This window comes from Paenibacillus sp. FSL H8-0122 (genome assembly GCF_038005345.1).
Classification (GTDB): domain Bacteria; phylum Bacillota; class Bacilli; order Paenibacillales; family Paenibacillaceae; genus Paenibacillus_AQ.
This window is the reverse complement of sequence record NZ_JBBOTB010000001.1, coordinates 2,767,118-2,997,803: the sequence shown is the minus strand read 5'-3', so window position 1 is coordinate 2,997,803 and position 230,686 is coordinate 2,767,118. Positions and strand designations below refer to the sequence as shown.

Genomic DNA, 230,686 nt, shown 5'->3' with positions numbered 1-230,686 from the left:
CTGGAGGATGGGGTGAGCGCCGGCAAGCAGGATCATTACATCAAAGTCATTATCGAAGAGGCCGACAAGATGGAGTTCCTGGTAAAAGATATGCTGGACCTGGCCCGGCTGGAGTCCGGCACGATCAAGCTGCGCAAAAGCTCCTTCATGCTGAGCGAAATGACCGAGAAGGTGACCGGTAAACTGGTGCATTCCCTTCAGAGTAAGCAGCTGGATGTGGTCATTATTCCGGCGAATGAATTGCCTGTATATGCGGATGCTACATGGATTGAACAGGTGCTCAGCAATCTGCTGACCAACGCGATCCGTCATGCCGAAGAGAGCAGTACCATAACCGTTACATTGGAGAGTCAGCCTAAGAAGCTTCTGTTCACCATACACAATAAAGGGGAGAGAATCCCCGAGGATCAGCTGGCGCATATCTGGGAGCGCTTCTACCGGATCGAGGCTTCACGCAGCCGTCTGACGGGAGGAACCGGACTCGGATTATCCATTGCGAAGCAAATTTTAGATATGCATGGCTGCCGGTATGCAGTGATGAACACCACGGACGGCGTCTGTTTTAGTATAAGCTTTGAAGGCTGAGCCGCCCCAATTACCAATTTGTCTGGAAAGGAGTGAACAGCAATGAAATGGAGCTGGCTGCCTTCAATGTGCACACTGGGGAACCTGGGCTTCGGATCAATTTCCCTGCTATTCACGATTGAGGAACGTTATGATCTTGCTTTATTAATGATACTGCTGGCTGCAATATGCGATGTTATGGACGGACTGCTCGCCCGGATGCTCCATTGCACCAGTGATTTCGGCAAACAACTGGACTCTTTGGCGGATATTATTTCGTTTGGTATCGCTCCCGTCTTTCTTATTCTGTTATACCGTCTGGAGAACGTGCAGTGGGTCGGACCTGTGGCTGCGGTCGCATTCCTGATCTGCGGGGCGCTACGGCTGGCCAGATTCAATATCTCGGCTCCTTCCAAGGGCTTCGTGGGCATGCCGATTACGGCAGCCGGATTGCTTCTGTCGATGACCACACTTATAGGTGAGCGGCTGAAGCCGGAAATGGTCATTTTAATTATGGGACTGTTGTCCATACTGATGATAAGCAGGGTTCCATTCCCTTCGTTCAAAAAATTCGTTAACAGGAAGTGATTGTTCATGCCATGGGTCATCGAGATGATCTCACAATACGGTTATATAGCTATATTCGCGCTGCTGGCGCTGGGGCTTGTCGGACTTCCCGTTCCCGATGAGCTGCTGACGCTGTTCGTTGGCTATCTATCCTCTACCATGGTGCTGGATTTCTCGCTTTCGGTTCTGGTCTGTTTCATAGGCTCGATTACAGGCATGCTGATCAGCTATACCATCGGTCTCAGAGTAGGGCAGCCTGTCGTGGACCGGTACGGGAAATGGGTAGGCCTGACGCCCAAAAGATTCGCCTATGTCAAACGCTGGTTTTTCCGGTTCGGCAACTGGACGATATTCATCGCTTATTTTGTTCCGGGCATCCGGCATGTGACCAGCTACATCTCGGGCATCAGCGCCATGTCCTTCCGAAAATATTTAATGGTCACCCTGGCCGGTGCCTTTATCTGGTCCCTCCTGTTTGTCTCGATTGGCTATCTGATCGGTTCGAGGCTAACCTTTGCTTGAGTTAAGTAATAATCTTTTATAATCAAACAGGAACTTACAGCCGCTGAACATTCTGTTATATACTGCAAGTAGTATTTGTTGCTATGAAGCTAGGAATTATAGCGTTTCTGAGGAGGTATGACTGTAATGTCTGAATTACAACAGATAGTTATTGAAGAATATGTGCCGGAGAGGCACGCTGCTTCCATTGCCGAGATGTGGAACAGAAGTGCAGAGAGCTGGGGCGGAGACGGAGCGTACCGGACAGAGGAAAGCGTGCTGCGGGAACACGAGAACAGCCCGATGCTCAAGTTATTCCTGGCGGTAAGCGGCTCAGAGGTCATCGGATACTGCAGCTTCTCCCATTATAAAGAAGATACCGGGGCGCTCTATATCGCTCTGCTCAACGTAAGACCGGATTACCATGGACGCAAGGTGGGCAAGGCGCTGGTAAGGCGTTCGATTGAAGAGACGATTAAGCTGGGCTGGCCTCGGCTGGATCTCTATACGTGGCCTGGTAATGTCAAGGCGGTGCCTACGTATAAGAAAAGCGGGTTCTTCTGGGAGAACCGGGATGATACCACTCACCTGATGAACTTCATCCCCTCGGTGCTTCAGACCGGAGCGGTGAAGTCTTATTTCGAGAAGATAGACTGGTATAACGACAGCATCCGTGAGATCAAGGTGGAGCCTGACGGTCATGGGGAAAACGGGTTTGACTACTTTACATATGAATGGCTGAAGGACGGCCTGGCGCTGAAAATGGAATATGAGCGGACCGGCCGCGGCCTGCGCCTGATTGAGACGGAGGATTACCGGATACAGGTAACGATTCCTGCGCAGCATGAGCTGCCGTTTGGAGCGGAATACCCCGTCGTTTATGAAGCCTTTAATAAAAGTGGGAAACCCCTGTCACTCCAGATTAACGGTAAAAGCAATGCACAAATCCGCTTGGAGCTGGACGCTGCTCAGGATATCGAAACCGAGGCGCGGATCGAAGGACGCTTCTTCATCCATCCGGTGGAGGAGGAGCAGGATCTCTATCAGACTCATCCTGTGGTGGAGGCTGAACTGCTTATTAACGGCCTGCCTGCCGTCTTCAAGCTGGGCATTAAGCCGAAATTCCCGGTCAAGGTGAAGCTGCATCTGCCGGACAGAACGCTCTTCGCTGGTGAAGAGGTGGAGCTGGATGTGACGGTGGAGAATGAGTACAGCAAGGATACCGTGTTCAGCTTTGAGCTGCCGGAGGATGAGATTTTGTCGTTCAGTCAAAAGCGTTACACCGTAGAGGTTCCGGCGAAGAGCCGGAGAACCGTTACCGCAGCGGCCCGGCTGCTCGGGTATGGCATTTGGCACCATACGGTGAGTATCCGCAGTGCAGAAGAAGGAGCCGGTTCAGCTATCCTGGAACAGGAGCTGAGCCTGGTCTTCTCCGGAGCAGAGACGGCCTTCGGCGGCCCGACCGACAAGGACTGGATCATCAGCAATGGCCGCTATTCCGCCGTTCTGAACAAAACGAACCACTGGCTAACTTTTTTCCAGAACCGTAAATATCTCATGAACCTGCCTTATCCGAAGCTTGGACTGCCGTATACGAATGAATTCAACAAATTCTCGGCGCTGGATGTGAAGATCTCCAGGGATCAAGAGGCTATCGTGCTTGAGGCTACTTATGAAGCCGGCATCAGGAAAGGCTTGCTGCTGACGATGGTGGTGAAGCTGCTGGGCAACGGGATGGTCTCCCGTTATTTCAGAATCGACAACCCGCAGGCTACCGCACAGGAGGAAGAGCTGTTACTGAAGGACAGCTTCCGCTTCGGTCTGCACGGCGGCGTCATCCCTTACCGCGGCAAATATATAGATCTGAGCGCAGGGGCTGAAGCCTCCGGCATGGATTACTGGGAAGCGCAGGATTTCACGGAGAACTGGATGTTCGCTGCGGATGAAGGCTTCTCCAGAGGGATTAGCTGGCCGTCAGAGCTTAAGCTGATTCAAGATTCTTGGATGCATGCTGTGGAGCATTCCCTGGGACGGATTCCCGCCGGCGGGCGGAAGGAAACGCAGCCGCTGCGGATCGCTCTGGGAACCTGGGACCATTGGAAGGATTTCCGTGCTTATGCGCTGCAAAGCGGCAACAGCAATGCTGAGGAACTCACCACTACAGAGCAGCTGGAGCTGAGCCTGAATAACGGGAATCCGTTCATCAGCGGAGAGGCTAAGCTTCTCCTTCAGGAGCAGAAGAAGAGTTATCTGGCGGGTGAGATTCGGATCTCTTCCGGAGCAGGCAGCATGGAGGAAGCCCGGCTAACGGTGCAAGAGGAAGAGAAGCTCAGAGAAGCAGCTCTGCCGCTGACAGTACCGGCAGGCGCTGCCCCGGATGTGCTGACCCTGCATCTGGATCTGGACAGTTATGTGCAGGATCACTCCTTCCTGGTCTTGCCGGTCGCGGCTGAACGTGTCCGGCAGGAGAGACTCACAGCAGAAGGGGCACAGGTACTGGCTGTGGACAACGGGATACTGCGGATACAGGCCAGTCCTGACTTTGCACCGGGATTGTTCTCGCTTGCCCATCAGGGCGAGGAATGGCTTGAATCTTCTTTTCCGCAGCCGATTGCAAAGTCCTGGTGGAATCCATGGGTGGGTGGTATCGTAACCACTGTGGAAGAAATCGCCTTGCGCAGCTTCATGGAGGAGCCGCTAACGGCTGATTTCGCCGAATTGACCGATAACAAGGGGAACCGCTGGTCGGGTATACGGATGAGCGTTACCATTCAGAAGAATGATAAATACAAAGGACTCGTACTGCATCAATATTACATGCTGCTGCCGGGCGTTCCGGTGCTTGTCTCTACGGTACATGTGGAGCAGAATACAGGCGGTCCGCTGCACCCGTTGCAGCTTGAGACTTCAACCTTCTATCAGGCCGGTTCTGCGATCAAGGCGGGTAGAGGATACCTTAAGAATAGCAGAGGGGAACAGCTGGTGTATAAGGCAGGCAGAGTACAGTCAGGAGCTAAAAGTTCAAACGGGCTTCTGCAGCTGGGTTCTGAGGAGCGCAAGCACCGCTTGACGTTAATTGCAGCACCTGAACATTCCTCTCCCTCTCTTATGGTGAATGCAGATGCGATACTGTCTTATACGGAGGAGTACCTGCATCTGCAGGATGGCAAGGAGCAGTTCAGCAAACCGCAATTCTATCTGATCTCGGATCTCCAGGTACCTGAGCAGGCCTATGGCGATCTGCTGTCGATCCGGTTCAAGAAGTGAGTCAGAGAAAGGAAGCTTCTATGAAAATCATTGACGCACATGTGCATTATTCCAATATTGCAGCCTTCCACGAAACAGCGCAGACCTTGGCGCATATCGATTATACCGGCAAGGGACTCCTGGAGGAGTTCCGCCGCAGCGGTGTCATTGCTGGGGTCGGCATGGGAGTGACTGAGACGGTTGCCGGAGCTTTTCCCGATTCCGCTGCCCTCAATCCCATGCTGCTTGACCTGAGCGGGACACTGCCGGACAATCTGTTCACCTGCGTGGGTATTAACCCGCTCACTCTTCATCTGGAGGGGCAGCTCGAAGCACTGGAGCAATCGCTGCAGCGCTCCGATGTCGTTGGCATCAAGCTGTACGCCGGGTACTATCACTTCAATGTCGGGGATGAGATCTATGATCCGGTCTATAAGCTGGCTGCCGCTTACGGCCTTCCGGTGGTCATTCATGGCGGATTGACTTATGCGGACCAGGGATTGCTGAAATACTCCCACCCGCTGTCCATGGAGGAGACCTTCCTGAAGCACAGGGAGATTACTTTCATGCTCTGCCACCTGGGCGATCCTTGGGTCATGGACACCGCAGCCCTGCTGGAGAAGAACCCTAACCTCTACACGGATCTGTCCGGCTGGATTGTCGGCGATCAGGCCAAGGTGGACCGGCTGCTGACTGAGCAGACCTATACCGATCATTTCCGCCGGGCGCTGGTGTTCGCCGAGAAATACGACCGGCTGGTCTTCGGCACCGACTGGCCGCTGGTTCCGCTGGATGCTTATATTACCTTCGTGAAGCACCTGGTGCCGGAGGCTTATCATGAAGACGTCTTTTATAACAACGCACTCCGCGTGTTCCCTAAGCTTGCGGAGCGGATCAGAGAACTGAAGCTATAGTGAGATGGGCTGCAGACTTCCCCCGGAATGGTATTCCGGGGGTTTTTAGTTTGTTGCGCGGGTAAGCGTGGCGGGTTACTACTTCTGATGGACGACCTGTGGTAAGCTGTGAGTAGCGTGTTAAAGTCTGAGCATGAACATCGAGTTGATATTGGGGGCTGATACTGGGCAGGTACTACACCCGTTACCGACTTCTACTCTTAAATTTAAGTAGCTGATTGTATTTCCTGCATTAGAAAAGGCATAGCTGACCGTAAAATGAGATTCTATTGTATTTCATACAGTGGAATGTTGAGTTTTGGGTGAAAAATGGCCTTTTTACAACATTCAATTGTACGGAATACAATAGATGCTATTTTAAAGTCTTTTTTAAAGCATTCTAATGTATAAAATGCAGTTACTATCATTCAAGTGCCTAGCATCCGAATGACTACTGTGCAAATAAGAAGCTGGCTCGTAAAGGTCCGGTAATGGTCTATTTACATTCACAGAGGGAGAGGCATCATGCCATACATACAGGTACATGATCTTGAAATGTTCTATGAACAGATGGGCACCGGAGAACCGGTGATCTTCCTGCATAGTCATTATTCCCGCAGCATGCTGGCCTTCAGCAGCCAGGTTCTGGACTTCCAGAACCAATACAGTTGTTGCTTCCCGGATCTGAGAGGGCATGGAAGGACCAGATGCCGGAATCTGGACTGGTCTACTCCGCAAATTGCTGAGGATGTCGCCGGATTCATGGATCGAATGAACATTGAACGGGCACATCTTATTGGATACAGTATGGGAGCGGGCGTAGGGTTGTACTTGGCGGTGAATCATCCGGGACGAATTGCTACGCTGACTACGATTGGAACCAGCGGATTCTGTGAACCGGCTGGAGCCGGGGAATACGAGCCTGAACAGCTGCTGGCGAATCAGCAGCAAGCCTTCATTAATCAGATGATCGAGAGGCATCAGGAGGCCCATCAGGGGAATTGGCAATACTATCTAGGGCAAACGGTGCAGGACTGGATCAGATACCCGGATCTCACGGAGGAGCAACTGGGCAGTATAACCTGCCCGGCACTGCTAATTTCAGGGGAACATGATCCGTTCGCGGGAGAGGATAGAACGGTGAAGCTCGCTTCTCTGCTTACGGATGCAAGGACGCTGATCGTTCAGGGAGCGGGGCACCGCCCGCATATGTTAAGGGAACAGCCCATCCTGGTGAACGATACGATTCTTGAATTCCTTACACAGAACCCTATCCACTAGTACAACGGGGGTATACACATCCAGAAAGGGCGTACAGATGAAGAAAGTCATCGTAATCGGAGCAGGGATTCTCGGGGCATCGGCAGCTTACCAGTTAGCAGGGATGGGGGCGGAGGTACTGATTGTAGACCGTCAAGACCCTGGACAAGCTACGGATGCAGCGGCAGGCATTATCTGTCCCTGGCTGTCGCAGCGGCGCAATCAGGCGTGGTACCGGCTGGCGAAGGCGGGGGCACGGTTCTACCCTGAGCTGATTCAGCAGCTGGAGCAAGGCGGAGAAGCGAATACCGGTTATGCCCGGGTTGGAGCGCTTAGTATACATACGGATGAGAGCAAGCTCGACAAAATAGAAGAGCGGGCACGGATGCGGCTGGCGGATGCCCCGGAGATCGGAGTCATTACGCGGCTTAACGCTCAGGAGACCCGTGAACGGTTCCCGCTGCTGGCGGAAGGATACGCCTCGGTTCATATCAGCGGTGCTGCCAGGGTGGATGGCCGCGCCTTGCGGGACGCTCTGCTTCATTCTGCACAGCAGCAGGGAGCGGTCATGGTTAATGGTGACGCTGCGCTTGCTTTTGAACCGGGCCGGGTAACCGGAATCAACGCAGGGGGACACTATTATCCGGCGGATGAAGTGATTATCTGTGCAGGTGCATGGGCGAACCCGCTGCTCCGGCCGCTGGGCATGGACTTCAAGGTGAGCTACCAGAAGGGGCAAATCATGCATTTGCAGGTTTCTGACCACAAGGATACGGAACTCTGGCCGGTGGTGATCCCGCCAAGCGATCAATATCTGCTCGCTTTTGCCCGGCAGCAGATTGTTATCGGAGCTACTCATGAGAATGACGTAGAAGGATATAATACCAGAGTGACCGCTGGCGGGATGCAGGAGATTCTGGCTAAGGGGCTGGAAGTAGCGCCTGGACTGGCGGATGGTACCTATAGTGAAGTGAGGGTCGGCTTCCGTCCGTTCACTCCGGGATTTCTGCCGGTCATAGGGGCTGTCCCCGGGTGGAGCGGAGTCCTTGCGGCCAATGGTCTGGGAGCCTCAGGACTTACGATGGGGCCGTATATCGGTTATCAGCTGGCGAAGCTGGCACTCGGCAGGGAGCCTGATCTGGAGCTGGACGATTATAGCCTTCAGAGAGCCATAACGGGCGGATGATTACGAATACATTTCCTTCATTGGAACATTATGATTTAATTCGGCTTGCCGGATGAATTTTTGTTTGACAGAAGTGAAGGTCTGATCCATAATACAATCCATACTAAACATATATGATTTATAGGAAGGGTGGATCACACGTGATTAATTTAAAAGCTTCTATGAGAAAAACAGCAGGGCTGGGCACACTCGCGGTACTATTCGTATCGCTGCTTGCCGGCTGCTCCGGGTCTGCCAATCCTGCGGATTCCAGTAATGGGGCTCAGGCCAGTACGGCTCCAGCAGCAACGGAAAGTGCAAGCACAGCAGAGCCTGCAACTGGAGGCACCTTCGTGTATGGCCGCCCGGCTTCCGTAACGTCGTTTGATCTGCATAACCAGATTACATCGAATAACGCATTTGCGATTGATAAAGTGTTTGAGTCACTGGTTGCTTTTGACAGCAAGGGTGAAATTACAGATCAGCTCGCAGCCTCGCATACGATCAGCGAAGACGGCTTAACTTATACGTTCGTACTCCGTGACGGGCTGAAGTTCTCGAACGGTACGCCGGTGACTGCAGAGGATGCGGTATTCTCCCTCCAGCGGCATCTGAAGGTTGGCGGTCCCCTGGCCATCTCGGCCAAAGTAGATACGGTCAAGGCACAGGATGAGAAGACACTGGTAATCACGCTGAAAGAACCCTACACTCCATTCATTTCGGAGTTGTCGAACTTCTCGAACGGGATCATCCCGAATAACTTCGGCGGAGTGACCGAAGAGGAATTCTTCAAGAAGCCGGTAGGCACCGGGCCGTTCGTGATCGATACCTGGGACCCGGCAGGTGATGTCACCTTCACCAAGAATACCAACTACTGGAAGGAAGGCCAGCCTTATATCGACAAGCTTGTCTATAAGCTGATCCAGGACGACAGCCAAGCCATCAACCAGCTTAAGGCGGGAGCAGTGAATGCAGTTGAAGCCCTGTCGCTACAGAATGCGGGTGAGATTAAGGATGGTGCAGACACAACAGTGGTAACGAACGGCAGCTGGGTGACAGAGCAGCTCTTCTTCAATACACTGGATAAGCACTTCTCCGATGTGCATGTCCGCCGGGCACTGGCACTGGCGCTTGACCGTGACGGACTGACTAAGGCCCTGACCTTCGGCTATGCGCAGACGGCGACTTCGCTGCTGCCGTCAACGATCCCTTACAATGCCAATGACAAGATCAAGGCACTGAGCTTCGATCCGGCGGCTGCCAAGGCAGAGCTGGCCAAATCGGCCTTCCCTGACGGATTCTCCACCAAGCTGCTGGTGGCTTCGGGCAACAGCACCCGGGCCCAGGAAGCCCAGATTATCCAGGCAGCCGGCCAGGCGATCGGGATCAAGATTGAGATTGAATCGGTGGAGCTGGCCACCTTCCGTGAACGCTTCTTCGCTTATGATTTCGCGGCGATGCTGAACAGCGGTCAGGCGGATTCCCCGGAAGCGAACTCGATTCTGGCGTTCCAGACCGACCCGGAGGGCTTCAGCAAATCGTATTGGACGCATTACACGAATGAGAAGGTAACCAAGCTGCTATATGAAGGCCAGAAGACAGCAGACGGTGAAGGACGGGCTACCATCTACACCGAGCTTTTACAGACGCTTGCCGATGAAGTTCCTTACATCCCGCTGTACTATCCTGATATCCTGATCGGCGCCCGTTCTTCAGTTGACGGACTTGTGGTTCTGCCTAACGGCAGCATCCGTCTGGAAGATGTCCGACTATCTAAATGATGAAATCCAGGCTAACCCTGAGGGGTGCAGCTGGAAACAACGGTTCTTACAAGTGGCTGGCCCTAGCCCTTGTAAGAGCCTTACTTGTTATCCTCTGCGTAATGACGGCGGTCTTTTTCCTGATTCGAATAGTACCCGGCGACCCCGCCAAAATGATTCTCGGTGAATACAGCACACCTGAAGCGCTTAAGAATATGCACCACACGCTGGGACTGGATCTCTCCTTATGGGATCAGTTCACCCGGTTCGTGAAGCTGCTGTTCACTCAGGGAGATACCGGAAACTCTATTATCGCGGGCACCTCGTCCAGAGAGCTGATTGCAGAGCGTGCTCCGGTCACCTTGTTGCTGATTGTAATTGCCTCGGGGCTTGCGATGATTACAGCACTGCTGCTGGCAACGGTTGCTGCCACCAACAAGGACAAGCTGCTAGACCATCTCATCCGCATTATTCCAGCAATCACCCTGGGGATGCCGGTCTTCTGGGTTGGCATTCTGTTCATTCTGTTCTTTAGCGTGCGGCTGGGCTGGTTCCCCGTAGGTGGAATCGGCGAGGGCTGGTCGGGTACGCTCCATAGTCTGGTGCTTCCGGCGGTCACGATTGCTTTTTCACAGATTCCTACGCTGGTCCGCTCGTTGCGTGCGCAAATGCTGGAGGTGCTCGAATCCGAATTCGTTGTCACTCTCCGGGCAGCAGGAATTCCGTCCAGGGTGATCCTGTTCAAGCATGTGCTGCGCAATTCGGCATTGCCGACCCTAATGCTGCTTGGAGTGAATGTGTCCTACCTGATCGGGGGAACGCTCGTTGTGGAGCAGGTTTTTGGTATCAAGGGCATCGGCAGCCTGCTGTTCACCTCCATCTCAAACAGGGATTTTCCGGTGATTCAGGGGATTGCGCTCTATTGTGCGCTGGCTGTTGTGATCATCAGTCTGCTGATCGAAATCATCTCCGGGTGGCTTGATCCCAGAACGAAGGGGAAATCATGAATACTACACAGATAGACTCAACCTTACCGGACCTCGGGAAGCCCGCAAGCGGACTCCGAAGAGTACTTCACACCCCGTCCTTGCTGATCGGGATCATTATGTTCGCTATACTTATACTGCTCGCCATATTCGTCCCTTACTTAAGTCCCTATAATCCGACGGAGCAGAATCTGAGCGCCTTCCTGCAGCCACCCTCCGCAGCCCATTGGCTGGGTACTGACCAGCTTGGTCGGGATTTATTTACCAGACTGGTCTATGCCGCCCGGACGGATCTGACGATCATGGTGCTGGCTGAGATTATTCCGTTCTGCACGGGCGTCATGCTGGGCATGATCTCGGGGTACTATGGCAAATGGACCGATAGAATTATATCGCTGATCACAGACACTTTTATTGCCTTCCCGTTCTATCTGATTGTCATTATCGTGGCCTTCGCCAGCGGGGCAGGGGAGCGCGGAATCTATATTACCTTCATTCTCGTAGGCTGGATTGTATTCGCCCGTGTGGTCAGAGGACTCAGTGCATCCTTCCGGAAGCAGGAATGGATCGCCTCGGCGCAGACGCTTGGTCTGCCCGGATACCGCATCCTTATACGCCATCTTCTGCCGAATGTATTGCCGCAAGCCGTTGTCGTGCTGATGACGGATATGATCGGACTCCTGGTAGCCATCGTTACGCTGGGTTATCTGGGCATCGGGATTGCCCCGCCTACGCCTGATTGGGGAACGATGATCGCAGACGGACAGCCCTTCATTACTACAGCCTGGTGGCTGTCGGCGGTTCCCGGCTTCGCAGTTGTGTATACGGGAATTGCGTTGTCTCTCCTGGGAGACGGACTGGCCGATATCTGGAGGAGAAAAGGATGACAACACAACCTGTACTTGAACTCGAAGCGTTGACACTCGCGGCCCTCTCCAAAGAAATCCTGGTGAACAGCGTCAGCTTCTCCCTTGAACGCGGCGAAAGCCTCGGTCTGGTAGGCGAATCCGGCTCCGGCAAATCGCTGACGCTGCGGGCCATTCTCGGCCTGCTTCCGCGCGGTGTGGAGCAGACCGGCGGAGCGGTCCGCAGCAAGGTAAGCAGTGCCATGGTGTTCCAGGACCCCAGAGGAGCACTGGACCCGCTCTGTCCGGTAGTGAAGCAGCTGACCGAGGTTGTCTATTACAGACAGAGAACCAGTCTGAAGGCTGCGCGGCGCATTGCCCTGGAGCTGCTTGAACGGCTCGGTCTGCCAGCTTCGCTGAAGACAAAAGACCGCTACCCGGGCCAGCTCTCCGGCGGCCAGTGCCAGCGTGTGGTCATTGCTCTGGCGCTGGCCTGCAAGCCGGGCATTCTGCTCTGCGATGAGCCGACTACGGCGCTGGATGTGACGGTTCAGCGCCAGATTATAGATACGATTACGAGTCTGCAGCAGGAGCTGGGCTTCGCTATGGTCTTCGTGACCCACAACCTGGCGATTGCCGCCAATCTCTGCTCCAGACTGGTTGTAATGAGGCAGGGCCGGATCATTGAGCAAGGCGAGACACATAGCCTGCTGCGGCATCCGGCTGAGGCTTATACACAGATGCTAATGGATTCGGTGCTCCCTCTGCCGGAGCTGGAAGGAGGCGGGATCTCATGGAAGTAGCACTACAGGTGCAGGATGTAACCGTCCGTTATGGCGGGTTCACCGCCCTTGATCAGATCCGGCTGGAGCTTGCGCAGCATACCACGCTAGGGCTTGTGGGTGAGTCTGGCTCCGGGAAGTCTACGCTGGCCCGGGTCATTGCCGGACTGATCACCCCGGATGAAGGACAGCTTCTGCTGGGTGCGGAGCTCTTAGGCAGGAAGCGGAGCAAGGCACAGCATAAGCAGATTCAGATGATTTTCCAGAACCCGGATTCTTCGCTGAATCCCCGGCATACCGTCCGGCAGATTCTGGCGGAAGCCTTGTTGTTCCACCGGATTGTAGGACGTTCGCAGGTAGAGCGCAGAAGTAAGGAGCTGCTTAGCCGGGTGCAGCTGGATGCCAAGTCGCTGGACAGATATCCGTATGAATTCTCCGGCGGCCAGCGCCAGCGGATCGCCATTGCACGCGCGCTTAGCGTGGAGCCTACCCTGCTGATCGCCGATGAGCCCACCAGCGCACTGGATGTCTCAGTGCAGCACAGCGTGCTGGAGCTATTCCATACGCTGCAAGCCGAGCTTAATCTTACGATGCTGTTCATCTCCCATGATCTGGGAGTCATTCATGCTGTCAGCGATACCGTCGCTGTGATGCGTCAGGGCCAGCTGGTCGAGGTGAATTCGAAGGATGAATTCTTCGTCCGGCCGGGACATGAATACAGCCGTGAGCTATTGTCTGCGGTGCCCAAGATGCCGCAATATTGAACATTCAACACATCAGGAGGATTATATGAACCGTCAAAATACAGGATTCGTACCACTCACGCTATCTGAGCTGGATACATTAACACAGCAGCTGTCCCGGCTATTCGGGACCCAGCATCCTCCGGTAATCATTCCGGGGGAGGCGATTCTAGGCATTGAGGCGGTTGCGGCAGGAATTGCTGCGCCGGGACGTACGATTCTGAACGTAGTGACCGGACCTTACGGCAGCTTGTTCGGCGAGTGGCTTACACGCGGCGGGGCCACCGTTAAGGAAGTGAAGGTTCCCTTCGACCAGGTGGTTACGGTAGAGGAGGTGGCCGCAGCGATTGAGCTGCATCAGCCGGTTGCGATTTCTTTAGTGCAGGCAGAGGTAGTTACAGGCGGCTCGAACCCTGCGGAGGAGATCTTCAAGCTGGCCCGGAGGCATGACCTGATTACCGTAACGGATTCCGTGTCTGCTGTCGGGGGAGAGGCGCTTTCTGTGGATGAATGGGCTGTGGATTTCGCTGTAATGGGTGCGCAAAAAGCGCTCGCCGGTCCTAACGGAATCAGCGCGGTCAGTATTTCTCCCCGCGGCTGGGCCTTCCTGGAGTCGAACGAACGGGCTCCGCGCAATTCCATTCTGTCCTTGCTGGATCTGCAGCCGTCCCCGGATGGAGCAGCGCAGCGTAGAGTCCCGCCGAACATCCCGGTCCTGGAAGCCAGAGCCCTGATTGAAGCCCTGGAGGCTGTTGCCGAGGAGGGCCTGTCCCAGGTCATCAAGCGTCATGAACGGGCAGCGGCTTCTGCTGTCGCCGGGATCTCGGAGCTTGGGCTTGTGCCTTGGCAGAAGGACAGCAGACATTACTCTACGCTGACGACCACGCTCCGGATTGACGAGCAGCCGCTGCTGCTGATTAAGCAGCCTGTCGGTATCGTAGCTCCCGGGGACGGGGAATTATTCGGTCAATTGCTGCGGGTCAATCATTTCGGAACGAATGCCAGCCGCGAGAGTGTCGAAGCGGCGGTGCAGACGCTGGCCAGACTGCTGAAGCTGGAAGCTGAACCGGCAGTGCAGGCCGTCCGCCAGGTCTGGGGGGAAGCGGAATGATCCTTAAGCAGCCGCAATTTCAGGCATACACTGGAATCCATATTGCAGGTATCCAGGGGAAACGCTTCGATATCGAGATTACGAACGGGCGGTTCACCGCCGTGGCAGAAGCGGGTCCGCAACCTGAACAGGCAGAAGGCTCCCGGCAGCAGCAGCTATGGATCAGTCCGGGCATTCTGGATCTGCACACCCATCTGGCCTGGACCGACTTCGACCATGAGGATCAGCTCCGCCGGGACCCCCGAGAGATTGAGGTGATGCAGGCGGAGGCCTTCGCCGCTACCTTGCGGACGGGGGTAACAACAGCCCGCGACGCCGGCGGTATTCTGCCTGCCACGATCCGGCATCTCGTGAAGTATTACCAGCAGCCGCTGCGCGTGGAGACCAGCAGTGAAATGCTGGGAGCCGCCGATGCCAAGGGGATCAAGCATCTGGAGAAGCGCCTGACGGATATCTACGCGACCGGGGCATGCTGGGTCAAAATCATGGCAACCGGCGGTCTTGGCGCACCTACCGAGCAGGTTACGGAGCCGAACTTCTCTAGGGAGGATTTCGCCTTCATCGTCCGTCATGCCCATGCGCACGGGAAGAAGGTATTGGTGCATACCTGGGGCGGGGTGACGATTGATTGGTCCATTCAGGCCGGTGTGGAATCTATTGAGCACGGGATGTTCATGACCTGGGATCAGGCCGGGAGACTGGCCGAATCCGGCGTAGCTTACGTGCCGACCACTTCCATCTACCGGATCGCCGCCGATCCGCAGGGAGTGCTGGGGCTGCCGCCGGTCATCTGTGAACGCGCAGCCCGGGCAGCCGATGCACACGCCATCGCGCTTGGTTATGCCAGAGAGGCAGGGGTGCGGCTGGGCTTCGGCACTGATTACGCTACGCCTGCGCTGCATGGCTACAACCTGCAGGAATTCGACACCCTGCTGGACTATGGCCTGAGCCGGTCGGAGGTCTGGCGGTCAGCTACAGAAGACGCGGCGGGGATTCTCGGAAGCGGCCATGAGCTGGGCCGGATTGCGGAAGGCTATATTGCCGATGCCGTCATCTACGCCGCCGATCCGTATCAGGCTAAGAATGCTGATCAACTGCGCACAAGCATTGTTACGGTCATTACCGGCGCGCAGGAAGAGGATTTGCTGTAACGGATGTGCAAAGAGGCTGTCCTTTCTGATGAAAGGACAGCCTTCTTGCGTTCTGATGGCCCGGCTGAATGTATGCGAAAAACCGATCACATTGGGGGGCAACTCAGGCGTGTGGTCCAAATGTAATCGAAAAACCGATCACATTAAGGCGCAGCATAGGCGTGTGGACCAATGTAATCGAAAAACCGATCACATTAAGGCGCAGCATAGGCGTGTGGACCAATGTAATCGAAAAACCGACTACATTAGGGCGCTACGCTGGCATGTGAGCCAATGTAATCGAAAAACCGATCACATTAAGGCGCAGCATAGGCGTGTGCTCCAATGTAATCGAAAAACCGATCACATTAAGGCGCAGCATAGGCGTGTGCTCCAATGTAATCGAAAAACCGATCACATTAAGGCGCAGCATAGGCGTGTGCTCCAATGTAATCGAAAAACCGATCACATTAAGGCGCAGCATAGGCGTGTGGACCAATGTAATCGAAAAACCGACTACATTAGGGCGCAACGTAGGCGTGTGGCCGAATGTAATCGAAAAACCGACTACATTAGGGCGCTACGCTGGCATATGGCCCAATGGAATCGAAAAACCGACTACATTAGGGCGCTACGCTGGCATGTGAGCCAATGTAATCGAAAAACCGACTACATTAGGGCGCAACGTAGGCGTGTGGCCCAATATAATCGAAAAACCGATCACATTGTGCCCCGCCGAGCCTCCTAGCTTTTCACCCGCCAGCATCATTCAGTTCAAATTGTAACCATTCACAGCTCCGTATACTGCTTAACCACTTGATTGAGGTAAGCCTCTACCTCAGGGGTCTTCTTATTCCCGGCAGCGTCGAGCAGCGGCACCAGCTTGGACAGAATGTTCAGCACCTTATTGTCGCCTGGCCCCTCCATCAGGACGTGGTCGTAGGCCAGGCGCAGCTCGGGGTCGAGTTCATTAGTGTCGTAATCGTAGGCGGGAGTGTTATCCGAGCCTAGCAGTACTAGGGGAACCGTATAGGACATTTCATTGCGGATGGCCGCTGTCCGGTTCGACTTCGGATAGTCCTGGACGTAATCACTCATAATGGCCGCTCTGCCGATCAGCTCATCCCAAGTGATCACGATACCTGCGTCGAAGGTGGACGGCTTGTTGCTCTCCGTGGCCATGATATCAATATACGCGGCGATATCCTTGCTGATATAGGGCTTGAATACCTTGAAGCCTTCATAATGCATAACTGCATAATACATTCCTTCGCTGGTCTCCAGCTTATAGCCTTTATCCCAGACCTCTTCAATGAGCTTGCGGACGGCAGGCTGCTTCACCCGCTTCAAGATCTCCGTATAGGTCATATCGTTGTTAATTTGTGCATCGAACAGAGCCTTTTGCACAGAATCACTATAGAGCTTCTCGGAGAACCGTTCTAACCCGGCCTTCTGGGCATTCTCCAGTTGAAGGGTCATGACCGTGCCGTACCAGGAGCCAACTTTGGAGATATGGTTCATAAGATATTTGCGTGCCTGGGCCTGGCTGGCGGGATTGCTGACATATTTGCGGAACTGGTTATAGACTGCCTGGGCATCCGATGCCGATGCTGCAGCTACGGGCTGTCCACCAACCCCTGCAAACACTGTACCGCCTGTCAGAGTCAGCGCTGTACCGAGCAGCACCGCTCTTGCTGTTTTTGCTAAGGTTTCTGGTAATGTTCTCATTATGTACCTCCTAATGGGATAAGATGCTTTCTGCAACGCCTATATAAATTGAAATTAAGGATTTAAAAACGGTATAAATCATGAAATCTGCTGACAACAGCGGCCGGAAGTCCAAAACTTCTCTGGAGTCACGGCACATCCCAAAACATAAAACCCATTAGTTCAATCTATCTTATCTATTTAGACAGACCCGGATTGAATGAATCGGGCGGCTCTTATGAAATAACGCTTGACTTGGAACGCATTTCATAACCTATAGTTCAGTGGAAGACTAGATAAAGGGGAGAAGAGGACATGAATCAGACCAGCAGCAAGATTATTTTCATCGATATTGACGGAACGCTTCTCATGGAGAATGGAATAGTCCCGGAATCGGCAGTGCAGGCATGCCAGCAGGCACGGAAGAACGGGCATTTGCTGTACCTGTGCACCGGACGCTCCAAGGCTGAAATCTATGATTATATCTGGGAGATCGGGTTCGACGGGTTGATTGGAGCGGCCGGCGGATATGTGGAGAGCGGCGGTGAAATGCTTTATCATAAAAAAGTGACCCCGGAGGATGCGAAGCATTTGATCGATTATTTTAACGCGAACAGGGTCGATTTCATTCTGGAATCCAATACGGCGCTTCACGGCAGCCGCCATTTACAGCCTCATCTGGAACGCAGAATCTATGGCGACTTGCTGAATGACCCCGAGGCGCAGGAGAGAAAACGGAAGTCGCCCCATCCCTATATCGCAACGCTCACTTACGGGGACGAGGAGTTATATCTGGATGACGTCAATAAGGTATGCTTCTTGGAGAGCAGCCTGCCCTTTCAACAGATTCAGGAGGAATTGCAGGACCGGTTCACGGCGATTCAATGCTCCATCCCGATCTTCGGGGAGAACAGCGGCGAGCTAATGATGCCTGGCGTTCATAAAGCTGCGGCTATTGCCGATGTCCTGCAACATTTGAATATCCCGCTTGAGAACAGTATGGCGATTGGAGACGGGCTGAATGATATGGAGATGCTGGAATATGTCCAGGTGGGGGTTGCCATGGGCAATGCCCGCGAGCCGCTCAAAGCAATTGCTGATGACATCACCGATTCGATTGAGAACGATGGACTGTATAACTGCTTCCTGAAGTACGGACTGATCTGAATGCGGGTTGATCTCCGGGAAGACTCGTGTTAAAATGCACTTAATTAAGCGATGGGAGTTGAAGAGTATCGTGCGGACATTTCTTGCGTAATGTGACCAATAAACAAGCGTTATTTGTGGCGCGCAATTTATGGTTGATATGCAGGAAGGGTCTGCCTCTTTTCACTCTGGTCCAAATATCCTTATTCAAGTCCGCCTGGAGATAAGTGACCGGGTATGGGATTTGCTGTGTTTATTTGAGCTGCGGGAGGAGAACCTTCTTGCAGCTTTTATTTTTGTAAATACAGGAGGATACGTGTATGTCTTTGATTAATGTGAGCAACCTGACTTTTGCCTATGAGGGCACTTACGAACATATTTTTGAGAATGTGAGCTTTCAGCTGGATACAGATTGGAAACTGGGCTTCACCGGACGCAACGGCCGCGGCAAAACCACCTTCCTGAATCTGCTGCTCGGCAAATATGAATACAGCGGGACGATATCCGCACAGGTAGGCTTCGAGTATTTCCCGTTTGCGGTGGCTGACCCTGGGGCTCTGACCGTGGATGTTATGCAGGAGATTGACCCGGAGATGGAGCACTGGAAGCTGATGCGAGAGCTGTCGCTGCTGCGGGTGTCCGAGGATACGCTGTACCGGCCGTTTGAATCCCTGTCGAACGGGGAGCAGACGAAGGTGCTGCTGGCGGCTCTGTTCGCGCGCGAGAACCAGTTCCTGCTCATTGACGAGCCGACGAACCATCTGGATGCGAAGGGCCGGAAGCTGGTCAGTGACTATCTGCGTACGAAGAGCGGGTATATTCTGGTGTCGCATGACCGTGCTTTTCTCGATAACTGTGTGGACCATATCTTGTCGATTAACAAGACCAATATTGAGATCCAGAAGGGCAACTTCAGCAGCTGGTGGGAGAACAAGTCCAGACAGGATCAGTTCGAGCTGGCGGAGGATGAGAAGCTGCGGAAGGACATCAAGCGCTTGTCGGACTCTGCCAAAAGAACGGGCGGCTGGGCGCATGAAGTCGAGAAATCCAAGAATGGCACCCGAAGCTCCGGCAACAAATTGGATAAGGGCTATGTCGGCCACAAGGCCGCCAAGATGATGAAGCGTTCCAAGTCGATTCAGCAGCGGCAGGAATCCGCCATCGCCGAGAAGTCGAAGCTGCTGCGGAATCTGGAGAGCGCAGACAGCCTGAAGATTGCACAGCTTCCTTATCATAAGCAGCAATTGGTGGAGCTGGAGGATCTCTCGATCCGCTATGGGGATACAACAGTATGCTCCGGCGTTAGCTTCGCTCTGGAACAGGGGGACCGGATCTCCCTCTCCGGCAGCAACGGCTCAGGCAAATCAAGTATTCTGAAGCTGATCTGCGGCGAGGACATAAGCTATACCGGCCACTTCGCGCGGGACAGCCAGCTGGCTATCTCTTATGTGTCTCAGGACACTTCGCACCTCCAGGGCAGCCTGAACGATTATGCCAGAGAACGGGGAATCGACGAGAGCCTGTTCAAGGCCATCCTGCGGAAACTTGATTTCTCGCGGCTGCAATTCGATAAGGAGTTGTCCTCATACAGCGGCGGGCAGAAGAAAAAGGTGCTGATTGCCGCCAGCCTCAGCGAGCAGGTACATCTGCACATCTGGGATGAGCCGCTGAACTTCATCGATGTCATCTCCCGGATGCAGATCGAGGAGCTGCTGCTGGAATATACGCCGACCATCCTGTTCGTGGAGCATGACCGTGAATTCTGCGCGAATATCGCAACGAAGCAGGTTCTGCTAGACTAAGCTTAAGAGAAATCCGTAATACAAACTATTCTCAGGAAAGCAGGGAACAAGTGAATGGAATATACAAAAATGGGCAATACCGGCCTTGATGTCTCCAGACTGTGTCTGGGTTGTATGAGCTTTGGCGATGCCAAGCGCTGGGTGCATCCGTGGGTGCTGGATGAAGAGCAGAGCCGGACGATGATCCGTGCCGCACTGGACCTGGGCATTAATTTCTTTGATACGGCCAATGTCTATTCTGACGGCACGAGTGAAGAAATGCTCGGACGGGCTTTGAAGGACATGACTGCCAGGGATGAGGTGGTGATTGCCACCAAAGTATTCTTCCCTATGCGAACCGGACCGAACGGCGGGGGCTTGTCCCGCAAGGCGATTATGAGCGAGATCGACCACAGCCTGAAGCGGCTGGGCACCGATTATGTCGATCTGTACCAGATTCACCGCTGGGATTATACTACGCCGATTGAAGAAACAATGGAAGCCCTGCATGATGTGGTGAAGGCGGGAAAAGCCCGCTACATTGGCGCTTCCGCCATGTATGCCTGGCAGTTCCAGAAGGCGCTGCATGTTGCTGACAAGAACGGCTGGACCCGGTTCGTCTCCATGCAGAATCATCTGAATCTCATCTACCGTGAAGAGGAACGTGAGATGCTGCCGCTCTGCAAGGAAGAGGGCATCGCGGTCATCCCCTACAGCCCGCTGGCTTCCGGCCGGTTGACCCGGGACTGGGCGGAATCTACGCTGCGCTCGGAAACGGATCAGGTACAGAGATCCAAATATGATGCTACAGCCGATAAGGACCGTCTGATTGTTGAGCAGGTAGCTGCCATTGCAGCAGAGCGCGGAGTTCCGCGCATCCATGTTGCACTGGCCTGGCTGCTGCAGAAACAGCCGGTAACTGCGCCGATTATCGGGGCGACGAAGCTGTCGCATATTACCGATGCGGTGGGGGCGCTATCTCTTCAGCTGACAGCTGAAGAAATTGCCCGGCTGGAAGAGCATTACGTCCCGCATGCCGTCGTTGGAGCGCTTTGATAATCTCCATTTAGCAGCTAACTACATCAGTTTCATCCATTGAGCGCGTGCCGGTATCATCCGGCATGCGCTTTTTGCTGCATAGCCACTTCTGCCATATCCGCCTGTATCCCTCAAATACGCCTCAGCTGGTAAGCGCTTCACAAGATCAAATCAGAACGATAGATATCCAACCGCTGTTATATAGGCGGGGGAGGCAGTTCCTTTTATGATAGAAGTATCAAGGGGGGAGACAATTGTACAACAAATTCTACAAATACCGCTGGCAATATCTGATGATCTTACCCGGGGTAGTCCTGCTGTTTCTGTTCAGCTATATCCCCATGGCCGGTATTCAGGTCGCCTTCAAGGATTTTCAGATTGGGACCTCGATCTGGGACAGCACCTGGGCGGGCTTGGATAACTTCACGTTCCTGGAAGACCCGCAGTTCCTGACCGTGGTCCAGAATACGCTGTACATTTCGGTGCTGAAGTTCATCTGCGGCTTCCCGGCCCCGATTCTGCTGGCGCTCCTGATCAACGAAGTGACCCGGCCGGCATTCAAGCGTTTCGTCCAATCGGTCAGCTATCTGCCGCATTTCTTCTCCTGGATCGTTGTTGCTTATATTCTGCAATCCTTCCTTACGCTGGATGGCGGGCTGGTCAATCAGTTTATCGGGCAGGCGGGGGGAGATCCGGTATTCTTCCTGGGTTCGACGGAGTGGTTCCGTCCAATCATTGTCTTCAGCGGCTTATGGAAAGAAACCGGCTGGAACACCATTCTCTATCTGGCAGCCATTACAACCATTGATCCGCAGCTGTATGAATCGGCGAAGGTGGAAGGTGCAGGCAAGCTGGCACAGATCCGCCATATAACCCTTCCCGGAATTATGCCAACCATCTCCATTGTGCTGATTCTGAGTATTCCGAGCTTAATTACAGTGGGAATGGATCAGATTTATCCGCTCATGAACTCTGCCAATCATAGTGTTGCCGATGTGCTGGATACGTATATCCTCCGCAACGGCTTACAGCAGGGGTACTTCGGGATGGCGACGGCAGTAGGATTATTGTCTTCGCTCATCAGCCTGATCTTGGTCGTCTCAACCAATCAGCTATCCAGAAAACTAAACGGGGAAGGACTGTGGTGAAGGCACATGAAAGCAAGCCGAGGTGAAAAAATAGCAGAATACATCATTATTGTACTGCTATCCCTGTTATGCGTATCGGTGCTGTATCCGTTCCTCTACATGCTGGCGATATCGCTGAATGACGGTGCAGATGCAGCCAAAGGCGGGGTCTATCTCTGGCCGCGCAGCTTCACACTGATTAATTACGAGATTGTGCTCGGCAACGAGACCATCAGGCATTCCTATCTCATTACAGTGGGCAGAACGGTAATTGGCACGGTTGGCGGGCTGCTGGTCACCCTGCTGGTGGCCTTCGGCCTCTCCTACCGGGGATTGCCGCTGCGCGGCACGATTCTCAGCTACATTCTGCTGACAATGCTGTTCAGCGGCGGACTCGTCCCCTTTTACATCCAGCTCAATAGTCTTGGCCTGATTAATACGTTCTGGGTATATATTCTGCCGGGATTGTTCTCCGTCTGGAATATGTTCGTCATGCTGAAGTTCATTCAGGGCATCCCGGAAGCGCTCGTTGAGTCGGCGGAGCTGGATGGGGCAGGACCGGTCCGTATTCTATGGCAAATCATCGTACCGTTATCGAAGCCTATGCTCGCTGCGCTGGGGCTGTTCACCGCAGTGGGCCACTGGAATGACTGGTTCGCCGGGGCCTTCTTCGTCACGAAACAGAATTTGATTCCTGTGCAGACCTTCCTGCAGCAGCTGCTGTCGGCACAGGATCTGTCGGCCGTGCTCGGCTCCAACAACAATCAGGAGGCACTGGCCCGCAGCTCGCAGCTACAGAATATTACGCTGATGTCGATCAAAATGTCTGTCGTGATGGTCAGTGCACTTCCGATTCTCTGTGTGTATCCGTTCCTGCAGAAATATTTCGTCAAAGGTGTTCTCCTGGGGTCAGTGAAGGGCTGATCTCTAAGTTAATGGCTATAGAACCATTTCACTGTACAATAACCATATAGGGGGAGTATTCTAGTGACAATCAAACAAGCCCGGCTTACAGCTCTGGCCATGACGGCGCTGCTGACTATCATCAGCGGGTGTTCCGGTTCCAATTCCGGCGGCGGAAATACGAAGGCAAGTAACAGCGGTACAGGAAATAAGAGTGCAACTACCCAAGGGGCAAGCGGTTCTACCAGCTTCAACCTCTGGCTTGGCTGGACGGCAACCATCAATAATGACAGTCTGGTGCAGAAGTATTGGCGGGAAGAGGAGCCGGGGGTGGATGTCAAGCTGGAGGCCACACAGGGCGATGCGATGACAGCGCTTAACCTGAAGATCAATACCGGCGGGTTCGAGGATGCGGCGATCTTCAGCCGGAACGAGACGGTGAAAAGCGCCATGCGGCGCTCCAAGCAGGTGCTGCCAGTGGAGCAATATTTCGACATGCCGGATAAATATCCGGGACTCGCGGCAATCCCGAAGCCGTATCTGGAGCTAATGAAGGACGAGGACGGCCATATCTGGTCGATTCCGACCTGGTTTGACCAGAACCCGGAGGCGCCTTGGCCAGGCTGGGCATCGCAGGGCTGGTTCGTCAGAACGGATGTGCTGGAGAAGACGGGCATGACTAGAGCCGATCTGTCCACACTGGATGGGGTTGAGGCCTTCCTGAAGAAAGCCGCTGAACAGAAAGACGCCTCCGGCAAAACACTGCTCCCCATGTCCTTCCTTATGGACACTAATGATTCGCTCGGGTGGAGTGACGAGAATGCGGTGCTGACCGCGTTTGGTGTCAGTACCGGCGGCAATGGCATTCAGAAGCAAGGGGATGAATTTCTCTTCGCTTATGATAATCCTAATTATAAGGCCGCTTATCAATGGATGAACAAGCTGTACCGGGAGAAGCTGATTGATCCGGAAGTAGTAACCAATAAGGGAGAGCAGTATATAGAGAAGAACAAATCCGGCCGGGTTGCATTGAATGCAGGCAGCTTCTGGAACATCAACGCTACAGCCTGGGAGACGCTGGATGGCCCTACGGAGCCAGGCTGGTTCTATGAAGTCATTCCTTTTCCGAAGGTTGCAGGGGTAGAGAAGCTGGGCATCAACCAGGTCACGAACCCGAATCCGGGGTATGATGTCTATATCAGCCAGAAGACCAAGAATCTTGAGGCGATTCTGAAATTCCTGGATTACAGCCTGCAGCCGAAGGCAGAACAGCAGCAGGTAATGAGCGAGGGGCCGGCAGGAAAGTACTGGGACTGGGTGGACCAGCCGCTGGGCAAGTGGAAATTTACAGATGAGACGTACAAGACCGCACGCAATTCCGGCGATGCCGCCCAGAAATCCAAAGTCACACCGGAGCTCTACATGACCTCTTCCTACAGTAATAAGTGGTATCCGTGGTGGAACACAGAAGACGGCGGCAAGGCAGGCGCAGCCAAGACGATTCAGTTCACCGAAGCCATCGGGAAGATGGGGACCATCCGTGTAGCAGAGCCTTATGATCTGATCGAGGTTAAGCAGGGCGGGGTATGGGAGAAATACTCCCTGGAGCTGGAGAATATCCGCAAGGAATACCGGGCTAAGCTGCTGATGGCGGGGGATGATGCCAAGTTCGAGGCGGAGTGGAACGGGTTCCAGGAAGCGCTGGAGAAACGCGGACATTGGAGTGAAGTCAAGGCCGAGTGGCTAAGCAGATATGAGGAAGAAATGAATGCAGGCAGCCAGAAATAAAATAAACCGGAGCGCCCTTCACCTGTGAGGGGGGCTCCCTTTATAGTTCGTGGGAGGGCCATATGATCAAACAGAGCATAGAGAAAGCAATTATTCGTATGACCCGGTCCATGAACCTGAGAGGCAAAATTGTCCTGTTCTACGGCCTGATTGTATTCCTTCCGACGGTCCTGCTTGCAGCGGGAGCAGGCTACCTGATGCTGCAGACCGTCCGGGCCAATTATATTCTGACCATCAGGGAAGCGGTACGCCAGAGCGCGCAGAGCATTGAGTTCCGCAAGCAGAGCTATGACCTCCTAGCCACTAGGACAGCGACAGATGGTGAATTGATCTCAAGAATAACGCGGGATTATACGGATATCACAGAACAGCTTGGCACCGTCAATTACGTGGACAGATCCTTCCTGTTTACCAGCAAATACCTTCCGGGTATCGAGAACTTCCGCATCTACCATACCAATGATACGCTGGTGCAGGATGGCGGCCTATTGTGGAAGCCAGAGGGGCGGATGCTGTCCGGACAGCGTGAGCAAGACTGGTATGCAGAGCGGCTATCTTCTCCGGATAATCTGGTATGGACCAATGCCAAGGATGATAGGAACAAGCTTGTCGTATCCCACAAAATCCTAGACAGCAACGGGGAGGTACACGGGCTGGTCTATCTGCTGCTGGATTATAAAAGCGTGTTCGCGGAATCCTTCGACCATCCCTTTGACGGTGCCGGAGAAATGTATATCGTCGACGGCAGTGAACGCATCATCGCCTCCTCAGAACCGTCCGAGATTGCTACTTCGTTATCCTCCTCCTCGTTAAGTGAATACTGGGGCAGCGCTGACGGAACAACCCGGACGAACAACGGAACGGTACTGATTACACAGGAGATCAAATCCGGCTGGCGGGTTGGCGCACTCGTGCATCTGGACCGCCTGGAGGAGCAGTCCAGACGGATTCTGTATTATATCGCAGCGGGAATTGCGTTCTTCCTGCTGCTGTCAATTTTCCTGATTATGGTTGTCCTGAAGAATATCATCTGGCGGATCCGCAAGCTGGGGAACCGGATGACAGATATATCCGAAGGATACTTCGAAGTAAAGGTGAAGAACCGTGACAAGGATGAGCTGGGGGAGCTGGAGGTACTGTTTAACTCCATGTCCGGACGGCTCGGGAAGCTGGTTGAAGAGCATACGGAAGCGCTGCTTAAGGAGCGTGAGCAATCCTTCCGGGCGCTGCAGGCACAGATTAATCCGCATTTCATCTATAATTCGCTCAGCCTGATCCGCTGGCGGGCGCTGGATCTGCAGGACGAGCTGCAGGTCCGCACGATAGATGCGCTGACGACTTTTTACCGGCTGGCACTGGGCAATCAGGTCAATGTTACCCGGCTGCGCGATGAGCTGGAGCATGTGAAGGCGTATATAGATATCCAGCAGCTCCGCTACCCAGGCCAAGTGTCGGTGGAATGGGAGGTGGAACCAGAGATCCTTAATCTCTATACCATCAAGCTGATCCTCCAGCCGATTGTTGAGAACTGTTATCTGCATGGCGTCATTACGGCCAGGGAGCATGCTTTTATTCAGATTACGGCTGAACGCAGAGGGGATGAGGTGCGCATCCAGGTGTTTGATAACGGGAAGGGGATTGGCCGGGAGAAGCTCGAAGAGATACGCGCCGGTACCTACAGCGGCAGCAGGAACGGGTTCGGCATGAACAATATCAGGGACCGTCTGGCGCTATATTTCGGCACACAAGGCCGCCTTGAAATCGACAGCGCAGAAGACGAATGGACGGCGGTAACCATCCACATTCCGGTCTGCATAGAACGTCCCGAGCTGAAGAGGAAGGAGGGGTAACATGCGTGCATTGATTGTTGACGATGAGCCTATGCAGATTCAAGGTCTGCTCAAGCATGTCCGCTGGGAGGCGCTTGGCTACAGGCCGCCGCTGACCGCCCGTTCCGGGATGGAAGCGCTCGCGGTATTGCAGGAGAACAAGGTGGATGTGCTCATTACCGATGTGGCGATGCCCGGGATGACCGGAATCGAGCTGCTCGCCAGAATCCAGGCTGATTATCCGCAGCAGTCCATGCAGACGGTAATCATCAGCGGCTTCGATGAATTTGAATTCGTGCAGGAGGCGATTCAGCTTGGGGCTAAGGCCTATGTGCTGAAGCCGGTCAAGACGCAGGAGCTGGAACAGAAGCTGGAGGCTCTCCGGGCAGCAGCTGAGAAGAAACAACGGCTGGAGCAGGAAACAGCCCTGCTCAGAGAGAAGGTTACAGAGAGCCGGGAAGTGCTGTTGGAGCGCTTCATTAAAGATCTGACCGGAGGCTGGATTCACAGTGATGAGCTGCTGGATTCATGGCGGCGTCTGCTGGATCTTCCGGCAGGCGAGTGGCAGGCGACATTGTTCCTGTTCGACTGTGACAGTCTGTACCTGCATCATAGCCATGATGCCAAGGAGCAGATTCTGCTGGGTGAAGCATTGCAGAATGCGGTGAAGCTTGGGCTGGACGGGTTCTCCGGCGCTTATATCGGGAAAGCGGGAGCAGGCGAGACTGCGGTGCTGGTGCTGGAAGCGGTTCCGCAGGTGCGGGCCAGGCTGGAGAAGCAGTTAAGGTTCATTCAGGAAGTGCTTCAGGAGCAATATGATGCTTCCGTTACGGTCGGGGTCAGCAGAGAGGCCTGCGGCTGGACGGAAATTCCGCTCCTGTATAAAGAGGTACGGCATATGATTGCCGATGCACGGCTGGCCGGATACGGGCAGATTGTATATTGTGACCGGCATCTGATGAACGAATACCAAGACTTCCGGCTGCGTGAGGAGTATATTCCTGAGATCGTCAGGCTGCTGGAGCTTGGGGAGAACGGCAAGGCGTCGGCTTATGCAAGCCATGCTTTTGAGATGATGCTGGCCGGAGAGCCTATCTCCTTCTCTTACGTGCAGGCGTTCGGCATGGGACTGCTCAGCGAGCTGGCACGCAAGCTTAAGAGGAATCAGGATACGGATACCGAAACGAACATTCTGATGTGGCAGCGCTTAATTGACTGCACTGGAGTGGAAGAAGTGCGGAAGACCGTTCTGGAATATCTCGTCTATTATACACAGCATAAGCAGAAGGAGCAGACTGCACAGCAGCATCATCTGATCCGGCAGGTCCGGCAGCATCTGGCCGATCATCTGCAGGAGAATCTGACGGTGAAGCAGCTGGCTGAGCTGTATCATCTGAATTCAAGTTATTTAAGTGTGCTGTTCAAAAAAGAAACCGGCCAGACGATCTCCGAATATGTCCAGGAAACGCGGATGAATAAGGCCAAGGAGCTGCTCCGCGATCCTGGCATTAAGGTCTACGAAGTGGCGGAGCAGGTAGGTTTTCAGACGGCGGCCTATTTCACCTTCCTCTTCAAGAAGACCACCGGTACCACCCCGCAAGAATTTAGAGATTACCATTATTAGGAGTGATAATTGTGCTGTCAAAGATCAGCCTTGAAGGCGAATGGAAGCTGCAGCTGGAAGAGAAGGGTAAGGGACTGGTATTACCTTTTACCGATGCAATCATGCTGCCGGGAACTACGTCCCATGCCCGTAAAGGGCCGAAGAACAACGAAATTCTCGCAGGTGCACTAACGGATGAATATCTGTTCGAAGGACCGGTCTGGTACTCCAGAGAGGTTGTGATTCCAGAAGAGCTGGCGGGTAAGCGCTGCTGCTTATATCTGGAACGCACCCGGTTAACCACCCTCTGGGTGGACGGCGTGGAGATCGGCAGCCGTGACAGCTTGAACACTGCGCATGTATATGAGCTGCCGGAGCTGCAGCCCGGGAGTCATACGCTTATGATCCGGGTGAACAACACCGGCTATCCGACCAAAGGCGGGCATATGACCTCGCCTGACACCCAGACCAACTGGAACGGGATTACCGGCCGGATGGAGCTACAGTTCTATGGGGAAGCCCGGATTAGCAGCATCCGGCTAAAGTCTGATCTGTCTGCACGTTCGGTGCGGATCTCGGCAACGCTGGAGAGCATGCAAGGTGCCACACTCGCGGTATCTGCCAATAGCTTCAATAGTGAGACAACACATTCCGTAGAGGAAGAGGAATATGTCATCGCACCGGGTCCGTTCACTATAGATTATGTCCTTGGTCCCGAGGCGCTGCTGTGGAGTGAATTCGCTCCCAATCTGTATACCGTCAGCCTTGTGCTCAAGGGCAGCGATGGAATTCCCGTTGACCGGCAGGAGGTGATCTTTGGGCTCAAGTCATTCCGGGCCGAAGGCGATAAGTTCACCATTAACGGCGAGCAGACCTTCCTGCGCGGCAAGCATGACGGCCTGATCTTCCCACTCACTGGTTATGCTCCGACCGATGTGGAGGAATGGGTACGAATTCTGGGGATCTCCAAGTCTTATGGGATCAATCATTACCGCTTCCACACCTGCTGCCCGCCGGAAGCTGCGTTCACCGCTGCGGATCTGCTCGGAATCTATATGCAGCCGGAGCTGCCGTTCTGGGGCACGATTACAGTAGAGACAGATGAAGGGCATAATCAGGCGGAGCAGGACTATCTGATCAGCGAAGGATATGCCATCCTGCGGGAGTTCGGCAATCATCCTTCCTTCGTCATGATGTCGCTAGGCAATGAGTTATGGGGCAGCAAGGAGCGGATTGATTCATTCCTGAAGGACTACAAGGCATTCGATGACCGGCCGTTATACACCCAAGGCTCCAATAACCATCAATGGGTGCCGGAGGTGCTGGAGCATGACGATTTCTTCAGCGGTGTGCGCTTCACGCGCGACCGGCTGTTCAGAGGCTCCTATGCGATGTGCGATGCTCCGCTCGGCCATGTCCAGACCTCGCTGCCAAGTACAATGAAGGATTACGACGACCAGATTGTTCCGCCGGATTTACTGAATGGAGAGGGTGAGGCTGCGGCAACAGGCGGTGAAATTCAGATCCAGTACGGTACCGAAGCCAAGACCGTGCAGGCTGGCGGTGAAACCGGTGAATGGATACCGCAGGTTCCGGTAATTTCGCATGAGATTGGACAATATGCTACGTTTCCTAATTTCGCGGAGATTGAGAAATATACGGGCCCGCTCAAAGCGGAGAATTTCATCCTCTTCCGCGAACGGCTGGAGAGCAAGGGGCTTGGCCATCTGGCCGATGCCTATTTCAGAAGCTCGGGACAGCTCGCTGTCGCTTGCTACAAGGAAGAGCTAGAGGCTGCCTTCCGTTCCCGCCGGCTTGCGGGGTTCCAGCTTCTGGATCTCCAGGACTTTAGCGGCCAAGGCACAGCGATGGTAGGTGTTCTGGATGCCTTCATGGATTCCAAGGGGCTAATTAGCCCGGAAGAGTGGCGAACCTTCTGTAATGATGCCGTGCTGCTGGCAAGATTCCCCAAGTATAACTACGGCGCAGGTGAGACCTTCGAGGCCCATGTGGAGCTGAGCTGCTTCCGCAGCGGCATGCCGGAATCCATCGAGCTGCACTGGGAGCTTGCGGTAGAAGGGGGAGCTCGGACAACGGGCTCAGCCGGAGCCTTTATTCCTGCCGGAACCCATTACATTGACATATGCGATCTGGCGGTTGAGCTTCCGGCGGTTGACCGGATGAGCCGTGCGGAGCTTGCGCTCCGGGTCCAAGGAACGGATATCCGTAAGAGCTACGACTTGTGGATATATCCTGAGCAGAGTGATAACCCGCTTGAAGTTGAAGGCATCCATGTGTTCACAGAGCTGTCTGAGGAGGCAGTCTCCCTGCTGGAGCAAGGCGGTAACGTGCTGCTGATGCCGGAGCCGGAATCGGTTCAGAACGGAATCGAAGGCTACTATTGTACGGATTTCTGGTGCTACCCGATGTTCCGTTCGATCTCGGAGAGCATGAACCGGCCGGTTCCAATTGGTACGATGGGCCTGTTGATCGATAACGGGCATCCGGTATTGCGCGATTTCCCGAGTGAAGTCCATTCCACCTACCCGTGGTGGACTATCGCCCAGCATTCCAAATCGCTTATCATGGACGAGGCGGACCGCAGCTGGAATCCCATCGTACAAACGATCGATAATTTCGAGCGTAATCATAAGCTAAGTTTCCTCACGGAGTGCCGGGTGCGCAACGGTAACTTGCTGCTGTGTGCACTGGATGCCGCTAAGGTGAGCGGAACCCCTGAAGGCAGACAATTCCTGACCAGTATAGCGAATTATATGAACTCTGCTGATTTCCAGCCACAGTACCATGCAACCATTGAAGAGCTTCAGACTTTGATTCGTTAAAATGACCTAATAGAGCTGTCCCAAAGCCGTGAAGCGGTGGTTTGGGGCAGCTCTTTATTTTAGATATTTCGCCTGAATCCATAGGCTTCGCGCTATAAATTGTAGGCCGGAACGATAGTAACTGCATTTTGTACAATGGAATGCTGTAAAAAAGGCTTTGAAATAGAATCTATTGTATTCTGTACAATTGAATATTGAAAAAAGGCCCTTTTTCGCCCAAAACCCAACATTCTACTGTATGAAATACAATAGAATCTCAATTTACGGTCAGCTATGCGTTTTCTATTGCAGAAAATACAATCAGCTACTTCAATTTAGGTGCAGTCTCCCGAATATACTCCATGAATCTTCTGGCTGCGGGGGACAGATAATGGTCCCGGCGCCATTGCAGGCCCACCTCCCATTCCCAGCCCGGTTCCTGGATGGGAATCCAGACCAGACCGTCAAGCATCAGTCCGAGCGTCTGCGGAAGCACGGAGACGCCGAGTCCGGCTTTGATGAACCCTGCCACAGTAATCAGATCCTCAGCATAATAGGTAGAGGCCAGCTCGAAATTAGTATTTTGGAAGAGGGAGGTGATGGTGTGCTTGAGTCCGCAATTTGTCTTCAGTCCTACAAACGGCTCACCCGACAGCTCGAACAGACTCAGTGAGGAACGCGAGGCGAACCGGTGGGAACTGGAGACCACAATATAAATCGGTAATCTGCGAATCACCATCCATTCCTTATTCTCCGCCGTAGTCTCTCTGGACGTAATCAGCATATCCGAGGTCCCGTTATCCAGCGCTTCGTCGATATCCCCGTGATTCCCCTGATACAGATCAAACCGTACCTTCGGATGGTCTAACTGATAATCTCTGATAAGCGAGGGGATCAGGTCCACGCCAAGAATATTCAGATAAGACAGATGAACGGTTCCACTCTCCGCATTGGACGACTCCTCAATCTCCCGCACCCCATTCCCGATATTGCGCAGCGCTTCTTCGACCCGCGAACTGAACATAACCCCATAGCGGTTAAGCTGGACATTGCGTCCCTTTCGCTCGAATAAAGGAACCCCCAGTTCACTCTCCAGTTTGGAAATCGCATGGCTCAGAGCAGGCTGCGTAATTCGCAGCGCTTTGGACGCAGAGGTCATATGCTCAAGCCGGGCTACGGTCAGAAAGTACTCCAATTGTGTAAGCTCCATGCAGACAGCCTCCTTTATATATTAATATTACTAATGAATTTAATGAAAATAATAAATTAGACGCACAATTTAATCAAGCTTAAGATACATATATACCTTGAGCGGCTGGAACTTCCAGCTGGACTGAGGAATTTCAAATGAAATGAGGCTGCAGCAATGACTATAGCTTATGCAAACCCAATGACAGAATACGAAGGTAAAAAAATTCTGGTCACAGGCGGTACCAAGGGAATGGGGGAAGCGATCGTAAACAGATTCAAGGCGGCTGGAGCTACCGTGATGACAACCGCCCGCACCGTCCCGGAAGATTTGGCAGATTCGGGATGGTTCGTCCAGGCAGATCTGTCCAAGCAAGAAGGCGTGGAGAAAGTAATTACGGCAGTCAACGAACGTTTCGGCAGCATCGATATTGTAGTGAATAACATCGGAGGCAGCGCTACCCCTGCCGGAGGATTCCTGGCCGCAAGCGATGAACACTGGATGGATGCGCTGAACTTGAACCTGCTGGCAGCCGTCCGGCTGGACCGGGGGCTGATTCCTCTGATGCTGAAGCAGGGCAAGGGTGTAATTATCCATATCTCTTCGATTCAAAGAGTGCTGCCGCTGATCGAATCGACCATCCCCTATGCAGCCGCCAAAGCTGCGTTAAGCAATTACAGCAAAAGCCTGTCCAAGGAGTTCTCTCCCCAGGGTATCCGGGTAAACCGCGTAGCCCCGGGCTTCATTCAAACTACAGCAGCCGAAGCCTTCTTGAATAATATTGCGGAGGTGACAGGCAGTGTGGAAAGTGCGCTGCAGTCGGTAATGGACGCGCTGGGCGGCATTCCCATCGGCCGTCCCGGCTTTCCTGAGGAGGTGGGCGAGCTGGTAGCCTTCCTCGCTTCCGACCGGGCAGCATCCATCACGGGTGCCGAGTACGTGATTGACGGGGGAACCGTACCTACGGTGTAAGGTGAAGCGTAACCCTCACCGATAATTGTTGCTTAAGTGATCCTCTCCCTAATAGAACAGTCGGTTCAGCCATTTATTGGCTGTACAGCTGTTCTTTTTGTATTGTTCGGTTATTGTTTTTTACGAAAAGCAAAAAGAAGCGGAGGGGAAATTTGGAACTGGAGGAGCGAATGCGACCGCCTTTGTGTTTGGATTTCTACCGCGAGAAGCGGTTATATTCAGGAAATCCAAACACAACAGCGGCCGGAAGTCCAAATGTTCACCGCAGCGACGACCAGGCTTCGAGTTATAATGTCAGTTGTAATAATTCTTTATCTTTTCTTTAGATTTGGTTTAGACTGGATTAAGAATGGCAGGCTATAGTTACAAAGAGCGCGGCTTGCATGACAAGATAGAGGGGGATTCACCATGTATACCATTCTCATAGCCGATGACGAATCGGAGATTGTTGAGCTTCTGCAGCTGTATCTGGAGAAGGAATATAACATTTTGACGGCAGAGAACGGAATCGAAGCCTTGAAGCTGATGCAGAATAACAAGATTGACCTGGCGATACTGGATATTATGATGCCGGGGATGGACGGGCTGCAGCTGCTGAAGCGGATTCGGGAGCACGAGCATTTCCCTGTACTGTTCCTGTCCGCCAAGAGCCAGTATCATGACAAAATCCTGGGGCTTGAGCTCGGAGCGGACGACTATATCGCTAAACCTTTCAATCCGCTGGAGATTGTGGCGCGTGCCGGGGCCATGCTGCGGCGGGTGCATCAGTTCGATGCCAAGGCAGCGGAGGAGGAGAAGCCGAATGAGCAGATCGTGCTCGGCAGGCTGACACTGGACCGGAGCACCTGTCAGGTTGAGGTGGCCGGGGAGGCCGTCGCTCTGACTTCTACCGAATACAAAATCCTGGAGCTGCTGATGCAGCAGCCGGGCCGTGTGTTTACACGCAAGAAGATATATGAGACTGTCTGGGAAGATTTCTACGTCTACGAGGACAACAGCATTATGGTGCACATCAGCAACATCCGCGACAAGATCGAACGAGATTCCAAGAGACCGGAATACCTGAAGACGATCAGGGGATTGGGGTACAAAATTGAAGCACCCGTGGAAAAGTAGAGATAACCGCCCGCTGCAGACGTCGCTGACCATCGACTTCCTGCTGTTCAACTGCATGCTGCTGATGCTGGTGTTAGTGGTCTACCTGTTCGTACAAAAGGATATCGCCCAAGTCATCCGGGACCGGATGACGCCAGATCCCAATCTGTCCGTGGAGGCCGGGACGTACCGGGAGGAGCTGGGCCAGGGGCCGGAGAGTGAGCGTCTGCTGAAGAGCGGAGGCTGGCTGGAGCTGCTGGATTCCGGCAAGCGGGTGATTCAGGTCATTGGTGAGAAGCAGGATGATATTCAAGCTTATGAAGAGGACATGCTGTATCTGGGACTGGAGAACCGCAGCGACCAGCCCTTTTACTATTCCATCACGAGTGTTACGGAGCAAGACAGCGGGGCAGCCTGGATGTTGCTTAAGATTCCCCGCGATGTAATTAATATCTCCATTAACAACGAGTTTCTGGTCTCCTATCTGAATCATTCGGTGTTCTTTTATGTATTCCTGGTCAGCGGGTTGATTCTGCTGCTGATTTTTGTCTACAGCTATTGGGTCTCCAGACGGATCAAGAAGCCGCTGCGGGTGCTGAATCTAGGCTTGAACCGTATGATGGAAGGGCATTACAACACCCGGATCGCCCTCTATGCGGAGACGGAGTTCCTGCGGATTGGCCACAGCTTCAACTATATGGCTGATGTGATCGAGAAGACCACCGAGGAGAAGCGCCTGGCTGAGAAAAGCAAGCAGCGGCTGATGGTCGATCTGTCGCATGACCTGAAGACCCCGATTACCAGCATCCAAGGGTATGCGCAGGCCCTTATCGAAGGACGCGTGACCGACCCGGAGCGGCAGACCAAATATTTGAATTACATCTACACCAAGTCCGTGCAGGTCACCAAGCTCATTACGCATATGCTGGATCTGCTTAAGCTGGACTCACCCGATTTCATTCTGCGCATAGAGCGCCTTGAACTGGGCGACCATCTGCGGGAGATTATTGCTGACACCTACGGCGAGATTGAGCAAAAAGACTTCGAGCTTCACCTGCAGGTGCCCGAAGAAGAGGTCTATGCCCGTTATGATCCCGAGCTGTTCGCCAGTGTCATCAACAACCTGATCGGCAATGCGCTGGCCTACAATCCCGAAGGGACGCGCATCCGGGTATCTGTGATTCCCGAGGACACGCAGATCAGGATCGAAATTGCGGACAATGGAGTTGGTATTCCGAAGGAGCTGTGGTCTACAATCTTTGATCCGTTTGTTCGCGGTGATGAGGCGCGGACAACGGCCAGCGGAGGAACTGGACTGGGCTTATCCATCGCCAAGAAGAATGTGGAGAAGATGGAGGGCACGCTGCTGCTGGAGAGCAGGGAAGGGGAACCGACGGTGTTTGTGATCCGTATTCCGAAATAGAGGAAATAATTAACTTCTTGTCGAATGTACTGATCTGGAAGATTCCGGCACCTTGCCGGGACACCTAACTTACATCGGGGGAAGGAATTAGAACATCTATGAAAAAACTTGCATTACTGCTCACCACTCTGCTGCTTGCGCTCGGACTGGTCTATCCGGGAGGCGCCGGACAGGCAGCGGCCGCAGCCGCACCGGCGTACAAGGAGATTGCTACATTTGTCGAAGGCAACCTTCTTATTTCGCCAGTTAAATCTGTACTTGTGAACGGCTCTGCCTATGTACCGGTTAAGCTGGCCGGGCAGATTCCCGGTTTCACTGTGGCGGCAGATGCTACTGGCGTAACGCTCACAGGCAGCAAAGGAAGTACCAAGCTGAACAAGGATAACTCCATCTTGTATAAGAACACCAACTACGTGGCCTTCAAAACCCTGCTGAAGCTCGGAGCGATCGACGGCAAATATGCCTCCAGCGCCATAGCGTTGTTCGTCTGGAGCACAGAGGATGGCAAAAATAAGAGCAACAGTATGCTCTACGCCATCAGCAAGCTGCCAGGTACCATGGGCATTGTGCTAGGCAAAAAGGTTTATTTATATGGGCACCCGGGAAGCCATTGGGTGAAAAGTGTACAGTACGTTGATGACAACAACCAGAACTTTGTGATGCAAAATGAAGCCGGAGCCGAATGGGTCCTGGATTTGAACGATTTTGTGGACAATACCATGTATTATAGTGAGAATATCGATTATCTGAAGTATTACTATAATGGACTAACAGTGTGGACCCGGAACGCCATGATTACAGATAGTCCGTTCAAGAACTTTGAGAAAGCAACCATCGCCAATTTCCGCTCCAATCCTGTAAACGGGAATTTAGAAATGATCATCCGCCGGGCCAACGGACAGGAGATTCCGGTGGAGATTGATCCAACTGCGGGTGATTATGGTGATTACGTCGAAGACATCTTATATTTCAAGAATCCGCAAACCACCTTCAAGATCAGCGATAAAATGTGGTCTGCCATCCGTGAAGAGCGGGCGGTCAGCGGCATGACGATCACAGAGCTTCTGCTCTCCTGGGGAGACCCGGACGAGGTTTATGACGGGTATGTAGTGTACGGCAACCAATATGTCTATTTCATCAATGATAAGGTCTTCTCTATAGTTAATTTGTAATTCAGCGTGGAAAAGCGGCTTCCCGTCAGCGGGCCTGCACAAGGAATTCACAGAATTCCTTATGCAGGCTCTTTTTCTGTTGCTTGGACAGGTTAGCAGGTGTAACTGTTCCAGTTTTGAGCTTCAGTGATTTCATGTATAATGAATGAACTGGAACCAGCTATTCTTTTACACTCTAGGAGGACATTATGCAGCTCATTCAACCCCAAGCTATTCAGACTCGGATCGACGATTTCGTCTCTGAGGATCTATATATCCATCTTGAACTTACAAACGGAGCCTATGCCAGCCATTTCGACAGCTCCCGTGCTCCGGGCTCGGTGTTCATCAGCAATGCCGAGATCCGTTACACGAACGGCTCCATCTCAGGGACAGGACCCTACCGGGTGGGCTTAAAGACAGAGAAGGGCTGGATCTATGCAGAAGGCCTGACCCATGTGGATGAGCAGGATAATGAGCGGCTGATTCTGGCCGGACATGACAGTATGGGCAAGCTGATCGTGGCGTTGCAGCTTAGCCGGAGCCCTTTTTAATGATACTGGAGGATTAAGCAGACATGAATAATAAATCTATGGACCATGCAAGAATCCTGGTGGTACTTCCCCATCCTGACGATGAAGCCTACTTCGTATCCGGGACGCTGGCGATGTATATCGCAGCAGGTGCAGAGGTGACCTATGCCTGTCTGACACTGGGAGAGATGGGCCGGAACATGGGCGTTCCGCTGATCGCGAACCGTATCACTCTGCCAGCCATCCGCCAAGCGGAGCTCGAAGCTTCCTGTAAGGCCATTGGAATTCAAGACCTGAGGATGCTGGGCTTCCATGACAAAATGATTGAGTTCGAAGACCCGGCGCTTCTGGATCAGCGGATGGAATCGCTCGTGAAGGAGCTTACCCCGTCGCTGGTTATTACGTTCTACCCCGGATATAGCGTGCACCCGGATCATGATGCCACGGGTGCTGCGGTGATCCGTACAATGGCCCGGCTGCCCGCAGCGGAACGTCCGGTTGTACATAGTGTGGCTTTCTCGAATAACCATCAGCAGCGGATTGGAGCAGCCGATGTAGTCATCGATGTCACGCCTTTTATCACTGTCAAAATCAACTCCATTCTGGCGCACCGCACCCAGTTCCAGGAGGATAAAGTGCTTGGTAGCCTTCTGCCAACTGATCCAGTAATCTGCGGCAAGTACGGTATGGAACGCTTCTGGACCTACCGGTTCCCTGAATGCAAGGAACAGCCGGAGGAAGCGGCATTGTGCTGTAAGTGAACAATTATAATGTATACTATAGACCGGATTGGAGATATACAGATGACAGAACAACGGGTATACATCCGGTTCCCCGAGGCGGGAGATGCCACGGAGCTGACGGGGATGTATTTGCGTAACCGCGAGTTTTTTGAAGAGCATTCGCCTGATATTAGCGACGATTTCTATACGGAAGACTACCAGCTCGACAAGCTTACGCAGTATGAAGAGTACAGGGCAGCGGACGAGAGATATGACTTTGTGGTGATTCATAAGGCAGACCGCCGGATCATCGGTACTGTCAGTCTGTCTTTTGTGGTGCGGGGACCGCTGCAGAGCTGTATGATCGGGTACAGTCTGGACAAGGACTATAACGGTAAAGGCTATATGACGGAGGCGGTGCAGCAGGTCGTGCGCTATGCCTTCGAGGAGCTGAAGTTCCACCGGATTACTGGGGAAGCCTCACCGGATAATCCCGGCTCCATCCGTGTGCTGGAGCATGCAGGCTTCCACAAGGAAGGCATTGCCCGGCTGAACGTGAAGATCCGCGGGGTGTGGAAGGACCACCAGATTCTCGCGATTATCAACCCGGCCGATATTAGTTAACGGAGTTAACACACGAATTATTATATAGATTGAACAAAAAAATTAAGTTAAAGGAAAAGTGGCGGAGGGGAATTTTGGAACTGGAGGAGCGGTAGCGTCCGCCTTTGTCTGCGGATTTCAACCGTTAAAAACGGGATGAATTAAGAAATCTGCAGACAACAGCGGCCGGAGGTCCAAAACTTCTCTGGAGTCACGGCTAATCCTAAAACCTGAAAATCAATAGTTCAATTTATTAGCTTAAATATTAACATTGTGGAGGATCACCAATGAGCCAGCGTTTACGAATTACCCGTTCCATGCAGGAAGAGAATGCAGAGCAGGCGCTAACCCTAGAGCAATGCAAGCAATACTTTGCCGATAAATCCGGCTTCAGCTATTCACAGGTCTACACTGTACAGGGTGCGGAGAGTACGATGTCGATCGAGGGGGATTTTTTCATGTGGAGTCATGAGGGCGCGGAGTACCCGTTCCGGCTGTATATGGGCGATCTGTACGTGGCCTTGTCCATGGAGGCGATTGTGCCTGTGATTCTTGAGATTGCCACGGACCTGCGGGCCGATGTGGTTGAGGGGTAGGGAACCAGAATGAATACATATCAGAACAGAATATGAGAGCTTCACACTCTGCTGACCCGCTTTATGGAGAATGGACCGTTTACCGGATTGCAGGGATCGTTAGTAATAATGAGAGTTCAGATCCGTCTTCCAGAGGCTCCCTAGCGGTCATCAAGACTGTGATGGGAGCCTTTGGTTAGTGATCGCCGCCGGGACATGAACACCAGGCACAGGGCAATTCCGGTAAGGACGATCCCCAGAAAGCGGAATCCGCTGAAGCTGAACCGGTCGCCCATGATGATTCCAATCAGCAGGGAGGACAGGATCGTCCCGAAGTATCTGGACGTACTGAATAAGCCGGAGGCTACCCCGATGATCTCTTTCGGCGAGTTGTTGAACAAGGCCGCTTGCATGGCGACATTGTTCAGTCCGTTGCTGATTCCAAAGGCAGCCAGGGCCAGTATAATGCCCATTACAGGCGATGCCGGATTCAGCATCACGATCCACACCGACCCGACGGTCATAAGGATGGCTGAGACTGCCTGAGCAGGCCGGGGACCTGAGGCGTTGATCCATCTTCCGGCGAATGGAGAAACGGCGAGCGAGCATAGACCCAGGCTTAACATCAGTAGCCCCGTGTGGAATTCACTGACCTGACGAACGAGCTGCAAATAAGAAGGAAGACCGAAGAAGACGGAATAGAATAACAGATTAACCAGCATAAATTCAATATTGACCCGGATCAGCCCCGGATACCTGGCGAAGGTACGCAGAGGAATGAAGGGCATCGCTGCTCTTAACTCATGTCTTACGAAGACCGCAAGCAGGATGAGCCCGGACAGGCCGATGATTACATTGAATAGGGAGACATGACCGGAGGACTTGGCGGACAGCAATTGCGCAAGCACAGCCACCAGCCCCGTGGCGAACAGCAGAATGCCTGGCACATCTATCCGGTTCATCCATTGCCGCAGGGACGGCTTGGGTAATGCGGCTGTGGACGGCTTGTCTTGCGGGATGGTCCTCCAGGCTAACAGGAAGCTCGCCGTTACGAACGGCAGGTTGATGTAGAAGATGGAAGACCAGCCCCACACATGGATCAAGACCCCGCCGATGAACGGTCCTGCCGCTGCCGCTCCCGATGTAAACATGGACAACACGGACAGAGCGGAAGCCTGCTTGTCTGTAATATTCACCCGGATGATCGCCATCCCCACAGCCACCACCATACTGGTTCCGATCGCTTGGACAATCCGCAGAACGATGAGTCCCCCGAAGCCCGGAGACCAAGGCGCGAGCAGGGAGGCTGCAAAGACGATCACCAGTCCGGCCAGGAAAATCCTCCTGCGGCCGAAGATGTCGCTGGCTCTGCCCATGACAGGCTGAGCAATAGCGCTGCCAATATAGAATGAAAAAATAATCCAGGAGACAACGGTGAACTCAAGCTTGAATGCTTGCTGCAGCCTGGGAATCGCCACAGCCACCATCGAAGAGTTAAGCGGGTTAAGCATCATTCCCAGCCCAACGGATATCATTAACCACCAGCTGCGTGCATTCATTGTTATTCCCCCTCAAGTACTGTACAGTTATCGTACAGGATAAGAGTTATTTACTCCAACGCATTTCATGTTATGATTTCATAGACTTGAAGGAATGAATGGAGGCGGGATATGGAGCTTCTTCAATTGCAGTATTTTATCGCGGTTGCCCGCCTGGAGCATATGACCGAGGCCGCACACAAGCTGCATGTTACCCAATCCTCCCTGAGCAAGACCATTCAACGGCTGGAGGAGGATCTCGGAGTTTCATTGTTCGACCGGAGCGGGAGGAAGCTGCGGTTAAACGAGCCGGGACGCAGATTTCTTCAGCGTGCAGAGAAGGCGCTGTTTGAATTGGAGCAGGGGAAGCAGGAGCTTAAGGACCTGTTCAGCCTGGAGTCCGGCACCCTTGAATTAGCGGTAACCACCGCAAGCACATTGCCTGCTATCCTCCGGGCGTTTCGCCTCAAGCAGCCGGACATCCATTTTCACGTGCAAATGCTGCCTATGCAGGAGATGATTACTCTTCTACAGAGAGGAGAAGTTGATTTCTGCTTGTCCTCTCCTCCGGTAAGAGGGGAGGATATTGAATGTCAGGTGGTCTGTAACGATCACATTTACCTTGCCGTTCCAGCCGCTCACCCTCTGGCAAACCGCAAGAGCCTCGCCTTGATAGAGCTTAAGAATGAGTGGTTTGTCGGTGTCAAACAAGGCTACGGGATTCGTGATCTGGTGGATTCCGTATGCCAAGCTTCAGGCTTCATGCCACGCTATGTGTATGAGGGAGACGAACCGGCCCGCTTAATTGATTTGGTGGAAGCCGGGATCGGCTTGGCCTTCATACCGGGTACGGCGAGGAATACGCACGATCATATCCGTCTGATTCCGCTGGAGGACCACAGGCTGGTTAGGGAAATCGCCTTGTTATGGCATAAGAACCGCTATATTTCACAGGCGGGCCTGATTTTCCGTGAGGTTGTTATCGAGTATTTCGCTAAGCTATAATGTCACCGGGAGGGATGAACCTATGAACGATACACAGACTACAGAACATAAGCGCATACTGGTGGTGTTTCCGCATCCTGACGATGAGGCTTTTGGAGCGGCTGGCACTATTGCGAAGTATATTGAGCAAGGCGCAGAAGTAACCTATGCCTGCCTGACGCTAGGCGAGATGGGGCGCAATATGGGGATTCCGCCGTTCGCCAACCGGGTGACACTGCCGGAGATCCGCAGGGAGGAGCTGCGTGCTTCCTGCCAAGCTATTGGGATACAGGATTTAAGAATGCTGGGCTTCCACGATAAAATGATTGAGTTCGACGACCCTCGCCTGCTGGAAGATACGATGCTGTCCCTGCTTCGGGAGCTGACGCCGTCCCTAGTGATTACTTTCTATCCCGGCTACAGCGTGCATCCTGATCACGATGCCACCGGAGCGGCGGTCATCCGGGCAGTCCTTCGCCTGCCTGCCGCTGACCGGCCGGTGGTTCACTGCTTGGCATTCGCCATTGGCCATGAGGAGTACATCGGTCTCCCGGATGTGCATGTCGATGTCACCGCATACTTGGACAAGAAGATGGCTTCTATCCAGGCACACCGTTCCCAATACCAGGCGGCGGAGCTGGTCGGTAACCAGGAGCTGACGGCGGAGGATATTCAGCTCCGCTTCGGGCAGGAAGCCTTCTGGACCTACCCCTTGGACACACAACACTAAGAGAAGGCAGGAATCACCTATGAATCTAATGAATCAAAAAGATAGAATGCTCGCAGGATTGCCCTATAAAGCGTGGCTGGACGGATTAACCGAAGAGCGGACAGCCGCCAGGCTGCTGGTTCACCAGCTCAATTCACTTTCTCCAGATGCTCATGAGGAGAGAGACGGGCTGATCCGCAGGCTTTTGGGCAAGACGGGGGAGCTTGTGCATATTGAGACTCCCTTCCGCTGCGATTATGGATCGAATATCACTGTAGGGAATAATTTCTATGCCAATTTCAACTGTACGATTCTCGATGTAGGCAAGGTGGTCATCGGCGAGAATGTTATGTTCGCTCCGAATGTATCGCTTTACACAGCGGGCCATCCCATCCATCCCGATTCCCGGAATTCAGGCTATGAATACGGGATTGCCATCACCATCGGCAACAATGTGTGGATCAGCGGCAATGTCATTGTGAATCCGGGCGTAACCATCGGGAACAACGTAGTCATCGGGGCAGGCAGTGTGGTGACCAAGGATATCCCCGATAATGTGATCGCCGTAGGCAGCCCGTGCAGAATTGTCCGTGAGATCACGGAGGAGGACCGGAAATATTATTACAAGGATAGAGAGTTTGACGTCACGGATTACGTGTAGAATCGCTGCTATACCGTCCTTAAGGGACGGAATTCGTTCTAAATAAGCACATAAGTAGCCCTCAGCGGTCCATGCACCCCGACCACCAGCTTCATTTCAATATCTGCGGAATTGGAGGGACCGGAGATGAAATTAATCGATGAACCCACCGGTTCTCCCGCCTGAATTCTACGGTTAAACGCTGCGGCGGCATCCGTGGAGCGAAGCACCAGCTTCTCACGTTCAATCACCGCAATATAATGGGCGGGCAGGAAATGGAGCGACCGTCCCTGATCGGGGCGGCTCTCCACCACAACCGTTCCAGATTCCGCAAGTGCGCAGTCGGCGAAGACAATGGCTGTATTCGCCGATTCAGCACGCCTGATATTCTCCGCCCGTCCCGCCGCTTCCTCCCATACGGCAGCATCCGGGAAGGCCAGCCCGTACTCCCTGAACCGGGGATCACCGGAAGTCATCACATCCCCGCCGCCATTTGCCTCTAACAGATCAAATAACGTTCTCTGCAGCAGCTCCCGCGTCGTTTCAATCACCTGAGTGTGGATGAAGAAGCATTGCTCCTTAAGCATCTCTACAAGATCCTCCTGGGTAAGCGGACCGTAGCTGTCAGGAATGAACTCCTGGATCGCAGGACGCTGAACCTCTGATTTCCGTGCCCGGCCCAGCTTGGCGGCAATGGTATTCAGAAAAGCCTCCTTATTCGTATTCATCTTCGTATTCGTGTTCGGGGATGCTGTCATTGCTCTGCCCCTCCTTTGCGCTTCTCCAGCCACGCCCTGAAGCTGTCCTGCTGCTTGACGGGCTGCTTCAGGTCGCGTGAACGAATCCATCCCTGAATAATAGCCGGTCCCCGTACAATGCGCCCTTGCTTGCTCATGATCCGGCTGGCAGAATGGGCGAGTCTGAGGGTTTTGCCGAACAAGGCAGGGGAGGAGAGCAGCTTGGCGGCGGCCTTCATCTGGAATCGGTCAGCAGCGCCGGTTCTCTTCTGCTTCACTATGTTCTGACGGTGCATAATGAGCTGCTCATGCAGCGGGATTTTTACTGGGCAGACATCGGTACACGCCCCGCAGAGACTGGACGCATACGGAAGCTCCTTATAATCGTCATAACCGCCAAGCAGCGGGGTTATGACTGCCCCAATTGGACCCGGATAGATGGAACCGTAAGCATGGCCGCCGATATGGCGGTAGACCGGACAGACATTCAGGCAGGCACCGCAGCGGATACATTGTAAGGCTTCGTTGAATTCACTCCCCAGAATATCGGAACGGCCGTTATCAACGACCACCAGATGGAATTCCTCCGGTCCGTCGGTCTCACCCGCCGCTGAGGGACCCATGACCGTGATATAGCTGGTCAGCTTCTGGCCGACAGCACTGCGGCAGAGCAGATTATCCAGAATCTCCATTTCTTCAAGTGTGGGTACAATGCGCTCCATGCCCATAACTGCGATATGCGTCTTGGGGATCGCAGCGGTGAGATCTCCGTTCCCTTCATTCGTGACGAGATTAATTGCGCCCAGATTGGCGATGGCGAAATTACAGCCCGTAATCCCGACCTCCGCATCCAGGAACTTCTGGCGCAGGACGGTGCGGGCGAACCCGGCCAGCTTCTCCGGCGTCTCGTCGCCGGTATATCCGAGCTTCTCTGCGAAGACGCGTCTGATCTGCTCCCGGTCTTTATGCAGTGCAGGGGCTACGATATGGGAGGGAGGGTCCCAGTCATCCATCTGCAGAATGTACTCTCCCAGATCGGTCTCAATCAGCTCGCAACCGGCTTCAAGCAGCACACGGTTCAGTTCAATCTCCTCAGTAACCATGGACTTGGATTTGACGATTCGCGTCGCCTGCTTGCGTACAATAACATCCCGTATATAACTGCTGGCCTCTTCCTTGGTTGCGGCAAAATAGATATGTCCGCCTTGCCGCTCAATATTATCCGCAAGCTGCTCCAGATAAAAATCCAGGTTCGCCAGCGTATGCTGACGGATAAGCTGGCCCACCGACCGCCACTTCTCCCAATTTCCTAATGCGGTAGCCGCGGACAGCCGCCTAGTCTTAAGGCTGTCCTGTGCCGCCCCCACGGCACTGCGCATGAAGGAATCCCCAAGGCCTTCCGAGGTCCGCTCGCTGAAGTTACGTGAATCCGTTTGCAGGCTCAAGTCAGTTCCCCCCTTTGCGTATGCTGGTTCAGCACCTCTGCAATATGCATCACCCGTACCGGCTCACCCTTGCGGGACAGACGCCCGCCGATGTTCATCAGGCAGCCCATATCTGCACTGATCAGGATATCCGCTCCGGTATCCAGCACACAGCCGCATTTCTCATCGGCCATCTGCCCGGAGATTTCAGGCATCTTCACTGCAAAAGTTCCGCCGAATCCGCAGCAGTTGTCGCTGTTCTTAAGCGGCTCAAGCTTCAGTCCCTTCACCTGCTCCAGCAGCTGGAAGGGAGTCTCCTTCTCACCCAGCAGCCTCGTCATATGGCAGGAGCGGTGGTAGGTGGCCGTACCTTCGAGCGTGGCACCGACATCAGTGACACCCAGCACTTTTACAATGAACTGGGTGAGTTCATACGATTTTTCTTTTAGCGCAACCGCTTTCAATTCCCAATCCGGGTCACCACTGAAGATCTTCGGATATTCATGAAACATAGCGATGCAGGAACCGGACGGACCTACAACATAATCCGAAGCCTCGAAGGCAAGCATCATGTTCTGCATAGCAAGCTTAGATTCCTGCAAGTAACCGCTGTTGTACGTAGGCTGGCCGCAGCAGACCTGTGAAGCGGGGTAATCAATCTCGCACCCGAGCCGCTCTAGCACCTCCACCATGGCAATACCGGCGTTCGGAGCCATAAGATCTACCAGACAAGTGGAAAAAATACTGACTCGCACTCCCATCCCTCCCATCAATGAAAACTTATACTCACAGCTTAACTCAACAAGTCAATGAAAAACAACACAAAAACAAATAAAAAATGTGAAACTTATTGACAATAAATATTGATAGCGTTTACACTATGGGTGGGTAATTGGAGAAATGGAATAATCTACAATGGGATAATCTACCTTGAGGGGGATGAACAGTGACCAAGCATTTGATGTATATCAACGGCCAATTTACGGAATCCGAAGGCAAAGAGTGGATGGAAGTGACCAATCCGGCAACCGATGAAGTCATCTCACAGGTTCCTAAGGCAACCAGAAATGATGTTATACGTGCCATTGATGCAGCGGAGCAGGCCCAGGCAGCGTGGGAGGAGACTCCGGCGGTAGAGCGCGGCAAGTATTTGCATGCGATTGCTGACGGCATTCGGGCAGAGGCGGACAGCATCGCCAGGCTGATCTCGGAGGAAGTCGGCAAGACCCTGGAATTATCCACCGTAGAGGTTCATTTCACTGCGGATTATTTGGATTATATGGCGGAGTGGGCACGGCGTTATGAGGGGGAGATCGTGCAGAGCGACCGTGATAATGAACATATTTTTGTATTCAAAAGAGCGATAGGCGTCACCACGGGCATTCTGCCCTGGAACTTCCCGTTCTTTCTGATCGCGAGGAAAATGGCCCCGGCGCTCATTACCGGCAACACGATTGTCGTGAAGCCCAGCGCGGAATCTCCAAACAATGCCATGGCGTTCAGCCGGATCGTGGATCAGGCCGGATTGCCTAAGGGGGTATTCAACCTTATTACTGGCAGAGGTGCGGAAGTGGGCAACGAGCTGTCCAGTAATGCCAAGGTAGGCATGGTTAGTCTTACAGGCAGCGTACCGGCAGGGCAGAAGGTTATGGAGGCGGCGGCTGAGAATATCATCAAGGTCAGCTTGGAGCTGGGCGGCAAAGCGCCTGCTATCGTCATGAAGGATGCCGACCTGGAGCTGGCTGTTCAGGCGATTGTGGCTTCCCGGGTCATTAATACAGGTCAGGTCTGCAACTGTGCGGAGCGTGTCTATGTCCATGAAGATATCAAGGAGGAGTTCACCACTCGGCTGGTTGAAGCGATGAAGGCCGTGAAGTACGGAGACCCGCTTAAGGACACGGACATCCAGATGGGACCGCTCATCAACAAGGCCGCGCAGGATTCGGTACAGCAGAAGGTGGACCGGGCCGTTCAGGAAGGAGCCAAGATTGCCCTGGGCGGTAAAAAGGTAGAAGGAACCGGCAGCTTCTTCGAGCCGACAGTGATCACAGATGCTACGAATGAGATGGAGATTGTGCAGGAAGAGATTTTCGGTCCGGTCATCCCCGTCATTTCATTCTCTACCCTGGATGAGGCGATTGCCCTCGCGAATGACAGTGAGTTCGGCTTAACCTCATCGCTATATACGCAGAATCTGAATGTTGCCATGAAAGTCATCAAGCGGCTGAAATACGGGGAGACGTATATCAACCGCGAGAATTTCGAAGCGATGCAGGGCTTCCATGCAGGCTGGAGAAAATCGGGCATCGGCGGGGCTGACGGCAAACACGGCTTGAACGAATACCTGCAGACGCATGTCGTCTACCTGCAGTATGATAAGTCGGTTAACTGAGTGACTTCATAATTAACGCATATAAGAGAAATGCTCCCATGCAGTTTGGGAGCATTTTTTGTGTGAAGGTAAGAAGTTATAGGTTTATCTGCAATTGAGCAGATTCACAAACGATTTCACAGATTTGGGGGCCTTCGGATTCGGGAACCCGGTGCTATCATTGGTAATGAAACGGTGAGTATTGTGGATTGTAAGCGCATTAACGGGCTGGCGCCAGAGCCGTTCTTGGTTATACACAGCGCCACATTATCAGGGTTTGGGGGGACGGGAGAAGCTATGAAGGAAATTCTGCTGAATGAAATGAACTGGGAAGTCAAAGGATACTGGCCTTGGGTGCCGCTGAAGGGTACAAGTATGGAGCTTGGCCAGGAATTAATGGGGGTTACCGGCTGGATGCCGGCAACGGTGCCGGGGGGAGTTCATTACGATCTCTACAGACAGGGCTTGATTGCCAATCCCTATGAAGACTTGAACAGCTTGAGCTGCGAATGGGTAGAGAATCGCTGGTGGGTGTACCGTATGACCTTGCAGCAACCAGAGTTGAAGGGGGCCAGAGTGGAGCTGGTCTTCCAGGGACTCGATTATGAAGCAGCGGTATACGCTGATCATATCCTGCTTGGGGAGCATACGGGAATGTTTGAGCCGGCTGTGTTCGATGTCACAGAGCTGCTCTCCGTTCAAGAGAACCTTGAAATTTCCGTGCTTCTGAAGCAGGCGCCCGATGAAATGGGGCAAATCGGCAAAACCTCGGCCACCTTCACGCAGAAGAGCCGTTTCAATTATAAGTGGGATTTCTCTACCCGGCTGGTTAACGTTGGAATCTGGGATGATGTGTTGCTAAGGATACATGAGGATTACTCGTGGGGCGAAATGTCCATCACAACCGATGCTGAGTTTGAAGAGGACGGCAGCAGTCAGGTGACTGGCAGGATTGAAATACAGGCAGCCGTCCCATCCTTGGCTGGAGTTGAATCTGCCCGGACAATGACGGCGAATATCTCCTGCTCTGATCCCGGAGGTAATCTGCTGCTGATGCAGACGCATCCCGTCTGTGCTGGAGCGATGCTCAAGACCACGCTGAGTATCCCTGAACCGGAGCTATGGTATCCGAACGGTTACGGAGCGCAGCCGCTCTACAGCCTTGAACTGAAGCTGCTGGATGAAGCCGGGGAGGAGCTGGATACGCGGGTTATAAGAACCGGAATCCGCAAGCTTGATTATATCCGCAACGTTGACAGTCCTGACAATGCTCTGCCCTACACGGTGGTCATCAACGGCCGCAGGATCTACATGAAAGGGGTGAATATGACCCCTCTGGACCATCTCTACGGAAATGTATCCGTTGAACAGTATCAGCTGATGGTCCGTCTAATGAAAGCGGCTCATGTTAATCTTGTCCGGGTATGGGGCGGCGGGATCATTGAGAAGCAGGTCTTCTACGATCTATGCGATGCGAATGGCATTATGGTCTGGCAGGAATTCATCCAGTCGAGCTCGGGGATTGACAATATCCCTTCCAAGCAGCCGGAGTTCCTTGAGCTGCTGCACCAGTCCGCCCGCTCAGCACTCAAGGCGAAGCGCAATCATGTCGCCATGACGATATGGAGCGGCGGCAATGAGTTAATGAGCGAGCCGAATAAGCCTTCGGACTTAAGCGATTCCAATCTGGCGATGCTGAAGGAACTGGTCGAGCAGTATGATCCGCAGCGGCTGTTCCTTCCAACCTCGGCTTCGGGTCCGGTGGAGTATATTACCGAGACTAAGGGCCAGGGACATGATGTTCATGGTCACTGGAAGTACATGGGTAACCCGTATCACTACGAGTTATACGGCAGCAACGACAATCTGCTGCACAGTGAATTCGGGGCAGACGGGCTGAGCTCACTCAAGAGTCTGGAGAAATTCCTGGGGGCAGACAGCCGCCAGCCGGTCTCCATGGAGAATAGTGCAGTCTGGAGACATCACGGGGAGTGGTGGGATACGCTGAGCCGGGATGAAGAAATATTCGGCAGCCTGACGGATCTGGCACAATTCTCCGCCTGCAGCCAGTGGATTCAGGCGGAGGGCATCCGCTTCGTGCTGGAGGCCAACCGGCGGCGCAAGTTCCGGAACAGCGGAAGTATTGTCTGGCAGCTCAACGAACCCTGGCCGAACGTGTCCTGTACCAATCTGGTCGATTATTATGGTGAACCGAAGATGGCCTACCACTGGATGAAGCAGGCCTTCCGTCCACTGCATGTATCGCTGGACTACCGGAGTCTGCTGCTTACACCCGGTACCGGTTTCCATGGAGATGTATATGTACATGGCTGGGAAGGGGACAGGTTTGAAGCGGATGCGGAGGTCCTGGATGCAGCGGGCCGGAGCCTGCAACGGCAACGATTCGTAACCCGAGGAGACAGAGACCGGGCAGTCTGCGCCGGGAGCCTGAATTTCACAGTACCTGAGCAGGAGCACCGGTTATATTTCGTCAGATTGTCCTTCGTGAACTGTGAAGAAGAACCGCAGCAGAATGTATATGTATTCTCTACCGCCAGGCAGCATCTGTACGCATCAGCGTTAACGCTTACAGGCGGCAATCTTCAGGTACGCCAGGAGAATAGATGGCTGCCCGCTGTTACTGGAGAGCCGAATCTGCAAGCCAGCTTCACGGTAGCTAATACAGGCAGTGAAGCGTTGCTGCATGTACATGCTGAAGAGGAGGGGAACCGCTACTGGCTGGAAGCAGACGAGCAGTTCCTGACCTTGTTCCCGGGTGAGGCAAGAACGGTGACGGTGACCTGTACGCCGAAGCAGGCGGGAGGATTCCTGGCAGGGGAGAATCACAGCATCTCCGATGACCTGCCGGATATTCAATTCAAATCGTTCCTGAGTGCCCAGGGCACAAGCAAACCGGATGGAGGACAGGAGAATCATGAGTAAACCATTGTGTTTTGTACCAGGGCCATTCGTACCGCTAAGCCGGTACGTTCAAGCCGGCGGGCATGAGCCCGTCACCATTCCGGTAAGCCGGGCAGTGGCGGAGTATTTAAGACGGCATCACTCCATTCTGAAGCTGGCCTGTCAGCGCAGCGGCGAGGTGACCTACCTTAACGCAAAGTGGTCCACCCTGTATGAAGATACCGTTGAAGTTGAAGCTGAATCAGCAGGGAACAGCAATACAGCAGAAGGCGTGTTCGTACTTGTCAGCCCGCTGCTTACCAATATGTTTCCAGTCGTATCGCACTGGGATAACCATTCAGCAGAGGGAGGAGGCAGGTTCCGCTATGGAGGAACAGACGGCATTGGAAAGCTGCGGATGGACGAAGCGGGGGAGCAGGTTATTTCCGAGCATGTAAGGCTATATAACAGCGACGCGGACAGCCCTTATGTATATAACACTGAAGATTATGAGCTGTTTGGGGAAGGTGAAGCGGAGAAAACACTGAAAACTCCCCAATTCGAGCACTACATCGGGGACCGCTACAGTCTCTATGCAGTCGATGATTTGGTTGCGGTATCCTTGAGTGACCGTATGCTCAAGACCTTCGGATATCCTGTGGTCTTCATTAATGAATCCAGAGAAGAAGGGGCGCTGGTAGATGATGCACCTGTATTCCAGCTGATCAGCAACAGTCTGCTGGTTTCGGAGAACCGCCATAGCCTGGCTTCCTATCTTCTCCCGCCTTATTGGAATCGGGCGAACGCCAAGAGGTATCCGCTGCTGTTCAATGGTTATTACGACGCCAATGAGAACACCTTCAGTACCGTGGGACCTTCCTTTCTGGAGATCATAGGCAAGACGCTGGCCAGCACGGGCCAGGGAGTGGTTGGCATTCTCTGGAACGGGGGAGGCTACATCGGAAGCCGTTCCCTGCAAGGCTCAATCTATGGAGGGATCGGGGCGGCAATTGCCAGAGCCCGGGACCACTATGGCGGTGATGCAGACCAGGTAGTGGCAGTAGGAGGTTCGCGCGGCGGATTGACAGCGCTGCTGGCCGGAGGCAACCCGCACCGGCTGCCTTACCGGGTACGTTACACACTATGCTATGCACCGCCGCTGATTCTTAACGGACTTACCCGTGAGTATGCGGAAGGCGCCTGCCCGCTGATCTGGCATGTAGCAGAGGTGGACACCGGTTACCGCGATATCTGGAAGGATAACTGGAGGCATCCGGAGACCGGCAGTACCGCAATTGAGACTCTTCTGTGGACACTTACAGGCGAAAGTGACCCCGGCCGTCTGAAGGAAACTGCCGGACTGGAATCCGAGTTCTTCCTGTCGGGGCTGAAGGCGGGCGGTACGAAGCTGCTGATCAACCAAGGGACACATGATGCCTTCACTCTGAGCCGGTTCAGCTTTGCTTTTGCCGCACAGGTCCGAAGCTATGGCATTCCGCTGCGTCATGAGATTGGCTACCGTTTCGGCCATAACAACTGTACGGATCTTTACGAACAAGCAGCCCTATGCCTGAAGGCTCTGCTGCAGGATCAGGAGCTTGACTTCACCGGGACGGTGCATTACCGCAGACGCAGTCCGGCTGCAGGGGAATGGGAACAGGCTGAACGGTTCAGTCCGGCCCATCAGCCGGTTTTTCTGGAGGCACCGAAGTTAGTACCCGCAGGCAGTCCGGTAGCTTGGACACTGTATGGAGAGCAAGGCATGGAATACCGGCTGGAGCTGGAGAGCCTGGATCAGCAGGCATGGGAACAGAACAAGCAAGTGATCATACACAAGCGCATCACCCTTGCGTCCGGGGTATTGCCGGACAAGCGGCATCCCCTTGAAGTCTGCTCATGGCAGGAGGGGATAAGCCCATCCGCTGACGGATTAAGTGCAGGTTATTATCTGTACGGGCTAACCTACAGGCTGAGGGGCGAACTGGACTGGACCGAGGTCTCACCTTCCCGGGTGCCGCAGCCGGGTGTAGAGCCGCAGTCGGTTCTCCGCATTCTGGAGGAGCAGCCCAATCCGGCTAGCGAGGCCTTCCGCGCGGAAGCGGCTGTGCTGTGCATCAGCTCCGGGCTGTCTGAAGCCTGAGTAATACGTAGCTTTACAAACGCTTTCGCAGGGTTACCGGATTTCAGGTTCCGTGAGGAAACGCTATCATTTAGGTATAACACCGATACAACGCCTGACCCGAGTGAATCAATAGCTTCGGGAGGAAGGAAGGACAGGAGTATGATTGGAAGAATCACTGATCCACAGCCTTTATTGGCTAAGAAGAAGAACGGGAATCCTGTGCGGCGTCTGCTCAGAGATTGGTCATCCTGGATACTGATAGTGCCAACAGTGTTTGTCTTTTTCTTTTTTTCCTGGCAACCGCTCGTCAAAGGGATTGTGCTCTCTTTCTTCAACACCGAGGGGTATAATGCTGTAAGCTTTGCCGGACTGCAGAACTACAAGGATGTGATTCAGAATTCGGCATTTCAGCAGACGCTGACCAATTCATTTATGTATGTGATCTGGTCGCTGCTGATCGGCTTTGCCGTCCCGATTGTAGTCGCTGTTGTGATTAATGAACTCAGACACGGGAAGTCATTTTTCCGTTTTTCCGTCTTTTTTCCAAGTATGGTTCCCGGTATTGCCGCTTCAATGTTATGGATGTTCCTGTTTGAGCCCGGAGAAGGCGGTCTGCTGAATAGTATGCTCAGTGCCTTGGGCTTCCCGGTACAGCAGTGGCTCCAGGACCCGAAGATGACCATTATGCTGATTATATTCACAATCACCTGGCGGAATTTCGGTGGGACGGTGCTGCTCTATCTGGCAAGCCTTCAGAGCATCAATCATGATCTGTATGAAGCAGCTTCGATCGACGGGGCCAATGTATGGCGGCGCTTCAGAAGCATTACCCTTCCGCAAATCTCCAGCATGATCGGACTGATGATGATTCTGCAGATCAGCGGGGTATTTCAGATCTTCAATGAACCGCTGGTCATGACCGAGGGCGGACCGAATAATGCCTCAATGACGTTGATGCTCCAAAGCTATTATTATGCGTTCCGGAGTTTTGAAGCAGGCCATTCCATGGCGCTGGGGGTTATTACTTTTCTTATCCTGATGGTGCTTACCGTTATTTATTTCAGGCTGGATAAGAAATTGAACAGGGAGTAGAAGCCATGAAAACAAATGAAGCTTACGGCATTATCGGCAATATTGAATACAGATCACCCTTGGTGCGCCTGCTCTACTGGAGCTTGTTCCTTCTGATGCTTGCGCTCGCCGCCGTCTGTATCCTGCCTCCCGTCTGGATTATGGTCTCAAGCCTGAAGGACATTAAGGAGTTCTATGCGATTCCGCCTACCTTGATTCCCCGCACCTTTAGTATCAGCAAGCTGTGGGAGACCTGGCAGGAGTTCAATTTTCTCAGTTACTATCTGAATACCGCTTACCTGGCTGCCGGTTCTGTACTGTTCTGTCTTACCTTTAACGGGCTGGCCGGATATTTCTTCTCCAAGCTGAAGCCGCGCGGGAGCGCGCTCTTGTTCGTGCTGATTGTATGGACGATGATGGTTCCGAATACGGTGGGAATGGTGCCGCTGTTCAAGAACCTGATTGATTTTCCGCTGCTGCATGTGAATCTGACCAATACCTTCTGGCCGATGTGGTTCATGGCTGCTGTGAATCCGGTGGTGATTCTGATCTTCAAGAACTTCTTCGACTCTATTCCACAGGCACTGCTGGAAGCGGCCAAGATAGACGGGGCGAGCACCATCGGCATCTTTATCCGGGTGATCCTTCCGCTCAGCGGCCCGGTCATGGCTACGATTACGATCCTTACGATGAATAGTGTATGGCAGGATTTCTTCTGGCCCTTCATGGTACTGAAGGATAAATCGACCTGGTCGGTCATTGTGGCCATCTATAATTTGAAAGCGACATTACCGCAGGACATTCAGTTTATTGCCCTGACGTTTGCCATCCTGCCGCCGATTCTGCTGTTTATTTTTTTCCAAAGGTACATTATGAACGGGCAAGCCTTCGGCGGCAGCATCAAAGGTTAATGTCACCCGATCACAAACCATTTCACAGTTTTGCCCCGTAGGGCGCTCTAAAGGGCGCATGGTAAGATGATTTCAGAATTAAAGAAAGCGCTTTACAAAATGCAGAATTGCTATAAGAATAATTCTAGGGGGAATTACATTGAGAATGGCACACACCAAGAAACTAACCGCAACACTGGCGCTCACACTGCTGCTTACTGCCGGACTGGCCGGCTGCGGCGGCTCCAATGAAGGGAAAACAGGCGGGAGCGGAAATGCAGCAGCCGGCAAACAGGTTACGATTAAGGTCAGTAACTGGCCGAAGCCGAATGAGGAAGCCAAGATCGCCCAGTATGAACAGCTCATGGCGAAGATGAAAACTAATTATCCGAACATTACAGTGGATAAGGATGAATGGGGCTACGACGTCAGCTCGTTCCTGCCCAAAGCTGCGAGCGGGCAGCTTCCAACGGTATATGAGACCTTTTTCACCGAAACAAGCAAAATCATCAAAGCTAATTACGCAGCGGATATCACGGACATGATGAAGAAGTATGGATATGACAAGGCCATTAACCCGGATCTTCTAAAAATGGTGACCAAGGACGGCAAGTATTACGGGATTCCGAAGGACGGCTATGTCATCGGCATGCTCTACAATGTGAATCTCTTCAAGGAAGCGGGCCTTCTGGATGATAAGGGGATTCCGAAGTTCCCCAAAACATATGAGGAGCTGGCGGAAACTGCGCAGATCATCAAGCAAAAGACCGGCAAAGCCGGAATGTTCCTGCCGACGAAGAGCGGCCAGGGCGGCTGGATGTTCATGAATATTGCCTGGGCTTACGGTGCGGAATTCGAGAAGCAGGTTGACGGCAAATGGCAGGCGGTATTCAATTCTCCCGAGGCGGCTGCGGCGCTGCAATATGTGAAGGATTTGAAATGGAAATACAATGTGCTGCCGGATAACAATCTGGTGGATGTGACCAATGACATGTTCCGTATGCTCGGCACCGATCAGGTTGCCATGAGCTTCGGCACCAACGACTGGCCTCCGGTCATCCAGCAGCAGACCAAGATGTCCAAGGACAATATTGCCATGTCAGCACTGCCTGTAGGACCGATTGGACAACCTGTTACCCTGCTGGGGGGCGGCCTGTATATGTTCTCGCCGAATGTAACACCAGAGCAGATTGATGCCGGATTCAAATGGCTGAAGACCTACGGGTTCACACCAGAATCATCAGAGGAGGCTCTGACCGGCTGGGATATCGAGAAGAAGACACTCAGCGATCAGGGATTGATCGTCGGCCCTTACGGGCTGCGGATCTGGACCGATGAGAAGCGTATTGGAGAGGAACAGAAAATTCTCGACAAATACAACAACGTGAATCTGGACATGTTCCGTGATTATATGGACAACGGCAGCAAGGGGATGCGGGCGGAGGAACCCGTCAATGCCCAGGAATTGTATCAGAAGCTGGATGTCGTGCTGCAATCCGTGCTAACAGACAAGAATGCAGATCCGCAGAAGATCCTGGACAAGGCGGCTGAAGAATTCCAGCGGGATTATCTCGATAAGGTAAAATAAAACGCAGTCAAACACCGGCGCCGTCCTTCTGAAGGGCGGCGATGCCGTTTATATGAAGGTGAAGGGAGATAGGGATAACATGGCAGCAAAAGAATGGGGAGACTGGAGCGCCCGCTGGATCTGGCTGCAGGAAGAGCAAGAAACTACGGACAGGGAAGCGCGGCATGAGCGGGTATATTTCCGCAGAGTGTTTGAGCTGCCAGCCGGTACCGGGAAGGCTTACAGTATGAATGTGGCCATTACCGCAGACAGCCGCTACAGGCTGTTCGTCAATGGGCAGCGCCAATGGGCCGGTCCTTGCAAGGGCCATGAACATGTACACTATTATGAGGAATACAGCCTGGAGGGCGTCCTGCAGCCGGGAATCAATGTGATTGCTGTTACTGTGGTTCATTATGCCGGGACCGCTCCCTTTGAAATGGGGGAAGACGGTCCTTTATCGGTATGGCGTTCAGAGCAAGGCGGTCTGCTTGTAGAAGCGGAGATTACAGCGGACGGGCAGCTTGTGCAGGAACTGCCTACAGATACCTCCTGGAAATGTATCCGGGATCACGGCTACCGGCTCCGCCCGTTTCCGATGATGCGCTGGATGGGCGGATTGGAGGAGACCGCAGGGGACACAGCACTCCGGGACTGGATGCTGCCGGAATATGATGACAGTGCCTGGAGTGCTGCCCGGGTGGTGCAGCCGGTAAGGGATGAATACGGTCAATTAACCCCCTGGCAGCTGGCCCGGCGTCCGGTTCCGCTGCTCTATGAGCAGGAACAATGCTTCCTGAAGCTGATGCGCAGCAGCTGCGGGGAGGGGGATGCCCTCTTCACGGCCGGGCATAGCCTGGAGCTGAAGAATGGAGCCGGATGCACTTCCTCTTCTATTGTAGTGCCTGCTCAAGGTGTACTTGTCCAGGCGGGAGAGCAGCTCTGGCTGGAGCTGGATGCAGGCGAGCTGACGACAGGTTATCCGCAGCTTAAGCTCCAGGGTGGCGGAGGCAGCCTCATTACACTCCAATACGCCGAATGCTACGAAGAAGAGACAGGGGATGAGGAAATCCGCCGCAAAGCCGTCCGCGATGAGATGAGGGAGCAGGTATTGCGGGGCGGTTACGACAGCTACCGGCCAGCCGGTTACGGTACAGAAGACCAGCCCGAAGTATATGAGCCTTTCTGGTTCCGTACCTTCCGTTATGTGAGGCTGGAGGTTCATGCCGGACACGAACCGCTGAGGATAACCGGACTCAGCTACAGGGAGACCGGTTATCCGCTCCAGCTGCAAGGAAGCTTTCACTGCTCGGATGAACGGTATAACCGCCTCTGGGAGCTGAGTGTGCGGACGCTCAGGCGCTGTATGCACGAGACCTATGAGGACACTCCCTATTATGAACAGCTGCAATACACTATGGATACCAAGCTGATGATGGAATTTACGTACCTGCTGTCAGGAGACGACAGGCTGGCCCGCAGGGCTATGGAGGATTACAGAGCTTCACAGCTGCCAAGCGGGATGCTGCAAAGCCGCTACCCCTCAGTGCTGCCCCAGGTCATTCCTTCCTTCTCCCTGTACTGGATCGGAATGATACATGATCACTACAGGTCCTTCAGGGATGTGGCTCTGGTGAAGCATTACCGGCCAGCTATGCTCTCAGTGCTGGATTGGTTCGATCAGCGGCTGACTCCGCAAGGACTGGTCGACCGGACTCCGCGCCAGTACTGGAATTATTACGACTGGGTAGAAGAATGGCCGCTCGGCGCACCGGATTGCACGAATCAGGCACCTGCCACCCTTATGAGTCTAATGTATGCCTTTACGCTGGGGCAAGCGGCTGAGCTGCTGGAAGCCACCGGCTGGACACAGATTGCCGCTGAACTGCGCCAGCGCAAGGCCGCAGTCAACGCTGCGGTATTGGACAACTGCCGCCAAGCGGACGGTCCGTTCTTCCGCGACAGCCCGGAGGCAGGACCAGAGATACAGCTTAGCCAGCACACGCAGGTCTGGGCAGTGCTGGCCGGAACTGTGTCTGCTGCGGAAGGAGAGACTCTGCTGCAAACGGTACTGACCCATACGCCGATGGCTAAGCTCTCACTGCCGATGAGTTATTATCTGTTCCGCGCGCTGGAGCTTAGCGGAATGTATGACCGGTCTTTCGGGCTATGGGCACGCTGGTTGAAGCAGCTGGAGCTGGGTCTGACCACACTTCCCGAGATCGACTCTGCCGACACCAGAAGCGACTGCCATGCCTGGAGCGCACTGCCGATTACTGAATTCACCAGAGGAATATTGGGGGTCCGGCAGGAAAATGATGGCATCGTCTTGCAGCCTCATTGCGGAGAGCTGCAATACGCCAGCGGAGCCGTAAGCACAGATCTGGGGCTTATAACCGTGAGCTGGGAGATCACTAGCGAGGCAGAGATTGAAGTGTTCCACTTGGAAGCCGCCTGGACAGCCGGCTCAGCCATTACTGTTATTCTGCCGAATGGAGAGGTACAGAAGACGGATACCGGTTTGCTTGAAGTAGAGATCGACATTAGCGGCTTTAACTGCTAGTCTTATTTCAGCTCAGTACACTCAAACACCGGAAGGGGATGGGGAAGCCTATGTTCAGATCGTTCGGCCGCAACATCCGCCTCGTCCTGGTGTTGTTCATTACGGTCTATATCTCTGCTTCAAGCTTCATTCTGTTCCGCAATATGGAGCACCGGAGTCTGGATATGCTCAGGCAGTTGTCCGTCCAGTACACCGGCCAGCAGCATAAGAATACACTGCTGTTCATGAACTGGCTGGAAGAGACCTCCAAGCTGATCTCCAATAATCAGGTGGTACAACAAGCGCTGAAGAAACCAGCGTATGACGGGGCCATCTCACCGATACTGGAAGGGATACGTTCTTCCAGCAGTGATATACTCGGCATTTACATTTGGGGGGAAGCAGGCGCAGCTTATTCTTCCAGCAATGTGTCGGGGCTGCTCCCGTTCACCGAGATCAAGAAGGACCCGGGAATGAAGCAATTCCTGGGAGATCGTGAGCAGACCTTACGCTGGACGGTCCTGAACCGGGAACAGCTGATGAATGCGCCTACGGATCTGCGTGACCGTCTGCTGCTTGAAGTGAAAATTCAGGATGCGGGAGGACGGGTCCTTGGTCTGCTCTCCCTTGAAGTGGAGATTGGCAAGCTGTACAGCTTCTACCTGTCAGACAAGAATTCGATCTACGGGGAGAATGAGGTCTACCTGCTGAAGGGTAACGGGGAGCTGCTGAAGGCAGCGGATATGCCCCTGGTGCGTCTTAAGGAAATCGGAGCAGCGCTGGCCACACCGGGGAAAAGCAGCCTGAATGAAACGGGCTTAAAGGAGCGCGAAACAGCAGACGGCCTAATTCTGCTCTATCCGCTGCCCGACTCAGAGGATCAAATAGTCACCTATATCTCTGCTGACGGCATGAACGCAGAGCTGCGGGCGTTCAAATATATCATGCTGGCATTGAACACCGCAGTATTCCTATTGTTCTGGCTGCTGATTTCTATGCTGAGCGGCAGTATTGTCAATCCGTTGAACCAGCTATATCTGAAAATCAATTCAACAATGAAAGAGTAAGCCCTTTGTTTTTGAGCAGGATTCAACTTAAGCGCGCTTGGGTGGATGTTGATCCTGCTTAAACACACTGCCCTGATCTCATCTGGACAATTCCTTCTTCAAGCTGATGGTCACGGTGGTGCCTTGCCCGGGAGTGCTGGAGATACTAAGCCCATATTGGGGACCATATTCCAGTTTAATGCGTTCGTCCACATTACGCAGACCGTAGCCGCTCTGGAACAGCACATCCTCTTTGGCCTGGCTGAGTGTTGCCCCATTTGCAAATCCGACTCCGTCATCCGTCACGGTGAACCGGATCTCTTCCCCCCGAAGCTCCCCCTTAATCCAGATTCGGCCTGCGCCGCGCTTCTCGCTGATGCCATGTTTGATCGCATTCTCTGCAATAGGCTGGAGAATCAGCTTCAATATGCGGACGCCTTGCAAGGATTCATCCATCTCATATTCCACTCCGAACTTATCCGGGAACCGCATTTGTTCGACCGTCACGAAGCTCTGCACCAGACGGATTTCCTCTTCGACCGTGACGAACTTATCCCCTTTATGCAGGCTGATCCGAAAAAAGGTGGCCAATGAGGAAATCAGCCGCTCAATGTCCGGCTGCTTCTTCAGCCGGGCAATCCAGGCAATCGCATCCAAGGTGTTGTATAGAAAATGAGGATTAATCTGCGATTGCAGCGCAGTTAGTTCGGCCTTGCGCTGCTTTTCCTTCTCCTCATCCTTCTCCAGCATCAGTTGGCTGATCCGTGCCACCATTTGGTAATAGCTGTTCTCCAGTTGGCTAATCTCATCGACTTGTCCCCGCTGGTCATAGACAGCGGACAGATCTTTTTTGCCGAAGAGCCCCAGCTTCTTCTTCAATTTCAGCAGCGGACGGGTAATTTGCGCTGCCAGATAGAAGGACAGCAGGAGCAGCACGATGAAGGTTACGCTGGCGAACAGGAGCGCATTGCGGTTGCCCTTGACGATCCCCGCGAACAGCTTGTGGCTGGAGATCACACTGGTGAATTCCCAGCTAACCCCAAGGGACTCCAGCCGGGGATTCAGCGGATAGGTCGCAATGATATAAGTGTTGCCATTCTCCGACCAAGTACGGTAGCCTTCTTCCTTACCCGGACGAAGCGGTGCGCTCTCCTCCAGGAAATTGCCCAGAAGCCGTTTGTCAGGGTGGGAAATAATCCGGTTGCCGGACGTCAGGAAGGAGTAGCCGATGCCTGTGAAGCTGGAGGAATACAGTGCCGCCAAGGCGGACTCTCTGACATAAATAATCACGACACCGATATTCTGCCCCGTATTGAAGTTGCGGAACTGCTGTCCGAAGGGAATGTAGGCATTGCCTTCGCCATCCCGCTTGATCTCACCAACCACAGGCATACTGCTCTCTTGAATACGCTTGATGAACAGGGCTTCAGGAACCTCCAGCATCTGCTGCTTGGTCTGATAAGAATAGAGTACATTGTCATTGGTCTGGATGATAACATTGCCTGCCAAGAAGTTATCGGCCAGCATATCGTCAATAATGGCTCCGATTCGCGATTCCTTGTCTGCAGCCGGGAGGTGGTCATTATTGATGATCTGATAGATGTCACTGTTCACCAGAAACCGCAGGAACAGCATCTGGATGTCATCGGCCATCAGCTCCACGCTCAGTCCAATCTGGCGCTGCGTCTGAACGACATGACGGTACAAGTCTTTTTGCAGATAGGTATAAGAGTAGAAATTGAAAATAACCAGCATCAGCACCAGATGCAGAGACAAGCCCGCTAACAGGACAATTACAATCCGGCCCTTGATCTTGAACCGCCGCAGCCGGGAATTCATCCATTTCTCCAAATGTAGCTTAACCATAGGTTTTCGCATATTCACTTGGCGGGATACCGGTCATTTTCTTGAAGATCTGACTGAAATACTTGGAATCGGTAAAGCCGACCTGATTACCCACCTCATAGACCCGGTACATCGGATTACGCAGCATACGCTTGGCTTCCTCGATGCGGTATTCCGTCAGACACTCGTAGAAGGTCTTATTCAGATCCTTGCGGAACAGATGCATCAGATGGGTCGGACTCACGAATACCGCCGAAGCGACCCGCTCAACGGTAATATTCCCGGCATAATGCTCCCGGATAAAAGCGAGTGCTTCCCTGATTTCACGCCGGCAGCGCGCTCCGGCTTCTTCCCCGGCATACAGCACACGTTCAACACCTGTCAAAGCCCGCTGTGCGGCAAGAACAGCCTGCCGGTATGAGTCTGCGATCCTGTACCAATCTTCTGTAGGCTTGCCTATACCTATACTGAGCGGCTGCCCGAAGTGCTGCTGGCTCCATTCGGACAGCTGTTTGCCCAAGCTGCGGGCATAGTCAATGGCATGTGCTAACTCTCTGGTCCGAAGTACCATAACCCACTCCAGATGGCTGTCCCGGAAGAGGCAGAGCTGCTCCAAAGAATGCGCTTCCATCAAGTCTGCTGCGGCATCCTCCAATGCTCTCGTTCCCTCCGCACTGCTCTCTAGGCCATTGTCAGGAGGGAAGGCGAGAGATAGAGGAAGGATAGCCTCTCCGGGTTCGAGCTGAAGATTCAACAGCTTTAACTTACCGGCTACAAATTCCTCATCATGCAATTGCCCATGCAGCAAATCCTGCCAGAATTGCTTGGAGATCGAAGCGATTTCCCCGTTAAGCTGTGAGTACCGCTTCGAATGCAGCTTCTTCTCCAGAATTTCATCGCCGACACAGCGCACCGTATCTGCAAGTTCTTCTATATTAATGGGCTTCAGTAAATAGGTCGAAGCGCCATAACGCAGAGCTGCCTGCGCATATTGAAATTCATCATAACCGCTAAGAACGACAATGCCCACCAGCATGTCCTGTTCGCGGATTTTCTCTATAAGTTCAAGACCATTCATGAACGGCATGCGGATATCGGTGATAATCACATCCGGACGGTGCTGCAGGGCGAGCGCCAGGCCCTCTTCGCCATTGCTGGCTTCTCCAATGATCTCAACGCCGTATTCTGCCCAATCAATAGTTTGTGTGATGCCCATGCGTACCAGGTATTCGTCATCGACTACAAGCGCTTTCAACATTAGCTTCACCCCGTAGTAGTTTTCTGTGTCTTACAGTCATTATAAACGTGAATTGTCTTTTAGAGGAGCAGTAAATAATCAAGTGTTCAGGATCACAAACGATATCGCAGCATCTTACCCCCACGGTTCTGCCTATTAACGTCCGTATAGCGGCGACTGGTTCCATTTCAACAGGTTCGCAAACCGTTTCATAGGATTCTATCCTAACTTTCGTAAAATACACTGTGATAGACTTTAAGCGTGAATAAGCAGTAAGCGCTTTTATAAGTGGAAGATCATCGAAATTGAACGCTGTAGGAGGAGTTTCTTCATGCAAGATCCATTTATTCCATTCGGGTTTCAATATTACCGTTCCCCAACCCCCTTCCGGGATCAATGGGAGCAAGACCTCGGCAATATTGCCGGGCAGGGGTTCAATTGTGTGAAGTATTGGGTCCAGTGGCGCTCCAGTGTCTCCAGGGAAGGGACATTCGTGTTCGATGATATTCAGGAGCTGATGGATATAGCTCACCGGAATGGGCTCAAGGTCATTTTGAATGTGATTTTCGATGTAGCTCCGGCCTGGTTCTATAGAAAATATCCGGATTCCAAAATGGTCACGGCCGACGGTTCCATTCTGGAGCCAAGAGCGATTAACTGCCGCCAGATTGGCGGAGCACCCGGACCTTGCTATCATCATGCGCCAGCCGCTGCGGAGAAGGCACGCTTTCTGGAGGAGACCGTCAAGGCCTTCAAGGATCATCCGGCGCTCTGGGTCTGGGATTTGTGGAATGAGCCGGAGCTGACTACGGGGATTAAGCGTAAGCTGTCTTTTGACAACCAGGTCTGTTATTGCAGGCATTCGCTGCCCGCATTTCATGAATGGCTGATCCACAAATATGGTTCTCTGGAAGCGCTCAACGAATCGTGGCAGCGGACTTACGGGGGCTGGGAGGAAGTGGAGGCACCGCGGGGCCAAGGCATCTTCAACGATCTGGTAGACTGGCGGCTGTTCATGTCGGACACCCTGACAGAGGAGCTGCGGAGCCGGGTACAAATAGTGAAGTCGCTGGATGTGCAGCATCCGGTTATGGCTCATACGGTACCTGCGCCAATCTTCAATATGATTACGGCTGGTTCGGATGATTTCAAGCTGGCAGAGCCCTGTGATCTGACAGGCAACAGCCTGGGGTCTTCGGCGTGGTCGGCTGATCTGCTGATCTCGGCGGCCAAAGGCAAACCGATTATTAACTCGGAAATTCACGCACTGCCGGGCAATACAGCGATGAAGCCGCGCCAGCCGGATCTTCTGGAGATGAAACGGCATATTCTGACCCCGCTTGCCCGCGGCATCACCGGATATCTGTTCTGGCAATACAGGCCTGAGATATTGGGTCAGGAAGCCCCGGCCTGGGGCAGTGTCTATCTGGACGGCAGCGCAGCGCCCTGGTACAGGGACATGGCACAGCTTAACAAGCTGGTACAGAGCAACAAGCGGGAGCTGATGCTGGCCAAACGCCGCGGGGACGGGATTGCCATTCTGTTCAGCCCGGAGAATCAGATTGCCAACTTCGCAGCGCATGATCATCTGGATACCTACAACGACTCCATACAAGGCGCCCATAAGCTGCTGCATGAGCTTAATTATAAAGTAGAGTTCCTGCATGAGTCTGATGTTACAGAGGAGTCTCTGAAGCCATACCGCTGCCTGTGGATGCCTTATCCGCTCTACCTGAACCGCAAATTGTGCGCCATCCTGCGTGGGTGGGTCGAGAACGGCGGGATTCTGATCTCGGAATGCTCCTTCGGTGCTCTTCAGGCAGAGAATGGCTGTCACAGCTATAACGTTCCGGGATATGGATTCGATCAAGTGTTCGGCGTCCGCGAGACCTGGATTCACTCCGCCGAGAATCTGGATCACAGCTATCATCAGGTCGCCTTCGAATCCCGGACGGCGATCCCGCTGCGGAATGTGATGGGGCATAGCGGGAAAGAGGAGCCTGCCGCAGGCGGTCTGGCCCATGGTTCCTACTACAAATCGGATATCGAGCTGGAAGGACATGTGAAGGTACTGGCCCAATTTACCGAAGACCTCATGCCTGCCTTAACCTGCGCCGATTACGGCAGTGGACGGGCTGTATGGTTAGGCACCTTGCTTGCAGCTGCCTATTGGAAGGATGAACATCCCGGTACGCTTCAACTGGTACGGGAGCTACTGCAGCAGGAGCTGAAGCTGGAGACTTATGTGCAGGCCAGCGGTAAAGTCCGTGCCGATCTGTCTGAATGGGGCGAAGGTGAAGGAACAGACCGGGGTGCGTTTCTATATGTGCATAATGAAGGGAAAGAGGACATCGCGACTGAAATTAAGCTGTGTGCTGTGTATACCTCAGCCGAACCCTGGTTTACCGGCGGACACGCCGATATTCAGCCGGCGGATCAGAAGGAGCCTTCAACAACCCGTCTGAGTGTACGGATACAGGCCGGGGATGTTCAGGTATTCCGCTTAGCTTAAGACGGCAGAGCGTATTACCGGATATTATAGAGCCGGCCGGTGAGATCCGGCCGAAGGGAGTGTATTGGTGTGAAGTTAGTAGATTATGTTAATCCCATGCAGGGAACAGAATCGGATTTCCGGTATTCCAACGGCAACACGCTGCCGCTTACAGCGATGCCGTTCGGTATGGCAGCCTGGTGTCCGCAAACCCATGAAGCGGGCGGCACCTGGTTCTTCCATCCCCGCCACCGCCACCTGGAGGGTATCCGACTGACCCATCAGCCCAGTCCCTGGATCGGGGACTATGGACATCTGACGCTGTTGCCGCAGAGCGGGCCGCTGCTGCTCAGCCCCGGCGCACGCTCCTCCTCCTTCAAACCGGAGGAGATGCAGGTAGCCCCCCATTATTTAAGCGTTTCCTTGCAGCGTTACCGGACCCGACTGGAGTTGACACCGACCGAGCGCTGTGCGGCGCTGAGAATAACTTATGATGAGCCGCACCAGAACAGGCTGATTATAGCGCCGCTGAAGGGGGAGTCACATTTTGTCTTCCAGCCGGAGATGCGCAGAATTACCGGCTATACCAGAGGCCATACCGCCGGGGTACCCGATAACTTCGCCATGTATTTCGTCTTCCAGTTCGATACAGACCTGATCATGGAGGAGTCGGGCATCTTCAATGGAGATTATCAGCCGTTAGGGACGTATGAGGGAACCGGAGAACGGCTCGGTGCCTATGCAGGATTAGCCCTGCCGGAATCCGGCGTTGCAGGGGTCAAGTGCGGCACCTCCTTCATCAGCGGGGAGCAGGCTCTGCTGAATCTGGAACGGGAGATTGGTGAATGCAGCTTCGGGGAGATCTTAAGCACAGCAGAGGCAAGCTGGGAAGAACGGCTCAGCCGGATTACTGTTGAAAGCACAGATGAAGAGAATCTCCGCACCTTTTACAGCTGCATGTACAGGGTCTGCCTGTTCCCCAGAACATGGCATGAATATAACGAGCAGAGCGAACAGATCCATTACAGCCCATTTAACGGCAGCATTTGCCAAGGTCCAATGTATTCAGATATCGGTCTGTGGGATGTATACCGTACGAGCCTCCCGCTGTACAGCGTTCTGTTCCCAACTCTACTGGGCGAGATTATGCAGGCGTGGACGCTGGCTTATGAAGAGAACGGCTGGCTGCCGAAGTGGCTGTCTCCGGGTGAACGCAGTGCGATGCCCGGGACACTGATTGATGCGGCAGCTGCGGATGCCATCGTCAAGGGAATCGGCGGCTTCAATGCGGAGCTGCTATATGAGGGCCTGCTGAAGCACGCGGACCATCCGGCTGCGGATGAGAGACTGGGCAGACGCGGACTTGAATTATATTTGCAGCATGGCTATCTGCCGCATGACCGGTTCCATGAAAGTGTGAGCAATACACTGGATTATGTATACGGGGATTTCTGTATTGCCCAGATTGCCAGAATACTTGGCAAGATGGATGACTATGAGCGCTTTATGAGCCGTGCGCAGAATTACAAGCGGTTATTTGATCCGGCGGTCGGGTTCATGAGAGGCCGTAACGAGGACGGCACGTGGCAAGAGTTCTTTGATCCGCTGCAATGGGGCGATCCCTTCTGTGAAGGCGGTGCCTGGCAGGGGAGCTGGGCCGTCCCCCATGACTTCCCGGGACTGGCCGGACTGATGGGCGGCGAGGAGGCATTCGTCCGCAGGCTGGACCAGCTAATGGCTGAAGAACCGGTATTCAAAGTGGGTTCCTATGGACAGGAGATTCATGAAATGTCGGAGATGGCTTCGGCCGGACTCGGGCAATTTGCCATCAGCAATCAGCCCAGCTTTCATATCCCTTATCTATTCTCCAGACTCGGAGCACTGCCCAAAACACAGTACTGGGTCCGCAAAACCATGGCCGGACTGTTCAGCAGCAGGATGGACGGGTTGCCCGGCGATGAGGATAACGGCAGCATGGGGGCCTGGTATATTTGGAGTGCCCTCGGCCTGTATCCGCTAAGTCCCGGAATTCCTGAGTATGTACTGGGCAGCCCTCTGTTTGACAAGGTTACGATCGAGCTAGAAAATGGGCGGCAATGGGTCATTGAAGCGGAGAATAATAGCCCCTCCAATATTTATAGTGCATCGGTTCACTGGAACAATACGCCGTGGGAGGATCACTCCTTGCCTCATAACGAGATTATGAGAGGCGGAGTCTTAAGCTTCAGTATGTATCCGGGGCCTGCCCCGCTATAAGAACCAGGCGAGGCAGTCGGTGTTAAAAGCGCTTAATAGTAATGCGGAGAGGAGAGATTAACAATGGCTCAAAGGTTTCATTCCAAATGGAAAACGCTTGCCGCTATGCTGGCTGCATTGACCGCCGGAAGTCTGATAATGATTGGAGCAATGAGCATGAATACACCCGGGGAAGCACCTCCGCTTCTTATCGTCAATGGTCAGGAGACTTCAACCGCTGAGTTCAACTGGCATCTTCAGCTGAACAGGGCGCTCACTGCTGATTACTTCATGCAGACTTATCATGCCGGTTATTCGGAGGACTTCTGGTTGACCGATTATTCCGGCGAAATCCCGCTGCAACGATGGATCAGGGACGCTCAGACTCAGCTACTAACCAAGCAAGCAGAGCTGCAGCTTGCAGAGGAAGCTGGAGTGATACCGGACATCAGCTTTGAGGCATTCCTGATTGGAATGGAGCGCGAAAATATACGGCGGAGTCAGGCGGCAGTGAACAAGGAGGTGGTGTATGGCCCTAAGCAGCTGGATGCACAGGCTTACTACAGCTATTACATGAGCAATCTTGAGGATGCAACGATTGATGCGATGCGCCGCAATGGCTCTATCGTCATCACTGCTGAACAGGAGAGGCTGGAATACGAAGCCAATCTGGCCGCGAAATATTCCAAGCAGGGAACTACCCGTGTGGAATGGGTGACGCTGCCTTACGGACCGGAATCAGAGTACAAAGATCAGAGCGGGGCCATGGACAGAATGAAAGAGCTCCTGGCAGCAGTAACAGCGGGAAGGGAATCTACCGGAACAGAGCTTACTGGAACAACCCTCCGTGAACAGGCAGAAGAGTTGGGAGTATATACCCGCGAGCTAACAGTTACCAGCACCTCACGGCGGACAGCAGCTCTGGAGAATCCGTTGGTATTACTTGCTGCGGAACAGCTTGCACAGGGACAGGTGAGCAGCTTGATTGTGGAGAATGGGGCTGTCCACCTCCTGTACTGCCTGTCCGAAGCTGACCCGGAAGCTCTGCCGTTCAATCAAGTCAAGGATCGGATTGCACAGGATCTGGCACAGCAGAAGTTCCGAGCTCTTGTGGATCACAAGCGGTCCGAAGCCGTTGTGGAATGGAATAACCAGATGGCTGAGGATCTGGCACGGCAGGCGATTCAATAACAATTCGAGGAGGAATTACGCAATAATGTTGAAAAAACTGACAATAACCATACTTGCGCTGGTGATGATCTGCACGGCGATGCTCCCCGCAATGGGCGTTTCTGCCCATACCGAAGAGACGGTGACCGATGAATTCTCGACCCTTCCGGCAGCGGAGTTACGCTCGGAGAATTGGGTGATTGACAGCAGCAATCCTCAGTTTTTCAGCGGCGATGCTGACAGGATGGTCAGAACCTCCACCGATACCGGATATGCAGTCTATCAGATGACAGGCATCCAGTCGTTCTCGCTTCAAACGTATTATTTCTCCGGCTCAACCGCCGTAGTGAAGTTCTACGGATCAGCGGATGCGGCAGACTGGACGGAGCTTCCGGCCGTCATTGACAGTCCGGCAGCGACTGCCTCGGGCTGGTACGGAACCATGTATACACCATCAGGTGCATTGCCGGATAGTGTAAATTACCTGAAGATTGAAGTCAGCGGCGATCTCGATACCTGGATGACGCAGCTCGGAAGCCTTAAGCTCTCCAATGTATCCATAGCTCCGCTAACGGTGAGCGATGAACTGGACGATGTCTCACAGCTCTCTGCATACAGCGATAACTGGACCATGGATACAAGCAATCCCGATTATTTTGGCGGAGATGCTTCCCGGGCGGTAAGAACGGCAGAATCCGCTGAATTTATCGTATACCATCTGCATAACCTGCAGTCCTTCAAAGCCCGCCTGCATTCCTTTGCCGGCTCCAGCGGAAGCATCAGGTTCTACGGTTCGGCGGATGCCTCGGCCTGGGCGGAGCTGCCCGCTGTTCAAGATGCTCCCCAGTCCACGGGTGATGGAGCTTGGACAGGGAGCAATTATACGCCTGCAGAGGTTTTTCCACCTGGTATTCATTATCTGAAAATCGAACTAAGCGGTGATTCCGCCCCCTGGCAAATGCAGCTAGGCTCGGTCTCCTTATCCAATAGAACGCAGGGAGGCGGCGGTAGCAGTGGCGGAGACGGGGATTATTACGTCGATGCCCTTACAGGCAGCGACAGTAATGACGGGCGAACACCGGAGACGGCGTGGAAGACATTTAGCGTGGTCAATCAGACTACCTTTGAGGCCGGTGACCGGATCTTGCTGAAGAAGGGCGGCATCTGGAACGAACAATTATATCCCAAAGGCAGCGGAACGGACGAGAAATTGATCACTATCGGTGCATATGGCACCGGAAGCAAGCCGGTTATTAATGGCGGAGGTATGGCTGGCGGGGCCGTGTATTTACGCAATGCCTCGAATTGGATGATCCGGGATCTGGAGGTTACCAACTATGCCTCCGAGAGGGGAACGGTCTACCGTGAAGGTATTATGGTAGAGAACGCCAATGGAGGAATCTTAAGAAATATACACATTAAGGATAACTATGTGCATGATGTATCCAGCAGCTTCCGCTATCCTACCGTATCCGGGGCTGAAGGTGGCCCACATGCATTCGGTGGCATCTCCGTATATGTAGGAGGAACAACGGGTACAGACAAGTTCGACGGAGTATGGATCGAAGGCAACACGGTGGAACGGATCGGTCGTACCGGGATTGTGGTATGGGATCAGCGGTTCAACGGAACGGACTATGCTACGGTCAATGTCACCATCCGCGGGAATTATGTCAAGCAGGCGGACAGCGACGGCATTCTTACCTTTGGTGTGAATGGGGGATTGATTGAACATAACATTGCAGAGGAGGGGGGGAACTATTCCGAGGAGGGTGAATTTAACGGCTCCGCCGCGATCTGGCCGACCCGGGGGCGGAATAACGTTGTACAGTTCAATGAGTCCTTCAATACGAACAAGCCGGAAGGCGACGGGCAGGGCTTCAATCTGGATATTGATACCATAGACAGTGTGGTTCAATACAATTACAGCCATGGCAACAAAGGCGGATTCATGCTTTTCGTTGATGCGCGCTTGACTCCGGGGGTGCTGACAGGCTCCTCTAATAATGTGGTACGCTACAACATCAGCCAAAATGATCTGACGCATACCTTTAACTTCGCAGGCGGGGTTACGCCGGATACACAAATCTATAATAATACGATCTATATCGGAGCAGGGCAGAACACCAGAATTATCGACCATGAATGGGATGACGGCGGCAATATCAACGCTCCCTATTCCTTCAAGAATAATCTGGTCTACAACCTTGGACAGGGAGGGTATAATCTGCCGGGAGTGAATGGCACCTTCGATCATAATCTGCTGTATGGCAATCACCCTGCAAGCGAGCCGGAGAACGCTAATTCCATCACAGCGAATCCGCTGCTTGTTGCCCAAGGCAGCGGCGGCACCGGCTGGAATACGGTGGACGGCTACAAGCTGAGAGACAACTCGCCTGCACTCGGAGCGGGAGCTGTTATTGCAGACAATGGCGGACTGGATTACTGGGGCAATGCCGTGTCAGCGGATGCTCCGCCGAATATCGGAGCATATAACGGCCCCGGACTTGATCCGGCAACGCTGCCTGAAGCACCAGTAGATGATCTGCGGCTGTATTATGAAGGCCTGAAGATTGTACCGCATATTAAGGATGGAAGCAGCGGTGATCTATCGCTTCAGCTTCAATTCACGAATAGTTCCACCGCAGATCCTCTGGTCATTAAGAAGATTACCTGGACTGTAGGTGAAGGCAAAGATCAGATTAGCGGCAGCGAATCGCAGTTGTCCGGGATCGCACCGGGCAACAAATTCCCTTATTCCATTCCACTGCCGGGATTCGCTGAAGGCGTGAAGTATCCGCTGGAGCTGACGGTTGATCTGGAGGGTTACGAGGATGTCCACATTAAGCGGAATATAGATATTAACCGGATGCCGAATCAGTCGGATACAAGCAGTCCGGCGCTGATTGATCTTGCGGACGGAACGCCTCTACTGACGGGTTACAATGGTGTTGATGATCTCAGTGGAACTGCGCAGCTGCGCTGGGATAAAGATCAGTTATATTTGACAGCCGATATCCGTGATGATGTATTCACTCATAAGGCTTCCGGGATTAATATCTGGCAGAATGACAGCATCCAGTTCAGCCTTGCTCCCGGTGTGCCGGGAGACAGCCAGTCCTGGTATGAATATGGGATCTCTCAGACGCCGGAGGGGCCGCAAATTTACCGCTGGTTGTCCATGAAGGGGGCAGCCACCGGAGTGTTGACCACAGGCACGCTCAAGGTGACCAGAGATGAGCAGAATAAGGTAACCTCATATGCCCTGGCACTGCCCTGGAGCGAAGTGAGCCCCGTCCGGCCAGCGGCGGGTGAAGTCTTAAGCTTCTCGATGCTGGTCAATGACAATGACGGAGCAGGCCGCAAGGGTTATATCGAATGGGGCTCAGGCATTGGCGGTGTGAAGGACCCGACTCTCTTCCGCACCTTTCAGCTGATGAATACCGGCAAGGGCGAAGAGCCGGAGCTGAGCAGCAATGCCGCTTTGAGTCGGTTGAGTATTGACGGTACAGATATTTCAGGGTTCGGGCAGGATAAACTGGATTACACCATCAACCTTCCTTTTTCCAAGACTGAGGTGATTGTAACAGGGACACCTGCTCATGCCGGGGCGACAGTGACAGTAACAGGCGGGAGCGGGCTTAAGGTAGGAGACAACAGGATTGATGTCAAAGTTACTGCTGCCGATGGAACTACTTCCAAGACTTACACTGTACATGTGGTTCGGAGCGGTGATAACGCGGGGACGGATACGCCTGAACCTACGCCCGGCAGCAATAACGGCAACAACAATAATAATAATAATAATAACAGTGGCGGCAGTGAAGGTACTCCCGGCACAGTAGGTGGTGAGATCATTACTCATTCACCGGGACTCCTTCAGGTACAAGCTGAACCGGGAGCCGATGGAATCAGTCACGCACAGCTTCGGGACGGAGAGATCCGGCAAGCCATGGATGGTGTGCAGAGCGGAGCACTGGTGCTTAAGCTGGCAGCGGAGAATGCTATGTTCAAAGGAAGTGCTTTTCAACTACCGGTTAAAGAGCTCAAGGATCATGTAACCTCGCTTACAGTACAAGCTGGCGGAGTGACCCTAACGATTCCCGTGGCTTCTCTGATGGATAGTATTCCGGAGGATTCCCGGCAGCTGGAGCTTTCCGTTCATATTGCAGATGCTTCACAGCAGCCTGCGGCCATGAATAAGAAATGGACAACATATTCCATGCACCGGATCTCTCTGGCCGTGGACGGACAGCAAATTGAAAGGTTAAGTCGCTCTGCATCCATGAAGGTATCCATTGCACACAACTTGAAGCCGGGAGAAGCGCAGCATCAAGCTATCGCCTATTCCATTACTGGTGGAGGGCAAACCGAAGTGGTTAAGCATTCTAAATATGTATCAGGAGCAGGCAGCGTTACGTTTACAACACAGAACTTTGGCCTCTATGGCACTGCAAATGCAGGTGTTCACTTCTCCGATACGGATTCAAGTAACTCCATCATTCTGGAGGCATTGGCTGCCCGTGACCTGGTTCGCGGTACAGGAGAGGGCAAATATGAACCTGACCGGCAAATCACCAGGGCAGAATTCATTCAGCTGCTGGTGTCCGCTCTGGAGCTTCAAGGCGGGAATAATCAAGGGATTTTCAAGGATGTCACTCCAGGGGCCTGGTATTACCAAGCAGTTATGACGGCTCAGGCCGCAGGTGTTGTTAATGGGCGCAGTGAGAGCTTCTTCGGTGCAATGGAGCCGGTTACCCGCCAGGAGATCGCTGTTATGCTGTTCCGCGCTATGCGTCTGAACGGACCGCAGCCGGAGACTTCTGGCCCTGCCGCAGCCTTTACGGATCACAAGCAAATCGGAGCGTACGCTCTGGAGCCGGTTAACTATCTGCGGCAGACCGGTATCATCAATGGTTATGGTGACGGTACTTACAAACCGCAGGGTTTGACCACGCGTGAAGAGGCTGCAGCGGTAATATACAGAATCATGGGATTGTGATTTCATTCTAGTGGAGGCTGCCGGGATTTCCCGGCGGTCTTTTACTGCTTCAGTTCAATTTGATAAGCTCTAGACGGATGGCAGCTATACATTTGACTAACCACTACATTATGTAGTAGATTATAACTACTACGTAGTGTAGTAATAATGTTATGGACGCATAACGAAATGAAGAGGTGTTCACGGTGAGCAAGATTCACAAGCTATCGGATACAGAATTAGAGCTAATGGAAGCCATTTGGGCGAGTACGCCGCCAGTAACTTCAACGGAGCTGCTGAACCAGTTTGCGCACAAGGGACGTGACTGGAAGGCGCAGACGATCTCCACCTTTCTGTCACGGTTAGTGGATAAAGGGTTTCTGACTGCCACCAGGCATGGCCGGTTAAACAAATATACCCCGGTGATTTCGCCTGAAGAGTATAAGCTGGTCGAGACTCAGCATGTCCTGGACGGGCTGTATCAGGGCTCTGTCAAGAATCTGATCTCAGCCATGTATGATGGCGACAAGCTGTCGGACCAGGATATTGATGAGCTGAAGCACTGGTTCTCGGAAAAGTAGGTGATGACGATGAAGACCTTACTCGATATTCTAATCCCGCTAACCGTTGCCGGAAGCGTAGTTACACTCAGCATTCAGGCACTGGGGAGGTTCTCCACCGGACATTTCCCGGCCCGATGGCGCTACGGACTCATTAAGCTGTCCTTAGTCTTTTATTTGATCCCTATAGCTCTGATCCTGCCGTGGTTATCCCAACACCTAAGCGCGCCGCGCGTAGCCACAAGTGTACAGAATCCCCAGAGTGGGAGGCTAACCGGGTATGTAGCGGAATCTCTGCAGCCTGCTCTAGCCCTTACCGCAAGTACCGCATATATCCTGTTAGGGATCTGGGCAGCGGGAGCCATCATTTTTGCCGCCTGGCAAGGATATGCGTACCGCAGGTTTACCAGAGTACTTAAGCGTAACCGTACCATGGTACCGGAGAATAGTGAGCCAGCCATGATGCTAAAGAGTATCAAGGAGGAGCTTGGCCTCACATGTAGCGTGAAGCTCGCGTACAGTTCTGTCGCACGCAGTCCTTTTCTGGCAGGTCTATGGAGACCGTCGATCTATTTGCCTATACAGAGTCATCCCAATCTGGATATGGAGATGGTCCTGCGCCATGAATTGGTTCATCTGAAGCGGAAGGATCTGTGGATCAAGGCTGCACTGCTTGCAGTCCGTACATTACATTGGTACAACCCGCTAGTTCACACGGTTCGTCATGAGCTTCATACCTGGAGCGAGCTGACCTGTGACCAGGAAGTGGTGCAAGAGATGTCTCATGCCGACCGCAAACGTTACGGCGGGACAATTCTGAATGTCATGGCAGGGCCCACCAGTCAACCCGGAGCTTTCTACGCCTTATTATCCGGTGACGGCAAACAATTACAAAGGAGATTAACCCATATGCTTAACGTCAAAAAACTAAACAGACAGACCCTCTTCCTATCGGTCACCGCAGCCCTATTAATTGCAGGGATCGGCACCTCTACGGCGGCATTGGCCTCCAAGATGACACCGCAAGTAGTCGCCGACTCGGAGTATACTTCTTCTGATAATGCCGCTTCCGAAATTGCGGCTTCTACAGTGCCTGAAGGTAAAATAACCAAGCCAGCCAAAGGTTCTGGAACCCAGCCTGCCGAGAGCAGCACCATCCCCGCCCAGGAGTATAAAGCAGGACAACTTGTTGCTGGGCCATCTGAATCTGCTGATTCTGTAACGGTTCCCGCTGAGCAGTCTCCAGGATCTGCTCAAGCAGAAATAATTGCCCAGCCGCTGCCTGAGCTTGTAGCAGCCCCTGAGGAGAGTGCTCCAGTAACAGTACCGAAAGCAAGCGCAGCCCAATCGGATTCCGGGCTTGCCCCTGCGCCGGTCCCTGCCCAGGAAGAGGCCATCGCAGAGGCGCTTCCGGAGCTAGTGCCGGCTCCGGCAGAGAGCGTTCCAGCACCAGCAAAGTAATAAACATCCTGCATTCAACCTGCCGGTATATAATCACAGTCAGGGGCAGCTTCCCAAGCGGAGGCTGCCCCTGTTTTTTTCACAAACACGTTCTAATCCCTGAAAGGTCTGAAGAATTCACGGATGTCATCCGCCGGCGGTCCCGGATCTTCCATAGCTGTGAAATGTCCACCGCGGGGCATCGTGGTCCACCGTGTAATATTCAGATTGCGTTCAGCCCAGGCTCTGGGCGGCAGACAGACATCCCCAGGGTATAGCGCTACCGCTGTAGGCACCTTAATCGCCCCCAAAGGCGGCAAAGTATGTGTATTCTCATAATACAAATTCGCGGACGAGCCTGCCGTATTTGTAATCCAATAAATCATAATATTCGTAAGTAACTCATCCTCGCTGAAGCTTTGCCGCAGATCGCCCTTACAATCACTCCATGCCCGGAATTTCTCAATGATCCAAGCCGCCAGACCCACAGGGGAATCGGTCAGCCCGTAAGCAATCGTCTGCGGCTTCGTCGACTGAATCTGCATATATCCGCCTTCCTCGGCGATCCATTGTGAGGTGTTTCGGATATACAATTGCTCCTCTTCCGTCAGGTCAGACTTATCCTGCACCGCCAGCAGATTCTTGATCAGGCCGATGTCGGTTAGATGAATTCCGCTTAGCACCTCAGGATGGTTGAAGGCCAGATACCGGGTCACACCGGAGCCGATATCTCCGCCTGCCGCAGCGAATTTGCTGTAACCCAGGTGTTCGGTCATTAATGTGGCCCATAGCCCGGCGATATGGGAATTGCTGATGCCCGTGCGCTTCAGTCCGTTCGAGAAGCCGAATCCGGGTACAGAAGGCACGATCACATCGAAGGCATCTTCAGGATTTCCGCCGTAGCTCGCCGGATCTGTAAGCATGGGAATAATCTTTTCGTAACGCAAGAAGCTGTCCGGCCATCCGTGAGTGAGGATCAGCGGGTGGGGATTAGGGCCTTGGCCGCGTTCATGCACGAAATGTATATCCAGCCCGTCCACCTTGCAGCGGTAATGTGCCAGCTTGTTCAGCTCCGATTCACGGGTCCGCCAATCGAATTGATCCCGCCAATAGGCAATAAGGGATTTCAGATACGCCTGATCTGTCCCCCGGTCCCATCCAGATTCTTCGAACATACCAGGCCAGCGGACATGCTCCAGTCTGTATTTCAGATCCTCCAGGACTTCATCGGCAACATGGATTTGATAACGTTCAACCGTCATTACGATCGCTCCTTATGTGTGATAAGTTCAGCACCATCGATAATACAACTATACTTGATAAGTATGAGAGTAAGGTATTTAATGTATAAGACGTTTTAGAGAAATTAACAAAAAGCAAAAAGAAGCGGAGGGGAAATTTGGAACTGGAGGAGCGTTGGCGACCGCCTTTGTATTTGGATTTCTACCGCGATTAGCGGTTTAATCAAGAAATCTGGGGACAACAGCGGCCGGAGGGCCAAACATTCTCTGGAGTCACGGCTGTACCCATAACCGAAAACCTACAAGTACGAACTAGATAGCAGTAGCTTAAATCCACTTAAATTAGATTTCCACCCCCGTCTGTGACCACACGCACCACATCTTCCGTGAATTAGGCTACATTAAGAGTATACCTAATGAAAGGTTTCACAAACTTCCGAAATTTGATTTGAATCCTCCTTTTGCAGCGGCTGGCGTAATAGAATGAGGTTGCTGATAAGGATTATCAATCAAATATTGGAGGCTAACACTAATGAGTACACAAACCAGACAAATCGCCGAGGGCATCCACTGGGTAGGCAAAATAGACAACCGTGAAGTCCCGTTCCACCGCCTGATTCTCGCCAAGGGCACCACCTATAATTCCTATCTCCTCAAAACAGGCAAGCCGACCGTCATTGATACGGTAGATATGGAGTTCGGCCGCGAATATGCCGAGTGTCTCGCCGGAATGATTGATCTTATGGATATTCATTACATCGTCATTAACCATACCGAGCCTGACCACTCCGGCGGACTGGCGGCACTGGCGGCACAGGCCCTGAATGCTACGATTGTCTGCACCGAGATCGCTGTGCCGGAGCTGCAGGAGATGTATAAGCTGCACAGCCGCAACTTCCTGGTGGTGAAGGACGGAGACACCCTGGATATCGGCGGCAAAACCCTGCTGTTCAAAGAAACGCCGTACCTCCACACCGCAGAAACGATGATTACGTACTGTGTGGAAGACAAGATCCTGTTCCCTTGCGATATTTTCAGTACACATGTGGCTGCTGAGCATCTGTTCAGCGATGAAGCAGGCTTCGATATCACTGAAGATTACAAAGGCTATTATGCAGCCATTATCCATCCGCACAGAAGATATGTAAGAACGCTGCTGGAAGCGGTGAAGGATCTGGAGATCCGCATGATTGCACCCTCCCACGGATTCCTGATCCGCGAGGACATTCCTAAGTTCATCGGGCTGTATGCCACCATGAGCCGGGAGACTACCCAGGGCAAGAAGGCTGTCATTGTCTACACCACCATCAAGAACAGCACGAAGAAGATGGCCGCGATCATTGAGAATTGCCTGAAGGAGAACAATATTGAGACCGAAGTCTGGAACGCAGATAAAAGCAGCACCGCTGACATCCTCCACAGCATCGAATCGGCAGACGCCGTCTTCATCGGCAGCTCCACGAAGTATGCAGATATGATCGGGAACCTGGAGGAAGTGCTGAAGGGCATGCAGGAGATGAACCTGGAAGGTAAGCTTGCCACGGCGTTTGGCTCCTACGGCTGGAGCGGAGAAGCGATCGAGGTGATTCAGGATTACCTGAACGGAACGAACATGATTGTACAGAGCACCTCTGAGGTGATCAAAACCACCGGCATGACCCATGTGGAGTTCCCCGTCCGGGTGAGATTCTCTCCAAGAGAGCCTGAGAAGGTCCAGAAGATTAAGCATGCAACCGAATTTGTCTCGGATCTGCTGCTCAGTTCAATCTAGGGAGGAGGAAGCGAACATGACGAAGCATTACGTAATTGTTGGCGGCGGTGTAACCGCCGTCCATGCCGCCAAAGCGATCCGCGATCAGGACACGGACTCGGAAATCTCCATTCTCGGGGAAGAGAGCGGCCTGCCGTACAACCGGATCAAGCTGACCAAGGGCCTGTTCACCGATCTGCATAGCGAGAAGGTTCTGATCAAGAAGGAGAAATGGTACCGCGATAACCGCATTACTGTGCAGTCGTCCACCCGCATCGTATCCATCCACCCGGAGCGCCAGACGGTAGAGACAGAGAGCGGCCAATGTGTGGAATACCATAAGCTGCTGCTCTGCATGGGGGCGAAGAACCGCGCATTAAGCATCCAGGGTGCCGGACTTGCCAACGTACACAGCATCCGGGAGCTGGCTGACGCAGACCGGCTGAAGGATAGTCTTAAGGAAGGCAGCCGCGTAACCGTCATCGGCGGAGGGGTGCAGGGGATTGAGACCGCTTGGGCGCTTCACGAAGCAGGGTATACGGTAACTGTGGTTGAATACGCACCTGCCCTGATGGCCAGACAGCTCGACAGCTACTCTTCCAAGCATCTGCAAGAAACCCTTGAACAATCCGGGGTGAAGGTGATTCTTCAAGCGGGTGTGGCTTCCATAGAGGGGACAGAGGTTGTCACTGGAGTTACGCTGAATGACGGCACGAGCTTCCCGTGTGACCATGTGGTCTACTCCATTGGGATTGTTCCGAATACTGCTCTGGTTGACGGCTCGAAGATTGAGGTCCGCAGCGGCATTATTGTGGATGAATATCTGCAGACGAGTGCTCCGGATATCTATGCAGCGGGTGACGTTGCCGAGTTCGGCGGGCTGGTGGAAGGCCTGTGGGGCGGAGCGATGGAACAGGGCAGGATTGCAGGGAGCAATATGGCCGAAGCCCGGAGTGTATACCGCAGAGCGGTTCCGGTGACCTTGTTCAATGCGTTCGGGGTGTCGTTGTTCTCCATCGGCAACACCGATGAGCGGAATTGCGATGAGTCAGTATGCGGTGAAGAGAACGGGGCGTATACACGGATTTTTGTGAAGGATCATGTCATTGTCGGGGCGTTGTCCTGGCAGGGCGCTGCGGCTTCGCTGGCTTACAAGGCGGCTGTTGAGCAGGGCGTCCGGCTGAGCGGGAGTGCTGACGGCAAGAGCATCGAAGACATTATAGCGGAAGCGCAGTCTGTTCTGAACTGATTAACTACTAAGAATATAGGAGATGAGTATGATGAAAAAGTATATCTGTACCCCTTGCGGCTACATCTACAACCCGGCGGTAGGCGATCCCGATGAGGATGTAGCTGCCGGAACAGCGTTCGAGGATCTGCCGGAAGATTGGGTCTGCCCGATCTGCGGTGAGGACACCAGCCATTTCGTACCCGTTGAGGAAAAGAACACAATTGCTCATTAGTGGATTAAGGCTTCACATTTCACATTACAGGGGGAACGGTATGAAAGAGCATTCCTGCCAGCACGCCGCAGAACCTTGTACACGCAAGGTACCGATTTTTGCCGCGCTGACCGATGAGGATCTTACCCGGATCAGCGCGATGATTAAGCACCGTAAATTCACCAAGGGCCAGCCGCTAATTCTCGAAGGCGCGCCGTCCGATACGCTGTACATTATTCAGCAGGGACATGTGAAGTTATCCAAGATTACGCCCGAAGGAAAGGAACAGATTCTGCATATCCTGACGAACGGGGATTTCTTCGGGGAACTCAGTATCTTCAACAGCGACGAGCTTAGCAACTTCAGTGCGTATGCGCTGAAAGACACCAATATCTGCCTGCTGACCCGCAGCGATATGGAGCAGTTAATGACCGAGAATCCTGACATCTCCCTGCGCTTGCTCAAAAGCTTAACCAAACGGCTCGCCCACACCGAGAATCTGGCGCAGAGTCTGGCGACCAAAGACCCGGAAATCCGGATCGCGTATATGATCATGGAGCTGAGCGAGAAATACGGCAAGCCGCGCGGCGGACGCGTACATATCGACCTCCCGCTGTCCCGGGAAGAGCTGGCCAGTTATGTCGGAGTGACCCGCGAGACCATCAGCCGGAAGTTCTCCCGCTTCGAGGACTCCGGTCTGATCAAGCTGATCGGCAACAAGCAGATGGTGGTCATGGACCCGGCGGGTGTGGAGCGGTTCATGGGAATTTAAGGGGATTGAAATATAGAATAAGCGGCATTTCTGTCATTTGATGATGGGGATGCCGCTTTCACGTGGACTGGACGTAATTCCCGCGCCAGGCACCTTACAAATACCTGACGCATATTGTATGGTTATAAGCCTACCAGGCGACAACGGGAAAGGAAGTGGGTGTATGGCTGCGGGGATTTTAAGATATTTTGTAGACGGCAATACGGCTCTCGGCTACTACAGTTTGTTCGAATCGAATCTTCAAGGGCTCCGGCGGATATTCATACTGAAAGGCGGTCCCGGTACCGGGAAATCCTCCCTGATGAGAGCAATCGGTACGGAATGGGCGGAGCGGGGATACGATATTGAGCTGATCCATTGTTCATCCGATAAGGATTCCATTGACGGGGTGATTATTCCGGCGCTTGGCGCGGGCATTGTTGACGGGACGGCGCCCCACGTGATCGAACCCAAGGCTCCCGGAGCGGCTCGGGATTACGTGAACCTGGGCGAAGCGTGGGACTCGGCAGCACTTACCAGCCAAAGGGAGAGCATTGAGGAGATCAATCAGAAGGTTGCTGGTGCCTATGCGGCGGCGTACAGCAGATTTGCGGAGGCCCTGAGCATTCATGACGAATGGGAAAAGATTTACTTCGGGCATATGGACTTCAGTAAGGCGGATCAATTAACGGCCCTGATGCTGGAACAGCTGTTTGGTGAAGCTCATCTTCAGAGAAGCGCTGACATTAAGCACCGGTTTCTGGGCGCAGCAACGCCGGCAGGAGCAGTTGACTTTGTCCCTAATCTGACCGAAGGGCTGTCCAGACGCTTCTTCCTCAAAGGCCGGGCCGGAACAGGCAAATCAACGATACTCCGCAAAATCGCCGCCGAAGCGGAGAAGAGGGGCTTTGATACGGAAATCTATCATTGCGGATTTGATCCCCACAGTCTGGATATGGTCATTGTGCGTGAGCTTGGTTTTGCCATCTTTGACAGCACCAGCCCGCATGAATATGACCCGGAGCGGGAAGGAGACGTAATCATCGATACGTATGAAGCCATTGTTGCACCGGGAACAGATGAACGCCTCGCCGGGCCGCTAGAGGAAGTAAGCGCACAATATAAAGCCACAATGAAAACGGCGATAGCTGCACTGGCAGAGGCCAAGGTGCACCGGGATGAGTTAAAGGAAATTTATATTGCCGCGATGGATTTTAGCGTGGTGAATGCCGCCAGAAACCGGATATCTGCTGAACTGAATAGTATGCAGGCTTAGCGGTTAATAGGATCTGAGCCAGTCTCGGGGCTTATCCTGCGGAGGTATTTGCTATCCGCAGGGTAAGGCCTTTTTCGGCTTAACCGGATTCTTTAACAAACGGATATGGCTGCGGGCCAGTGTGGTGCGCTCCTGCCGGTTGACGCGTTCTTCATCAAGGTATAAACTTATAACCTTAAATATGTAACCAGAGATCATTAAAAACGTTTACATTCCAAAGGGGAGAGAATATCAATGACTACTTACGAAGTGGCTTCCTTCAATATCCGCCTTGACAATCCGGCAGACGGAGAGAACCGCTGGGCGTTACGCAAGGAGCATATGCTGCGCCTGATCAGGCATTACCGCTGGGACGTCTTCGGACTGCAGGAGGCGCGGGGCAATCAGCTGAAATACCTGGCGTCACTTGAGGATTATGAGGTGGAAGGCATCAGCCGTGATCATGATCCTGATAGTGAGCACTGCCCGGTTTTTTATAACAAGTCGGTATTCACCAAAGAAGACGGAGGCACCTTCTGGCTGTCGGAAACGCCGGAAGTTCCTTCCAAGTCCTGGGACTCAGCGTACAACCGGATCTGCACCTGGGTGAGGCTGCAGGACACAAGAAACGGGAACCGGATTCACTTTGTGAATACCCATCTGGACCATATCAGCGAGGAAGCCAGATACCGCGGCGCACTGATGATTCTGGACTGGGTCCGTAATCTAGGCGGAAATCTCCCGGTTGTGATCACAGGGGACTTCAATGCTTTACCGGACGAACGATGCTACCGGGAGATTACAGCGCAGCTGACTGATACCCGTAGGGCGGCTGAGGCACATTATGGCCCTTGGGGTACATTCACCGATTTTCGCTACGATATTCCATGGGATGAGCTGATGGAGATCGATTATATTTTTACGGACAAGCAGGTGAAAGTACTGAAGACTCGGACAGTAACCGACAGCTTCGACCGGAAATACCCTTCGGATCATTATCCTGTTACAGCAACTTTGGAAATCTGACGGGCGAAGCCCGGATATAATCACACACAAATGGGGACAACGGCATGATGAGGATCTTCAGACATAAGGGTTATTTTATCGGAGTGCATATTGTATTGTGTATATCCCTGTTCTCCACACTGTATGCGTACTCTCCGGTCATCCGGGTGAAGGTGAAGGAGATCATCGAACCGGCAGACAAAGTCTATACGATTGCCCACCGCGGCGCGTCCGGTTATGCTCCTGAGAATACGATACCGGCCTTCGAGCTGGCGCGTGAGATGAATGCCGACTCGATTGAGCTCGATATCCATCTGACCAAAGACCTGATTCCGGTTGTGATTCATGACGAGACGGTTAACCGTACTACGAGCGGCAAGGGCTTCGTGAAGAATATGACCCTGGAGCAGATCAAGCAGCTCGATGCAGGCACCTGGTTCAATCAGGACTACCCGATGTTCGCCAGAGATCTCTATATTGGGCTTACCGTCCCCACGCTTGAAGAAGTATTCGAGAGGTTCGGCAAGGACATGAACTATGTGATCGAGATCAAGGAGCCTGCCCCGAAGTTCGGGATAGAAGCGATCCTGAATGAAACGATATTGAAATATGATCTCGCCAAAAGAGTATCCGTTCACTCCTTCAGCGCAGCCAGTCTGCGGGAGCTTCATGCGATCAACCCGGATATTCCGCTATATCAGCTGGTATGGAATGATTATGCGGCTACGAGGGTGACTCAGTCCTATCTCGATACTGTGAAGACCTATGCCGTAGGCATCAGTCCGAATTTCCAGGGAATCAGCGGGGCTTATGTGGCTCAGGTGAAGAGAGCCGGGCTCAAGATCATCCCGTACACGGTGAACTACCAGCTTAATATGGATAAAGCCTATTCTTGGGGAGTAGACGGAGTGCATACGAATTATCCCGACCGCTTCCTTGAAGTGATTGCCGCCAACAGGGCAAATGCCAAATGGTAGGAGTGGAGGCTGGGGGGACAGACCGCTCATTTACTATAAAAGGCCAGAAGAAGGGTCCAGTTCTTGTCCGATACCCGGATATGAACTGGACCCTTAGCGAAATATAAGAATTTATAGGTTGCACACGATAAATTATCCTTCTATTTCTCGCTGAAACGGTACCGTCCTTTAAAAGGACGGCAATGCCGTTTCCACTTGTTGTGCTTAAAATGCGCTTAACACGATATTCCGCAGCTTGCGCGTAATGGGCAGGGTACCGGCATCCTTCTTCTGGATCATGAACAGGATGGTCAGACGTTCCAGCGGACAATTGGCAAAATAAGCTCCAAGCCAGCCGTCCCAGCCGTATTCTCCCAGGCTGCCGAGCCCTCCGGCTTGACCGGGATCGGTCAGGATGCGCATCTGATTGCCATAGCTGTAGCCTTGCAGCGAATGCCAGGGATTGAAGCCTTGCTGCTGCAAGCTGGTCAAGCTGGCTGAGGTCATAAACTGAACGGTGCGGGGCTTCAGCAGCTCCACTCCGTTCAAGCTGCCCTGATTGATCAGCATGGTGGTGAATTTGGCGGCATCCTCAATGGTCGAGACCAGCCCGGCTCCGCCTGCTTCATAAGCCGCCTCCCGGTCCATATGATGGTTAACGCCCAGGTGACTCGCTGAATACCGGCTCAAGCCGCCTTCGCCGTCATCCTGGTAGACGCAGGCCAGCCGGTCTCTCTTGTCTTCGGGCAGCCAGAAGCCGGTATCCTTCATCTGCAGCGGACCGAAGATCTCCTGCTGCAGGAATTCGCCGTACCGCATGCCGCTGACGACTTCAACTAATGCACCGAGGACATCCGCAGAGGTGCCATACTGCCAGGATGATCCCGGCTCGAAGGACAGCGGGCCTTCGCCCAGCCGATTGGCGAATTCCTGTGTGCTCATCGGATTATCGCCCAGCAGACGGCTGTCGAGTTCCTGGAACAATGCATCCGTATACTGACCCGCCAGGTCTTCTCCGCCGTAGACCAGGCCAGAGGTCATGTTCAGCAGGTCATTAATATCAACCTCCCGGCTCACGGGCTCAAGCTCGCCGTTCTTCTCTACCTTTTGATTTTTGAATCCGGGTATGTACTGGCTGACCGGATCGAACAGGTCGATCTCCCCGCGCTCCAGGAGCAGCATAACGGCTGCGGCGGTAACCGGCTTTGTCATCGAGTATAGTCGGAAGATCGAATCCCTGGACATCTTGCGTCCAGCTTCAATATCGGCATAGCCGTCTTCGTGATACCAGCTTTCTTGTCCATCCTGAAGCACCATGAAGTTCGCACCGGCGATTTCCTTATTGGCAATGCTTGCGCTTAGCGCTTTGGTAATTAGGCGGGTTGTGTTAGAATCCAGCATCTCTAGGTCTCCTTTGATATGAACCGTTATCTATATTCCAGGGGGAATAGCATTTCGCATAGAGAATATTATACGTCTTTCAGAGTGGAATGTAAGCGCATTTCAGTGAAAAAATTGAATAAGTATAGGTTTTCGTTGCTTCGCTTAATTCAATGTTACCTTTCGGGTCGTCTATACTAACGGAGAGACTATCACAGGGAGGTAATATTTTGAAACAGAGAACAAGATGGCTTGCGGCGGTTCTTACTTTTACAATGCTAATCATGTCGCTGACTGCACTTGGATTACCGGCACAAGCCGGAGCGGTTCCTATTCCGCAATCCTTCGCCAAGGGCGCAGATGTCAGCTGGCTGCCGCAAATGGAAGCTCAAGGTTACAAATTCTATAACGATCAGGGAGACGAAGCGGATCTGCTCCAGATTCTGAAGGATCACGGCATTGATTCCATACGCCTCCGGGCCTTCGTCGATCCGTCCGATGATCCGATTAACGGGCATAACAGCACCGAAGAGCTGGTTCAGCTGGCCTCTCGTGTAAGCGCTCTCGGATTTCGGGTGATGGTAGATCTGCACTACAGTGATTCCTGGGCCGATCCCGGCAAGCAGGTAACTCCGGCAGCCTGGGCCGGTGATAATCTGGAGCAGCTCAAAGCACATGTCTCGGAGTATACCACAGAGGTGATGCAAGCGCTGAAGACTGCGGGGGTAACCCCTGAGTGGGTGCAGATTGGCAATGAGATTAATAACGGGATGATGCATCCGCTGGGCAGCTATAGCAATACGGCGAATCTGGTGGAATTGATCCAGGCGGGATCACATGCGGCCAAGGCTGTTTTTCCTGAGACCAAAATCATTATTCACAGAGCCAACGGGGCAGACACCGGTGTAGATCCGTTCTATGCAGGTCTGGTCGAAGCGGGGCTTAAGGACAGCGATTATGACATCATCGGGTTATCCTATTACCCGGATTCGATCTTCACTTCTTCGATTAATGAATTGTCCTCCAATATGAACCTTTTGGCTGCAAAATATGGCAAAGAAGTCATGGTCGTTGAGGTTGGCGGCGATGTGAGCAAGAATGTAGATAATGTATACAACATGCTGGTTGCTGTTCAGAATGGCGTGAAGGCTGTACCTGGCGGCCAGGGAACAGGCGTGTTCTATTGGGCACCCGAGGGCGTCTATTTCGGATATGGGCTGTCTGCCTGGAATCCGGACGGAACACCTTCCTTCGCGATGGATGCTTTTATCGACGGTGCTTCTGCAATCAACCGGGTGCCGGTTCAGTCGGTAAAAGTGGAGAAGCAGACCGAAATCCTTGAAGTAGGCGGAACCGGCAGCGTCAAGGCAACGATCAGCCCGGGGAATGCAACCTATAAGGGGCTGACCTTTACCAGCTCTGATGAAGCCATCGTCAAGGTAGACAAGTATAAAGGAACGATCTCCGGGCTATCTGCGGGCACCTCTACAGTAACAGCGGTTACGTATGACGGCGGATTTACAGATTCAACGGAGATCACAGTCTCGCCAAGCACAAGCTTCATTCAGAATCCCGGCTTCGAGGACGGGCTGAACGGCTGGACCGTAAGCGGCGACAGCACGGCGGTCAATGTGGAGTCGGATGCCCATTCCGGTTCGGCTGCACTGCACTACTGGAGCTCAGGGGCTGCGGAATTCCAAATCTCCCAGACGGTCACCGGACTTGAGAATGGTACCTATCAGTTATCCGCTTGGGTCTCGGGTAACGGCGGGGAAGAGACCGCTGAGATTTTTGCGGGCAATCAGAAGCAGCAGTTTGTCAACACAGGCTGGCAGCAATGGAGTAATCCAACCATCGATACCGTTGAGGTTACAGATGGAACACTGACACTAGGCGCTAATCTGAAATCTGCGGGAGACAAGTGGGGGAATATTGATGACTTCAAGCTGATCAAAAAAGCCGGAGCCGTCAGCACCGATCATCTAACAGTCAACGGTGCTAAGTCCGACTGGTATCTGAGCGGTTCCAAGCCTGCTACCTTCGGTGACAGCAATGCTTCAGGCGGCTTCGATTACGGGGATGACAAGCCGATTAACTTCAACCTTACTCATGAAATGACAGGACTTGCGCCCGGAACCTATACCCTCCAGGCCAAAATCTTCGGAGACAAGGGTGAACCATCTCCCGGTTCGGTAATGTATGTGATCTCCGAGGGACAGACGTATTCGGTGCCTGTTACCTATTCAGGCAGCGCCTGGCTGAAGCCCCGGACTCTGACGCTAAAGCATGTGCACATAGGGGAAGACGGAAGTGCATCGCTGGGCTTCAAGGTCATCACGGACTCGGATAATCATTACGGCTATCTGCAAGAGGTGACCTTCGTGCGCAATAGCACAACTACACCTGAGGTTCCTGGTGAACCAAGTGAACCCAATGAACCGAGTGAACCAGTGACACCTCCGGTTACAGTGCCAGTGACACCTCCGGTAACGGAGCCGGTGACACCTCCGGTAACAGAACCGGTAACTAGCCCGGAAGAGAATCCTGTACCAAGTCCGGCAGCCAGTCCTGTGCCAAGCCCGGCTACGGCACCAGGAACGGACTCCGGTTCAGGCTGGACAGCACCGCAGGCAACAGCTCAAGCGTCAGCTACACCGCCAGCCACGCCGCAGCCGGCGATTCTGACTGTAACTGAGCCGAAGGTGAATACCCAGAACCAGATTGTGATCCCACTGGCTGAGGGGCAGAGCGAAGTAAGAATTCCCGCTGACGCCGCGGCTCTTAAGGGAATAGCTGGCCTGAAGGTGGAAGGCAAGACGGTGGCTGTAGAGATTCCAGGCCAGGTTGTGCAGCAGCTTCAAGGCTTAGCCGGGCAGCAGCAGAAGGGCTCGATGATCTCTGTCGTGCTTGAGCCATGGTCCCCAGAGCAGAAGACGGCCTGGACACTTCAGGCTAATAAGAAGAGTGAAGCTGAACTGAGAACAGCCGGAGAAATGTTCAATCTCAGGCTGTCTGTGCTGAATCAGCAGGGAGTGAAGACTCCGCTGGTCTCGTTCGCGGAACCAGTCAATCTTCGCCTGAAGCTTCAGGAGAACGGAAACCCGATGCTTGCAGGTGTCTATGCGGCCGCAGACGATGGAACGCTTGAATATGCAGGCGGAACCTGGGAACAGTCCGTATTGACTGCACAGGTACGGCAATCCGGCAATTATGCTGTACTGGAGTATGACAAGAGCTTTGCAGATGTGAGTCCGGCGGATTGGGCCTACTCAGTGATTAAAGAGATGGCTGCCAAGCATATTATCGAGGGCGACCGGGAAGGACGCTTCGCACCAAAGAGAGAAGTGACCCGGGCCGAATTCGTTACGATGCTTGTCCGTGCCCTTGGGCTGAAGGCGGAAGGCCTGAGTTCGTTCGCTGATATAGACAGCAGCAAGTGGTATTCGGGCGATGTGGCCGCCGCTTTTGCAGCCGGAATCGTCAAAGGGGACTCTACCGGCAAGTTCGCACCCGAGTCGCATATTACACGGCAAGAGATGGCAACGCTGCTTGTGAGAGCCTACGAGCTGCGCTCTGGAAGCAAGGCTCCGGCAGGTTCCTTGCCTGCTTTTGCCGATGCCGCCAAGATTGACAGCTGGGCTAAGGAGGCCGTGAGTGCCGCCGGTTCACTAGGCATCATTACAGGGACTCCGGACGGATTCCTCAAGCCCCAGGCCAATGCGACGCGCGCAGAGTGTGCGAAGGTATTGAGTTTGCTGCTTAATCTGTAAGCCGAAGGATTAGAGAGAAGTAGAAGTAGAAGTAGAGCAGCGATTCTCCTGGTTAGGGGGCGCTGCTCTTTTTACTGGCATGGGAAAGTTCGATTACGAAGGAGCCGGGCCGCATGTAGGTGAAGAACCGATCACATTGGGCAGCAGGAAGGCGAACGGACGAAATATAGTCGGAAAACCGATCACATTGGGCAGCAGGAAGAAGAACGGGCCAAATGTAGTCGGAAAACCGAGACATCGGGCAGCAGGAAGGCGAACGGGCGAAATGTAGTCGGAAAACCGATCACAATGGGTCGCGGCGAACGCAACAGTAGGGGGCCGTGCGCTTCCTAAGTACAAAAAAGATCTACTCTAGCCTGCAGCTCCTCCCTTACATCATCCGGCATTTCCTTCACCTTAAGGTCATCGCCCAGGAATAACAGCCAATTCGTGAACTCCTTCAGCTCCTCCGTGCGGTTCACCTCGACTTCCATTTTCAGGATAGCGGTTGTTTGGTAGGGGTTAGTATAGGACAGCGCCACCCTGAACGGGTGATATTTGCGGTATTGGGCAATGGCCCGGGGACCTAGCTCTAGGACAAGGTTGTTCTTCACTTGCTGCTTGCTAAGCTTCTCCTGAATTTTTTTCGCGCTTGGCCTGTTGGAGCCCGGGTAGGGGATGATATCAGTTAGCTGATCAACCGGGATGATCCGTTTCCTGGAGGCGTCCAGGTCGAAGCACTCGATGAGCCACAGGCTTTTCTCCTGGTAGAGACGTAAAAGATACACAGCATAAGAGATATCCTTCTGGTCTTCCCGGCAGGTAATTAGCAGATAACGGTCCGCCAGCAGGAGCCGGATCAGCTTGTCCAGCATAGGGTGGGGGAGATCGGACAGATCCAGCAGATCAGGATTGCCCGGGTGGGTGCCCTCGAACAGCAGGATCTGATTGAGAAGAACAAGCTCCTCCTGCTGATTCTCCGAGATGAGCCCCAGTAATTTCTCCGTCAGCGACTGGCGGCTCCTGAGATAAGGAAGCTGGCCGTTTCTTGTCGCCATGAAGGCAATGAACAGCGCTTTGACCTCGTTATCCGTGAACCGGACCACCGGAAGGATAGAGTTGCGCATAACGGAATACCCGCCATCCCGGCCCACCTCTGCAACCAGCGGCATCCCGAGCGCCTCAATCTCCCGGATATCCCGCTGGGCGGTCGAACGCGAAATATTGAATTCCCGCATGATTTCCGTCAGCGTAAAATGGGCACGATTGTTAATGTACCGCATGATGATGTTGATCCGTTCTACTTTTTTCATCGCGGCTCCTAAACAGGTTCATTTTTTGACATGGTTCAAGGTTATCATATACATAGCAGGTGAGGAACACAAATATGAATAAAGGCGGGATATAACAATGGCAGGGTATACTATTGAAGAGAAAGACAGCTTTACGGTGATTGGTCTGGGCGTTGATCTTAAGAGTGATTACACGGACTATGCCGGGATTTATAAGGAGAAGATGGATTTTTGGCAGGCGGTCAGTGAAGATGGCAGGCTCGACTTGTTAAAAGGGATTGCGGAGAATGACTATGTGTTTGTGGTGAACGAAGCGGTGAACGGCAAGATGATGCATTATGCCGGGGTAATGGCAGGTGCAGCCGCACAGATTCCGCAGGAAGCCCGGGTGATTCAATTCCCGAAGGGGGAATACCTCGTAGTGGCAGGCGAAGGAGCGACAACGGAGGAATTAAGCAATACTTTGACGGGCTTGGCCTTCGGACAAGCTTTGCCGCAAGCAGAAGGATACGCCTACGTGGGCGGGCCGAATACCGCTGTGGAGATGGGCAGCCGGGACGGCTCGCTGTATGGCGAAATGTGGATTCCTGTCATAAGAAATTAAGTAACGTAATGGAGGATAACTAACTATGGCATACACAGTTGATTTCAAAGAGGTGTCTTTGCAAGGCCTGGAGTCGTCTCCGGTTGCTGAGGCGCTGGCGGGATTACGTGCGAATGAGGCGCGTTATTTCATGAACAAGTATAAGCATGAATTCACAGTCGTTCCGGCCAGTGAAAGCCAGGAGACGCTGAATTACGTGAACGGGATTCTGAGTAAGGAGCGGGGTCTTGAGTTTGCTGCTAAGCCACTCCAAACGTCGCAGTTCCAGGTGGAGAATATCCGGTTCGCCTACGTTTTCTATGAGGATGGTCTTGCGCTTAATGTAATGTACACGGTGGATGATCCCAAGAAGCGGGCGGTCGGCTTCAAGCTCTCAGAGGGGATGGAGATTCCGAAGGAACTGGAGGACAAGTTCAAGTTCGCACGGCAGAAGTCGAAGCTGGCCGGTACGATTCGGGGTTCGTTTTTTGTGATTAAGGGAGAGTACTAATAAAAATCCCCACAAAGTGAAGTTTAAGCTTCGGAGTTTACTCGGGTACTTAGCTGGACCGCAAAACATATAAGTACTTAAAGAGGGGCTGCCAACTGGCAGCCCCTTATGGCCGTTCAGATCTCCTCCGCTGTATACGTCTTTTGGGTGCGGAGGACCGGGAAGAACCGGTACATCCAGAGCACGGTAATAATGAGGGTGCCAACTCCGCCGATCACGGTTGCAGGCACGGCCCCGACCAGCCCGGCCATGGTGCCGGACTCGAATTCTCCAAGCTGGTTCGAGGTGCCGATGAATAACGAATTCACTGCGTTCACCCGGCCCTGCATCTCCTGCGGCGTGTTGACCTGCACCAGTGTCGAGCGGATAACGACACTCACGACATCCGAGCCGCCGATCAGAACGAGCGCGAACAGGGACAGCCAGAAGCTGTGGGAGATGCCGAACAGCATCGTGGCCAAAGCGAACACGACCAGTGAGGCGAACAGCATCCGGCCGATGGCGCGTTCTACCGAGTAGCGGGTCAGAATGAGCGAGACGATGATCGCGCCCACCGCCGGGGCGGAACGCAGCAGGCCCAGACCGAGCGAGCCGGTCTTCAGAATATCCTCGGCGAAGATCGGCAGCAGTGCCGTGGCCCCGCCAAGCAATACAGCGAACAGGTCCAGCGAGATTGTACCCAGGATAATCTTGCGGGCGAAGACAAACCGCAGGCCGCTGAGGAAGGTGTCCATGCTGACTGCGTCCAGCTTTTTGACGAAATGAACAGTCTTGACGAAGAAAATCAGCACTGTCGATACCAGCAGCGTGGCAAGCGAGGCGATATAAGCGGCAGCTGTACCCCAGACCACGAGAACACCCCCGAGGGACGGGCCGACGATCATCGCCGTCTGCATCGCAGACGCGGACCAGGCCGCTGCCTTCGGCAACTGCTCGCGGTCCACGATATCGGGGACCAGCGCCGCCGAGGCCGGACTCTCGAAGGTACGGCACGCGCCAAGGACTGCTGCGGCTGCCAGCAGGTGGACTGCGCTGAGCCAGCCTTCGATGCTTCCGAGGACGAGCAGCAGCACGATGAGGCACTCTGTAAGCTGGCACAGGAACACAATGGTTCGGCGGTCATAGCGGTCTGCCGTCTGTCCGGCAGGCAATGTAAGCAGCAGCATGGGCAGGAATTGGGCCAGCCCGACCAGTCCAAGCTGGTAGGCGCTGCCGGTCAGCGCATACATCTGCCAGCCAATTGCCACCGACAGCATCTGAAAGGCACTGGTGGAGAAGATCCGCGCGATCCATAAGCGCAGGAACGAGCGGTTATGCAGTACAGACGAGCGTGGAGTATTCCTATCCGGTGTATTCAAAGTATTCAAAGGGTGTCATCCTCCAAGCGATCAGAATCGGGTTCAGATGCGGGCTCCGGCTTTCGCCCGCGCATCTCAGGGTGTTCCTGGAATATTAAGGAGTAATTCTTGCCGTAACGCGCCTCCAGCTCCTGGGCGAAATCCTGCTCTATGCGCATCATCAAGACATCGTGATAATAAGACGTCTGAAGCACATCCAGCACAGCCGGATGGTTGCTCTCCAGCGCCGAAGCCTGCGAATGGCGGGTGAAGCTGCCCAGAAGCGAGGTCTCCTTATCCAGCAGGAGCGAGAAGTTCCGGGCGGTCTTCGGCCTGCCTGCCGGTACGCTATGCACAATGACACGCGACAGCGCTGTAGGTATGTCACCTATCACCATCAGGTGAACGGCAATGCCCCGTTCTTCGGCGGCAAGCAGTGTGTCTTCTATCCGGTGCAGATCTTCCGCCCAGATATCTGCCAGAATCTCCGCGCTGGCATTGGCAGCAAGCCGCCTTACCGCCAGATCCACCTGCGCGTCTCCCTTCCAGTTGCTGAAGAAGGGCGGTACAGCAGGCAGGTGGCCCAATTCGTTCTCCAGTAGGTGGGCGGTGCGCTCAAATTCTGCCTGAAGCAGCTTAACGACCTGCCGGACCGGAATTGCAGCGAAGGTAACCGGCTCGCCTTCGACTGTCCGGCAGACTCCTTTATCGACCAGACTGCGCAGCGCGGCGTATACATTGGACCGGGACACGGACACCTGCTTGGCGACTTCATAGCCTGAGGAGGGGGGCTGGCCGTGCAGCGCCAGGTAGCAGCGGGCTTCCAGATCGGATAAGCCGAGCTTGCGTAATGCTTCAATCATGGGTGAACCGCCTTTCTGTGAGAGTAAGTAATGCTTCGTTGTATGTAGAAGTATTTCAAAATACTACTCCGATCCTAAAGTACTGTCAAGCAGCAATATCCGGCCATCCGCAGCACCGAGCGTCTCACAAAAATGATTACAGTCGGGTGAAATCAGGTAATAACTCTCAAGACGGCTTAAAAAGCCGATATGCAAGAGAGTCTCGACTATAAACCAATGACAGGATGAGGACTTATGCGAAAAGCAATTCTGACTACCATGCTCATCTCCAGTCTGTTAATGGCTGGCTGCGGCAATAACGAGGCGGGAAATGGCGGTACAGCGGCTACTCCAGAGACCGGACAGGCAGCGACGGCAAGCCCGGAGGTTACACCCGAGGTCACGCCGGAACCGGCAGCTGAGGCTACCGCAGAGCCTGCACCGGAAGCTACGGCACAGGCACCAACGCAGACGACCGCACCGGAAGCCACGCCGAAGGCCAGTGCGGCGGCGGGGGATTCGCAGCGGCAGACTTATTTTGACAAGCTGGATAAGATTGAAGAGGGCCTTGGCGATCTGAAGGCAATGTCAGACAGCGGGGTCATGACTGATATGAAGGAGGCCGCCTCCAAGGAGCATGAGCGCTGGGACAAGGCGCTGAATGAAATCTACCAGGAGCTTAAAGTGCAGCTTTCCGAGGCTGATATGGCAAAACTGAAAGAGGAGCAGCTCAGCTGGATCAAGGAACGCGATAAGGCCGCAGAGGATGCGGCTGCCAAGTATAAAGGCGGAACGATGGAGGGGCTGGAATACGCGGCTACCTTGGCCTCAGTGACGAAGGAACGTTGTTATAAGCTGGTTGAGCTGTATATGAAGTAATCAAAGAGCGCAGTGACCCTCTCGTAAGGAGGGCCGCTGCGCTGTTTTTTTGACCATTTGTATGACTGAAGAATTGATAAGTGTATCTGTACAATTAAAAACCGCAAAAAGGAGGGATTTCGTCTTCTAACTGTAGTCTGTACAACTAAATTTGTCCGAATGGCGTAGAAACAGGTATAGAAGAAAGTTTAATTGTACGGAATGCAGTTAAGCGGATAATATGCGGTAAATTAGACGGTTTAGCTGTACGTAATACATCTAAGCCCACTAATTTAAATCTATTCACTTAATCTGCAGATGCCCGCCTAAGCGAGAATTGATTCAAATCTTCTGAATCTCCGTGGGACAACAAGACTCCCCGGTTAATCATCTCCCGCATTCTATTTACTATAAATGAAGTGTCCACTAGCTGCCGTGAGACTTCTAACACCCGGATGAAGACACTCCCTGCGCTGACGTATCCCTTCCTGGCCTGATTCCGTTCTTGCTCCTGTTCCAGTTCAATAACGGACCTGAGAATCACCTCATCCATAGCGCTTTCATCACAGCTAATAATGGCGGCATCTTTCCATAGACGCAGCATTTGATTTTCCTCCGCCAGCCTGAGCCAATCCAATTCATATCTCCTTCTCTGATCAGATTGAAGAGGGAGGCCTTGACCATGGCTTTTTACGATATATAAGTAATCCTCACGATCGGTTCCGCCTATAAAATGGGGTGTGACCCCTTCTTTGCTATGAATCCCTGCTGAATGATAAAGCTCAGTCACATCAACCATACGCACCGGCTGTATGCGATCCCGCAACAGATGTAATACGAAACGCAGACCAGTCTGGTCATGCGCATTATCCGCCACCCAAATGACGATGATCTTATGGGGCGGGATGCTTTTCACTGTCTGTGACATGCGGACAAGCTGGTTCTCTTGGTGGCAATGCTGGCTGATGCTGTAATTCTCATCACGTTCCCCCACCCATTGATGCCTGTTCTGCATTCCCGTTAATGTGTCCAAGCCTGATAAGGGCCCAATTGAGAACAATTCATTAAAAGCAAGCACTTGGCTTGTCTCACGTTTACCGAGGGCACTGAACGCCACTTTTAGGGAACCTGCATCTGACATGCCAGAAATAATATGTACATATTCTTGTTCCATTCGTTCATTTGAAACTCCATGTGCCTTAGCCATAAACACACTCCTAACCTAACATATCCCTTATAATACCACTTGTTGGCCCCCAGCGTGCCCGTTATAACAGTCGATTCTAGGCTGAAAGTGCTTTTTTTTGAGCAGAACGGATCCCTATTATTTGTTACGCTCCATATGAATGTTACCAGGAAAGGAGGCGGGGGCGCTCAAGCTCAAGCTGGAAGACAACTAGGAGAGCATCTGCACAAGTTTCCCCTGATTTCTAAATTGATTTTAGAATACTAGGAGGAGTTAAGCCCATGGGTAGAAAAAAGAGGTCTGTTCAGAAAACATTGCTCACATTCTTATTATCCTGTCTGCTGGTCTTACCGCTTGCTCTCCCGCCCGCACCGGCACATGCAGCTTCTACCGGAAATCATCCCGCCCGTCAGGCAGAATATCTGGACCGTGGGTTGGTCGCGGTTCTGACGGATGGCGGCGTGTTTGTGAGCTGGAGGTACTTGAATACGGATTCAGATGAAATCGCTTACAATGTCTATAAAAACGGGATGAGGGTGAATCCGGCTCCGATCGTAGACTCTACCAACTATGTGGATGCGACGGGGGCCGACAGCTCGCAATATCAGATTTCTACGATTATTGCGGGGAAGGAGGAAATGCAGCCCGGGCGGGCGGCGGTGTGGCATAACGACTATCTGCCGATTCCGCTGGATAAGCCTGCCGATGGCCGGACCAAAGACGGGGGGACGTATTCCTATTACGCCGGAGATGCCTCTGTTGGGGATCTGGACGGGGACGGGGAATATGAGATCGTTTTCTTGTGGAGTCCCAGCAATGCGAAGGATAATTCACAAGCCGGTTATACCGGGAACGTCTACATCGACGCGGTCAAAATGGACGGCACCAAGCTCTGGCGCATTGACCTTGGCGTGAACATCCGGGCCGGGGCGCACTATACGCAGCTTATGGTGTATGACCTGGACGGCAACGGCAAAGCCGAGGTGGTGGTCAAGACAGCGGACGGCACCAAAGACGGGCAAGGTACGGTCATCGGTGACGGCACCAAGGATTACCGCAATGACGGCGGATATATCCTGGACGGGCCGGAATATCTGACGCTGTTCGACGGCCAGACCGGCGCTGCGGTGTCCACCGTTGACTATGACCCGCCAAGAGGCAATGTAAGCGCGTGGGGAGACGGATATGGCAATCGTGTAGACCGGTTCCTGGCCGGGATTGCATACCTGGACGGCATGAAGCCGAGCGTTGTGATGGCCCGTGGCTACTATACAAGAACAACGCTTACCGCATACGATTACACGAATGGCGCATTGGTGAAGCGCTGGAACTTCGACACGAACGAAGCTGGCTCACAATATGAAGCACAGGGTAATCACAACCTGAGTGTGCTGGATGCAGACGGTGACGGCCGGGATGAGATCATGTACGGTGCGCTGGCGATTGACGATGACGGCACGCTGCTCTACAGCACCGGACTTGGACATGGAGATGCGATGCACGCCGGCAAGCTTGATCCGAACCGGGAAGGGTACCAGGTCGTCAGTGTGCATGAGCATAAAGATGCTGCTTACGGGCTGGAGATGCGCGATGCGGCAACAGGCGAGATTCTCTGGGGTCAGTTTACCGGAAAAGACACCGGGCGGGGAATGTCCGCAGATATCGATCCGGAGCATCCCGGCTACGAGTCTTGGGCATCCACGATTGTGAACGGGCAGATGGACCCGTTATCCCGCGGCTACGCAGCTGACGGACAAGTGATCTATGAGCAGAATGAAGTGCCGCGAAGCGCGAATTTCGCCATCTGGTGGGATGGGGATCTCCAGCGGGAGCTGTTTGACCACGACTGGAACAATACTACAGCACAAGGCATTCCGCTGATTTATAAGTGGGATTACCGGAATAAGCAGCTGAAGGGGATTTTTCGGGCGGCGGGTACGCTGACCAATAATCATACCAAAGGCAATCCGGCCCTTCAGGCAGATCTGCTGGGCGATTGGCGCGAGGAGCTGCTGCTGCGCAGTGAAGATAGCACGGAGTACAGACTCTATACCACTACGATTCCTACAACCTACAGAATTCCGACACTTATGCAAGATCCGGTGTACCGGCTGGGGATCGCCTGGCAGAATGTGGCATACAACCAGCCGCCGCATACGGGCTTCTATCTGGGAACGGAGGCCACCGCTTTTCCCAAAGCAAATCTGACACTGGCCGGTGCGCCGCAACCGCTGGAGCAAGTCTACCACTTCGGGTTCGGTACAGAGCCGCCAGCCGGAACAACTTCTGTGCAGGCTACGCCGTACACGGAGGAAACAGGATATGGTTTCGAGAGCATAAGCGGAATCACCTTGGGCGCGGGCCACGCTTCTCTGCCGGAGAACACCAAGTTTGCGGTGGACCTGCCGAATGCCAATTACAAAGTGACTCTTAAGCTGGGCAGCGAAGCCAGAGACTCAGAAGTAGGGGTCAAATCCGAATTTGTACAAAAGCTGGCGCAAACCCAAATCCATGCCGGCATACCACTGCTCTATTCCTATGACATTGCGGTGGTGGACGGCCAGTTAGAGTTTATTTTCTCCGGCACGGCAGCCGATGTGCAGGAGATTAAGATCGAGAAATACCCGCAGAAGGTCCCGGGAAGCGGAACAACCATCTATATGGCTGGTGACTCGACGATGCAGTCCTACAGCGGAATGCAGGCTCCGCAGGAAGGATGGGGCCAGCAATTCAGTAAATACTTCAGCAGCGGAGTAACGGTCCAGAATGATGCCATTGGCGGCAGAAGCAGCAAGTCGTTTATGGTGGACGGCCGTCTGGATAGTATCCTGCAGCGGATCAGACCGGGCGATTATTTCTTCATCTCCTTCGGGCACAACGATGCCAGCGCAGGTATTCCTGACCGTTATGCCTCTCCGGCAGATTATGCAGCGTACTTGACCCGCTACGTGAACGGAGCGAAGCAGCGCGGGGCCACTCCGGTTCTGTTAACGCCGGTAGGACGCAGGGACTTCAATACGGTCACTCAGGAATTCAACGTAAGCTTTCCGGAATATGTGAAGGCGGCAAAAGAAACAGCGGCTGCGCTGAACGTGCCGCTGATCGATCTGAGCCAGCTCAGCATTTCGGAGTATAACCTTGTCGGGTTGGCGGCTACGGAGAAGCTTTTCCTCTATGCTAATCCAGGGGAGTATCCGAAGTACCCGAACGGGGTCAGCGATAATACCCATTTCAGCACCTATGGCGCGCAGGTCATTGCCGGTCTGGTAGCGGGCGCAGTGAAGGAAATGAATCTCAGCATATCCCCGTTCGTGATTGATCCCGGTATTACCGGGCCGGAGCCAGAGCCGGAGGTGCAGCAATATGCGGAGGACTTCGAGGGTGATCCGGCCGCAGTACAATATTCGATGGTGAATGCTACGGGCACTGCCGGAACTATGGCGAGCACGGTAACAGAAGAGAACGGGAACAAGGTATTGTCTGTGACGGGCTCCGGCTCCGGCAACCGCGCCAAGGTATTCCGCCTCTTCGATGCGGTGAACGGCGATATTGTGAATGTCGATTTCAACTGGCATTCCGGCAATGTGGGCGCTGTCCCGTCGGAGGGGCATCTGACTCTTCAGGATGCGAATGAGAACCAGATTTTCACTCTGTTCACCAAGACTGGAGCGGCAAGCCCGAATACGAACATTCATTATTTCACCGGCCCGTACACACCAGACTATGGTACTGGCACCACTGCCATTCCAGGGGGCGGAAACGCTACGACTATTCCTAAGAATCAGTGGGTGAATGTCAAGCTGAAGATTGATTTTGCCGGAAAAACCCTTGATCTCACCTTGACCAGTCTCGCTAACCCGAGTGTCACCCAGACGATCACGGATATTCCGCTGAGTCCTGGCGTCTATGCGAATAACGTTAGGGGCTTGAGGTTCCTGGGTACGCGAAAAGGAGGAGAAGGCACGCTGAACTGGACTACCCAGATCGACAACGTGAAGATTGAGGGTACGAAGCTTCCGGTGGCAGCAGGCGATATGGCGGCGTTGATTGCGCTGCATCAGGAAGTGAAGGCGATTGATCTGGCACCGTATACGGAGGCTTCAGCAGCAGTGGTGCATAGAGCCTTGAACGCTGCCGAGGCGCTGATCGGGACAGCGGCCACGCAGGCGCAGATCAATCATGCGGTGAATATGCTGACTGTTGCACGCGACTCACTGACTCGTGAGCCTGCTGGGGATATTAGCGCGTATTCCTTTGATTTTGGCTCGGGCAGTGCAGCAGACGGCTATACGAAGGTGGATGCCAAAAGGGCCTACGTGGAAGGGAACGCCTACGGGTTCGCCGACACCGCGCTGGTCCAGGACGAGAACCGGGGAACCGGCAACCCGCTGACAGAGGACTTCACCCGTGTAAACGGGACCTCTTTCGTAGTGGAGATGAAGCCGGCGAATTACCGTGTAACGATGACCATCGGGGATACGCAAGAAGTGACCCAGACGGGTGTTACGGTGGAGCAAATGAACAAGCTGCCGGTCACTACCATCCCCTCAGGCCAATTCAAGGAAGTGACGTATGATATCGCCCTGATCGATGGTGTATTTAACTTCAGCTTCTCCGGCAGTACACCGAAGATCAATGCGCTGAGAATTGAGCGCCTGCCGGAGCAGGGAGCGGCTGATAAGCCAACTCTCTATCTGGCGAGTGATTCCACAGTGGCCAATTACGCGGAGAGCTACCGTCCGCAGGCGGGGTGGGGCGAGACGTTGGGCCGTTATTTTGACCCGGAGAAGATCGGTATTGATAACCGGGCAGTCGGCGGCCTAAGCAGCAAAACCTTTCTGAACAGCGGATATCTCAATGATATTCTGCTTGGTATTCATGAAGGGGATTATCTGTTCATGCAGTGGTCGCATAATGATTCCACGCCGTCCCGGCCGGAACGTTATCTTACCCCGGAGCAGTTCAAGGTGTACTTGAAGGATTATATTAACGGCGCTGTGCAGAGAGGCGCGATTCCAGTACTGGTTACACCTGTGAACCGTAGGGATTTCAGCGGAGAGGTGCTGAACAAGAGCTTCCCGGCATACGTGCAGGCGATGAAGGAAACGGCGCAGGAGACGGGTACTCTGCTGATCGATCTGAATCAGGCAAGCTGGGAGTATTTTCAGGAGCTGGGTACAGAGGGGACCAAGTCCATCTTCATGTGGACGGGTACCACTGAGGATAATACACATCTGCAGATGAACGGTGCCATTAAGGTCTCTGAGCTGGTAGCGGGGCTGGTGAAGGAGCTGAATATTCCGTTGTCGGCATGGGTCACCTTGGGCATACCGCTGTCGGACGGCGCTCCAGGCATACCGGTGCTGTCCGATAATAACGGGCATGATACGGGGCTGCGGGATGGCGATTATACAATTACGATGAATCTCTGGTGGGGCAATAATGGTACCCGCTTCAAGCTCTATGAGAATGGCGAAATGATTAAGGAGGGCGCTCTGACAGACCAGTCACCGTCCGCCCAGTCCGTGCAGATCGATATTGCCGGCAGACAGAATGGAGCTTATGTCTATACGCTGGAACTCAGCAATCCGCACGGTTCGGTGACAAGTGCACCCTTAACAGTAACGGTCACCGATGCCTCCCCGGGTCAGGCCGTGTTATCGGGCGATAACTGGGACGAAGACGGCAGCTATGCGGTTACGATGAATATGTGGTGGGGGACGAATGCGGCGGAATACCAGCTGTACGAGAATGGCGAATTGGTCGATACCCAGACTCTACAGGCGCATACCCCGGATGCCCAGTCCGCAGTCACGGCAATCTCCGGCAAAACCCCCGGAACCTATGAATACGAAGCGGTCCTGCGCAACGCGGCAGGCGAGTCCAGATCCGCGAAGATGACAGTGACAGTAAGGGAGTGAGCGGCTGGCTGAAGGTTGAATGATACGCACGTTCGTATGAATCTTACTGGAAAAGCCCGGGAAACCGGGCTTTTTGTGCTGAAAGAGATACATTACATAGCTCGAGCAGAATGTGGCTGGAGGGGAGCTGTGAAGTGTATTAATACCCTTGAATTGAGCGAATATGAGCCAAACAAGCAAATGAAGTGCATTAATACCCTTGAATTGAGCGAAAGTAGGCTGCGAGCGTAAATGAAGTGCATTAGTACCTCTGAATCCAGTGAATGCGGGTCAGACGGGCAACTGTAGTGCACTAGTGCACCTGAGCTACAGCAATCTTGCAAATGTACAGTAACATTCCTCTTGGCAGCGTGCTATTCTTGGGCCAGTAATACTAGCACCTAGCGCAAAGTAGCACATATCAGACTAGTTCCGAACCTAGCACACGGCAGTAACCAGCTCACTACTATCAGTACATTTGTTCAAAAGGGAGGCGGGGCTGAAGAAAAATGTATGCGTTTACACTCAAGCGAGTTTGGATTCAATTGTTATTCGCTTAAGCTCCATTCAGCAGGCAGGTGATACGTTCACATTGCTACCCTGTATCTATTTATGTGCGTAAGGTCATGAGATGAAGGAGGCTTAATAAATGAAGCAGATCAAACATTGGATGCTGGCTCTAATTATGACGCTGCTGCTGACTGTAGTGCCTGCGGGGGCGGGGAGCGCGGCGGCTGTGCTGGAGGAGGTGCCTTTTCCGATGGATTCCAGCAATCAGGCGGGTTGGTGGTCCCCTATTGCCACTTATGGGCTTGGCTATGAGTATGCCTATATGGCCTATAACGCCCCAGGGTCGATACCCGGTAAGCATACAGTAGCTATTGCAAGAAGAGACAACGACGGGGGATGGAGCAAGCTTCCGCTCATGGATGGGACAACCCCTGCGGAATATCTGGACGATCTCGGGCATAACCAGCCTTCTATGGCGAGAGACGGAAACGGGCGGTTCCACGTATTTGCTTCTATGCACAGCAATCCCTGGCGCTATTACCGTTCAGATACTGTTGGCGGAATTCCGCAGAACCATTCCGACGAGCTGCCCGCAGGCATGACAGTAACCTATCCGGTAGTGACGACCGCTCCGAATGGAGATCTGTATTTGCTGGTGCGCGTGGACAAAGACCCGGCTGGTAAAAGAGAGGCTGTACTCTTCCGCTGGAACAACGCCGATTCCGTATGGACTCAGGTCAAAATCATTGCGGCGCACCTCAACCGGTCTGTCTATCCCGATGACCTAGTCTTTGATGCGAACGGCGATATGCATATCTTGTTCGAGTGGGCGTACTTCGCGGCCAGCCCGCTGCGCCATCAGTTGTCCTATCTGAAGTACAGCCCGTCCACGGGTGTATTCAGCAAAGCCGACGGAACTCCGGTCACAGCACCGGTCTCCCTGACTACTGCGGACATCGTGCAGCCAATGGCTCCAAGCGAAGCCTATGTGCAGAGCGGCAGTGACCCCGGCGGTCCGGGCGTACAGAGCGCTAAGATGACGCTTGACTCTGCGGGTCGTCCCGTAATCGCTTACCGTTACCGTGAGGAGGGCAGCACAAGCTTTGCGGTGAAGCAGGCCACATACGGTGCAGGCGGCTGGAACTTACAGACCGTCTATAACGCTGCTCCCACGAATGCGGCGATCGATGTGACCTGGACCGGTACAGGAGCAAGAGTCTATTATGTCAAAAGCAGCGGAACTGACCGTGCGTTCATGGCAGTGAACAGCGGCGGAGGCTGGACCGAGACCTCGCTTGCACCGGGTATCCCGGTTGAACGGCTGGCGGTAGACCGCAGCCCGAAGGGGATTGATACCTTGTATCTGGTAGACGTAACGAACCTGAAGTTATACTACGGGCGAAATAACTAGGCCAGGTAAGAGGAACTCCACATCATAGCTATCTACCAAAAGAAAGAACCCGGGCATTTGACATTCGCCCGGGTTCTTTCGTATTGCATATATACATACACGCGCTTGATCCCGTACAGCAGGAAGCGCAGAATACATTGTGCTGCTATAATGTTTCAAGAAGACTATTGCAGGCAAGGAGGAGCAACGGAACATGATTATATCGCTTGAAAATGTATCCTGGCGGCGTGAGCAGACGATGATTTTGCAAGATATGAATTGGCAGGTGGAGAAGGGACAGCACTGGTGCATAGTCGGTCTGAACGGATCAGGCAAGACGACGATGCTGAATGTCGTGAACGGCTATATCTGGCCGACCCAGGGTCAGGTGGAGGTGCTAGGCCACCGCTTCGGTGATGTGGACCTGAGAGAGCTGCGCAAGCGGATCGGCTGGGTCAGCACCTCTTTGCAGCAGAAGCTGTATGGCCATCAGACGGCGCTGAACATCATTCTGAGCGGCAAGTTCGCCACGATCGGGCTATACGACAAGACGGAAGAAGAGGACCTGAAGCAGGCAGCGGAGCTGCTGGAATTCCTGGATTGCTCGGCCCTGGCATCGCGCACTTATGATACCTTGTCACAGGGACAACGCCAGAAGATTCTCATTGCACGCGCACTGATCGCCAATCCCGAGCTGCTCATTCTGGATGAGCCTTGTACGGGACTTGATATTTTTGCGCGGGAGCAGCTGCTGCAGATGATCGAGAAGATCACCAAGCAGGAAGGCGGCCCCACCTTGCTCTATGTGACCCATCATATCGAGGAAATTACGCCGTGCTTCACGCATACCCTGCTGGTTAAGAAGGGGGAAATCTATAAAGCTGACGAGACGGCGGAGTGCCTGAAGTCAGAGGTGCTCAGCGATTTCTTCGATACCCCGGTTGAGGTGCAGGAGCATCATAACCGGAGATGGCTTACGTTGGGTTGAATAAGAGGCGTTGCAGGCATCCATCACAAATAGTGTTTTGTACCCGAGAGACATGCCGTGTCCATTCCATCAAGTCCGCAATATTGTGTAGGGTAGGACCATAAAAACCACAATATTAGGAGGAATGGCTTATGGCAGATGAAGGATGCAATCAGACCGCTTCCGGAGCTTGCTCACATGCAGAGGGAAACTCCACGACCGCCAGCGGGTTTGCTTCTCACGCTGAGGGCTATGAGACAACAGCCAGCGCTTCTGCGGCACATGCGGAAGGCTACCAGACCATTGCATTTTTGGACACGGCCCATGCCGAAGGGAATGGGACACTTGCTACAGCACCAGCCGCACATGCGGAAGGCTACAAGACCTATGCAATCAGTGACGCTGCCCATGCTGAGGGAGGTTTAACTGTTGCTTCCGCACCTCAATCTCACGCTGAGGGTGCTCAGACGACTGCTTCGGGTGTGGCTTCACACGCAGAGGGCAATCAGAGTACTGCAAGTGGAGAATATTCCCATTCCGAAGGCTACCTGACTGTAGCAGCTGGTGATGCTGCTCATGCAGAAGGCTTCATGACTCTGGCAAATGGGCTTTCTTCTCATGCGGAAGGTTCCTCCACTGAGGCGAATGGAATATTTTCCCATGCAGAAGGTTTTTCTACAATTGCAGGTGGTGAGAGCTCTCATGCTGAAGGTAACAGTACGGTTGTTCTTCCAGAACACATTAATGCTCACATTATGGGTTCAGATGGTGAAACCCTTTACCCTGGTTCATGGCATTTAGCTAATGGGAATGAAGCCACTCTTGGCTTGGCCGCTGTTCTTCAAGGGTCTTCCGGAAATCTATTCTTGCAAGGCACGGTAATGCCTTTTGGCGCCGATTATGCCGAAATGTTTGAGACAGTGGACGGGTTGCCGATCGAACCGGGCTATTTCGTAACCACAGAGGGTGAACATGTCAGAAAAGCAACTCCGGCAGATCAATACATCCTGGGTGTGGTCAGTGCAAATCCTTCTGTACTTGGCGATTCAAGTCCTTTGAACTGGACGGGCAAATACGAAAAGGATGAATGGGGCAGGGTTAAATATGAAGATCGGGAAGTGAAGGCGGTAATAGACAGCAAGGGCAAAGTTCTGGCGCCTGCGCATACTAAGATCTCTGCTGTTGTCAATCCTGAGTATCATCCGTCTCAGACGTATGTGCCACGGATCGATCGTCCGGAATGGGTGGCTGTAGGAACCATGGGCAAGCTTCTTGTCCGGGATGACGGAACCTGCCAGGTGAACGGCTATTGTCTGCCTGGTGAGAATGGAGTGGCTACCTCCGCTACAGAAGGATACCGTGTTTTGGCCAGAACAGCACCGAATCAGATCAAAATTTATGTGAAATAAATAATTCTGCAAGCGGACGAAGCTCAAAAACATAAGGCAGCAATTCTCCAGTTATAGAGGATTGCTGCCTTTGTTATTTAGAATTTACTGATACTTCGGCAGCCAGTCACCATGAGCCGCGATCAGATCGTCGCACATGCTCACGATGTCGTCCATCGACAGCTCGGCGGCGGTGTGCGGGTCCAGCATGGCTGCGTGGTAGATATGATCCTTTTTGCGAGTCATAGCGGCTTCTATGGTCAGGAGCTGGGTGTTAATGTTGGTCCGGTTCAGCGCTGCGCACTGCGGCGGCAGATCGCCTACAAAGGTTGGCGTTACGCCGCTTCTGTCTACCAGACAAGGCACCTCGACACAGGCTTCACGCGGCAGATTGGTGATCAGGCCCGTGTTCATCACATTACCGCCGATCTTGAACGGTACATCCGTCTCCATGGCTTCCAGGATGTAAGAGGCATATTCATGGGAACGCTCATGCGTCAGATCCTGATTGTTCACCAGCTCCCCGCGCATCTGCTCCCACTGCTTAATCTGTTCCACGCAGCGGCGCGGATATTCATCCAGCGGAATCTGGAAGCGTTCGATCAGCTCCGGGTAGTTCCGCTTGATGAAGTACGGATGATACTCGGCGTTATGTTCAGAGGATTCCGTAATATAGTAGCCGAATTTCAGCATCATCTCATAGCGGACCATATCGTAGTGCGGTTCAAGCTGCTTCTCCGCTGCACGCCGTTTGATTTCCGGGTACAGGTCCTCGCCGTCTCTGGTAACTTCAAGCAGCCAGGCCATGTGATTGATGCCGGCGATTTTGGCTTGTACCCCTGTCTTGTCGATGCCGAGGTGGTCGAATAATCCAGGAATACACTGCTGAACGCTGTGGCAGAGTCCAATGGTATTCACCCCGCCGTAAGTGTTCATGACATTCGTCAGAACTGCCATCGGGTTCGTATAGTTCAGGAACAGCGCATCCGGACAGACTTCGCGGATATCCGCTGCAAAATCCAGCATTACCGGAATGGTGCGCAGGTTGCGGAAGATGCCGCCGATCCCTACCGTGTCCGCAATGGTCTGGCGCAGGCCGTATTTCTTGGGAATCTCAAAATCCGTAATCGTACAAGGATCGTACCCGCCGACCTGAATGGCGTTCACCACATATTTGGCACCGCGCAGCGCTTCCTTGCGGTCAGTATACGTATTGACAGTACAAGTGCTGCCGCTGCTTTTCTTCAGATTCTGGAGCATGCTCGCCGAGTCGTTCAAGCGCTGCAGATCGATATCATATAGGGCAAGCTCGAAGCCCTGCAGAGCGGGCGTAGCCATGATATCTCCGAGGACGTTTTTGGCGAACACTGTACTTCCGGCACCGATAAATGTAACTTTAGACATAAGAGTCTAACCTCCTGTGGGTTGCTGAAAATGCTTCTGTCCTTCAATGATTTTGAAGGAACGTCTGGCAGAAATATGAGGTTTCAGAAGCTTTTTTCGCTTGTTTCTTCTATAATCACTATAGAATAGAACCGAAGGCCCGCCTATGGAGAAAGACAAGATAGATATGGAGGAATGTTGCATGAATCCGGATCATTACGAGTTCACTCTGGCCATTAACCTCACACCGGAGGAGCAGGATTTGTCAGTGCTGTTCAGCGGCGAGGGGAGACCGCTTCCCGGACATACGATTGGACCGTCCGTACATGATTTCTATTTAATACATACCGTTCTGGAGGGCGGAGGCCTGTTCGAGTGCGGGACGTTCGCGGCGGAGTGCCGGGCGGGAGACACCTTCGTGATTATCCCCGGGTCATTGTTCAGCTATAAGGCCGACCTGGACACTCCATGGCATTATGCGTGGGTTGCATTGCAGGGCATTGGGGTACTGGATCTCCTCAGAGCTGTCGGCATCACCAAGGATCAGCCCTTTATCCGTTCCGGCGAAGGTAACGCCGCTGAGCTGCATAGCTTGTATGAACGTATCCGGCAGGCGTTCAAGCAATCTGCGTATCCGCGGCTGGAGAGTCTGGAGGCGTCGGGCTGGGCAAGGCTGCTGCTGCATCAGTTAGGGCGGAATAATCTTGCAGCCTTGCCGCCGAATCCGTCCGGGATGCCGGAGATGATCGACCGGCAGATCGACCAAGCGATCCGCTGGATTACGCTGCAATTTCACCAGCAGCTCAGCATTGATCACATCGCGTCCTCGCTCGGCTACCACCGGGTTCATTTATCCAAGGCGTTCAAGCAGCGGACCGGAATGTCACCGAAGCAGTATCTGCTCAAAGTCAGGATGGACAAGGCCAAGGAACTGCTCGCAAGCCCGCTGACCATTGAACAGGTGGCCTCTTCCGTCGGCTTCAATGACGCCTTGTATTTCTCCAAGCAATTCCGCAAAGCTACCGGCATGCCGCCGAGCGAGTACCGGGCAGGACTCAGGAACGGGAATGAAAAAGATACAGGGGGATCAAACATATGAAACCGCAAGTTCAGCGAATCCGGGATCTGACCATAGTACGAAGAGAGGGAGGGCGCTTGCTGGTCATCGGCTGCGATTCCAGCGCCAGCATCGGGAATAAGCCGATGGATGCGGTGAAGACACCCCCGGATGTCGCAGGCTATTATGCTGCCAGAGTTGCAGTAATGGAGGTGCTGTCTGTGGGGGCGGAGATCTTAACGGTCATCGATACCTTGGCGGTAGAGAAGGAGCCTACAGGGAATGAGATTATAAGGGGCATCCGCAAGCTGCTTCAGGAAGCCGGACTGACTGCCGCCCATGTGAACGGCAGCACCGAGGATAATTTCGTGACCTGTCAGACCGGTATCGGAATCACTGTGATCGGTGAGGCGGATGAGACGCAGTTGAAGGTAGGTTGTTCACAGAGCGGAGACTGTATTGTGATGCTGGGCGAACCGCTGGTCGGAAGCTCTGTTCTGGAGCAGGAAGCAAGCCAGTGTACTCTCCGTCAGCTCCAGCTTCTGGCCGCTGCTCCTGAAGTCCATGACATTCACCCGGTCGGATCGAAGGGAGCAGGGTATGAAGCGGAGCTGCTCGCGGAGTTGAACGGCTGCGGCTTCCAGCCGGTGCCTGGAATAGCGGATAAGCTACAGTCATCCGGTGGGCCGGCGACAGCGGTGATTTTTGCGGCTGAGGAGCGTAGCCTCAGTGAGCTTCAGTCCAGAATAGGCGGAAGGATGGAATTGATCGGTTATTTGCAGGATTGAACAGCCTGCGGAAGGTGAATACAGCGCTAACAAAACGGCTTTGATTGAGCCAGATATGGCTTGCCGGTGAACAAATGAAACGTATCTTAATTTCCCGCTTTCTGCGGGATTAAGTGCAAAAACAGGCCCATACGTTCCTCAGTAAGTGGAGGAAATCCAACTAGTTGAGCATCAGGTTTAAATTAGTGAAAACCGTTTTTTGCAGCGCCCCGACTACCGTACCCACTCATAGGCGATAGGCTTAATTGTATTTTGTACAACTAAAGCGTCTGGTTTGCTCCCCAGTATACGTTTAGCTGTATTTCGCACACTTAAAATCCCCGCTTTCCCGAGTTTCCACCCGTTGGGGCAGATTTAGTTGTACAGATTACAGCTATAGGAGACAAGCCTTCTTTTACGCTGTTTTTAAGTGTACATTCTGCAACTATCCCTGAATGTCTACTTGGAACTACACGCCATAAAGCACTGCATGGTTGAACTGCATTAAAACTGTAGGAATGAATCTCTGAGTTCTCCCCGTGACTAAAAGTAACTACATTCCAGGAGGTGCACGCATTAGTTGGAGCTCTCCCGCCAACCCAATGTTCTGTTGCACCAAATAACCAACTGATTGTATTTCCTGCAATGGAAACCTCATATTTTGCTGTGAAATGGGATTCTACTGTATTTCGTACAGCAGAAAGTTGCATTTCAGGCGAAAAATTGCCATTGCTCGAGATTCAACTGTACAGAATACAATAGAGCCTAGGTGATAGCCGTTTTTAGAGCATTCTATGGTACAAAATGCATTTGCTATTGTTCTAGCTAGTACAGCATCAGATGTTTAGCTACAAGAATGAAGCCTTCGCGTGATAAGGTCTGATCATTGTCATATTCACAAGATTAGCTCTGATGATGTACTATCTTCGCTCCCGCAATGCACACATCTCGGGCTCATCCGCTATCCTAGCGCCAAGAAGCGGCGGAATTGACATCTTTCAAATTAAAAGTTATTATAGACACACATAGTCCCTAATTAGGACGATGCAGATATGTATTACAGATTGTTGATGCAGATTGGACGATGTATATGTGCAATACAGATTAGCAATACAGATTAGCGATAGAACTGAGCGATGGAGAAGAGGAGGATATGTTTAATTTTTTGAAATATAAGAATTTATATGTTGCACACGATAACTTATCCTTCTATTTCTCGCTGAAACGGTACCGTCCTTTAAAAGGACGGCAAAGCCGTTTCCACTTGCGGCAATAAAAGACTACAGAAGTCCCTAATATCCGCAAACAACCCCGTCGTCACCCGCCTATACCGAACTCACCACAACCACACACAAGGAGGATTTACAAATGAAGAACCTGGAAAACACTGATGCCGCAAATGAACTTAATGCTGATGCCGCAAATGCAGATGTAATAATTATCGGAGGAGGGCCTGCCGGGCTTAATGCTGCGCTGATGCTGGGCCGTGCACGCAAACGGACGATTGTTATAGATGCCGGGCAGCCGCGCAATGCGGTCACCCGGGAAGCGCATGGCTTCCTGACCCGGGACGGGATCGCTCCGTTCGAACTCCGGCGGATTGCCATAGAACAGCTTGGCGCTTATCCATCCGTTTCACACGTTGAAGATACAATTGTGTCCATTACCGGGGAGGATGGGGGCTTCCTGCTGGAGACCGCTTCAGGGCTTAAGCTGACCAGCAAGAAGCTGCTGTTCGCCGCAGGCATGAAGGACCGCAGGCTGGACATTGCGGGGCTGACCGAGGTCTACGGGAAGAGCGCTTTTGTCTGCCCGTATTGCGATGGTTGGGAATTAAGAGATCAGCCGCTGGTAGTCATCAGCAGAGGAGCAGCACTCATGCATCTGGCTCCGTTGTTATATGGGTGGACTAAGCAATTTGCTGTCTGCACGAATGGACCCGATGAGCTGACAGAAGCAGAACGCGAAGAATTGCGTGCTCATGCTATTCCGTTATTTGACACTCCTATTCGCGAGATTGCATCAGATGAAGGCATGGTTAACCATGTGAAGCTTATGAATGGAACAGAAATTCCGTGTACCGGCATCTTCTTCAAGCCGGAGCTGGTTCCGGGAACGGATCTGCCGCATTCCCTGGGCTGCCGGATATCCGAGCAGGGTATTCTTGAAATGGCCGAGACCGGTCAGACCAGCGTGCCCGGAATCTACGCCGCAGGGGATGCCGCCTCGATGATGCATCAATCCATCGCTGCTGCCGCATCAGGCGCGCTGGCCGCTGCGGCACTGAATGGTGAGCTGAACCGGGAAGCATGGAAGGCTGGGCTTGCATAATTCTTCCCCCAATAGCACAGGATAACATGACTATGAATATGAAATTCAAAGGGTAGAGCAGGGAGGGAGTACAGATGAATACTGCAACGGAAGCAGAACCGGAGACCCAGCTGACCCGGCGGCTGGCAGAGAATGAACAGGTGCTGCGCGGAGTGTTTGCGGGCTGTGAGGATGTGGTGTTCCATCCGTTCCAGACGGTTCATCGTACTTCCGCGCTCTGTGTGTATTGTACAGGATTATGTGATACGGAACGGCTGGAGCAGCAATTGCTGGCACCTCTGGAGCAGACCGGCCTTGCAGTTGAACCGGCTGTGGAAGGATCTGCTGAGGTTCCGGTCGCCTCGATTCACCAGATTATGACCGCTGAACAAGCCGTTGCAGCGATCCTGGACGGCGAAGCTGTGCTGTTGCTGGACGGCCTGGCTTCGGGTAAAGGCTATCCGCTATACAAGGTGCCCACCCGGACCCCCGAAGAACCGGCGGCTGAATCCACTGTCCGCGGTGCCCGTGACGGATTCACGGAAGCTCTGGCTATGAATCAGTCTTTATTGCGTATGCGGCTTAAGACGCCGGCGCTGAAGCTGCACTCCAAGACTATTGGCGAGTATAGCCATACGAAGGTCACCCTCGCTTATGTGGAAGGAATTATTCAGCCGGGACTGGTCACTGAAGTCAATAAACGGCTCAGCCGCCTGAATATCAAGGATGTGCTGGAGAGCCAGTATATTGAGCAGGGCATCATTGACCAGCCCTATTCGCCGTTTCCGCAGATGATTGCCACGGAGCGCCCGGATGTGGTGGTCTCCAATCTGCTGGAGGGCCGGTTTGCGCTGCTGATTGACGGGACTCCCTTCAGTCTGATTGCCCCGGTCAATATGTTCTCCATGCTGCAATCCCCGGAGGATTACTACGAGAACATTTACATGAGTATTTTTGTCCGCTGGCTCAGATACATCTTCTATGCTCTGTCGCTCCTGCTCCCCTCGGCTTACGTCGCCATTACCACCTTCCATCAGGAAATGATCCCCACCGTGCTGCTGCTGAGTATTGCGCGGGCGAGAGAGGAGATTCCTTTTCCGGCCCTGGTGGAAGCGCTCATTATGGAGATAGCCTTCGAGGCGCTGCGGGAGGCAGGCGTCCGGCTGCCGAAGCAGATAGGTTCCGCCGTCAGTATCGTGGGCGCGCTGATTATAGGCCAGGCTGCTACCACTGCGGGAATTGTCTCTGCACCGATGATCATTATCGTGGCCATCACAGGCATCGCTTCCTTCATGGTTCCGCGTTATTCCGCCAGTATCGCAACCCGTCTGCTGCGCTTCCCCATGATGATTCTGGCAGGCACGCTGGGGCTGATCGGCGTCATGCTCGGCATTATCCTGGTGGTCATTCATCTCAGCAGTCTGCGTTCATTCGGCAGGCCCTATCTGTCACCGGCAGCTCCGACGTTCAGCAAGGGCTTGAAGGATGTATTGTGGATCTCGCAGCCGCGGAGCAAATGACGGCAGCCGGAGTTCACCAGAGAAGAGGATTCTTATGTTGACTGACAAAGGGAAAATATCTGTTACCCAGCTGGCCTTTCTTGTTTTCCCCTCGATTCTTGCCACCGCTATCCTGTCTGTTCCCGGGATCACCATGCATTATGCAGGACATGATATGTGGTTATCGCCCATCCTGGGCTCGCTGATTGGAGTAACGGTTATAGGGATCTCGCTTGGACTGAACCGTCTTTATCCCGGCAAGACCATTATGCAGTCCAGTCTGCTGATCGCCGGGTGGCTGCCGGGCAAGGTGATCGGGCTGGGTTTTCTGCTCTTTCTGCCCCATTTGAACGGCCTGATTATTCTGGAATACGGCGAGTTCATTGTGAATAATGCACTTCCCAGAACGCCCCTGCTTGTCATTATGGGGTCTATGGTTGCAGTCTGCGCAATTAATGTGAGACTGGGCATTGAGGTGGTCAGCCGGACTGCGCAGGTGTTCGTTACGCTGCTGGTGGTGATGCTCTGCCTGATCTTTGTGCTTCTGATCCGGGAGCTTCGGCCTAGCGAGCTGCTTCCGTTCATGGAGAATGGGCTGGTGCCTCCCATTAAGGGCGCGGTGGCCCCGGCGGCATGGTTCAGCGAATATATTGTGCTGGCCTTCCTGCTGCCCTACGTCAACAGCAAGAAACATCTGGGCCGGACGATGCTCGTCTCGCTGGTCGCAACAACACTGGCCATGACCGTGACCAATCTGTTCTGCCTGCTGCTGATGGGAGATCTGACGGACAGCTTTGCTTTTCCGGTGATGATTGCTGCACGTTACATTACGATTGCCGATTTCTTGCAGCATATTGAGGCTCTCATTATTGCGATCTGGATCTTCGGGATCTTTGTCAAAATCTCTGTCTTTCTCTACATCTTCGCCACCTCAGCCGCCGAATGGTTCGGGCTGGACGATTATAGACCGCTGGTGATTCCGCTCGCCTTCGTAAGCATGGTGTTCTCTTACTGGGTAGTGACCGGCGCTGCGGGTGTGGCTGCGCTTATCAGCGCTTCGGCTAACATATACACAATGATGTTCCTGGTGGGGCTTCCCGCCGCAATCTATGGACTGGCCCTGCTGAAGAAGGGGCTGAAGCGTCTGAGCAGAGGATGATTATAAGGAGGGAGGGCAATGCGGGGCTTCAGAGCCATGATTATGCTTCTGCTGAGCAGTATACTGCTCAGCGGATGCTGGGACCGGACGGAGATTAATGACCTGGCGATCGTGCTCGCCACCGGTGTGGATTATAAGGATGGCCAGGCGCAATTGACAGCCCAGATCTTCATTCCGCGTAAAGGAGGCGGCGGCTCAGAGAGCGGCGGGGCAGGCGAAGGCGCAAGCGGAGTCACCATGACCCGCACAGCTGAAGGAGTGAACATTGCGGAAGCCTTGAACCGGCTGCAGCGGAAGGTCGCCCGCCATATGTTCTGGGGCCAATGTGAGGTGATTGTAATCAGTGAAGAGGCAGGGAAGCAGGGGCTGCGCGAATTTGTTGATTTCTTCCTCCGTTATCCGCAGTTCCGCGAACACGCGTATATCTTCTCCAGCAAGGATTCCGCCAAGAATATTCTTGCCTTGCTGGACCCGCTGGAGCGCAGCTCCTCCGAATCCCTCCGGGAAATGGCAAATATGAACCTCGGCACGCGTGTGACCCTGCTGGAATTGTCCCAATCCCTCCAAGGGGCCAGCGGTTCGGCCGTCCTAACCCGTATCCTGATTGCTCCCCCGGAACCGAATGATGGTCCGAATGCGACGACTCCCTCACTCAAAGGGTTAAGCCTGTATAAGCAGGGCCGTTATACACTTACTGTCAAAGAACCGGTAAGCCTTGGAGTACTGCTCATGATTAATGAGCTTAATAATGTTATTATGCCGGTAGCTCTGGAGGGGGAGGAGGGCTCCTTCTCGATTCTGTCTAAACAAATCACCACCATGCTGACTCCAAGCATCGTCAACGGGGAATGGATGATGAAGATCCGGATTGTGGCGAGTGGAGAGGTGGTCCTGAATACAACCGATGCCAACCTGACTGATCCGTCGAAGGTGATGGCGCTGAAGAAGGCGTGGGAGAAGAGGCTCAAGGAGGCTGCTTATCAGGCACTCCACATGTCGCAACAGGAGCAGAAGACCGACTTTTTCAGATTCGCCGATGCCTTCCGCAGACATTACCCGCAGCAGTGGAAGGCGAAGAAGGAGCAGTGGGAGGCTATGTACCCCGGGCTGCAGGTGGAGGTCTCCGTCAAGACGAGTATTACCGGGAACGGAAGAGCAACCGGACCCCAAGGCATACCGGAGCAATCGGCCAACTGACGGAGGGTATGCCTGAATTCCAGCAACCATACAAGGATGTGGTAGCATGAAAATGGCAATGATCCTAACGATTCTGCTGCTGTCTGCCGGGATCATTATTTTTGAATTCCGGGGCAGTAAGGACAAGAAAGCCAGAAAGGTTATAGCAGGCATTACGTTTGCGGCGGCGGGGCTTACCATTCTTCTTTTATTTCAACCAGGCCTGCCGGGTCCTACAGAACTGGTGAAGCTGTTGTTCGGCAGAATCGATCTGATTATGAAATGAAGCTTAAGGCAGCTCCTCCGGGGGCTGTCTTTTAAGTTTTTACCAAATTCATTTAAGCGATTACATTTTCTTATCTCCCCGGCTGACTATAATGAAAAACAGGAGAGCTCCTTAATACAGCCGGAGGGATGGGAGAAATGAAAGCGGTTTTAGACAATCAGCAAGATCAGATCGGATTAGTCCGAAGACATACCTTTTGGCTCAGAATCAGGAGGGACGCCCTGCTTTATGTCCTGTTGCTGCTGCCTTTGCTGTACATTGCCATTTTTAAATATGCACCGATTTACGGCTTGATTATGGCTTTTCAGGATTACAATATTTTTAAGGGCACGAGCGGAAGCGAGTGGGTCGGTCTCGATGTGTTCCGCTTTATTTTTCAGCAAGACAGCTTCTATCGTGCCCTCAAAAATACGCTGGTCCTCAATGTGCTGGATTTAGTGGCAGGCTTCCCGGCCCCGATTATCCTGGCGATTCTGCTTAACGAGGTCCGTATGGCAAGGTTCAAGAAATTAACGCAGACGATCCTCTATCTGCCGCACTTCATGTCCTGGGTAATTATCGGCGGGATCGTCTATCTGATGTTCTCGAACAGCGGGATGGTTAATCTTTTCCTGGATAGTCTGGGCCTGGCGAAGATTGAATTCCTGTCACAGAAGGCCCCATGGCTGGCCACTTATATTACTGTAGGAGTATGGCAGAATATCGGTTGGGGGACGATTATTTATCTGGCGGCCATCACCGGAATTAACAAGGAGCTGTATGAAGCGTCCGATATGGACGGCTGCAGCAGACTCCGCAAAATGTGGCATATTACACTGCCGGGCATTAAATCTACGATCAATATTCTGCTGATCCTCCAGATTGGCCGAATGGTATCGATCGGGTTCGACCGCCCGTTTGTGATGGGGAATTCACTGGTCAGCGAATATTCCGATGTCATCAGTACCTTTGTGTACAGAGTGGGCATCAGCTCGGGAGACTTCTCCCAGGCAACAGCCGTTGGACTGTTCCAGTCTGTAGTAGGTCTGACTCTGCTGATTGGTGCCAACTATATTGCGAAGAAATTGGGTGAGGATGGGATATGGTGAAAGCGTCAGGGATTATACGAACAAGACGGATTGGCCGGAAAACAAGTGTGGCAGATATCGCGATTATCGTCTTTATTGTGGCCTTGTCGTTCACCTGCATTGTTCCGTTCTTATATATGATAGCGCTATCATTGAGCTCTAACGAAGCGATTATCTCGCAAAAGGTAGCGTTATGGCCGGTTGACTTCACGCTTGAGACGTATAAGACCATTTTGAGCGATGTCGACATGCTGTACACGCTTGGCTACAGTATTGTGCTTACGATTTTTTACACGGCGGTGTGTATGTTCCTGACCATCTGCGCAGCTTATCCATTAACGAAGAGACGGCTGTGGGGCAGAAACTTTATTCTGTCGGCCCTCGTCTTCACCATGTATTTCAGCGGAGGTCTGATTCCCTCCTACATTCTGGTCAAGAACCTGGGGATGATGGATACGATATGGAGTCTGGTGCTGCCGGGCGCAATGAGTGTATTTAATCTGATTATCCTGAAAACCTTCTTCAGCTCCCTTCCCGAGAGTCTGGAGGAATCGGCGTCCATTGACGGGTGCTCGGATCTGGGAATTCTTCTCCGGATTGTCCTGCCCCTCTCGCTGCCTTCGATTGCCACCTTAAGCCTCTTCTATGCCGTAGACCGGTGGAACGGATTTCAGGATGCCTTATTCTATATTACCAAAAAAGAGCTCTATCCCATGCAGCTTAAGCTGTACCAAATCATCTCAGCTAACCAGCAGCTGGACAGCCAGCAGGGCGGCGAAGGCAGCATCGGCTCGTTCATTGTGCCGGAGTCGCTGAAGGCTGCAAGCGTCATGTTCACCACCATTCCGATTCTGCTGATCTATCCCAAACTGCAGAAGTATTTCGTTGACGGTGTAATGACGGGCGCGATCAAGGGCTAAAGCGGGTATACTCCGGGGAAAGGAGGGGGGCCGGCTGGCGAAAGTTGAAGCGGCCGGGGCAAGGAAGCTATAATCTGGATTACTATCATGATAAGGTATGAAAGGGTGGTATACCGTGAAGACAGGCATCAAGAAAATATCGGCCGTTCTGTTCAGCACCGTGCTGCTGACAGGCGTTGCAGCAGGCTGCGGAGGCAATGACAAAGAGAGTAAAGAGTCCGCTGCGCCGGAGTCGTCAAATGCAGCAAAGTCCCCTTCTGATCCTCCTGCCAAACTGACGGTAGAGGTGTTCGACAGAGGGGTTCAGGGCCAGCCGGATTTGAATAATAATACCTGGACGAAATACGTCAATGAGCACTTCGGCAAGCCCAATAACGCCATTGTTGAATATGTACCGGTTCCCCGGTCCCAGGAGGTTGATAAGCTGAACGTATTAATGGCTGCGGGCCAGGCTCCGGACATCTCGTTCACCTATGACGGGGCGCTGGTCACCCGCTTTGCCAAAAGCGATGGCCTCCACACGCTCGACGAGCTGCTTGAGAGCCAAGGCCAGCAATTGAAGGCATATCTCGGAGAGAACGTTCTGTCTTACGGCCAATATAACGGCAAGCAGGTATCGATCCCGGGCAAGCGCACCCTGCTCGCCTGGAACGGGATGTTCATCCGTAAGGATTGGCTCGACAAGCTGGGAATGCCGCTCCCGACCAATAGGGATGAGCTCTACAATACGCTGGTGGCCTTCCGCGACAAGAACCCGGGCAATGTGAACGGCGTCATTCCCTGGGCAACGGCGGCAGCCGGCATGAACTATACCTTCGGCAACCTGGTTCAATCCTTCTGGGGTCAGATGTCAGAGGAGGAATTCGTCACCACGCCGAACTGGCTGAAGCCGGGCAACAAGGACGCCTACAAGTGGCTGAATAAGCTGTATAATGAGAAGCTGATCAGCCCGGATTTTGCCCTGGACAAAACCACCAAGCAGGCGGATGCCGATGTCACCAACGGCAAGGTAGGCTTCTATGCCGCCAACTGGGATTATCCGATGACCCAGAAAATCCGTGAACCGCTGAAGCAAAATGCGCCGGACGCCAACTATATTCCGATTGATACCTTCAAAAATGCCGAAGGCAAATACATCAAAGAGGTATATAATGAGAATGGAATATTCTCCTTCATCCCTAAAAGCAGCAAGAACGCAGAGCTGGCTATAAAATATCTGAACTGGATGGCGGACTCGGAAGTGATGTTCTTCCTGCAGTTCGGTGAAGAAGGCGTTAACCATACGCTGAAAGACGGCATCCCGCAAGGGATTTCACAGACCGGCGAGAATATGATGACGAGTAATTTGAATATGGACTATACCGTGATTGTGAACGGCGCTGAGCTGGGCGATACGGAGAAGAACGTCAAAACCTATGCCGCAGCCCTGGCCTCCGGGGATAAGCAGTATGAGGCCCTCGCTATGGAATCCTACAAAATTAACACGACAGACGGCTATTCATCCTTCTATTACGGGGTGCCAAACGAAGCAAATATCAAATACGGCAAGACGCTGGGCGATATGAACAAGCAGATGATTGACCGGCTGGTGGTGGCCAAGGAGGCCGAGTTCGACGCCTTATACGAGAAGCTGGTGAAGGAATATATGGATGCCGGCGGTAAAGCGGTTCAAGATGAGAATGTGAAGAACTACAGGGAAGTTAAAGCGAATACCAAATAAGTCTTGAAATACGGATAAACCACGAGGATGATTATAAGTGGTTTATCCGCATTTCGTTTACGGGGTAAGCCCAGATGAATTCACAGGTTCAGGAGGATATCCATGTACAAGGTCATTATTGTAGATGATGAGTCGTGGGCGATTAGAGGGATCAGCAATGCCTTTGACTGGGAGCAGTATGGCTTTGAAATCTCGGGACAGTTCACAAGTGCGTACAAGGCGTGGGAGGCCATCGCCTCGCAGGAGCCGGATTTGGTAGTTACGGATATCCGGATGCCGGAGATTTCCGGACTCGATCTGATGAAGCGGGCCAAAGCACATGGAATAGATACTGAATTCGTCATTATCAGCGGGTATGCGGAATTTGAATACGCCCAGGAAGCGCTGCGCTTCGGGGCACTCGATTATTTCCTGAAGCCGCTTGATGTGGATATGGCCGATACGTTCCTGGAGAAGCTCGCCTTGCACTTCTCCCGGCGAAGTGCTGCGCGCAACCACCTCTTGCTGGATGCGCTTACCTCGGCAGATGAAGAAGAGATCAGGCGCTACCTTCCTGCCGGCTCGAATGCCGGGTGCTGCCGGGTGCTTGCCTTTCACTATGAGGAAGACAGGCCGAAGCCCGCCGGACTGCTGAAGCTGGACGGGCTGCCGGTTCAGCTGCTGGAAGTGGAGACCGGAACGAGCACCCTGCTGGCTGTTCTGATGACAGAACAAAAGAGTGAGCTGGAAGGAATCACGGAGGAATGGCCAGCTGGCGCCAGCAGTCCGGCGCTTCCTGTTGTGGGGATCAGCAGCATCGGCAGCGGGCTTAAGCAGATCAGCAAGCTGATCAAGGAAGCGGATCTCGCGGCCTCCAGAGTATTTGTGGATGAGGTTTCCGGCGCCGTTCACTATAGTCCGAAGCTTCATCTGGTGAAGCCCTGTATAGATGAGCTGCAGACTATAGTTCATGGGAATCAATATGACAGCATCGAGACATACACTCTTGGTTTGCAGGAATACTTCAGGCTTCATGAGCTGGGAATGAGCGAGGTTGTCTACTTATGGAATCAGGCTGTCGGACTTCTGATCAGCGCCTATCCGGAGGAACTCAGGGACATGGAGCTGGAATTCCTGAATTATGCCGAGCTGAAGGAGCGGTTCGAGGACCTGGAGTCGCTGTGCAGCTTCCTGCATGACGTTCTTACCGTGCTGCGGCAAGGGAATAGCCGTGCTTTGCAGGAAGGGGATATTCTATCCTGCTTCAACCGGATGGTCGCCTATATTGACCGTAATTATGAGCAGAAGCTGTATCTGAAGGAGCTGTCGGTCCAATTTTTCATCAATCAGGTGTATTGCTGTCAACTGTTCAAGAAGAATCTGGGCAAAACCTTCTCTGAATACGTGGCTGAGCTGAGGATCAGGAAAGCCCGCGGGCTTTTGAAGCAGACAGATCTGTCCATTGAGAACATTGCCATCCAGTCCGGGTATGTAGATTACTATTATTTCAATAAGGTGTTCAAGAAGCACTGCGGGATGACGCCCGCCAAATTCAGAAAAAGGGAAGCCGAACGGAGCAGCAGGCCATGAAGACCCGCAAGGTGAAATTGAAGCATCAGCTATGGCTATTCTTCTGTTGCTCTATTGTTATATTCACGATTATGGAATTTTACTTTTTCTATAGTTTCTCTAATCTTACGCAAAAGAGAGCTGTTACTTACAGCAACCAGATGATAGAGCAGACCCGCCGCAAAATTGATTCGGTGTTCAATGATATCCGGGTCAGCACTGGCTTTGCGGTCAACAACAAGCTGATTCAGGAGTTCACTCTAGCGGATGATGATTACAAAAGAGCGTTCGACAGCGCACCCTATGCACTGGATCTGATGGAATATATGCGGTCCTTCAATTCGTATGTGAACGGAATCATGGTCAATGACCTCCAGGGTAGACGGCTCTCCAGCGAGGATTCTGCAAGCGGCGATATCTTTTATATTAATCCGTATGAGACCTTTATCCGCCCGTACAAGAACGATCCTGCGCTCCGGCAGAAGGGGAAGTTCACTGCCATTCTGAGAGATGACCGGACAGGGACAGAACAGTTCTTCTATATCGCACCCATTGTGGAGTCCATCGGAGGCGTCCACTTCTCACAGATTACGGGTTACTGCATGGTGATGGTCAATATGGACAAAATGCAGGGGCTGGTGGCGAATACGGAATTAACGCAGAACTCCACCTTGTATATTCTGAATAACCGGGATGAGGTGGTGGCATCCACCAATTCCTATGCGCGGGGCAATGTGATCAAAGATGTGCTGTCCATGGATAAGAACCAATTGCTGAACGGGGTAAAAGCAACGATCGGCGGCCAGGAGGTTCTCGTCCAGGTGAAGGGGCTGGAGCAGGCTGACGGATGGCGTGTGGTCAGTATGATCCCGGTGCAGGAGCTGACTGCCGACATGATCCCCATGCGGAAGGTTAGCATTATCGTGGGGATTGGCATTATTGTCAGCATGATACTAACCGGCAGTTTTTTCATGAGTAATCTGATGCGTCCCCTGATGGGACTGGTCATGGATATGAAGAAGGTGGCAGGGCGGGATAGGGGCTTCCGGATTAAAGTCCGGTTCACGAACGAGGTAGGCCTGCTGGCCCAGGATATTAACCGGATGATGGACGAGATGGACGAAATGACCCGCGAGATGTTCAATACCCAGGCCAGACTATACGAATCCGAGCTGAGCCAGAAGCAGGCGGAGTTCTCTGCCCTGCAGAGCCAGATTAATCCACACTTCCTGTATAATACGCTGAATTGTATCAGCAGCATCGGACTGGAGTACGGAAGCCGGGAGATTGCGCAGATTACGTACTGCATGTCCAAGATCTTCCGCTACAGCATCAAGAAGGATGATCTTGTGCAGATCCGGGAAGAGGTGGACTGCATTCAGGCCTATATGAAGATCATCCTGATCCGCTACGAGAATAAATTCTCTCTGGCGCTTGATGTGGAGGAGGGCTTGCTGGAGCTGCAGACGCCCAAGATGATCCTCCAGCCCATCGTGGAGAATTCGGTCTATCACGGGCTGGAGCGGATGGATCAGGGCGGACAGCTTCAGATTACCGGGAGCCTGGATGAGTGCGGGGATGTATGCTTCTGTATTACGGATACCGGCAGGGGAATGGAGCCGGAGGAGCTGGCCGCCCTTCAGGCCAAGCTTGGTCTGGAGCATAAGGAGCTGGCCCTGACCGGGCAGTCGGCGCAGGGCATCGGGCTGCTGAATATTCATAACCGGCTCCGCCATCTGTTCGGAGAAGGCTACGGACTGACCGTTGACAGCCGGCTGGGCTATGGGACTACCGTGAACGTGAAGATTCCGAAGCTGCCAGGGGGCTGAAATAGCAAGTGAGTGTGAGTAAAGAGGGGCATTAGTGCCCCTCTTTGGCGTACGCTCTCCCTGGGGGCAGGCGGAAGGGGAAACAGTTGGATTTAGTCCACCTGCTGATGGAGAAAAGGCCCGCTTGTCGTCAAGCTGTAAGTATTTACAACTAAAACGGTTACAAAAACATTTTAAGATAGTACATTTTTTTAATGCGTCCCGGAAGGTATTATGAGTACGCTAGCCGGAGTCACCATTCAAGCGAAAAGGAGATGAGAAAAAATGAAAGCGGTTAAATTCGCCGGGGAAGAAGTGCAATTGTCCAAGAAAGGCTTCAAAGTTCTGCTGCTAAGTCTCGTAGTACTGCTTATGCTGCCGCAGTGGGGAGGGAGCGCTGCTGCGGAAGAGCCGGGGCCGGTCCAGCCGGAACCGGTAGTGGCTGTACAAGGAGGGAAGAACGTGAATGACTTCTACAATGTCATTATGCAGACAGGGGCCGATCCCTGGGTATACAAGCACACGGACGGCTATTATTACAACACCTTTGTTAATGCCAGCGGAGTGATGATCCGCAGGTCGAAGACCATCACCGGCATTGAAGCAGGCGAACGGAGTCTGGCTTGGTCGCCGGTTAAGGGAACCATGTACAGCTCCAATGTGTGGGCGCCGGAGATGCATTACCTCAAAGATACGGACGGCCAGTACAAATGGTATATCTACGTTGCAGCCGATAACGGAACCAATGCTAACCACCGTATGTATGTGATGGAGAATACCAGTGCCGATCCGATGACCGGAAGCTGGACCTTCAAGGGCAAAATTACCGATGCCACGGACCGCTGGGCCATTGACGGCACTGTGCTGACGATCGGTAACCAGCACTACTTCATCTGGTCCGGCTGGGAGGACACTGATGGCAGCTTTCAGAATCTGTACATCGCCAGAATGAGCAATCCATGGACGATCAGCTCGCAGCGAGTGCTCCTGTCTACACCGGAGTATGACTGGGAGACCTCCCCCGGCCGGATTAATGAAGGCCCGCAGATTACGATCAAGGGGAACAAGATCAATCTGGTCTACTCCGCCAACGGAAGCTGGACAGACAGCTATAGTCTCGGCTTGATCACCGCCAGCACCAGCGCCGATCTGATGAATCCCGCTTCCTGGACCAAGCATGATCAGCCGCTCTTCTCCAGCGCGAACGGTGTCTATGGCCCGGGCCATCACAGTATCGTGACTTCACCGGACGGGACCGAGGACTGGATCATCTACCATTCCGCCCGCTGGCCGGGCTCAGGCTGGACCCGCAATGTACGCGCGCAGAAGTTCTCCTGGAACACAGACAACACGCCGAACCTGGGAGAGCCCGTTAATCCGAACAATCCGATAGCAATCCCATCAGGCGAGCCGGCCCGAATTCGTTATGAAGCCGAAGAAGCTCTGCTTGTAAAAGATCCGGCGGGCACTTCGTCCCCGGCGGTCCGGCGCGAAAGCTCCGCCTCCGGCGGGATGAAGATTACCAACCTCGCGAACGCCAGCGACTATGCCCAGTTCAGTGTCGATGTGCCGCAGGCGGGCTTCTATGTCCTGTCCGTGCGTAACAGCAACGGCTCAGCGAATGCGGGGGAAGCCTCCCATATCCTGTCGGTCAACGGCGGGCCGGGAGCGTCGATGAACATTGTCTATTCCGGCGCGAACCGCTGGGGAGCCTCCACGGCGAAGATCTATCTTCAGCAGGGAGACAATGTTCTCCGCTTCACCAAGGGGAACAATCTGGCCGACATCGACAGCCTGGATCTATCCCGGCTGAATACCTCGGAGCTGCTGTTCGGGACTCCCGGATATACGCTGGGTCTTAACGAGATCCGCAGCCTGCCGCTCTATACAGTAACAGGCACTACTTATTCTGCTGTCACGGCAGGCGTGGTCCTGAGCTCGTCCGATACGAACGTAGCCATGATTCAAGCAGGGAATCAGGTGAAGGCCGCCGGGGCAGGAAGTGCAACAATTACTGCCGCCTACAACGGCCGGACTGCTACCGTGGCAGTTAACGTCAAGGCAGATCCCAGAACGGTACAGTCCTTGGCACTCACCGGACCAGAGGCTGTGCTGAACAGTGGACAGACCAGCTCCCCGCTGCGGGCAACAGCCCATTACAACAATTATGAGGTTCAGGATGTAACCGGGAGTGCGCAGTACACCAGCAGCAATCCTGGAGTAGCGGCCATCGACCCGGCCACCCATACAGTAAGTGCTGTTCAACCGGGCACGGCGCTAATTACTGCGTCATACGGGGGCAAGCAAGCCACCTACCGCGTAACGGTTATTGCCGCTTCAGATGCCGTTCAAGTCACTACAACACTGAAGACGCCTTCAGGAGTGGTTCCCGCGCTTCCGGGCGTGGTGAATGCTGTCTACCATAACCAGCCGGTGCAGGCCGAGGTTGTCGGCGGTGAGCTCGCAGGGCTGGACTTCAGTACCATCGGCACGGTTCAGGTACCGGTGACCCTCAAGATGGGCGGCCAGGAGTTCTCTTCCACGATCTCTGCAGAGGTTGTGCCGGGTTATGGCCTGGATGAGCTCGTGAATCAGCTTCGCAGCAAGCTGGATAATTTCTCCTATCCGCTTGGAAGCGGGGCAGGCAATTATAGCGCAGCCAAGTATGCTGACTTCGTTGCTGCCGTGGATCATGCGGAGGGGCTGGCCGGTAATGCAGAGCTGACGCAGGCGCAGTTCATTGCAGAACTGAATGCACTGGCTGAAGCGGAAGCCGCCCTGCTGAATTCGCTGAATACCACACAGAACGGTATAACTTATAAGGCATACCGGGATTTCTCCGGCGATACGGCCGGCAAATATCCTTATGGCATTACTACCCAAGATTTGACGAATGGTGCTACTGCTGTGGTCCGGGAGGAAGGCGGCAACAAATTCCTGCGGCTGACCACAACCGCGGTAGCGGGCAAAGCCAACCTGTTCCTGCCTTATGCGGGAGAGGTTAATGCTGAGGGGAATCAGCGCATTGTCATCGAATACCGTGTCCGGTTAAACAGTAACTTCCAGTATGCCAACGGCGCCATGGTAAGAAATGATAGCGGTACAAGCAACTATTCGATGGTGACGGCGTTTGATTCGGGTAAAATTCTGGTGCAAAACGGCGGCTCCAACAAGGTCAAGGTGAGAGACTTCTCGCTGGGCACATGGTATACGATCAAAATGGTCGCGAACTGGGATGCCAAGACGTACAGCGTCTATATCAACAATGAATCTGTTCCGGCCGCTACAGATTTCGCCTTCCGCCATACCGGCGGCAGCACACTGACCGGACAGCTGTTCGGCGTTGACGGCTATGCGAACGCGTCTATCGACTTCGATGATTTCAAGGTCAGTGTTACCGGAGAATAAGCAGCGGAGGGAAAGACAACATGTCAAGTCAAGCTTACGAAAAGTTCACGCCGTTACACAATGCCAAGCTCGTTCTTGGTTATCTGACCTCTATGGTGGATGAGCAGGAAGACAATCTTCCATATTGGCTTGTATTGCCGCATAAGAAGCCAGCCGAAGCTGCTCATTGCCGGGTGGATGATGCGGAGCTGGTCGGCTCCTGGTATGAGGCGATAGACGCGGTGCGCAAAATGCTGAAGACGGAGGAAGGCGCTGCGGTACAGCAATCCTTTTACCGTCATCTCATGAAGTCCTGGGGGGAGCACGGCCTGCGCTTTCATGAGCCTTATCCGTGGACGCATACGAACCATAGCTCTTTTCACGAAATGGGCTATATTCTTCCTGCGCTGAACCGGATGCTGGAGAACAATCCCGGGGATGAAGAGGCGGAGAAGAGGGCAGCCGGGCTGGTGAGGGGAATGCGCTCCCTGGTGATTGAGCGGAAGGTCCGGACGTTCTGGTCGGGGGATTATGAAGAGCAGGAACCCCTGTACGAATTCCCCAATGATGTGTACCTGAAGGACGGCGGCTTCGATCTGTCCAGACATACCGGGCGGGGGGAGCAGGCGATCCGCAATGCCATTATCCTGCATTCTCTGGTGCGCAGATATGAAATCACCGGAGATGAGGCGGCGCTGGATCTCGCTACAGGCATCGCCAATCACCTGCTCGGACCTTCGCGCTATTTCAATTACAGGATGGAATTCTTCGGACATGTCCATTCCGCAGGCTGGGTAGCTTCCGGTCTCGTACGTCTGGGCCGGGTAACAGGCAAAGAGCGGTATATTAGCGCAGGCAAAGGAATCTATGACTATATCCGCAGCCTGTCCTCCTCCTTCGGCTGGGTGCCTGAGTATGCCCAGTGGCATCCGCCGCATGAGGAGCATTGTGAGACCTGCTGCATTAAGGATATGATTGAATGCGCGAATGAGCTGATTCTGGCCGGGTATGAGGAATATTGGGAGGATATGACTCTGTTTGCGCGGAACCAGCTGGTGGAGAATCAGCTTAAGGTATCTTCCTACGTAGTCACAGACAACACCCGGCCTGACGAAGCAGGCATAACCTACAGGGAGATTGATACAAGAATGATCGGAGGCTTCACCGGAGGCTCGCTCGTGAATTCCATGTCGTTATCCAAATTCCGTTCCATTGCGGGCTGCTGCGTCGGCATGGCTCCGGTGGCCCTGGAGATCGTATGGAACCGGGCGGTGGAATTCCATGACGGAACGGTAATCGTCAATATGCCGGTGGATAAGGAGACGGAGGAGGCGACCGTCACCATGAGCTATCCCGACCGGGGCTATATGTCCATTACAGCCAAGCAGCCATGCGATGTTGCAGTACGGGTCTATGACTGGATGGCTCAGAACCTCAGCATGAAGATTAACGGAGCCTTCTGCACACCCGAGAGGGAAGGGAATTTGCTTGTTATCCGTAGTATAGGAGCAGGGGACACTGTAGAGCTGGAGCATCAGCTGGAAACGCTGACTGTGAAGGAGACAGTGCGCGGTGAGGAATACAAGGTATACTGGAGAGGCTGTGATGTCGTGGATATCTCTCCCAGAGGAGAGCACTTGCGGCTGTATCAGCGGGATTTGTGCATTCCGAAAGTGTATCCCACGCCGGAAGATGTTCATTTCACCGGAGCGGCGAACTACGGGCCTACCCAGCAAGCGCAGGGGAGTAAGTGATTTCAGCACTGGAGCATTAAGCCGCAATTGAAAAACCGCACCCCGCAGGCGTTGCTTGCGGGGTGCGGTCTATTGGCGCGTATTTGCAGGGCTCATTTGTTCCTGGTCTTCTTGACCAAGTCCACGCCATCATATGCCAGACTGTCTACACTTGCCGCCTTCTGCCGGAGGTAATAATCAAAAAAGGTCTTCGTATAATCTGTAACCACATTTCGCATCTCCATCGCATCCCGTTCGCCTCTGAGTTCTTCATTAGCACTGGTAAAAACAATGTCGCAGTAATCTAAATGCGCAACCCGGTCAACAGAGTAATAATAGGTTTCCCTGCTATTGTTAGCACCAATGACCGCATTCATGTTGTAGTTGGGTTCACGATACAGCAGGAGGAAGGGCTTCTTAAGGTCGCTGTCCAGAAGACCGAACGCACCACTATCCAAGCCAATTCCGCAGGTGAACCGGTCGTCATCCCGGCAGACCATCGCCGTCGTAAGCCCTCCATAAGAATGCCCGACGATACCCATGCCGGTGTCAAAGAGCAGTCTGCCATTAAAGATAGAATCCAGCTCTCCAGCGTCCAGTTTATACAGATGATCGGCTACAAACCGTATATCTTCCGCCTGTAATTCACTATACTCTGTTACCTTGGCAATTACCGGGAGTGCAAGCACGTTACGGCACATCCGAACGGCTGTATCATCGTCAGGCCGCATTTCCATTTTACCAGCCAGCGCCTGCATCTCCGGATCTTCAGACAACGCTATGATAGCCTCCGAAAAACCCTTGGATACATTATACAGACGTCCGTCTTTACGCTTATACATTGTACTATTTGGATGGCCGATGCTAACCACAACATATCCAAGACTGGCCAAGTCTGTACAGAGCACTGTGCCCCATTCCGGTGAACCGCCCCCGCCGCAAACATAGAATAACACCGGATAGCGCTTGTCCTTTGCGGAGAGAGCAAGATCGTCGTAACACCGGGTCTTGAACTCTATAGAGAAATAACCCCCTGAAAGATACCCGGTAACCAGTGGCTGATCCTTTAACATTTCGTAGACTTCAGGAAACATGTATGCTGATGTAGCTTTATCTTCGCTGCTGTCGGACGGATAGTACACGAACACCGTCAGTTCTCTTGTGGAATGATCCGATGCTGTGTACTCCAAATCCATCTGGGTACGACCAACGGTATAGCTGCCAACAGGTGCTGGAAAAACCTCATAAGTCTTCATATGCTTGTTCATACACTTCTACTCCTTTGCTTTTTTAATATCGCTAACCAGCTCGGAATATTTATGATCTTCAAGCAGACCATGACCCATAAAGTCAGCAAAGTATTTGCTAAGTTTATGCTGCATCTGAGAATCCTTAATACCGAATTCCCTATAAAACATGACTAAATTAAACTGCATAGATTCGAACATAAATGAAATCAGGTCGTCGTCAATATCAGGCCGGAGATATCCGTCAACCCTCAGCCGCCGTATAATGTCCTTGATCAAGGGGAAGGACTCGCCCTTTAGCACGTTCAGATATACTTTCAGCAGTATGTCCTCGGGAATGTGTAAAAAAGTCTCAGTAAGCTTGATCTCCAGCTCATTCAGCGGCTCGGCCGCAGTGCCATTCACGTTACCAAATAAGCCGGTAAGGAAAGAGCGGAAAAGGGAATCCTCAGTACTGTTACTAAAATACGCAGCTCTTTTCCGGGTCACATTACGGACTAAGTGACAATACAGGTCATCTTTGTCTTCAAAATAACGGTAGAAGGTTCCGGGGTGCATGGACAAGCTATCCAGAACCATCTTCATCGATATATCCTCGTAAAGATGATCCACAAAAAGCTGCATAGCCCTGTCCGATATTTCCTCGCGCCTTGCTTCATCCAATCGAAAGAACGTATTTTTCGGCATCGCTTCCTCCTTTAATACGGGGTGTGAACTCATTCACACTATATCGATAATTGATTCACATGTCAAATATCAGGGCTGGAACAACGGCATATTAAAAAACCACAACCCGCATGTAACTCTTGCGAATTGTGGCTTCTAAGCGTTAGAGCAGAATACGAACTTCGCCGCTGGACAGATATTCCTCATCACCATTCGGATACCGGACCTTCAAGCGGCAGTCATTGTCTATACCGACAGCGGTGGCCTGCTGCTGCTGATTCTCCTTAATGACCATGACCGTCTTGCCCAGGGACATCATGCGCTGCCGGTAGTCCGGCAGGAACAGCCGGTCCTTGAGCTGATCATAATAGCCTAAGAAACGGTTCAGCACTTCAGCGGCAAGCCGGTTGCGCAGATCGCCAGGAGGCTTGTCCTCCTTGTATACAGAGGTTGCAATCTCAGACAGACCGGCGGGGAAGCCCGCTGCGGGCAGCGCCACATTGATCCCAATCCCGAGTACGGCATAATCCAGCCACTCATTCTCCAGGGACAGGGAAGCCTCGGTGAGGATTCCGCACACCTTTTTACCGTTCATGAAGACGTCATTCACCCATTTGATCTGCGTGCTGAGGCCGGACACACTCTCGATAGCCAGAGCGACCGCAACGGCAGCAGAGGTAGTCAGAAGCGTAGCATCCGCCGCCGACAGACGGGGACGCAGCAGAATGCTCATATAGATGCCCGTCCCCGCAGGGGAAAAGAAAGGCCGGCCTTTCCGGCCCCGCCCGGCGGTCTGCTCTTCCGAGAGGATGACCTTGCCCTCCGCTTCTCCGCCGGAAGCCAGCACCTTCACCAGCTCGTTCGTGGAAGCCACGCTCTTGAAAACTTCAAGCCGCAGCGTTTGCCCCCTGGCATTCAGGTATTTGGCGACTGCGGCGGCGGACAGAATGTCCGTCTGGGGGGAGAGGGAGTATCCCTTATTGGTGACGGCCTGAATGGAATAGCCGTCACTCTGCAGCGCTTTGATGGCCTTCCACACTGCGCTGCGCGTCACGGATAACCGCCCGGCGATGTCCTGGCCGGAGAAGTATTCACCCTTATTGCTATCCAGTAAGGCCAGGATATGTTCTTTGACTGTCATGCCTATAACCCTCCACAAGTATAACGTTCCGATCTCATCTCTATAAGTATATTAACATGCTTAGGATCATTAGAAAAATCAGGCATACTCACATCTTAATTGTGAACCTAAAAATAATTAGTGGTTTACAATGGAGTCATCCTCCACTATAATTCAGCTTGTTGGCCGGACTCCCTGACCGGAAGGCTGCCCAATTCCTGTATCTTATCTTGTGGAGGTTATTGAATTGAGAATCAAAGAGTTGGTCTATGCGGCCTTATTCGCCGCGCTTATCGCGGTGCTGGGCTTGATTCCGCCCGTATCGCTAGGCATTATTCCTGTACCTGTCACTGCCCAGACGCTTGGCGTCATGCTGGCCGGCTGTTTTCTGGGCTGGCGGACAGGCGCACTCAGCCTGATTATTTTCCTTATCCTTATCGCGTTAGGCTTGCCGGTATTACCAGGCGGACGCGGCGGGCTGGCCATTCTCGTCGGACCGACAGCAGGCTATCTGTTCAGCTGGCCGCTGGCCGCCGGGCTGATCGGCTGGTTCACTGAAGCGGTCTGGCCGAAGCTCCGGACCTGGAAGCTGTTCGCCGTTAATCTGATTTTTGGCGTTCTGCTGGTGAATCTGATCGGCGCTTCTGTCATGGTCTGGATCACGAACACTCCGGTCTGGACCGGACTTGTCGGGTCTGCAGCTTTTCTGCCCGGAGATCTGATCAAGGCTCTGCTGGCCGCCGTCATCACCATGCAGCTCCGGGCGTTCAGTCCGGTTGAGGAGAAGAGGGGAGCGTGAGATTCCGGTGAATCTGGCAGAACACATTCTGGAACGTGCCGCACTCGTCCCTCACCGCATCGCAATTTCAGATGGACACGAGGAACGTACCTATAAGCAGCTCACGAAGCGGGTTCAGCAGGTTGCCAGCAGTCTGCGGCATGACGGACACACGAATCAGACCGTTGCGCTTCTGTCCGGTAACCGGATGGAATTCGCCGAATTTGTCCTGGGTGCTATCTATGCAGGCTGCACTCCCGTGCTGCTGGACCCGAAATGGTCTCCAGCAGAGCTGGAGCAGGTCATCCGGCAATGCGCTCCCGGGCTGATTGTCAGTGAAGCATGCTTCGCAGCTGATCTGACTGGTCGTTACAGCGGAATTCCCCAGATCTATTTCGGCAGGGGACAGGTCTCCGGCAGCTATGAGGCTTGGGTGGCAGGCTTCGGGCCGGAGGCTGAAGCAGCGAGTAGCCCTGAACTGCTGTTCATCGGGTATACCTCTGGCACTACAGGTATCCCGAAGGGGTATATGCGGACCCATGAGTCGTGGTTCAGCAGCTTGGAGGCTACAGAGAAGGCGTTCAGCCTGAACCGGATGCAGCATGTGCTTGCGCCCGGACCGTTCGTGCATTCGCTGTCGCTGTTCGCCCTGCTGCAATCCCTGTACAGCAGAGCCACGTTCCATCTCCTTCCGGAATTTGATGCAGAGCGCGTACTCACCCTGTGCTCTCGTGTACCGGATATGATTCTGTTCGTTGTGCCCGCTATGACCGAAGCGTTATTGCGTCAAGCGGAGTCTAGCAACGCCGGGGTGTCCATCCAGGCCTTGATTAGCTCCGGCGGCAAATGGCCTGTGTCTTCTATACCTAAGTGCCGCGAGAGGTTCAACGGGGTTAGGCTCTATGAGTATTACGGCTCATCTGAAGCCAGCTACATCAGCTATCTGGAGCTTACCGGAGCGGAGCCGCAGGACTCTCTGGGCCAGCCGTTCAGCGGTGTAGAGCTATTGATCTGCGATGAACAGTTCCGCGAGGTTCCTCAAGGCACGGTGGGGGAGCTATACATCCGCAGCGATATGATCTTCTCCGGGTATCATCTCCTGCCGGAAGAGACGGCGCGGGTATTCCGGGACGGCTGGCTGCGCACAGGGGATTACGTATATCAGGACCGGCAGATGCATCTGCGCCTGGCCGGACGCGCGGGCAGCATGATCAAGAGCGGGGGGCTCAAGGTGTTCCCGGAAGAAGTGGAAGCAGTGCTGCTTCGCCATCCGGATATCCGGGAAGCGATAGTATTCGGCATACCGGATGAACGCTGGGGAGAGCAGGTAACGTTACTGATACAGTGGCAGGGCCGGGAACGGCTTACACTTGATGAGATCAGGAAGTATTGCCGGCCCTATCTGGCCAGCTATAAGCTGCCTAAGAAGTTGATTAACGTAGAGGAATTCAGCTACACCGGTTCCGGCAAAATCGCCCGCCAGCTCATGAAGAGCCGCGCGGTAAAGGGGTTGACATGATGAAGGCCGTGCAGGAAGAAGCTTCGCCCATGCTCGTTTTTGACAAGGTAGATTTCGCTTACCGGAGAGGGCAACCGGTGCTCCGTCAGCTCAGCTTTGACATTCGCCAAGGCGAATTCGTTGCCATAATCGGCGCGAATGGCAGCGGTAAATCCACCATCGCCAAGCTAATGAACGGATTGCTGCTGCCAAGAGCCGGAGAGGTGAGGCTGGGAGCGCTGAGTACCTCGAACCGCCAGAATCTCATAAGCATCCGTGAGCAGGCCGGACTGGTCTTCCAGAATCCTGACGATCAGTTCATTACGGCTTCCGTGCTGGATGAGGTGGTCTTCGGGCTGGAGAATCTGCGTGTCCCGAGAACCGCAATGCTCAGCCGGGCAACACGTGCACTGCAAGCCGTTAATATGGAAGACTATATGGACGCCGCTCCGCATCAGCTGTCGGGCGGGCAGAAGCAGCGGGTTGCCGTGGCAGCTGTTCTGGCAATGGAGCCCTCCGTCCTCATCCTGGATGAAGCCACCTCCATGCTTGATCCGCAGGCCAGGCAAGACCTTCTCCAGGTGATGCGCACGCTTCACCGGCAAGGGCTGACGATCATCCACATTACACATCATATGGATGAGGTACTGCCTTCTGGCCGCGTGCTGTTGCTCAGCCAGGGAGAGCTGGCTTTTGACGGGACGCCCTCCGGCTTGTTCAGCAGTGTAAGCATGACAGAGCATCAGCTTGCGCCACCTTTTGCCGTAAGATTATTTCAGGCCCTCGGGGTGGACGCCCCGCTGCACACAGAATGGAAGGAGATGGTCAGAAGCATATGGTCTACGCATTGCAGGATGTAAGTGTGAGGATGAACGGGCGGGACATTCTTGAATCTGTAAGCTGTACGCTTCAGGAGGACAAATGGATTTCGGTGATCGGTCAATCCGGGGCCGGCAAATCCACCCTTGCCAAAGTATTCAAGGGTCTGCTGCCCATCTCAAAAGGCGAATATACGTATCGTCAGCAGCCATTGCCAAGAGATCCGCAAGGCAGGCTGAAGGCTGTTCCGCACATCGGTTATGTTTTTCAGTATCCTGAACAGCAGCTATTTGCGGCAACTGTGAATCAGGAGCTGGCTTTTGCGCTTACCAGGAAGGGGGAATCCCGGGCGAACGTGGAGCAGGCGATAAGTCAGATTATGGAACAGATGGGCTTACCCGCAGCTCTGCTTCAGCAGCATCCCTTGCAGCTCAGCGGAGGGCTGAAGCGGCTTGTGGCTATCGCTTCTGTGCTGATGGCGGGGCCGGAGCTGCTTATTCTGGATGAACCGACCGCAGGACTTGATCCCGGGAACAAGAACGACTTGCTCAGGAGGCTAAAAAGATGGCAGGAGGAGAACAGACGGACCGTGCTGTTCCTGTCGCATCAGCTGGAGGATGTTGCCGAATACTCGGATGAGGTGATGATTATGGGGCAGGGCCGCTTGTTAGGACATTGGGAGGTAAACGAACTGTTCCTGAAGCATGCGGAGCGCATGGAGCAAGCCGGTCTGCCAGTACCGGAGCCGATTCAGCTCTTGAGAATCATCGGGGAATGTTCTGGAGCGAAGCCCCAGCCCGCAAGCTGCAGGGAAGCGGAGATTTTTCGAATGGTGAGTGCTATCTGGCAGGCAAGAGGTCCTGAGTGATGACGGATACAATTATACTCGGGCAGTATGTCCCCTCAGACTCTGTCATCCACCGGCTTGATCCGCGAACGAAGCTGCTCCTCCTTATTGCCTTCACAATGGGCAGTATGCACCTCCAGGCACCCTCCGGATATATTGCAGCGACACTCCTCACCGGGGGGCAGGTCCTATTATCAAGAATCCCTCTTCGTATGCTCTTACGGGCATTGCGGCCGATTCTGTTCATCCTGCTGCTGCCAATGCTCTATCATCTCCTGCTCAACCAGGAAGGACTCAGGAATGAGCTCTTCGCCCTCTGGCGGATTCTGCTCCTGGTCTCGCTTGCTCTCATTCTGACATTAACAACGAAACCGCTCGATCTGGCCAAAGGTCTGGAACAGCTCTGCAAGCCGTTAACCCGTCTGGGCGTTCCGGTAGAAGCGCTGGCCTTGACGGTCATGCTGGCTATTCGTTTTATCCCCACTATTACCCAGGAGCTGGACCGCATTCTTGTGGCGCAGCAGGCCAGAGGGTATGATATCAAGGATACCAAAGGCCTTAACCGGATACAGGCGTACATCCAATTAGTGATTCCGCTGCTCGTTACCACCCTTGCGCGGGCGGAGCAGCTGGCTATGACGATTGAGGCAAGGGCTTACGGGAACGGGAAGGGACGGACTTCCTATCGGGTGCTGAAATATGCACGGATGGATTATGCAGCCGGCGGGATTATGCTTGCGTATGTTCTGCTGGGAATTCTGCTAGAGAGATGAGGAGATAGAGCTTGAACAGAACAGCCATACTGGAGCGGCTTCAGTCAGAGCTGCACGAAGGCAACCACATTATCGGTGTCTCGACAGGCACGGGAATTACAGCCAAGGTTGCCGCTGACAGCGGAGCTGACTTCATTCTAATGCTGAACTCCGGCAAGTTCCGGCAGATGGGGAGAAGCTCTCTGGCGGGGTTCCTGCCCTTCTGCAACAGCAATGAGATGGTAATGGATTTTGCCTCGAAGGAGATTGTGCCGCTGGTGAGAGACACTCCGGTGCTGTTCGGGCTGAATGCGAATGATCCAACGAGAGAGATGTCCCTTTATATAGAAGAGATCAAGAACAGAGGCTTCGCGGGAGTGAATAATTATCCGACAGTCGGCTTGATCGACGGGGCGTTCAGAGAGGCATTGGAGGAAGACGGCATCAGCTATGACAGGGAGGTGGAGGCTATACGTCTGGCTCATCAGCAGGAGCTGTTCACGGTGGCCTTCGTCTTCGACGAGTCCCAGGCGGTTCAGATGGCTGAAGCGGGGGCGGATGTGATCTGTGTGCATCTCGGCCTGACCGTAGGCGGATTGCTGGGGGCGCGGAAGGTGGTCTCTCTGGAAGCTGCCAAGGCGAAGGCGCTGCGCATTCTCACTGCCTGCGGTGAGGTTAAGCCTGAAGTCATTAAGATGATCTACGGCGGCCCGGTCAAGACTCCGGTTGATGTCCAGTATATGTACAGCAATACTACGCAGATTATGGGCTACATTGGCGGCTCTGCCTTTGAACGGATTCCCTCCGAGCAGTCGATTACGGCCATTACCCGCGATTTCAAGCGCCTGGGCAAGCTGGATGAGGATGATCTCATGGTCAAGATGCTCAGCGGCATTACACGGCATTACGATTACGTAGAATTCGTCAAAGAGTATGTCGCCCAGAATTACAGCGAGGAAGTAGTGTTCGCGGATCTGGCTAAGGTGGCGCATGTATCGCGCAGTTATTTGAGCAGCTTGTTTAAAAAGGAAGTAGGGTGCAGCTTCCAGAACTATCTGGTCGGCTTCCGTATGCAAAAGGCTGCCATACTGCTCCAGGCCCCGCACCTGCAATTATCCGAGGTGTCCGCAATGGTCGGCTACCCCGACTACGCCCAGTTCAGCAGAATGTTCAAAAAGCTCATGGGCTGCTCGCCCAAGCAGTACAAATCTAACCTAAACACAAAAACATAGGACATAAAAGCGTTTTCATCCATAAACATGCCCGGTATGATGAATCTATGATTCGTATACGAGGAGGCCACAGAATGAAGACGATCGCCATAGCTGGAACGTTTGATACGAAGGGTGAGGAGTACCTGTACATCAAGAAGCTTGCAGAGGAGCTGGGCCTCAGAGCCCTGATGATCCATACCGGTGTATTCGAGCCGGCCTTCCAACCCGATGTGTCTAACCGGGAGGTCGCAGCCGCCGCAGGGATAGAGCTGGACGAGCTTGCCGCGAAGAAGGACCGGGCGTTAGCTACAGAAGTGTTGTCCAAAGGACTGGAGCAGCTCGTTCCCCGGTTATACCATGAGGGGAAATTTGACGGCATCATCTCCTTCGGGGGTACCGGCGGAACTTCACTGGTTGCCCCTGCGATGAGAGCCTTGCCAATTGGCGTACCGAAGGTGCTGGTATCGACAGTAGCATCAGGAAATACAGCTCCTTATGTCGGGACCAGCGATATTATGATGATTCCGTCTGTGGTGGATGTCTCAGGCCTCAATTCGATCTCGACCAGGATCTTCAGCAATGCGATGTTTGCCATCGCGGGCATGCTCCTGTTCGAAGCAGACTATGAACCGGAGAAAAAGCCGCTGGTCGCAGCCACCATGTTCGGAGTAACCACGCCGTGTGTGACCGAAGCGCGCAAATACCTGGAGGAGCGCGGCTACGAGGTGCTGGTATTCCATGCTACCGGAATCGGCGGACAATCGATGGAGGCGCTGATCGAAGCGGGCTTCATTGAAGGGGTGCTGGACCTAACCACCACCGAATGGGCAGATGAACTGATCGGCGGCGTCTTGAACGCAGGACCGCACCGCCTGGAGGCCGCAGGCCGCAACCGCATTCCGCAGGTCGTCTCGGTGGGCGCCCTGGACATGTGCAACTTCGGCCCCGCAGATACTGTACCGGAGAAGTTCAAGGATCGCAAATTCTATCATCATAACCCTACAGTCACCCTGATGCGGACGACCGTGGAAGAGAATGAACAGCTTGGCAGGAAGCTGGCCGAGAAGCTCAATATGGCAACGGAGAGTACGGTGCTTATGCTGCCGCTTGGCGGTATTTCGGCGATTGATGTGGAGGGTCAGCCCTTCTACGGCCCTGAAGAGGACCGGATGCTGTTCGATACTCTGCGCCGGCAGGTGGACCGCTCAAGAGTTGAACTGATTGAAATGGACGAGGCGATCAACGATCCGGCCTTTGCCGGGGCAGCAGCCCAGAAGCTGATTGACCTCATGCAGGCCGCGAAGGCCTGAACCCCACACTAAGGAGGAGCTACTAATGAATAAGCAGACCAGAGCTGAGATTATGGATAGATTCAAGCAAGAGGTGAAGGCGGGCAAGATTCTTCTCGGTGTCGGGGCAGGCACGGGGATTACCGCCAAGAGCAGTGAGGCAGGTGGAGCGGATATGCTGATTGTCTACAATTCCGGCCGTTACAGAATGGCGGGACGCGGTTCGCTGGCAGGTTTGCTGTCTTATGGAGACGCCAATCAGATTGTGGTGGAGATGGGCTCGGAGGTGCTGCCTGTCGTCAAGGATACGCCCGTTCTGGCAGGGGTATGCGGCACCGACCCGTTCCGGGTGATGGAGGTATTCCTTAAGCAGTTGAAGGAGCAGGGCTTCAGCGGTGTGCAGAATTTCCCTACTGTGGGTCTGATCGATGGCGTCTTCCGCCAGAATCTGGAGGAGACCGGGATGGGCTACGGCCTGGAGGTCGAAATGATCCGTATCGCCCATGAGCTGGATATGCTGACCACCCCGTATGTGTTCGACCCTGAACAGGCACGGGCCATGGCAGAGGCGGGCGCCGATATTCTGGTCGCCCACATGGGCCTCACCACCAAGGGCACCATCGGCGCAGTAACCGCGTTGACCCTGGACGATTGTGTAGAGCGAATCGAGGCGATTATCGAAGCCGGACGGGCGGTCAACCCGGAGATTATGATTATCTGCCACGGCGGCCCGATTGCCGAGCCGGAGGATGCGGCTTATGTCATTCAGCGGACGAAAGGCATCCATGGATTCTTCGGCGCATCGAGCATCGAGCGCTTCGCCGCGGAGCAGGGAATTACGCGGCAGACCGAGTCGTTCAAAGCAATTCAGCAATAAGCAAGCAGGTAACGGCTTCTATAATAGCGGGAAATGGGCACTCTTTAATTAAAGAGTGTCTTTTTTAATGTTCACAGAAGAGAGAGGATATGATATAAATCACAGAATGGTCACAGACTCCAGCCGGTATAGCCAGTTCGGGCTATAGGCACTTCAATTCCTTTTATTTACACTTAATTCGGGTTTGCACAAGAAACCATCCTACAGTGGGGGTGAACAATGCTTGTAGTGAAAAGGTATGAATGCTCCATCAGCATCAGGGTTCTCGTCTTCATGATTCTAGGCATGTTAATCTGCTCCTTCAATCATGGCACCGTTGTAAGCGCAGACACGAACACCGGAGTCCTTCCGCTCCAGCCCATCATTGATTCAGCTAGTGAGGGAGATCTCATCACTCTGGCTCCGGGAACCTATTCCGGTCCGGTCCGGCTGGATAAGCGATTGACAATTAACGGTAACGGCAAGGCGATTCTGATGCATACGGCTAAGGACGAACAGGCGGCGGTGCTGATCGTGGCAGACGGTGTAAGGCTTGAGAACCTGAAGATTCAGCAGAATAACGACGGAGAAGCGGCGGCGGTTCGCGTTGAAGCGGACAGGGTCACCTTGAAGGGGCTGGTCATTCATTCGGCAGGGTACGGCATACTGCTGCGTGAAGCCGATGGCGGGGTGATCTCGGATAATAAGCTAAGCTGGTTCATCCCCACAGGAGAAGCACCGGGAACGAGAGGCAACGGCATCGATCTCTATAACTCTCACGGCGCTGTGATCCGGGGCAACGACATCGCTTATCTGCGGGATGGCATCTATCTGGAGAACAGCCGCAATACGGTGGTGGATCAGAACAAGCTCGCTTATCTGCGGTACGGGGTCCACTGCATGTATATCAATGGCTCGAAGGTCACTAACAACACCGGTGAATACAACATTACCGGCGCGATGGTGATGGGTGTTACGGGTGTGGTGGTGTCCGGGAACTCCTTCCGCAAGCAGAGCCGGAATGTGCATTCACAGGGGATTCTGCTCTACGATGTACGGAATTCCGCGATTATGAACAACCGGGTGGAAGGCAACCGGGTGGGGATTTACATGCAGCAGTCCTCGGATAACAAGCTGCAGCAGAATCTGGTGCTCCGCAACTATATCGGTGTGCAGTTCGAGAATGCAGAAGGCAACCGCTTTGAGCGTAACGGGTTTGTTGCGAATGTCATTGAGGCCGAGGCCACAGGCAGCAGGGACAATGAGATGAACGGGAATTACTGGGATGCCTTTGGCGGACTGGATCTCACGGGGGATGGGATCAGCGACCTGAAGTATGCGATCAACCCCTTCTATCAGCAATTGGTTGCGGGGAATGCAGCGTATCAGCTGTTTTTCCAGTCACCGGGGATGACGTTCCTGAGCGATATGTACACCGGCGGTTCGGCAGGGTGGTCCACCGATTCAGCGCCGCTCATGCAGCTTGAGGCAGGTACGGTTAGCCCGGATCAGGCGGCAGGGGGACAAGGCACGGTCATGGTAGCGGGCTGGCTGCTGCTGTTCCTGTCCGTCATTACAATCATATACTTGGGGGTACTGCGATTATGAAACGATGGAGTCTGGTCTTGATGGTAGCAATGAGTCTGGTGATCCTCGCGGCCTGCGGACAGAAGAAATACGAGCCGGTAGCGATTAATGAAGACGTCGATATCTGTGTGGTCTGCAATATGCAGGTCAAGGATGATGCTTACGCCACTCAGCTAACGACCAAGGACGGCAAGAATTACAAGTTCGATGATATCGGCTGTATGAATGAGTGGAAGAAGAGCAACGGCACGGAGCAGATCGGCATGGATTATGTCCGCGACTATAACGACAAGAGCTGGGTTGAATTCAGCAAGGCGAGTTATGTCTATGACGCTTCTCTGCGTACACCGATGGCTTATGGAGTGATCAGCTTCAAGGATAAAGCCGCAGCAGAAGCATTCGTGAAGGAGCAAGGTGTGGGCGCTGTGCTGACCGCCGGAGAGCTGGCCTCCCATGAATGGAAGCAGAACAAGGATATGATGAACATGGACATGCAGAGCGGGGAAGGTCATATGGAGGAGCATAGCTCAGAGGAAGGTATACATTCCGAAGAGACGGATATGTGAGTATGGCTGACATTCTGCATATTGCCCGCAGAGAGCTTAAGATCGGCTTCCGCAACCCGTGGGCCTATTCCTTCCTGGCCTTGTTCTGTACCTTCAGTCTCGGGCTGCTGCTGATCCATGCGAATAACGTGGTCGAAGGCTATACTGCGGTTACGGGCTCCATGCTGAGCCTGATTCTGTATCTTTTGCCGCTGATGACGTTATTTCTGGGCTCCTTCTCACTGACCTCGGAACAAGAAGACGGAAGCTGGCAGCTCTTATCCACCTATCCCATTGGAACCTTATCATTTGTCCTGGGAAAATATACCGGGTTAGCCGCTGTCCTGCTGACGATTGTAGCGTTTGGTTACGGGCTGATGGGGCTGGTCAGCGGCCTGCTCGGGATGGCTTTTGCGGCGGATACTTACTTCCTGTTCCTGGCCTTCTCGGCAGGTCTGGTCTTGCTGTTCCTGACCCTTGCCCTCATCATCGGCTCGTTATCCCGCAACCGCTGGCAGGCGTTGACGATCTCCGTAGCAATCTGGTTCTTCGCGGTGATCGGCTGGCCGACATTCCTGATCGCAGGCCTCGGCCTGCTCCCGTATCTCTGGATCAAGCCAGCGCTGATTGTGCTGACGATGCTTAATCCGGCGGAGCTGGTGCGCCTGTTCGTGGTGGTGAAGCTGGGCGGAGGTTCGGTCCTGGGGCCGGAATATTATCAGTGGGTGGAATGGATTAGCCGTCAGGGCGGCAGCCTGCTGTTCCTCGGGGTCTGCGCTGCCTGGGTGCTGCTGTCCATCTTAGCGGTATATTGGATCTGGGAGAGGGGGCGTTCCCGTGGATAATCCGCTAATTCAGGTGAAAGAGATTACCAAGGTCATAGGGCGACAAACACTGGTCGAAGACATCAGCTTCCAGGTCCCCGGCGGCAGCATACTTGCCCTGTGCGGCGGGAATGGAGCCGGCAAAAGCACGGTGCTGCGGATGGTAGCTGGCATTCTACAGCCGACTTCAGGCGAAATTACGGTAAACGGGCTGAATTGGAAGCATTCCCGCAAGCGCTTTTCCGAGCAAATCGGCTTTATGCCGGATGATTATCAGTTCAGCCACGGGCTGTCTGCGGAAGAGCTGCTGAATTTCTGGGCGGCGCTGCGCCGGATTCCCAGACGCAAAGAGCGGGTAGAGGAGGTGCTGGCTCTAGTCGGACTTGCGGATAAGCGCAACAGCCTGGTAACCACCTTCTCCAAGGGGATGCGCCAGCGCGTCCTGTTCGCGCAAGCGCTGCTGGCGAAGCCGCCGCTCCTGATTATGGATGAGCCGACTAACGGGCTGGACCCGTTCTGGATGAACGAATTCGTGAAGCTGCTGCAGGGAATCCGGGAAGAGGGGCATACGGTCCTCTTTTCCACTCATCAGCTGGAGATTGCGGATCGGGTGGCCGATCAGATTGTCTTCTTGAATCAGGGCAAGCATGTGGGGTCAGGCACTACGGCAGAGATCCGTACAGAGTTCGGTTCGCTGTACGCCGCCTTTCACCATAGTCTGGGGCTGGGATGAAGCTGCGCCGGATCGTTACTCTGCTGATTATTGCTGCTGCCTTTGCTGCCGGAACCGGGGTATATCTTCAGCAGTCCAGCCAACCTCCGGCCGGGAGAATGACCGCAGGTGCTTCGGCTCCGGCGTTCGAAGCGGTAACCTTGCAGGGGGAGAAGGTGCGCCTCAGCGAATATAAGGGCCGGGTCGTGCTGCTTAACTTCTGGGCGACCTGGTGCAAGCCTTGTATGCGGGAAATGCCGCTGTTAAATGAACTTAACCAATCCGCTGAGCTTCCAGTCGAGACCTTGTTCGTGAACGCAGGAGAATCCAGGGGGACGGTATTGGAGTATATGGCGGAGCAGCAATTCTCTTTTCCCGTCATTATCGATGTTACCGGAAGGATATCTGCCTCGTATAGCGTCAATGCACTGCCGTCTACTTATATCATCAATAAGGCGGGCGAGATAAGCAGAGTCGTGGTCGGAGAGATCGAGGATCTCGATGTGCTCAAGCAATGGCTGGCTGAGGCCGGAGCGGAATGAAGCGGATATTCTATTATATTTTATGCACAGCCTCCGCTTGCCGGGAAGATGCTTCCGGTATTGGCGGAGGCTGTTTTGCGAAAAAAAAGAAAAATTATTTCTTTTTTTAATTTATTTTAGGAAAAATACTTCATTTATTTAAAATTTCTGATATACTCATTGCAAAGAGGGAGCAATAAGTCAGGAACCTGACGCGGGAAGGGCGCTCGCCTTACACTTAATCTGAGGGGGAATGTGGTGTGGGAACTAACAGAAAGGGCTTCACAGTATCGCTGCTGCTGACCATGTCTATGCTGCTTGCGGCTTGCGGAGGAAATGGCAATACGAAGGGGACACCGGATGCCGGAAGCACCGGAGAACCCGGCACGGGCGCTGAAGCTACGGCTGCGGCGGAGCCGGTGAAGCTTGAATTCTGGACGATTGCACTTCAGCCGACGTTCAATGATTACTTTAATAATCTGATCACCCAGTATGAGGACAGCCACCCCGGAGTAACGGTGGAGTGGAAGGACTATCCCTATGATGCCATCTCGCAGCGGCTGTTGACCAGCACGGCCAGCGGCAAGAGCCCGGATGTCGTGAATCTGAACACCGAGTTCGCCAGCCAGCTAGGCAGCAAGGGAGCGCTGCTGAATCTGAGCGAGTATCTGACGGATGAGCAGGCGAAGAGTTATTTCGAGGGAATTTATAATTCCACTGTATTCGATGGCAAGGCTTATGCACTTCCCTGGTACACTGGCACAGAAGTGCTGTTCATGAACAAGAAGCTGGTGGAGAAGGCGGGCCTCGACCCTGCGAACCCGCCGCAGACCCGCGATGAGCTGGTGGAGTGGGCGCGTCAGGTTCATGAGAAGACCGGAGCAGCCGGGTATGCCCAGCAGCTGGTCTCCAAGCTGTTCCCCATCGACGGCATCTCAATCCTGAATGAGGACAAGACAGCCGCCGCCTTCAATACGCCGGAAGCAGAGGCGATGATTACCCAGATGCGCGACCTGATGAAGGAAGGGGTAGTGCTCAAGGAGGACGCGGATTTCAGCAAGCAGATTCAGTATTTCTCCGGTGAGCAGGTAGCCTTCCAGTTGTCTGGTCCAACGTTCATCAACTTCATCAAGACGTCCGCGCCGGATGTCTACAAGAACACCATTGCTGTCCCGCTGCCGACAGGCAAGGCGAACCTGCGTCTCTCCAATTCGATGAATCTGGTCGTGCCACAGAAGTCGAAGAACCCGCAGCAGGCGGTGGAATTCGCTGCCTTCCTTACGAATGCCGAGAACCAGACAGCCTTCTCCAAGGCCGCCAACACGCTGCCATCGAGCAAGGCGTCCATTCAGGATCCGTTCTTCACCGAGTCTGACGGCTCTCTGGAAGCTGAAGCGAAGGTGGCTTCCTCGCAGAGTCTGGATAAGGCTACCGATTACATGGTCGGCGTTCCAAGCGCCGCAGATATCAACTCTGCGCTGGCGCGGGGATTGCAGGAGATTCTGATGAACGGCGCGGATATCAAGGAGACGCTGAACAAGGTGGAGAAGGAAGTCAATACTATTATCAGTCAGGGTTCCTAAGCTGCTGAAGCATAGCCGATAAGGGGGAGTTTCTCCCCCAATGGATATATTTTGAGGTATTTAAAGGAGTGGGAGGTGTAGCAGGTGTACAAGGGGTTTCGGTCCGAATCTTTTACCGCATGGGCGTTTATGGCGCCGGGGCTGCTGTTTCTGGCGGTGTTTACCTTTTGGCCGATTATTTACGGCATACCGCTCTCGTTGACAGATTATTCTGTCATTACCGAGACGAATTATGTAGGTCTGGAGAACTTCACCCGGGCCTTCCAGGATCATAATTTCCTGATTTCACTGTGGAATTCACTGGTATATGTGCTGATTGTGCCGGTGATCCAGATCATTTCGATCTTAATGGCGATTCTGGTCAACAGCCGGATTCCTGGAGTCAAAATGTTCCGGGCCGCCTACTATATACCGGTCGTCACTTCGATGGTTGCGGTGGCGCTGATCTGGAGCTGGCTGCTCGGCAATAACGGAGTTGTCAATTACCTGCTGCTGAAGGCAGGGATTATCAGTGAGCAGGTCTCCTGGCTATCGACGAGCAGCACGGCGCTGTATGTTCTAATGTTCATTACGATGTGGAAGGGCCTCGGCTATTACATGATGCTCTATCTGGCCGGGCTTCAAGGCATTCCTGCAGATCTGTATGAGGCGGCAAGAGTGGATGGTGCAGGGCCGCTGCGGCTGATTGTACATGTGACGCTGCCGCTGCTGCGCCCGCATATTCTGTTCTGCACGCTGATCTCGGTGATGGGCGCGATCCGGGTGTTCGATGAGGTCTACATTCTGACCAAGGGCGGACCGGGGACGTCCACACTGACCTCAAGCGTCTATATTTTTCAAAAAGGGCTGGAGCAGTTCAATTTCGGCTATGCCTCGGCGCTCGGGCTGATCGTCAGTGTGATGGTGGGAGCGCTTAGTGTACTCGTATTCAGACTGAACCGGAAAGGCGGGGTGAATTCCTATTGATGCCGCGTAGCTTGCGTGTTCTAATCACTTATCTGCTGCTGATCCTGCTTGCCCTGTTCATGATGGGGCCGTTCCTGTGGCTGCTCAGCGTCTCGCTGATGCCGGGGCGCAACGTGTTTGCGAACCCGCCGGCCATTCTGCCCACCTTCATTGCGTTCGATAACTATGTGCAGGTGTGGAACTTCATGAATTTTCCGCGTTACATTCTGAATACGGTCATCATCACGCTGCTGGGAGTCGTGTTCAACATTATTCTATCCTGTCTGACGGCTTACCCGCTGGCGGCCTTCCGGTTCAAGGGCCGGAACCTGGTCTTCACGCTGCTGATCTCGACCATGATTATTCCGTCGGCAACTGCTATGATTGTGCATTATCTGACGATTCAGGCTTTTCAGCTGGGCAATACGTTCTTCGGCGTTGTTCTTCCGGCAGCGGTGTCCGTGTTCAATATCTTCCTGATGCGGCAGACGTTCCTGGGTATTCCGGCAGATATCCGGGATTCGGGTAAAATGGACGGAGCCTCCGAGCTGCGCATCTTCATTCAACTGGTCATGCCGCTCGTCAAGCCGGGGATTGCGGTAATTGGATTACTGGAGGTCATGGCGTTCTGGAACAACTTCCTGTGGCCGATTGTCGTCCTGGAGGACCCGGAGAAGTATCCGCTCGCTGCGGCGCTTACGTATCTGAACGGGCAATTCTCCTATAACTTCGGCTGGATTGCCGCCGGAACCATGATCTCGGTGCTGCCGATCATCCTCGTGTTCCTGTTCACGCAGAAGTACTATATGGAAGGGATTGCCGGCGCGATAAAAGGCTAACTAAGGAGGCATAACTCAATGGGAATCTCGTTACGGGACTGCCAATATCTGTTCCGCGACTATTATACGCAAGGGAAAGAGCTGGTGGTAGAGGGCCCGCAGCTGCGCTGTGAGCTGGCTTCGCGGTATGCGATGAATCAGGATGTTAACGGGCTGCTTACTGAAGGAGCAGGAATCGTAATTCTGGAGCCGGCCGGACCGGGCGTAGCCACCGCTGATAAGGGGAATGCGCAGCTGATGCTGGAGTATGACGGCGGGCTTGCTGCGGATGGATACCGGCTGGTGATTGGAGAGGATGCAAAGCTTGTTGTCGCTGCCTCTAACCGGCGGGGACTGAAGTACGGGCTGGATGCGCTGACAATGCTCCTGACCGTGGAGGAGGATTGCTGCCGCCTGCCGGTGGTTACGGTGGAGGATGAGCCTTCTTTTCCGGTGCGGGGCATTATTGAAGGCTTCTATGGCGTGCCATGGAGCTTCGCGGACCGGATGGATTCGGTCAGATATATGAGCGGGCACCGGATGAACGCCTTCATGTACGCGCCGAAGGATGATCCTTATCACCGGAAGCTATGGCGTGAGCCGTACCCGGACGATGTGTTCACCAGGATTCATGACCTTAAACAGGAATGCGACAAGCATCTGGTGGATTTCTACTATTGTATTAGCCCGGGCAATGATCTGGAATTCCGCAGCAAGGAGGACTTCGCTAGGCTGGAAGAGAAGCTGGCCGCGATGATCGCGATTGGAGTGCGGCATTTCGCCCTGCTGATGGATGACATAGATTATGTGCTCCAAGGCGACAACAAGCAGTTCCTGGAGCGCTCCGGGACCGCCCATGCCTATGTGACGAACCGGGTCTATGAATACTTAGCTGGATGTCTGCCGCACTTCACCCTGGCTATGTGTCCTTCGGAATACTGGTCGTATTGGAATACGGAGTACAAAAAGGATATCCGGGAGCAGCTTCATCCCGCTGTCAAAGTGTTCTGGACCGGCTATTTCGTCTTCGCTCCGGAAATTGGCCGGGGGCATGCGGAGGATAACCATGGCTATTACGGGCATGAGCTGTGGCTGTGGGACAATATTCCGGTGAATGACTGCGATAAGGACCGGCTGTTCCTCGATCCGGTGCGCGGGCGCAGCTCCCGGCTCGGCAATTACGGGCATACAGCGGTCGTTGCCAATCCGATGAATCAGTGGGAATGCTCCAAGATCACGCTTAACACGATGGCCCATTATATGTGGAACAGCGAGCGTTACATGCCGGAGCTGTCCTGGGAGCTGTCCGTGCGTGAATTCGCCGGGGAGCTTGCGGAGGACATGATGTTCTTCTGCCGCCAAAATCTGAACAGTCGCCTGTATTCCGGCGGCTACCCGGAGCTGGACGATGCGCTGGAGGAGCGCGATCTGGAGCGGCTGGATGCTTATTTCAGCCGGCTGGAGCAGGCTGCCGTGCGGCTTGGCGGATTAGAGAATGCCAAGTTTATTGAAGAAGCTGGGCCTTGGCTGCGCCGGGGTATCGGGGATGCAGCGCTGTGGCGGGCAGTGCGCAGACAACTGGAGGACCCGCTGAATCCGCAGGCACAGGCGGAGGTGCTCCAGCGGCTCGAGACCTGCCGCAGCTACGGGGTGCGGCTCGGCAGTGATCCGGCTGTGCGTGCGGCTGAGGCGCTGGGGATCGAGCTGCCGGAAATGGAGAAGGAGACAAAGGAGGAGGACCAGCATGTCTAAGCACCATAAGCTGATTCTGGTTCCGCTGGATGAGCGGCCCTGCAATTATGAATTCCCTTATCTGCTGGCTCAGGGAACAGATTATAGGGTAGAGCGTCCGCCCGCCGGGATTATGGGGCTGAAGAAACGCCCTGGAGATGTTGAACAGCTATGGTCCTGGTTCGAGGCTGCCTGCGAAGGGGCAGATGGGGCGGTGGTCGCACTGGATACGCTGCTCTACGGCGGCATTATTCCCTCGCGGCTGCACCAGCTGGAGCTTGAAGTGCTGGCTGCGCGCCTGGAGCGGCTGCGGGAGATCCGGCGGCGTTATCCGCAGCTTAAGCTGTATGCGTTCCAGCTGATTATGCGCTGTCCGCAGTATTCTCTATCAGACGAGGAACCGGATTATTATGCCGACTGGGGCCGGGAGATTTTCCGCAAGGGCTTCATCGGCCACCGGCTGGAGCTGGGAATCGCCACCGATGAGGAGATTCGTGAGCTGGCGGATATTGATCACCGGCTTCCAGCCGAGGTGCTGCAGGATTATCTCGGCCGCCGGGCGATAAATATTGAAGCGAACAAGCAGGCGTTGGAGCTGGTCCGGGACGGGGTGATCGACTTCATGATTGTTCCGCAGGATGATTCGGCGCCATATGGGCATACCGCCAAGGACCAGGAGAAGGTGCGGGCGAGGATTAGTGTGCTTGATCTGGAGCTTAAGGTCTATATGTATCCGGGAGCGGATGAGGTGGGCTGCACGCTGCTCGCCCGGATGCTGAACAAGGCCGAAGGGCGGAGGCCGATGATCTACCCGCGTTTGTCCGCTGTGCAGGGGGCATTCGTGACGCCGCTGTTCGAGGACCGCTTTTTCTATGAGACGCTGAAGTATCAGATCCTGGCCGCCGGGGGGCTGATCGCATCCAGTGCTGCCGAGGCAGATCTGGTTCTGCTGGTCAGCACGCCGGGTGAGACGATGGAGGAGGCGGTGTCGCAGAAGCATGCTTTTCACAGTTATGACGTATACCGGAACCTGATGGAACTTGTAGAGTACGGGGAGTATCTGCTTCTTGACCGGAAGATACCGGTGGCTGTAGCAGATGTGGGGTATGCCAATGGCGGTGACCAGAAGCTGGTTAAGATGCTGCGGCAGAAGAACCTCCTGTTCGATCTGGCCGGATACGCTGCCTGGAATACCAGCTCCAATTCGCTTGGAACCGTAATCTCGCAGGCGATGATCTATCTGATCTACGGACGTACACAAGGACATCTGGATTTCCTGGCGCTCCGCTATGCCGAGGATGTATGCTATTGTTCAGTAGTGCGCGGAGAGCTTAGTGAGGGCCCGGTGCAGGAGATGGGCTATGGCAAATATGAACTGGACGGACCGCGCGGCCGCGTGGCTGCCCGTGTACAGGAACGGCTGAGTGAGGAGCTGACTGTACGGATCGACAGTCCATCGGGAAGCGTTAAGATCACCGACTGCTATATGCCATGGAACCGGATGTTCGAGGTGGGCTTAACTGTGCAGTATGTGCCATCCTGAGGGCAGGGCTGGCTCTATCCATTGAATGGTTCATTTACAATTGAAGCGAACATTCAGAGATAGGTGTATTCTGTGCAATTAAAAACAATGAAATAGAAGGATATACTCCTCTAAATGTAGTCTGTACAACTAAATTTCCCAAATGAGCCAAAACACAGGCGCTGCAGGCATTTTAAATGTACAAAATACAGCTAAACGGATCATAGGCCGAACATCAGATGATTTAATTGTACAGAATGCACTTAAGCATATCGCGTGTACCTTACACGGGGCATCGCAAGCCCTTGGCATGCGGCTGGTTACAGTAATTCTTACTAGTTGAATTCTGATGTTGTACTTGTTCAATGGATATAGAATATAAGGAGAGAGGGTGGGGACCCTGAGCAAAAATATACTGGAAAAACTGCATCTGGGGCTGATTGTATCCTGCCAGGCGCTGCCTGACGAGCCGCTGCACGGGCCGGAGATTATGGCCCGGATGGCGGTGGCGGCAGCGGAAGGCGGGGCCATCGCCATCCGGGCGAACGGGGCGGCAGATGTGCGGGCGATCAAACAGGCAGTTGCGCTGCCGGTGATCGGTATCGTGAAGCGCAATTACCCGGATTCGGACGTCTATATTACCCCTACGCTTAGAGAGACTGAGGAGTTGCTGGAAGCGGGGGCGGATATTATAGCTTTTGACGGGACCCGGCAGACCCGGCCGGGGAATTGTACACTGGAGCAGATCATAGACCTGCTCACGGCAAGCCCGGCGGCTTCCATGGCAGATATCTCCACTCTGGAGGAAGCGCTATACGCTGAGTCGCTTGGAGTCAGCTGCGTCTCAACCACCTTGTCGGGATATACACCGTATTCCCGCCAGCAGGAAGGGCCGAATCTGGAGCTGCTGGGGCAGGCTGCACAGCAGCTTAAGATTCCGGTCATTGCCGAAGGCCGGATCAGCCAGCCCGCCCAAGTGGAGGCAGCGCTGGACCTGGGGGCCTATGCGGTGGTGGTAGGCTCCGCAATTACCCGGCCGCAGCTGATCACCCGGCCGTTCGCAGCAGCGGCGAGAAAAGTGAGGATGAACCGTAATGGAAATGAATGACCGGATCAACACGTATTACCCGTCCATGACCAAGTCTGAGCAAAAGGTAGCCCGGTGTGTGCTTGAGCATCCGGATAATCTGATCTATCTGTCTGTGACTGAGCTGGCCGACTTCGCCGGAACGGGCGAGACCACGGTGATGCGCTTCTGCCGCAAAATCGGCTTCAAGGGCTATCAGGATTTCAAGCTGATGCTGGCCCAGGGCCTGCCCAAGCGGCAGACTCTGGCGGATGGCGAGCAGGGGGCAGGCGGAGGGGATTACGCCGACCACCTGTATGACTTAATGGTTGGTGTATTGCAATCCAGTCTCGGGATGCTGGACCGGGAGCAGCTGCAGCAGGCGGTAGACGCTCTGGATCAGGCCCGGTATGTCCAGTTCTTCGGCGTAGGCTCTTCCGGGATTACGGCACTGGACGCCAAGAACCGCTTCCTGCGGATCGGGCGGCGTGTCGAAGCCAATTCCGACAGCCATATTCAGTCGATGATGGCGGTGACGATGGGGGCGGGCGATGTGGCATTTGGCATCAGTGTATCAGGCAGCACACTGGATACGAATGACATGCTGATGAAGGCCAAGCAGAACGGGGCCAAAGTTATTGCCATGACTAACTATGCCAAGTCCCCGATTGCTTCCATTGCCGACATTGTGCTGCTGACAGCCGGGAAGGAATCCCCGCTGGAAGGCGGCTCTGTAGGGGCTAAGGTCTCCCAGCTGTTCATTATCGACCTGCTCTGCCAGGGACTGGAGCAGCTCCATGCCGAAGAGACCAAGAGGATGAAGGAGGTGACCGCCCGGGCGGTCATTGACCGGATTTACTAGGGTGCGGGGGAAATGAAGCGGTAGGGAGAAATGAAACGACTGGGAGAAATGAAGGGATAGTGAATTATGCATTACATTCCGGTTAAGGGAACAGCGTGGGTGATATAGGGGGCGTTGAGTTCGTCTGTCGAGGTAGGGGTGTGAGAAAGAGGCATGCAGGCGGAAAACCGAACACATTGGAGCCTGGGGCGGCGTGTTGGTCGAATGTAATCGGAAAACCGATTACAATGCACTCGTGAGAGGGCAGACGGTCAGATGTAATCTGAAAACCGATTACAATGTACTCGTGAGAGGGCGGACGGCCAGATGTAATCGGAAAACCGATTACAATGCGCTCGCGAGAGGGCGGACGGCGGAATGTAATCGGAAAACCGATTACAATGCACTCGTGAGAGGGCGGACGGTCAGATGTAATCGGAAAACCGATTACAATGCACTCGTGAGAGGGCGGACGGTCAGATGTAATCGAAAAACCGATTACAATGCACTCGTGAGAGGGCGGACGGTCAGATGTAATCGAAAAACCGATTACAATGCACTCGTGAGAGGGCGGACGGCGGAATGCTAATCGAAAAACCGATTATAAGTGTATTGTTACTCAGGGATTATGCTCTATGCCGTCAGATAGCAGGCGAATGGAGATATATGAGGTGTCACTTATGAGCTGAAACTTAAGCCCTAAAACGGTACCTATCCTACAAGGATGGCAGCGCCGTTTCCGTGTGGTACAGACGCAGTAGTGGAGGTGGTGCGAATGCGGCAAGTCATAGGTGTGGACATCGGGGGGACAGGCATCAAGGGGCTTGTGACCGATGAAGCGGGAACGATTCTGGCGGAAGCCGGGCGAGACACGGAGGCCCGGCTGGGCCTGGAGGTTATTCTCGGCCAGCTCCACAGCCTGGTGGAGGAACTGCTGGCTGGCCATCCTGCGGTGGAAGCGCTGGGGATTGGCTCGGCGGGCAGGGTGAATGCGGATACGGGCGAGGTGGTCTACGCCACCGATAATCTGCCTGGCTGGCAGGGGATGCAGCTTACGCAGTGGGCAACAGCTGCATTCGGACGGCCTGCGGCGGCCGATAACGATGCCAACGCGGCGCTGCTGGGCGAGGCCTGGCTGGGCGCGGGACGCGGCAGGGCGAGCCTGGTCATGCTGACCCTGGGCACCGGGGTCGGCGGGGCTAATCTGGCGGAAGGCCGGCTGCTGCGCGGAGCCGCCTGGAGCGGTGGCGACTGGGGGCACAGCGTGCTGGTGCCGGGAGGTCGCCCCTGTAATTGCGGCAAGCGCGGCTGCGCGGAGCAATATGTGTCCGGCCGGGCGCTGCTGCGGCTGGCACTGGAGGAGACCGGCCGGGCGTATGCGCACGGGCGGGAGATTATGGCGGCGGCGGAGCAGCGCGACGCGTCAGCGCTGGCGGTGCTGGAGCGCTTCACAGCGGATCTTGCGCTGGTGACAGCTAACATCGGGGCGGCGGTAGACCCCGAGCTGATTATTATCGGCGGCGGTGTCATTCAGAGCCGCGCGGTCTGGTGGCCGCTGCTGGCTGGGCAGGCGGGCGGCAGTTTGGCTGCCCGGATCGTGCCAGCGGAGCTGGGCAACCGGGCAGGCTGCTTCGGCGCGGCCCGGCTGGCTCTGGAACGGCTGCGCCGGGACGAAGGCGAAAGACAGATCTAACTGCTGAGGCAGGGAGGAGATGGAGAGATGGCTGGCGAACAGGAGAAGCGTTCGGATGTAGTAATTATCGGCGGCGGACTTGGAGGAACGGCGGCGGCGCTGGCCGCAGCCAAAGCCGGGCTGCGGGTGCTTGTGACAGAGGAGACGGACTGGCTGGGCGGGCAATTGACCTCCCAGGCCGTGCCGCCGGATGAGCACCGCTGGATTGAGGAATCGGGCAGTACCGCGTCTTACCGGGAGTTCCGCAGCAGAGTCAGGGAGTATTACAGGCGGAATTATCCGCTTACAGAAGATTCCAGGAGCAATCCTATACTGAATCCCGGCAACGGTTGGGTCAGCCGGCTGGCACATGAGCCGAAGGTAGCACTGGCTGTTCTGCAGGAGATGCTTGCCCCGTATGTGAATACCGGGCGGATCGAGGTGCTCTATCATACGGTGCCAGTCGCGGCCGATACGGAAGGGGATTATGTTACTGGAATCACCGTTCGGCAGGGAACAGGCAGTGACCTGATCAGGCTGCGGGGAGCCTACTATCTGGATGCCACGGAGTGTGGCGATCTGCTGCCGCTGGCCGGAGTGGAGCATGTCAGCGGCGCTGAAGCCCGCAGTGAGACAGGGGAGCCGCACGCCCTGGAGGCCGCAGACCCGCTCGACATGCAGTCGATTACCCACGTGGCGGCGGTGGACTATGTGCCGGGTGGAGACTATACAATCCCGCGTCCAAGAGATTATGATTACTGGCGCGAATATGTCCCATCGTTCTCGCAGTATCCGATCTTAAGCTGGTTCGCTTCGGATGCAGACGATACTAGCAAGCTGAAGCAGTTCACAATGTTCCCGAATGAGCAAGGGATTGTCTCCCTGTGGGATTACCGGCGGATCGTAGACCCGGACATCTGGACAGAGCCGCTGAATGACGGCGAAGTCACCCTGCTGAACTGGGCACTGAACGATTACTATGCCGGGTCAATTATCGGCGTATCGCCGGAGGAACGGGAGCGGCACCTGGAGGGGGCGAGACAGCTTACCCTCTCACTCGTGTATTGGCTCCAGACCGAAGCGCCCCGCCTGGACGGCGGGCAGGGCTATCCGGGCGTGCGCCTGCGCGGAGATGTGCTCGGCACAGAAGACGGGCTGGCCAAGGCCCCCTATATCCGGGAATCCCGGCGTATCCGCGGATTGTACACGATAGCAGAGCAGGATGTGAGCAAGGAGCTGCGCGGACCGGCCGGGCCTAAGCGTTATGAGGATAGCGTAGGGGTAGGCAGCTATCATCTGGATCTTCATCCCACGACAGTGAGCCAGCGTACCTTTTATATCCCGAACCATCCTTATGAGATTCCTCTCGGATCATTGATCCCGGTACGGGTCAAGAACCTGCTCCCGGCTTGCAAGAACATATCCATGACCCAGATTGCGAACGGCTGCTACCGCCTGCATCCCACAGAATGGAATATCGGCGAAGCGGCGGGCACCCTCACGGCCTATGCCATCAAGCAGCAGGTCGAACCATCGGCAGTCAGGGAATCAGCGGAACATCTAAGGGCCTATCAGCAGCAATTGATTGCGCTCGGTGTTCAGCTGCACTGGACCCCGGAGGAGATGGAGGCTTAAGCGCACCTTCTCCGGTAATTCAGTCTATCTCAATAGTCTATAATCTCACATTCAAGGTAAGGTGCCTCGTCAGCGGGGTGCCTTTTTTGGTGTGGTCTTCTTAGTAGATGATACCTGTCAAAGGATACTTTGTAGAGTAATCCCTTAGATGCTTCTTTAAAGGAAATGGTAGACAATTGTCGAATCAAGTCACTATGACATTTCAAGGAGTGAATTTATTTTGTGTAAGATAATCAAACTTGTATCCACCACTGTACTCGCTTTCCTGCTATGCTTCGTTTCTACTCCATCCGTATTTGCAGAAGCCGCACTAATCTCAGACAAGAATCTGGAACAGGCGATTCGTGCCGAGCTTAAGAAGCCGGCCGCTCCCCTTACCAAAGAAGATCTGCAGACCCTAACCTCCCTCTATCCTAGTGATCCTGAGCAGAAAATTAACAGTCTTAGCGGACTTGAGCACGCTGTTAATATAAAAAGCTTAATGCTCCCAGGGCTGGGCATTACCAACATCGAGCCCCTTCAAAATCTACATAAAATTACCTTCCTGGCTCTGAACGACAATCAGATCACTGGGCTGGAGCCGCTGCAAGCACTATCCCAACTGAAGCAGCTTAATCTCGATGCAAACAACATAGAGAAGCTTGATGCACTAGCAGGATTGACCCATCTAACAGACCTGTTAATCGGCAACAACCAGCTGAAGGACCTGTCGCCCATACAATCGTTGGTCAAGCTGAACTGGTTAATCATAAGCGATAACCAGATCCAGTCTCTGGAACCGCTAAGAAATCACCCGGAACTGGAGCATCTGTACTTTGATAATAATCTGGTCGAGGACATCAGCGTCTTAACCACTCTTCCGAAGCTTAAGGAGGTTTCAATCAGCAATAATCCTCTGAATGCAGGAGCAAAGAAAATTCTGACCGAGCTCGCTGCCAAAGGCGTCGAAGTGCTTGATGAAGATACCCAAGAAGCCACACCGCCTGCAAATCCTGACGAAATCATGGTGCAGTTAAATGGCGAGAGTATTAAATTCCAATCTCCACCCATCCGGCAAAATGGATCTGTAATGGTTCCGTTCCGCACTATTTTTGAAAAATTGGGACTGAAGGTTGAATGGGATTCCACAACGCAAACAATCAGAGGAAGCAAACCCGGTACGCTGATCAAGCTTAAGCTGGGTTCAACTACTGCTGAGATTAATGGCAATCAGAAAAAACTGACCGTAGCTCCTGCTAACATCAAAGGCAGCACTTACGTTCCATTGCGTTTCATCGGCGAAGCTGTGGATGCGAAGGTGAACTGGCTCGCGGAGATTCAAACCGCCATAATATCTACGAAGCAGCCTTTTACAACGAAGGATAAAAAAATCCAAGTCACAGGCTACAGTGATTGGAGTGACGTAACTTCTTCTGGAGAGAATGCAGTAGATCACCAGTTGCTCTTAATCTCACCCGAGAAGAGTATGCTGGTTATTAGCCATTATAGTAAGAGTGCATTAGATATGAACTTCGAACAATATATTAGCTTTGTCAAAAAAGATATAACGGACAAGAATGCATCGAAAATCACGGAACAGTCCGTAAAGGCAGGAAAAATCAATGCGAAGCAGTTAAGCTATACTTTGAGCGATGCAGATGAAAAACTCATTTTTCAAATGATTCTATTCGAGAAAAACAATGAAATCTATATTCTGCTATCAGCTTCTCCAGCAAAGATTAGCCAACAAGCCAAGGCGGAATTCAATGAAATATTGAAAAGCATACAAGTGAACTAACTCAACCGGAAACCGGGAAACGTTTAGTCAAATAACAGCGGCAGTCTGAGGCTTTTTGTCAAGTCTTATTCTGCCGCTGTTTTATATTAAATTTTAAATATAAATTTATATATTAAAGTTCAGGCGTGTTATATACTCAATCTAGTCTTCCCGATGCAGTTGACACCACTAGATGAGGAGAAATGAAATTATATGTCCATTCTGAACAAATTCAAAGGAATTACCCCCGCAGGTGCGCCCCCCCAAACAGACCATCAGCTGATCGGACTATTAAGAAACTATGTGGAGCGGGCTGAACGCGGGGAAGAAGAGTTATCCGATACATCTTATGATGCAGCCGCAGGTGAACTGCAAGCATTGTTAACGCGACTAACGTCCGTGATACATAAGCGTGAGGACTATTACAAGGTTCGGTTGGAGATGATCACTGAAGCGATTGAGATCTCCCTGTGGGAAATGGATGTGTATGAGGGGGATCCGGTGAATCCGCTCAATGAGTTCAGGTGGACCGATGAGCTGCGCCGGATGATCGGCTATACGGATGAGCATGATTTCCCCAATGTGCTGGAGAGCTGGTCCAATTGCCTTCATCCCGAGGATAAAGAGGGCGTACTGCAGCTGTTCGCAGATCATATGCTGGACCGGACGGGCACGATCAAATACGACATTGAATACCGGCTCAAGACGAAAGCAGGCGAGTACAAATGGTTCCAGGCGACGGGCACAACCGTACGTGCCGCTGACGGATCACCTATTATGGTAGCCGGAGCTTTGCTGGATATTCATGATAAAAAAATCAAGCAGGACGAGCTGGGCGCACTGGTGGTCCGCTATGATCTGGTGAACCGCGCCCTGGTGGAAGCACCTTGGGATATGGTGGTTATCGCAGGCGATCCGGTCAACCCGGATAATGAGTTCTGGTGGTCGGAGCAATTCCGCAGAACAATTGGTTTTGAAGGCGAGCATGATTTCCCGAACCTGTTAAGCAGCTGGAGCAACCAGCTACACCCCGAGGATCTTCAGCCCACGCTGGACGCCTTCGCCAATCATCTGAATGATTACACCGGGCAGACGGACTATACAGTGAACTACCGGTTACGCTCCAAAAATGGCGAGTATCGCTGGTATCACGCAGGCGGTGAAACGATCCGGGACGAGCAGGGTATCCCTCTGCGGGTAGCAGGAACGATTCGTGATATTACGCAGGAAATCAATAAAGAGGATACAATTAGGCGGGTAAACCTGCAGATGGAAGGCTTGCTGACTGCGATTAACGAGATTGTTCACGGGATTGTATCGGTAACAGAGCAGGCCCAGGATATTGCCGAAGTCCAGGAGCAATCCTACAAGGCTGCAGTTGATGTGAAAGAAAAAACGAATGAAACCAAAGAAATCACCAAATTCATCAGCGAGGTCTCCAATCAGACCAGTCTGCTCGGGCTGAATGCTTCCATTGAAGCTGCTCATGCGGGAGAGTATGGCCGGGGCTTCTCTATTGTGGCCAGCGAGGTGCGCAAGCTCGCAGACCACAGCAAGATGGCTTCGAATAATATTGAGAAAACTACGCAGGAGATGAATGACCGCATCGATCATATTATCAGCACCATTAACGGCATGTCCAGCTTGACCGAAGCACAGGCTGCTTTGACACAAGAGGTCAATGCTTCTGTAGAAGAAGTAAGCAGAATGTCGGAGGAGCTGTTAGGTATTCTGCGTACTTTATAAGGGCTAACTGGAATGGAACACTATAGCCTGAGATCAAAAAGCGAAATGGAGCTTCAAGCGTTTCGCTTTTTGTGCTGCAAATCAGATTCGATATCAGCATTGACAAATCGTTAGAATCCGGCTATATTTGGTTTCCATAAATTATATTTCGCGCAATTAATAGGAGGAGCATACTGATGTCCGAATCCAATCATGCTTTTGGTCAAGCGCTGGTGAAATCTCTGGTGGGGGAACGCGGACATATCCCGATCGCCCGGGCCTTGCCGGATCTGACGCTGGAGCTTGCAGGTTATACTATAGAGGGAATTCCCTACTCCATCTATCAATTGGTGAAGCATATGGGCTACTGGCAGGACTTCATGCTGACCCATCTGGAGGGCGGCCGCCCGCAGCCGCCTGCAAGTGCCCAGGAGAGCTGGCCTGCGGAGAAGGCTCCTGCAGATGAGGCGCAGCTTCAAGAAGCGATTACGCATCTGCTGGAAGGGGTCGATAAGGCGGTTGCTATTGCTCAGACCGTCCAGCTTAACGAAGCGTTAGCCCATTTTCCAGGGGAGACCAAGGGTGGCCTCCTGCGCAACATTGCCTCTCATAACTCCTACCATCTGGGGGAGATTGTTCTGCTCCGCCGTCTGCAAGGGGCTTGGCCTCCGCCAGGGGGCGGATATCCTGCTTAAAGAGAATAATCCGAAATGTGGAAAAGTCTGCAATCTCAGGTTGCAGACTTTTTGGTATGGAAGCAATAACATTCATTGACAGTTCGTGAAAAAGTAGATGATAATTTAGTAGATTCATCCTGAAAATTATGGTAATTAGATCTATCAAATCTTCAAGGAGGCGGGCATGGAAGCAACCTATGATCTGTTTACGATTAAAACGCATTGCATGAATTTCCTGAACTACGCATATCTCGGTATTGACAAGACTTCCCGCAAAGCTTTTGTAGTTGATCCATCCTGGGATGTATCGCAGATGATCCGTATTCTGGATTCGCATGAGGCCACAGTCACGGCTGTTCTGCTGACCCACTCTCATTTTGATCATACCAATATGGTGAAGAAGCTTGAACTGCTCTACCATCCTACTGTCTACATCTCCAAAACCGAGGCAGATTACTATAAATACCGCTGCAACCGGCTCCGAACCGTCGAGGACATGGACCTCATTCGTATCGGTGATTCACGGATTACCTGTCTTGTGACGCCCGGCCATACGCAGGGAAGTGTCTGTTACTGGGGGCAGGACCATCTGTTCTCCGGGGATACGGTATTTATTGAAGGCTGCGGCTTATGCGACAGTAGCGGAGGCTCGGCTGAGGATATGTTCAACAGCATCCACCGGCTCATCCGGCTGATTCCTCCCAGCACCCGGGTATACCCGGGACATTCCTTCGGCGATCCGCCAGGCAAGGAGATGAGCTATCTCTACAAAAATAATCTGTATTTCCAGATTGATGATATCAATCATTTTGTGAAATTCAGGAACCGTAAGAATAATGCCAGACTGCTTGATTTCAAATAAGCCGCTCTACAATCAGGGGGGACGGAAATGCACAGCGAAATCGTATTTATGTTCTCCGGGCAAGGCTCGCAATATAATAAAATGGGGCTTGAATTGTTCGGGAAGCAGCCGGTATTCCGGCAATCGATGGAACGCCTGGACCGGATTGTTCATCAGCTGACCGGCAAGAGCGTGATTGAAGAACTGTATCAGAACTCACGAGGTAAGGGTGCCAGCTTCGAAAATATTGTCTTTTCCCATCCTGCAATCTTCATGGTGCAATACGCGCTGGCGGAGACTCTGGAAGCTGAAGGAATCACCCCACGCTACACGCTGGGAGTCAGTCTCGGGGAGTATGTGGCGCTGGCGGTGGCTAAGGTACTGACGCCTGAACAGGTGCTGGAGCTGATTGTGACGCAAGTACGGCTGCTAGAGGATACCTGCGACAACGGCGCGATGATTGCCGTTCTGGATCATGTGCAGCTCTATCACGCGAACGCCGAGCTGAACACCCGCTCCGAACTGATCGCTGTGAATTTCGACAAGCACTTCACCATCGCCTGCAGAAGCGGGCATACCGGCGAAATCCAGCAGTTCCTAAGAGCACAGGGGGTGGCCAGTCTAAGGCTGCCTGTGAGCTACGCCTTCCATTCCTCATTCATCGATGAACTGGAGAAGCCTTATCGTACATATATGCAAAAGATCGATTACAAGACGCCTACTCCGGGAGTGACACTGGTATCGGCCATGACCGGGGGGAAGGTGCAGACGGTGGATGAATCCTTCCTGTGGGATGTGGTGAGGAAGCCGATGAATTTCCGCACAGCCCTGGAGGGTCTGACTGCCGGCGGGCCGCGGCTGCTGCTCGATCTGAGCCCGTCGGGTACACTGGAGAACTTCAGCAAGTATATTCTCGGCAAGCCGCTGGCCCATAAGGTCCGGTCAGTGATTACACCGATGGCCAGCGAGCTGAAGAAGCTGAATGAGATTGTGAATGATACCTTAGAAGTCTGATTAAGCCCAATCCCTTCAAGCAGCGTTTTCTCTAAGTTATGGAGAGCCGCTGCTTTTCTGTTGTTGCAATTTGTGTATAATACATGTACAACCATACATGTAACGGAGGGAACGATGAAGCGGTTCATGCCATATCCATCCCTCTCAAAGAGGTTAAGGGCGTATATGCCCTTTCTATTCAGCGGAAGTATGCCGCTGCGGCGGAAGATTCTGCTAAGCAACCTCCTGATTGTCCTGCTGGCACTGGTGATTTTCATGGTCAGCATTCAGCGGATTGTCTTCAATCAGACCCTGGAGAGAACCACGGCAAGCTCACAGCAGGAAGTGAAGCTGGTCAAGCAGTCGATGGAGACGGTGTTCCAGTCGGTCCAGAATTTCACCAAGTTCGTGCTGATCAATCAGGACACCCAGAAGCTGCTCAGCAGCGATACCGGTACCGGCAATGATGTTGCTGCACTGAAGTCGATCTACAATACACTTGCAGCGATGCTAGTAACCGAGCCGAATATTGATTCCGTAATTATAGAATCCTTGAGCGGCAATCTCTATTACACCTCCAATCTGACCGGCGTGACCCGGGAGAGTCTGGGAATCTATCCCAAATCGGAGATCGATGCAGCCAGAGGCGGGGCGGTGTGGGCGGATTCGCTGACACCTGCCTTCCTGTCCGGGATGAAGCATAAGAATATGATCAGTGTGGGCAGGGTGATTAAGAGCCTGGAGAGCGGGACCCCGCTTGGCTATATCTATGTCAACATTGACGAGCGGACGCTTGCCCGCCTCTATCATAATGAACAGAACCCGGAGAGCGCTACGCTGGTCATTAACCGGTATGGAAGAATCATCTCTGCGAATGAAGCCACAAGGGTGAACCAGCCGGCCCCGGAGGAATCCCTCACGAATTGGGTCAAGTCAGTCTCTCAAGGGACCCGGACCCAGGAGGTCGCCGGAGACCGTTATTTAGTATCCATGCAGAGTCTTGCTCCCTATGACTGGAAGGTAGTCCAGCTGGTGACGATATCGGAGCTAACCTACGGGTACTGGAAAATCGCTCTGCTGCTGGCCGGGTTTGGCCTGATCAGCATCCTGTCGGCCGTGCTTCTGTCTATTCTGTTCGCCCGCCGGCTGACCCGGCCGCTCAGCCAGCTTAGTGAGGTGATTGTCGAAGTGGGCAGCGGGAATCTGGAACGGCGCGCCGCCGCCGATTCTGAGGACGAGGTCGGGCGGCTCGGAGCTACCTTCAATGAAATGGTGGAGCGCATCCAGGGCTTGATGGTCCAGGTGGAGACGGAAGAGAAGACTAAGCGGCTGCTGGAGCTGCGGCTGCTCTATTCGCAGATTAAGCCGCATTTCCTATATAATACACTGGATACGATCCGGGCAATGGCGGTGATGTCGGGGGCGAAGGACATCAGCAAGATGCTGAAGGCGCTGGGTGAGTTCTACCGAATATCACTTAGCAACGGACAGGAACTGATTACGGTGGCCCAGGAGCAGAAGCATCTGGAGAGCTACCTGTATATTCAGCAGATCCGTTTCCCTAAGCTGAACTACCGGATAGGGTTCGAGCCGGGGCTGGAGTCCTGCCTGGTGCCGACCATGCTGCTTCAACCGCTGGTCGAGAATGCGATCCACCATGGCATTAGAGGGATGGCGGACGGAGGCTGGTGTGAAATTACCTGCGAAGCGGAAACCACGAATGGACAGAGCCTTCTCTGCTTCACTGTCCGCGACAACGGCAAAGGCATGAGCGAAGAGCAGCAGCGGAGGATCTGGTCCGGACATGACAGTGCAGACAGGTATAGCTTCGGACTCCGAAATATTCAGGACCGCATCCGCCTGCGGTTCAGCGGAGCCTATGGAATCCTACTAACCTCTGAGCCGGGCAAGGGCGTAGAAGTGAAGATGCGCTTGCCGCTGCTTAAGCAGACGAACGAACAGGAAGAGGGGACAGTCAGACTATGAGTACAGCACCGGTAGCCCGCGTCCTGATTGTGGATGACGAATATTATTTCAGGCAGCTCCTGATCCGTCTGGTGGACTGGGAGGCCGCCGGGTTCGAGGTCGCCGCAGAAGCGGATGACGGCATGGCCGCGCTGCAAATCATCGGGGAGCAGCCGATTGATCTTATCATTACGGATATTGAGATGCCGAATATGAACGGGCTTGATTTCATTCAGGAGGTCCGGAAGCTGAATTCGGCGGCCAAGCTGATTTTTATCACCAGCTACGATAATTTCTCATATGCCCAGCAGGCCATATCGCTTGGAGCGGACCATTACCTGCTGAAGCCCGTGGATGAGGATGCGGTGGAACGAGCTCTCCACACGATCCGCACGCAGCTGACGGAGAAGTGGGAGGCAGAGCGCTACATCAACCGGCTCAGAATCAAAGCCGGGGATGTGCAGGAGCCGCAGGCAGGCGATGCCCGTACGCCGAAGCGGCAGAGCAGCGGCACGGCCTTAATCGGCAAGACCATTGCCTATGTGACGGCGCATTATGCCGAGGATACATTGTCACTCCAGAGTACGGCCAGCGCCCTGTTTGTGAATCCTAGCTATTTAAGCCATGCGTTCAAGAAGGAGACCGGCGAGTCTTTTGTGGAATATGTGACGAACGTCCGTCTTGGCGAGGCCATGAAGCTGCTCAGCCAGGGGGCCTCCGGGGAGGAAGCCCCGGCACCCAAGATTGCGACGATTGCCCGGCAGGTGGGCTATAAAGACCCGTTCTATTTCAGCAAATGCTTCAAGAAACGCTACGGAATGACTCCGAATACCGTATACGGCGGTTCCTATTCGGATACTTAAAGAGCAGCTATACTTAGAGTCCGGTGTTTTGCAGCCGGGCTTTTTCGTTTGAATGCGTGCCCAGAGGCACGCATTATCTAGTTGGTGAAAGTCCAACCAAAGGAGGGACCAAGCCACCTTTGTAGCTAGGATGCTTGCGCATGGCGAAATCTGTGCGTAAAAGCGCATCGACAAAAGTACCGGTCAGAGACTGGGCGAGCAACAATCCAGGCCGCAACATGAAGTGAATCTTGCCGCGTCGTCAAAAAGGCCCTGCGAAGGGGATGAGAGGATGCCGAGTCTCGAATCAATAGACGAAGGCCAAGGAAACTGTACAGAACTTGGAACAGCAGTGAAGAATCCTCCGGCGTATAGGGAACGGCATGGATTGAAAGATAATGCAGTGAACTGGGGAGACCCTCCCCCACACGGGAGAAAAAAAAAGAAAAAAATTTTTTTAAGGAACCCGTAAAGAGACGCTCTATAAGTCCAGAAGACGAAGTGAACCGTCTGTGGGAAGGGAGTCCGAGGGGCTCATAGTACCGAAGAACCTAAGGACAACATAACCTTAGGGAGGGAAGGAGCCCTGCTTTGTTTACGCTTTTGGAGGAGGTACGAGTGAGTGAATGCCAAGCGGCTAACGACACCCAAGGAAAAAGTTCAAGAACTCCAAGAAAAGCTAGGTCATGCGGCCAAGGAGAACAACAAGCGTAAATTCCACGCCTTGTATGACAAAGTCTACCGGTGGGATGTGCTAGGCGAAGCCTGGAAACGGGTGAAAGCGAATAAGGGAGCTGCGGGAGTGGATGCCGTGACGCTCGCAGATATTGAAGAACAAGGAGAAACAAGATTCCTCAAGGAATGCGAGCGAGAACTGAAAGAAGGCAGCTACCATCCGCAGCCCGTACGTCGGCACTATATCCCAAAGAAAGACGGGAAGCCAAGACCGCTAGGCATCCCTACCGTGCGTGACCGAGTCCTACAGATGGCAACGAAACTGGTGATTGAACCCATCTTTGAAGCCGATTTTAAAGAAGTCTCCTTCGGATTTCGTCCGAAACGAAGTGCGAAAGGAGCGTTGGAGCGAATCCGTAAAGCCTGCAACCGCAAAGGAAATTGGATAGTCGACATCGATATCCAAGGCTACTTCGACAATATCAATCAGGAGAAGCTCATGAAGTTAATACAAATGCGTATCAATGACAGGCGGATCTTGAAGCTGATACGGAAGTGGCTACATGCGGGAGTGATGGAAGAAGGAAACGTACGGCGCTCCGATTTAGGGACACCCCAAGGTGGCGTGATTTCGCCACTGCTGGCGAATATCTATTTGAACTACTTTGATTGGTTATGGGAGAAACACGGAAGTGGGCTGGGAGAACTGACGAGGTATGCAGACGACTTCGTTGTGGTCTGTAAAACCAAAAAGGATGCGGAACATGCGTATGAACTCATCCGCAACATTATGGAACGTCTGGAACTCACGCTACATCCGACCAAAACCCGCATTGTAGGTCTGTGGACAGGAGACGAAGGCTTCGACTTCTTAGGAATGCACCACCGAAAAACGAAAGCAGAAACCTCTCAAGGGAAGGTGTACTATACCACACAGCAGTGGCTAACGAAGAAGGCAGAGGAACGTATCCGGGGCGTGGTCAAAGACCGATTAGCACCACCCGGCATGCGCTGGAAATCGTTTGAGGAACACGTGGAATGGCTCAATCCCAAGATACAGGGATGGAGAAATTATTATTACACGAAGTATAGCCAAAAGAGGTTAGCGAAGCTGGATTGGTATATTCTGCAGCGATTCACCCGGTGGTATGCAAAGAAGAGAAATCGGAGGAGATGGATGAGTTCATTCCCGGAGGTCAAGTATATGGCCAATAAGTGCGGACTAAAAACGCTATTGTAATCTGCATGCCCATGAATGACAAACATCGGAAAGCCGTATGAGGGAAAACCTCACGTACGGTTTGATGAGGAGGGGCTGGGTTACTCCAGCCCTTTACTCTAGAACTTTTCACTGATTAAAGTTAACCCTGTGTAAAGCTGCCGTTAACATGGGAACGCCCCGTAAATTGAGTGTAAAGTTACCTAACACACCTAAAAATTTTACTGTTAGAACCAATATATCTCCATTCGTACACGGCGGTTCACTTGTTAAGATGATACCTGTAAGTCAAAACCCGAAATATTGAAAGGTGGTCCAACACAAATGTTCGGAAAAAAGCTTGGGGTAGTTGCAGCATCCATCGCGCTTAGCAGTGTAGTGCTTAGTGCTTGCGGAGGAGCCAATGGTAACGAAGAGGCAACTCAGAATCAGGATGCGAAAGCGGCGGAAGGCAAGGAATCTGTCTCCTTATGGATGTTCGATGCAGATCCGATGTATCAGGCTGCTGCCGAGGCTACCGCAGCGGAAGTCGGCGTGGATTTGAATTATGAGTACATACAGGACGAGACCTACAAGACCAAAATCAGTGTTGCGCTGGCTGCCAATGAGCTGCCGGATGTCTTCCAGCAGCATGCCGGGAAGTCCTACCGGACACCTGTTCTGCAATCCAAAACGGTAGCTCCTCTGAACGATACCCTGGATTCTACGGGACTTGGCGCGAAATTTCTGGACAACCAGCTGGTGAAGGAGGAAGACGGCAATATCTATTCCGTTCCTTCCAACATCAGTACAACCCTGGTCTTCTACTATAACAAAAAGCTGATGAGCGATCTGGGCGCTACGCCTCCGGCAACCTGGGACGATCTTCAGGCGCTTGTAACCAAGGCCGAAGATAAAGGGATCATCCCTATCGCCCTCGGCGGCAAGGAAAGATGGCAGGGCGATCTGCTGTACAACCTGCTTGTAGCGCGTCAGGACGTTAACGCCTTCGATAATGCGATTAAAGGGGATGCCAAGTTTACAGATGCTCCATTTGTAGATGCAGCGAAGCAGGTAGCCACCCTGGTAAGCAGCAATGCCTTCCAGAAGGGCTTCCTCGGCTCGGCTTACCTGGATGCCCAGGAGCTGTTCAAGAACAATAAGGCTCTGATCTGGATTGACGGCAGCTTCAACTTCGGCGCGCTGTCGAAGGCCATGGGCGATAACCTCGGATATATCGCATTCCCGAAGACGGGTGCAGAGGATGTCTACAGTGCAACGATCGGCTTCCAGAACTCGGCCGCGCCTTACTCCCTGTTCGTGAACAACAGCTCCAAGCACCTGGACAAAGCCAAGGAGTTCGCCATTAAGCTGTCCCTCAAGCTGAATGATGAGTTCATACGCAAAGGCCTGCCGGGCTATGCAGCCAGCGAAGTGAAGTCGGAGTCGCAGAATGAGCAGCTCTCCGCTTATGCTTCCGATATCAGCAAAACGGCCAAAACCCAGGCGATGTGGTTCGGCCTGCTGTCGGCAGATACAGGTCAGGAATACCGCGATATGACGCAGCAGCTCTATGGGGGCAATCTGACGCCTGAGGAATACACTGCGCAGCTGGAAACCTTGCTCCGTTCGGCAGAGTAGGACACGTTTTACAAATATAATAGGGGAAAGGCGATGCAGTCTCTTGGACCGCATCGCTTTTCTGCACTCTGATAGGTGGATAGTGATGGAAAGAGCGCTCTCGGATAAGAAATTAATCGCTTTGTTTCTAGTGCCCGGTTTAACCGTATTTCTGGTCTTCTATTTCGTGCCGATCCTCATGACAGCGTATTACAGCTTCCAGGAGTGGGACGGAATCAACCCTATGGCCTTCGTGGGCCTGGACAATTACACCAAGATGTTCACCGCAGATAAAAGCTTCTGGAAGGCGGTATGGAACAGTGTGGCCTTCCTGCTGACAGGCGTGTTCGTCCAGCTTCCGCTCTCGTTCGGCCTGGCGCTGCTGGTCTCCCGCAAAATGAAGGGACGCAAATGGTTCCGCAATATTTACTTTTTCCCGGTGGTTATGTCAACGACGATGGTCAGTCTGCTGTGGGTCAAAATCTACGATCCGAACATAGGGATGCTGAACACGCTGCTGGAAGCCGCTCACCTCGGCAGTTGGGCCCAGGCCTGGCTTGGAGATACCAAGACGGCACTCTTGTCAGTCCTGATCGTAACGACCTGGCATTATGTAGGCTATAACATGCTGATCCTGTTCGCTGGTATCCAGGGTATCTCAGAGCAGTACTATGAGGCCGCGAAGCTGGACGGTGCTGTCGGTTGGAAGGCCGTCCGTTATATCACGCTTCCGTTATTGTCTGATGTGCTGCGGATCTGTGTCGTGCTGAACGTGATTTATGCGCTTAAGACTTTTGAAAGTGTGTATGTGATGACGAATGGCGGACCGCTGCATTCCACGACCATGATTGCCCTGAAAATGTTCCAGGAAGCGTTCCTGAAGCAGAACTTCGGCTACGGCAGCGCACTTGCCGTGTTCATGGTGCTGGAGTGTCTGATCATTGCCTGGGTACTCAATAAAGTGCTGACCCGTGAAAAAATTGAATATTAAGGAGGACCGGACATGCTGAAGACTACGAAAAATACAGGCATCTATCTGCTGATGATCCTCATTGCCGTCCTCCAGTTGTTCCCGCTATACTGGCTTGTGGTAAGTGCGTTTAAGGATAATTCGGAGATTATCGGCGGAGTGGTCTGGGCGCTGCCCACAGAGTGGCGGTTTAGCAATTTCACAGAGGCCTGGGTAAGCGCCAAGGTGAATCAATACTTTTTCAACAGTGTATCTGTTACGCTGATTACCCTCTTGTGCGTGCTGCTGTTCGCTTCGATGATGGCTTATGCGCTGACACGGATGAGATTCAAATATAACGGTCTGATTCTGTTCATTCTGCTGATGGGGGTCATGGTGCCGATTCATGCTACGCTGATCCCGTTGTTCATGATCCTGAAGAATCTCGGCCTTCTCAGCTCGCGGCTGTCGATTATCCTGCCGTACATCGCTGTGAATCTGCCGATTGGCGTCTATATGCTGTCGGCGTTCCTGCGGAGCATGCCGAAGGAGCTGGAGGAGGCTGCGTTCATTGACGGCTGCGGGGTGGTGAAGTCCTTCTTCAAGGTCGTGCTGCCGCTGCTGAAGCCGCCGCTGGCCTCGGTTGCCATCTTCGTGTTCCTCGCTGTGTGGAATGAGCTGCTGATGGCGGCCACCTTCATCCAGAAGGAATCGCTGCGGACGCTGCCGCTCGGGCTGATGAACTTCAGCGGGCAATACAGCATTAGCTGGGGACCGCTGGCCGCAGCCATGGTGATCTCTACGCTGCCGATTCTGCTCGCTTATGTGCTGTTCAGCGACCAGATGGAGAAGAGCTTCACCGCAGGCGCAATTCTGAAATGATGAGACGGAAGAAGGGTGAACGAGATGATGGAACCGGCAGCAAGCCGTAACCTGCGCAAGATCGTGATTATCGCAACCTCGGATGTGCATGGCAATCTGTGGGGCTACCGTTACGAAGACGGACTCGATACCGTAAATGACGGGCTCGCCAGAGTAGCCGCTTATGTCCGCGAACTTAGGGAGAGCGGGACGGAGATTCTGCTGATCGATAACGGAGACATCTTTCAGGGGAACATGCTGACTGACGATGTCTACAATAAGCGGCCGGAAGACAGGCATCCGGTCGCAGCAGCACTTAATGCCATGGGTTATGCTGCACTGACCCTGGGCAACCATGAGTTTAACTTCGGCCTTGGCCTGATTGAGCGAATCAAGCAGGAGCTGAGCTTCCCGGTGCTCGCGGCGAATGTCTGGGATGCAGAAGGCAGAACGTTTGCAGAGCCGTATGTGATTCTTGAGCAGCACGGCATCCGCATTGCGGTTATCGGACTGACGAATCCCAACGTTCCGCGCTGGGACGGAGGTAAGGTAGAGGGCCTAAGGTTCGGACACATGGCCGAGACCGCGCAGGCGATAGCGGCTTCCCTCCGTGCGGAAGGGAAGGCGGACCTGATTGTGATCAGCGCCCATGCGGGCATGGTTGCAGAGTTCGATGAAGAGGGCGGCTCGGATGCCGCCGGACGGATTGCAGAGCTGGTTCCTGAAGCAGATGTGCTGCTGGTCGGCCATATGCATATTACCGTGAACCAGCGGATTGGGAGTACGGTCATTGGAGGACCGCGTGACCGGGGAAGGGAAGTTGTACGCTTCGACCTGACACTGGAGCTGGACAGCAGGCAACCCAAGGTTGTGAGCCGCGAGGTCACGGTGGTAGACATGAGCGGCTGGGCGCCGGACCCGGAATTGCGCAAGCTGATCGCCGGGGCGCATGAAGAGACCCTCCGGTTCATCGCCGAAGGCGGCGGAGGCTCTTCGATAGAGGGGGAGGGCGGCATTCTGGGCTATGCGGCCGCCGATTTCCAGCCTGAAGAGACTGCTGCCGGTCTGCCGGCGGGGCGTGTGCAGGATACGGCGGTCATTACCTTGATCCAGCGGGCCATGCTGGAGGCCAGCGGAGCGGATGTTGCCGCCACCAGCCTGTTCAACGACAAGGCGGATCTGAAGCAGGGACCGCTGACCTATGCAGATGTGTACCGAATTTATCCTTTTGACAATGTACTGTATGTCGTTAGGGTCACCGGCAAGGAGCTGAAGGCTTATATGGAAGCTTCCGCTGCCCATTTCCGGCAGTGGCAGCCCGGGGATACGGAGATTGCCGCCGATCCCGAGGTGCCGAGCTACCTCTACGATATGTTCGCCGGGATTAATTATCAGATCGACATCTCGCAGCCTGTTGGCCGGCGGATCATCCATCTGGCCTACCGGGGCAGAACGCTTGCCGATACAGATACGTTGCAGCTTGCTGTCAACAATTACCGGTATAGCAGCATGTTGAAGGCTTCGGGATTGGTCAGCGCCGTCAAGCACTGGGAGTCGGACTGCAGCGTCCGCGAGTTGCTGGTCCATTACATCCGGGAGCGTCAGACGATCATACCGGAGGTCGATCATAACTGGTCTATTGTGGGGATGGATTGAAAAGAGCAGCACCTCTCATTGATGAATGGTCAATGAGGGGGCTGTTCTTTTTTTATTGTATAGGAAGCTATAGTTTCCTTCTGCTGTGGAAAAGGTGTGTGTAAATTTGTGGATACGAGTTCTTTGAAAGATTCGTAGAAGGACTTTGATGCTGAATGTGACTGAAGGCTGAGGGTATGCTTACAACCGAATACAATGGGCTGTTACAGTGGAATATGGACCCAATGTATGTGAAAAACAGCATACATTGTACTCGCAAGCAGGCATATGGACCAATGTATGTGAAAAACAGTATACATTGTGCTCGCAAGCAGGCATATGGACCAATGTATGTGAAAAACAGTATACATTGTGTTCGCAAGCAGGCACACAGCCTGAATATATGTGAAAAACAGCATACATTATACTCGCAAGCAGGCATACGACCTGAATGTATGTGAAAAACAGCATAAATTGTGTTCGCGCGAAGGTAATCTTATTCATCCTTTAGGATGATTTTTTTCTGTTCACTTATTTTCAGATATTAACCAACTATTGACAACTTGATGTATTAATACCATAATACACCTATAGTGTATTAACCACTTAGTACATACACTTGTGAGTATAAGGGGTGTCAATATTGAATACAGTCAACCAATGGGCAAGTATCTCCTTCAATAGCCGTGATCCTGTTTATTCTCAAGTCGTTCGCCTTTTCAAAGAAAAAATCGTAACCGGTGTTATTCAGTCTGGACAGACCATACCTTCCAGAAGAGAGCTGGCAGCCCTGTTAAAGATAAACCCAAATACGGCTCAGCGGGCATATAAAGAAATGGAAGATCAGGGATTGATTGTAACAGAGGGTAACTCCCCCAGCCGCGTTACTTTGGATCTGGATGTATTAGCACAGATCCGGGCGGAGCTGCTCGGCTCAGCCGTTGAGGCCTTCGTGGCTTCCATTCGTAACATTGATGTTCCTCTTAACGAGCTGCTGCATGTGGTTCAACAGGTATATACAAAGGCGCAAACGGAAATCAGTCAGAAATCCCCGGAAGATTCTTGTGATAGTGTAAGAGGAGGAAAGAACGATGATTGAACTTATACGTGTTAGCCAAAAATACAGAACAAGACAGGTTCTTAAAAATGTCTCATTCACTGCCGCGAAGGGAGAAATCACTTGTCTGATCGGGGTTAATGGAGTGGGTAAATCCACTGTACTCAAAACGTTAATGGGGCTTACACCGATTCAGGGAGGAAGCATTCTGATTGATGGCGAGCCAATTAGCCAGGGTACTTATGAACAGATATCCTATATCCCGGACCATTTGGCAATTCGGCATCCATGAAGCTCTCTGATGCACTTCGGTTCATGGAAGACTTTTATAGCAGTTGGAACATAGGGAGGGCGAACGAACTTATGAGTTTCTTCGATCTTGATTATAAGGAACGGGCGGGACGCTTGTCGAAAGGAACCGCCGCCAAGTTCAATCTGGTACTCGGCTTGGCTCAGGATTCCGATTATGTGATTATGGACGAGCCCTTTGCCGGGATTGACTTGTTCAACCGGGAGAGAATCGCAGAGGTGTTATCCAGTGAACTGGTCGGTAACCGCGGTGTACTCCTGACGACACACGAAGTGAGAGAGATCGAGCATCTTATCGACAAAGCTGTTTTGCTGCGTGATGGAGCTGTAGCCCGTAGTTTTGAATGCGAACAGATCCGAATTGAGGAGAACAAATCTGTCGTTGACATCATGAAGGAGGTGCTCCTCCCTTGAATCGATATCTTAAGCTTGTCCATCTGGAAGTTCACCGCTTCCAATATGCTATCTTCAGCCTGATGTTTTTGACGGCTACTATTCAAATTATCGGACTTGTGTATACTACCCGGCTTAGAGTTAGAGGCTGGAAAGAAGCAGCCCGCCTCACAGAGCATTCTCCACGAAACTTTTCATTTGCCGATATCATCGGAGATTCTCAGTTCTTGTTCACGATACCTATTTTGATCAGCCTTATCGTATTGGGATTGTATGTCTTTGGAATTTGGTACCGTGACTGGTTTGGTAGAGATAAGTTTGCCTACCGGTTGTTCACCCTGCCGACGGCAAGACGACACGTATACATGGCCAAAGCCAGTGCAATCTTCATATTTGTCTTTGCTATGGTTTCTTTCCAATTGTTGCTGCTGCTGCTCGAACGCCAGTTATTCGACTGGATGGTTCCGTCCGAATATCGGATGCCCTCGCTGCTGGCCGAAGCGGTCGCTTCTAACCTGGTGTTTGTGCGATACTTGCTGCCGCCAGACGGATTAATGTTTGCCGTCTATTACGGAACCGGGATTCTGGCTGTCTTTGTGATCTTTACGGCAATATTGCTTGAGCGAAGCTACCATCTGGCCGGTATAATCTATGCAATCTTGTATGTTGCTTCATGCGCGGCGGTAATCGGATTCGCATTCTCCCTACATCCGTATGTGTATTTCTATCCCCGGGAGATAACAGTCATCCGTTTGTGCATTTATATTGTTGTCATGAGCCTTACACTCACGCTTGGCTTCAGGCTCGTCTCGAAGAAGATCACCGTTTAGGGAGTGAATGACTAGTGAAACGTTACACGATTACGGGCGCGCTTGTTCTGTTAATAGTGGCTTCGCTTGGAACTTATTATGCTTATGGGGCAGAGTTGCGCCTGCCGGAATATCAGTTGCAGACACTGGAGGGGGATTCGGCCGAAGCTGCCCCTGTGAATCTGATTAGGAGCTATGTGGGCGGGAAAGGCTCTTATGCCATTGAAGTGTCCGCATCGGGCAGCAAGAGAATTGAGCAAACATTCAAGAATCAATGGATGACAAACAAAGGACCTTCAGAGGCGCAGGCTTATTCCGAGTTCAATGCGCTGTATGAGGAGTATTCAGAATTTATGAGGGGGAAGAAGGGGACGAGCGGCTATTACCGGGATCAAGACACACTCATTTTTGCCAAGTCGGCTTCTATCGGTTCAACTAACTTGAAACAGGAGGGCAAGATTCGCTGGAACATCGATGTGCTGGATCTGGCCACGCGAAAGCAAGTCCATTATACGGATGAGCAACCCTATTCCGCACAATACGCCAGCGTGGAAGACGTACAGAAGGCTGGGTCAGAAATTCATGTACTTACTAACGTTAACAAGGTGAACCAAGATCATGAGATAATCGATAACGTGTATAATGCTCAGACGGGTTCACCGATCCGCAGTGTCAAACTGCCCTTAGGCACACCCTCCGGAAAGGATCGCGGGCTGGAGATACGGATCATCACTGAAGCAAAGCAGACAGCAGCCAACAGCAGAGTGCTATTTCTGGTGAAAGAGATCGGCAAGATCTGGACTGATGGTACACCAGCGGCAACCGACACTTTTCCTGTTGTGTTCTCTAAAAGACTTTTTGAATACCAATATGCTTCTGGAGAAGTGAATGAATTGCCGCTAGCTGCCAAGAGGGAAGAAGAACGAGCGCCAGGGCCTTGGACCCATTATATCCTGGAGGGAGATACGCTCACTACACTTCACATAGCAGAGGAGGCGGTGACACTCAACCGCTATGACCTGTCAACCAAGACGGATCACCCCCAAGTGACTATAAATGCGAGCCAACTCGGCAAGGGGAAAATCAGTCAAGCCCAGGCGGCGAACGGCCGGGTGTATCTGCTGCTGCAAACCGGGAGCGGTGTTATCAGCAACAACAGCATGCCAATTACAGCGGTAGCTGACATAACTGACGGCCATATTCTCTACAAAGGTATACCTGCGCTGGTCAAAGCCAATGGGAGACCCGTTAACCAGTTGGATGATGTCAGCTTATTGAATATGAGTATTACGCGATAAAGTATCCCCCTGTTCATACTCCGTTCATATTCCCGTCACGAAGAGGACATCTTAAGCAGGTACACTCTACCTATACCGCTAAGGCGAATCTACAGATAGAAGAACAGGAGAAGATGGACATGGCAGGAACCGCTGAAATAAATAAACCTGAAAAGGGACGCAAGAAACGGAAATTATGGTTGAAAATATTAGGTGGCATTATCGGTGTGCTCGTGCTGTTCATAGGCATCACCTTTATTGTTAATGTTATCAGTACCGGAATCGAGAAGAAGAAGATCGAATCGTACGGGCAGTACGTTAATGTAGAAGGCAAAAAGATGAATGTGCTGATTCAAGGCAGCGGGGAACAGACCATAGTTCTCTTGCCCGGGCAAGGAACCGCTTCGCCTGTGCTTGATTTCAAGCCGCTGATAGATCAATTGACGCCTTCGTACAAAGTCGTAGCCATAGAGCCTTTCGGCTATGGCCTGAGCGATGGGACAGATAAAGAAAGAACGACAGAGAACATTATCAGTGAAATTCATGAAGCTGTGCAGCAGCTCGGGCTGAAGCGTTACATTCTGATGGGACATTCCATTACGGGACTCTACTCCGTGTCTTATGTGAATGCTTATCCGGATGAGGTGCAAGCCTTCGTAGGGATTGACAGTAGTGTGCCCAATCAGCCAGGTATGGATGTGAAATTGCCGCTGAAGACCATGAAGTTTGCCAAGGATTCAGGTGTGATGCGGTTGCTAACGAAGTTGGGCGGAGATTCGTTTAAATCGCTTGACTATGATGAGCATACCAAAGAGCAGATGAAACTGATCACCAATGTACACGGCAATAACTCCACGCTGATGAATGAGCTTAGCCACCTTGGCTCCAATTTCAAAAATGCCGAAAAGCTGACATACCCGCAGGATTTGCCGGTCTTGCTGTTCGCGCAATCCAATAACGAGCGGAACAAGCAGTGGATTCCGCTGCATGAGGAGCAGGCGAAGCAGTCTGCACAGGGTAAATTGATCCCGATGGTAGGCTCCCATTACCTGCATCATACGAAGTATAAAGAAATCGCCGAGGAATTCAAGGAATACATGAAGACCGTTCAATTGAAGCAAGCGAAGTAGGGAGAATGGAATAATATAGTGCGGCGCCCCTCGGGGTGCCGTTTTTTTGTAGAAAGATAAGAATTTATATGCTTCGCGCTATAATTATCCTTCTATTTCTCGCTGAAACGGTACCGTCCTTTAAAAGGACGGCAAAGCCGTTTCCACTTGATATAACTAATTATAAATACTCAATTTCGCAACCTATTCCAATTACTGGAGTCTAATTTAAGAATCAGCAATTCTACAAATTAGATGAAATGGATGAGATGCACGTATGAAAAAATGCAATTGGTTCCTCCTGTTCGCCGTCCTATTCTTATGCTTCCCGCTCAGCGGGCAGGCCAGTGCCGCCGTGAAGACAAGTCCGACCATCATACTGGACGGGCAAGCCATTCCTATGCAAAAGAAAGACAAGGTTGAATTGATTAACGGCAGTGTGATGGTTCCCTTGCGGATCATTGCGGAGAATATGGGAATGGGGGTCCTCTGGAATCAACAGGTTGGAACCGTAACCATCCCGAAGGAATCCGGCAGCATAGTGCTGACGATTGGCCAAAAGAAAGCCCTCATCGATGGGGCTTCCCATTCGCTGGCCACCGCTCCCCGGAACCGTAACGGAACCACGCTGGTGCCGCTGAGATTCATCAGCGAAGCCATGGGTGTCCAGGTGAGCTGGGACAACAGCCGCAAGGTGGTGGGCTTGACTTCAGCTCCGCTTGCGCCGGTGCAGCCGGTTTCACCGGCGGCTCCAGAGCCGGCTGTCACTCCCGCTCCGGTCAGCCCTGAAGGCCCGGAACAGCCGGTGACCCTGCCCGTCCCAGCCGCGGCGGCTTCCACCGTCCATAGTCTCAGCTTCAGCGATGACCGCCTGATGCTTGCTTTTACAGGCAATGTCCAGCCGTCTGTACATACCGGAAACGAACCTCTGCAGATTGTGGTGGAGCTGCCCCGAACGACCTTTTCCGCAGATTTCTTACAGACGGTGTCATGGGATAGCCGCACCCAATCGGGCGAGCAGACTGTTACCGGCGTTCCCAATGTCAATAAGCTGTATTACGGACTTTCGGGGGCGGACGCCGCCACCGTAAGGATTGTGATTGCGCTCTCTACGGATACGAAGTATACCAGTTACATCGAGGAGGATGCCGCCTCCCGGCTCCTGGTCGTCGACCTGAGCTCTGCCACAGCCGAGCTGCCTCCGGTAGAGCCTGTTCAGCCGGGCAACGGGAAGAAAACCGTTGTTATTGATGCCGGCCATGGGGCTGCGGACCCGGGAACGATCGGCATTACGAAGAAGCTGGAGAAAGATTTTAACCTTAGCGTCGCCTTGAAGGTAGAGCGTCTGCTGCTGCAGGAACCGGCGTTCAATGTGGTGATGACACGCCGCGACGATACCTATCCGCCCAACAAGCGACGGGCAGAGATGGCCAACGAGCTGCAGGCCGATGCCTTCGTCTCCATCCATGGCAATTCTGCCACGGGGATGCCCAATGTCCGGGGAACCGAAACCTACTACTACAGTCAGGAGAGTAAAGCCTTCGCCGGTATCATGCATAAGCACCTGCAAGGGACCACCGGCTTTCCGGACCGCAAGGTTAAATACAACAAATATATCGTCTTGAAATATTCCAATATGCCAGCTACGCTGCTGGAGGTTGGTTTCTTATCCAATGCCGTCGAGGAAGCCATCCTGTTCTCCGACGATTTCCAGAACCGGGTAGCGGCTGCTATCGTAGCGGGCCTGAAGGAATATTTCGGGGTCGCTTGACCCCGTCTGCTCCTGCATTTATAGCTTTCAAGATCGCGGTCCGCTCCTTATAATATAGAGAGTGAGAGGAGAACCCCGCCTTAAGAAGCTGAGCGTATTTTGTAAATAAACAGGAGGTTGAGAAGATTGAATCCGCATGAACAAAGCGCGAATACGCCTAGCTTGTTCCGTAATCGCTTTCTGCAGACGATTCTGTTATCCAGCGTGCTGCTGCAGATCGGGATCTGGGTGCGTAATTTTGCTATTCTGCTCTATGTTGCGGAGAGGACCAACAATGATCCCTACGCCATTTCGCTGATCAGTGTAGCTGAATTTGCACCTATCTTTGTATTTTCCTTCATTGGAGGAACCTTTGCGGACCGGTGGCGGCCGAAGCGGACGATGATCTGGTGTGATTCCCTGTCTGCGGTATCGGTATTCGCCGTTCTGCTCAGCATTCACTTCGGTTCATGGGAATCCGTCTATCTGGTTGCGTTCATCTCGGCCATTCTGTCGCAGTTCTCCCAGCCTTCGAGCATGCGGTTATTTAAGTTCCATGTGCCGGAGGAGCAGCTGCAGCAAGGGATGGCACTCTTCCAGTCGCTGATGGCCATCTTCATGGTTCTCGGACCGATGTTAGGTACTTTCGTATACAGCACCTTCGGCCTTGAGATCTCCATTGCCGTAATGGGCGTAGCTTTTCTGCTGTCGGCACTCGTGCTTATCCGTCTGCCGGAGGATCATATGGAAGCCGGGACAGTTGCCGAGAAGGGGCAATTCCGTAAGGACTTCACCGAAGGCTTCCGGTATGTCTGGCAGAGCCAGGTGCTGCGGATGCTCGGACTTGCGTTTGTACTGGCCGGACTTGCTGTGGGTGTATCCCAGGCACTGAATCTGTTCATCGTCACAGAGCGGCTTGGCCGAAGCAAGGAGTTCCTGCAATACATGCTTATGGTCAACGGTGCAGCCATGCTGATCGGGGGAGGGCTCGTAGCCGCCTTCGCCAAAAAAGTTCCGCCCCAGCTGCTGCTCGCCATGGGGATGCTGGCAGGTGCCGTATGTACGACCATTGTCGGGTTCTCGACAAGCATTCCGCTCACGCTGACCATCCAGTTCCTGAACGGGCTGATGTTCCCTTGTATTCATATCGGGATCAGTACGATGATTCTGAGATGGTCTAATAGCTCCATTGTCGGCCGGGTCAACGGGGTGTTGAATCCGATGTTCGTCGGGATGATGGTGGTGTCTATGTCGTTCGCAGGTGCACTGAAAAGCGCCTTCTCCCTGAGTACCATTTATGGCGGGGCTGGCATACTGTTCCTCCTAGGCGCCTTAATGATGCTTCCCATCATGAATCAAAAAGCGCCGGAGCAGGCACAGGCTGTGCAATAACATAAATATATGATCTAAGCAGATAGAATACTTCTGCTCGTTAACTGAAACCATATCCCCTTAAAAGCCGCTGGTTAGCGGCTTTTTGTCGTTATACCAGACAAGTAGGTTAGAGCTCCCCGCATGGGCATGACTAGGGGCGTGATGTACGGTTAGAGGAGCGGCGGAAACAGCTGAATTTGGATTTCCCTATGCTCAAAGATAATCCCAGGCTTGACCCTGACGTATACTGGAGGGTTTACAATGGCAGCAGGAGGGATGCACAATGGATAGAATAACATCATCTGCAAAGCACAACGATGGCCGGGAATCATCCGGGAGATGGCTGGCGATTACAGCGCTTGGATGGTTGGCCATGACGCTGGGGCTGTTCACCGCCACGGTTGCCGGGAACGCTGTGCGGGCCTCCGGCGGGGCGGATAACACCATTTCTGTCGTCCAGGCTATGACCGCAGCGCTGCTCATTGTACCTGCCGTTTATCTCATTCAGCGCCGGTTCCGGCTGACCGCCAAGCTGCTGCCATTGACTCCGGCCGCATTCCTGCATTTGCTGGGCGGCGGCGCATCTGCCTTGCTGATGGGGGGAATAGGCTTTATGATTACTGGGGCGCTGGGCTGGACCACCATTATTGCCTGGCATTTCTCCGTGGACCTGTTGCTGGCAGTAGCCTTCAGTACATGTATCGCTTTTCTGTACGAGGCGATGCCGGAGGAATTGTCGATGAGAGGAATCGTATACAGCGGCTTGCGGCTGCGGCTGCCTGCCTATGCTGCATATGGCGCTCAGGTGCTGCTGTTTGTACTGGTGCCGGTCACTGTAAACCAGCTGCAAGCCTGGAGCGGACTCGACCGCGGAAATAGCATTAATGCAGAATATGTGATTATGCTGCTCTGCTTCGGCACGGTGCTTCAGCTATGGCGCAGCTTGACCGGATCGCTGTGGGCTTCCATCGGCTTTCACCTGGCGTATCTGGCAATGGCGCGGTTTGTCATTCTGCAGAGAGATCAGAGTTTACTAACGTACAATGAGCTGGAGGCAGGGACAGGCCCGGTTGTCATCCAGTTCGGAGTTGTGATTGTCGGCACCGCAGGACTGCTGTTACTGTTCAACCTGTGGCGCCGGCGTCGCCGGCGGACAGCCTCTCAGTAATAAACGATCATTCGGCATTGGCATGGCCGGATGAATTACTGTGCCAAACCTTCTATATAAGAAGCATTCAAGAAATTAACAAAAAAGCAAAAGAAGCGGAGGGAAAATTTGGAACTGCAGGAGCGTCAGCGACCGCCTTTAGGTTTGGATTTCTACCGCATTCAGCGGTATAAATCAGGAAATCCAAACCTAACAGCGGCCGGAAGTCCAAATGTTCACCGCAGTGACGATAAAGCTTCAAGTTTAGCTCTTAAGTGCTTCTTATGTAGCCAATAATATACCTATTTTGGAGGGAAGCCGATGTATACTGTAGGGCAATTGTCCAAGCTTACTGGTGTTTCTGTCCGCACCTTGCATTATTACGAGAAGCTGGGCCTGCTCCAGCCGGACAGGAAGACCGGCACCCAGTACCGATCTTATAGTGAGAATGATATTTTAAGGCTGCAGAAGATCGCTGTGCTGAAACACATGCATTTTAAACTGAGTGAGATCAAGATTATCCTCGACAAGGGTGAAGTAGCTCACAATGATGTTGCCGTATGGAGTCGGGCCCTTACGCAGCAGATGGCCTTCGTGAAGCAGCAGCAGGACAAATTGCAAGCGGTAGAGCATTTGCTGTATTCTACCCTATACGCCATGCGGGCAAGCGAACAAGTAAATATAGACGAGATGCTTGAATTTATCCGTGAGCTTGAACAGCCTCCGCAAGGCAAAGCGCTACGGCAGCAGTATTTCTCACCGGAGGAACTCGAGCTGCTGCCGATCAACGATGTAAGCAATCCGCTGACTATGGAGTGGGCCGATATTCTCAGGCGGGTTAAGGGACTGCTGGCAGAGCCGCCCGATTCACCGGCAGCGCAGCAGCTTGCGTCCTCTATTATAGAATACGCCGATACAATGTTTGGCGGAGATGAGCAGCTCATCCAGAAATATTGGGACTACATTACTCCGCAGGAGGGCCAGAATACGCGAGTGTACGGGATGACCACCGAAGTCATGCAATATATGGATGCGGTTATCCGCATTTATCTGGGTGAGGAAGATCCCCGCCCTTAATCGTTGTTCCATGAAGCGTGCCACCATCCGGGGCACGCTTGTTTCATTCCTCCCCCGCCACCGAACCCAGCTCCTGATTATCCCCGCCAGCCCGCTTGCGGTACTCACCCGGGGTCAGGCCGGAGGCACGCTTGAACATGCGGATGAACGAGTTCACGTTCTGGTAGCCGACCTGAAGTGCGATATCCTGGATGCGCAGGTCGATGTTCATCAGCAGCTCCTTGGCCCGTTCGATCCGCAGCGTGTTGAGATATTCGCTGAAGTTAATGCCGGTCTTCTCCTTGAAGATGCTCGACAGATAGCCGGAGGTCAGATTCAGCTTGTCGGCTACAATATTCAGATTGATATCCTCACCGTAATGCTTCTCCAGATACTCCAGCACGAAGCTGATGACCGGGTCCCGGGTCTCCGAGCCGCTGCGTATCGCTGCAAGCACCGGTGTCACCAGCTCCCGGAGCCATTCACTATACTGGTGCGTGGAATAGAAGGCGGCGAACGGCTCACCGGACAGGGCCGCGACCAGCCCCATTTCAAGCTCCGGCAGATTCAGCTTCATGACGGTCTTGCTTGTCTGTTCTGCCACCCCCGCAGCAAAAGCCCGGAAATCCTCCGCAGCGGCATCCTTATTCGACAGTTGCTCCAGTTGGCGGTCTATCCAGCCGAAGACCGCCTCTTCGCTGCCGGACTGCAGCAGGTTATGCAGCTCTTCCCCATGGGTGACCTTCAGATGAAACGCTTTGGCCGACGAGGCCCGCGGCTCCACGATGATCTGTGTCTCCCCGTTCAGTCTGCGTTCCTTCAGCAGCTCGGACAGGTTGTGGTAAGCATCGGTAAACGGGGTTTCCCCCGAATACACCGGGCTGACCGCTATCGTGAGGTAGAGGGAACGCTCCTCTGCCAGCAGCTCCTGGAGTGTACCCAGCACCTGAAGTATGCCGCTCTGCGGACCGGGATCGAAGAGCAGCAGCAAGAGCAGATCCTGCTCCGGCTGCAAAGCGACGTTCTCGGATTCCTCCCCGGTGAACAGGCGCTGAATCAGCTGCCATAAGGCCAGCGTATGCTTCTCCGGCTCCTCCGGGAAGCGGGTGAAGCTGAGCTTGAACAGGATGGAGGCATAAGGGCGTTCGGAATGCAGCGCATCCTCCAGCTCGCTCAGACTTGCGTTCAGCGGAATATTTTTCACCTTATGGGTATACGCATACTGGCGGACCAGCGAATTCTTGTGCGCCAGATCGTTCTGGATGAACCGGTTGTTCTCCAGGATGGAGCTTAGGCGGTCGCCGATAATGGCGAACTCCTTGACGCTGCTCACCTTGCCGGGGGCGCCGCCCGATTTGCGGTCGAACGCGGCGATCAGGCGCTGGAGCGGCTGGTTCAGCCGGTAGCTGAACAGGAGTGAGAACAGGAGGCTGACCAGAACCGCAGCAGCGAGCAGAACCGCGAGCAGCAGCCGCATGCCGCGCAGCCCGCTCGCAATGGCGGCAACCTCGGTGACCCGGACGTAGGTGAAGCCGGTCTGCGCCCCTTTTTGATAGAAATAATAGTTGTCCCCGATCCGCTCATGAGCGCTTGTAGTAACGGCATATTCCAGCGCTGGCAGCTCCGTCTCTGCGGTGGAGAAGAGCAGCCGGTCCTGCGCATCCATTATATAGAAGGGATTCTTCCCGGCATCCCCGTACGCCTGCTCCAGCCGTTGCGGATTCAGCATCACAATGCCGTAGACCTCTTCATAAGGAATCGCCTTGATCATGACCGGCATCAGCCGCCCGAGCGCACGCGTGGAGCTCATTGTTGTTTCCGTAAAAGAAGCAGCAGGGAGGACCTTCAGATACTGGTTGTCCATGGTCTGGCCGCTCCAGAAGTCCGCCGGATACTCCCCGCTGTAATAATATTTGCCGAACATGTCGGCCGCGGTACTCAGCCCCTCTTTCTCAAGAACATAGTCCTCCGCCTTGAAGTACAGAATGAAATTCTCAATATGCAGAAAAGGATTCCCGTACAGCGTCATCAGATCCGACTTGACCTCACTGAGAATATCATACCGCCGGTTCTCCTTCAGATGGCTGAGAATGCCCAGGTTGGCTGTCCACGTATCCGACTGGGTCAGCGCCAGAATCATATTCTGCGTCAGCCGGAAGTGATTCTCGTACCCTTCCACCGTCTGCTTCAGGCTCTGCTCGTTCTGCCGGACCACCTCCTGATAGACCTTCCCGCTAAGATATAGATGAGAGAACAGATTGAATGAAGCCAGCAGCAGGATGACGCTCAGGAAGCTGAGCATGAGCTTAACGAACAGGCCGCTAAGGGCAAATTGGCTGGTAAGCGGTCTCTTCATATGTATTCCCCCTTCAGGTGCAGCCGCTTGGTTATCGTTTTATCCTATCATAGCGGCCCAAAGCTGACACGCACAATATGCACTTTTGCTGATTTATACGCTATTCTAGGGAAATACGCAAATAAGGCGAAAAGATATATAACATGCTGATAGCGCTTCCCAAAGACTTGCCGCTATAATTCGGAGACAAACCCCGGAAGCAGAGGGGAAGTTAGCTGACATTCAGCGAGCTGCATCATTAAGAACAAGAGGGGAATGCCTATGGCTCAAACGAGTGTAGTACAAGACAACTTGCGAAAGGAAATGAAAGATCCTTACCGGCGTCAAGGGCGTCTGCTGCGGACCTGGAACCATAACAAAACGCTATGGCTGCTGTTCCTGCCTTGCCTGCTGTATTATCTGATTTTCCGGTATGCGCCGATGTTCGGCCTCGTCATTACGTTTAAGGATTATAATCTGTTTAAAGGAATCTGGGCCAGCGACTGGGTGGGGCTGAAGTATTACCGGATGTTTTTTGAGAATCCTGACTTTTGGCCGCTGATGAAGAACACCCTGCTCCTGGGTCTGTACAAGCTGGTGTTCGGTTTCCCTGCCCCGGTGATTCTGGCCATTCTGCTGAATGAAGTCCGTAAGGCCGCGTTCAAAAAGTTCGTGCAGACGGTCAGCTATCTGCCGCATTTCATCTCGAATGTCATTGTGGCGAGCATGGTCATTATGTTCCTGTCGCCGACCGGCGGCCTGATTAACAATCTGCTGGGCACGTTCGGAATCGGACCGATTAACTTCATGAATGAGCCGGGGATGTTCCGGGGGATCTATGTCCTCTCGGAGATCTGGCAGCATATCGGCTGGGAGACCATCATCTATCTGGCGGCATTAACGGCGATTGATCCCCAGCTCTATGAAGCAGCCGACATGGACGGGGCCAGCCGGATGCGCAAAATATGGCATGTCACACTGCCCGGCATCTCACCGGCGATTGTCATCACGCTGATTCTGAATATCGGCAAGGTGCTGGAGATTGGCTTCGAGAAGGTGTTCCTCATGCAGAACCCGGCGATCTACGATACGGCCGACATCATCAGCACGTATGTGTACCGGGTCGGGATGGAGCAGGGGAACTTCAGCTATGGCGCTTCGATCGACCTGTTCATGGGCATCATCAGCCTGATCTTCATCTATAGCGCCAATTACATCAGCCGCCGGGTCAGCGAGACAAGTCTATGGTAGAGAAGAGGTGTGGTGATGAGGTCACCGAGAATATCCTTGTTTAATATTGTCAGCACGTTCTTTCTAATGATCGTTGTGGTGATTACGCTCTATCCGTTCCTGCACATGCTGGCGGTGTCTCTGAGCAGCGATATCAATGTCATCAAGAACACGGTCTCGTTCTGGCCCAAGGGCTTCAATGTGAAGATGTACGAGCTGGTGCTTGGAGACCCGAAGATCTGGACGGCCTATAAAAACACGCTGATCTACACCGTGCTCGGCACGCTGATCTCGCTGGTGGTTACGTCAACCGGGGCTTACGCGCTCTCCCGCCGGGATATGGCGCTGCGTAAGACCTTCACAATGCTGATCGTCGTGACGATGTTCTTCAGCGGCGGGATGATCCCGACCTTCCTCGTGGTCCGCTCCCTGAATATGGTGGATACTGTATGGGGCATGGTCCTGCCGGGCGCGGTCAGCACCTGGAATCTGATTCTGATGCGCACCTTCTTCTCCGGCATTCCCAAGGAGCTGGAGGAATCCGGGCGCATTGACGGGTTGAATGATATCGGGATATTCATGCGTATCATCATTCCGCTGTCGAAGGCTTCCTTCGCCACTATTGCTTTATTTTACGCGGTGGGCATGTGGAATAACTTCATCTATCCGCTGCTGTATCTGCGCACCCCGGATCTGTTCCCGCTTCAGGTGCTGCTCCGCAATCTGGTGCTGGCGGGAAGCGCAAGCTCGGGGGATGTGACCGGGATCGGGGGAGACAACCAGGTCGTTGAAGAGTCTCTCAAATATGCAACGATTATGGTCTCTACGCTACCGATCCTCACGGTATATCCGTTTGTTCAGAAGTATTTTGTCAAAGGCGCCATGATCGGTGCAGTGAAGGGCTGAACCGGTCTGAACCATAACTACTACTTAAGGGAGAGATGAAGAATGAACAAATGGAAGTCTGTAATGTTGCCCCTCGCGGCAGCGGCAATACTGGTGAGCGGCTGCAGCGGGGGCAATAACAATTCCGCTTCGCCTGCGGCTACGGCTGCACCTGGAGGAGAAGCTTCTCCGGCCGCTTCGGGAGCGAAGCAGGCCCACACCTTCACCGCCCTGCTGGACAACAATGCCACCTTCCCATATTCCAAGGACTGGCCGGTCTGGGGCTGGATCAAGGATCAGACCGGCGTCACTCTGGAGGTGCAGACACCTTCCGGGAAGCTGGCTGAAGCGTTGAACCTGGCGGTGGCTTCCAATGCGCTGCCGGATCTGATGTATATGCCCAACCGCAAGGAATCGAACAAATTCGGCCAGCAAGGCGCACTCGTAGACCTGATGGAATACATGGACAAGCTGCCGAATCTGACCGCCTGGATGAAGCAATACCCGGATGAGGCGAAGGCCGTACTCTCCGCTGACGGCAAAATGTATATGTTCCCGAACCAGGGCTTCGGAGAGACGAACCGGATGATCTGGATGTACCGCCAGGATGTTTTTGAGAAGGAGGGCATTCAGGCCCCCAAGACTTATGATGAGCTGCATACGGCTCTGAAGACGCTCAAGACGAAATACCCGGACAGCTACCCGCTGTCGGTCCGTTACGGCCAGATCCCCGATGAGATGAACACGAATATGACGGTCAACTATGGAACAGGCGAAGGGGCGTACTACGATTTTGATACAAAAGAATGGCGCTATGGGCCGACAGAGGACAGCTACAAGGAAATGGTCGGCATGTGGAAGCAGTTCTACGATGAAGGGCTGATTCCGCCGGACTTCCTCTCGCTGCAGACCAAGCAGTGGCAGGACATGGTGTCTACCGGCAAGTCTTTTGTAACCGTGGATTATATCAGCCGTGTGGACTTCTTCAATAATGCGATGCGCAAGGAGAATCCTGAATTCAATATGCAGTTCTTGGCTCCTCCCGCAGGGCTTGAGGGCGGCAAACAGCTGAATCCTTACTTCCATTACATGGAGGGCGGTCTGACGGTTGCTTCGACCTCCAAGAATATCGAAGATATCATGGCGTACATGGACTTCTTCTATTCGGAGGACGGCCGGACGCTCAGCAGCTGGGGTGTGGAAGGCGAGACGTATGTGAAGGAAGGCGATACGATTAAGTTCAAGCCGGAATATACCGATGTGATTGAGATGCGGAAGCAGACGGGACTTCAGACCAGCGGAACCTATACGTGGATTGACTTCAACGCCCATCTGTCCCTGTTCTCGGATGACCTGAAGCACGCTTATGAAGAGGCTGTCAAATACGATCCGGCCAACATGCAGCCGCGTCCGGCCTTCACCGAGAAGGAGAATGAAGTCATCTCGATCACCGGACAGGCGATCAAGAAGCACCGCGATGAGAGCTTCGCCAAGTTCGTGACTGGTTCCCGTAAGCTGGCGGACTGGGATAAGTATGTCGAGGAGATTAACAATCTCGGAGTAGACAAGCTGCTGGCGACATATAAGGAAGCTTACGACCGCGTTCAGAATATTCAATTAGGCAGCAAGTAACCGGGTACTGACCGCAGGGAAGAACCGCTGAAGCACAGGCTAGGCAATCAGGGTATTCGCTTGACCATTAAAGGAGGCGGCGCTTATGAAGCAAAGGCTGCAAGGTTCTGGTAAACGGCTTGGATGGATATTGCCCTTGATCGGTCTGATTATTGTGATAATGGCAGTTCCGGGCACCGCCCGGGCCGCAGGCACCATTACACTGGATGAACCGCCCGGGGGATATGTCTCCTCCGGCGGGCCGGTGGAGGTCAGCGGAACCTATACCGGACTATATGATGTCCGTTTATATGTGAACGGGACAGCCCAGTTCGAGGTGCTGCTGGATGACCCGGACGGGGATGACAGCGGCAGCTGGTCTTACACCCTCGACACCTCACGTTACAACGGTTCGGTGGAGCTGGTGGCCCGCGGGCTGGATACTTCCACCCGCTACGGGGTGTGGAGTCCGTCCGTCACCCTTGAGGTGAACAACCCCACAGGCGTTGCGCCAGTGGTGACGATTACCGGCCCGGACGAAGGGATTGCTGTGACCGGACAGGTGGCGGTAACCGTTCAGGCAGAATCGATTACGCCGGTCTCGGCCGTGCAGGTCCGGGTGAACCGGGGACCGTGGCAGCAGGCCGCTTATAACGGCACGGAATATGTATATGCCTGGAATACGGCGGGCATCGGTGACCGCACGATCAGCCTGGAGGCCCGGGCCACGAATGCTCCCGGACGCTACGGGTACAGCCCGACCGTCTATGCGCAGGTCGGTGCGGGCACGCATGAGCCGGCGCTTCCTCTGCCGGATCAGGACCGGGCCATGTGGATCTGGGAGCCGGAGAGCTATAAGCTGCTGCTGAATCCGGGCTCGCGGGAGGTGCTGGAGTCCTTCGTTACGGACACCGCAACCTTCGGATCAGAGCCGGTGACGACGCTGTATCTGGCTGTGGGCAACTACGCGGGCTACCGGGCGCTGGAGGAGCAGGAGGATGAGCTGCGCTCCTTCATGCGCTGGGCGCATGAGCGGAACTTAAACGTCCATGCCCTTGTCGCGGGCGGAACCTCCCCGGCTTATATGGGTGCTTATGAGCGCTACCATAGTCATGCCGTACGGGAGATCGAGCAGATTATCAACTACAATCTTGCGGCGGATGCGGATGAGAAGTTCGATGGAATCAATGTGGACATCGAGCCGTATATCTCCCCGGACTTCAAAGACCCAAGCAAGTTCTTGCAAAAGGAGTACCTGGATGGCCTGCGCAAAATGATTGACCGACGGGATACAGCCGGTATCCGGCTGCCCTTCGGCCCTGCTGTCCCTAAATGGTATGATTCCTCCGAGCAGGGGGCGAATATCCAGTGGAACGGCACGACGAAATGGCTGTCCGAGCATATCCAGGATATCTCCGATTATATCTCGATCATGGATTACCGGGATTCAGCAGACGGCACAGCGGGCATCATTGCCGGCGCAGCTGGAGAGCTGGCTTATGCCGAGGCGATCGGCAAGCCGAATTCCGTAGTCATCGGGGTGGAGACACTGGATATTGCAAACAGCGGCGACCCGGAGACGATCACCTTCCAGGAGGAAGGCCGCAGCCACATGGAAGCAGAACTGGACAAGGTCTATGCCGCTTCCGGGCAGAGCAGCGCCTTCGGCGGAATCGCTGTTCATCACTATGATTCTTACCGGGCGCTGCCTTCTTATTGGGGACCAGGCGGTGTCTTCTGGACAGCACCGGAGGATCAAGAAGCACCGTCTGCACCTGCGGGCACTCCGTCCGCCGTTGCCAGCGACTATCAGAGCATAAGGCTGAATTACGGAATCGCTACTGACAACTTAGAGGTAGACCGCTACATTATCTACCGCAGCACGGTCTCCGGCTTCACGCCAACCTCTGCGGATATTGCCGGTCTCGCCCGGGGCCTGAATTATCAGGACAAGGGACTGCTCCCGGAGACGACTTATTATTACCGTATCGCCGCCCGCGATCTGGCGGGTAATATCGGGCCGCTCTCCAGCGAAGTGTCTGCGGTCACCGGTAGCACAGCGCTGAAGCCGATGATCGTGACAGATATGCAGCTATCATATACTGGAACCGCTGCGGCAGCTTCCATGAAAGTGCGTGACTATACCACAGGGGCGGTACTCGCAGGGGCGGCTATAGAAGGACGGTTCACCTATTCAGCAGGCCGTTACGCGGCGGCAGTAACAGGTGCGGACGGTCGGGCAGCCTTCACTTCGGAGGCTATTCCGTCGGGGCGTCAAGCCGGATTCGAGCCGAGGAGAGTTCAGGCTGCCGGATATTATTATGCCAGCGCCCATGACCTGCCACACACTACGGCGTTGCTGCCGCATGGCGGGCTTAGCGGATTAACGCTGTCGGCAGGAGAGTGGGACAAGCCTTTCGCTTTGGGTGATAAGGCCTATACCTTAACTGTCAGCAGCAACGTAACGGCGCTGCAGGTCACACCGGTTTCCGCCAAGGCCTCGGATGCAGTGCTTGTAAATGGAATGCCAGTGGCATCGGGAACAGCCGCATCCGTTACGATCGGTTCAGAGCCTGCGGATGTGCCGGTCCTGGTGTACCACGAAGACGGAACCGCAGATCTCTATCTGCTGAATATCGAGAGAAGTGCTCCGGCAGCTCCGGTGATCCCGGTGACCACGGATGCCTATGTCCATGAACATCAGCCCTCCACTAATTTCGGACAGGAGCCTGTGCTGGAGGTTGCCGATCTTCCAAATGCACAGGGAGGAGGAGATCGCATTGCCTTCATGAAGGCGGAACTGAATCTCTCCGGAACGGCGGTGCAGTCCGTAACCCTTAACGTGTATGTCACCGCTGCCCCGGCTGCCCCGGTTACACTTGCACTAAAGGGCTACGCCGGAGCGCAGTGGACCGAGAGCGGCATCACCTGGAATAACCGGCCCGTCACCGGCGGAACGAATCTCGGAACAGTACGGGTCACCGGGGCCGGGTGGTACAGCATCGATATTACAGCTTACGTTGGTGCCGCCGCAGCCGCTGGACTGCAGCCCACCTTCCAGTGGAGTGACCCCAATACTTCCAGTATCGTGGTATCGCTGGCTAGTTCAGAGAATTCAGATAACAAGCCATATTTGATGGTGAGTAGCGGGTTGTAACCGATTGGATGCGCTAGACAGAGCGTGACTGGAAGAGTAGAACGGGATGAGTTTAAGTGAAAGAGAGTAACGAGAAGATCGTAATTAGAAGAGTGTAACTGGATGAGCGTAACAAGCAGGGGCGGCCCCCGCCCCTGCCACACCCCAATAAGGAGGGATGACGTAGCTATGAATGATAATATGGCTCCGGCAGAGGAGCATCAGGTGGAACGTATGCGTGTTCTGGTTTATCACCACCGCAGTGAGATGGGAGCGGCGGCAGCTGGTCAGGTTGGACAGAGAATCCGAGACTTGCAGAAGCATTCCACGGCTCCTGTCCGCATCGTATTTGCCGCAGCTCCGTCACAGAATGAGCTGTATGAGGGGCTGGTGCAGGAGCAGGGAATTGATTGGTCCCGGGTGCATGCTTTTCATATGGATGAATATATCGGCCTGACGGAAGACGCGCCACAGCGCTTCGGGAACTACTTGCAGGAACGGCTGTTCAGCAGAGTCAATCCCGGAAGGATCGAGCTGCTGGGCCGGACGGGCAATATTGAAGAGGAGTGCCAGAGATACGCAGCGCTGTTGAATGAAGCTCCTATTGATATCGTCTGTCTCGGCATCGGGGAGAACGGGCATATTGCGTTCAATGATCCGCCTGTAGCCGATTTCGCCGATCCGCTTCTTGTTAAAGCGGTCGAATTGGACGAAGCCTGCCGGACGCAGCAGGTGAACGACGGCTGCTTCGCCAGCCTGGACGATGTACCTACTCATGCGCTGACGCTGACCGTCCCCGCCTTGATGGCAGGACATCACCTGTTCGCCATTGTTCCCGGCACGGCCAAGCAGGCCGCATTGCAAGCGGCGCTTCATGGCCCGCTCAGTACCGTGTGCCCGGCGAGCATCCTACGGACCCATCCCGCCATTGAGCTGTTCACGGACCGGGAAGCCTTCGGCTCATGAACGGTGTGATCTCGGGAAGACATTACAGAACCGGCCTGCCGCTTGAGGTCCACGTTAACGGTGGCGTTATTGAAGCGGTTCATACGCTGGCCGAGAGTCCGCATATGGCAGATTGGCCCTGGCTTGCGCCGGGGCTGGTCGATTTGCAGGTGAACGGCGGCTGGGGACTTGACTTCAATACGCTGCCGCTTGCGCCGGAGACTGTAGCCGGACTCTCGCGCCGCCTGCTGGCCCGGGGAGTCACCTCTTATTGCCCGACCCTGATCACCAATGGGCCGGACCATCTCGCCCAGGCAGCATCCGTGATTGCTGAAGCCATGCGGACACAGCCGGATATCGCCGGGCTGATTGCAGGCATCCATCTGGAGGGGCCCTTCCTGTCCCCAGAGGACGGTCCGCGCGGGGCGCATCCTCTGGAGCATATCTGCCCGCCCGATTGGGAGGCCTTCTGCCGCTGGCAGGAGGCGGCGGAGGGGCTGATCCGGATCATTACCGTGTCGCCCGAATGGCCGGGAGCCGCAGCCTTCATCTCCAGATGCACCGCTTCCGGCGTCAGGGTTTCCATCGGACATACGGCGGCCTCACCGGAGCAGATCCGGCAAGCAGTGGCCTCAGGCGCGGTGATGTCTACTCATCTGGGCAACGGTACACACCTTACACTTCCGCGCCATCCCCATTATCTGTGGGAGCAGCTGGCTGCCGATGAGCTGTATGGCTGCATGATTGCCGACGGCTGTCATCTGCCGGATGCGCTATTGAAGGTGATTCTGCGGGTGAAGCAGCGCCGGGCGATTCTGGTCAGCGATGCCGTCTCGCTGAGCGGCATGGCGCCGGGTGCCTACCGGCTGCATATCGGCGGCGATGTGGTGCTGACGCCGGAAGGGCGGCTGCATCTGGCCGGCCATCCGCAGCTGCTGGCCGGATCGGCCATGATGCTGGCGGACCAGGTGGCCTACCTGGCCCGGGCCGGGCTGGCCCCGCTGGAGGAGGCGCTCGACTGCGCCTCGCTTCACCCGGCCCGGCTGCTGGGGCTCCCGCAGGCTGCCGGGCTTACCGCAGGTAGGCCAGCGGATCTGATCGGCTTCCGCAAGGACAGCGGCGGAGATCTGGAGATCCAGGTGGTATGGAAGAATGGCCGGATTATAGCGGCCGATAAGGATTAGGAGGGCATCAGAATTAAAGAACTGATGCCATTTCATTAACGCGATAGGGCAGAACGTTGCATTCGTCGCGAACAACCACCGACCACAATCGCACTGTGAGCGGCGCATAGGCCAATTGTATCGAAAAACCGACCACAATGGGACCGGAGGCGGCACGTTAGCCAATTGTATCGAAAAATCGATCACATTCGGACCGAGGACGGCGCGCTGGCCAATTGTAGTCGAAAAACCGACCACATTGCGACCGGGGACGGCACGTTAGCCAAATGTAGTCGAAAAACCGATTACATTGCGACCGGGAGCGGCACGTTAGCCAAATGTAGTCGAAAAACCGACCACAATTGGACCGGAGGCGGCACGTGAGCCAAATGTAGTCGAAAAACCGACCACATTGCGACCGAGGACGGCGCATAGGCCAATTGTAATCGGAAAACCGATTACAATCGGACCAGAGGCGGCGCGTAGACCAATGTAGTTGAAAACCTGACGTTGTAAGAGGAGGAGAGTGCGATGCTAAGCTTGATACCCGAGCCGAAGCAGGTGAGGATTACAGACAAGAAGCCATGGCAGGCAGGCGGGGAAGTCCGTCTGCAACTGGCTGTGGAAGTGGAAGACCCCCGGCTGGTGCTTCATTGCCGGAGGGCTTTTCCCGGCCGGGAAATCACCACTGCCTGCCCCGGAGCAGGCGAGAGATACTCGCTGCTGATTGAGGAGATTGTGAGAATCGAGGGAACCGAGGGGACTGAGAGCACTTCAGCGCAGGCATCGCCTGGAGAAGCCAGCCTGAATAACGGCAAAGGTCCGACTTCTAAGCCTGCTGAGGCCGACCTGTCCGTGCTGAAGGGCCGGGCAGAAGGCTACATTCTGGAGGTTAGCGCAAGCGGTGCAGCGATCCGCGCCCTGGACGCTGCCGGACTCTATTACGGCCTGCAGACACTGCTGCAATTGCAGAGTCTGCAGGGCGGTGGCGATATTCCGGCGTTGTCCATTACCGATTGGCCCGATACGGAGCTTCGGGTGATGAACTTCGATCTGCGCCAGACCTTCTCGAAGCCGGAGCGGCTAATCGAATACCTGGCGGAGTTCTCCCGCTACAAGACGAACGCGGTGCTCATTGAATACGAGGATAAGTTCCCGTTCAGCATACACCGGGAATTCACCCATCCGCAGCACGCGCTTAGCCGGGAACAGCTGGAGGCGCTCCAGACTGCGGCCCATGAGCATTACATCGAGATTATTCCGCTGCAGCAGAGCTTCGGCCACCTGGAGTATGTGCTGCGCCATGACGCCTGGAAGCATCTGCGGGAAACCGAGGAGTCTACCGGCGAGATTTGCCCGTCCCATCCGCAGACGTATGAACTAATCACAGGCCTGCTGGCGGAGATGATGGATGCCCATCCTGAATCACGTTATATTCATCTGGGTTGTGACGAGGTGTACAGTCTGTGTGAATGTGAAGTGTGCCGGAAGGAATTCGGCGGCGTACGGGAACGGGCCTTCATCTCCTTCCTGAACCGCTTGATCGAATACACGGCCAGCCGTGGACGCCAGCCGATCTTCTGGCATGACATGCTGGACAAATGCCCGCCCGAAGAGCTGGCGAAGCTTGATCCGCGCAGTGCAGCGATGATCTGGATCTATAATGGCCGCAACATACAAGAGGAAGTCACTTCCCTGACCCATAAGTTCAGAGTGCTCAATATTGAGGTGATGGGTGCTCCGGCGGTCCGCAGCTTTGACTGGGCGGAGCATCAGAACTACCCGGTCATTGATAACCGGACCGACAATCTGCTGCAGTGGGCAGAGACCGCCGAGAAGCTGGATATCCGCTGTATGGTCGCTACGAACTGGACCGGGCCGTTCAGCCTTGGCGTTCCTTATGGCGTATTCGAGACCACTTGGTATCCGATGCTGCTTCATGCGGATCTCGCCTGGAACCGGCGGGCAGATGCTGGTACGTTCATCGACCGCTTCCTGGAGCTGTTCCATGGTATAACTCCAGAGACGGGTCATGCGCGGCTGGGAAATTACCAATTAGAGGATTACTACGATATCATCTGGAAGCTAAGGGAGCATGTGCAGAGGAACAAGGATTACGCCGAGCTAATCGCAATTATGCATGATTTCGAAGTAGCAACCGACCGCTCCAGGGCGATTCACAAGTATGCCTACCGCTGGGAGCTGTACCCGGGCGACAGCGCGGAATGGCGCTCGCTGCGGAATAATTACACGCGCAACCACAACGGGCGGGAAGCCGTCCGGCCCCGGATGCTGGAGGCTCTTATGCAGTACCAGCCCCGCGATATGGCTGAGCATTTCGTGAGATCCCGGTTCTATCTGCATGATTATCTGGAGCGGACGCTCTATCAGGAGCTGGGCCTTGTCCACAGCGAGAGTTAGCAAACAGACCGACAGGAGGATGGAACAGATATGCAGCTGAATGAAGTGAATTCACCACAAGCTCCGGCAGCGATGAGTCTGGAGGACAAAATATCCCTGATGTGTGTGGTCGGAACCCCCTCCACAGCAGCAGAGCCTGACTTCCGTCAACGGATGTCTCAGAACCGGTTCGGGGGGATCGGCTTGTTCCCCCATAATGTTAAGGATGAGGAGCAGACGCTGAAGCTGATGGAGGAGGTGCAGGCCATTGCCGGAGACTCCGGCATTCCGCAGCCTTACTATGTATCGATTGATGAGGAGGGCGGCACGCTCTCCAAGTTCAAGACCTTCTATCCTTACATTCCCGGCAACCGTGCTGCCGGATTAAGCCAGGATGCTGAGACCGCCTATCTCCAGGGTAAAATCATCGGCAGCCAGCTCCACGCGCTGGGCATCCCGATGAACTGGGCGCCAGTGCTGGATGTGAATACGAATACTGACAATCCGGTTGTCGGGGTGCGTTCGTTCGGCGAAGACCCTGAAATCGTAGCCGCCTTCGGCAAGGCATATATCCGAGGAATGCATGAGGCAGGCGTGGCGGTCACAGCCAAGCATTTCCCCGGCCATGGACAAGTCAGCGGGGATTCCCACGTTGTCCTGCCAGAGTGCGAACTCACAATAGATGAATTAATGAACGGGCCGCTGTTGCCATTTATCGCTGCCATCGAAGCCGGGGCCGATTCAATCATGATGGGACATCTCGTATTTCCTAACATTCCCGAGTCGGCAGGATTGCCTGCTTCACTGAGCCCCTTCTTTGCCGGAGACTTACTGCGCAACAGGCTGGGCTTCGAGGGTATCATCTGCACGGACGATATTGAGATGGGCGCGATCAAGAAGAATTTCAACCCGGATGAGGTGGGCGTAATGGCTGTGCTGGCCGGCAATGACATGATTCTGATGTGTCATACGCCGGAATACCAGGAGCGGGTGATAGAAGGCATCCGCAAGGCTGTTCTGGACGGCGTCATCGAAGAGTCCAGAATTGACGAATCGGTCAACCGCATCCACCTCCTCTATGGGAAAGTCCAGCAATACCAGGCGGCAGCCCGGCCTATTCCGCGGGAGGGCTGGAAGGAGGCGGCCCAGCAATATGCACGCCGCACGGTCAAGATCAGCCGCGATCCGCAGCAATTGCTGCCACTGTCTCCATCGCGCCCATATCTGCTGATCTTGCCGCGCCAGGAGCAGCTGACCATCGCCGATAACTCCGGCGGCCAAACAATCGGCTTGACTGCGCTGCTGCAAGCCCGGGGACTCACCGTAGAGGTAGAGTATTGCAGCATGAAGCCTGAAGCTGCGGAGATCACAGACTTATGTGCCAAGGCTGCCGGACATACCGTGATTCAGGGAACACTGAATGCCCATCTGTTCAGCGGACAGCTTCAGCTTGCTGAGCAGCTTGCCGCCGCCGGACCGCTGCTGAACCTGGTGCTGCGTAACCCGTATGACGATGCTTACCTGCCGCAGAACGCCGGAAGCATTCTGCTGTGCTCCACCTCCGATTATTCGCTTCAGGCTCTAGCGGAAGTGTTGGTTAGACAGGCTTAATAACTCACTCAAGAGCAGACTCTCATGCCATACATGAGGTCTGCTCTCATTTGTGTTGATAGAATAACTCGGTATGGATCAATTTTATCGTTGTATCCATCATTGGTTTGCGGGACGGGCTGCTTTATAATTTCATTGTGCAAGCAATGTCATTCCATTAAGGGGCTGCAGCAATGAGAGAACTGAAGGGCAAACAGGTCATTCTTCAAGATCATGATTTGAGACGCAGAGAAGAGGCCAACCGCCGGTATCTGATGAAACTGACAAATGACAATCTCCTCTTTAACTATAAGGTGGAAGCAGGAAGATATGACGGCAGGGAGATTCCAGCGGATGCGCACGGAGGCTGGGAGACGCCGGTCTGCCAGATCCGGGGACATTTCCTGGGACACTGGCTGTCAGCGGCAGCCATCCGCTATCATGAGACCGGGGATATGGAGATCAAGGTGAAGGCCGATCTCATCCTGGACGAGCTGGCTGAATGCCAGAAGGACAACGGCGGACAATGGGCCGCACCGATTCCCGAGAAATATCTGCACTGGGTGGCCCAAGGCAGGGCAATCTGGGCACCGCAATATAACATTCATAAGCTATTTATGGGTCTTGTCGATATGCATCATTTCACCGGGAGCCGTAAGGCGCTTGACATCGCGGACCGATTCGCCGACTGGTTCGTCGATTGGAGCAGTACTTTCACCAGAGAGAAGTTCGATGACATTCTGGATATGGAGACAGGCGGTATGCTGGAAGCTTGGGCTGATCTGCTGGAGCTGACCGGGAACGATAAATACACTGTTTTGCTGGAACGGTATTACCGCAGCCGACTGTTCCGTCCGTTATTGGAAAATAAAGACCCGCTGACCAACATGCACGCCAACACGACCATTCCCGAGGTACTCGGCTGCGCCAGAGCTTACGAGGTCACCGGCGAGCAGCGCTGGATGGATATTGTCACGGCTTACTGGAAATGTGCGGTCACAGAGCGGGGAATGCTGGCTACCGGCGGCAATACGGCGGGAGAAGTATGGATGCCGAAGATGAAGATCAAAGCCCGCCTTGGAGATAAGAATCAGGAGCACTGTACCGTGTATAACATGATCCGTTTGGCAGAATTTCTTTTCCGGCACACTTCAAATCCGGCCTATGCGCAATTTATCGAATATAATATGTACAACGGAATTATGGCGCAGGCCTACTACCAGGAATACCATCTGACCGGCAACAAGCACAGTGATCCGGCAACCGGACTGCTCACGTACTTCCTGCCGATGAAGGCTGGGCTGCGGAAGGACTGGAGTACGGAGACGGATAGTTTCTTCTGTTGTCACGGAACAATGGTCCAGGCCAATGCGGCGCTCAACAGAGGCATCTATTATCAGGAGCAGAACGATATCTATGTCTGCCAGTATTTCCGTTCGGAGCTGACCACCGAGATCCACGGAGAGAATGTGCGGATTCAGCAGTCCCAGGATCATATGAGCGGAAGCATGCTGAACTCTTCGAACACAGCCGGGCAGCAGGCGCTGAATGAGATTACAGCCCTGCACGAGAACATGCCGGATTACAGAAAATATGACTTCACCGTCCATACCGCCTCTGCCCGTGAATTCGCCATCCATCTGCGGATTCCAGACTGGATCATGTCAGAAGCCGTGATCTATGTGAACGGCGAGCTGCACGGGAAGTCTGCGGATCACTCCGCCTTCTACACGATACTGCGGAACTGGCAGGACGGCGACCGGATCAGCATCATTCTGCCCGTAGGCATCCGGTTCATCCCTCTGCCCGACGACGAGCAGACCGGCGCGTTCCGCTATGGCCCGGAAGTACTGGCTGGCATCACCGAGAACGAGCGGATTCTATATACTCCGTTAGGGGATGCAGCAGGTGAAATCATCATGGAGAATGAACGGGAGTGGGGGAGCTGGCGTTATTTCTTCAAGACCACCCGTCAGAACCCGGGCATTCAGCTCAGAAGAATCCGCGATATCGGATACGAGCCTTATCAGGTGTATTTCCCGGTAGAATCCCCCCACAAAGCGGAGTTTTAGCTTCGATGTCTATTCAAATAAGCATAGGCGTTATTTAGTAGAACAACCACTTGCATCCTTGCAGGTGGTTGTTTTATGTGTAAATATATTTTTTTGAACGATCGGTCGTTAAATTATTGACATTTCATTAGGTTAATCCTTATAATGACATTAATTCAATGGAAGGGAGCCTGAGGGTTATCAAGAAAAGAGAGATTACATCCAGTCATATCATCCAGGCAGCATTTGAGCTTTTTGCAGAGTATGGAATAGAGAAAACGAGTTTGGGCATGATTTCCAAGAAGGTGGGGATCACAAAATCCTCCATTTACTATCATTTTGCTACAAAAGAAGAGCTGATCAGCCGGACCTTTGAGCATATTTTCCGGGATCATCATTTTACAGCTTACTTTGATACGGTATCCGTTAACAAAGACAATTTTGCAGAGACATTAATTAACGGCGGACTAAACATGCTGCCAAGCAGCGACGCAGAGTATCGTTCAACATTAAGGGTACTTAGCGAGTTCACGATGCTGGCCGAGCGTGATGAGCAATTTAGAGCTCCGCTATTGAAAATTCAACAGGATTTTGTTAACGGTTTTGTTCAACTTCTGTCCAAGGGCGCTGAATTCGGGCTTATTACTTCTTCAACCATCGGGGTCAACGCAGCCATTCTTGCCCTGCTTATAGATAATTTATCCAGATGCAAGATGATGAAGATGGACCTCGACTATGAGCTGATTTGGGAAGAGGCTGTCCGAAGAATGATCCTTCGTGAAGATCACCAATAACCTACAGGGGGCAGATACACTTGAAACATATTATTATTACAGGTACATCCAGAGGAATCGGTGAATCCTTGGCGAATCAATTAATCGACCCGTCCCACCATCTGATATGTATATCCAGAACGGCTAACCAAGGACTCATGGAGCGTGCGAAGCAACTGGATTGTCAAATGGATTATTTCCATTATGATTTAACGGATATCAGTGGTATCGATCAGCTTTGTGAAGATATTTTCAGCCGAATTGAGCTTCGTTCCAGCGATGAAGCCGTCTATCTGATCAATAATGCTGCCATGTTGACTCCTGTATGCCCGATTGAGCGGTTAGAAACGGAGCAGATCGTAGAGAACCTTCATTTGAATCTGTTAGCACCGATGGTAATCACCTCCAACTTTTTACAGCTTACTAAGCATATGAATGTGGACAAAAGAATCCTGAATATCTCCTCAGCTTCTGCCAAGTACATACTGCCTTCACAAAGCGCCTACAGTACTGCCAAAGCTGGTTTAGACTCTTTTACCAAGTGTATAGACATAGAACAGAAGCTGGCTGCCTATCCGGCAAAAGCAGCAGCAGTATATCCCGGCATGATCGATACAAGCTTGCAATCGGAAATACGGTCTGTATCCACTGAGCTGTTCCCCTATGTCAATGAATTCATTCAGCTATCTGAAGAAGGGAAGCTGCAATCGCCGGAATACACGGCGTCTAAATTAATTGAGATTCTTGTCAGTGAAGATTTCGGAAAGACTGTTCTTATTGAAACCATCCATTAATGTTGAGAGAGAAGTGAGCACGGCCGCAGCCTGGATGTCATGATCTTCTTCCTGGATGCGTTATATTCATAACAAGTAAAGAAAAACCACCGTTGAAGGGCTATCCCTTATCCGGTGGTTTTTTGCAGATAAACGAACTCCTGCCATGACCCGCCTACAAAAAGTAGATCAAATGGAAATTCAATTGCCATTTTTTTGCGCATCTGCACGTTGATTAGAGTATTTCCATTCATCTACTTCACGGGGATCAACACCACACAAGTGACTGATTAGAAGCGCCAATGTAACGTTCGGGAGTACAACACCGTACTCAATATTCTGGTAGTTGCGCAAGGTGCATTTCATGGTGTCATTAATCTGATGTACGATGGATTCTTGGGTATATCCTGCGGCTTTCCGTGCATCCTTTATCCTCAAAATGCAATATCTCCCTCAACTTTTCGGTATGTTTTTATGATAGGGGAGGAAACAAGTTAATTTAACGATTTATAATACACGAAATATATTGCGTAATTTATTTTTCGGTATATAATAATAGATGTAAACGGGATAAATAGTAAAATATACCTTTGTATTGACCGCCGTTTGATTCAACCTTAGTATCAACTACATGTATGCTTTTCATCCTATTTTATGGAAGGAGGTGTATTGGTTTGGGATCGGTCAATTCAATTCGGGAAGAACTGCTCGCGTATATGAACAGAAATCAAATGATACATTCACATTTTTCGGAGTTATCAGGTATCAATTCAGGTACACTCAGCCGGATTTTAAAAGGCAACCATCCAATCTCTATGGCACAACTTGTTGCAATTACTGCTGGAATGAAGCTGCCGGAAGACTATTTTTTTGAAGACTATGTAGATGAATGCTTTTCTTTTGTAGTGTCCATGCGGCGGATACGACCCTTTATTTTCCGGTGTGCAGAACTGGATCGTTTGGATTGTATTGAACAGATTGTGAACCGTCTGCTGGAGGATTTATCATATGCAGCTGTGCTTTTTGAATTCGCTGAACTTTTTTATCGTGATAATAAACGCCATGCTGCAAGGATATTGTATCAGGGTGTGAGTGCAGCCGAAAAGTATCAGCATTCCGAACGGTTAGCATTATGCCAGTACCGTATATTTCAGATTGAATTAGAAGAACAACTGGATCTGGAGGAGAAGTTACGTGCAGCCACTCAATTTGAGTTGTATGTCAACCGCTTAGACGCAGCCGATCAGCTCGATGCATTAAAAGAACTCATGCATATTTATGGTCTGGTACACAAGTGGAAGAGAGTGGATGAACTCGCTAAGGAAATGCACCGGATTGCATCCGTTCAATACGAGCTGGAAGGCCGCCGGTCTGACACAATAGAAGAAAGGGTGAAGCTTCCTGAGCGTCCTTTTTACTATTATATCCTGTACGCATACTTAGCCAGATCTACGGCCAGCGAAGAGTGCGGCGACTACAAGAGGGCATTATCCTTTGTGAAATTGTATGCAAATGGTGAACGCTGGGTTCAGGAGAACGATGAAGAATCCCGGCAGATCATTGCACAATTTACGGAATGGGCCGTGGCTAACACCTATCTGTACCGGTTAATGTCCGGAGATTTGGATGTAATACATGAGTACGCAGACTATATAGCTGCTCATGAGGATGAAATATTTGTGGCATTGCGTTATATGGTGCAAGCGGCGAATGTATTTAAGCTTAATATCGACAGTATCTTAGAGCGGTTCGCACCCTACATAACTTATGAATCCAACAAGACAGATTTTGGCGGTTACAAGCAGGCCATCCTGCAAGAGAGCTATGCGCAATTCCTCATCGACCTGGCAATCTATCTTTTCAATCAAAGGAAGAGTAATGAGAACGCTCTAAACACTGTACTGAAAGGCTTGGAAATATCAATTACGATTAATAGCAGCCGAAATATGATTGCTTGTATGACTCTTTTTGAGCAGTATAGGGATTTCGCGGATCAGGAACTGCAGGAAAGATTCAAAAATCTATCAAGTGAGGTGTATCGGCTCAATGCGAAAAAAAGTCTTGTTCTTCTTGACGCTCTGTAGCGTTTCAGTTGTAATTTCTACGACGTTAACCTTGGTGACTACACTGGGCCATGGTTGGGGAACTTAATCATTTTCGCGAAAATATACAAGGGTGCTCCTGACATTTCGGGGGCACCTTTTTTGTGATGCTCTGAAGTTATTTTGTGCAATGTAAAAGATATCCTATTATCTGTCATAAAACCCTAAGATAGCATAAAGGGAGGATTCTATGGTGAACAGAAATATGCTTGTGCAAATCCGTATCGAGCGTGCCCGGAACCGGCTTCACATTCTGGCGGAGAAACATCATGATCTTCAGCATCCTGCGGTCCTTAAGCAATCCATGGTATTGGATGAATTGATTAACCAGTATAATATGAAGGGAGAGCAGCAGAGATTAATAGAGAGCAGGAAATCACTTGAGAACAAACATACTTTATATTGAAGATAATGAGAAAATCGGCACTTGGGTCAAAGAAGAGCTGGAGCAGCGGGGATATTCGGTACAATGGCTGCAATCCGGTGAGGGAGCCGAGGCTGAGGTTGCGCAGCATGATGTCGTTATTCTGGATATCATGTTACCGGGCTTAGATGGATTCACTATAGGCAAACGGTTAAAAAAGGCGGCACCCGCTGTTCCAGTGCTGCTGTTGACCGCCCGAACCTCCGTCGGCGATAAGGTAGAGGGCTTACAATTCGCGGATGACTATGTGACGAAGCCCTTCCATACCGATGAATTAGTGGCCAGGCTGGAGGTGTTGATCCGCCGGAGCGGCGGCGTCTCCCCGGACCGGATTACACTGGGCACTCATATCGAAGTGGATATGAAGCTCCAGACCCTCTACGATAAGCGCACAGGAGAAGAGATTATATTGACAGGGAAGCAGCATCAGATCCTGATGTATTTCCTGCGTCATCCGAATCAGGTTCTGCCGAAGGAACAGCTCTATGAAGCCGTCTGGGAGGAAGCCTATATCCCTGGCGACAAGACCTTGCTGGTACATCTCCACCGGCTGCGGCACAAGCTGGAACGTGACCCGGAGGCCCCGGAGATTATTGAGACGCTGAAGGGAATCGGCTACCGGGTGAAGCTATGAAGCAGCCCCGCTCCTTGTTCCGGCATTTTTTGAAGCTGCACTTTCTGTTCATCCTGCTTCCGCCTCTTGTGCTGATGGTCTTCTCATCGTTCTTCGGAACTACCGGACCTGAGGCAAGGTTCAATACGCTGAATCTGTTCTACATTACAGTACTTCTGTTCACTTGTATCATTGTGGCGTTCGTTGTTCTATCGTGGCTGTTCTTCTGGAGACTCCGCAAGCGTCTGACCCGCTTACAAGAAGCAATGTCCGCTGCTCCCGCTGCTGCGGATTCTTCGCCTGAGCCTGTCCTGATTCAAATGGACCGTATGGATGAAATAGACCAGTTAGGCGGTTCCTTCAACCGGATGATCCGGCAGCTGGAAGACAGCCGCAGGCGGGAGCGGGAAGAGGCCAGGCTGCGGCAACGGCTCATTGCCAACATGTCCCACGACCTGCGGACACCACTGACCATCATGCGGGGACATATCACCCGGCTGAACAAAGAACCTATGAGTCCAGAAGGACAGAGCTCCTTAGCAGAGATCAACCAGACCATTACCCGGACCGGAGAACTGATGGATGATTTGCTCTCGTATACCTTGCTTACCTCGGGAAAATATCCCTTCGAGCCTGCCCCCACAGACATGGGACGCCTGGTAAGAGCCTCGGTTGCTGCGTGGTATCCGGTTTTTGAAGAACACGGCATTCAGGTCGATGTTGATTTACCGGCAGAGGAGACCTTCCACTGGACAGCAGATCCTGGGTGGATGACCCGGGTGCTGGATAATCTGTTTCAGAATATCATCCGCCATGCAGCGGACGGGAAATATGCTTGGATCGCTGTGGATGTGCAGCAGGAACGGATTCTTGTCGCTGACCGAGGCCCGGGTATGGATCATTCCGCATACGGCGGCGGGGCGGGAATAGGACTATCGACCGTACAACACATGCTGAATACAATGAACCTGAAGGCCGTATTCAACTCAAGCGGACAGGGGACGAGGGTAGTCATTAGCAGAATGTAACCTGAAATTAACCCGGAAGTAAACAGCCTGCCCACCGGGATGTAACCTTGCAGCTGTATACTTAGCACCATAACGAAAGGATGTGTTATGGTTGCTTACCATCAATAACTTAGTCAAACGCCGCGGTACGCAGGAGATTCTATCGGGGATCACCTTCGAAGCCAGACCGGGAAGGGTCACGGGATTCCTGGGACCCAACGGGGCCGGCAAAAGCTCTACACTCCGTATCCTGCTCGGACTGGATCATGCCACCTCCGGAAGCGCCTTGATTCATGGCAAGCCCTTCGCAGAATTGCAGCATCCGCTGGCCGCCGTAGGTGCCGCACTGGATGGTTCTGGAGCTCACCCGATGCGGACAGGACGGGCACATCTGCGCTGGATCGCTTGCGCCGCCGGTCTGCCCCGTTCACGTGTCGATGAGGTGCTGGATATTGTCGGTCTTACCACGGCAGCGGGCACTAGAGTCAAGCAATATTCTCTCGGCATGGGGAGAAGACTGGGAATCGCAGCAGCGCTGCTTGCAGACCCGGAGATTCTGATTCTGGATGAACCTGTGAACGGGCTCGACCCGGAAGGCATCCGCTGGATCCGGACATTTCTGCGTAAGCGGGCAGAGGCCGGGAATACGGTGCTGCTCTCCAGTCATCTTATGGGGGAGCTTGAAGAGACGGTGGACGATGTGGTGATTATTAAGCAGGGGAGAATTGTCGCAGACGGCACCTTGCAGGAGGTAACCGGCAGTCATTCCACGCTGGAGGATGCCTTCTTCGCCCTGACCTCTGAACAGGCAGGTGATGCCTGGTGAAGGCATTCTATGCAGAAATCTCGAAATTGCTCTCGCTGCCGGGAATTTGGCTCGCCCTGCTTATTGGAGCATTGGCTCCTGCGGTGGTGGCAGCCCTCGATAGTCTGGCCCAGAAGGAGGACATTCTGGCTGGCGTCAGCACACGGCTCCCGGAGGTTGGTTATATCGGGTTAGGCTTTGGTATACAGGGCGTTATTATCCTTGGCGTGCTTGCAGTCAGCAGCGAGTTCCGGACAGAGAGCAGTGAAGGGGCCGGAGGGCAGCAGATTTCCACAAGTCTGATGGTTGTGTCATCGCGGCTTCAATTGTTTCTGGCAAAAGCAGTCGCTGTATCTGTTATCAGCATCCTCCTGTGTATCCTTGCTGTGATTCTGATTGTGCCAACCACACGCTATATATTAGGTGACTATGCCCCGCTACTTGAATGGACCCGGCTTGCCGGTGCCGTCTGCTACTGGACCTTCACTGCACTGTTGGCCTTCGGGCTGACGCTGCTGACGAAGCAGGGCATGATCCCGCTTACCGTGCTCATGATTAATTCATCGCTGGTATCCTTCAGTGTCCTACTGGCCAAGGTGACGAAGCTGGCATTCTATTTGCCGGACCGGGCCGGCTTAGAGATGTTTATGTTTACGAAAGACGGCGTAGCGCCCGCGGCTACAGGCAGTGTGTTCGACAGCTATCACACCCCGGTTACCGGCGGTTTGATCATGTTTGCCTGGGTAGCCGTGCTGCTTGGGACTGCAGCCATTGTCTTCCATAGGAGGGATGTGGCGGCATGAGTGTCTCATCCGGCAGGAAGACTATACGAGTCCTTAGAGCTGAACTGGACAAGCTGATGACATTGCCATGGACATGGACAGCTGTTACGGTTACATTTCTTGTTCATCTTCTTTTGACCGCGGCCTTCACTTCCGCCTCTTTGCAGGAAGGAGCCGCAGTACCCGAAATCCTGAATACAGGACTTGCCTCGATGAGCTATCTTCAGGCAGGGTTCATTATTCTGGGGATCTTAGCGGCTTGCTCCGAGTATACGGGCGGACAGATCCGCACAACGTTAACGGTAATCCCCTGGCGCGGGCGCCAATTATTCATGAAGCATCTGGCACTCACCTTGATTACGATTCCCGCCGCACTTATCCTTACGGCCTCTGGTGTCTTATATGCGGGCTGGAGGCTGGGCGGTCATGCAGCAGGGGTTGAACCTCATGAAATCATACAAGCATTGCTGGGGGCAACGGGCTATCTGACCTTGACCACACTGCTTAGCGCGGCGGTAGGGGCTTTATTGAGAAGAACCCTTCCGGCCCTGGTGATTCTGCTCGGCTATTATTTCATTATCAGTCCGTGGTCGCGTGGGCTTCTGCCGGCTTACTTCCCGGATACGGCTGGACGCTACATGTACCTGCCGCCTTCCTCTGGCGAACTGAATATCCTTACACCTGTGCAGGGGGCCGGTATTGTAATGATCTGGACAATGTCCCTTGTGGCAATAGCGATTGTATTCTACCGTACACGGGATGCCTGAGGCTAAGCGGAGGGTCACGAGGGTGACGGGCTGGACTTAAAGACGTTAAGTATATTACCATAGAGGCAATGAGTCATGAGACGGTACAAGAATGTACCGTTTTTTGGCGTCCAGGAAGATTGTATTACACCAAAGTACCTGATAGAGGTGATCCCGCATGAATGATGTACGACCGGATCGGCCAGATTCCGGCACCCGGCCGGAGCTCCAGCAGGTACTGCGCGATTCCCGTCTGCCTGCGTTAATCTGGGTGATTCTGATTTACGGATCGGCCCTTTTGTACGATTTTTTATTTTCCTCCTCACGTTTAGATGGTTCCATCACTGATATTGGAGGAGAGACCGAGTTTCAGGCTCTGAGGGATGAGCTTCTAGTTAAACTAGGTGCTCTGCCATTATTGATAATGTAGTTCATGCGGATTTCTCCGACTCCTTATTTACCGCTACAGATACATCCGCCAGAGGAACCCGCGACGCCCTGGATCAGCGCAATATTATTACCACGTACACCAAGGCGTTTTTTGACAACTATTTGTTGAAGCAGACCACGGACCTTGACAGCCTCACCTTTGACGGGGTAGAGATGATTAAGAAGCCTTAAATAGAGGGCTTGAAGAGGGCTTGAAAAGATCTATAACAGGTTTTATTGAAGGATGCCATGAGCAGTGGCGTCCTTTTGTGCGTTCTTGAGCAAATGGATAATCATGACAAAGCAGTCCCTCCCCGGCGGTGACAATCACAGCATGATCTCAACAAGATCTTTGCAGTATAAAGACTCTCTCCCGATTCATGCTTGAATCTTAAGGTGAAGGGTATGTAAGATGATGTGTATCCAGGGCGTATTTACGCCGATTACGCTACAGACGTTTCATTTTATGACGTATTTACGCAGCTTGAACCATGCAGAGGAGCGAGAAGGCGATGAGAAAATCATTTTTGTCCTTATTTATTCTAATATTCTGGATTCCTGCAGTGATCCTTGGCTTCCTGGTCTGGAACGATTATTCCGGGTCAGTCCGCAGTACAGCGGATCGCCTGCTCCCTGTCAAGGCGCTGTACTATCTGGACCAGGGCAAGAAGGTGCTTGCCCTCACAGACAGCAGCAACGGGTTAATGGCGACGCTGTATGATACAGGCACTCATAAGGCTGAGCAGGAGATCGAGCTGCGCTCCGACATCCACCGGCAGCGGCTGGTCTCTTATCAGGCTGGTAAGCTCGTCATCGCAACCAAGGATACAACAGGCCTGCAGGTGAATGTTATCGATCCGGCGGGGGGCACGAAAGAGCTGGTACAGGGAAGCTTTAATCTCCCGACATTTCTGAGCTCGGATGGTCATGAGTGGCGGGGCCGGTTACTGTTCGCGGGAGCGGACAAAAGCTCGGCGGTCCATGTGGCGGAGGTCAGCCAGGCTCAGCTACACTATGTGAATCTGAACGGATCAGCCGCTCTTCCCGCACGGCCGGTCTCGATTCGGGAAGCCTCCTTCAGCTTCCAGGATGGTTATTCCCTCCCAGTCTATGAAGTGGGACTTAAGGATGGGCGCACCGCCTATGCTTCGTCCCTCTTCGGTAAGGACGGCACACCGCTCCTTGCACTGAAAGGAGAGCAAGAGAGTGCGCCCGAAGCTCTGAAGCGGATAGGGCAGGAGTTCACCGGGCCATTCGGACTGGACATGACCCGGCTACTGAGGGTAGGCTCCAAATATCCAAAGCAGGTGCAATATTACAACGGGGTTGCGGGTGAATGGGGAGAGCCCGTCAAGACGCCGGAGCCGGTCTATCAGGCCAGGCTTTTCCCGCTGAACGACCAGGAGACGCTGATTGCCGGGTCCACCGCGGAAGACGAGATCAAGGGTACCTTACGCGGGTATTTGTATCATGAGCAGACCGGGGAATTCACGAATGTCACTGCCGCGCTTGAGACCTTATCCTACGATAAGCTGCAAGATCCGAAGCTGAGCTTTTATAAAGAAGCCAACAATGATACACTGTACTATTCAAGTCCTGACTCATTAGGAGGCTGGCTGCAGGTGAAGGAAGGGCTAAGCGGCCAGATCACTGCCGGGGAGCTGCAGCAGTGGCAGATGGCCGCCGGAGAGGACCAAATATCTGCTGCGACCTTCAAGAACTATGTGCTGCAGTGGAATGCATTGGTCGTGAACTGGGTGATCTGGCTCTTTATTCCCTTACTGATGGTAACGGGAATGGTCTTACTGCCACGGTTATTCACCCGTAACCGGCAGCGGAAGCTGGCCGAGGGGGTTCTGATTCAAGGCACGGTTATCAATCTGACCGAGACCGGAATGCTGGTCAACGAACAGCCGCAGGTCCGGCTCACCGTCCGTTTTACGGACCAGGGCCAGAGTAAGGAAGTGCAGATCCGGCAGGTCATCTCTTATCTGAACCCTATCCGCCCGGGGGATAAGGTGATGATCAGCTATAACCGGGGCAAGCATAAGGCGATCCTGGTGCGGGACAGCGAGCTTAAGGATCAGCCACCTCCCCGGATCATTCAAGATGCGGTACTACGGCAGATTGAGTCCTGTGGACCCGTGAACCGCGGGGAAGCACTGCTGCTGCATTTTGAAGCAGCCAGTCAAACCTACAGTGTACCTGTGGTGCAGCCCTCTGGCTTCGTCTACCGTACCGGAGAGCGGGCAGATCTGATCGTTAGGGACAGCATAGTCAGATTGTTGCGGTATGGTCCAGCGGAGCGGAGGGACCAGGCCAGTCAGCTCACCTTAGAGGCTGAAATTACAAGCATTCAGAGGTTCCCGGTGAAGCTTGCCGGCCAGCAGCTGCTGCTGCTTGAGATTGTGATGATGCACGGACAGGAACGTCTGCGCAAGGTGAACAGCCAGTTCGTGCCTGAGCATCTGGAAGTCTCCGTAGGTGCGGTGGTTCCGGTGAGTGCCAAGCCGGAGGAGATTGCAGAGCAAACGCGGCTGCTGCAAGGCAAGCAAGGCAGTGCGAGAGTGCTGTCCGTAGACTATCGGGGAACAACCGGCGACCGGCCGCTCGCCACCATCACCGTGGAACGCGGCGGACAGAGCTACCGGATCAGGCAATCCATAGAACCGGTGTATGGCGTTGAAGCTGGCGATGAAGTATGGGTCGCCTACGATGAGCGGACCGGGGAAGCCACAATTGTTAACTACGCCACGTAAGCACAGTCAAGGATTGATAAATTCATTTAATGAAGGGAGGGAACTGGAGATGGACAGCAGAAGCCGAATAAGCAATCTTACGAACCTATGGTCGTGGTTAAGCAGGAAGCATCCCCTTCCCCCATTGCAGTATAGGTCTATTGTATTCAGTCTGTCTTCAGGCCCCCCTGAATGACTGAATCGGAATAGCCTTGCAGCTCTCGTGAATGAAGGAATGTGTAGCTCTCCCTGCTGATGCAGAGGAGAGTTTTTTATTTGGAGCAGATTGGAGTTGTAGACGATGCAATTGAATTATTTCAATAACGGGAACCAGCGCAGACCCTTCGGCTGGGCGGATATTCTCGTCATATTCTTGTTGTTATCCATCCTGTATGCCGCGGCAAAGTTAGGCTCAGGGATGCAGGTGCCTTTAGATCCAGAGGAGCTGTCATCGCTCAGTCTGGACCCTAAGTGGCTGCCTTACTATGCAGGCCGCTCGCTCCTGCGCATGTTTATCGCTTTTGCAGCATCCTTGATCTTCACCTTCGTGTACGGCCGCATTGCGGCTTATAACCGGACAGCCGAGAAATTCATGATTCCCGCCATTGATATCCTGCAATCCGTTCCGGTGCTTGGATTTCTTTCAGCCACTGTCCTGGCTTTTATGGCCTTGTTTCCTGGGAGCCTGCTGGGGGTGGAAATGGCTTCAATCTTCGCTATTTTCACCAGTCAGGTCTGGAATATGACACTCAGCTACTATCATTCCCTTAAGACGATCCCGCGCGATCTGAAGGAGGCTGCCGCAATGAATCAATTGGGCAGATGGCATCGTTTCACGAAGCTGGAAGCGCCATTCTCGATGATCGGCCTGGTCTGGAACAGCATGATGTCGTTTGGCGGAGGCTGGTTCTTTCTGGCAGCCAGTGAATCGATCAGCGTGCTGAACCAGGATCTGCATTTACCCGGCATCGGGACGTACATGGCCTTGGCCGCAGATGAAGGTAATATTAAGGCCTTGATCTATGCGATCCTGGCGATGGTGTTGCTGATTGTGATGGTGGACCAGTTCTTCTGGCGTCCGGTTATTGCCTGGAGCCAGAAATTCAAGAATGAACAGACAGAAGCAGGCGAGGCGCCAACCTCATGGGTGTTGGAGCTTCTGAAGCGGGCCGGATTTGTTCATGCTCTGAACCGTAAGCTGCGCGGTGGGGTTCGTGACGGATTCTTGCGGCTCTCCGCCACAAGCTCACAAGTGAAATTGCCGCATGTCCCGTCACGGTTCAAGACAATCTTCAAATGGCTAATCTTGCTTGCGGCCGCTGTACTTATGCTCCGATATTTGTACTCGGGGATTCTGGAGATTGCCCGCTTAAGCTCGAGCGAGCTGATTCATGTGGTATTCCTCGGTCTGCTGACCGGGTTGCGCGTTGTCGTTTCGACACTTCTGGCTGTAATCTGGACGCTGCCTGTCGGGGTGTTCATTGGAACGAATCCTCGGCTGTCACGAATTGTTCAGCCTGTTGTGCAGGTGTTGTCTTCTTTTCCGGCGAACATGGCATTTCCGATATTCACGATTCTGTACTTGAAGTTCGGGATCTCGATGGAGATTGGGGCAATTCCGCTGATGATGCTGGGGACACAATGGTATGTATTATTTAATGTGATTGCCGGTGCGATGGCCATTCCTTCTGATCTTAAGGAAGCTGCGGTAACTTTGAAATTGACACGCTGGCAGACCTGGAAAAAACTAATTCTCCCCGCCGTCTTTCCATTTCTTGTAACCGGCTGTATTACGGCAAGCGGAGGCGCCTGGAACGCCAGCATTGTCTCGGAAATTGTATCGTGGAAGGATCAGGATCTTCAAGCAGCCGGGTTAGGTACGTACATCGCTGAGGCCACTACGAACGGCAATTGGCCGCAGATCATCTGGGGAATATTTGTCATGTGCCTGCTCGTTGTAATTGTGAACCGCCTGGTGTGGCGCAAGCTATATGCATTAGCCGAAAATAAATATCACTTGGACTAGAGGTGCCCTATGATGAACAAAACTCTGATTGAGTTAAAGCAGATCAGCAAACGTTATGATCAGCCGAAGCAGGCAAATGTGAGCATTATGGAGGATATTAATATCAAGATTAAGGAGGGAGAGCTGGTATCCATCCTGGGACCTTCAGGTTCAGGGAAATCGACTCTTCTGCGCATCATTGCCGGTCTTGTCCCTCCTTCACAAGGCTCGGTGCTCTATAATGGACGCGAGATTGCCGGTACTAATCCGGGTGTGGGGATGGTATTCCAATCATTTGCATTGTTTCCTTGGCTTACAGTCCTGGAGAATGTGAAGCTGGGGCTGGAGAACAAACCGTTACGCGAAGCCGACAAAATGCGTAAAGCCCTCTCGGTCATCGATATGATTGGGCTTGACGGATTTGAAGGGGCGTACCCCAAAGAATTGTCCGGAGGGATGCGCCAGCGTGTCGGTATCGGCCGGGCGCTCGTTATGGAGCCGGATATTCTCCTGATGGATGAGCCGTTCTCCGCCCTTGACGTATTGACCGCAGAGAACTTGAAGCGCGACCTGCTGGAATTATGGACGGAGAAGCAAATCCCTACCAAATGCATCATTATGGTCACCCACAGTATTGAGGAAGCCGTCTATATGTCGGACCGGGCCATCGTCCTCTCCAGGGACCCGGCCCGTGTAATCTCCGATATTCCCATTCCCATGCCGCACTGGAGGGATAAACAAGATCCGCAGTTCACATCGCTTGTGGACCAAATCTATTCCATACTTACCCAAAGGGAAGTGAAGCCTGCCGGTCCGGCCGAAGAAAAGCAAAATACCATCGAGAAAATACCACCGGTTCCGGCTGGCGCCCTCACAGGCTTCATTGAACTGATTGACGATCTGGGTCAACAAGTGGATTTGTACAAGCTGGCCGATCAATTAAGTCTGAAACTGGAAGATTTCCTGCCTATCGTCGAGGCGGTGGAAATGCTGCAATTTGCAACGGTTCTGCATGGAGATATCGAGTTGACAGAGCCAGGACGCCAGTTTGCCAATGCAAGTGTTCTCTCCCGGAAGGAAATTTTTAAAGACCAGGTGCTGGAGCATGTTCCCATCATGGAGAAAATCATCTGGATTCTGCAATCGAAATCAAATAATAAAATGGAAGGGGCTTTTTTCGTGGAGATTTTCGAAAAGCATTTTGAGACGGAGGAAGCCGCACTTCAACTGGATATCCTGATCGACTGGGGCCGGTACGCGGAACTGATTGCCTACGACAAAAAAGCAAAGGTGTTGTATCTGGAAAATGATTGAAATCAACCTGGACATTCGGGCAGAGGAAGTTCCTGGTCTAAGAGAAGCCGTGGGCTGGGCAAGAAGAGACTCTGACTATCCCGCCCTGTTTCAGCGGTGCAATTTCTGGGCGGGAGCCAGAGATCACGCAGGCAGACTCATTGCCTTTGGCTACGTTGCCGGAACCGGCCTGGAGCACGGGTATATGGAGGATATTATCATCCATCCAGAGTATCAGAGGCGCGGAGTGGGGCAGCAGCTTGTTAAGGAGCTATTGAACGAGTCTATTCGATGCGGATTGACCATAGTAACCCTCACTTATAGCCGTGAGCATAAGGAATTCTATGAAAAGTGCGGATTCTCGTCTACAGCGGCCGGGATCTGGCGAGCGGAGGAAGGAAAGTAATGCATACAAGAACTGAGAAGCCAGCGAACCCTTATGAACGCTGGCTTTTTGGCGACCGTAAACCGACAGTAATTCTATAATATGTAAGGTGATTTACTATCATTAGGCAGGTTAATTCCATCTTCCCGATCCGGTATGCTTACATAAGCTCTGCTCTTTGAAGGAGGTTCTGTGGGCTTATGAATCCGACCCGTACGCTGATTAAGGAAATACTGTCTAATAGTAAGGGTATCCTTGCTATGATTCTATTCTTCAATATAGTAGCCGCATTCGTCTCGACTCTTCAGCCCCTCCTGTTCAAAGACCTATTCGACGACATCCTGCCAGACAAGCAGATCGGGACGGCTGCATTCTATATGCTCCTGCTTATTCTAATTCCCGTAATCTATGCCGCCTTAAACAGCGTCACCTCTTATTACAATAATGAGCTGGGCAACCATTTATCCAAGAATCTGCGCCTGCGGCTGTTCTCTGACGTACTCCAGACCCGGCCAAGAGATGTGGACAGCATCGGCAAGGGGGAAATCATCAACCGGATCACCTTGCAGGTGGGGATGCTGTGTGAAATTTTCGTGGTAGACACCCTGATGTCCATAGTCTCGAATGCTATTCTGCTGATCGCGACCCTGTGGATCATGTTCTCGATGAGTACCGAGCTTACACTCGCGGCCATCCTCTCATTCCCTCTATGTATGTACGGCTTCAAGCGCTTCAGGAGCAAGACAGAGCGCCTGGATAAGCAGTATCATGGTATTTTGGATAAGGGCATGAATTATTTGAATATCATTTCCATCATTACGGGCATCATTTACAGCTACAGTCTGTTCCTGATTCTGCGAGGCCGCATCTCACCAGGCACATTGCTGGCCTTCATTGTGATTCTTCCAAGGCTGTATAGCATTTTCAAGTCACTGTTGACGCTGAACATCGATAGGAGCCGGATGACGGTCATTATTAACAACCTGAATGACATCCTTGAACTGGAGAAGGTCGGATCGGGAGCTAACGCTCCTGACTATGGCCGCGTCCCCCTCCTGCAGATGAGGAATGTCTCGTACCGGTACGCTCCAGCAGATTCTTTTGGGATCACAGACTTTAATCTGAACGTTCAGCCCGGGGCTTTCATTGGGATTGTTGGATTAAGCGGCTCAGGGAAATCTACGATATTCAAGCTAATTCACAGGTTCATGGAGCCGGATGAAGGCGAGATCTGCCTGGACGACATACCGATCAAGGAGCTGGACATTCATGAACTAAGACGATATGTCGGCTATTCCCCGCAGAAGGGAGTGCTATGGAACAAGTCCATTCTGGACAACATCATCTACCCGCTGCAGAAGGAAGACATGAATGAAGAGACATGGCAGAAATTCAGCACTGCTGTTGAGCTTGCCCATGTGGACCCATTTGTTCTAACCATGCCTGAGCAATATGACAAAAAGGTAGAGGGCCACGGAGACAATCTCTCCGGTGGCGAGATCCAGCGGATTCTATTAGCTAGGGCCTTCATGGGTGAGCCCCGTATCCTGATGCTGGATGAATACACCTCGGCCCTGGACGCCTTGACGGAGAGTGACCTGAACGACACCCTGCTGAGCCTGAAGGGGAAGCAAACAATCCTGGTGATCGCACACCGGCTGTCCACTGTGAAGAATGCAGATGTCATCCTGGTCGTTGAGAAGGGACAAATTGTAGAGCAGGGCAGTCCAGCAGAATTACTATCCCAACAGGGGTTATATTACAAGATGGTGGAGAAGCAGAGAATTTAGCGCTTCAGCAGCATAATCCAGCCTTAGGCCGCCTCAATTATCACCTTTTGGTGACTATATCACAAAAAAGTGGGTACTGTTTTTCTTGTAACTTTTCCCCCATACTAGCGTTCATAGCAACTACAAACCACAAAAGGAGTGTATAATAGTATGGGCAGATTTGACGGGAAGGTAGCAGTTGTAACCGGAGGAACAAGCGGCATCGGGCTTGCGGCGGCACAGCAGTTCGTAGAAGAAGGGGCTTACGTGTTCATCACAGGACGCAGACAACGCGAGCTGGATGAAGCCGTACAACAGATCGGTAAGAATGTTACAGGCGTTCAAGGTGACATCTCAAAGCTGGAAGATCTGGATACCTTGTTCGACACTGTACAGCGGGAAAAGGGGCACTTGGACATTCTTTTTGCCAATGCCGGACTTGGGTCGTTCCTGCCGTTAGGCGAAATTACGGAAGCACATTACTACAAGACTTTTGATGTCAACGTCAAAGGAACTATTTTCACTGTACAAAAGGCATTACCCTTATTCCCTAACCAAAAAGGTTCCATTATCCTGACAGGCTCTACGACCGGATCAATGGGGGTCCCAGCGTTCAGTATCTACGGCGCTTCCAAGGCAGCGATCCGACAGCTCGTCCGCAACTGGATTCTGGATACGAAAGGGACGGAGATTCGGATGAATGTCCTTAGTCCGGGTTCGGTCGTCACACCGGCGTACGATGAATTATTTGGCTCCGAACTTGAGAATTACCTCGAACAGGCCAAAATAGATATCCCGCTCGGCAGAGTTGGACAGGTAGAAGAGATCGCAAATGCTGTCATGTTCCTGGCCTCTAATGAGAGCAGCTATTTGAACGGCATTGAATTATTCGTAGACGGCGGAGTGGCTCAAATCTAAATCGCTTAACGTTTTGTATCAACTCGGGAGATGATGGATTGTTATGAAAATCTTTCACTGTGAACTGGAAGTTACACTAGAGGTAATCGGAGGGAAGTGGAAGGGGCTTGTTCTGTACTATTTAATCAAAGGACCCAAGCGGACAGGGGAGCTTAAACGGCTTGTTCATAATATCTCGCAAAAGATGCTGATCCAAACGCTCCGGGAACTGGAGACAGACGGATTAATCCACAGAACCATGTACAATCAAGTACCGCCTAAGGTGGAATACTCAACGACAGAGCTGGGCCAATCCCTCGAACCGGTTTTGAAACTGCTGTGTAACTGGGGAGAGAATTACGCAGAACAATCCTACGCTCCTGGTGAGATTGAGATTTTAAATTTGGAATGAGCATGGGAAATTTAGGATGCCAAATGAGCCGAGGCTTAGTATAATAGGTGCAGACGGATTCCAAGGAGGAGGTGGTTGTATGAGTGCAGGCGATATTAGCGACATTAGCGGCATTACTCCGATGTTCCAATTGAATATGAAAAGGAGAGGCTTTCATGAGCTACAACCCCGAAATCCCGAGAACCCGGTATGACACCTATGGTGACCGTGAATGGACACGGCTTACGAAGGATGGTCCAGGCGAGCTTTTGTATCAGGTGCATCTGGATATTCTTCAACGTTACACTAAGCCTACAGATACCGTGCTGGAGATTGGTGCAGGTTCAGGCAGGTATACTAAGGACCTCGCGACCATGTGTTCCGAGTTGACCGTTGCTGATCTATCGAGCCATCAGATTGAATTCAATCAATCCAAAATGCAAGAGCTGTCCCTGGCGGACAGAATCAAGGCGTACCATGTGTTAGATGTGCTAGACATGAGTGTATTTGAAGATGCTTCGTTCGACACTGTGGTATGTATCGGCGGTGTAATTAATTATCTCTTGGACAAAGAGACGGATGGTATCCGTGAGCTGCTGCGGGTATTGAAGCCAGGCGGTATACTGGTGGTCGGTTCCATGAGCTTCATTGGCTCTTCGCTGTATTATCTGGATGGCATCCAGTATGAGAAAAATCTGTTCGGTCTAGAAGCGACCAAATGGCTTATGGACACGGGGATTCAGGACGAAGCGAATTATCCTGTGCCCAGCAAGCATTACATCCATATGATGAGAAGCTCAGAATTGGATGCTTTATTGGCCCAGTTTCCGGTTAATATTCTGGAGAGAAGCTCTGCCGGACTATATACGCAAGCGGGAGACGCTGCCTTGGAGAACGCCCGTAACGATCCGGAATTCTGGAAGCTCATGATCAAAAAAGAAATTGCGTTCACCAAATTACCAGGCACCCTGGACTGCGGAATGAATATCATCTACGTGGTGCGCAAGTTATAATCGCTGCCGCTGAATAAGCATGGCTTGGTCGAAATCCCGTCTGCCACAAATAGGCGGGACTTTTTATATCCGAAGGAACGGGGGATCACGGGAATGGGAGTATGGACTAGCTCAATGAATGGTGCACCTTGGACAAGAGGTAAAATGGATCAGGCGGTGAAGGAGCTCAGACAGCGGGCGCTTATTTCGTATGTCATCGATGTGGACAAGCTCCAAGATCTGCAGGAATTAGATCAGCATGTGTTTGCCGAACGCCCGGATCTGGTCTTGTCGATTAGCCAAGCGGACAAGAACGGACGATATACCAAGGAATTGCTGCAGACGATTGCGGAGTTACAGCACATTACGGCCTTGCAGCTCAACCTGAATCATAGCATTGATCTGAGTGTTCTCGGAACGCTGGAGCGGTTGCAGTATCTATCCATTACGGCCAAAAAGCCGGTGGACCTATGCTTCCTCGCAAGACTCAAGCAGCTGCAATATCTCTCTGTCCATGGGAAATTTCATGACTTAACGCCGATTGGCGAAGCTTCCAGCCTGGATACTTTAATCTTGCGGACTACGATTCATGAGCTGGAATTTGTCCGCCGGTTACCGAAGCTGCTGTGCCTCTTCATTCACGACTCCATTTTGAAAGGGTCATTGGATGCTCTTGCAGACGTTACCGTCCCCATGCTGAGTCTGGCGGCTATCCGCAACTTAACGAAGGTGGATGCCCTGGAGTCCATGAGCAATCTTACATACCTGCACTTATCCTTGCCGAAGCTAGAGGCTTTGTGTGACTTTTCGAATATGCCGGGTCTCATACAGCTTGAACTCGATCAGATGAAATCCCTGGAGGATATTGACCCTTTATGGACCGCAACGCAGCTTGAAATGTTACAGCTAAGAGAGATTTCAGCAGCCGTGACCGCTAAGGAGTTAGAGCCTTTGACCGCAATGAAGCATCTGAAGCAGGTGGACTTCCAGTTCCTTGATCTCAAAAAAGGAAGGATCGCAGCCTTACGTGAGTCGTTTGCGCAGGCAGGCAAAAGCCATCTTCTGTATGAGAATATTGCCGAAGCCCAGAGAATAAAGCCCTTGTCCTTAGTGCACTTACGCAAGCATCTAGGGTTGAATCAATAAATTACGGGATAGGAGAGAATACAATGATTGATTTAGTACAACTCCAGAAGAGAGTGTATCAGAATAAGGTCGAGAAGGGGTTCAATGTCACAGATATTTATCAGGAGTTCTGCCTGACTCACGGCGAACTGTCAGAAGCCTGCGAAGCTTACCAGAAGAAGAAAGACGACCTCGGCGAAGAATTAGCGGACGTTGCCATCTACCTGATTGGACTAGCGGAGATTCTGGGGATTAACCTGGAACAAGAGATCATGAGCAAGATCGAAAAAAATGAAAGCAGAGTCTATGAGAATAGGGATGGCGTATTAGTGAAGGTGGAGAATAATCTAAAAGGAGTGCATCCATGAAATATTATAAGAAATTAACCGGAGCGAAGTGTTACTTAAGCACGGTAGCTCCAGACGATGCAGAAGCCTGGACCCGCTGGTTCAATGATCTGGAGGTGACAGCGCCGCTTGGAAATGAAGCTTATATCCTAACGTCTCTGGACAAGGAGCGTGAAGGAATAGAGCATGCTCTCAAGTCTGGAGCACATATGTTCAGCATTGTGGACCTGGAGAGTGACATGGCCATCGGACGGTGCCTGCTGTTCGATGTCAATCTGGTCGACCGGAATGCCAAGGCAGGAATTTTTATCGGCGATAAGGAGTTTTGGGGCAAAGGATTCGGCTCTGATGCCATGAGACTGCTGCTTGATTACGGATTCAATCTGCTGAATCTGAACAATATTATGCTGGGGACGTTCGCCTTCAATGAAAGGGCCATTCAATGCTATAAGAAGGTCGGATTCAAAGAGATTGGCCGGAGAAGACAGGCCCGCATTATCGGAGGCGTGAAATATGATGCAATCCTGATGGATATGCTGGCCGAGGAATTCGAATCGGTATTCGTGAAGCCGATTATCGCAGGCTCGCAGGTAAGTCAATAGGGTAGCTGTACAAAACAAAACACATCGCTAAGGCACCTGGCGGTGTGTTTTGTTTTTCCGGCATCTATAAATGCATTAGTGGTGAGCTTCATGCATAAGCACCCCGATGGTATGGAAAAACTTATATAGTGCAGATAAACAGCATGATTAGATTTCTCAGGAGGTTAGCATAATGACAACTCAGGACCCGAAGGAGCTTTTGAAGCGTAAACATGAGCAGGACGAGGAGAAAAGACAGTTCACTAACTTTGCCCGGGCTGTATCCGAAGACGGGGAAGTAGAAGCAGGCCAGGAATTCAGTCATGACCGGCTGCCTGACGACCAGAACCGGATGAAATCGGTGGAGAATAGACAGAACTGAGCAGGACCCTGACAGAAAAGTACAATGGATGGACCCTCAGGAAGCCTTCCATGCGTTCCTGAGGCTTTTTTTGTTTATTATTGTATACATACACTACTCATGGAGGTTCATTTATGGTTTTTATCATCTCAATTACCATCGTAGCCATTTTTGCAATATGGGGAGCTATAGCGCCTGATCAGATGGCAGCTACAGCTAATGCTGCGTACAATTTCTCCATCCATAATTTCGGCTGGTTCTATTTGCTGGCTACTTTGTTCTTCCTGATCTTCACCTTCTATTTAGCCTTCAGCAGATTCGGCAGTATCCGGCTGGGAGACGATGACGACGAACCGGAATATTCCACGATATCCTGGCTGTCGATGCTATTCAGCGCAGGAATGGGGATCGGGCTGGTCTACTGGGGTGTCGCTGAACCGCTGTCCCATTATTTATCTCCGCCGGAGGGCGTAACAGGAGGGACGACAGAAGCAGCACGGATCTCCATGCGGTATTCTTTTTTCCATTGGGGACTGCACCCATGGGCCATCTATGCCGTCATCGGCTTGACGCTTGCTTATTTCCAGTTCCGCAAAGGGTACAAAGGCTTGATCAGCTCCGCTTTTATCCCTCTACTCGGGGAGCGGCTGGTATCCGGCTGGCTGGGCAAGGCCATCGATATTTTGGCGGTGATTGCCACCATTTTTGGAGTAGCGACTTCGCTGGGTCTCGGGGCTCTGCAGATTAACGGAGGTCTGCATTATTTATTCGGACTTCCGAACACCGTAGCCGCTCAGATTGCAATTATTGCGGTAGTGACCGTGCTGTTCCTCATCTCCGCTACCAGCGGTCTGGACAAGGGAATCAAAATTCTCAGCAACACCAACCTAGTGATCGCCGTTCTTTTGATGCTGTTCGTATGGATAACGGGTCCGACCTCGTTTATCTTTGATACCTTTACAACTACATTAGGCAGTTATCTGCAAAACATCGTCAATATGAGCTTGAGGTTAACGCCATTCTCCAAGGGAACCTGGGTCGGGGCGTGGACCTTATTCTATTGGGCCTGGTGGATTGCCTGGGCACCCTTTGTCGGAACATTCATTGCGAGGGTATCCAAAGGAAGAACAATCAAGGAATTTGTCATTTGTGTGCTGATTATACCGAGTCTGTTCGGTTTTATCTGGTTTTCGGTATTTGGCGGAACGGGAATGCAAATGGAGCTCTTCGATGGTGTCCAGCTGGCTGAAGCCGTTAAAGGAGACACGACCACTGCCCTGTTCGTCATGCTGGAGCAATTGCCCTTAGGCACCATAGTATCGTTAATAGCTACGATCCTGATTATGATCTTCTTCATTACATCAGCCGATTCGGCTACCTTTGTACTGGGCATGCTGACGTCAGACGGCAAGCTGAATCCCAGCGCAAGAGTCAAACTAACCTGGGGCATTCTCCAATCCTCGATCGCTGTTGTGCTGCTGATTAGCGGCGGACTGGGCGGCCTTCAGACCGCTTCCATTGTAGCTGCGCTGCCTTTTGCCATTGTCCTAATCGGCATGTGCTTCTCCCTGCTTAAAGCGCTCAAGGAGGAGGACAAAGAGCGCCGTCAACGGGAAAAGCGCCAACGCCAAAAGCTGAAGCGGCTGCTGGAGGAGCAAGAAACGGCCCGGCCTAATGTGGATTCCATTTGATCATTCATTTGTGAAAAGTTAATTTAAAGAGTTCTCTACCCCCCCATCCTCCAAGACCCGATGTTATCCTTAACTAAAATTATAAAAAGGTGTGTGTTAAAGATCACAACGGATAATCTAAGGATAGAAGCTAACAGAATGGAGCTTGTTGTAGAGAATTTATTAAAAGATTTCGGCGCGGTTTAGCCTGAAATAATATAAATGGATGAACCCTCAGGAACGCGATCTCAGCGTCCTGAGGTTTTTTTCGTAAAGCCTCCATTCACAATTCAGATTAATATCTTATAAGAAATTCTTGAAATCACAGAAATTCACCCGGGCAGGGGAATGCTATTATACCCCTATAAACAAAGACGAGGTGATGAGATGCAAGCAAAATCGGCAGCGGACGCCATTCCCCTCCCCAGACAGCGGAAGTCATGGATAAGAACGATAAAAAAGTATAGAGTGATGTACGCGCTCTTGTTCCCGGCATTAGTGTACTTTGCCGTATTCAAATACATTCCTATGGCGGGAATCGTGATTGCGTTTAAAAACTATAACCTTGCTTTAGGCCTATGGGATAGCCCATGGGTGGGATTTAGAAACTTCACAGATTTTATGAACGGCGTTTATTTCTGGGACATCATGAGAAATACGATTATCATCTCGTTGTATAAGCTATTGTTCGGCTTCACTGCTCCGGTCCTGCTTGCTCTGCTGCTCAATGAAGTGTATACCCAATGGTTTAAGAAAATCGTACAGACGATCACGTATTTGCCCCATTTTCTGTCATGGGTCATTGTGTATGGAATGATGGTGGCATTATTAGCCCCAGGCGATGGTCTGATTAACATGATTATGAAGGATTTCGGTGTTGAACCTATCTCATTTCTAACGGAGCCTGCCTGGGGCAGACTGCTGATCATCTTATCTGAAATATGGAAGGATATTGGCTGGGGAGCGATATTGTACCTTGCGGCATTAGCAGGAATCGATCCCAGTCTATATGAAGCGGCACGGATGGATGGCGCCTCCAAGCTGAGGCAGTTATGGCATGTCACACTTCCCGGTATTCGCGGAGTCATGATTCTGATGCTGATCCTTAAATTAAGCCATATTCTGGATGCAGGCTTTGACCAGATATTTATGTTCGCCAACACCTTTAATCAGGAGAAGATCGACATTATCGACACATGGGTATACCGTGAAGGGCTTGAGCGGCTTAAGATCGGGCTCGCTACCGCTGTGGGATTGTTCAAAGCTGTTATCGGATTTGGTCTGGTGTTGGCAGCGAATAAGCTCGCAAAAAAATTCGACGGGCAAATCTGGTGAGGGGGTGATCTAAATGATCCATTTGACAATCGGGGAAAAAGTCTGGCAAGCCATCGTTTATTTTATTCTGATTCTGCTATCCCTGCTGTGCTTACTCCCTTTTCTGTATGTGGTTGCGGTCTCAGTGACCCCGGAATCGGAAGTGTTAAGAAGAGGCATTGTTATTATTCCAGAGACCTTTACCTTTCTGGCCTATAAAGAAGTATTCATATCTCATGGCATCGGGCAGGCGTATAAAATTACCTTGTTCCGAACGATTGTAGGCACTTTGCTGAATGTGTTTTTTACGGTAATAGCGGCTTACCCGTTATCCAAAAAATATTTACCGGGGCGAAGCCCATTCCTGCTATTCATTGTCTTCACCATGATGTTTGGGGGAGGATTAATTCCGACTTATTTATTAGTCCGCTCGCTGGGATTGCTGAACAGTCCGTGGGTACTAATCATTCCACAGCTCATTAGTGCCTTTAATCTGGTCATTATCAAAGGATTTTTCGAGCAATTACCCGCAGAAATCGAGGAATCAGCGAGGGTAGACGGTGCCAGTGAGCTTCAATCGTTATGGCGGATCATTTTACCCCTGTCCTTGCCCGTTCTCTCTACCATTTCCTTATTCTACGCAGTCGGTCACTGGAACAGTTATTTCGATGCTATTGTCTATATCAATGATTCCAGCTTAATGCCGCTGCAAGTGATCTTGCGCAACATCCTGCTTAATGTCGCAACCCAAAGCGCTGATTCGCTTGCCAACTCCGGAACGGTTAGTACATTCGCTGTGCAAATGGCTGCCGTTGTCGTGACTACCGTTCCGATCTTAATCGTCTACCCCTTTATGCAAAAGCATTTCACCAAAGGTGTACTCCTGGGGTCGGTCAAAGGTTAAAAAGCATTTCAACCTGAGTTGTTACGGGGAAACCGTGATAATATAGAAGCAAAGGAGAGGTCATTATGCAACGTAAAGCGATTTCATTGGCTATTCTGGCAGCAATGGTCGGTATGGGAACGATGTTGTCTGGATGTGGGGAACAAAAAGAGGATACATCGGCAGCTCCAGGTAATTCACAAGACCCATCGAATCCCTTCAAAACCAAATTAAAAATCTCGATGTTTAACCAAGGCACCTTCAACGCTGCTGCTCCGATTCCTCCCCGTGAAGAAGATATCCAGCGCCAAATGCTGGAGGAAGCCGTAAATATCGACCTGGAAATGATGATTCCGCAATCCGGGCAAGCAACGACTAAATTAAATACGCTGATTGCCGGCGGAGATATTCCAGATTTGATCTTCTTGAAAAGCCGGGCGGATCTCGCGCAATACTATGATCAAGGCGTCCTTGCCGATTTGACACCGTATCTGGATCAATTTCCAGCATTACAGAAACGATTCAGTGACGACTCCTGGGAGGCGATGTCCTATCAAGGCAAAACCATCGGCGTTCCAGGTTATGATAATGTAAACGGGATCAGCCGCAGCTTCTTTATCCGCAATGATTGGCTGAAAAAGCTGAATATGGAAGTACCAACGACCCCTGACGAGTTATTTGAAGTTATGAAAGCCTTTACAGAGAAAGACCCGGATGGTAATGGCAAGAACGATACGTACGGATTCATCGGCGGTATGAACAAAGAAGGCAATCTGCAAACCTACGGCTTCGATAGCTTGATGTGGATGTTCGGCGTCAATCCTCCCTCGGCCATTGATGTGAAGGACAATCAGCCGGTGTTCCTGTTTACCGACCCCAAAATGAAAGAAGCGCTCGCTTATATTCATAAAATGATGGAGGCCAAAGTGGTAGATCCAGATTGGGTGACGATGAATACTCCCGAATTGCTGGACCAAAAGTTATTTAAGGGCAAAGTCGGCTTCATGATCAGAGATGCCCGCAGGCTGGAGCCGGATTATCAGCAGAAAATGAAAGAAATCAGCGGAGAAGTCCCGGAATGGATCGTCATTCCTCCAATGACTGGTCCTTATGGTGATCAAATTGTAGAGAGAAAATCGTTCCAGGGCAATTCATGGGCCATCTCCAAAAAAGCGGACAAGGACAAAATCATCCGGATCTTGGCCATGCTGAATTATCTCTTTACAGACGAGGAAGCCTATCCGAACTTCGCCTACGGAATTAAAGGGATTCATTGGGATGTTGTGGACGGTAAGATCAAGAATAAAACCTCTGAATTATCGAAGGAAATGAAAGAAAAATATCTATGGGTCGATCATTACAGAATGCCGCGTCATGGCGATGATGCTGAGTACTTCAGCTTCCAGAACCCTAAGACGGCAGAGGCCTTTAAGAACAATCAGCAATACGTGGCGGCTACGTTGCCCGGGAATTTATTGACCGAGGACCCGAACGATACATTGGCAACAGACCGCCAACGTTTCATTAATGAAAGCCTGGTCAAATTTATGACCGGCAAAGATCCTCTGGACAACTGGGACAATTTCCTCCATACGCTGGAGACCAAGTTTGACATGCAGAAGTATACGGACACAGTCATCAAGCAATTTACAGAAGCGGGCTTAATCAAGTAAATCAAACGAAGAGAGCGGCTATAATTAGCCCCTCTCTTTATTGTCATATGCTATGATTTGTTCAATACAGCTTTAGAAGGAAGAGGATCAATGCGAAGAAGAATCAGCTTGCCTTTTAAATTATTTTTGATCGTGTTTGCCTTTGTATTAAGCTGCATTATCTTGATCAGCCAGCTGTCTTACCGCTATGTCCAAAAGGAAATAAGAACCTCTGACCTGTATTACACCAACCAGATACTTGACAAGGTAGATCAGTATTTCACCGTTAATTTCTCCTCCTTCCAGACGATCCTGTTCTCGGTGGAATCATCGGTGAAAGCCAACATTGGCAATCTGGATGTGATTAAGAAGCAATTACGAGAGCTGTATGAGCTCAACAGTAATTACGTCAGTAATATTTATCTGATCAAAAGCGATTTATCCATTCTAGGCGGAAGTGCGCCTACCCGGATATTCGATGAATCTTTAGCTGAAAGAGAGCCATTGTTTGACGCGGCTGACAAGAACAGAAGGATTACCTTTGTCAGTGATCCTTACAAATCCAAATATTCCGGATGGACCGTTACGATGGTCCGGTATCTGAACAGCGCTCCGTTTCCTATGGCCATTGCGGTAGATCTGGATCTCAATGCCATTGAAGAAACCTTGTTCAAGATTAATACACAAGAACAAATGAATCTGGCTCTGCTCACCGCATCGGGAAAAATCATCGCCGGATTCTCGGAAAATAAAGGCCCCATAAGTATTCTGGATCATACCTTCTCCATCGGTGAAACGTCAGCGGAACAAATTCTGGATACCCCGGAAACCAGTCTTCAACTGCATACCAAGGAGGGCCTGCCCGTCTCCCTTCTCAAGAAACCGACAGAGAAATTCAACTGGACGCTGATCTCGATCAACGATGAATCACGCTTGAAAGCTGCGTTGTCCCGGCTGGAAACCTATTATATCGAGCTTCTGGCTGCCGGCTTTGTGTTAAGTCTATTCATTTCTTTGTTGATAGCCAAATATATAAGGACCCCTCTCTACGCACTCAAAACAAAGATGAAGCGGGTGGAGCAAGGCATTCTTACCACTCCAGTATCAATTAACCGGAACGATGAGTTTGGAGATCTCTCCAAGGCATTTGACCGTATGCTGCAGCAGATTGTGGAGCTGATCCGGGGAGCGGAGCTTCATCATGAACTGGAGCGGAAGCTGGAAATCCAAGTGCTTCAATCTCAAATAAACCCTCATTTTCTGTATAATACGCTGGGTTCAATCAGCAATGTCATCCGGCTCGGACGAATAGAGAAAGTAGATGTGGTCATCGAATCGCTCATTTCAATACTGGAATATGGGATCGCCGATGCTGCGGAGAAGGTCTCTCTGCGTCAGGAATTGCAAAATGTAGCGGACTATATCGCGATCCAGAACATCCGTTATAACCGAAGCTTCCACTTGATTGAAGATATCGAAGCAGGGTTAATGGATTTTCCTGTTTTTAGAATGCTGCTGCAGCCCCTTGTAGAGAACAGTATCTTCCATGGTTATAACGGAGGGGGAATCGAAGGCCCTATTACTATTCATGCGTACAGAGAGGGCGGCATCGTCATTATAGAAGTAATTGACCAAGGGGAAGGCATTCCAGCGGATACGCTAAAGCATATTCTGGTTTCAGAACCGGGTGATGCGGAAGTGAAGCGGAAAAGAATCGGGTTAAACAATATTCATGACCGGATAAGACTTCACTACGGAGAGCAGTTCGGTCTCCAGATCATAAGCATACCTAATGAAACAACCCGTGTCCGCGCCTTATTCCCGGCAGCCTTGTTTAAAGGAGATGCATGATGGTGAGAGACTACACCTGCTTCATTGTTGACGATGAAGATCTAATCATACAGCGATTGGAATTGTTTTTTGAAGAGCTCTCCCATAGGGATAAACGATTCCGTTTAGTGGGAAAAGCGAATAATGGGGTGGAAGGGGTAGAGGAGATCGTAAAGCTTAAGCCGGATATCGTAATCTCTGATATCGTTATGCCGCGAATGGATGGAATTTCCATGATTGAGCAGCTAAAGCCTAAGCTTCCTCATACGCAGTACATTCTTTTGACCGCCTATTCATCCTTTGAATACGCGCAGCGGGCCATTCAGGCCAACGTATTGGAGTACATTGTTAAGGTTCCGCTCAGGGAGGCGGATTTGGATCGCGCTCTTGCTAAGGCAGCGGGGATTTTAAATGAAATGAAGACCAAAGAAGCGGAATTTCAATCGTTACACATATCCGTGCTTGAGAATAAATATAGAGTCCGCAAGCAGTTTTTTAATGAGCTTATCCGCGGGGAGATTCCAACTCACCGGGCATCGGATTTTGCCAATCGCATGCAATTCCATTTCTTTCAAGCGAGCTATTGCTGCTTCATTGTGGAAATGAACCGGTATGAGAGTTTCCGGAACGATTATTCAGCTTCAGATCAAAACATCTTGAAATATGCGATTACGAATATCATCGAAGAAACGGTGGTGAATGGAGGCAGAGGCGTAGCTGCGGATCTATCCGATAATCGTTTTATCGGCTTTCTGTCCTGGGAGAATCATCGCAGCGATATGGACACAGAATATGCTTGCCATTCATTGGGGAGTCAAATCATCTCCCACTTACAGCAATACTTGAATCAAAGGGTATCCGTCGCTTTTGGTGGCCCGCACCGGGGCTGGGAATCCATCAAACAAGCTTACATGGAAGCTAATAGCGTGAGTGAAGATTTCTATTATCATGAAGAGAGAACCGTCACAACGCCCATGCATCGCTTACATTATCATAACGACAAACAAGAGGACTTTCAGCTGAAGCTGGATGACTTCCTCAAATGGGTGCAACGAAAAGTATCCAAGGAAGAGCTGGAGAAAGAACTCTCTGAGCTAAACCAATGGGTGACGAATTATAAAATTCATAGGTCCGTCATGGCACCTATGCTCCAAGACTTATACAGAGACATTACTGCGAAATTTAAATCCCGGAACGCGGTGACCACGGATGTGTCGGAGCTTCCCATAAAATTCATGACCTTTGGGGAGCAGCTTGCCTATATTGGCGACTTCACCTTCGAATATGTACACGCCGGCCAACTTTTACATCGTATAGAAATTATGAGTGCACTGCGGTATATAGAGCACAACCTGAAACAGAGAATAACGCTGGAGGCTATTGCCGAGGAAGTGAATCTGGCTCCATCGTATTTCAGCAGCTTGTTCAAAAAAACAATGAACGAGGGCGTTATCAGCTACATCAACCGTAAAAAAATTCAATTAGCTCTTGAGCTCTTAAATATTCAGGATTACTCTTTATTGGAATTGTGTGAGGAAGTGGGAATTGTGAACGAAGGTTATTTCTGCAAATTATTCAAAGAGTACACAGGTGTTACGCCTAAGCAATACCGGATCAAAATGACACGGTATGCATCCAAATAAGGCTGCAAAGAATATATAAATTTCTCTCGAAATCCTATAAAAAAAAGGGCATCAGATGGCTTACCATGATAGAAGGATCTACTCATGGAGGTTATCAAAATGGAGCTTATTAAAGCAGATGTAACCGTCGTAGGCGGAGGGATTGCCGGAATATGCGCTGCCATTGCTGCCGCACGCCAAGGGCTGCAGGTCTCACTTATTAATGACCGGCCGGTTCTTGGAGGAAATGCGAGCAGCGAGGTCAGGGTTCATATCAACGGGTCAGCATATCTCGGAAACAGTCCATCCTATTATGCACGCGAGGGCGGATTGGTGGAAGAGCTCAAGCTGAAGATTTTTCACTATAACCCGTTATACAACAAGAAGCTGATGCTGTCGCTTTCGGATATGGTCTTGCTCGACATGGTTTATGCGGAGCCTAACCTTTCGCTATTTCTGAATACATGCGTGCATGATACGGGCATGGAGAACGGCAGGATTAAGTGGGTGGAGGGTCTTCAGTTAGCTTCCGAAAGAAAATTCCGGTTCGAAAGCCGAACCTTCATCGATTGCTCCGGTGATGGAGTGGTCGGATATCAGGCAGGTGCGCACTTCCGCCGGGGAAGAGAAGCGAAGCATGAATACAACGAAGAATTGGCTCCTGAAGCGGCGGATCATTACACCATGGGCGATACGATCCTGTTTCAAGCCCGTGGTGTAGAATATCCCGTTCCATACACAAGGCCTGACTTTGCCTATGACATTACGAAGCTGGCTTTTTTCGACAGTATCAGACAAGGCTTAAACCATCGGGCTTTACCCCGAAGAATCAACGGACTTGGCGGATTATGGTGGCTGGAATACGGCGGACATCTGGATACGATCAAGAATAATGAGGACATCGCCTTGGAACTGCGGAAATTGGTGTATGGGATTTGGGATTATATCAAAAATAGCGGCGAATTTGACGATGTAGACCATCTCATTTTGGATTATGTATGTCCGATTCCGGGAAAGCGTGAGTCACGGCGGTTCATAGGGGACCACATGTTGTCCCAGAACGATCTTACAGCAAAGCCGCATTTCGAAGATGCTGTCTCCGTCGGTGGATGGTATATGGATTTACATGCGAATAAGGGTGTCTACGATGAGGGACCGGCTACGGCATGGAATTTCGTGCCCGGATTGTACAATATCCCTTTCCGCAGTTTATATTCAAGCAATATTCCTAATCTCATGTTTGCCGGACGCAATATAAGCGCTACCCATGTGGCTTTCGGATCTACAAGGGTCATGGCCACCTGCGGTTGTATGGGGCAGGCGGTTGGAACGGCTGCTTCGTTATGCGTGAAATATGAGGCCGACCCTGCAGCCATCGTCGAATCTCATATGGAGGAGCTGCAGGCGCTGCTGCTTCGGGACGGCCAGACGATTGTAGGGCTTCAAGAGGAACTAAGTCCTTACTTCACTGAGGGATTAACGATTCGTGCCTCGTCTCAGCGCAGCTATGACAATCCCCTTCCAACCGAAGAGCTCTCCCTGGAGAACGGGTTATGCCTGGTCTTGCCGATTCAGACAGCCGTGGCGGAAAGTGTACGGGTCAAAATTAAAAACAGGTCCGGACATCCGGAACCCTTGCATGTCAAGCTGTTTGGCGGAGAACGGAAGGAAAACTACATTCCCTCCAGCGGATTGAACGATTACCGCTTGGAGATTGCAGCCGGTCATGACGACTGGATTACGCTGGACTT

At 52.8% G+C, this 230,686-nt stretch carries 180 protein-coding genes and 1 pseudogene (2 of these 181 cut by a window edge); 160 read left to right on the top strand and 21 right to left on the bottom strand.

Annotated features, from left to right (window positions below; genetic code table 11):
• From NSS64_RS13090 to NSS64_RS13025, 14 genes are all read left to right on the top strand, one after another.
• Nucleotides 1-585, top strand: the end of a protein-coding gene (locus NSS64_RS13090) for a sensor histidine kinase (RefSeq protein ID WP_341140392.1). Its footprint begins 1,170 nt before the window's first position; only the last 585 of its 1,755 coding nucleotides appear in the window; the start codon falls outside the window, past its left edge; it ends in the stop codon at nt 583-585.
• A gap of 42 nt (nt 586-627) precedes the next feature.
• Complete coding sequence (pssA, locus tag NSS64_RS13085; protein WP_340940875.1) at nt 628-1,152, top strand: CDP-diacylglycerol--serine O-phosphatidyltransferase; 525 nt, start codon at nt 628-630, stop codon at nt 1,150-1,152.
• A 6-nt stretch (nt 1,153-1,158) separates the two neighbouring features.
• On the top strand, nt 1,159-1,653 hold the full coding sequence (locus NSS64_RS13080) for a DedA family protein (RefSeq protein WP_036728489.1): 495 nt from the start codon (nt 1,159-1,161) through the stop codon (nt 1,651-1,653).
• A 126-nt stretch (nt 1,654-1,779) separates the two neighbouring features.
• Nucleotides 1,780-4,899 (top strand): GNAT family N-acetyltransferase, encoded by a 3,120-nt coding sequence (locus tag NSS64_RS13075; protein ID WP_341140391.1) that lies wholly within the window; start codon nt 1,780-1,782, stop codon nt 4,897-4,899.
• Between the two features lie 20 nt (nt 4,900-4,919).
• Nucleotides 4,920-5,792 (top strand): amidohydrolase family protein, encoded by an 873-nt coding sequence (locus NSS64_RS13070; RefSeq protein ID WP_341140390.1) that lies wholly within the window; start codon nt 4,920-4,922, stop codon nt 5,790-5,792.
• 504 nt (nt 5,793-6,296) lie between these two features.
• Nucleotides 6,297-7,052, top strand: a complete 756-nt coding sequence (locus NSS64_RS13065) for an alpha/beta fold hydrolase (RefSeq protein WP_341140389.1) — start codon at nt 6,297-6,299, stop codon at nt 7,050-7,052.
• On the top strand, nt 7,021-8,217 hold the full coding sequence (locus NSS64_RS13060; protein WP_445667793.1) for an NAD(P)/FAD-dependent oxidoreductase: 1,197 nt from the start codon (nt 7,021-7,023) through the stop codon (nt 8,215-8,217). Before NSS64_RS13065 ends, NSS64_RS13060 begins: the two co-directional genes overlap by 32 nt.
• Nucleotides 8,218-8,357: 140 nt before the next feature.
• Nucleotides 8,358-9,977, top strand: coding sequence for an ABC transporter substrate-binding protein (locus NSS64_RS13055; RefSeq protein WP_341140387.1), 1,620 nt, complete (start codon nt 8,358-8,360; stop codon nt 9,975-9,977).
• Nucleotides 9,974-10,963, top strand: coding sequence for an ABC transporter permease (locus NSS64_RS13050; protein ID WP_340940864.1), 990 nt, complete (start codon nt 9,974-9,976; stop codon nt 10,961-10,963). Before NSS64_RS13055 ends, NSS64_RS13050 begins: the two co-directional genes overlap by 4 nt.
• Complete coding sequence (locus NSS64_RS13045) at nt 10,960-11,829, top strand: ABC transporter permease (protein WP_341140386.1); 870 nt, start codon at nt 10,960-10,962, stop codon at nt 11,827-11,829. The genes NSS64_RS13050 and NSS64_RS13045 overlap by 4 nt, the downstream gene beginning before the upstream one ends.
• Nucleotides 11,826-12,590 (top strand): ABC transporter ATP-binding protein, encoded by a 765-nt coding sequence (locus NSS64_RS13040; protein WP_341140385.1) that lies wholly within the window; start codon nt 11,826-11,828, stop codon nt 12,588-12,590. Before NSS64_RS13045 ends, NSS64_RS13040 begins: the two co-directional genes overlap by 4 nt.
• Entirely contained in the window at nt 12,581-13,333 is a 753-nt protein-coding gene (locus NSS64_RS13035) for an ABC transporter ATP-binding protein (RefSeq protein WP_341140384.1), read from the top strand. The genes NSS64_RS13040 and NSS64_RS13035 overlap by 10 nt, the downstream gene beginning before the upstream one ends.
• Before the next feature lie 25 nt (nt 13,334-13,358).
• The gene (locus tag NSS64_RS13030; protein ID WP_341140383.1) at nt 13,359-14,423 is read left to right on the top strand and encodes a pyridoxal-phosphate-dependent aminotransferase family protein; all 1,065 of its coding nucleotides are present in this window, start codon (nt 13,359-13,361) and stop codon (nt 14,421-14,423) included.
• A complete protein-coding gene (locus tag NSS64_RS13025) occupies nt 14,420-15,574 on the top strand; it encodes an amidohydrolase family protein (RefSeq protein WP_341140382.1) in 1,155 nt (384 codons plus the stop codon). Before NSS64_RS13030 ends, NSS64_RS13025 begins: the two co-directional genes overlap by 4 nt.
• A gap of 253 nt (nt 15,575-15,827) precedes the next feature.
• On the opposite strand, the gene NSS64_RS13020 is transcribed toward NSS64_RS13025, so the two are convergent.
• Entirely contained in the window at nt 15,828-15,986 is a 159-nt protein-coding gene (locus NSS64_RS13020) for a hypothetical protein (protein WP_341140381.1), read from the bottom strand.
• 4 nt (nt 15,987-15,990) lie between these two features.
• On the opposite strand from NSS64_RS13020, the gene NSS64_RS13015 reads away from it, so the two are divergent.
• A complete protein-coding gene (locus NSS64_RS13015; RefSeq protein ID WP_341140380.1) occupies nt 15,991-16,200 on the top strand; it encodes a hypothetical protein in 210 nt (69 codons plus the stop codon).
• Nucleotides 16,201-16,342: 142 nt separating this feature from the next.
• Here the strand turns inward: NSS64_RS13015 and NSS64_RS13010 are convergent, their stop codons facing one another.
• Nucleotides 16,343-17,281, bottom strand: coding sequence for a hypothetical protein (locus NSS64_RS13010; protein ID WP_341140379.1), 939 nt, complete (start codon nt 17,279-17,281; stop codon nt 16,343-16,345).
• A 294-nt stretch (nt 17,282-17,575) separates the two neighbouring features.
• Between NSS64_RS13010 and NSS64_RS13005 the strand changes: the two genes are divergently transcribed.
• The 9 genes from NSS64_RS13005 to NSS64_RS12965 all read left to right on the top strand — a co-directional run bounded on the left by NSS64_RS13005 (nt 17,576) and on the right by NSS64_RS12965 (nt 31,318).
• Nucleotides 17,576-18,427 (top strand): HAD family hydrolase, encoded by an 852-nt coding sequence (locus tag NSS64_RS13005; RefSeq protein ID WP_341140378.1) that lies wholly within the window; start codon nt 17,576-17,578, stop codon nt 18,425-18,427.
• A gap of 299 nt (nt 18,428-18,726) precedes the next feature.
• The gene (locus NSS64_RS13000) at nt 18,727-20,208 is read left to right on the top strand and encodes an Lsa family ABC-F type ribosomal protection protein (protein ID WP_341140377.1); all 1,482 of its coding nucleotides are present in this window, start codon (nt 18,727-18,729) and stop codon (nt 20,206-20,208) included.
• Between the two features lie 54 nt (nt 20,209-20,262).
• Nucleotides 20,263-21,243: an aldo/keto reductase gene (locus NSS64_RS12995; protein WP_341140376.1), complete on the top strand. Its 981-nt coding sequence runs from the start codon at nt 20,263-20,265 to the stop codon at nt 21,241-21,243.
• A 236-nt stretch (nt 21,244-21,479) separates the two neighbouring features.
• Nucleotides 21,480-22,373 carry an ABC transporter permease gene (locus NSS64_RS12990; protein ID WP_340940844.1) on the top strand — a complete coding sequence of 298 codons (894 nt, stop codon included), beginning with the start codon at nt 21,480-21,482 and terminating at the stop codon, nt 22,371-22,373.
• Nucleotides 22,374-22,379: 6 nt separating this feature from the next.
• Nucleotides 22,380-23,276 (top strand): carbohydrate ABC transporter permease, encoded by an 897-nt coding sequence (locus NSS64_RS12985; RefSeq protein ID WP_340940843.1) that lies wholly within the window; start codon nt 22,380-22,382, stop codon nt 23,274-23,276.
• Nucleotides 23,277-23,339: 63 nt separating this feature from the next.
• Complete coding sequence (locus NSS64_RS12980; RefSeq protein WP_341140375.1) at nt 23,340-25,043, top strand: hypothetical protein; 1,704 nt, start codon at nt 23,340-23,342, stop codon at nt 25,041-25,043.
• Between the two features lie 62 nt (nt 25,044-25,105).
• Nucleotides 25,106-26,893 carry a cache domain-containing sensor histidine kinase gene (locus NSS64_RS12975; RefSeq protein WP_341140374.1) on the top strand — a complete coding sequence of 596 codons (1,788 nt, stop codon included), beginning with the start codon at nt 25,106-25,108 and terminating at the stop codon, nt 26,891-26,893.
• Between the two features lies 1 nt (nt 26,894).
• Nucleotides 26,895-28,496, top strand: coding sequence for a response regulator (locus NSS64_RS12970; protein WP_341140373.1), 1,602 nt, complete (start codon nt 26,895-26,897; stop codon nt 28,494-28,496).
• Between the two features lie 11 nt (nt 28,497-28,507).
• Nucleotides 28,508-31,318: a glycoside hydrolase family 2 TIM barrel-domain containing protein gene (locus NSS64_RS12965; protein ID WP_341140372.1), complete on the top strand. Its 2,811-nt coding sequence runs from the start codon at nt 28,508-28,510 to the stop codon at nt 31,316-31,318.
• Between the two features lie 304 nt (nt 31,319-31,622).
• Here NSS64_RS12965 and NSS64_RS12960 read toward each other — a convergent pair whose 3' ends face one another.
• On the bottom strand, nt 31,623-32,507 hold the full coding sequence (locus NSS64_RS12960) for a LysR family transcriptional regulator (protein ID WP_341140371.1): 885 nt from the start codon (nt 32,505-32,507) through the stop codon (nt 31,623-31,625).
• A 156-nt stretch (nt 32,508-32,663) separates the two neighbouring features.
• Here NSS64_RS12960 and NSS64_RS12955 point away from each other — a divergent pair, with 156 nt between their 5' ends.
• The 8 genes from NSS64_RS12955 (at nt 32,664) to NSS64_RS12920 (ending at nt 39,581) form a co-directional block, all read left to right on the top strand.
• Nucleotides 32,664-33,458, top strand: a complete 795-nt coding sequence (locus NSS64_RS12955) for an SDR family oxidoreductase (protein WP_340992876.1) — start codon at nt 32,664-32,666, stop codon at nt 33,456-33,458.
• 408 nt (nt 33,459-33,866) lie between these two features.
• Nucleotides 33,867-34,574, top strand: a complete 708-nt coding sequence (locus tag NSS64_RS12950; RefSeq protein WP_340940828.1) for a response regulator transcription factor — start codon at nt 33,867-33,869, stop codon at nt 34,572-34,574.
• Nucleotides 34,552-35,976, top strand: coding sequence for a sensor histidine kinase (locus NSS64_RS12945; protein WP_340940827.1), 1,425 nt, complete (start codon nt 34,552-34,554; stop codon nt 35,974-35,976). The genes NSS64_RS12950 and NSS64_RS12945 overlap by 23 nt, the downstream gene beginning before the upstream one ends.
• A gap of 98 nt (nt 35,977-36,074) precedes the next feature.
• Nucleotides 36,075-37,148, top strand: a complete 1,074-nt coding sequence (locus NSS64_RS12940; RefSeq protein WP_341140370.1) for a hypothetical protein — start codon at nt 36,075-36,077, stop codon at nt 37,146-37,148.
• A gap of 188 nt (nt 37,149-37,336) precedes the next feature.
• On the top strand, nt 37,337-37,681 hold the full coding sequence (locus NSS64_RS12935; protein ID WP_076075603.1) for a YojF family protein: 345 nt from the start codon (nt 37,337-37,339) through the stop codon (nt 37,679-37,681).
• A 23-nt stretch (nt 37,682-37,704) separates the two neighbouring features.
• Complete coding sequence (gene bshB2, locus NSS64_RS12930) at nt 37,705-38,421, top strand: bacillithiol biosynthesis deacetylase BshB2 (protein ID WP_341140369.1); 717 nt, start codon at nt 37,705-37,707, stop codon at nt 38,419-38,421.
• A 42-nt stretch (nt 38,422-38,463) separates the two neighbouring features.
• Nucleotides 38,464-39,006, top strand: a complete 543-nt coding sequence (locus tag NSS64_RS12925) for a GNAT family N-acetyltransferase (RefSeq protein ID WP_341140368.1) — start codon at nt 38,464-38,466, stop codon at nt 39,004-39,006.
• 266 nt (nt 39,007-39,272) lie between these two features.
• Nucleotides 39,273-39,581 (top strand): hypothetical protein, encoded by a 309-nt coding sequence (locus NSS64_RS12920; protein ID WP_341140367.1) that lies wholly within the window; start codon nt 39,273-39,275, stop codon nt 39,579-39,581.
• Nucleotides 39,582-39,721: 140 nt separating this feature from the next.
• Here NSS64_RS12920 and NSS64_RS12915 read toward each other — a convergent pair whose 3' ends face one another.
• Nucleotides 39,722-41,119, bottom strand: coding sequence for an MFS transporter (locus NSS64_RS12915; RefSeq protein ID WP_341140366.1), 1,398 nt, complete (start codon nt 41,117-41,119; stop codon nt 39,722-39,724).
• Between the two features lie 111 nt (nt 41,120-41,230).
• Here NSS64_RS12915 and NSS64_RS12910 point away from each other — a divergent pair, with 111 nt between their 5' ends.
• From NSS64_RS12910 to NSS64_RS12900, 3 genes are read left to right on the top strand one after another with little or no spacing between them, the layout of a single operon-like run.
• On the top strand, nt 41,231-42,103 hold the full coding sequence (locus NSS64_RS12910; protein ID WP_341140365.1) for a LysR family transcriptional regulator: 873 nt from the start codon (nt 41,231-41,233) through the stop codon (nt 42,101-42,103).
• Nucleotides 42,104-42,125: 22 nt separating this feature from the next.
• A complete protein-coding gene (bshB2, locus tag NSS64_RS12905) occupies nt 42,126-42,812 on the top strand; it encodes a bacillithiol biosynthesis deacetylase BshB2 (protein WP_341140364.1) in 687 nt (228 codons plus the stop codon).
• 28 nt (nt 42,813-42,840) lie between these two features.
• On the top strand, nt 42,841-43,452 hold the full coding sequence (locus NSS64_RS12900; RefSeq protein ID WP_341142808.1) for a sugar O-acetyltransferase: 612 nt from the start codon (nt 42,841-42,843) through the stop codon (nt 43,450-43,452).
• Nucleotides 43,453-43,490: 38 nt separating this feature from the next.
• Here NSS64_RS12900 and NSS64_RS12895 read toward each other — a convergent pair whose 3' ends face one another.
• From NSS64_RS12895 to NSS64_RS12885, 3 genes are read right to left on the bottom strand one after another with little or no spacing between them, the layout of a single operon-like run.
• Nucleotides 43,491-44,189 (bottom strand): LutC/YkgG family protein, encoded by a 699-nt coding sequence (locus NSS64_RS12895; protein WP_341140363.1) that lies wholly within the window; start codon nt 44,187-44,189, stop codon nt 43,491-43,493.
• Nucleotides 44,186-45,613, bottom strand: coding sequence for a LutB/LldF family L-lactate oxidation iron-sulfur protein (locus NSS64_RS12890; RefSeq protein ID WP_341140362.1), 1,428 nt, complete (start codon nt 45,611-45,613; stop codon nt 44,186-44,188). Before NSS64_RS12890 ends, NSS64_RS12895 begins: the two co-directional genes overlap by 4 nt.
• Nucleotides 45,610-46,347 (bottom strand): (Fe-S)-binding protein, encoded by a 738-nt coding sequence (locus tag NSS64_RS12885; RefSeq protein ID WP_341140361.1) that lies wholly within the window; start codon nt 46,345-46,347, stop codon nt 45,610-45,612. Before NSS64_RS12885 ends, NSS64_RS12890 begins: the two co-directional genes overlap by 4 nt.
• A 191-nt stretch (nt 46,348-46,538) precedes the next feature.
• Between NSS64_RS12885 and aldA the strand changes: the two genes are divergently transcribed.
• The 8 genes from aldA (at nt 46,539) to NSS64_RS12845 (ending at nt 60,123) form a co-directional block, all read left to right on the top strand.
• Complete coding sequence (aldA, locus tag NSS64_RS12880) at nt 46,539-47,984, top strand: aldehyde dehydrogenase (protein WP_341140360.1); 1,446 nt, start codon at nt 46,539-46,541, stop codon at nt 47,982-47,984.
• Nucleotides 47,985-48,260: 276 nt separating this feature from the next.
• Nucleotides 48,261-50,906 carry a glycoside hydrolase family 2 protein gene (locus tag NSS64_RS12875; protein WP_341140359.1) on the top strand — a complete coding sequence of 882 codons (2,646 nt, stop codon included), beginning with the start codon at nt 48,261-48,263 and terminating at the stop codon, nt 50,904-50,906.
• Nucleotides 50,899-53,004 (top strand): alpha/beta hydrolase family protein, encoded by a 2,106-nt coding sequence (locus NSS64_RS12870; RefSeq protein ID WP_341140358.1) that lies wholly within the window; start codon nt 50,899-50,901, stop codon nt 53,002-53,004. The genes NSS64_RS12875 and NSS64_RS12870 overlap by 8 nt, the downstream gene beginning before the upstream one ends.
• A 141-nt stretch (nt 53,005-53,145) precedes the next feature.
• Nucleotides 53,146-54,078 carry a carbohydrate ABC transporter permease gene (locus NSS64_RS12865; RefSeq protein ID WP_341140357.1) on the top strand — a complete coding sequence of 311 codons (933 nt, stop codon included), beginning with the start codon at nt 53,146-53,148 and terminating at the stop codon, nt 54,076-54,078.
• Between the two features lie 5 nt (nt 54,079-54,083).
• A complete protein-coding gene (locus NSS64_RS12860; protein WP_341140356.1) occupies nt 54,084-54,968 on the top strand; it encodes a carbohydrate ABC transporter permease in 885 nt (294 codons plus the stop codon).
• A 139-nt stretch (nt 54,969-55,107) separates the two neighbouring features.
• Nucleotides 55,108-56,535 (top strand): ABC transporter substrate-binding protein, encoded by a 1,428-nt coding sequence (locus tag NSS64_RS12855; RefSeq protein WP_339256706.1) that lies wholly within the window; start codon nt 55,108-55,110, stop codon nt 56,533-56,535.
• A gap of 79 nt (nt 56,536-56,614) precedes the next feature.
• Nucleotides 56,615-59,077, top strand: coding sequence for a family 78 glycoside hydrolase catalytic domain (locus tag NSS64_RS12850; protein WP_341140355.1), 2,463 nt, complete (start codon nt 56,615-56,617; stop codon nt 59,075-59,077).
• Nucleotides 59,078-59,127: 50 nt separating this feature from the next.
• Entirely contained in the window at nt 59,128-60,123 is a 996-nt protein-coding gene (locus NSS64_RS12845; RefSeq protein ID WP_340992896.1) for a cache domain-containing protein, read from the top strand.
• Nucleotides 60,124-60,201: 78 nt separating this feature from the next.
• Here NSS64_RS12845 and NSS64_RS12840 read toward each other — a convergent pair whose 3' ends face one another.
• Both NSS64_RS12840 and NSS64_RS12835 read right to left on the bottom strand, forming a co-directional pair.
• Complete coding sequence (locus NSS64_RS12840) at nt 60,202-61,941, bottom strand: cache domain-containing sensor histidine kinase (protein ID WP_341140354.1); 1,740 nt, start codon at nt 61,939-61,941, stop codon at nt 60,202-60,204.
• A 19-nt stretch (nt 61,942-61,960) separates the two neighbouring features.
• On the bottom strand, nt 61,961-63,205 hold the full coding sequence (locus tag NSS64_RS12835) for a response regulator (protein ID WP_341140353.1): 1,245 nt from the start codon (nt 63,203-63,205) through the stop codon (nt 61,961-61,963).
• 310 nt (nt 63,206-63,515) lie between these two features.
• Between NSS64_RS12835 and NSS64_RS12830 the strand changes: the two genes are divergently transcribed.
• The 6 genes from NSS64_RS12830 (at nt 63,516) to NSS64_RS12805 (ending at nt 76,082) form a co-directional block, all read left to right on the top strand.
• A complete protein-coding gene (locus tag NSS64_RS12830) occupies nt 63,516-65,696 on the top strand; it encodes a beta-galactosidase (protein WP_341140352.1) in 2,181 nt (726 codons plus the stop codon).
• 69 nt (nt 65,697-65,765) lie between these two features.
• Nucleotides 65,766-67,931, top strand: a complete 2,166-nt coding sequence (locus NSS64_RS12825; protein WP_341140351.1) for a GH92 family glycosyl hydrolase — start codon at nt 65,766-65,768, stop codon at nt 67,929-67,931.
• A gap of 63 nt (nt 67,932-67,994) precedes the next feature.
• Nucleotides 67,995-69,101, top strand: coding sequence for a peptidylprolyl isomerase (locus tag NSS64_RS12820; RefSeq protein WP_341140350.1), 1,107 nt, complete (start codon nt 67,995-67,997; stop codon nt 69,099-69,101).
• A 25-nt stretch (nt 69,102-69,126) separates the two neighbouring features.
• Nucleotides 69,127-74,082: an S-layer homology domain-containing protein gene (locus tag NSS64_RS12815; protein WP_341140349.1), complete on the top strand. Its 4,956-nt coding sequence runs from the start codon at nt 69,127-69,129 to the stop codon at nt 74,080-74,082.
• A 185-nt stretch (nt 74,083-74,267) separates the two neighbouring features.
• Nucleotides 74,268-74,642, top strand: a complete 375-nt coding sequence (locus NSS64_RS12810) for a BlaI/MecI/CopY family transcriptional regulator (RefSeq protein WP_340940789.1) — start codon at nt 74,268-74,270, stop codon at nt 74,640-74,642.
• Nucleotides 74,643-74,651: 9 nt separating this feature from the next.
• Complete coding sequence (locus NSS64_RS12805) at nt 74,652-76,082, top strand: M56 family metallopeptidase (protein WP_341140348.1); 1,431 nt, start codon at nt 74,652-74,654, stop codon at nt 76,080-76,082.
• A 92-nt stretch (nt 76,083-76,174) separates the two neighbouring features.
• Here the strand turns inward: NSS64_RS12805 and NSS64_RS12800 are convergent, their stop codons facing one another.
• Nucleotides 76,175-77,323 (bottom strand): epoxide hydrolase family protein, encoded by a 1,149-nt coding sequence (locus NSS64_RS12800; protein ID WP_341140347.1) that lies wholly within the window; start codon nt 77,321-77,323, stop codon nt 76,175-76,177.
• A 511-nt stretch (nt 77,324-77,834) separates the two neighbouring features.
• On the opposite strand from NSS64_RS12800, the gene NSS64_RS12795 reads away from it, so the two are divergent.
• The 7 genes from NSS64_RS12795 to NSS64_RS12765 all read left to right on the top strand — a co-directional run bounded on the left by NSS64_RS12795 (nt 77,835) and on the right by NSS64_RS12765 (nt 84,482).
• Entirely contained in the window at nt 77,835-79,073 is a 1,239-nt protein-coding gene (locus NSS64_RS12795) for an FprA family A-type flavoprotein (RefSeq protein WP_341140346.1), read from the top strand.
• A gap of 16 nt (nt 79,074-79,089) precedes the next feature.
• Nucleotides 79,090-80,301 carry an NAD(P)/FAD-dependent oxidoreductase gene (locus NSS64_RS12790; protein ID WP_341140345.1) on the top strand — a complete coding sequence of 404 codons (1,212 nt, stop codon included), beginning with the start codon at nt 79,090-79,092 and terminating at the stop codon, nt 80,299-80,301.
• A 31-nt stretch (nt 80,302-80,332) separates the two neighbouring features.
• Nucleotides 80,333-80,515 carry a rubredoxin gene (gene rd / locus NSS64_RS12785; protein WP_341142807.1) on the top strand — a complete coding sequence of 61 codons (183 nt, stop codon included), beginning with the start codon at nt 80,333-80,335 and terminating at the stop codon, nt 80,513-80,515.
• A 40-nt stretch (nt 80,516-80,555) separates the two neighbouring features.
• Nucleotides 80,556-81,266 (top strand): Crp/Fnr family transcriptional regulator, encoded by a 711-nt coding sequence (locus tag NSS64_RS12780; RefSeq protein ID WP_340940782.1) that lies wholly within the window; start codon nt 80,556-80,558, stop codon nt 81,264-81,266.
• A 163-nt stretch (nt 81,267-81,429) separates the two neighbouring features.
• Nucleotides 81,430-82,521: a PRK06851 family protein gene (locus tag NSS64_RS12775; RefSeq protein WP_341140344.1), complete on the top strand. Its 1,092-nt coding sequence runs from the start codon at nt 81,430-81,432 to the stop codon at nt 82,519-82,521.
• 234 nt (nt 82,522-82,755) lie between these two features.
• On the top strand, nt 82,756-83,526 hold the full coding sequence (locus tag NSS64_RS12770) for an endonuclease/exonuclease/phosphatase family protein (protein WP_340992909.1): 771 nt from the start codon (nt 82,756-82,758) through the stop codon (nt 83,524-83,526).
• A 44-nt stretch (nt 83,527-83,570) separates the two neighbouring features.
• Complete coding sequence (locus tag NSS64_RS12765; protein ID WP_341140343.1) at nt 83,571-84,482, top strand: glycerophosphodiester phosphodiesterase; 912 nt, start codon at nt 83,571-83,573, stop codon at nt 84,480-84,482.
• A 204-nt stretch (nt 84,483-84,686) separates the two neighbouring features.
• Here the strand turns inward: NSS64_RS12765 and NSS64_RS12760 are convergent, their stop codons facing one another.
• Nucleotides 84,687-85,862 (bottom strand): serine hydrolase domain-containing protein, encoded by a 1,176-nt coding sequence (locus tag NSS64_RS12760; protein ID WP_341140342.1) that lies wholly within the window; start codon nt 85,860-85,862, stop codon nt 84,687-84,689.
• 209 nt (nt 85,863-86,071) lie between these two features.
• On the opposite strand from NSS64_RS12760, the gene NSS64_RS12755 reads away from it, so the two are divergent.
• Complete coding sequence (locus NSS64_RS12755) at nt 86,072-89,611, top strand: glycosyl hydrolase 53 family protein (RefSeq protein ID WP_341140341.1); 3,540 nt, start codon at nt 86,072-86,074, stop codon at nt 89,609-89,611.
• 329 nt (nt 89,612-89,940) lie between these two features.
• Here NSS64_RS12755 and NSS64_RS12750 read toward each other — a convergent pair whose 3' ends face one another.
• Nucleotides 89,941-90,903 carry a helix-turn-helix transcriptional regulator gene (locus tag NSS64_RS12750; protein WP_341140340.1) on the bottom strand — a complete coding sequence of 321 codons (963 nt, stop codon included), beginning with the start codon at nt 90,901-90,903 and terminating at the stop codon, nt 89,941-89,943.
• 97 nt (nt 90,904-91,000) lie between these two features.
• Here NSS64_RS12750 and NSS64_RS12745 point away from each other — a divergent pair, with 97 nt between their 5' ends.
• Both NSS64_RS12745 and NSS64_RS12740 read left to right on the top strand, forming a co-directional pair.
• Entirely contained in the window at nt 91,001-91,486 is a 486-nt protein-coding gene (locus NSS64_RS12745) for a GyrI-like domain-containing protein (protein WP_340979397.1), read from the top strand.
• Between the two features lie 25 nt (nt 91,487-91,511).
• The gene (locus tag NSS64_RS12740; RefSeq protein WP_341140339.1) at nt 91,512-91,976 is read left to right on the top strand and encodes a phage tail protein; all 465 of its coding nucleotides are present in this window, start codon (nt 91,512-91,514) and stop codon (nt 91,974-91,976) included.
• 116 nt (nt 91,977-92,092) lie between these two features.
• On the opposite strand, the gene NSS64_RS12735 is transcribed toward NSS64_RS12740, so the two are convergent.
• Nucleotides 92,093-93,343, bottom strand: a complete 1,251-nt coding sequence (locus NSS64_RS12735; protein ID WP_341140338.1) for an MFS transporter — start codon at nt 93,341-93,343, stop codon at nt 92,093-92,095.
• Nucleotides 93,340-94,176, bottom strand: coding sequence for a TrmB family transcriptional regulator (locus NSS64_RS12730; RefSeq protein WP_341140337.1), 837 nt, complete (start codon nt 94,174-94,176; stop codon nt 93,340-93,342). The genes NSS64_RS12735 and NSS64_RS12730 overlap by 4 nt, the downstream gene beginning before the upstream one ends.
• 234 nt (nt 94,177-94,410) lie before the next feature.
• On the opposite strand from NSS64_RS12730, the gene NSS64_RS12725 reads away from it, so the two are divergent.
• Nucleotides 94,411-95,034, top strand: a complete 624-nt coding sequence (locus NSS64_RS12725) for a lysozyme inhibitor LprI family protein (protein WP_341140336.1) — start codon at nt 94,411-94,413, stop codon at nt 95,032-95,034.
• 286 nt (nt 95,035-95,320) lie between these two features.
• Here NSS64_RS12725 and NSS64_RS12720 read toward each other — a convergent pair whose 3' ends face one another.
• Nucleotides 95,321-96,220, bottom strand: a complete 900-nt coding sequence (locus NSS64_RS12720; RefSeq protein ID WP_340992917.1) for a DUF1835 domain-containing protein — start codon at nt 96,218-96,220, stop codon at nt 95,321-95,323.
• Between the two features lie 260 nt (nt 96,221-96,480).
• Between NSS64_RS12720 and NSS64_RS12715 the strand changes: the two genes are divergently transcribed.
• The 4 genes from NSS64_RS12715 to NSS64_RS12700 all read left to right on the top strand — a co-directional run bounded on the left by NSS64_RS12715 (nt 96,481) and on the right by NSS64_RS12700 (nt 106,375).
• The gene (locus NSS64_RS12715) at nt 96,481-102,120 is read left to right on the top strand and encodes a rhamnogalacturonan lyase family protein (RefSeq protein ID WP_341140335.1); all 5,640 of its coding nucleotides are present in this window, start codon (nt 96,481-96,483) and stop codon (nt 102,118-102,120) included.
• Nucleotides 102,121-102,748: 628 nt separating this feature from the next.
• Nucleotides 102,749-104,020: a BNR-4 repeat-containing protein gene (locus NSS64_RS12710; protein WP_341140334.1), complete on the top strand. Its 1,272-nt coding sequence runs from the start codon at nt 102,749-102,751 to the stop codon at nt 104,018-104,020.
• Nucleotides 104,021-104,213: 193 nt separating this feature from the next.
• On the top strand, nt 104,214-104,987 hold the full coding sequence (locus tag NSS64_RS12705) for an ABC transporter ATP-binding protein (RefSeq protein ID WP_341140333.1): 774 nt from the start codon (nt 104,214-104,216) through the stop codon (nt 104,985-104,987).
• Nucleotides 104,988-105,118: 131 nt separating this feature from the next.
• Entirely contained in the window at nt 105,119-106,375 is a 1,257-nt protein-coding gene (locus tag NSS64_RS12700; protein ID WP_341140332.1) for a peptidase G2 autoproteolytic cleavage domain-containing protein, read from the top strand.
• A gap of 84 nt (nt 106,376-106,459) precedes the next feature.
• Here NSS64_RS12700 and NSS64_RS12695 read toward each other — a convergent pair whose 3' ends face one another.
• Nucleotides 106,460-107,758 carry an alpha-glucosidase/alpha-galactosidase gene (locus NSS64_RS12695; protein WP_340753643.1) on the bottom strand — a complete coding sequence of 433 codons (1,299 nt, stop codon included), beginning with the start codon at nt 107,756-107,758 and terminating at the stop codon, nt 106,460-106,462.
• A 181-nt stretch (nt 107,759-107,939) separates the two neighbouring features.
• Between NSS64_RS12695 and NSS64_RS12690 the strand changes: the two genes are divergently transcribed.
• The 14 genes from NSS64_RS12690 (at nt 107,940) to NSS64_RS12625 (ending at nt 128,195) form a co-directional block, all read left to right on the top strand.
• A complete protein-coding gene (locus NSS64_RS12690; protein ID WP_340992921.1) occupies nt 107,940-108,836 on the top strand; it encodes a helix-turn-helix domain-containing protein in 897 nt (298 codons plus the stop codon).
• A complete protein-coding gene (locus tag NSS64_RS12685) occupies nt 108,833-109,582 on the top strand; it encodes an AIR synthase related protein (RefSeq protein ID WP_341140331.1) in 750 nt (249 codons plus the stop codon). The genes NSS64_RS12690 and NSS64_RS12685 overlap by 4 nt, the downstream gene beginning before the upstream one ends.
• 1,347 nt (nt 109,583-110,929) lie before the next feature.
• The gene (locus tag NSS64_RS12680) at nt 110,930-111,892 is read left to right on the top strand and encodes an NAD(P)/FAD-dependent oxidoreductase (RefSeq protein ID WP_341140330.1); all 963 of its coding nucleotides are present in this window, start codon (nt 110,930-110,932) and stop codon (nt 111,890-111,892) included.
• 74 nt (nt 111,893-111,966) lie between these two features.
• The gene (locus tag NSS64_RS12675) at nt 111,967-113,391 is read left to right on the top strand and encodes a spore germination protein (RefSeq protein WP_341140329.1); all 1,425 of its coding nucleotides are present in this window, start codon (nt 111,967-111,969) and stop codon (nt 113,389-113,391) included.
• A gap of 34 nt (nt 113,392-113,425) precedes the next feature.
• A complete protein-coding gene (locus tag NSS64_RS12670; protein ID WP_340940754.1) occupies nt 113,426-114,529 on the top strand; it encodes a GerAB/ArcD/ProY family transporter in 1,104 nt (367 codons plus the stop codon).
• Between the two features lie 18 nt (nt 114,530-114,547).
• Nucleotides 114,548-115,726 carry a Ger(x)C family spore germination protein gene (locus NSS64_RS12665; protein ID WP_341140328.1) on the top strand — a complete coding sequence of 393 codons (1,179 nt, stop codon included), beginning with the start codon at nt 114,548-114,550 and terminating at the stop codon, nt 115,724-115,726.
• 46 nt (nt 115,727-115,772) lie between these two features.
• Nucleotides 115,773-115,991 carry a hypothetical protein gene (locus tag NSS64_RS12660; protein ID WP_340940752.1) on the top strand — a complete coding sequence of 73 codons (219 nt, stop codon included), beginning with the start codon at nt 115,773-115,775 and terminating at the stop codon, nt 115,989-115,991.
• 137 nt (nt 115,992-116,128) lie between these two features.
• On the top strand, nt 116,129-117,079 hold the full coding sequence (locus tag NSS64_RS12655; RefSeq protein ID WP_340940751.1) for an ABC transporter permease: 951 nt from the start codon (nt 116,129-116,131) through the stop codon (nt 117,077-117,079).
• Nucleotides 117,073-117,978, top strand: coding sequence for a carbohydrate ABC transporter permease (locus tag NSS64_RS12650; RefSeq protein ID WP_340992927.1), 906 nt, complete (start codon nt 117,073-117,075; stop codon nt 117,976-117,978). Before NSS64_RS12655 ends, NSS64_RS12650 begins: the two co-directional genes overlap by 7 nt.
• A 115-nt stretch (nt 117,979-118,093) precedes the next feature.
• Complete coding sequence (locus NSS64_RS12645; protein WP_341140327.1) at nt 118,094-119,698, top strand: extracellular solute-binding protein; 1,605 nt, start codon at nt 118,094-118,096, stop codon at nt 119,696-119,698.
• A gap of 102 nt (nt 119,699-119,800) precedes the next feature.
• Nucleotides 119,801-121,267, top strand: coding sequence for a response regulator transcription factor (locus tag NSS64_RS12640; protein ID WP_341140326.1), 1,467 nt, complete (start codon nt 119,801-119,803; stop codon nt 121,265-121,267).
• Nucleotides 121,264-123,075: a sensor histidine kinase gene (locus tag NSS64_RS12635; RefSeq protein ID WP_341140325.1), complete on the top strand. Its 1,812-nt coding sequence runs from the start codon at nt 121,264-121,266 to the stop codon at nt 123,073-123,075. The genes NSS64_RS12640 and NSS64_RS12635 overlap by 4 nt, the downstream gene beginning before the upstream one ends.
• 264 nt (nt 123,076-123,339) lie before the next feature.
• On the top strand, nt 123,340-126,462 hold the full coding sequence (locus tag NSS64_RS12630) for a family 43 glycosylhydrolase (RefSeq protein ID WP_341140324.1): 3,123 nt from the start codon (nt 123,340-123,342) through the stop codon (nt 126,460-126,462).
• A 20-nt stretch (nt 126,463-126,482) separates the two neighbouring features.
• Entirely contained in the window at nt 126,483-128,195 is a 1,713-nt protein-coding gene (locus tag NSS64_RS12625) for a hypothetical protein (protein ID WP_341140323.1), read from the top strand.
• Nucleotides 128,196-128,287: 92 nt separating this feature from the next.
• Here NSS64_RS12625 and NSS64_RS12620 read toward each other — a convergent pair whose 3' ends face one another.
• The 3 genes from NSS64_RS12620 to NSS64_RS12610 form a co-directional block, all read right to left on the bottom strand.
• Nucleotides 128,288-129,430 carry an alpha/beta hydrolase gene (locus NSS64_RS12620; RefSeq protein ID WP_341142806.1) on the bottom strand — a complete coding sequence of 381 codons (1,143 nt, stop codon included), beginning with the start codon at nt 129,428-129,430 and terminating at the stop codon, nt 128,288-128,290.
• An 18-nt stretch (nt 129,431-129,448) separates the two neighbouring features.
• Nucleotides 129,449-130,108, bottom strand: coding sequence for a TetR/AcrR family transcriptional regulator (locus tag NSS64_RS12615; RefSeq protein WP_341140322.1), 660 nt, complete (start codon nt 130,106-130,108; stop codon nt 129,449-129,451).
• 142 nt (nt 130,109-130,250) lie between these two features.
• Nucleotides 130,251-131,228 carry a biotin--[acetyl-CoA-carboxylase] ligase gene (locus NSS64_RS12610; protein ID WP_341140321.1) on the bottom strand — a complete coding sequence of 326 codons (978 nt, stop codon included), beginning with the start codon at nt 131,226-131,228 and terminating at the stop codon, nt 130,251-130,253.
• A 226-nt stretch (nt 131,229-131,454) separates the two neighbouring features.
• On the opposite strand from NSS64_RS12610, the gene NSS64_RS12605 reads away from it, so the two are divergent.
• From NSS64_RS12605 to NSS64_RS12390, 44 genes and pseudogenes are all read left to right on the top strand, one after another.
• The gene (locus tag NSS64_RS12605; protein ID WP_341140320.1) at nt 131,455-132,006 is read left to right on the top strand and encodes a biotin transporter BioY; all 552 of its coding nucleotides are present in this window, start codon (nt 131,455-131,457) and stop codon (nt 132,004-132,006) included.
• Nucleotides 131,984-133,504: a class I adenylate-forming enzyme family protein gene (locus tag NSS64_RS12600; protein WP_341140319.1), complete on the top strand. Its 1,521-nt coding sequence runs from the start codon at nt 131,984-131,986 to the stop codon at nt 133,502-133,504. The genes NSS64_RS12605 and NSS64_RS12600 overlap by 23 nt, the downstream gene beginning before the upstream one ends.
• Nucleotides 133,501-134,343, top strand: a complete 843-nt coding sequence (locus NSS64_RS12595) for an energy-coupling factor transporter ATPase (RefSeq protein WP_341140318.1) — start codon at nt 133,501-133,503, stop codon at nt 134,341-134,343. Before NSS64_RS12600 ends, NSS64_RS12595 begins: the two co-directional genes overlap by 4 nt.
• A complete protein-coding gene (locus tag NSS64_RS12590) occupies nt 134,319-135,170 on the top strand; it encodes an ATP-binding cassette domain-containing protein (protein ID WP_341140317.1) in 852 nt (283 codons plus the stop codon). Before NSS64_RS12595 ends, NSS64_RS12590 begins: the two co-directional genes overlap by 25 nt.
• Entirely contained in the window at nt 135,170-135,922 is a 753-nt protein-coding gene (locus NSS64_RS12585; RefSeq protein WP_341140316.1) for an energy-coupling factor transporter transmembrane component T family protein, read from the top strand. The genes NSS64_RS12590 and NSS64_RS12585 overlap by 1 nt, the downstream gene beginning before the upstream one ends.
• Nucleotides 135,923-135,933: 11 nt before the next feature.
• Nucleotides 135,934-137,133: a phosphoenolpyruvate hydrolase family protein gene (locus tag NSS64_RS12580; RefSeq protein WP_341140315.1), complete on the top strand. Its 1,200-nt coding sequence runs from the start codon at nt 135,934-135,936 to the stop codon at nt 137,131-137,133.
• Between the two features lie 74 nt (nt 137,134-137,207).
• On the top strand, nt 137,208-138,425 hold the full coding sequence (locus NSS64_RS12575; protein ID WP_341140314.1) for a Tm-1-like ATP-binding domain-containing protein: 1,218 nt from the start codon (nt 137,208-137,210) through the stop codon (nt 138,423-138,425).
• Between the two features lie 25 nt (nt 138,426-138,450).
• The gene (locus NSS64_RS12570) at nt 138,451-139,281 is read left to right on the top strand and encodes a phosphoenolpyruvate hydrolase family protein (RefSeq protein WP_209990660.1); all 831 of its coding nucleotides are present in this window, start codon (nt 138,451-138,453) and stop codon (nt 139,279-139,281) included.
• Nucleotides 139,282-139,500: 219 nt separating this feature from the next.
• A complete protein-coding gene (locus NSS64_RS12565; RefSeq protein ID WP_341140313.1) occupies nt 139,501-140,868 on the top strand; it encodes a NosD domain-containing protein in 1,368 nt (455 codons plus the stop codon).
• On the top strand, nt 140,865-141,413 hold the full coding sequence (locus tag NSS64_RS12560; RefSeq protein WP_341140312.1) for a nitrous oxide reductase accessory protein NosL: 549 nt from the start codon (nt 140,865-140,867) through the stop codon (nt 141,411-141,413). Before NSS64_RS12565 ends, NSS64_RS12560 begins: the two co-directional genes overlap by 4 nt.
• Before the next feature lie 2 nt (nt 141,414-141,415).
• On the top strand, nt 141,416-142,237 hold the full coding sequence (locus tag NSS64_RS12555) for an ABC transporter permease (RefSeq protein WP_341142805.1): 822 nt from the start codon (nt 141,416-141,418) through the stop codon (nt 142,235-142,237).
• The gene (locus tag NSS64_RS12550; RefSeq protein ID WP_341140311.1) at nt 142,230-142,949 is read left to right on the top strand and encodes an ABC transporter ATP-binding protein; all 720 of its coding nucleotides are present in this window, start codon (nt 142,230-142,232) and stop codon (nt 142,947-142,949) included. Before NSS64_RS12555 ends, NSS64_RS12550 begins: the two co-directional genes overlap by 8 nt.
• Complete coding sequence (locus NSS64_RS12545; protein ID WP_341140310.1) at nt 142,946-143,470, top strand: TlpA family protein disulfide reductase; 525 nt, start codon at nt 142,946-142,948, stop codon at nt 143,468-143,470. The genes NSS64_RS12550 and NSS64_RS12545 overlap by 4 nt, the downstream gene beginning before the upstream one ends.
• A 239-nt stretch (nt 143,471-143,709) precedes the next feature.
• Nucleotides 143,710-145,032: an ABC transporter substrate-binding protein gene (locus NSS64_RS12540; protein WP_341140309.1), complete on the top strand. Its 1,323-nt coding sequence runs from the start codon at nt 143,710-143,712 to the stop codon at nt 145,030-145,032.
• 84 nt (nt 145,033-145,116) lie between these two features.
• On the top strand, nt 145,117-145,998 hold the full coding sequence (locus tag NSS64_RS12535) for a carbohydrate ABC transporter permease (protein ID WP_036727002.1): 882 nt from the start codon (nt 145,117-145,119) through the stop codon (nt 145,996-145,998).
• Complete coding sequence (locus NSS64_RS12530) at nt 145,998-146,816, top strand: carbohydrate ABC transporter permease (RefSeq protein ID WP_081751222.1); 819 nt, start codon at nt 145,998-146,000, stop codon at nt 146,814-146,816. The genes NSS64_RS12535 and NSS64_RS12530 overlap by 1 nt, the downstream gene beginning before the upstream one ends.
• Nucleotides 146,817-146,834: 18 nt before the next feature.
• The gene (locus NSS64_RS12525) at nt 146,835-148,547 is read left to right on the top strand and encodes a beta-N-acetylhexosaminidase family protein (protein ID WP_341140308.1); all 1,713 of its coding nucleotides are present in this window, start codon (nt 146,835-146,837) and stop codon (nt 148,545-148,547) included.
• Nucleotides 148,540-150,069: a DUF4127 family protein gene (locus tag NSS64_RS12520; RefSeq protein WP_341140307.1), complete on the top strand. Its 1,530-nt coding sequence runs from the start codon at nt 148,540-148,542 to the stop codon at nt 150,067-150,069. The genes NSS64_RS12525 and NSS64_RS12520 overlap by 8 nt, the downstream gene beginning before the upstream one ends.
• Nucleotides 150,070-150,448: 379 nt before the next feature.
• Nucleotides 150,449-151,156 (top strand): N-acetylmannosamine-6-phosphate 2-epimerase, encoded by a 708-nt coding sequence (locus NSS64_RS12515; RefSeq protein WP_341142804.1) that lies wholly within the window; start codon nt 150,449-150,451, stop codon nt 151,154-151,156.
• Nucleotides 151,143-151,976: a MurR/RpiR family transcriptional regulator gene (locus tag NSS64_RS12510; RefSeq protein ID WP_076075369.1), complete on the top strand. Its 834-nt coding sequence runs from the start codon at nt 151,143-151,145 to the stop codon at nt 151,974-151,976. The genes NSS64_RS12515 and NSS64_RS12510 overlap by 14 nt, the downstream gene beginning before the upstream one ends.
• A 754-nt stretch (nt 151,977-152,730) precedes the next feature.
• Nucleotides 152,731-153,648: an ROK family protein gene (locus NSS64_RS12505; RefSeq protein ID WP_341140306.1), complete on the top strand. Its 918-nt coding sequence runs from the start codon at nt 152,731-152,733 to the stop codon at nt 153,646-153,648.
• 27 nt (nt 153,649-153,675) lie between these two features.
• Complete coding sequence (locus NSS64_RS12500) at nt 153,676-155,262, top strand: FAD-dependent oxidoreductase (protein ID WP_341140305.1); 1,587 nt, start codon at nt 153,676-153,678, stop codon at nt 155,260-155,262.
• Between the two features lie 220 nt (nt 155,263-155,482).
• Complete coding sequence (locus NSS64_RS12495; protein WP_341140304.1) at nt 155,483-157,039, top strand: stalk domain-containing protein; 1,557 nt, start codon at nt 155,483-155,485, stop codon at nt 157,037-157,039.
• A 192-nt stretch (nt 157,040-157,231) separates the two neighbouring features.
• Nucleotides 157,232-158,764: a methyl-accepting chemotaxis protein gene (locus NSS64_RS12490; protein WP_341140303.1), complete on the top strand. Its 1,533-nt coding sequence runs from the start codon at nt 157,232-157,234 to the stop codon at nt 158,762-158,764.
• Nucleotides 158,765-158,940: 176 nt separating this feature from the next.
• Nucleotides 158,941-159,438: a DinB family protein gene (locus NSS64_RS12485; protein WP_341140302.1), complete on the top strand. Its 498-nt coding sequence runs from the start codon at nt 158,941-158,943 to the stop codon at nt 159,436-159,438.
• Nucleotides 159,439-159,604: 166 nt separating this feature from the next.
• On the top strand, nt 159,605-160,282 hold the full coding sequence (locus NSS64_RS12480; RefSeq protein ID WP_341140301.1) for an MBL fold metallo-hydrolase: 678 nt from the start codon (nt 159,605-159,607) through the stop codon (nt 160,280-160,282).
• 27 nt (nt 160,283-160,309) lie between these two features.
• Nucleotides 160,310-161,275 carry an acyltransferase domain-containing protein gene (locus NSS64_RS12475; protein WP_341140300.1) on the top strand — a complete coding sequence of 322 codons (966 nt, stop codon included), beginning with the start codon at nt 160,310-160,312 and terminating at the stop codon, nt 161,273-161,275.
• Nucleotides 161,276-161,440: 165 nt separating this feature from the next.
• Nucleotides 161,441-163,240: a cache domain-containing sensor histidine kinase gene (locus NSS64_RS12470; RefSeq protein WP_341140299.1), complete on the top strand. Its 1,800-nt coding sequence runs from the start codon at nt 161,441-161,443 to the stop codon at nt 163,238-163,240.
• Nucleotides 163,237-164,082: a response regulator transcription factor gene (locus NSS64_RS12465; protein ID WP_341140298.1), complete on the top strand. Its 846-nt coding sequence runs from the start codon at nt 163,237-163,239 to the stop codon at nt 164,080-164,082. Before NSS64_RS12470 ends, NSS64_RS12465 begins: the two co-directional genes overlap by 4 nt.
• A gap of 271 nt (nt 164,083-164,353) precedes the next feature.
• Nucleotides 164,354-164,533, top strand: coding sequence for a hypothetical protein (locus NSS64_RS12460; RefSeq protein ID WP_341138972.1), 180 nt, complete (start codon nt 164,354-164,356; stop codon nt 164,531-164,533).
• 150 nt (nt 164,534-164,683) lie between these two features.
• Entirely contained in the window at nt 164,684-165,976 is a 1,293-nt protein-coding gene (gene ltrA / locus NSS64_RS12455; RefSeq protein ID WP_341138973.1) for a group II intron reverse transcriptase/maturase, read from the top strand.
• 303 nt (nt 165,977-166,279) lie between these two features.
• Nucleotides 166,280-167,575, top strand: a complete 1,296-nt coding sequence (locus NSS64_RS12450; RefSeq protein ID WP_341140297.1) for an ABC transporter substrate-binding protein — start codon at nt 166,280-166,282, stop codon at nt 167,573-167,575.
• An 85-nt stretch (nt 167,576-167,660) separates the two neighbouring features.
• On the top strand, nt 167,661-168,545 hold the full coding sequence (locus NSS64_RS12445; protein ID WP_036690801.1) for a carbohydrate ABC transporter permease: 885 nt from the start codon (nt 167,661-167,663) through the stop codon (nt 168,543-168,545).
• 12 nt (nt 168,546-168,557) lie between these two features.
• Nucleotides 168,558-169,385, top strand: a complete 828-nt coding sequence (locus tag NSS64_RS12440; RefSeq protein WP_341140296.1) for a carbohydrate ABC transporter permease — start codon at nt 168,558-168,560, stop codon at nt 169,383-169,385.
• 24 nt (nt 169,386-169,409) lie between these two features.
• A complete protein-coding gene (locus tag NSS64_RS12435; RefSeq protein ID WP_341140295.1) occupies nt 169,410-171,020 on the top strand; it encodes a bifunctional metallophosphatase/5'-nucleotidase in 1,611 nt (536 codons plus the stop codon).
• Nucleotides 171,021-171,642: 622 nt separating this feature from the next.
• A complete protein-coding gene (locus tag NSS64_RS12430; protein WP_341140294.1) occupies nt 171,643-172,098 on the top strand; it encodes a GntR family transcriptional regulator in 456 nt (151 codons plus the stop codon).
• A pseudogene (locus tag NSS64_RS12425) lies at nt 172,091-172,779 on the top strand (ATP-binding cassette domain-containing protein). The gene NSS64_RS12430 and the pseudogene NSS64_RS12425 overlap by 8 nt, the downstream one beginning before the upstream one ends.
• On the top strand, nt 172,776-173,588 hold the full coding sequence (locus tag NSS64_RS12420) for a hypothetical protein (protein WP_341140293.1): 813 nt from the start codon (nt 172,776-172,778) through the stop codon (nt 173,586-173,588). The pseudogene NSS64_RS12425 and the gene NSS64_RS12420 overlap by 4 nt, the downstream one beginning before the upstream one ends.
• 14 nt (nt 173,589-173,602) lie before the next feature.
• A complete protein-coding gene (locus NSS64_RS12415; protein ID WP_341140292.1) occupies nt 173,603-174,865 on the top strand; it encodes a hypothetical protein in 1,263 nt (420 codons plus the stop codon).
• 119 nt (nt 174,866-174,984) lie between these two features.
• Nucleotides 174,985-175,974, top strand: coding sequence for an alpha/beta hydrolase (locus tag NSS64_RS12410; protein WP_341140291.1), 990 nt, complete (start codon nt 174,985-174,987; stop codon nt 175,972-175,974).
• 256 nt (nt 175,975-176,230) lie between these two features.
• Nucleotides 176,231-177,724, top strand: a complete 1,494-nt coding sequence (locus NSS64_RS12405) for an N-acetylmuramoyl-L-alanine amidase (RefSeq protein ID WP_341140290.1) — start codon at nt 176,231-176,233, stop codon at nt 177,722-177,724.
• A gap of 126 nt (nt 177,725-177,850) precedes the next feature.
• Nucleotides 177,851-179,095 (top strand): MFS transporter, encoded by a 1,245-nt coding sequence (locus tag NSS64_RS12400; RefSeq protein WP_341140289.1) that lies wholly within the window; start codon nt 177,851-177,853, stop codon nt 179,093-179,095.
• Between the two features lie 265 nt (nt 179,096-179,360).
• Nucleotides 179,361-180,245 (top strand): CPBP family glutamic-type intramembrane protease, encoded by an 885-nt coding sequence (locus NSS64_RS12395; RefSeq protein WP_341140288.1) that lies wholly within the window; start codon nt 179,361-179,363, stop codon nt 180,243-180,245.
• Between the two features lie 300 nt (nt 180,246-180,545).
• Nucleotides 180,546-181,301, top strand: a complete 756-nt coding sequence (locus tag NSS64_RS12390; protein WP_341140287.1) for a MerR family transcriptional regulator — start codon at nt 180,546-180,548, stop codon at nt 181,299-181,301.
• A 43-nt stretch (nt 181,302-181,344) separates the two neighbouring features.
• On the opposite strand, the gene NSS64_RS12385 is transcribed toward NSS64_RS12390, so the two are convergent.
• Entirely contained in the window at nt 181,345-183,636 is a 2,292-nt protein-coding gene (locus tag NSS64_RS12385) for a helix-turn-helix transcriptional regulator (protein ID WP_341140286.1), read from the bottom strand.
• A 303-nt stretch (nt 183,637-183,939) separates the two neighbouring features.
• Here NSS64_RS12385 and NSS64_RS12380 point away from each other — a divergent pair, with 303 nt between their 5' ends.
• From NSS64_RS12380 to NSS64_RS12330, 11 genes are all read left to right on the top strand, one after another.
• Nucleotides 183,940-184,866, top strand: a complete 927-nt coding sequence (locus NSS64_RS12380; RefSeq protein WP_051478139.1) for an ABC transporter permease — start codon at nt 183,940-183,942, stop codon at nt 184,864-184,866.
• Nucleotides 184,867-184,881: 15 nt separating this feature from the next.
• Complete coding sequence (locus NSS64_RS12375; protein WP_036726904.1) at nt 184,882-185,751, top strand: carbohydrate ABC transporter permease; 870 nt, start codon at nt 184,882-184,884, stop codon at nt 185,749-185,751.
• Between the two features lie 42 nt (nt 185,752-185,793).
• On the top strand, nt 185,794-187,362 hold the full coding sequence (locus tag NSS64_RS12370; protein WP_341140285.1) for an extracellular solute-binding protein: 1,569 nt from the start codon (nt 185,794-185,796) through the stop codon (nt 187,360-187,362).
• Nucleotides 187,363-187,447: 85 nt separating this feature from the next.
• Nucleotides 187,448-190,498: a CBM96 family carbohydrate-binding protein gene (locus NSS64_RS12365; RefSeq protein ID WP_341140284.1), complete on the top strand. Its 3,051-nt coding sequence runs from the start codon at nt 187,448-187,450 to the stop codon at nt 190,496-190,498.
• 168 nt (nt 190,499-190,666) lie between these two features.
• Entirely contained in the window at nt 190,667-191,443 is a 777-nt protein-coding gene (locus NSS64_RS12360) for a glucosamine-6-phosphate deaminase (RefSeq protein WP_341140283.1), read from the top strand.
• Nucleotides 191,440-192,606, top strand: coding sequence for an N-acetylglucosamine-6-phosphate deacetylase (locus tag NSS64_RS12355; RefSeq protein ID WP_341140282.1), 1,167 nt, complete (start codon nt 191,440-191,442; stop codon nt 192,604-192,606). Before NSS64_RS12360 ends, NSS64_RS12355 begins: the two co-directional genes overlap by 4 nt.
• Before the next feature lie 510 nt (nt 192,607-193,116).
• Nucleotides 193,117-195,006 carry a DUF4838 domain-containing protein gene (locus tag NSS64_RS12350; RefSeq protein ID WP_341140281.1) on the top strand — a complete coding sequence of 630 codons (1,890 nt, stop codon included), beginning with the start codon at nt 193,117-193,119 and terminating at the stop codon, nt 195,004-195,006.
• A gap of 30 nt (nt 195,007-195,036) precedes the next feature.
• Nucleotides 195,037-196,596: a beta-N-acetylhexosaminidase gene (nagZ, locus tag NSS64_RS12345; RefSeq protein WP_341140280.1), complete on the top strand. Its 1,560-nt coding sequence runs from the start codon at nt 195,037-195,039 to the stop codon at nt 196,594-196,596.
• 173 nt (nt 196,597-196,769) lie between these two features.
• On the top strand, nt 196,770-198,647 hold the full coding sequence (locus NSS64_RS12340; protein WP_341140279.1) for a beta-L-arabinofuranosidase domain-containing protein: 1,878 nt from the start codon (nt 196,770-196,772) through the stop codon (nt 198,645-198,647).
• Nucleotides 198,648-198,805: 158 nt separating this feature from the next.
• A complete protein-coding gene (locus NSS64_RS12335; RefSeq protein ID WP_341140278.1) occupies nt 198,806-199,420 on the top strand; it encodes a TetR/AcrR family transcriptional regulator in 615 nt (204 codons plus the stop codon).
• 20 nt (nt 199,421-199,440) lie between these two features.
• The gene (locus tag NSS64_RS12330; protein WP_341140277.1) at nt 199,441-200,193 is read left to right on the top strand and encodes a (S)-benzoin forming benzil reductase; all 753 of its coding nucleotides are present in this window, start codon (nt 199,441-199,443) and stop codon (nt 200,191-200,193) included.
• Nucleotides 200,194-200,373: 180 nt separating this feature from the next.
• On the opposite strand, the gene NSS64_RS12325 is transcribed toward NSS64_RS12330, so the two are convergent.
• Nucleotides 200,374-200,610, bottom strand: coding sequence for a helix-turn-helix transcriptional regulator (locus NSS64_RS12325; protein ID WP_036726873.1), 237 nt, complete (start codon nt 200,608-200,610; stop codon nt 200,374-200,376).
• 236 nt (nt 200,611-200,846) lie between these two features.
• On the opposite strand from NSS64_RS12325, the gene NSS64_RS12320 reads away from it, so the two are divergent.
• From NSS64_RS12320 to NSS64_RS12190, 27 genes are all read left to right on the top strand, one after another.
• Nucleotides 200,847-202,256 carry a transcriptional regulator gene (locus NSS64_RS12320; protein ID WP_341140276.1) on the top strand — a complete coding sequence of 470 codons (1,410 nt, stop codon included), beginning with the start codon at nt 200,847-200,849 and terminating at the stop codon, nt 202,254-202,256.
• Between the two features lie 208 nt (nt 202,257-202,464).
• A complete protein-coding gene (locus NSS64_RS12315; RefSeq protein WP_341140275.1) occupies nt 202,465-202,680 on the top strand; it encodes an aspartyl-phosphate phosphatase Spo0E family protein in 216 nt (71 codons plus the stop codon).
• The gene (locus tag NSS64_RS12310) at nt 202,655-203,332 is read left to right on the top strand and encodes a response regulator transcription factor (protein WP_341140274.1); all 678 of its coding nucleotides are present in this window, start codon (nt 202,655-202,657) and stop codon (nt 203,330-203,332) included. The genes NSS64_RS12315 and NSS64_RS12310 overlap by 26 nt, the downstream gene beginning before the upstream one ends.
• Nucleotides 203,329-204,339, top strand: a complete 1,011-nt coding sequence (locus tag NSS64_RS12305) for a sensor histidine kinase (protein ID WP_341140273.1) — start codon at nt 203,329-203,331, stop codon at nt 204,337-204,339. Before NSS64_RS12310 ends, NSS64_RS12305 begins: the two co-directional genes overlap by 4 nt.
• Nucleotides 204,340-204,430: 91 nt before the next feature.
• Entirely contained in the window at nt 204,431-205,144 is a 714-nt protein-coding gene (locus NSS64_RS12300; protein ID WP_341140272.1) for an ABC transporter ATP-binding protein, read from the top strand.
• The gene (locus NSS64_RS12295; protein ID WP_340993006.1) at nt 205,141-205,926 is read left to right on the top strand and encodes an ABC transporter permease; all 786 of its coding nucleotides are present in this window, start codon (nt 205,141-205,143) and stop codon (nt 205,924-205,926) included. The genes NSS64_RS12300 and NSS64_RS12295 overlap by 4 nt, the downstream gene beginning before the upstream one ends.
• Nucleotides 205,923-206,672 (top strand): ABC transporter permease, encoded by a 750-nt coding sequence (locus tag NSS64_RS12290; RefSeq protein WP_340993007.1) that lies wholly within the window; start codon nt 205,923-205,925, stop codon nt 206,670-206,672. The genes NSS64_RS12295 and NSS64_RS12290 overlap by 4 nt, the downstream gene beginning before the upstream one ends.
• Before the next feature lie 157 nt (nt 206,673-206,829).
• On the top strand, nt 206,830-207,081 hold the full coding sequence (locus NSS64_RS12285) for a hypothetical protein (protein WP_341140271.1): 252 nt from the start codon (nt 206,830-206,832) through the stop codon (nt 207,079-207,081).
• Nucleotides 207,082-207,592: 511 nt separating this feature from the next.
• A complete protein-coding gene (locus NSS64_RS12280) occupies nt 207,593-209,839 on the top strand; it encodes a hypothetical protein (RefSeq protein ID WP_341140270.1) in 2,247 nt (748 codons plus the stop codon).
• A gap of 280 nt (nt 209,840-210,119) precedes the next feature.
• Nucleotides 210,120-211,844, top strand: a complete 1,725-nt coding sequence (locus NSS64_RS12275) for an ABC transporter permease (RefSeq protein ID WP_341140269.1) — start codon at nt 210,120-210,122, stop codon at nt 211,842-211,844.
• Nucleotides 211,845-211,853: 9 nt separating this feature from the next.
• Nucleotides 211,854-213,137: an ABC transporter ATP-binding protein gene (locus NSS64_RS12270; protein WP_340940644.1), complete on the top strand. Its 1,284-nt coding sequence runs from the start codon at nt 211,854-211,856 to the stop codon at nt 213,135-213,137.
• A complete protein-coding gene (locus NSS64_RS12265) occupies nt 213,130-213,522 on the top strand; it encodes a GNAT family N-acetyltransferase (RefSeq protein WP_341140268.1) in 393 nt (130 codons plus the stop codon). Before NSS64_RS12270 ends, NSS64_RS12265 begins: the two co-directional genes overlap by 8 nt.
• A 179-nt stretch (nt 213,523-213,701) precedes the next feature.
• The gene (locus NSS64_RS12260; RefSeq protein ID WP_341140267.1) at nt 213,702-215,291 is read left to right on the top strand and encodes an ABC transporter ATP-binding protein; all 1,590 of its coding nucleotides are present in this window, start codon (nt 213,702-213,704) and stop codon (nt 215,289-215,291) included.
• Between the two features lie 150 nt (nt 215,292-215,441).
• A complete protein-coding gene (locus tag NSS64_RS12255) occupies nt 215,442-216,188 on the top strand; it encodes an SDR family NAD(P)-dependent oxidoreductase (protein ID WP_340940639.1) in 747 nt (248 codons plus the stop codon).
• Between the two features lie 43 nt (nt 216,189-216,231).
• The gene (locus tag NSS64_RS12250; protein ID WP_341140266.1) at nt 216,232-216,579 is read left to right on the top strand and encodes a winged helix-turn-helix transcriptional regulator; all 348 of its coding nucleotides are present in this window, start codon (nt 216,232-216,234) and stop codon (nt 216,577-216,579) included.
• A 155-nt stretch (nt 216,580-216,734) separates the two neighbouring features.
• Nucleotides 216,735-217,571 (top strand): class I SAM-dependent methyltransferase, encoded by an 837-nt coding sequence (locus NSS64_RS12245; RefSeq protein WP_341140265.1) that lies wholly within the window; start codon nt 216,735-216,737, stop codon nt 217,569-217,571.
• A gap of 93 nt (nt 217,572-217,664) precedes the next feature.
• Nucleotides 217,665-218,696, top strand: a complete 1,032-nt coding sequence (locus NSS64_RS12240) for a hypothetical protein (protein WP_341140264.1) — start codon at nt 217,665-217,667, stop codon at nt 218,694-218,696.
• 23 nt (nt 218,697-218,719) lie between these two features.
• A complete protein-coding gene (locus NSS64_RS12235) occupies nt 218,720-219,043 on the top strand; it encodes a MazG-like family protein (RefSeq protein ID WP_341140263.1) in 324 nt (107 codons plus the stop codon).
• Nucleotides 219,040-219,624 (top strand): GNAT family N-acetyltransferase, encoded by a 585-nt coding sequence (locus tag NSS64_RS12230; protein ID WP_341140262.1) that lies wholly within the window; start codon nt 219,040-219,042, stop codon nt 219,622-219,624. Before NSS64_RS12235 ends, NSS64_RS12230 begins: the two co-directional genes overlap by 4 nt.
• Nucleotides 219,625-219,796: 172 nt before the next feature.
• The gene (locus NSS64_RS12225; RefSeq protein ID WP_340753538.1) at nt 219,797-219,985 is read left to right on the top strand and encodes a hypothetical protein; all 189 of its coding nucleotides are present in this window, start codon (nt 219,797-219,799) and stop codon (nt 219,983-219,985) included.
• Nucleotides 219,986-220,098: 113 nt separating this feature from the next.
• Nucleotides 220,099-221,655: a glycine betaine uptake BCCT transporter gene (locus NSS64_RS12220; protein WP_341140261.1), complete on the top strand. Its 1,557-nt coding sequence runs from the start codon at nt 220,099-220,101 to the stop codon at nt 221,653-221,655.
• 366 nt (nt 221,656-222,021) lie between these two features.
• The gene (locus NSS64_RS12215) at nt 222,022-222,969 is read left to right on the top strand and encodes an ABC transporter permease (protein ID WP_341140260.1); all 948 of its coding nucleotides are present in this window, start codon (nt 222,022-222,024) and stop codon (nt 222,967-222,969) included.
• A 13-nt stretch (nt 222,970-222,982) separates the two neighbouring features.
• Nucleotides 222,983-223,852 carry a carbohydrate ABC transporter permease gene (locus NSS64_RS12210; RefSeq protein ID WP_341140259.1) on the top strand — a complete coding sequence of 290 codons (870 nt, stop codon included), beginning with the start codon at nt 222,983-222,985 and terminating at the stop codon, nt 223,850-223,852.
• 65 nt (nt 223,853-223,917) lie between these two features.
• A complete protein-coding gene (locus tag NSS64_RS12205; RefSeq protein WP_340993021.1) occupies nt 223,918-225,504 on the top strand; it encodes an extracellular solute-binding protein in 1,587 nt (528 codons plus the stop codon).
• A 90-nt stretch (nt 225,505-225,594) separates the two neighbouring features.
• A complete protein-coding gene (locus NSS64_RS12200) occupies nt 225,595-227,334 on the top strand; it encodes a sensor histidine kinase (protein ID WP_341140258.1) in 1,740 nt (579 codons plus the stop codon).
• Nucleotides 227,334-228,956 carry an AraC family transcriptional regulator gene (locus NSS64_RS12195; RefSeq protein WP_341140257.1) on the top strand — a complete coding sequence of 541 codons (1,623 nt, stop codon included), beginning with the start codon at nt 227,334-227,336 and terminating at the stop codon, nt 228,954-228,956. The genes NSS64_RS12200 and NSS64_RS12195 overlap by 1 nt, the downstream gene beginning before the upstream one ends.
• A 99-nt stretch (nt 228,957-229,055) precedes the next feature.
• Nucleotides 229,056-230,686: the 5' portion of an FAD-dependent oxidoreductase gene (locus tag NSS64_RS12190; protein WP_341140256.1), read on the top strand. Its footprint extends 586 nt past the window's final position; the window shows 1,631 of its 2,217 coding nt (coding positions 1-1,631); its start codon is at nt 229,056-229,058; its stop codon lies off the right edge, out of view.

Bases quoted from the DNA above. Each gene is read 5' to 3' on its own strand.
- NSS64_RS12335 (WP_341140278.1), top strand. From the start codon at position 198,806: ATGGAAGGGAGCCTGAGGGTTATCAAGAAAAGAGAGATTACATCCAGT.
- NSS64_RS12660 (WP_340940752.1), top strand. From the start codon at position 115,773: ATGAAAATGGCAATGATCCTAACGATTCTGCTGCTGTCTGCCGGGATC.
- NSS64_RS12195 (WP_341140257.1), top strand. From the start codon at position 227,334: ATGGTGAGAGACTACACCTGCTTCATTGTTGACGATGAAGATCTAATC.
- NSS64_RS12360 (WP_341140283.1), top strand. From the start codon at position 190,667: ATGAATGATAATATGGCTCCGGCAGAGGAGCATCAGGTGGAACGTATG.
- pssA (WP_340940875.1), top strand. From the start codon at position 628: ATGAAATGGAGCTGGCTGCCTTCAATGTGCACACTGGGGAACCTGGGC.
- NSS64_RS12695 (WP_340753643.1), bottom strand. From the start codon at position 107,758: ATGTCTAAAGTTACATTTATCGGTGCCGGAAGTACAGTGTTCGCCAAA.
- NSS64_RS13075 (WP_341140391.1), top strand. From the start codon at position 1,780: ATGTCTGAATTACAACAGATAGTTATTGAAGAATATGTGCCGGAGAGG.
- NSS64_RS12555 (WP_341142805.1), top strand. From the start codon at position 141,416: ATGGCTGACATTCTGCATATTGCCCGCAGAGAGCTTAAGATCGGCTTC.
- NSS64_RS13005 (WP_341140378.1), top strand. From the start codon at position 17,576: ATGAATCAGACCAGCAGCAAGATTATTTTCATCGATATTGACGGAACG.
- NSS64_RS12985 (WP_340940843.1), top strand. From the start codon at position 22,380: ATGAAAGCAAGCCGAGGTGAAAAAATAGCAGAATACATCATTATTGTA.
- NSS64_RS12475 (WP_341140300.1), top strand. From the start codon at position 160,310: ATGCACAGCGAAATCGTATTTATGTTCTCCGGGCAAGGCTCGCAATAT.
- bshB2 (WP_341140369.1), top strand. From the start codon at position 37,705: ATGAATAATAAATCTATGGACCATGCAAGAATCCTGGTGGTACTTCCC.
- NSS64_RS13050 (WP_340940864.1), top strand. From the start codon at position 9,974: ATGATGAAATCCAGGCTAACCCTGAGGGGTGCAGCTGGAAACAACGGT.
- NSS64_RS12595 (WP_341140318.1), top strand. From the start codon at position 133,501: ATGATGAAGGCCGTGCAGGAAGAAGCTTCGCCCATGCTCGTTTTTGAC.
- NSS64_RS12545 (WP_341140310.1), top strand. From the start codon at position 142,946: ATGAAGCTGCGCCGGATCGTTACTCTGCTGATTATTGCTGCTGCCTTT.
- NSS64_RS12290 (WP_340993007.1), top strand. From the start codon at position 205,923: ATGAGTGTCTCATCCGGCAGGAAGACTATACGAGTCCTTAGAGCTGAA.
- NSS64_RS12315 (WP_341140275.1), top strand. From the start codon at position 202,465: ATGGTGAACAGAAATATGCTTGTGCAAATCCGTATCGAGCGTGCCCGG.
- NSS64_RS13030 (WP_341140383.1), top strand. From the start codon at position 13,359: ATGAACCGTCAAAATACAGGATTCGTACCACTCACGCTATCTGAGCTG.
- NSS64_RS13010 (WP_341140379.1), bottom strand. From the start codon at position 17,281: ATGAGAACATTACCAGAAACCTTAGCAAAAACAGCAAGAGCGGTGCTG.
- NSS64_RS12205 (WP_340993021.1), top strand. From the start codon at position 223,918: ATGCAACGTAAAGCGATTTCATTGGCTATTCTGGCAGCAATGGTCGGT.
- NSS64_RS12760 (WP_341140342.1), bottom strand. From the start codon at position 85,862: ATGCTGGATTCTAACACAACCCGCCTAATTACCAAAGCGCTAAGCGCA.
- NSS64_RS12560 (WP_341140312.1), top strand. From the start codon at position 140,865: ATGAAACGATGGAGTCTGGTCTTGATGGTAGCAATGAGTCTGGTGATC.
- NSS64_RS12775 (WP_341140344.1), top strand. From the start codon at position 81,430: ATGGCTGCGGGGATTTTAAGATATTTTGTAGACGGCAATACGGCTCTC.
- NSS64_RS12700 (WP_341140332.1), top strand. From the start codon at position 105,119: ATGGCAGATGAAGGATGCAATCAGACCGCTTCCGGAGCTTGCTCACAT.
- NSS64_RS12510 (WP_076075369.1), top strand. From the start codon at position 151,143: ATGGAAATGAATGACCGGATCAACACGTATTACCCGTCCATGACCAAG.
- NSS64_RS12640 (WP_341140326.1), top strand. From the start codon at position 119,801: ATGTACAAGGTCATTATTGTAGATGATGAGTCGTGGGCGATTAGAGGG.
- NSS64_RS12920 (WP_341140367.1), top strand. From the start codon at position 39,273: ATGAGCCAGCGTTTACGAATTACCCGTTCCATGCAGGAAGAGAATGCA.
- NSS64_RS12240 (WP_341140264.1), top strand. From the start codon at position 217,665: ATGGGAGTATGGACTAGCTCAATGAATGGTGCACCTTGGACAAGAGGT.
- NSS64_RS12340 (WP_341140279.1), top strand. From the start codon at position 196,770: ATGAGAGAACTGAAGGGCAAACAGGTCATTCTTCAAGATCATGATTTG.
- NSS64_RS12955 (WP_340992876.1), top strand. From the start codon at position 32,664: ATGACTATAGCTTATGCAAACCCAATGACAGAATACGAAGGTAAAAAA.
- NSS64_RS12960 (WP_341140371.1), bottom strand. From the start codon at position 32,507: ATGGAGCTTACACAATTGGAGTACTTTCTGACCGTAGCCCGGCTTGAG.
- NSS64_RS12630 (WP_341140324.1), top strand. From the start codon at position 123,340: ATGAAAGCGGTTAAATTCGCCGGGGAAGAAGTGCAATTGTCCAAGAAA.
- NSS64_RS12405 (WP_341140290.1), top strand. From the start codon at position 176,231: ATGAAAAAATGCAATTGGTTCCTCCTGTTCGCCGTCCTATTCTTATGC.
- NSS64_RS12390 (WP_341140287.1), top strand. From the start codon at position 180,546: ATGTATACTGTAGGGCAATTGTCCAAGCTTACTGGTGTTTCTGTCCGC.
- NSS64_RS12940 (WP_341140370.1), top strand. From the start codon at position 36,075: ATGAAAAAACTTGCATTACTGCTCACCACTCTGCTGCTTGCGCTCGGA.
- NSS64_RS12570 (WP_209990660.1), top strand. From the start codon at position 138,451: ATGAATAAGCAGACCAGAGCTGAGATTATGGATAGATTCAAGCAAGAG.
- NSS64_RS12565 (WP_341140313.1), top strand. From the start codon at position 139,501: ATGCTTGTAGTGAAAAGGTATGAATGCTCCATCAGCATCAGGGTTCTC.
- NSS64_RS12280 (WP_341140270.1), top strand. From the start codon at position 207,593: ATGAGAAAATCATTTTTGTCCTTATTTATTCTAATATTCTGGATTCCT.
- NSS64_RS12585 (WP_341140316.1), top strand. From the start codon at position 135,170: ATGACGGATACAATTATACTCGGGCAGTATGTCCCCTCAGACTCTGTC.
- NSS64_RS12795 (WP_341140346.1), top strand. From the start codon at position 77,835: ATGAGTACACAAACCAGACAAATCGCCGAGGGCATCCACTGGGTAGGC.
- NSS64_RS13080 (WP_036728489.1), top strand. From the start codon at position 1,159: ATGCCATGGGTCATCGAGATGATCTCACAATACGGTTATATAGCTATA.
- NSS64_RS12915 (WP_341140366.1), bottom strand. From the start codon at position 41,119: ATGAATGCACGCAGCTGGTGGTTAATGATATCCGTTGGGCTGGGAATG.
- NSS64_RS12225 (WP_340753538.1), top strand. From the start codon at position 219,797: ATGACAACTCAGGACCCGAAGGAGCTTTTGAAGCGTAAACATGAGCAG.
- NSS64_RS12470 (WP_341140299.1), top strand. From the start codon at position 161,441: ATGCCCTTTCTATTCAGCGGAAGTATGCCGCTGCGGCGGAAGATTCTG.
- NSS64_RS12525 (WP_341140308.1), top strand. From the start codon at position 146,835: ATGGGAATCTCGTTACGGGACTGCCAATATCTGTTCCGCGACTATTAT.
- NSS64_RS12485 (WP_341140302.1), top strand. From the start codon at position 158,941: ATGTCCGAATCCAATCATGCTTTTGGTCAAGCGCTGGTGAAATCTCTG.
- NSS64_RS12685 (WP_341140331.1), top strand. From the start codon at position 108,833: ATGAAACCGCAAGTTCAGCGAATCCGGGATCTGACCATAGTACGAAGA.
- NSS64_RS12740 (WP_341140339.1), top strand. From the start codon at position 91,512: ATGGCATACACAGTTGATTTCAAAGAGGTGTCTTTGCAAGGCCTGGAG.
- NSS64_RS12900 (WP_341142808.1), top strand. From the start codon at position 42,841: ATGAATCAAAAAGATAGAATGCTCGCAGGATTGCCCTATAAAGCGTGG.
- NSS64_RS12505 (WP_341140306.1), top strand. From the start codon at position 152,731: ATGCGGCAAGTCATAGGTGTGGACATCGGGGGGACAGGCATCAAGGGG.
- bshB2 (WP_341140364.1), top strand. From the start codon at position 42,126: ATGAACGATACACAGACTACAGAACATAAGCGCATACTGGTGGTGTTT.
- NSS64_RS12370 (WP_341140285.1), top strand. From the start codon at position 185,794: ATGAACAAATGGAAGTCTGTAATGTTGCCCCTCGCGGCAGCGGCAATA.
- NSS64_RS12410 (WP_341140291.1), top strand. From the start codon at position 174,985: ATGGCAGGAACCGCTGAAATAAATAAACCTGAAAAGGGACGCAAGAAA.
- NSS64_RS12840 (WP_341140354.1), bottom strand. From the start codon at position 61,941: ATGAATTCCCGGCTGCGGCGGTTCAAGATCAAGGGCCGGATTGTAATT.
- NSS64_RS12765 (WP_341140343.1), top strand. From the start codon at position 83,571: ATGATGAGGATCTTCAGACATAAGGGTTATTTTATCGGAGTGCATATT.
- NSS64_RS12790 (WP_341140345.1), top strand. From the start codon at position 79,090: ATGACGAAGCATTACGTAATTGTTGGCGGCGGTGTAACCGCCGTCCAT.
- NSS64_RS12865 (WP_341140357.1), top strand. From the start codon at position 53,146: ATGATTGGAAGAATCACTGATCCACAGCCTTTATTGGCTAAGAAGAAG.
- NSS64_RS12975 (WP_341140374.1), top strand. From the start codon at position 25,106: ATGATCAAACAGAGCATAGAGAAAGCAATTATTCGTATGACCCGGTCC.
- NSS64_RS12260 (WP_341140267.1), top strand. From the start codon at position 213,702: ATGAATCCGACCCGTACGCTGATTAAGGAAATACTGTCTAATAGTAAG.
- NSS64_RS12480 (WP_341140301.1), top strand. From the start codon at position 159,605: ATGGAAGCAACCTATGATCTGTTTACGATTAAAACGCATTGCATGAAT.
- NSS64_RS12950 (WP_340940828.1), top strand. From the start codon at position 33,867: ATGTATACCATTCTCATAGCCGATGACGAATCGGAGATTGTTGAGCTT.
- NSS64_RS12690 (WP_340992921.1), top strand. From the start codon at position 107,940: ATGAATCCGGATCATTACGAGTTCACTCTGGCCATTAACCTCACACCG.
- NSS64_RS13070 (WP_341140390.1), top strand. From the start codon at position 4,920: ATGAAAATCATTGACGCACATGTGCATTATTCCAATATTGCAGCCTTC.
- NSS64_RS12255 (WP_340940639.1), top strand. From the start codon at position 215,442: ATGGGCAGATTTGACGGGAAGGTAGCAGTTGTAACCGGAGGAACAAGC.
- NSS64_RS12625 (WP_341140323.1), top strand. From the start codon at position 126,483: ATGTCAAGTCAAGCTTACGAAAAGTTCACGCCGTTACACAATGCCAAG.
- NSS64_RS12610 (WP_341140321.1), bottom strand. From the start codon at position 131,228: ATGACAGTCAAAGAACATATCCTGGCCTTACTGGATAGCAATAAGGGT.
- NSS64_RS12680 (WP_341140330.1), top strand. From the start codon at position 110,930: ATGAAGAACCTGGAAAACACTGATGCCGCAAATGAACTTAATGCTGAT.
- NSS64_RS13020 (WP_341140381.1), bottom strand. From the start codon at position 15,986: ATGCTGCGCCTTAATGTGATCGGTTTTTCGATTACATTGGAGCACACG.
- NSS64_RS12670 (WP_340940754.1), top strand. From the start codon at position 113,426: ATGTTGACTGACAAAGGGAAAATATCTGTTACCCAGCTGGCCTTTCTT.
- nagZ (WP_341140280.1), top strand. From the start codon at position 195,037: ATGCAGCTGAATGAAGTGAATTCACCACAAGCTCCGGCAGCGATGAGT.
- NSS64_RS12770 (WP_340992909.1), top strand. From the start codon at position 82,756: ATGACTACTTACGAAGTGGCTTCCTTCAATATCCGCCTTGACAATCCG.
- NSS64_RS12395 (WP_341140288.1), top strand. From the start codon at position 179,361: ATGGATAGAATAACATCATCTGCAAAGCACAACGATGGCCGGGAATCA.
- NSS64_RS12200 (WP_341140258.1), top strand. From the start codon at position 225,595: ATGCGAAGAAGAATCAGCTTGCCTTTTAAATTATTTTTGATCGTGTTT.
- NSS64_RS12815 (WP_341140349.1), top strand. From the start codon at position 69,127: ATGTTGAAAAAACTGACAATAACCATACTTGCGCTGGTGATGATCTGC.
- NSS64_RS12870 (WP_341140358.1), top strand. From the start codon at position 50,899: ATGAGTAAACCATTGTGTTTTGTACCAGGGCCATTCGTACCGCTAAGC.
- NSS64_RS12385 (WP_341140286.1), bottom strand. From the start codon at position 183,636: ATGAAGAGACCGCTTACCAGCCAATTTGCCCTTAGCGGCCTGTTCGTT.
- NSS64_RS12460 (WP_341138972.1), top strand. From the start codon at position 164,354: ATGCCGAGTCTCGAATCAATAGACGAAGGCCAAGGAAACTGTACAGAA.
- NSS64_RS12230 (WP_341140262.1), top strand. From the start codon at position 219,040: ATGAAATATTATAAGAAATTAACCGGAGCGAAGTGTTACTTAAGCACG.
- NSS64_RS12835 (WP_341140353.1), bottom strand. From the start codon at position 63,205: ATGTTGAAAGCGCTTGTAGTCGATGACGAATACCTGGTACGCATGGGC.
- NSS64_RS12925 (WP_341140368.1), top strand. From the start codon at position 38,464: ATGACAGAACAACGGGTATACATCCGGTTCCCCGAGGCGGGAGATGCC.
- NSS64_RS12365 (WP_341140284.1), top strand. From the start codon at position 187,448: ATGAAGCAAAGGCTGCAAGGTTCTGGTAAACGGCTTGGATGGATATTG.
- NSS64_RS12805 (WP_341140348.1), top strand. From the start codon at position 74,652: ATGAAGACCTTACTCGATATTCTAATCCCGCTAACCGTTGCCGGAAGC.
- NSS64_RS12270 (WP_340940644.1), top strand. From the start codon at position 211,854: ATGATGAACAAAACTCTGATTGAGTTAAAGCAGATCAGCAAACGTTAT.
- NSS64_RS12500 (WP_341140305.1), top strand. From the start codon at position 153,676: ATGGCTGGCGAACAGGAGAAGCGTTCGGATGTAGTAATTATCGGCGGC.
- NSS64_RS12435 (WP_341140295.1), top strand. From the start codon at position 169,410: ATGATGGAACCGGCAGCAAGCCGTAACCTGCGCAAGATCGTGATTATC.
- NSS64_RS12705 (WP_341140333.1), top strand. From the start codon at position 104,214: ATGATTATATCGCTTGAAAATGTATCCTGGCGGCGTGAGCAGACGATG.
- NSS64_RS12445 (WP_036690801.1), top strand. From the start codon at position 167,661: ATGGAAAGAGCGCTCTCGGATAAGAAATTAATCGCTTTGTTTCTAGTG.
- NSS64_RS12520 (WP_341140307.1), top strand. From the start codon at position 148,540: ATGTCTAAGCACCATAAGCTGATTCTGGTTCCGCTGGATGAGCGGCCC.
- NSS64_RS13040 (WP_341140385.1), top strand. From the start codon at position 11,826: ATGACAACACAACCTGTACTTGAACTCGAAGCGTTGACACTCGCGGCC.
- NSS64_RS12650 (WP_340992927.1), top strand. From the start codon at position 117,073: ATGGTGAAAGCGTCAGGGATTATACGAACAAGACGGATTGGCCGGAAA.
- NSS64_RS12285 (WP_341140271.1), top strand. From the start codon at position 206,830: ATGAATGATGTACGACCGGATCGGCCAGATTCCGGCACCCGGCCGGAG.
- NSS64_RS12380 (WP_051478139.1), top strand. From the start codon at position 183,940: ATGAAAGATCCTTACCGGCGTCAAGGGCGTCTGCTGCGGACCTGGAAC.
- NSS64_RS12465 (WP_341140298.1), top strand. From the start codon at position 163,237: ATGAGTACAGCACCGGTAGCCCGCGTCCTGATTGTGGATGACGAATAT.
- NSS64_RS13025 (WP_341140382.1), top strand. From the start codon at position 14,420: ATGATCCTTAAGCAGCCGCAATTTCAGGCATACACTGGAATCCATATT.
- NSS64_RS12720 (WP_340992917.1), bottom strand. From the start codon at position 96,220: ATGGCTAAGGCACATGGAGTTTCAAATGAACGAATGGAACAAGAATAT.
- NSS64_RS12725 (WP_341140336.1), top strand. From the start codon at position 94,411: ATGCGAAAAGCAATTCTGACTACCATGCTCATCTCCAGTCTGTTAATG.
- NSS64_RS12215 (WP_341140260.1), top strand. From the start codon at position 222,022: ATGCAAGCAAAATCGGCAGCGGACGCCATTCCCCTCCCCAGACAGCGG.
- NSS64_RS12710 (WP_341140334.1), top strand. From the start codon at position 102,749: ATGAAGCAGATCAAACATTGGATGCTGGCTCTAATTATGACGCTGCTG.
- NSS64_RS12730 (WP_341140337.1), bottom strand. From the start codon at position 94,176: ATGATTGAAGCATTACGCAAGCTCGGCTTATCCGATCTGGAAGCCCGC.
- NSS64_RS12655 (WP_340940751.1), top strand. From the start codon at position 116,129: ATGAAAGCGGTTTTAGACAATCAGCAAGATCAGATCGGATTAGTCCGA.
- NSS64_RS12615 (WP_341140322.1), bottom strand. From the start codon at position 130,108: ATGCCGAAAAATACGTTCTTTCGATTGGATGAAGCAAGGCGCGAGGAA.
- NSS64_RS12235 (WP_341140263.1), top strand. From the start codon at position 218,720: ATGATTGATTTAGTACAACTCCAGAAGAGAGTGTATCAGAATAAGGTC.
- NSS64_RS12745 (WP_340979397.1), top strand. From the start codon at position 91,001: ATGGCAGGGTATACTATTGAAGAGAAAGACAGCTTTACGGTGATTGGT.
- NSS64_RS12830 (WP_341140352.1), top strand. From the start codon at position 63,516: ATGCAAGATCCATTTATTCCATTCGGGTTTCAATATTACCGTTCCCCA.
- NSS64_RS12355 (WP_341140282.1), top strand. From the start codon at position 191,440: ATGAACGGTGTGATCTCGGGAAGACATTACAGAACCGGCCTGCCGCTT.
- NSS64_RS12575 (WP_341140314.1), top strand. From the start codon at position 137,208: ATGAAGACGATCGCCATAGCTGGAACGTTTGATACGAAGGGTGAGGAG.
- NSS64_RS12820 (WP_341140350.1), top strand. From the start codon at position 67,995: ATGGCTCAAAGGTTTCATTCCAAATGGAAAACGCTTGCCGCTATGCTG.
- NSS64_RS12635 (WP_341140325.1), top strand. From the start codon at position 121,264: ATGAAGACCCGCAAGGTGAAATTGAAGCATCAGCTATGGCTATTCTTC.
- NSS64_RS12375 (WP_036726904.1), top strand. From the start codon at position 184,882: ATGAGGTCACCGAGAATATCCTTGTTTAATATTGTCAGCACGTTCTTT.
- NSS64_RS12250 (WP_341140266.1), top strand. From the start codon at position 216,232: ATGAAAATCTTTCACTGTGAACTGGAAGTTACACTAGAGGTAATCGGA.
- NSS64_RS13035 (WP_341140384.1), top strand. From the start codon at position 12,581: ATGGAAGTAGCACTACAGGTGCAGGATGTAACCGTCCGTTATGGCGGG.
- NSS64_RS12800 (WP_341140347.1), bottom strand. From the start codon at position 77,323: ATGACGGTTGAACGTTATCAAATCCATGTTGCCGATGAAGTCCTGGAG.
- NSS64_RS12850 (WP_341140355.1), top strand. From the start codon at position 56,615: ATGGCAGCAAAAGAATGGGGAGACTGGAGCGCCCGCTGGATCTGGCTG.
- NSS64_RS12440 (WP_341140296.1), top strand. From the start codon at position 168,558: ATGCTGAAGACTACGAAAAATACAGGCATCTATCTGCTGATGATCCTC.
- NSS64_RS12350 (WP_341140281.1), top strand. From the start codon at position 193,117: ATGCTAAGCTTGATACCCGAGCCGAAGCAGGTGAGGATTACAGACAAG.
- NSS64_RS12530 (WP_081751222.1), top strand. From the start codon at position 145,998: ATGCCGCGTAGCTTGCGTGTTCTAATCACTTATCTGCTGCTGATCCTG.
- NSS64_RS12450 (WP_341140297.1), top strand. From the start codon at position 166,280: ATGTTCGGAAAAAAGCTTGGGGTAGTTGCAGCATCCATCGCGCTTAGC.
- NSS64_RS12590 (WP_341140317.1), top strand. From the start codon at position 134,319: ATGGTCTACGCATTGCAGGATGTAAGTGTGAGGATGAACGGGCGGGAC.
- NSS64_RS12275 (WP_341140269.1), top strand. From the start codon at position 210,120: ATGCAATTGAATTATTTCAATAACGGGAACCAGCGCAGACCCTTCGGC.
- NSS64_RS12970 (WP_341140373.1), top strand. From the start codon at position 26,895: ATGCGTGCATTGATTGTTGACGATGAGCCTATGCAGATTCAAGGTCTG.
- NSS64_RS12935 (WP_076075603.1), top strand. From the start codon at position 37,337: ATGCAGCTCATTCAACCCCAAGCTATTCAGACTCGGATCGACGATTTC.
- NSS64_RS12265 (WP_341140268.1), top strand. From the start codon at position 213,130: ATGATTGAAATCAACCTGGACATTCGGGCAGAGGAAGTTCCTGGTCTA.
- NSS64_RS12220 (WP_341140261.1), top strand. From the start codon at position 220,099: ATGGTTTTTATCATCTCAATTACCATCGTAGCCATTTTTGCAATATGG.
- NSS64_RS13065 (WP_341140389.1), top strand. From the start codon at position 6,297: ATGCCATACATACAGGTACATGATCTTGAAATGTTCTATGAACAGATG.
- NSS64_RS13000 (WP_341140377.1), top strand. From the start codon at position 18,727: ATGTCTTTGATTAATGTGAGCAACCTGACTTTTGCCTATGAGGGCACT.
- NSS64_RS12620 (WP_341142806.1), bottom strand. From the start codon at position 129,430: ATGAAGACTTATGAGGTTTTTCCAGCACCTGTTGGCAGCTATACCGTT.
- NSS64_RS13045 (WP_341140386.1), top strand. From the start codon at position 10,960: ATGAATACTACACAGATAGACTCAACCTTACCGGACCTCGGGAAGCCC.
- NSS64_RS12715 (WP_341140335.1), top strand. From the start codon at position 96,481: ATGGGTAGAAAAAAGAGGTCTGTTCAGAAAACATTGCTCACATTCTTA.
- NSS64_RS12895 (WP_341140363.1), bottom strand. From the start codon at position 44,189: ATGACAGCATCCCCGAACACGAATACGAAGATGAATACGAATAAGGAG.
- NSS64_RS12305 (WP_341140273.1), top strand. From the start codon at position 203,329: ATGAAGCAGCCCCGCTCCTTGTTCCGGCATTTTTTGAAGCTGCACTTT.
- NSS64_RS12910 (WP_341140365.1), top strand. From the start codon at position 41,231: ATGGAGCTTCTTCAATTGCAGTATTTTATCGCGGTTGCCCGCCTGGAG.
- NSS64_RS12995 (WP_341140376.1), top strand. From the start codon at position 20,263: ATGGAATATACAAAAATGGGCAATACCGGCCTTGATGTCTCCAGACTG.
- NSS64_RS12665 (WP_341140328.1), top strand. From the start codon at position 114,548: ATGCGGGGCTTCAGAGCCATGATTATGCTTCTGCTGAGCAGTATACTG.
- NSS64_RS12490 (WP_341140303.1), top strand. From the start codon at position 157,232: ATGTCCATTCTGAACAAATTCAAAGGAATTACCCCCGCAGGTGCGCCC.
- NSS64_RS12245 (WP_341140265.1), top strand. From the start codon at position 216,735: ATGAGCTACAACCCCGAAATCCCGAGAACCCGGTATGACACCTATGGT.
- NSS64_RS12860 (WP_341140356.1), top strand. From the start codon at position 54,084: ATGAAAACAAATGAAGCTTACGGCATTATCGGCAATATTGAATACAGA.
- NSS64_RS12675 (WP_341140329.1), top strand. From the start codon at position 111,967: ATGAATACTGCAACGGAAGCAGAACCGGAGACCCAGCTGACCCGGCGG.
- NSS64_RS12210 (WP_341140259.1), top strand. From the start codon at position 222,983: ATGATCCATTTGACAATCGGGGAAAAAGTCTGGCAAGCCATCGTTTAT.
- rd (WP_341142807.1), top strand. From the start codon at position 80,333: ATGAAAAAGTATATCTGTACCCCTTGCGGCTACATCTACAACCCGGCG.
- NSS64_RS12845 (WP_340992896.1), top strand. From the start codon at position 59,128: ATGTTCAGATCGTTCGGCCGCAACATCCGCCTCGTCCTGGTGTTGTTC.
- NSS64_RS12750 (WP_341140340.1), bottom strand. From the start codon at position 90,903: ATGAAAAAAGTAGAACGGATCAACATCATCATGCGGTACATTAACAAT.
- NSS64_RS12780 (WP_340940782.1), top strand. From the start codon at position 80,556: ATGAAAGAGCATTCCTGCCAGCACGCCGCAGAACCTTGTACACGCAAG.
- NSS64_RS12875 (WP_341140359.1), top strand. From the start codon at position 48,261: ATGAAGGAAATTCTGCTGAATGAAATGAACTGGGAAGTCAAAGGATAC.